Below are 230,686 nucleotides of genomic sequence, written 5' to 3'. Positions count from 1 at the left end.
ATCAGCCGCACGTCGGCCGGCATCCGGTGGTAGTGGTCGCAGGCCACGTCGCCGGTGTGGCCGGCGACCGTACGCCCCTCGGTGTGACTGAAGGTGTCCCAGATCGAGGCGGTCCGGCCGCCCTCGGTCGCGGCCCCCTCGATCTGGTACGCGGCGGTGGCCGCGCCCCAGAGGAAGTCGGGCGGGAAGCTCAGCTCCGGGCGCTGTTCCAGCAGGTCGACACCGGGTGGGGTGGCGGGGTTGCTCACGACTTGACCGCACCTTCCATGATGCCGCCGATGATCTGGCGGCCGAACAGGATGAACATCACGAACAACGGCAGGGTGGCGATCAACGTACCCGCGAAGATCTGCGAGTTGTCGGCGAAGTAGGCCGTGTTCAGGCTGCGCAGCGAGATCTGGACGGTCGGGTTCGACGGGTCGGCGAGGACCACGAACGGCCAGAAGAACTGGTTCCACTGCTCCATGAACGTGAGCAGGCCCAGCACCGCGGCGGCCGGACGCAGCGCCGGGGCGACCACGTGCCAGTAGATCCGCCAGGTGGAGCAGCCGTCCACCCGGGCCGCCTCGATCAGCTCGTTCGGCACGGCCTGTTCGGCGTACTGCCGCATCATGAAGATGCCGAAGCCGCCGATCAGGAACGGGACCGTCACCGACGGCATGGTGTTCAGCCACTCCAGCTTCGCCATGAGGATGTACAGCGGCAGCACGCCGAGCTGGATCGGCACCATCATCGAGGCGAGGATGACCAGCAGCAGCGCGTTCTTGCCCTTGAACTTCAGCTTGGCGAAGGCGAACCCGGCGAGCGAGCCGAAGAAGACCGTGGCGACGGTGATCGTCCCGGAGACCAGGAACGAGTTCATCAAACCCTTGACGACGTTGGCGTCGCCGTTGCTGAGCACCCGCTCGATGTTCTCGCCGAGCTTGCCGCCGGGCAGGAACGGCGGCGGCCAGGAGTTCGCCGCGTCGTTGGTGCGGGACGCGATGACGATCATCCAGTAGAACGGGAAGAGGGAGAGGATCACCCCGAGGACCAGGCCGACCCAGGTGAGCGGGCTGGCCTTCCAGAGCTGCGCGGCCCGGTGCCCACGGGAGGGTCGGTTGGCGGGGCGTACGGGGGGACGGAGCGTCGTGGTCGTCATCTGCGCAAACCCTCACTTGTCCGAGCTGATCCGACGGGCCAGCAGGTAGTTCACGACCGACATGAGGGCGATCAGCAGGAACAGCACGAGCGCGACCGCGCCGGCGTACCCCCAGCGGAAGCGGGTGTTCATCACGTCGAGCAGGTACATGGTGATGGTCTGGAACTGGCCCTCGGAGCCGCCCGAGATGCCCCCGGACCCGCTGGTGAACAGCAGCGGCTCGGTGAACAGCTGCAACCCGCCGATGGTCGAGATGATCAGCGTGAAGATGATCGTCGGACGCAGTTGCGGGACGGTGATCGACCAGAACTGCCGACGCCGGGACGCGCCGTCCAGGGACGCCGCCTCGTACATGTCCTTGCTGATCGACTGCATGGCGGCGAGGTAGATCAGGGCGTTGTAGCCGATCCACCGCCAGTCGACCATGGTGGAGATCGCGAACCAGGAGGCGTACCGGTTGGCCCGCCAGTCGATCGGCTCGATGCCGACCAGGTCGAGCGCCCAGTTGACCAGGCCGAACTCGCGCGCGTAGAGCATCGAGAAGATGAGCGCGACCACGGCGGTCGAAGTGATGATCGGCATGGCGATGGCCATCCGGAAGAACGTCTGCGCGGGGAGTCGCCGGTTGAGCGCGTTCGCCAGCATCAGGGCGATCAGCAGCTGCGGCACCGTGGAGAGAACGAACATCCCGAAGGTGTTGTAGACCGCGTTCCAGAACTGCGGGTCGTTCGTGAAGAGCTCGACGAAGTTGTCCAGCCCGACGAAGCTGATGGTGGTGTTCAGCGGGGAGCGGTCGGTGAGCGCGATCCAGACCGTGTAGCCGATCGGGTACGCGCTGAAGACGGCGAAGATGGCGAAGAACGGCAGGACGTAGAGGTACGGCGAGTACTTCAGGTCGAGCCGGGTGAGTGCGGCGAGGCGGCCCCGTTCGGCCGGGGCGGGGCGGGGTCGGCGTCCGTCGGGGGGCGCTTCGGCGTGCAGGTCGAGACTCATCAGCGGTCCTTCACGTCAGGCGACGCCGCCCGGTGGCGGGCGGCGTCGGGCGGCACCGCGGGTGGCGCCGGGGCGTTGCCGCCGTCGACGCCACCCATGGGCAGCTCGGCCAGGGTCACTTGCCGGCGGCCGCGCCGTTCTTCAGCGCTGCCTGCCACTGCTCACCGGCGGACTTGCCCTGCTCGACCGCGCGCAGGGTGTTCTCCACGGCGGTCCGGACCGCGTTGTTCTTCGGGCCGAGGTACACCGGCTTCAGCTCCGAGGCACCAGCGGCGAAGATCTTGCCGACCGGGGCGTTGCTGAAGTACGGGTTGGTGGAGTCGGCGACCGCCGGGTCGGCCAGACCCTGCGGGGACGACGGCAGGTTGCCGACCTTCTTGAAGGCCTCGACGTGACCCTTCGCGTCGGTCAGGAACTTGACCAGCTTGGCGGCCTCGGCGGCGTTCTTGCTGGACTTCGGCACGGCGAGGAAGGAGCCACCCCAGTTGCCGCCGTTGCCCGGGGCCTTGGCGATGTCCCACTTGCCGGCCGCCGCGTCGCCGGCCTGTCCCTTGATCACGCCGGTCATCCACGCCGGGCAGGCGATGGTGGCGAAGGTGCCGTTCTTGAACCCGGCGTTCCACTCGTTGGAGAAGGACTGGAGGTTGTTCGACAGCTTGGCGTCGATCATCTTGGTGGTGAGGTCGTACGCCGTCCGGACGTCCGGGTTCTCGCCGATGACCAGCTTGTTGCTCTTGTCGTAGTAGGTGTAGCCGGTGCCGGCGCCGGCGACCTGCATCAGCACCACGTTGTAGAAGTTGGTCGCCGAGTCGACGAACTTGTGCTTGGAGTCGGCGGCGGCGAACTTCTTGCCGGTCTCGATGAAGGCGTCCCAGGTGGGCCAGAGCTGGGCGACCTGCTCCCGGTCGGTGGGCAGGTTGGCGGCCTTGAAGAGGTCGCTGCGGTAGCACAGCGCCATCGAGCCGACGTCGGTGCCGAGGCCGAGCACCTTGCCGTCGGGGGTGGTGCCCTGCTCCCACTTCCACGGCAGGAAGTTGCCCTTGAGGTCGTTGGCGCCGTGGTCGGCCAGGTTCACGAACTTGTCGGCCTGGGCGTAGAACTGGACGATGGTGCCCTCCTCGAGGGCGACCACGTCACCGGCACCCGACCCGGCGGTGATCTGCTGGGTCAGTCGGGTGTTGTAGTCACCCAGGCCGAGCCCCTTGCCCCGCTCCTGGATCTTCACGTTCGGGTTCGCGGCTTCGTACTGCTTGTAGAGCTCGTCGTAGCCGAAGCCCTGGTCGCCGAAGACGTCGACCACGAGGGTGATCTTCTCGCCGGAGCTGCTGCCGGTGTCCGAGTCGTCGTTGCCGCAGGCCGCGACGCTGGCGAGCGCCGCGACGGACGCAAGCGCGAGGGCCGCGAACCGCCGGCGGCGGAAGGTGAGGCTCATCCTGACCCCTCTTTCGGTGGTGAGGCTTTCGTGTGGTGGGGGCGCCTCGGGAGCGCTCCCATGAGATTGCCGGCGGGTAACGGACGTGTCAATAGATCGTGGGAGCGTTCCCATATCGTTACCGGAATCGGTGATCGACTCCGGATGCGACATACCGGGCCGTCCCGAACCCCGGACAGCCCGGGACGCCGCATCGCGTGTCGATCAACCGGAGACCCCGCCGACCGGCGAGGCATGCGGGGGTGGGGCTGGGCGGGTCAGGCCGGGGTCAGCAGAACCGGCGCAGCAGGGTGTCGGCCCGACCGGCGTCGAAGGCCGACACGTCGAAGGCCCGACCCAGCCAGTCGCGCATCGCGTCGTGCTCGGGGTGCGCCGGATCGGCCAGGGCGTCGAGCATGAGCCGGTAGCCGGCCGGACCGCCGACGTCCTCCGGCGGGCAGGCGCGCTCGCCGTCCAGGCAGGCCGGGTAGCGCCCGTCCGGGTCGGCGGTCAGCACGTCCTCCACCACCAGGTCGTGCTCCCACCAGTCGCCGAAGTCGTAGGTGTAGCGGAACCGGCTGCCCTTGCCCACCGCCGTGTCCAGCCGGGTGTCCAGCTCGTCGCGCGACGCCAGCCCGTCGTCCGGGTCGGGGGCGGCGTACTGCACCCCGTCGATCTCGAAGCTGTGCAGGTGGCAGTCCCGCCAACCCATGGCGTGCTGCACCACGCGGTGCAGCCGGTCCAGGGTGTACCCGCCGGGCACCAGCACCCTCCGCCAGACCGGCGGCCGGACCCCGGCCAGGGAGATCCGCAACTGGAAGATCTGACGCGGCATGCTGTCCATCCTCCCTCGGCATAGGCTGCCAGCATGATCTGCCGAGCGTGCCGGGCGAAGCGGCACGGTGACTGCCCGGGCCGGAACTGGTGCGACTGTCAGCACCGTACCCCCGCGCCGACCCCTCCGGTCACCGGTCCGGCAAGCGAATGAGCGTCCGAATCCCGATCCACCGCGCCTGGCCTGGACCGGTCACCGGGCCGCTGGACGACGCGACGCTGACCGCCCTCTACGGTCGCGGCGACCGTCCCCGGCTCCGGGTCAACTTCGTGACCAGCATCGACGGGGCGGTCGCCCTGGACGACTTCTCCGCCGGCCTCTCCGGCGAGCCCGACAAGCGGGTGTTCGGGCTGCTCCGGATGCTCTGCGACGCGCTCGTGGTGGCCGCCGGCACCCTGCGGCACGAGGGCTACCGGGCGGTACGCCTCGACGAGACCCGGCGGGCCTGGCGGCGGGCGCACGGGCTGGCCGCGTACCCGACGCTGGTGGTGGTCTCCGGCTCACTCCGCCTCGACCCGGCGCAGGCCGCCTTCGCCGACGCCCCGGTCCGGCCGGTCGTGCTGACCACCGACGACGCCACCGCCCCCGCCGGGCTGACCGAGGTCGCCGACCTGGTCCGCTGCGGGACCGACCGGGTCGACCTGGCCGCCGGCCTGGCCGAACTGCGCCGGCGCGGTCTCGACCACCTGCTCTGCGAGGGCGGACCGCAGCTGTTCGGCGCGCTCACCGCCGCCGACCTGGTCGACGAGGTCTGCCTGACGGTCGCGCCGTTGCTCGCCGGCCCGGGCGCGGGCCGGATCACCGCCGGACCGGCCGCACCGGCCCGAGACCTGCCGCTGCGGCACGTCCTCACCACCGACGACGGGGTGCTGATGCTGCGCCACGCCCGGGACTGACCGGTCGCAACTGGCAACCTGTCGTACCGCTGGGGCAGGATGCAGCACGTGTGCCCTGAGCGAATGCGACTGACCAGCGGAGCCCGGCGATGACCGACGACAGCCCGGTGACGGCCGACGACGCGTTCGACGGCTCCGGCGAGGCGGTGGGCCGGGTCCTCGGCACCGCCGACGCCACCCCGCTCCAGTTCTGGACGGCGGTGGCCGACGGCAGCTACCTCCAGCTCGACGACGTGGTGGTGACCCGACGGGAGCTGCCCAACCGCGAGCCGGTGACGATCGCCGGGGTGGTCACCCAGGTCCGCGCCCGGCACGAGGGCGCCCAGTTCGACTCGGACGTCTTCGCCATCGCCGACGGCACCCTCCCCGCCCAGGTGCAGGAGGCCGCCGAGATCACCACCACCCGGGTCGACCCGGAGCTGTACGTTCCGCCCACCCCGGGCGCGGTGGTGCGTCGCGCCGAGGGTGACGCCCGCGCCCGGGCGCTGCACTTCGACCGGATGGAACGGCGCATCCCGATGGGGACGGGCCGCGACGGCGTGCCGGTCTACCTCAACGCCGACTTCCTCGACGGCAGCCGGGGCGCGCACGTCTCCATCTCCGGCATCTCCGGGGTGGCCACCAAGACCAGCTTCGCGACCTTCCTGCTCTACTCGGTGTTCCGCTCCGGGGTGCTCGGCGGCGACGCGGTCAACGCCAAGGCGCTGATCTTCAACGTCAAGGGTGAGGACCTCCTCTTCCTCGACCACCCGAACACCCGGCTCGACGACCCCACCCGGGCGGCGTACGCGAAGCTCGGGCTGGCCGCCGGGGCCTTCCCGGACGTGCGCGTGCACGCCCCGCCCCGGGTCGGCGACTCCTCCGGCACGCCGGACGTCAGCAGCCGGCTCACCGGGGTGGACAGCTTCTACTGGACGCTGAGCGAGTTCTGCGCCGACCGGCTCCTGCCGTACGTCTTCGCCGACGCCGACGACGAACGCCAGCAGTACACGATGGTGGTGCACGCGGTCACCGCCCACCTGGCCCGGTACGCCCAACCCGCCGACGGCGGGGTGAGCATCGACGGCACCCGGCTGGGCTCCTACGCCGACCTGGTCGACCACATCGTCGAGCAGCTCAACGACGACGAGACCCGGGGCGACTGGGCCGGCAGCGCGGTCGGCATCGGCACCGTCAACGCCTTCGCCCGACGGCTCATCGGCAGCAAGAAGGATCTGGGCCGGCTGATCCGGGGCGACCTCGCCACCCGCCGCCCGCACTCGATCAACACCGCGGAGAGCGCCCAGGTCACCGTGGTGGACCTGCACAACCTGCCGGACCGGGCACAGCGGTTCGTGGTCGGGGTGACACTGCGCGGCGAGTTCGAGCGCAAGGAGAAGGCGGGCACCGCCCGGCCGCTGCTCTTCGTCGTCCTCGACGAGCTGAACAAGTACGCCCCCCGGGAGGGTTCCTCCCCGATCAAGGAGGTGCTGCTCGACATCGCCGAGCGGGGCCGCTCGCTCGGGGTGATCCTGGTCGGCGCGCAGCAGACGGCGAGCGAGGTGGAACGGCGGATCGTCACCAACTCGGCGATCCGGGTGGTCGGCCGGCTCGACCCGGCCGAGGCGTCCCGCCCGGAGTACGGCTTCCTCCCGCCGGCCCAGCGACAGCGGGCGCTGCTGGCCAAGCCGGGCACCATGTTCGTCAACCAGCCGGACATCCCGGTGCCGCTCTGCCTGGAGTTCCCGTTCCCGGCCTGGGCCACCCGGGTCTCCGAGGCCGGCCAAGCCCCGTCGGAGACCCTCCGGTCCATCACCCAGTCCGCCGACCCGTTCGCCGTGGTCGGCTCCGGCGGCACCGACGACGACATCCCGTTCTAGAGGGGCGGTCACCCGTGAAGATCCTGCACACCTCCGACTGGCACGTCGGCAAGGTCCTCAAGGGCCAGTCCCGCGCCGAGGAGCACAAGCAGGTCCTCGCCCAGGTCATCGAGATCGCCCGGCAGGAGCGGCCCGACCTGGTCGTGGTCGCCGGTGACCTCTACGACACCGGCTCACCCACGCCCGAGGCCACCCGCCTGGTCACCCGGGCGTTGACGGCACTGCGCCGCACCGGCGCGGACGTGGTCGCCATCGGCGGCAACCACGACAACGGCCCGGCCCTGGACGCGCTGCGCCCCTGGGCCGAGGCCGCCGGGATCGTCCTGCGCGGCAGCGTCCGGGACACCAACCCCGCTGACCTGGTCGTCGACGGGACGACCCGGGACGGCGAGCGCTGGCAGCTCGCCGCGCTGCCCTTCCTCTCCCAGCGGTACGCCGTCCGCGCGGTGGAGATGTACGAACTGACCGCCGCCGAGGCCACCCAGACGTACGCCGACCACCTGGGGCGGGTGCTCGCCCGGCTCACCGAGGGCTTCGACGAACCCGACCGGGTGCACCTGGTCACCGCGCACCTGACCGTGGTCGGTGCGAGCACCGGCGGCGGCGAGCGGGACGCGCACACCGTCATGGGGTACGCCGTCCCCGCCACGGTCTTCCCGGGCACCGCCCACTACGTGGCACTCGGGCACCTGCACCGGGCCCAGCGGGTCGACGGGCCCTGCCCGGTGCGGTACAGCGGCAGTCCGATCGCGATCGACTTCGGCGAGCAGGAGAACGTCTGCTCGGTGACGCTGGTCGAGGTGACCGCCCGCACGGCCGCGCAGGTCCGTGAGGTGCCGGTCTCGGCCGCGGTGCCCCTGCACACCGTCCGGGGCACCCTGGCCCAGCTCGCCGAGGTGGAGCCGCCCGAGGGGTGGCTGCGGGTCTTCGTCCGGGAACAACCCCGGGCCGGGCTGCGCGAGGAGGTGCAGGAGCTGCTCCCCCGCGCACTGGAGATCCGGATCGACCCGGAGCTGCTACCCGCTCCCGGCGGTGGCGCCCGCGCGGCCCAGCGCGCCGGCCGCTCCCCGCAGCAGCTCTTCGCCGACTACCTGGCCGGTCGGGGGCACGACGACGACGGGGTGCGGGAGCTGTTCGACGAGCTGTTCGAGGAGGTCGACCGCTGATGCGCCCGATGCGGCTGGACATGGCGGGCTTCACCGTGTTCCGCGAGGAAACCACGGTCGACTTCACCGACGCCGACTTCTTCGCGCTGGTCGGGCCGACCGGTTCGGGCAAGTCGACGGTGCTGGACGCGATCTGTTTCGCCCTCTACGGCACGGTCCCCCGCTGGGGCGGGGCGCGGGGGCTGGCCAACGCGCTCGCCCCGTCCGCCGTCGAGGCGCGGGTCCGGCTGGTGTTCGAGTCCGCCGGGGACCGGTACGTCGCCACCCGGGTGGTCCGCCGGGACGGCCGGGGCACGGTCAAGACCGCCAACGCCGGGTTGCAGCTCATGCCACCCGGCTTCGACGTCACCAAGCTGGACACCGGGCTCAGCCCGGAGGATCTCGGCGAGGTGCTGGCCGGCACCCCGGCCGAGATGGAGACGGCGGTCCTGGAGGCGGTCGGGCTGCCGTACGAGCAGTTCACCAGCTGCGTGGTACTGCCGCAGGGGCAGTTCGCGGACTTCCTGCACGCCAAGCCGGCCACCCGACAGCAGATCCTGGTCAACCTGCTCGGCCTCGGCGTCTACGAGGAGGTGCAGAAGCGGGCCACCGAGCGGGCCGGCAAGGCCGAGGCGCGGCTGGAGCAGGTCGACCGGATGCTCGGCGGCCTGACCGACGTCGACGACGCGGCGCTGACCCAGGCCCAGGAGCAGGTGGACCGGGCACACGAGCTGGCCGGGGCGGTCGCCGACGCCGTACCGGAGCGGGACCGGGCCCGGACGGCGGCGCGGGACGCGCACGCGGCGCTGGCCGCCCTCGACGCCGACCTGGCGGTGCTGGACGCGGTGTGCGCGCCGGACGGGGTGACCGAGGTGGCCCGGGCGGTGGCGGGCGCGCGGGCCGACGTCGACCATGCGGCGAAGGCGGTGGCGCTGGCCGAGGAGCGCGAGGAGAAGCTCCGTGGCGAACTGGCCGGCGCGGGTGACGAGAGCGCCCTGCGGCTGCTGCTCAGGGCACATGCCGACCGGGACCGGCTCACCGGCGAGGTGGAGTCGGTGGCCGCGGCGGTGGCCGCGGCCGAGGCGGAGCACGAGGCGACGGTGGCCGCGCTGGCCGAGGCGCGGGCGGCGACCGAGCGGGCCGAGACCGAGCTGGAGGCGGCGTTCCGGGCGCACGAGGACGCAAAGGCCGCCGACCAGGCGGTGGCGCTGCGGGCGCAGCTGACCGACGGGGCGTGCTGCCCGGTGTGCGAGCAGGTGGTGCCCCGGGTGCCGGTGGTCCCGGCCGGCTCAGCGGTGGCCCGGGCCGTCGCCGCCGGGAAGGCCGCACGGACCGCCAGCGACGCGGCGAAGCGGCGGGTGCAGGAGTGCGACACCGCCGGCCGGGACCGGGAACGGGCGCTGCTGCGCGTCCGGGCCCAGCACGACCAGCTACGGGACCGGTTGGCCGAGGTGGACGCCCAGCTCGCCGGGGCCGCCACCGCCGAGGCGCTGCGGCACGACCTGGCCGAGCACGCCCGGCTGCGAACGGCCTTGGACGAGGCGGCGGGCGCGGTGCGCACGGGGCGGGACGCCGCCCGGCGGGCCCGGGGCGCGTTCGAGGCCGCCGAGGAGGGGCTGCGCGCCGCGTGGCGGGAGTTCGACACGGTACGGGACCGGCTGGCCCGGTTCGGTCCGCCGGCCGCCGACCGGGACGACGTCGCCACCGCCTGGACGGGTCTGGCCACATGGGCCGGTGGGGAGGCGGACCGGCGGCGCGCGGACCGGGTGGACCTGGTGGCGTCGGTGACGGCGGCGGAGGCCGCCGCCGAGGCGGTGGAGGACCGGATCGCCGGCATCTTCGCGACCGCCGGGTTACCCCCCGACGACGACCCGGTCCGCGCGGCAACCGTCGCGGTGGAACGCGCCGAGGCGGCCCACCGGCGGCTGGTGGAGCGCCGCGAGCAGGCCGCCGAGCTGCGGGAGCAGCGGGCCGGGCACGAACGGGAAACCCGGGTGGCCCGCGCGCTCGCCGGTCACCTGCGGGCCAACAACTTCGAGCGCTGGCTGCTGGCGGAGGCGCTGGACGTGCTGGTCGACGGGGCCTCCCGGATCCTGCGGGAACTCTCCGGCGGGCAGTACGACCTGGTCCACGACAAGGGTGAGTTCTTCGTGGTGGACCACCACGACGCCGGCCTGCGACGCGGGGTACGGACACTCTCCGGCGGGGAGACCTTCCAGGCGTCCCTGGCACTGGCGCTGGCGTTGTCCGAGCAGCTGGCCGGCCTCTCCACGACGGCGGCGAGCCTGGAGTCGATCGTGCTGGACGAGGGGTTCGGCACCCTCGACGCGGCCACCCTCGACACGGTGGCCGCCACCCTGGAGAGCCTGGCCGCCCGGGGCGACCGGATGGTCGGGGTGGTCACCCACGTGCCGGCGCTCGCCGAGCGGATCCCGGTGCGCTTCGAGGTCCGCAAGGACGCCCGCAGCGCCCGCGTCGAACGGAGTGGCCTGTGAGCGCCTGGAGTGCCCGGTGAGCGGGGCGGGTCGTCCGCAGTTCTTCGTGGACGCGTGGGACCCGGCGTACGGGGCGTCGTTCGAGGCGTCCCCGGGCGGCCCGGCCGCGCCGAGCAGCGCCCAGGTCGACCCGGACGTGGAGCTGCCGGCGGCGGACTGGCGGGCGCTCGGTCCCCGGACGGGGGTCCGCGCCCCCGAGGTGGTGCTCCTGGTCGACGGGGTGCGCCGGATCGACGCCAGCGTCTGGACGGCCGAGTCCGACGGCGTCTCCTATCCGGGTGTGGCAGCGTCGTACGCGGCCGGCGTGGTCCGCTGCGACCTGGGGCGGGGCGCGGCGGAGATGGCCGGTGCCCGGGTGGCCCGGGGACTCTTCACGGCCAGCCCGTCGGCGCAGGAGATGGTCGCCGGGTCGGTCCGTTACCCGGTGCACCGGGTCGGCGGCAGCGGCGAGCTGAGCAAACTACCGGCCGCCGTGCAGGGGCCGCTGACCGCGCTGGAGGTGGCGGTCTCCGACGCCGCCCGGACCGACGGCGACCTGCTGGTGGTGGACGGCCCGCTGCGCGCCCGACGGCAGTTGCCCCGCACCCTCGGGTACGTCAAGACCCAGCACAGCCAGTACCTCGACGCCCGGCTGACGGCGGTGGTGACCGGGATGGCGCCGGGGCAGCGGTGTCCGGTGTTCCGGCTCCGGGTGGGCACCGGCTGGGGTGGCTGGTCGTGGTATCTGCGGCTGCCGGTGGCGCGGGGCGCGCCGTGGGCCGGCATCGTCCGGGTGGAGTGCTCGCCCGACCTGGAGCCCACCGACGCGATCGCACTGGCCGACCTCTCCCTGGTCACCCTTCCCCGGTTCGCCTCCACCCCGTACAAGGACCCACGCGCCCCACAGAACCTGGTCCCGATCGCCGGGCTGGAACGCCGGTTGCGTGCCCTGCTCGGCGACGCCCGCCTGCTGCACCGGGCGCTCTCCGCCGCCGCACGCCGCCGCCGCTGACCGCTGACCGCTGACCGCTGACCTTCGGTGCGCGGGCGGCGGGGATACTGGGCCGCATGGGGCGCAGACGGGACGGGGGTCGGGTGGTCGAGCGGGTCGACACCGGCGAGGCCGAGCTGCTGCCGGACGCCGACCGCCCCGGATCGTGGACCCTGCTGCTCGACGGGGCACCGCAGTCGCACGTCGACCTGACCGACCCGACCCACCTGGAGTTCGAGTACGTGCGGCGGCTCGCCGCCGCGCTGGACCTGGTCGCCCCGACCGGCGTACCGCTGCGGGTGCTGCACCTCGGCGGCGGCGCGCTGACCCTGCCGCGCTACCTGGCGGCCACCCGGCCCGGCTCGGCGTCACGCGTGGTCGAGGTGGACGGCGCGCTGGTGGAGCTGGTCCGCCGGGTGGTGCCCTGGTCGGCGCAGGCCCGGATCCGGGTCCGGGTCGCCGACGCCCGCGAGGTCGTGGCCACCACGCCCGACGCCGCGTACGACGTGGTCGTCGCCGACGTCTTCGCCGGGGCTCGCACCCCGGCACACCTCACCTCGGTGGAGTACGCCACCGAGGTGGCCCGGGTGCTGCGTCCGGACGGCTGGTACCTGGCCAACCTGGCCGACGGCCCGCCGCTGCGGTACGCCCGCGCCCAGGTGGCGACGGTCCGGACGGTGCTGCCCCGGGCGTGCCTGGTCGCCGAAGCGGCAGTGCTGCGCGGCCGGCGGTACGGCAACCTGGTGCTGGTCGCCGGTCGGGCCGAGCCACCGGTCGCGGCGCTGACCCGGCGGGCCGCCGGGGACTGGTTCCCCGGGCGGGTGGTCGCCGGGTCGGAGCTGGACCGCTTCGCCGGCGGTGCGACGGTGGTCCGGGACGCCGGGGCGACCGCCTCCACACCGCCTCCGCCCGGGCTCTTCTCCGTCCGCCGGTGACCCGCCTGGGCTCTTCTCCGTCCGCCGGTGACCCGTCCGGGACCGGTGCCGGCACACGGCCGCCCGGTGGTGGCGGGAGTCGACGCGGGCCGTGGCAGAGTGTCCCGGTGACCGCCGCCCGGATCCTGCACCCGCCGCCGGAGCACCGGTTCGCCGAGACGGTACGGGCGCTGACCTTCAGCCCGTACGACCCGTGCGCCCGGATCGCCGCCGGGGCGTTCTGGTGGGCGACCCGTACGCCGGACGGGCCGGCCACCCTGTGCCTGCGCCGGCACGACGGCGACCTGCTCGCCGAGGGGTACGGGCCGGGCGCCGGCTGGGTGCTGGCGTGCGCCGACGCGATCGCCGGCCTGCGTGACGACCTGACCGGCTTCGCCGACCTGGTCGACCGGCACCCGGTGGTGTCCCGCCTGGCCACCCGGTACCGGGGGCTGCGGATGCCGGCCACCGGCCGGGTCTTCCGGCAGGCGCTGCGCACGGTCCTCGAACAGAAGGTCACCGGCAAGGAGGCGTACCGGGCCTACGCGGCGACGGTCCGGCACTTCGCCGAGCCCGCGCCGGGGCCGTTTCCGCTGCTGCTGCCGCCCGACCCGGCGGCGGTGGCCGCCGCGCCGTACTGGGTGTTCCACCCGTTCGGGGTGGAGCAGCGGCGGGCCGAGACGCTGCGCCGGGTCGCCGCCCTGGCCGACCGGCTGGAGGCGTGCGTGGACGTCGCCGAGGCGACCCGGCGGTTGACCGCGATCCCCGGCATCGGTCCGTGGAGCGTCGCCGAGGTGGTGCGCATCGCGTTCGGCGACCCGGACGCGGTCAGCGTCGGGGACTACCACGTGCCGAACACGGTGAGCTGGGCGTTGGCCGGTGAGGCGCGCGGGGACGACGCGCGGATGCTGGCGCTGCTGGAGCCGTTCCGGGGGCACCGGGGACGGGTCTGCCTGCTGCTGGCCGCCGGGGGCGTACACGCGCCCCGGTACGGCCCCCGGATGCCGCTGCGTTCCTTCGCGACCTACTGACCGCCGGTCAGCCGGCGCGGACGCAGAGCCGACGCAGGGTGGCCGCCAGCCAGCGGGCGTACCCGTGCTGGAAGATCCGGCCGGCGGGCCCGGCAGCGCGCATGATCCACCGCTCCGGGCGGCTGAACGCGCGTATCTCGAACCAGACCCGGCCCGTGTCGTCGCGTTCCACCACGAACGCCTCCTCGCCGGACGCCGGGTGGCCGGGGAGCGTGCCGTACCCGAAACCGGCCCGGCGGTCGTCGTCGGCGGCCCAGACCACCTCGCACGGGGCGTCGAGCCGCAGCGGGCCGACGCCCAGCCCGGAGGTGACGTGGACACCGGGCGCGGCGCGCGGCGCGTCGGCGGTGATCCGGACGCCGGCGGCGCGGTGCAGCCGCCAGGTGAGCACGGCCGCGCCCGCGACGGCGAAGGAGCCGTCGGGGAGCCGGACCCGGTGCCGCACGTGCCGCCAGCCCGCCGGCAGGTCCCCGGCGCGGGTGGCTCCGACGTGCGGATAGGTCAGCGGCACGATCACCTCCGGGGTTCGGCGCGGACCCGGCAAGCGTACGACCGCCTGTGCGCGACCCGGACCGGGCCACGCGAGCCGGCGGACGCGACGGCCGGCTCAGGCCGCCTCGCGCAGGTCGGCCAGGGTCAGCGGGGTGTGCCGGGTCAGCAGGTCGGCCAGTTCGGGGATCGATCCGGCCTCGCCGAGGACGTCCTTGCCGCCGCCGAACTCCGGGCGGTACCGGCGCACCAGCCGGTACCGGTACCGGCCCCGGATCAGCTCCACGCTGACCCGCCAGCGCCCACAGCAGCCGCAGACGAACTCCCGCACCCGGCGACGGTAGCTCTGACCTGCGGTTTCCCGGATCGGCCACGGGTGACGGACAGCTCCGGCACGGGACACTCGGCACCGTACGCGCCCGTGATGTGCCTCACCGTTGTCGGCCTCGTCTGGTTGACTGGTCGCCGTGGAGCTGCCGCTGAACCCGCCGGTCGAGCCGATGCTGGCCAAGAGCGTCGCCCGGATCCCCACCGGGGAACAGATGACCTACGAGCCGAAGTGGGACGGGTTCCGGTGCATCGTCTTCCGGGACGGGGACTCCGTCGAGCTGGCCAGCCGGGGCGGCAAGACCATGACCCGGTACTTCCCCGAGGTGGTCGAGCAGGCCCGTGAGCAGTTGCCGGAGCGCTGCGCGGTCGACGGCGAGTTGATCGTGATCCGGCGCGACGGCCCCGACGGGCAGCCCCGGCTCGACTTCGAGCTGCTCGCCCAGCGGATCCACCCGGCCGCGTCCCGGGTTCGGCTGCTCGCCGAGACCACCCCCGCCGACTTCGTCGCCTTCGACCTGCTGGCGATCGACGACGAGGTGCTGCTCGACCTGCCCTACCCGCAGCGCCGGGCCCGGCTGGAGGCCGCGCTGGCCGGGGTGCGTCCACCGGTGCACGTCACTCCGGTCACCACCGACGTCGACACCGCACACCGCTGGTTCGACGTCTTCGAGGGTGCCGGGCTGGACGGGTTGATCGCCAAGCCGGCCGACCTGCCGTACGAGCCGGGCAAGCGGCTGATGTTCAAGGTCAAGCACGCCCGCACCGCCGACGTGGTGGTGGCCGGCTTCCGCTGGCACAAGTCCGGCCCGGTGGTCGGCTCGCTGCTGCTCGGCCTCTACGACCAGGCGGGCACGTTGCACCACGTCGGGGTCTGCGCCTCGTTCACCATGGCCCGTCGGGCGGAGCTGCTGGAGGAGTTGGGCCCGTACCGGGACGTCGGCGACGACCATCCGTGGGCGCACGGCGACCACGAGCGCGGCCAGCGCATCCCGGGCGGGGTGAGCCGCTGGACCGGCGGCAAGAACCTGGAGTGGGAGCCGCTGCGCCCGGAGCTGGTGGTGGAGGTCGGCTACGACGCGATGGAGGGCGATCGGTTCCGGCACACCGCCCAGTTCGTCCGCTGGCGGCCCGACCGCGACCCCCGCTCCTGCGGGTACGACCAGTTGGAACGCCCGGTCCGCTTCGACGTCGACCAGGTGCTGCGCGGCGATCCGGTGCCGACGACCGGGCCGAGCTGACGCCGACACGATCCTGGAGGGCAGGCTGTGAGCCGCATCCCCGACCCGTCCCCGGCCCGCCGGGTCCGCTTCGCGCTGGCCGGGTTCGTCGCGGCGGCCCTGGTCGCCACCGGCTGCACCCTGCCGACGTTCGCGCCCCGGGCCGAGGTGGAGGGGGAGGCGTCCGTGGCCCCGCTGGGCACGACCCCCGGGTGGCGATCCTGCCCCGAGACCGCCGAGCAGGTGGCCGGCCGCGCCGCACCGGACATGCGGTACGAGTGCGCCCGGATCGCCGTACCGCAGCAGTGGAACACCACCGGTGAGTCGGCGAGCGCCACTCCGGGCGGCGGCGGGACCTTCGAGATCGCGCTGCTGCGGGCCCGCTCCACGAAGCAGCGCGACCGGATCGGGTCACTGGTGGTCAACCCGGGTGGTCCGGGTGGTTCCGGCGTCGACACCGCGGTCTACCTCTCCTTCGGGGAGCAGTTCGGCGGCCTGCCGGCCTCGGTGACCGAGCGGTTCGACATCGTCGGCTTCGATCCGCGCGGAGTGGCCCGGTCCAGCCCGGTCGAGTGCATCTCCGACACCGACCTCGACGCCAGCTTCGGTTACGACCCCGACCCGGAGTCGACCGCCGCCTTCGACGGTCTGGTCGCCCTCAACCAGCGGATCGGCCAGGCCTGCGGGGCGAAGTACGGCGACCGGCTGTCGCTGTTCGGCACCGAGCAGGCCGCCCTGGACATGGACGCGGTGCGCGCCGCCGTCGGCGACGAGAAGCTCACCTACCTGGGGTACTCCTACGGCACCCTGCTCGGCGCGGTCTACGCCCAGCGCTTCCCGGAGCGGGTCCGCGCGCTGGTGCTCGACGGCGCCATCGATCCCCGCCAGGGGGCGGTCGCCGCCTCGGAGAGCCAGGCGAAGGGCTTCGAGCGGGCCTTCGACAACTTCGTCCGCTGGTGTTCCGCCAACGCCGACCGGTGCCCGCTCGCCCCGGACGCCCGGGCCGCGGTGACCTCGGCCATCGACAAGGCCCGGGTCTCCCCGGTCCGGGGCGCGGACGGACGGGAGGCCACCGCCGGCTGGGTCTTCTACGCGGTCATCTCCTCGCTCTACACGGAGCAGGGGTGGCAGGAACTGGCCCGCGCGATCGACCAGTTGGCCGAGGGCGACCCGGCCGGCGTGTTCCGCCTCGCCGACGCGTACGCCGGACGGAACCCGGACGGCACCTACAGCAACCTGTTCGACGCCAACCTGGCCGTCAACTGCGTCGACGACGAGGAACGGCCGAGCCTCGAACGGATCCGCCAGCTCCAGGGGCAGTGGCGCAGGGCATACCCGCTGTTCGGGCCGGCGCTGGCGGTGGGCCTGCTGACCTGCGCGAAGTGGCCCGCCGAGCCCGACCCGTACCCGACCGGGAAGGCTGACGGCGCACCGCCGGTCCTGGTGGTGGGCACCACCGGCGACCCGGCCACGCCCTACGAGCAGACCCCGGCCCTGGCCGCGATGCTCGGGGTGGGACGGGTGCTCACCTGGGAGGGCGAGGGGCACACCGCCTACCCGCAGACCACCTGCGTCACCGAGGCCGTCGACGCCTACCTGATCGACCTGACCGTGCCTGCGGAGGGGCTGCGCTGCCCGGCACGCTGACCGTCGCCGGCCCCAACCCACGGACCAGCCGGCCGCATGTGCCATCCTCGGCGGTATGCCTGACCTGGTGTTCCGGACAGCGGTCCGGGCCGACCTGCCCGCAGTGGTCGCCCTGCTCGCCGACGACGTCCTCGGCCGGAGCCGGGAGGCCACGGTGGTCGACGAGGCGTACGAGCGGGCCTTCGCGGACATCGCCGCCGACCCGCGCAACCAGCTCGTCGTCGCCGAGCAGGACGGCGAGGTGGTCGGCTGCCTCCAGGTCACCTACATCCCCGGCCTGGGCCGGCACGGCGCGGAACGCGCCCTGGTCGAGTCCGTCCGGGTGCGCACGGACCGCCGGGGCGCGGGGGTCGGCCGGGCCCTGATGACCTGGGTGATCGACCGCGCCCGGGAGCGTGGCTGCGCGCTAGTGCAGCTCACCACGGACAAGCGCCGGGCCGACGCCCAGCGGTTCTATCTCGGCCTCGGGTTCGCCGCCAGCCACGAGGGGATGAAACTGCCGCTCTGACGGCTCCCGGCTCCCGGCTCCCGGCTCCCGGCTCCCGGCGGGATGATGCCTCCACCGACGCTGTGGAGCTGCCCGCACAGACGGGGCAGTCGGCCCTCTCCTCCCCCTCGTCCCGGCCACCATCAGCGCCGAGGCACCGGCTCCGAGCGGACGACTCACCGCCGGGTGAGCTCGGAGCGAACCGTCGCTGCTCCTGCTCCACCTGGGGGAACATGCCGGTAGCGCAGACGGGGCAGCTCCACAGTGTCCGAACCTCATGTCCTTCCCGGGGGCGGAAGCAGTCACGTGCACCCCGCACCCGCACTCGAACCGGCAGCGGCACCCGGACCGGACCGGCATCCTGCACCGGACCGGCATCCAGCACCGCACCAGTGCCCAAGCCCGCATCGGCACCGGCGGAGAAGGCGCGACCGGCCGGTACTCCACTAGATTGACCGCCATGGCACGGCGGGCTCGGCTGGCACCAGCGGCGTGGACGGCACGGCTGCCACCCGTGGCCTGGCTGCTCGTCGCCGCCGCGCTGCTGGTCATCGCCGCGTTCACCCGCTGGCGTACGGTCAGCGGCGACCCGGTCGTCGCCGCCACGCTGGAGCTGAAGGTGGCGGCGGTGGGCGCGGTGGCCGGCCCCTGGCTGGTCGGGGCGACCACGCTGCTGGTGGTGGCCCGGGCGGTGGCGGTCTCGACCGGACGGCCGCAGCGGCTGCTCCGGCTGGTCGGCACCGCTCTGGCGGTCGTCCTCGTGGTGGTGCTCGGGGTGATCGCGGTGTCGCTGGTACGGACCCTCGACCCTCCGTTCGCCACCGACCGGGGACCGGTGTTCACCCAGCCCGGGCCGGCGCTGCTCCCCGCCGCCGGAGCACTGCTGGCCTGTCTGGTGGGCATCTGGTCGGCACCCGCGCGTCCGGCCGTCGCGGGGCCGCCCCGGTCACGCTGGCGGCGCGTCGGAGTGCTGCTGCTGGCCGCCGGCTGGGCGACGGTCGCGGTCGCGGTCCTGCTGCCGTCCTGGCGGCGCGAGTACCCGGACCGGGTCGAGGTGGACGCCAGCCTCGACATGGTCTTCGTGGCGCTGCCCTTCGCACTGGTCGGGGCCCTGCTGGCGGTGCCGTCACTGCTGCGTACCGGCACGGCGCGCCGGCCGTGGCGGGAGGCGAGCCGGGGCTGGGCGATCGCCACGACGTTGGGTTGCGGCAGCTCGATCGGGGCGATCTGGTACTTCGTGGCGAACGACCCGTACCGGCAGGCGGCCGGCATGTCCTCGGCCCGGCCGGGCGCGGGAACCGCCCTGGCGCTGCTCGGCTGTGTGTTGATCGCGGTTTCCGGAGCGCTCCCCGACGACCGCTGAAGCCGTCACCGACGACGGTGACACCCCGCCCGGGCCGGTCGTCAGGCCCGGCAGAGGATCTCGCCGTGCAGGATGGTGAACCAGCCGTCGTCGGCGGCCGCCCACTCCCGCCATCCCGCCGACAGGCGGGCCAGGTCGTCCTCCGTGGCGAGACCGGACGCCCGCACCTGCTCGGCCATGGCCGAGTGTCGGATCCGGTCGGCCCACATGCCGCCCCACCACTGCCGGTCCTCGGGCGTGGCGAAGCACCAGGTGCTCGCCGTGGCCCTGACGTCGGCGAATCCGGCGGCGCGGGCCCAGGAGAGCAGCCGCCGGCCGGCGTCGGGCTCACCGCCGTTGGCGCGGGCGGTTCGTTGGTACAGGGCGAGCCACTCGTCCAGCTCGGGCACCCGGGGAAACCAGGCGAACGCGGCGTAGTCGCTGTCCCGGGCGGCGACGATCCCGCCGGGGCGGCACACCCGGCGCATCTCCCGCAGGGCCCGGACCGGGTCGGCCACGTGCTGGAGCACCTGGTGCGCGTGGACCACGTCGTACGCCGCGTCGGGCAGGTCCAGCGCGTGCACGTCGGCGACCACGAAGTCGACGTTGTCCCGTCCCCGGGCGTACGCCTCGGCCCGCGCGAGATCGAGGGCCTCCCCGGTGACCTCCAGCGCGGTCACCCGCGCCACCCGTCCGGCCAGGTCGACGGTGATCGTGCCGGGCCCGCAGCCGACGTCGAGCAGGGCCTGGTCGGACGCGAGGTGGGGCAGGAGGTATCCGGCGGAGTTCTCTGCGGTACGCCAGCGATGCGACCGCAGCACCGTCTCGTGGTGTCCGTGGGTGTAGACGTTGCGGGCGGCGACCATGACGGGACCTCCTCGTTCCGGGTGCCCCGAACCTAGCCGCCCTTTCCCTACATGCGGGACACCAATCCCACAGAATGAACCTCGCCCGCGCTCATTCGGCCTCCTGCCGGGCGCGGGACGGCTGCACCCGCTTGGGCTCGCCGGGCATCTTCGGGTGGTCAGGTGGGTACGGCAGGTCGCCCGAACCGGCGGCGTCGTCCCGGTCGGCCCACTCCAGCAGCGGGGTGATGTCCCACGGGCGGTCGTCGATGCCGGCGTGCGGGTCGCCCCGCTCAACCAGTCGGGCCGGCACGCTGCCGAGGTGGAAGTCGTCCGGGTCGACGTCGGGCAGCTCGTCCCAGTCGACCGGGGTGGAGACGGTGGCCCGGGCGTTGGCCCGCAGCGAGTACGCGCAGGCGATCGTCCGGTCCCGGGCCATCTGGTTGTAGTCGACGAAGACGTGCGCCCCGCGCTCCTCCTTCCACCAGGCCGTGGTGATCAGGTCGGGGCGACGGCGTTCCAGCTCCCGGGCCAGGGCGATGGTGGCCCGGCGCACCTCGGTGAACGTCCAACGCGGCTCGATGCGCAGGTAGACGTGGACACCCCGGCCGCCCGAGGTCTTCGGCCAGCCCGTCGCGCCGAGTTCGTCGAGGAGGGCCCGCAGCTCGCCGGCCGCCGTCACCGCGTCGGCGAAGTCGGTGCCGGGCTGCGGGTCCAGGTCGACGCGGAGTTCGTCGGGCCGGTCCACGTCGGCGGCGCGCACCGGCCAGGGATGGAAGACGATCGTGCCCATCTGCGCCGCCCAGGCGACGTGCGCCAGGTCGGCCGGGCAGAGTTCGTCGGCGCTGCGACCGCTGGGAAACTCGATCCGCGCCGTCCGGACCCATGGCGGCACGCCCCGGGCCGGCACCCGCTTCTGGAAGAACATCTCCCCCTCGATGCCCTCGGGGAAGCGTTGCAGCGTGGTGGGACGGTCCCGCAGCGCCCGCATGATCCCGTCGCCCACGGCGAGGTAGTACTGGAAGACGTCGGCCTTGGTGTAGCCCCGCTCGGGGTAGATCACCCGGTCCGGGCTGCTCAGTCGTACGGTGTGCCCGGCCACCTCGATCTCGACGGCCGAAGCCTTCGTGCCACCCATGCCGCGACCATATGTCACACCAGTGACAGAGGACCTATCCTTGCTGGGTGAGTCTTTCCGAGAGCGAACTGCCCCGCACCGAGGACGAGTGGCGCGTCCGGCTCAGCCCGGAGGAGTTCCGGGTGCTGCGCCAGGCCGGCACCGAGCGCCCGTGGACCGGTGAGTACGTCGACACCAAGACCACCGGCGTCTACCACTGCCGCGCCTGTGGCGTGGAACTCTTCTCCAGCGACACCAAGTTCGACTCGCACTGTGGCTGGCCGAGCTTCGACGACGCGCTGCCCGGCGCGGTCAAGGAGATCCCGGACAACACCCTCGGCATGCGGCGCGTCGAGATCCGCTGCGCGCGCTGCGACAGCCACCTGGGGCACGTCTTCCACGGTGAGGGCTTCACCCCGAAGGACACCCGGCACTGCGTCAACTCGGTGTCGATCCGGCTGGAGCCGCGCGAGGGCTGAGCCGTTCGCACGGGGCCACCCGACCGGGCGCTTCTCCTCCGTTCCGCCACCACGCCGTCGTCCGATGACGCACCCTCAGGGCATGACTGTCGGTGGGGGGTTCCGTCATGGCGACCTGTGAGGTCTGCGGCAACGACTACTGGATGGCGTTCGAGGTCCGGACGGTGAGCGGTGACTCGCACACCTTCGACTCGTTCGAGTGCGCGGTGCACAAGCTGGCACCGGTGTGCGAGCACTGCCAGCTGAAGATCGTCGGGCACGGCGTCGAGGTGTCCGGCCGGTTCTTCTGCTCGGCGCACTGTGCCCGTACCGTCGAGGGCGAACGGGCCGCCGCGATCAGCGACGCGGTCGGTGCCCGTCCGGCCTGACGGACAGGCACCGACCAGCGCGGGTAGCACGGTGGCCGTTTCCGGCGTGACCCGTCAGGGCGTCGTCGACGCCCGCGAGCCGTACCCGTACTCGGAGACCACCTCGCCGCCGGGTCCGCGCAGTTCCGCACGGTCGCCCTTGTCGTTCCAGATCGGACGGCCGCTGCCGTAGGAGAAGCCGCCCCATTCGGGGTGGTGCTGGTTGGTGTAGATCCTGATCCGCTGCCCCGGCTGGAGCACGGTTCCGGGTGGGAACTCGAAGTCCTGGCCGGCGTCGTCGGCACCGAGCGTCCAGCCGCTGATGTTCGCGGCCACGGTGCCCCGGTTGACGATCTCGACGTACTCGTCCGCCTGGGTGTACTTCACGTCGCCCCGGTTGCGCACGGTGGTGATGACCACGTCCGGTAGACCGGCACGGGCGAAGATCGCGACGATGTCCGCGCTGTTCGCGCCGTTCTCCGGGCTGACGAACGTCCGTACGACCTGGCCGCCCCGTTTGAAACCGCTGATCACCACGCCGTACTCGACCCCGTCGATCGTCACGGTCTCCGGCGAGACGAACGTCGGCAGGTCGACCACGTCGTCCGGCGTCGGACCGTCGTTCGGGGTCTCGTTGTGGTGGAAGCGGAAGCTGAAATCCGCCTCGGTGCCGTCCTCGAAGGCCACCCGCACGACGAGGCCGACGTCGAACTGCCGATCCGGCAGGGCGACGACGGGGAAGTTCTCGTGCGTGTACGTGCCGAGGGTGAACTCGGTGCCGTCGGTCCGTACCTCGACGGAGCCGCCGTGGAAGACGTATCCGCTCTGGCCGGAGCCGGCCGGGATGCCCCACCGGACCTGGCCGGTGCCGAGTCCGTTGAGATTCGGCGGGGTCACGCTCAGGGACGACCAGCTGCCGGTCGTAACGGCGGTGCTCATACAGCCTCCATCAACGCCACGAAATGGGACTTTCCTCCACGCAATGGTATTGTCGGAATGTTACGAAGATGCGAAGGCTGTCCATATAGCGACAGATGCTTGCCCGCGTCCAAGCCGGGCCTTCGGCTGCGTGGCCGAGCGGAGCACTAACCTGGCGGGATGCTGCCGCCCACCGTCGTCGTCCGGGTCGCCTCCTTCGCCGACCTCGACGCCCGCACCTTCCACGACCTGCTCAGACTGCGCATCGACGTGTTCGTGGTGGAGCAGGAGTGCGCCTATCCGGAACTCGACGGGCGGGACGTCGAGCCGGGCACCCGGCACCTCTGGCTGGCCGAAGACGGCCCGCCGGTGGCGTACCTTCGGATCCTGGCCGACCCCGGCGGGGTGGAGCGGATCGGCCGGGTCGTGGTGGCCCCGGCGGCGCGCGGCGGCGGGCACGCCGGGCGGCTGATGACCGAGGCGCTGGCTTTGGTCGGGCACCGTCCGTGCGTCCTGGAGGCGCAGTCGCACCTGGTCGGCTTCTACGCGCGGTACGGATTCACCACCAGCGGCCCGGAGTACGTGGAGGACGGCATCCCACACACCCCGATGCGCCGCGACCCCACGCCCTGACCGGGCCGTGGGGTCGCGAGGACCGACCCCGGGTCCGGCGGCGGCCGGGGGCGGCGACGGTGGGCGAACGGGTCAGGGCAGGGCGGCGACGATGTCGGCGAGGGAGCGACGACGCCCGGTGTAGAAGGGGATCTCCTCGCGGACGTGCCGGCGGGCCCGGGAGGCGCGCAGATCGCGCATCAGGTCCACGATCCGGTGCAGTTCGTCGGCCTCGAAGGCGAGCATCCACTCGTAGTCGCCGAGGGCGAACGAGGCGACCGTGTTCGCCCGCACGTCCGGGTAGCCACGGGCCATCCGGCCGTGCTCGGCGAGCAGCTCCCGCCGCTCGGCGTCGGGAAGCAGGTACCACTCGTAGGAGCGGACGAACGGGTAGACGCAGACGTACGCCCGCGCCTCCTCGCCGGCCAGGAACGCCGGGATGTGGCTCTTGTTGAACTCCGCCGGTCGGTGCAGCGCCATCTGCGACCAGACCGGGGTCATCGTCCGCCCCAGGGCGGTGCGCCGGAACCGGCCGTACGCGTCCTGGAGGTCGTCACTGGAGGAGGAGTGCCACCAGACCATCAGGTCGGCGTCGGCACGCAGTCCGGCGACGTCGTAGGTGCCCCGGACCACGACGTCCTTGCCGGCCAGCTCCTCGACGAGGGCCTCGGCCTCGGCGACGACGTTCTCCCGCAGGGCCGGCAGCGGGCCGGTGGCCCGGAACACCGACCACATCGTGTAGCGGATGCTGTCGTTCAGCTCCCGCAGCCGGGCCGCGTTGGTCTGTTCGGTCTGCTCGGTCATGTCGCCGGTCCTCCCAGTGCACTGATGATCTCTTCGGCCGCCGTCTCGCCGGACCGCACGCAGACCGGGATGCCGACCCCGTCGTACCCGGCCCCGGCCAGGGCCAGCGTCGGGTGCGCCGCCCGCAGCGCCGTCCGGGCCGCCGCCACCCGGTCGGCATGGCCCGGGGTGTACTGCGGCAGCGCCCCACCCCACCGTTGCACGTGGCTGGCCAGTGGCGTCGGCAGCGTCGCGCCGAGCACCCCGGACAGCTCCCGGTGCACGCTGGCGACCAGGTCGGCGTCGGAGAGCTGCAACTGCCCCTCCTCGCCGTAGCGGCCGACCGAGGCGCGCACCAGCGCCACCCCGTCCGGCCGGCGCAGGTGCCCCCACTTGGTGGTGAAGAAGGTGGCCGCCTTGATCAGCAGCCCCTCGGTGCCGGGCACCAGGAATCCGGAGAGGGCGGGCAGCTCCGGCTCGGGCAGGGCCAGGGTGACCAACGCGACGCTGGCGTAGTCCAGCCCACCGATCCGGGCGGCCACCTCCGGGGCCGTACCGGTGAGCAGGCGCGCCGCCGGACGGGCCGGCACGGCCAGCACCACCGCGTCGACCTCGACGGACTCGGGATCCCGGGTGGGGCCCACGGTCAGCCGCCATCGCCCGCCCAGCGGGGTGAGGTCGCGGACCGTCGCGCCGAGCCGGACCGTCGCCCCGCTGGCCGTCGCCGCCGCCTCGACCAGCCGGCTCATCCCGCCGGCCAGCGCGCCGAAGACCGGCGCCCCCGGGGCCCGGGGTGCGGCAGCCTGCGCCGCCCGGACCGCCCCGGTGAGCGTGTGTTCCACACGGGCCGCGCGGGCCAACGCCGGCATGGTCGTGACCAGCGACAGGTCGTCGGCCCGCCCGGCGTAGACGCCGCCGAGCATCGGGTCGACCAGCCGGTCCACCACCTGGTCGCCGAGGCGGGCCCGGACCAGCGCGCCGACCGCGACGTCCTCGTCCGGGCCGAGCAGCGGCTTGCCGCCGTCGACGTCGGCCGCCGCCGTCGGCTCGGCCACCGTCGCCACCCTGTCCAGATCCCCCGGTACGCCCACCAGCGTGCCGCCGGGGATCGGTCGCAGTCCCCCGTCGACGGCGAGCGCGGCCTGCCCGACGGTCGGGTGCACGATCTCGGCGTCGAGTCCGAGCCGACGGACCAGGGCCACCGCGCCGGACTCGCCGCCGGCCGGGTCACGCATCAGGAACGACTCCGCGCCGAACTCCACCGGCCCGCCGGCCAGGCTGCCGGTGCGCAGCTTGCCGCCGAGCGCGCCGGACTGCTCATACAGGGTGACCTCGGTGCCGGCGGGGGCGCGGTCGCGCAACCGGACGGCGGCGGCCAGCCCGGTGATCCCACCGCCGATGACCGCGATCCGCCACGGTCGCCGCATCGTCGCCTCCGTCAGTCGACGGGCCGCGCGGACACCTCGTGCACCAGCGCGACCACCCGGGTCAGCACGTCGGGGTCGGTCTCCGGCAGGACGCCGTGACCGAGGTTGAAGACGTGACCGGGAGCGGCCCGGCCCTCGTCGAGGATGCGCCGCACCTCGGCCTCGACCACCGGCCAGGGGGCGAAGAGCACACACGGGTCGAGGTTGCCCTGGACCGCCCGGTCCGGGCCGATCCGCTTCGTGGCAACGTCCAGCGGGGTACGCCAGTCCACGCCGACCACGTCGGCACCGGCCTCCCCCATCGCGGGCAGCAGTTCGGCGGTGCCCACCCCGAAGTGGATCCGGGGCACCCCGGCGTCGGCCAGCCCGGCCAGCACCGTCGCCGAGTGCGGCTGCACGAAGCGGCGGTAGTCGGCCTCGGACAGCGCGCCGGCCCAGGAGTCGAAGAGCTGCACCGCGGAGACCCCGGCGGCGACCTGCACCCGCAGGAACGCCAGGGTCACCTCGGCGAGCCGGGCGCAGAGCGCGTGCCACAGCTCGGGGTCGCCGTACATCAGCGCCTTGGTCTTCGCGTGGGTCCGCGACGGGCCCCCCTCGACCAGGTAGCTGGCCAGGGTGAACGGCGCGCCGGCGAACCCGATCAGCGGGGTGTCGCCCAGTTCGGCGACGAGCAGCCGGACCGCCTCGTCGACGTACGGGACGTCGTCGACGGTGATCGGTCGGATCCGGTCGACGTCGGCACGGGTGCGCACCGGCTCGGCGACCACCGGGCCGGTGCCCGGCACGATGTCCAGGTCGACGCCGGCCGCCGCGACCGGCACCACGATGTCGCTGAACAGGATCGCCGCGTCCACGCCGTGCCGGCGGACCGGCTGGAGGGTGATCTCGGTGACCAGCTCGGGGCGACGGCAGGACTCCAGCATCGCCACGTTGGCCCGGATCTCGCGGTACTCCGGCAGCGAGCGTCCGGCCTGACGCATGAACCAGACCGGCGTGTGCGGACCGGGTCGCCGACGACAGGCCCGGACGAAGGGCGAGTCGGTGGTGCGGGATGCTCCGCCCGCGCTCGGGCGGGTGTCTCCGTCTCGGGCAGCGCCGCCCGCGGTGGTGGTGGTCATCGCCGCAATCGTGCCACGTCCACCGCTGCCGCCGGTCGCCCGGGTTGCGAAGGACACGCCCCCGGGAGCCATCGGACGATCACGCTGCGCGTTCCCGGTGGCCGGGTCGGCGACGACGGCGACGGCGAGCGACCCGGTGCCGGCGCGCCGTCCGCCAGCCGGGCGCGGCGGCGGCTTAGGCTGCCCGCATGTCCCCTCCGATCGCGCTCCCGGAGACCTTCGCCCGCGCGGTCGCCGGGTTGCGGTCGGTGGCGACCCGGCCCGAGATCGTGATGGAGGAAGTGGGCGCCCCGAAGCGGCTCGCCCCGTTCGCCTTCGCCCTCTCCGCCACCGTGCTGCGCGACGACGACGAGGTCGCCACCGGACGGCTGATCCTGCTTTACGATCCGGCCGGGCACGAGGCGTGGCAGGGCACGCTACGGCTGGTCAGCTACGTCACCGCGGACCTGGAGTCCGACCTCGCCGCCGATCCGCTGCTGCCCGGGGTGGGCTGGACCTGGCTGACCGACGCGTTGGAGGCCCAGGACGCCGGTCACCGGGCGCTCGGCGGCACGGTCACCCAGACCATGTCCACCCGGTTCGGCGACCTGGCCGGTCCACCGGCCAACGGGGACGTCGAGATCCGGGCCTCGTGGACCCCGCTCGACGACAACCTGGCCCCGCACCTGCACGCCTGGTGCACGCTGCTCGCCTCGACCGCCGGCCTGCCGCCGCCGGGCGTGACCGCGCTGGCCGACCGCCGGTCCGCCACCACCGGCTGACGCCCCCACCAGGCCACGACGGTCCGACGGTCCCGGCCGTGGCGCGTCACGGCCCGGCACGTCCGGTCTCCCCTGACGCGTCGGTCCGCAGGCCCGACGCCGTGGAGCGACGACCGGCCTGCGGACCGACGGGGAAGCGGGCGGTGGGTCAGAGGTACTTCTCGGCCTCGTCGCAGACCGCGTCGAGACCCTTGACGGCCTGGTCGTAGGCGGCCTTGTTGTTGGCCGCGGCGGCGGCCAGTGCGGTGGTCAGCTTCTCCAGGCAGTTCGCGATGACCTTCTTCTGCCGGGCCTGCTCGTCGCGGTCGTTCTTGGTGCCGGTGAGGTCCTGCTGGGTGTCGGTCAGCTTGTCCTTGGCGGTCTGCAACTCGCCCTTGAGCTTCTCGACTTCCTTGACCCTGGTGTCCCGGTCGGTCGTCCGGGCGACCAGGTTCTTCTCGGTGCGCTCGAGGTCACCGCTGGTGTTGAGGTACAGCCCGGTCATCACGCCGCCGAGGACGAAGAGCAGGCCGGCCACGATCGCCAGCACGAGCACCGCCCGGCCGCGTCCGCCACCTCCGCCGGAGGTGGCGGCAGGCGGCGGATACCCGGGCGGGCCGGACATCGGCGGGCCGTAGGGCTGACCGGAGGTGGGGGTGTACTGACCCGGCACAGGGCCGCCGGAGGTCGGGCCGTACCCGGCCGGGGCCGGGGTCTCGGCCGGCGGCGCGGACTGCGGGTAGCCGCCGGGGTAGCCGGGTTGCTGCGGGTAGCCGGCGGCCGGGGGCGCGGACTGCGGGTAGCCGGCCGCCGGCGGAGCGGACTGCGGGTAGCCGGCCGCCGGCGGAGCGGACTGCGGGTAGCCGGCCGCCGGCGGAGCGGACTGCGGGTAGCCGGCCGGCGGCTGGGCCGACAGCGTCGGGTCGATGCCGAACTGCTGGGTCGGCTCGTGCACCTGCGGTTCGCGCTGGGAACCGTACAACCCGCCGCCGGGGCCGGCCGGCGGCTGCTGCGGATACCCCGGCGGGGGGTATCCGCCGGTAGGTGGCTGGGTCATGGCTACTTCCTCCGAAAGGGCTGGTCCGGCTCCGGCTGACCGGGCGGACCGGGCGGGTACAGGGCGCGTCGGTGGACGGGTCAGCAGATGTCGAAGCCGTCGCACGCGGTCTTGATCGGCACGGCCAGGCCGATGCCCTCGGCGTTGCGGGCCTTGGCGGTGGCGATGCCGACGACCTGCTTGGCACTGTTGATGACCGGACCACCGGAGTTGCCGGGGTTGATCGGAGCGTCGAACTGGATCACGTCCCCGCCGCCGTTCTCCGCCTTGCGGAAGGCGCTCACCACCCCCGTGGTGACGCTGTCGGTGAGGCCGAGCGGCGCGCCGACGACGACGATCTGCTGCCCGGACTTCACCGGGGTGGCGGCGGTGACCAGGCCGGTGAACTTGGCAGCCGTCCGCAGGTGGGCGACGTCGTTCTCCTCGTCGACCTTGACGATGGTGGCCGGGAACCGCTGGTCGGTGCGCTCCAGGAACACCTGGCGCTCGCCACTGGTCCAGAGCGACTCGACCACGTGGTAGTTGGTGAACAGGTTCGCCCCGCCCTCGGAGTTGGGCTTGCCGACGGCGAACGCGGTGCCGGTGGCGTTGCCGGCCCTGACCCGGAAGACGCTGCGCAGCACTGTCTCGGCGATGTCCTCCGGGTTGAACACCGTGCCGGCCTGCTTCTCCAGTTCCTCCGTTCGCTGTTCCACACCGTCGAGGCGGAGGCCGTCGCGGTCCTGCGCGGTGGCCAGGTCGCGACGGGTGTCGCCGAGCCGGTCGTTGAGCACGTGGATCTGGTACGCCTGGACGCCGGACACCAGGACCAGCAGCAGCGCCAGCAGGAGGGCGGCGCGGGGCAGCCAGCCGGAGCGCTGGCGGCCACCGGTCGCGGCGCCCGGGTAGGGGGTGCCCGGGAAGGCCGGTCCGGAGGCGGCCGGTGGTTGGCCGGGCGACCAGGTCGTCGGGGCGGGCGCCGGCTGCCCGGCGGCCACCGGGTGCGGCTGCGCCGACGGCTGCCCGGCCTCACCGGCGGTCGGCCAGGTGCCCCGGGGTGCGGGCACCACGGGCGGGGCCGGGGCGGCGGCGTAGCCGGCTGCCGGGACGCCCGGGTGTCCTCCGCTTACCGGCGGCTGGCCGGGGATCGGGGCGCCACCGGCCGGGGGCGCGGGCCAGCCGCCCACCGCCGTGCGCGGCGGTTCCATCCGTGGTGGCAACGGACCCGGTCGACCTCCCTGCTCACCGGATCCGGATGCCGGCCCGACCGGTCCACCGTCCTGCGGCCCGTACCCCGCCGTCATAATTGCCCCGTCCTCCTGGTGAGCGCCTGCCCGCGGCCCTGCCACCGGCGCTTCGCCGGCGGTGGGCCCGATGGACCGTACCGGCCCGGAACGACATTGTCTCCCCTCTTGTCCACCCCCCTGACACGGCGGTGCCGGGCCGGCCGCCGACACACACCGGAGGAGGCTGCGCGCACCCGATCGCGGCGCGCACTAGGGTTGTCAGGTGACCGACGAACCACCCCTGCGCCGTCGGGCCGCCGAACGCCGACCGGGAAACGAACCGCAACACCCGCCATCGGCCGCGCCGGAGCCGACGGACGCGGGGACCGAAGCGACCGCCGAGCAGCCCGTACCCCTGACCGCGCCCCGGGAGGGCACACCCGCGCCGGTGGCCACATCGGCCGCGTTGGCCGAGGTGGTGGCCCGGTTCGCGGCGGGCACCGGACCGGTGGCCATCGACGCGGAACGCGCCTCCGGATACCGCTACAGCCAGCGCGCCTACCTGGTCCAGCTGCGCCGTGGCGGGGCCGGCACCGTCCTGATCGATCCGTTACCCCTACCCGACCTGTCCGCCCTCGACGCGGTGATCGGCCCAGCCGAGTGGGTGCTCCACGCGGCCAGCCAGGATCTGCCCTGCCTGGCCGAGCTGGGGCTGCGTCCGCGCCGGCTGTTCGACACCGAACTGGCCGCGCGGCTGGCCGGATTCGAACGGGTCGGCCTGGCCGCGCTGACCGAACATCTGCTGGGTTACACCCTGGAGAAGCACCACTCGGCGGCGGACTGGTCGAGCCGGCCGCTGCCGGAGTCCTGGCTGACCTACGCGGCCCTGGACGTGGAACTCCTGGTCGATCTCCGCGACGCGCTCGCCGCCGAGTTGGAACGGCAGGGCAAGCAGGAGTGGGCAGCGGAGGAGTTCGCCGCGCTGGTGGCCGCCGGCGCGCGGCCGCCCCGGGTGCGGGCCGAGCCGTGGCGGCGGACCTCCGGCATCCATCGGTTGCGCGGTGCGCGGGCCCAGGCGCGGGTCCGGTCGATGTGGTACGCCCGGGACCAGATCGCCGCCCGCCGGGACGCCGCCCCCGGGCGGGTGCTCCCCGACTCGGCGATCGTCGCCGCCGCCGAGCTGGACCCGAAGGACGAGAAGACGCTGCTGACCCTGCCCGGGTTCGGGGGTCGGTCGGTACGCCGGCTGGCCCGCACCTGGCTGGCGGCGTTGGAGGACGCCCGGCTGCTGCCGGAGGACGCCCTCCCGGTCACCCCGGTGGTGGAGGGTCCGCCCCCACCGCACCGGTGGGCGGAACGGGATCCGGTGGCCGCCGCACGGCTGGCCCGGTGCCGCGAGGTGGTAGTCCGGATCGCCGGGGAACACCGCCTGCCGCCGGAGAACCTGATTACCCCGGACTCGATCCGCCGGTTGGCCTGGACCCCGCCGGACGAGATCACCGAGGAGACGGTGACCGAGACCCTGCGCGGCTTCGGCGCGCGGAGCTGGCAGCTCGACCTGCTGGTGTCGGAGCTGACCGCCGTCCTGCCCACGCCGTGACGGCCCACACCCACCCCGGCCCCGGGGTGGGTGTGGTGTGGGACACACGGAGGGCACGGGCACGCATGGTTACTGGTGAGTAGCATGCGAGGAACCACGCCCGTGCCGGCGACCTTCATTCGGTCCGGAGTGCCGCTTGTCGGCGCCTAGGCCGAATCATGGTCGAAAAGGAGGCTCAAGTGCCCCGTGAAGTTCGGGATGTCGTCTTCGTCGACGGCGTCCGCACCCCGTTCGGCAAGGCGGGTGGCATGTACGCCAACACCCGCGCCGACGACCTGGTCATCCGCTGCATCCGGGAACTGCTGCGGCGCAACCCGCAGCTGCCGCCGGAGCGGGTCGAGGAGGTGGCCATCGCCGCCACCACCCAGATCGGCGACCAGGGCCTGACCATCGGCCGGACCGCCGCCCTGCTGTCCGGCCTGCCGAAGACCGTGCCCGGCTACGCCATCGACCGGATGTGCGCGGGCGCGATGACCGCGGTGACCACCGTCGCCGGGGGCATCGCGATGGGCGCGTACGACGTCGCCATCGCCGGTGGCGTCGAGCACATGGGGCGGCACCCGATGGGCGAGGGCGTGGACCCGAACCCGCGCATCCTCGCCGAGAAGCTGGTCGACCCGTCCGCCCTGGTGATGGGGGCCACCGCGGAGAACCTGCACGACCGGGTCCCGCATGTCACCAGGGAGCGCGCCGACGCGTTCGCACTGGCCTCGCAGCAGAAGACCGCGAAGGCGTACGCCAACGGCAAACTCCAGCCCGACCTGGTCCCGGTCGCGACCCGGGACGAGGAGGGAGGCTGGGGGCTGGCCACGGCGGACGAGGCACCCCGGGACACCTCGCTGGAGAAGCTCGCCACCCTGAAGACCCCGTTCCGCCCGCACGGCCGGGTCACCGCCGGCAACGCCGCAGGACTGAACGACGGCGCCACCGCCAGCCTGATCGCGGCCGAGTCCACCGCCCGCGAGCTGGGACTGCCGATCGCCATGCGGCTGGTGTCGTACGGCTTCGTCGGCGTCGAGCCGGAGGTGATGGGCGTCGGCCCGATCCCCTCGACGGAGAAGGCGCTGCGCATCGCCGGCCTGGGCATCGACGACATCGGGCTGTTCGAGCTGAACGAGGCGTTCGCCGTGCAGGTGCTCGCCTTCCTCGACCACTTCGGCATCGCCGACGACGACCCCCGGGTCAACCCGTGGGGCGGCGCGATCGCCATCGGTCACCCGCTCGCCTCCTCGGGCGTACGGCTGATGACCCAGCTCGCCCGGCAGTTCGCCGAGCACCCCGAGGTCCGGTACGGCCTCACCGCCATGTGCATCGGCATCGGCATGGGCGGCACGGTCATCTGGGAGAACCCACACTGGACGGGGTCCAGCGAGCAGGCTCAGCGGGAGGGTGGAGACAAGTGAGCACGATCGCCGCGGCGAACGAGGTGGTCACGAAGGCGCTGCTGCGCCGGGTGAACGTGCCCGGCCTGGACCGGCCGGCCGCCCTGATCACCCTGGACAACGGTTTCGACCACACCAAGCCGAACACCCTCGGACCGGGCGGTCTGACCAGCCTGGACGAGGCGATCACCGAGGCGCTGGCCGCGAACCCGGCGTTCGTCGCGGTCACCGGCAAGCCGTACGTCTTCTGCGTGGGCGCGGACCTGGTCAGCCTGCCGCAGATCGCCGACCGGGAGCAGGCGCTGGAGGTCGGCCGGCTCGGCCACCGGGTCTTCGCCCGGCTGAAGGACAGCGACATCCCGACCTTCGCCTTCGTCAACGGCGCGGCGATGGGGGGCGGCCTGGAGCTGGCGCTGCACTGTCACTACCGGACGCTCTCCGGCGGCGCGGCGGCCCTGGCCCTGCCCGAGGTGTCGCTGGGCCTGGTTCCCGGTTGGGGCGGCACCCAGCTCCTGCCCAACCTGATCGGCATTCCGGCCGCCACCCAGGTGGTCATCCAGAACCCGCTGATGCAGAACAAGATGCTCAGGCCGAAGCAGGCCGCGGAGATGGGCATCGCCGACGTGCTGCTGGAGCCGGCCGACTTCCTGGAGCGGTCCCTGGAGTGGGCCGCCCGCGTGGTGCGCGGTGAGCTCACCGTGTCCCGGCCAGAGGTCGACCGGGACATGTGGGACGGCGTGCTCTTCTTCGCCCGGCAGATGCTCGACCAGCGGCTGCACGGCGCGGTCCCGGCCGCGAACCGGGCCCTGGAGCTGCTCGCCCTGGCCAAGGAGGCCGACTTCGCCGCCGGCACCGCCGCCGAGGACGAGGCCCTGGCCGACCTGGTCTTCTCCGAGGAGCTGCGCAGCGGCCTGTACGCCTTCGACCTGGTGCAGCGGCGGGCCAAGCGGCCGGTCGGCGCGCCGGACAAGGGGCTGGCCCGCGAGGTCACCAAGGTCGGCATCGTCGGTGCCGGCCTGATGGCCAGCCAGCTCGCGCTGCTGTTCGCCCGCCGCCTCCAGGTGCCGGTGGTGATGACCGACCTGGACCAGTCCCGGGTGGACAAGGGCGTCGCCTACGTGCACGCGCAGATCGAGAAGCAGGTGTCCAAGGGCCGGATGGACAAGGGCACGGCGGCCAAGCTGTACGGCCTGGTCTCCGGCTCGGTCGACAAGGGTGTCTTCGCCGACGCCGACGTCGTCATCGAGGCGGTCTTCGAGGACCTGGGCGTCAAGAAGCAGGTCTGGGCCGAACTGGAGAAGATCGTCTCGCCGGAGGCGGTGCTGGCCACCAACACCTCATCGCTCTCGGTGACCGCGATGGCCGCCGACCTGGAGCATCCCGAGCGGGTGGTGGGCTTCCACTTCTTCAACCCGGTGGCGGTGCTGCCGCTGCTGGAGATCGTCCGGGGCGAGCGGACCGACGACGCCACGCTGGCCACCGCGTTCGCCGTCGGCAAGCAGTTGCGCAAGTCCTGCGTGCTGGTCGCCGACGCCCCGGCGTTCGTGGTCAACCGGCTGCTCACCCGCTTCCTCGGCGAGATCTTCGCGGCCGTGGACGCGGGCACCCCGCTGGAGGTCGCCGACAGCGCGCTGGACCCGCTGGGCCTGCCGATGCGTCCGCTGGCCCTGCTCCAGCTGGTCGGCCCGGCGGTCGCCCACCACGTGGGCGGCACCCTGCACGCGGCCTTCCCGGACCGGTTCGCGGTCAGCGGCAACCTGAAGCGGATCGCCGAGTCGGGGCAGCCGGTCATGGTGGACGACGAGGTGAACCCCGAGGTGGCAAAGCTGCTGGTGGTCGGGGACGCGCCGTTGACCGCCGAGCAGGTCCGGCAGAACGCGCTGGACGCGCTGGCCCAGGAGATCCGGCTGATGCTCGACGAGGGCGTGGTCGCCGAGGCGCAGGACATCGACCTGTGCATGATCCTCGGCGCCGGCTGGCCGTTCCACCTGGGCGGCGTGACGCCGTACCTGGACCGGACGGGCACCTCGGAGCGGGTCACCGGGACGCGCTTCCTGCCGCGCGGGGCGGCGAGCCTGCCCGCCTGATCCGCCGTACGACCACCGGGGGTCGGCACGCCGTGACGGCGTGTCGGCCCCCGTTCGTTCGGGCCGGCACGCCCCGGCCGCCGGACGGTGGAGCGTCCCATCGGGGCAACGGTCATGTCGGTGCGGCTGGTTAGGATCACGCGTCCATTCCTGAGATTCGGAGCATCGATGTCCCAGCCGCACCACCCCTCGCAGCCGGAGTACGGCTCTGCCACCCCCCAGCCGTCCGGCGCGCCCGGCTACGGCGCTGGCCAGCCGTACGGGGCCGACCCGATGGGGGCCGGATTCGCGCCGCCGCCGAAGAAGAAGTCCGGCGTCGGCAAGGTCCTGCTGATCGTCCTCGCCGTGGTGCTGGTGCTCTGCGTCGGCGGCGGCATCGCCATCTGGGCCACCGTCAAGGACGACGTCGGCGAGGTCGTGGAGGCCACCAAGACCCGGGTGGTCGCCCCGGAGACGCTCAACGGCCGCCCCAAGGTCACCGAGCCGGGGCTGGTGGCCGCGTCGGAGCAGATGGCCGCCGCGATCAAGAAGGACGTGCCGGAGGCGACCAGCACGGTCGGCGGCTTCTACGGCGACCCGGCCAAGAACGACCTGGTCATGATCATCGGGATCTCCGGCGTGATGGCCGACCCGGAGAAAGAGATGAACGACGCGATCAGCGCCATCTCCGGGCAGCTCGGTGCCACCAACATGGCCGCCGTGGAGCCGGGGCCGCTCGGCGGCGACGCCAAGTGCGGCGACGGGTCTTCCGAAGGCGTCAAGCTCGGCATCTGCGTCTGGGCCGACCGGGGCAGCCTCGGCATGGTGGTCATGTACTTCAAGACCGGCAAGGAGGCCGAGGCGGAGTTCGGCACCATCCGCGCCGCCATCGAGCAGCGCAACTGAGTCGTCCGGTATCCGGTTGGGGCCCCTTCCGTGCGGGAGGGGCCCCTTCGCGTCCCCGGGTCAGGCCGTCGCGGCCCGCTCGGCGGCGCTGCGCAGCACGCAGAACTCGTTGCCCTCCGGGTCGGCCAGCACGACCCAGCCGGTGCCGTCCGGCCGCCGCTGGTCGTCCACCTGGGTCGCGCCGACGGCGAGCAGGCGCTCCACCTCGGCGTCCCGGTCCCGGTCGGCCGGCTGCAGGCAGACGTGCATCCGGTTCTTGACAGTCTTGCCCTCCGGCACCTGCACGAAGAGCATCATCGGGCCGCCCGGCGGCAGCAGCATCGCCTCCGGGTCCCCGGGCAAGTCGTCGGGCCGGCGAGAGCAGCCGTAGACCTCGGCCCAGAACCCGGCGAGGACGTAGGTGTCGTGGCAGTCGACGGTGACGCTGTGAATTCCTGAACTCACGGTTTCCTCCGTACGAGGATGGGACGCGCCCCGCGTGAGTCGACTGTCAGCGGTGCCGGCGGCGAGGCGCGGGAATGACAATGGTGGACATCGACCGCACCTCCCTTCCCTGCTCGGGCTGACCGGGCGATCATGCCAGGCCCTCGCTGGCCGGCGCAAACGTATTACCGCCGCCGCCGTCAGTCAGTCGGTCGTCGCGGCGACTCCGGTGCCCGGCAGGGCGGCGGTGGTGACCACGGCGGAGGCGCTGACCACCGGGGTGGCGTCCGCCGCCGGCAGGGTCACCGTGACCTCCAGGCCCCCGCCCGGCTGCGCGATCACCCGGACGCTGCCGCCATGCGCGTCGCAGACCGCCCGGACGATGGAGAGCCCGAGCCCGGAGCCGCGTGCCCCGGTCCGTTCCCGCCCGCCGCGCCGGAACGGCTCGAACAGCCCCGGCACGTCCGCCTGATCCACCTCGAAGCCGGTGTTGCCGACCACCAGCCAGGACTCCCGCCCGTCGGAACCGGTGCGCACCCAGAGCCGGCCGTGCAGGTGGTTGTAGCGCACCGCGTTCTCGATCAGGTTGCCGGCGAGCCGGCCGAGCAGGCCGGGGTCGCCGACCACCGGGGCCGGCTCCAACGCGGTCTCCACCCGGAGCTTGATCCGCTCCATCTCCCGACGGACCGCCGACAGCGCGGCGGCGGTGCCGTCGGCCAGGTCGCTCTCGGTCTTGCGGCCGAGCCGGCGTCCCGCTTGGGCCTCGCTGCGGGCCAGCACCAGCAGCGCGTCGACCAGGCCGTTGGCCCGCTCGGAGGCGTCCCGGACGACGGTGGCCATCCGGCGGAACTCGGCGGTGTCCGCCTCGTCGTCGGTGAGCGTCACGTCGATCTCGGTCCGCATCACCGCCAACGGCGTCCGCAGCTCGTGTGAGGCGTTGGCGACGAACCGTTTCTGTGCCTCGAACGCCTCGGCGATCCGGTCCAGCATCGCGTCGAAGGTCTTGGCCAGCTCGGCCACCTCGTCGTCCGCCCCGGAGTAGCCGATCCGCTGGTCGAGGGTGGCCTCGCCGAGCCGGCGGGCGGTGGAGGTGACCTGGTGCAGCGGGCGCAGCGCCCGCCCGGCCACGGCGTACGCGCCGGCCACCGCGACCACGCTGATCGCCAGCAGGGCGACCAGACCCTTGGCGAGCAGTTCCCGGGACGCGGCGTCGACCAGTTGCCGCTGCCACTGCCCGGCGTCCAGGGTGCGGCCGTCGGCGAGCACCACGGTGGTGCCGGGCAGCAGCTCGTCGGTGGGACGCAGCGCGTCGCGCACCAGCAGCCAGGCCAGCAGGACGAGGATCGCCCCCGCGCCGACCAGCAGGATGCCGTTGAGCAGGGTCAGCCGTAGCCGCAGGGTGGGCCGCAGCCGGGGACGGCGGGTGAGGTAGACGGTCATGACAGCTCTCCGGCGGTCCGGTAGCCGGCCCCGACCACCGTCTCGATCAGCGGCGGGTCACCGAGCTTCTTGCGCAGGGTCATCACGGTGACCCGGACGATGGTGGTGAACGGGTCGGTGTTGGCGTCCCAGACCCGTTCCAGCAGCTCCTCGCTGGAGACCACCGCACCCCGGGCCTTGAGCAGTTCGCGGAGGACGCCGAACTCCTTGTTGGTCAGGTCGACCGTCGACCCGCCCCGGGTGACCACCCGGCGGGCCGGGTCGAGCACCAGGTCGGCCAGCTCCAGCACCGGCGGCGCGGGCGGGGTGGCCCGCCGGCCGAGGGCCTGGACCCGGGCGACCAGCTCGTCGAAGGCGAACGGTTTCGGCAGGTAGTCGTCGGCCCCGAGCTGGAGCCCCTCCACCCGGTCGGAGACGGTGCCGCTGGCGGTGAGCATCAGCACCCGGGTGAGGGTGCCGGAGGCGGCCAGCTCGGCGCAGATCTGGTCGCCGTGCACGCCGGGCAGGTCGCGGTCGAGGATGACCACGTCGTACCGGGTGACGAAGGCCATCTCGTGCCCGGCGTCCCCGTCGTACGCGACGTCGACCGCCATCCCCCGGCGGCGCAGTCCCCGCGCGATCGCGTCGGCGAGGTTGCGCTCGTCCTCGACCACCAGTACCCGCATTCCCGGCCTCCTCGCTGCTGCCCACCACAACCTAGTGTCGGCCGCCAAACGCGAGGTCGTCGCGGGCCTCCGGCACACCCCGCCGGGGCATTGCAAAGAAACTTCGGGTACGCGATGCTGCACGAAACATGTCTACGGATCGGACCGTGATGGCCGCAGCGACGCAGGGCCGGGACGTCGTCTACCGGGTCTTCCGGTTCCCGGCGGACCTCGACACCGGCACGGTGCTCGGCGTACGACCCGACGACGGCGGACTCGTCCTGGGCGGACCGCCGGCCGAGCTGGAGTACACCGACCCGCACACCGGCGTCCGCACCCGGTACGACGTGGGCCGCTGGACCTCCCCACCGGTCCGGGTCGGGTTCGGGGTCCACCAGGTGGTCCCCTCCTGGACCGCCGACACCCCGGCGGGCTGCTGGATCCAGGTGGAGGTGTGCGGCTGGGCCGCCGACGCCCCGGTCACCGACTGGTGCGTCCTGGCCCGGTGGGCCGCCGGCGACGAGGGGATCCGCCGCACCTCCGTACCCGGGCAGCGGGACCGGCGGGCTGAGGTGGACACCGACACGCTGACCGTGACCGGCGCGCAGGCGACCGGTTGGCAGGTGCGGGTGACCCTGGCCCGCCCGGTCGGCACCACCGTCGGGCCGACCCTGCGGACGGTCGGCGCGGTCGCCTCCGGTCCCCGCTCGACGACTCCCCCACCCGTGCCCCCGGCCCCGTCCCCGGTGCGGGCGGACGGGACCGGGCCGGCGCGAACCGACGGGACGGCACGGGACGCGGCGGGCGGCCGGGTGCTGGCGGTGCCGATGTTCTCGCAGCGGCTGCACGCCGGGCACCACCCCCGGTGGGGCGGCGGCGGGGACTCCTGGTGCAGCCCGACCTGCGTCGCCATGGTGCTGGCCTACTGGGGCGTCGGCCCGACGCCCGACGAGTACGCGTGGGTGGACCCGGCCGACCCCCGCCCGGAGGTCGACCACGCCGCCCGGCACTGCTACGACCACGCCTACCGGGGCGCGGGCAACTGGCCCTTCAACACCGCCTACGCCGGCCGCTACGGGATGGACGCCTTCGTCACCCGGCTTCGGTCGCTGGCCGAGGCGGAACGGTTCGTCGCCGCCGGGGTGCCGCTGGTGGTCTCCGCCGCGTTCCGGACCGGTGACGTGCCCGGCCTCGACTACGACACCAAGGGGCACCTGATCGTGCTGGTCGGTTTCACCCCCGACGGCGACCCGGTGCTCAACGACCCGTACGCGTCGGACGACGCCGGGGTGCGCCGGACCGTCGACCGCCACCGGTTCACGGCGGCCTGGCAGCAGGGCAGCGGCGGGGTGGCGTACGTCATCCGCCCGCCGTCGGTGCCGCTGCCGCCGCCACCCGCCCAGCCGAACTGGTGACCGCCCGACCCGATCCGGCACGTCGCGGACCCCGGCCGGCCGGGGTGTCGGCCTGATGCCCGCCGGGGCGTCGGCCAGACCACCCGGTCAGTGCGGCAGGCGGGTCAGTGCGGCAGCCACCAGAGGCGGAACGAGCCGTCCAGCTGCTGGCACAGCAGCAGCTCCGGGTGGAAGCGGCAGTCGCCGTAGGTGCCGGGCAGCACGTCCAGGATCCGGGGTCGGCCGAGCACGACGTCGAACTCGGCCACCAGCAGCCCCCGGTCCCGGATCTCCCGGGAGGCGACCGGCGGCCCACCATCGACCGGCGTCTGCAACCCGTTCCAGCTGCCCAGGTTGGCCAGCTCCCGGCCGGTCGCGAGGTCCAGCAGGACGACCTCCTCCCGGACCGGACTGACCGACGTGGTCGCCACCAGCCGGTCCCCCACCGGGAATCCCGCCAGCCACCGGGGGTCGTGCCACACGGTCCGGCCGGTCGCCCGGTCCAGCGCCCGCACCCCACCGGCCTGCTCCCAGGAGCACAGCAACGCGCCGCCGCACGGCGTGACGTACGCCACCGAGGGCAGGTCGACCGTCCAGCGGCGGTCCAGCCGGTCCAACCCGTACGCGGTCAGCGTGGGCGGATCGATCCGGACGGCCAGCAGCAGGTCGCCGGTCACCTGACCGCCCACGCCGGCGTCCGGGGCGCCCAGGTCGACGGGCGCGGCGGCCAGCACCCGGCCGGAGTCGGCGTCCCGTACCTCGATCCGCCCCGACGGGAGAATCCACACCAACCGGTCGATCCCCCGCTCGGCGAAGCGGTGGTCGGTCAGGTGCGGAGTCCCCGTCACCGACCAGTGCACCGCCCCGGTCGCCGGGTCGACCACCCGGACCGACTGCCCGTCCTCCCCGACGGGAACGGTCAGCAGCACCCGGCCGCCCTCGGTCAGCATCGGCGAGCCGGGCTGACGCCAGCGTTCCCGCCCGGTCGCGGTCTCAAGGGCGACGGTGAGCGCACTTTCCCGTCCGCCGTCGTTGCTGGTCACCAGAAGGACCCCGGCGGCAGCGGCCATCGGCCAGATCCTCGGCGCGTCCGGCACCGTCCGCCGCCAGCGGGCGCGCAGCGTCGACGACGCCATCCGCCCGTCGTCGGGCAGGTCGTAGGCGGTCAGTTCCCGGCCACCCCGCACGCCGCCCGAGCGGGGACCGACCACCACCAGTTGGTCACCGGCGAGGAACGCCTCGGCCCCGGAGCGGCCGGGCACCGTCACCGAGACCCGCCGGGGTGCCGGTGCCGCCCCGGCCAGGGTGACCAGGACGAGGCCGAGCACCAGCGCGACCCGCCAGGGCCGCGTCATCCCGGGTCGGGGCCGTACCGGCGGTTCCGGGTCGTCGTCGCGCACCTCACCCAGATCGATCAGCGCCATCCGTGTCCTCCCCGCGCCCTCCCGCCACCGCCGGGGTCACGGCGCGCCGGCCGCCGGCCGCGATCGGCACCGGCGGTGGCAAAAGCGACAAGACCTCTCGCGTACGATGGCGCGTCGTGGCTGTGCCGGTGGTAGACCCCTCGTTGAAGTCCGCGTCCGTGTCCGCTGCGGCCGACCCGCCGGCGGACACCCGGCCGACGACGAACGGCCGGTTCGTCCGTGCCGACGCGCTGGCCATCGGAGCCTATGTGCTCCTCGGTGTTCTCGTGTGCCTGAACTACTGGGGGGACATCGAGAACCGGGTCTCCTCGCACCTGCCCACCGACCACAGCTGGTTCGAGTGGCTCTTCTCGCACGGCGCGTACTCCGTGCGTCACCTGGAGAACCCGCTCTTCTCCGAGCGGCAGAACGCCCCGGACGGGGTGAACCTGATGGCGAACACCTCGCTGCTCGGGGTGACCCTGCCGCTGGCGCCGCTGACGCTCCTGCTCGGCCCACAGGTGGTCTACGCCCTCTACCTCGGCGGGGCGCTGGCCGCCACCGCCGCCACGTCGTACTGGGTGCTGTCGCGTCGGCTGGTCCGCTCCCGGGCGGCGGCGTTCGTCGGCGGCGCGTTCCTCGGGTTCGCGCCGGGCATCGTGCACCACGCCAACGGGCAGCCCAACTTCGTCTCGAACTTCCTGCTGCCGCTGATCGTGGCCCGGGTGCTCCGCCTCGGCGAGCCGGGCCGGTGGCGGCGCAACGGCGTGGCACTGGGGCTGCTGGTCGCGTACCAGATCTTCGTCAACGAGGAGATGCTGCTGCTGACGGCGCTCGCCTGCCTGGTCGTCGTGGTCGGGTACGCGGTGGCGCGCTGGCGGTCCGCGCGGGCCCAGGCCGGCACCTTCCTCGCTGCCCTCGGTCTCGGCGGCGGGCTGGCGCTGCTGCTGACCGCGTACCCGATCTGGTTCCAGTTCAACGGCCCGCAGTCCTACCGCGGCCTCCAGGGTGGCGTCTTCCACAGCTGGGGCGAGGATCTGGCCGCCTTCGTCACCTTCGCCCGGGACACCCTGGCCGGGGACCCTGCGGTGGAGAAGACCATCGGGCTGACCGAGCAGAACACCTGGTTCGGCTGGCCGGTGGTGCTCGTCACGCTGGCGGCGATCGTGCTGCTCTGGCGGCGTTCCCTGGCCGCGCGGATCGCGGCGGTGCTGGTGGCGCTCTTCACCGTGGCGTCGCTCGGCCCCCGGATCCGGCTCAACGGCGTGGAGACCGAAATCTACGGTCCCTGGCACTACGTCCCGGACGACCTGCCGCTGGTCGAGATGATGATGCCCACCCGGCTCGCCCTGGTGGTGACCGGCGCGGTGGGCGTCCTGCTCGCGCTGGCCTGGGACGCGGCCGACCGGAGCGGCCGAGGCGCCCCGGCGACCGGCGCCGACGGCCAGCCGGCCGTCGCCGGCACCACGCCCGGCGCCACCGCCGACACCGGTCCCGGTGCGGCCACCGCCGGTTCCCGCCGCCGTTGGGTCCGCCCGGTCGGGTACGCCGCCGTCGCGCTGGCGGTGCTACCGCTGGTCCCCCGGCCGCTGCCGGCCCAACAGATCGACCCGCCGCCGGCGTTCATCACCTCCGGCGCCTGGCGGCCCTACGTGCCGGACGGCCGGACCCTGGTGCCGGTGCCCATCCCGAGCAACGTGCACGGCCTCTCCACGCTGCGCTGGAGCGCGCTGACCCAGCACGAGTTCCCGGTGCCGGGCGGCTACTTCATCGGCCCCGGCCCGAACGACGAGGGCATCTTCGGGGCGCCGAACCGCCCGACCAGCACCCTGATCTACTCCACGATGGACAAGGGTGCGGCACCGGAGCTGACCGACGAGGACCGCCGCCGGGCCGTCGAGGACCTGCGCTACTGGCGGGCCTCCGTGGTGGTGCTCGGCGCGCACCCCCGGGAGGCGGCGCTGCGTGAGCTGATGACCGGCCTGCTGGGCGAGCCCCGCCGGGTCGACGACGTGTGGCTCTGGGACGTCCGTCCCCTGGTCTGATCCACCCCCGGCCCACCGGCCCCCGCACGGCGGCGGGACCCGGTGGGCCGGTCAGTCGGCGCGGGTGGTGATCGGGCGGACGTCCCAGAGCCAGACGTCCTGCTCCCGCCGGGCCGGGCCGACGAGTTGCTCGACCGTCTGCCGCAGCGGCTCGACGTTCTTCTGGTCGACTGGCAACACCATGATCGCCGCCCGCCAGTAGCGCAGCTCGTCCAGGGACCGCCGACGCTCCCGGTCGGTCAGCTTCGGGGTCCGCCCGGTGGTCGCCACCTCCTGGAGGATCTCGCCCACCCCGCTGGGCCGGCCACCGAACCGGCCCGGGTCACCGGTGTTGCCGTTGCGGGGCGCGAGGAAGTAGCCGCCGGGGATCTTGAAGTCCAGGTTGGTCGAGGCGGCCCACCGCATGCCGTTGGTGTTGCCCATGCTCGGCACCGGCACCGGCACCAGGGTCTGCTCCGCCGCGACGTAGCGCCGCCACTGGTCGGAGGTGATGAAGTCCGGCACCGGCGGGCGGCTGGTCACCTTCAGCGGCATCGGGGCGATCGGCAGCAGCGCCATGACCAGGCCGGCACCGACCAGGGTGCGGGTGTGCTGGGCCAGTGGTCGCGTCGTCCAGGCCCGCTCGACGGCGATGGCGAGCAGCACGCCGATCACCACCGTCGTGATCATCCCGAACCGGGTGGGCACCACCGCGTCCAGCAGCGGCAGGCGGACCAGCCACTCCCACGGGCCGGTGAAGAGGTCCCGGTCCCACCAGGAGATCCGCTCCCCGAGCGAGAGCACGGCGTAGAAGACGCCGGTGACCGCGAGCGCCCGGACGATCAGCTCCCGGCGCAGCCAGAGCACGATGCCGACGGTGATCAGCGCCAGGCTCCAGCCGAAGAAGGCGTTCTCCTCGGAGTAGTTGGGGGCCAGGTTGGCGTTGGCCCGCTCGTTGCCGCCCAGGGTCGGTGAACCCGGCGTGACGAACGCCGCGATGTCGTTGCCGTAGTCGCGGACCGCGTCGCTGAGCCCGTGGTACGCCATCGGGCCGCCGAACTGGACGTAGAGCGGGTACGCCAGCAGCGACCCGGCGACCAGGGTGCAGACCCCGAGCGCGACCGCCATCGGCCGCCAGGCGGCCGACCAGAGGTCCCGTCGCTGGGCGACCACGGCGATCAGGAAGATGCCGCAGGCCATCGCGGTGAAGAGCAGGATCTCCTCGTTGATGAAGGCCTGCCAGGTGACCAGCAGCGCCAGGATCAGCCCGTCCCGGACGGGGCGCCGGGAGCGGGTGATGACCAGCACCCGCCAGACGATGAACGGCAGCAGCCACTGCGAGATGATGTTCGGGTGCCAGTTGGCGTGCGAGAGCATCGCCGGTGCGAACCCGCAGAACCAGCCGCCGACCACGGCGGCCAACGGGGTCCGCACGACGTGCCGGGAGAGCACGTAATACCAGGTCGAGGCGGTGCCGGCCAGGGCCAGGGTGACCAGCACCACGAAGGTCACCGCAGGGCCGAAGAGCAAGGTGATCGGCACCATCGGGATACCGAGCGCCAGGATGGCCGTGTTGGCCATCAGGTTGACCCCGTCGGGGTAGTTGAACTGCTCGGTGTAGAACGGGAACTCGCCGTGCAGCACCACCCGCACCGAGTGAGCGAGGAAGAACTGCACCTGGGCCGGGTCGCTGCTGTAGAGCGAGGCGACCCGCCCGGCCGGGTCGACCCAGATCTGACTGGTCACCCAGATCGCGGCCAGCAGGAAGAAGCCGAAGACGCCGAGGTCACGTCGGGAGGTGGGCCAGCGTCGCCGACGGGCGGCGGTGTCCCCCGCCAGCGCACCGGGTGCGTCCGTGTCGTCGGCGTCCGCCCGGGTGGCCGCCGGGTCCCCGTCGGTCGTGGTCCCGTCGGTCGTGGTCCCGTCGGCTGCGCCCGCGTCGAGCGTCCGTTCGTCGACCGACCGGGCGGTGACCTGCGCCACTGTCGGGTCGTTCTCCGGGCCGAGGGTGGCGGATTCCAGCGTGGATACCCCACGGGGCACGGCAGGCGTCACAGTCGGCGGAGTCTACCGGAGCTGAGAAAAGCCACGAAAACGGCGGCGACGCCCGGGTCGGACGCCACACAGCCGGCGTCCAGCCTACGCCCAGCGGGCCGAGGCCCCGGTCGGGGGCCATCGGACATCTCGTAGCATGTGGCTTCCGGACCGGGCAGAACGATCGGGGGCGTACACGTGGCTTCAGTCCGCTGGCGCGGCAGGACGGCCACGGCGCTGCTGGCGCTGGCCCTGGTGACGGCCGGCTGCGGACCGGTCACCCAGCGGCAGCAGGCCCGGCTCCCGGTCGGCTACGACTCTCTCGACGGCGCCCTGGCGGTCTGGCCGGCACGGGGCGGTCTGACCGCCGACGCCGACACGACGGCCGCGGTGACGGAGGCGGTCCGTGACTGGCGCTCACCGGTCGACGACCGGGTCCACCTGCCCACCTCGGGCATCCTCTGGTCCGGTGAGGTCGGCGGGACTCGGCTGGCGCTGGTCGCCGCCGACGTGCCCGGGGAAAGCGCCTCCTGGCTGCTCCAACTCACCGGCGACGGGTCGCGGTACACGGTCACCCACGCCGTCGAGTACACCGACCGGGGTTACCTGGTCTACGCCGACGTCCTGCCGGTGCAGCTCGGTGCCGAGCGCCGCTACCTCACCTCCGCCCGGGTGGAGCGCCTGCTCGGACCGGACGGGCGGGCGCTGGCCGTCACCGACGGTCTGACCGGGCCGGTCGCCGTGCCGGCGTGCGCGGCCGTCCCACTGACCGCCACGCTGCGGGCCACCGAGTCGCTGCCGCGCGGCCGGGCGGCGGACCGCCTGCTCGACCTGGGTACGGCCACCGAACCGCCCCGTTACCCGCTGGTGCGGGACGAGTCCGGCGCCGGACAGCGGGCCCTGCACGGGCTGGACACCTGCCAGCTCGCCGGTGAGGACGGCCCGTTCGCCAGCGTCCCCCGCCGGCTGCGGGACCGGGAGGCACCGGAGTCGGTCCCGCGTTCCTGGCCGATGGAGCAGGTCACCGCCCGGGTGCTGGGGGAGATCACCCTCGACGGCGGCGCGCCGGCCGAGTTGAAGCAGCTCAGCTGGGAGAGCGAGGCCGGTCCGATGACCGCCCTGGTGCACCTCTCCCCCGGTGGGGGGCCGACCGTGGTCTCCTCCGCCGACCGGACCAGCACCCTCCAGACGTACGTGCTGCCGGTGCCGGGACAGCCGCTGGTGGTGCTGAGCTGGCGGGCCAGTCGGACCACCTCCCTGTCCACCCCGCCGGGCACCCGACGGCTGGTGGACCGCCCCGGCCTGGTGGTCGTGCCGCAACCGGAGTCCACGCAGACCTTCAGCCTGGCCAACGCCGAGCGCACCTACTACCGCTCGGTCAGCGGCCGCTGACCCTCTCCGCCGCAGACGCGGCGGGGGGGGGGGGCGCGGGGGGGGGGGGGGGGGGGGGGGGGGGGGGGGGTTTTGTGGGGGGGGGGGGGGGGGGGGGCCGCCCCCCCCCCCCCCCCGGGGGGTGGGTGGGCCGCCAGGTCCGCGCTCCGGGGGGGGCCACCCCCAACTCCCCCGGGCCAACCGCCGCCCCCACCTCCCCCCGGGGGGCCCGGGCCCGCGCCCCCCCCCCCCCCCCCCGGGGGCGCCCGCCAGCCGGGGGGGGCGGCCGCCCGGCCGGAGGGTTGGTCAGTTCTGTGCGGCGGGCTTGCCGGCGGTGAGCCGGACCGGCTCGACCTGCTCGGAGTCGAGGCGCGAGATCCAGCCGGTGACGTCGCGGGCCACGTCCTGCGCGGTCAGGCCAAGGTCGGCGAGGATCTGCGCCCGGGTGCCGTGCGGGTGCCAGTCCGCCGGTACGCCGAGGTCACGCAGCGGGACCCGGACGTCGGCGTCGCGCAGCGCCTGGGCCAGCGCGTTGCCGACCCCGCCGGTGCGTACGCCGTCCTCCACGGTGACCACGAGCCGGTGCGCGGCGGCCAGCTCGACCAGCTCCGCCGGGACCGGCCGCACCCAGCGCGGGTCGACCACGGTGACCCCGTAGCCCTGCTCGGCGACCCGGGTGGCGACCTCCATGCCGAGCTGGCCGAAGGAGCCGACCGCGACCAGCAGCACGTCGGTACGGGCCGCCTCGGCCAGCACGTCCACCGGACCGACCCGGCGTACCGCCGGCAGGTCGGCGGCGACCGAACCGGTCGGGAAGCGGACGATGGTCGGGCCGTCGTCGACGGCGACCGCCTCGCGCAGCTCCTCGCGCAGCGTGGCGGCGTCCCGGGGCGCGGCGATCCGCAGGCCCGGCACCACCCCGAAGACCGACATGTCCCAGAGGCCGTAGTGGCTCGGCCCGTCCGGGCCGGTTACGCCGGCCCGGTCCAGCACGAAGGTGACCGGCAGCTTGTGCATCGCCACGTCCAGCAGGACCTGGTCGAAGGCACGGTTGAGGAAGGTCGCGTAGACCGCCACCACCGGGTGCAGCCCGCCGAGCGCCAGCCCGGCCGCCGAGGTGGCCGCGTGCTGCTCGGCGATGCCGACGTCGTAGACCCGGTCGGGGTGCTTACGGGCGAGCTTGGCGATGCCGGTGGGCTCGGCCATCGCGGCGGTGATGCCGACCACGTCCGGCCGCTCGTCGGCGATCGCGACCAGCTCGTCGGCGAAGACGTGGGTCCACTTCACCGACGGGGCGGCGACCAGCTTGCCGGTCTCGACGTCGAACGCGCCACCGGGGCCGTGCAGGCAGTCCGCCTCGTCCTCCTCGGCGGGGCGGTAGCCGTAGCCCTTGCGGGTGACCGCGTGCACGATCACCGGGCCGCCGAAGTTCTTCGCCGCCCGCAGCGCGGACTCGACCGCCTCCCGGTCGTGCCCGTCGACCGGGCCGACGTACTTGATGCCGAGGTCCTCGAACATGGCCTGCGGGGCGACCGCGTCCTTGATGCCCCGCTTGACGGCGTGCAGCACCTCGTACATCGGCCGGCCGACCAGCGGGGTGGAGCCGAGGGCGTCCTTGACCGTGTCCAGGATCTTCTCGTAGCCGGGGTTGAGCCGCAGCGACGAGAGGTGGTCGGCGAGGCCACCGATGGTCGGCGCGTACGACCGGCCGTTGTCGTTGACCACGATCACCAGCGGGTTGCCGGCGGTGGCGATGTTGTTCAGCGCCTCCCAGCACATGCCGCCGGTCAGCGCGCCGTCGCCGACCACGGCGACCACGCTGCGCTGCTCTCCCCGGAGCTTGTACGCCTTGGCCAGGCCGTCGGCGTAGGAGAGGGCGGTGGAGGCGTGCGAGTTCTCGATCAGGTCGTGCTCGCTCTCGGCCTGGCTGGGGTAGCCGGAGAGGCCGCCGCGCTGGCGCAGCCGGTCGAAGCCGGCCTGCCGGCCGGTGAGGATCTTGTGTACGTACGCCTGGTGGCCGGTGTCGAACAGGAGGCGGTCGCGGGGGGAGTCGAAGACCCGGTGCATGGCGATGGTCAGCTCCACCACGCCGAGGTTGGGGCCGACGTGCCCGCCCGTGCGGGAGACCTTGGCGATCAGGAAGTCCCGGATCTCGGCGGCGAGGATGTCCAGTTCCTCGGCGGACATCCGCTTGACGTCCTGCGGACCGTGCACCGTGGCCAGTAGCCGGCCGTGGTTGGCCGTGTCCTCTTCAACACTCATGAGGGATGAGTCTATCGGCCGCCGCACAGTCCGCAGTCTGGGCCGCAGCTCAGCCGGACCGGCCGTCGACCACCCGGAGCCGACGCGGGGCCGGCGTCGGGACGGTGCCCCGGGGCGGCCCGGCCGGGGTCCACGAGCCCAGCACCGCCGCCCGGCGGGCCCCGGTGACCGAGGGCACCGCCCCGGGCAGGCCGTGCCAGGAGAGCCAGCCCAGCAGGGCGAACGCGTACGCCTCCTTGGCCTGCGCGGGCACGCCCAGCTCGTCGGTGGTGCGCAGCCGCCAGCGCCCCGCGCCGAGCGCCGCCAGCCGGCCCAGGAGTGTGGGGTTGCGCACCCCGCCCCCGGCCGCGACGACCTCGACCACCCGGTGCCGGTCGCACTCGGCGGCCACGGTGCGGGCGGTCAGCTCGGTCAGCGTGGCGAACACGTCGTCGACGGACAGCGAGCCGTCCAACCCGGCGAGCCGGTCGTCCAGGTAACCGGCGTGGAAGAGTTCCTTCCCGGTCGACTTGGGCGGCGGCGCGGCGTAGTAGGGCTCGGCGAGCAGCGACGCCAGCAGGTCGGGGTGCACCCGACCGGCGGCGGCCCGCGCGCCGCCGGAGTCGCAGGGCGCGTCGAGGAACCGGCGGGCCGCCGCGTCGAGCAGCGCGTTGGCCGGCCCGATGTCGTACCCGACCGGGGGCGCGCCGGACGCGACCACGGTGAGGTTGGCGATGCCGCCCAGGTTCAGCGCAGCCCGGGGCCCGGTGGCCGCCGCGTCGGCGAGCAGCAGCGCGTCGAAGGCCGGCACCAGGGGCGCGCCCTGCCCGCCGGCGACCACGTCCGCGCTGCGCAGGTCGCTGAGCACCGGTACGCCCACCCGGGCGGCCACCCACGCCGGGCTGCCGAGTTGCAGGGTGCCCCGGGCCCGTCCCGCCTCCACCCAGTGGAAGACCGTCTGCCCCGGCGAGACGACCAGGTCGGCCCGGCCGCCGGCCAGCTCCACCCCGACCGCCGCCGCCTCGGCGAACACCTCGCCGAGGCGGTTGTCGAGCCGGCAGACCGCCTCCACGGTGGTCTCGTTCGGCGGCAGCGTCGCCCCGACGGCGGCGCGCAGCTCGTCGTCGTAGTCGATCCCCCGGTGGCCGAGCGGACGCAGCAGCAGCGTCTCCCCCTCCACCGCGAACTCGGCGGCGGCCACGTCCACGCCGTCGTACGAGGTGCCCGACATCAGTCCCACGATCCGCAGCACGGCTCAGCCCTCCCCGGCCGGTGGCAGCAGCAGCCCGACCAGTTCCACGTGCTGGGTCATCGGGAACAGGTCGAACCCGCGCAGGGCGGCCAGCCGCCAGCCCGCCGCCGTGAAGGTGCGCACGTCGCGGGCGAAGGCGGCCGGGTCGCAGGCCACGTACGCCACCGCCCGCGGCCCGGCGGCGACCAGGTCGCGCACCACCCGCGCGCCCGCGCCGGAGCGCGGCGGGTCGAGCACCACCACGTCGACCGGGCCGGTGATCCGGCGGCGGGCCAGCGCGGTCTCCACCCGGGCCGGCACCACCTCGACCCGGTCGAGGCCGGCCAGGTTCTCCCGGGCTGCCCGGACGCCGTCGGCCGCCGCCTCGACCAGGGTGACCCGGCCGGTCGGCGCGACCCGGCCGGCGAGCGCGGCGGCGAAGAGGCCGGCCCCGCCGTAGAGGTCCCACGCGGTCTCGCCGGGACGTGCTCCGACCAGCTCCAGCACGGCCGTGACCAGGGTGTCCGCCGCAGCCGGGTGGACCTGCCAGAAGGCCGAGGCCGGTAGCCGCCAGTCCCGGCCGGCGGCCTCCTCGCGGACCGTGTCCGGTCCGCGCACCGGCGTGCCGACCCCCTCGGCGACTGCGGTGACGGTGACGTCCCCGCCGGTGGAGGCGACCACCTCGACCGCCTCGGCCTCCGGCCAACCGGTCGCCAGCACCGGCAGCTCCTGGAGCGCGGGGTGGGCGATCAGGCAGCGGTCGATCGGGACGACCTCGTGCGAGCGGTGCTTCAGCAGCCCGGCCCGACCGGCCGCGTCGACGGCGTAGCGGACCCGGGAGCGCCAGCCGAGCGGCCCGCCGGGCAACGCCTCGACCTGCGGGTCGAGCGCGTCCAGCTCGGCGTCGGTGAGGCCGCCGAGCCGGCTGAGCTGCTCGCGCACCACCGACACCTTCCACTCCCGCTGGGCCTCCGGCGCGACGTGTTGCAGGTCGCAGCCGCCGCAGCGGCCCGGCCCCGCGTACGGACAGGGCGGCTCGACCCGCTGCGGCGCGGCCTGGAGCACGGTCACCGCGTCGGCCCGGAGGAAACCCGAATGCACCTCGGTGACCTCGGCGACCACCCGCTCGCCGGGCAACGCGTGCCGGACGAAGACCACCTGCCCGTCGAGTCGTGCCACGCAGTGCCCACCCGGGGCGACCGCCCCGACGGTCAGCTCGATCCGTTCGGCCTCCTCCGGCCCCATCCGTACGCCCTCCACCTCGACGTCCACGTCACTCACCGCCGGCCTCCCGTTCCCGGCCGCCGCCCTCGCCGGGTGCCGCCGTGGGCACCGGCGGGACGGTCGGCGGCAGCGTACTGCGCGGGGCCACCCGGGGACCCCGGGCCGGACCCCGGCTCAGCGTCGCGTCGAACCGGGTCAGGTTCTTGCCCCGGGAGGAGGCGAGCTGCCAGGGCACGCTGGTCACCATCACCCCCGGTTCGAAGAGCAGCCGGGTCTTCAGCCGCAGCGCGCTCTGGTTGTGCAGCAGGTTCTCCCACCAGCGGCCGACAACGTACTCCGGGATGAAGACGGTGACCACGTCGCGGGGCGACTCCCGGCGGGTGGAGGCGACGAAGTTCAGGATCGGCCGGGTGATCTCCCGGTACGGCGAGTCGACCACGGTCAGCGGCACCGGCACCGCCCGCCGTTCCCATTCGGCCTGGAGTTCTCGGGTGTCCTTGTCGTCCACGTTCACCGTCACCGCGGTCAGCGAGTCGGGCCGGGTGGCCTGCGCGTACGCCACCGCGCGCAGGGTCGGCTGGTGCAGCTTGCTGACCAGCACGATCGCGTGGTTGCGGGCGGGCAGCACGGGGCGGCCCTCGTCCGGGGTCAGCTCGACGGCGACCCGGTCGTAGTGCCGCCGGATGGCGACCATCAGCCCGTAGCTCACCCCCATCGCGGCGATGGCGATCCAGGCGCCGAGGAGGAACTTGGTGATCAGCACGATGACCAGCACCGTCGCGGTCATCGCCATGCCGACGCCGTTGATCGCCCGGGAGCGGACCATCCGGCGGCGGGCCTGGGCGTCCCGCTCGGTGCGCAGCAGCCGGTTCCAGTGCCGGATCATGCCCGCCTGGGAGAGGGTGAAGGAGACGAACACCCCGACGATGTAGAGCTGGATGAGCTTCGTCACCTCGGCCTGGAAACCGACGATCAGCACGATCGCGAAGACGGCCAGGAAGAGGATCCCGTTGGAGAAGGCCAGCCGGTCGCCCCGGGTGTGCAGCTGCCGGGGGAGGAACCGGTCCTGGGCGAGGATCGAGCCGAGCACCGGGAAGCCGTTGAAGGCGGTGTTCGCGGCCAGGAAGAGGATCAGGGCGGTCGCCCCGACCACCACGAAGAGCAGCACCGACCCGGAGCCGAAGATCGTCTCGCCGAGCTGGGCGGCCACCGTCTTCTGGACGTACCCCTCCGGACCGGAGACGATCTGCAACCTCGGGTCCTCGACGAACTGGAGGCCGGTCAGCCGGGCCAGCCAGACGATGCCGACCAGCATGGTCACCGAGACCGTGCCGAGCAGCAGCAGGGTGGTGGCCGCGTTGCGGCTCTTCGGCCGCTTGAACGCCGGCACCCCGTTGGAGATCGCCTCCACGCCGGTGAGCGCGGCGCAGCCGGAGGAGAAGCTGCGCAGCAGCAGGAAGGCCATCGCCCAGCCGGTCGTGTCGCTCCACTCGGCGACGATCTCCAGGCCGGCGCTGGGCGCGCGGAGGTCATGGCCGAGCACGAAGACCCGCACCAGGCCGGTGAGGATCATGCCGACGATGACGATGATGAAGCCGTAGGTCGGGATGGCGAAGGCCGTGCCCGACTCGCGCAGGCCGCGCAGGTTGATCGCGGTGAGCAGCACCACCGCGGTCACCGCGACGAGCACCTTGTGGGTGGCGACGAACGGGATCACCGAGCCCAGGTTGGCCACCCCGGACGAGACCGACACCGCCACGGTCAGCACGTAGTCGACGAGCAGCGCGCTGGCCACCCCGATGCCGAACCGGGGGCCGAGGTTCACCGTGGCCACCTCGTAGTCGCCTCCCCCGGAGGGGTAGGCGTGCACGGTCTGCCGGTAGCTGGCCACCACGGTGAGCATCACCACGACCACCGCGAAGGCGATCCACGGGGAGAAGAGGTACGCCGACGCGCCCGCGATGGAGAGGGTCAGCAGGATCTCGTCGGGGGCGTACGCGACGCTGGAGAGCGCGTCGGAGGCGAAGACCGGCAGGGCGATGCGCTTCGGCAACAGCGTGTGCTGGAGTCGGTCGGACCGGAACGGACGACCGAGGAGGAGCCGCTTCAGCAGCGAGGTGGGACTGGCCACAACCGCTAAGCGTACGGCCAGTCCGGGCAGCCCACCCCGGGGTGCCCGACGGCTCCCGGGGCCGCACCGGGGTAGCGTCTCCTCCGCGCCGGGGCGGCGAACGTGGCAGGCTCGCAGACGACCACGCCCGTCGGGGCGGCGGGGATGCGCACCGTCGGGAGGGGACGCCGTGCATGTCGTGATCATGGGGTGCGGCCGGGTGGGCTCCACCCTCGCCCAGAACCTGGAGTCGCGGGGCCACTCGGTGGCCGTCATCGACCAGGACGCCGACGCCTTCCGGCGGCTCAGCCCCGACTTCGCCGGGGTCACCGTGACCGGCGCCGGGTTCGACGGGGACGTGCTGCGTCAGGCCGGCATCGAGCGGGCGGACGCCTTCGCGGCGGTCTCCAGCGGCGACAACTCCAACATCATCTCGGCCCGGCTGGCCCGGGAGACGTTCGGTGTGGCCCGGGTCGCCGCCCGGATCTACGACCAGCGTCGGGCCCAGGTCTACGAGCGTCTCGGCATCCCCACCGTCGCCACCGTCCGGTGGACGGCGGACCGGATGCTGCGGCACCTGATCCCCGAGGGGAACGTGGAGATCTTCCGCGACCCGACCAGCACCGTGTCGATCATCGAGGTGCCGACACACAAGGACTGGATCGGCCGGCCGCTGCGCACCCTCGAGGAGGCGACCGGCGCGCGCACCGCGTACCTGACCCGCTTCGGCATCGGCACGCTCCCCACCTCCTCCACGGTGGTGCAGGAGGGTGACCAGCTTTTCATGCTGGTCACCGACGACATCGCGGCGGCGGTGACGGCGGTGGCCGTGGCCCCGCCGGAAGGAGGGCACTGAGCATGCGCATCGCCATCGCCGGGGCGGGCAACGTGGGCCGCTCGATCGCCCAGGAGCTCATCGACAACGGCCACCAGGTGATGCTCATCGAGCGCCAGCCCCGGATGCTCCGCCCGGACCGGGTGCCGGGCGCCGACTGGGTGCTGGCGGACGCGTGCGAGCTGAGCAGCCTCGAGGAGGCCGAGCTCGCCGGCTGCGACGTGGTGGTCGCGGCGACCGGCGACGACAAGGTCAACCTGGTGGTCTCCCTGCTGGCCAAGACCGAGTTCGCGGTGCCCAGGGTGGTGGCCCGGGTCAACCGCGCGGAGAACGAGTGGCTCTTCACCGAACAGTGGGGAGTCGACGTCGCGGTGAGCAAGCCTCGGGTGATGGCCGCCCTGGTCGAGGAGGCGGTCACCGTCGGCGACCTGGTCCGGCTGATGACGTTCCGGCAGGGCGAGGCGAACCTGGTCGAGATCACCCTGCCCCCGGCCGCCCCCTACGTCGGGCAGCCGCTGCGGGACGTGCCGCTGCCCCGGGACAGCGCCCTGGTGGCCATCGTGCGCGGCCGGCGGGTGCTGGTGCCCAGCCCCGACGACACCATCGAGGTCGGCGACGAACTGGTCTTCGTCTGCACCGCCGAGGTCGAGGACGCGGTCCGCGCGGTGGTCCTCGGCCCGGACAGCGTGGAACGCACCCGCAACGGCGGCTGACCCCGCCGCTCCCGCCGCGTTGATCAAGAAGTTCACGTCAGGATCCGGGCCGACCGGTGACGCCAACCTCTTGATCGACCGGGTGGGGCGGGCAGCGGTGAGGGGCGGGTGGACGGGCGGGGGGGGTGCGGCTCAGGCGTTGGGGGTGGCGGGGGTGGCGGGGGTGGCGGCGGGCTCCCTGGTCACCCGGCGCACCACCCAGACGGTGATCAGCAGCAGCAGCGCGTACGGCGGGTAGCCGAGCGCCAGCCGGGCGATGCCCAGCGCGGTGTCCATGTCGGCGAGGTAGAGCGCGGCCTGCACGCCCACCTTGGCCAACCAGACCACACCCCAGAGCGCGGTCAGCCAGGTGAACGTACGCACCAGCCGGGGATCCCGCCGCCACTCGGACTTGCCGCCGGCGGCCAGCACGGACCAGATCCACCCGACCAGCGGTTGCCGGATCACGGCCGAGCCGAGCAGCACCAGCCCGTACGCGATGCCGTAGAGGATGCCGGGCAGGTAGAAGGTCTTCTCGTCGCCGGTACGCCAGGCGATCGCCGCGCCGATCCCGACGCCGAAGAGACCGTTGACCGCGTGCCGGACCGGGCGACGCTGGACCAGGCGCAGCGCGGCGATCAGCAGTGCCACCCCGACCGACGCGATGATCGCCGGCCGCAGGTCGGTGACGATGTTGGCCGCCACGAAGACGACCACCGGCACGCTGGACTCGACCAGCCCACGCCAGCCGCCGAGCTGGTCGGCCATCTGCTCGGCGAGGGTCGGCAGGCGTTCCTCGTCGGACGAGTCGTCCCGGGGCGGGGCGGTCGGGTGCTGCCCAGTGGTCATCGGTACGTCCTCCGCTCGCGGGCCCGTCACCGTGGCGACTCGAGCTCGTAGTACGGGTTGTAGATGACCTTACGGTCGTCCCGCACGGCCACCCGCCCCCGTGCGGTGAGGTGCCGGCCCGGCTCGATGCCGGCGATGTGCCGGCGGCCGAGCCAGACCAGGGTCACCACGTCACTGCCGTCGTAGAGGTCGGCCTCCAGCGTCGGCAGGTTGGTCCGGGGCGTGTACACCACGGTACGCAACCGGCCGGACACGGAGACGACCTGCCCGCGCCGGCACTGCCGGGCGGGGACGCCGCCACACTCGGCGCTCTCCCGACGCAGCTCCTGTGCCTCGATCTCGGCCTCGTCGGCGGTGAGCCGGCGCAGCAGGCGACGCAGCGACACCCGCCCCTCGTCGGTCACCATGACCTCCGCGTCACCCTCTCCACGCCGACCGGCGGACCGGTCCCGGCCGGGCCCGGAACCGGGCCGGCGTACCCGTCAGCGTACGCCGACGGTCGGGCTTCCCGGTGCCGCCGGTCGGCGACCGCCGGTCAGGCCTCGACGGAGCCGTCGGCGCCCTGTGCCGCCGCCTGCGCCTGGTGCTGGTCCGCGACCTCCCGGGGCAGCCGCAGCGGCAGCGGCTCACGCACCGGCTTCGCCTCCTGACCCCGGTCGACCACCAGCCCGTCGAGGCACTCGGCCAGCGGACCGGCCGCCGCCGGGTCGACCGCCGCGACGCCCTGGTAGACACCCCGAACCATCCAGCGCGGGCCGTCCACCCCGATGAACCGCAGGTCGGTGATGCCGTCCGGGGTGCGAACCCGGGCCCGCAGTTCGGTGCCGTACTCCCCCGACACCTCCTGGGCGGCGGCCCCGTCGTTGAACAACGACTGCCGGATCTCCTCGCGTACCTCGTCCCAGATGCCGTCGCTGCGCGGCGCGGCGAAGACCCCGAGCTGGAGCGCGTTCTCCCCGTGCACCAGCACGACCTGCTGGACCACGCCCTGCGGGTCGGCCTGCACCCGCACCTCCACCCCGGGCACCGCCGGGATGTGCAGGCTGCCCAGGTCGAGTCGCTGGACGTCGTCGGACATCTCGGAGATGTCGTACGGGCCACGGGCCGGCGTGCTCGCGGTCGCCTCGTCGGTGTCCTGCCCGACCCGGGACTCCGCGGCCCGCTCGTCGCGGGCGTGCCGCCCGGAACCGGCCCGCTTTCGGGAGAAGATCACTGCGCCCACCCTCCGCTGTTCGCACTCACCGTGCCACCTCTTCCGTCTGGTCGCCCCGCCGCACCGTCGGCCGGCGGTGGGACGAGGCCGGCGTGCCCGCCGGTCGACCCGTGTCCACCGACCCCACGGCGCGAGTCGGGCAGCTCGGTCACCGGATGGAAATCGGCCCGCTCCACCCGCTGCACAACGAGCTGCGCGATCCGATCGCCACGGGAGATCCTCGCCGGGCTCACCTGATCGTGGTTGATCAGGTTGACCATGATCTCACCCCGGTAGCCGGCGTCGACCGTACCGGGAGCGTTGAGCACCGTCACGCCGAGCCGGGCGGCGAGTCCGGAGCGCGGGTGCACCAGACCGACGTACCCGTCGGGCAGCGCCAGGGCGACGCCGGTGGGCACCAGGGCCCGCTCGCCGGGCGCCAGGTCGACGTCGACGGCCGCCACCAGGTCGGCCCCGGCGTCGCCGGGATGGGCGTACGCCGGCAGCGGCAGCTGCGGATCGAGCTGCCGCACGGGTACGGGTACGGGGTCGTTCACGTCTCGCCTCTTCCTCCGGTCGCTCCGGTGACCCTGCCATCCTGCCGGTTCGGACGCCCGCGCCGCGCCGTACCCTCGGACTGTGAGCCTGTCGCCTTCCTCCCCGCCCAGCCCGCCCGGCGAGCACGCCGAGCGGCTCACCCTGCCGTGGTGGCTCTGGCTGGGCGGCGTCGCGGTCGCGGTGCTGCTCGCCGTCGAGATCTGGATGGGCGCCCCCGGCCTGCGGGCCTGGCTGCCGTTCGTGGTGCTCCTGCCGGCCACCGCCGCCGGGCTGTGGTGGCTGGGGCGGATCCGCGTCGCGGTCGGCGACGGCGAGCTGCGGGTGGACGACGCCCGGCTGCCGGTGCGCTTCGTGGCCGACGTGGTGCCGCTGGACGCGGACGGTCGGCGCGAGGTGCTCGGCGTCGGTGCCGACCCGCTGGCCTTCGTGGTGCAGCGGCCGTGGATCGGTGGGGCGGTGCAGGTGCTGCTCGACGACCCGGCCGACCCGACCCCGTTCTGGGTGGTCAGCACCCGGCACCCGGTGCGGCTCGCGGCGGCCCTGCTGGCGGCCCGCGACGCCGCCGCCGGCCGGCAGGAGACCGTCTCCGCCGAGGCCGGCCCGACCGGCAACTGAGGCCCGGCGGCCGGCGGTCAGGACGCGATCGGCGGCAGGCCGGGCAGCCCACGACGCTGCCAGCGCAGGTCGGCCCGGATCTGGTCGCCGACCGAGCGGGTCGCCCGCCGGTTGAGGTAGCTGGCCACCGCCGCGCCGGTGAGGAACGGCCCGAGCGTGGTCAGGTTACGGCCGAAGCGCTTGAGCAGGCTGTCCCGCAGTTCCCTCCGGGCAGCCGTGCCGAGCACCGCCGCCACCCCGACGCCGGGCGCCATCGGATTGATGCCCCGTTGGCTGGCCCAGGAGTGCAGCAACGCCACCGCGCGCGGGGTGCCACCCCCCGGCAGCGGGACGCCGTAGACCTCATGCAGTTCGCCGATCAGCTTCAGCTCGATCGCCACGACGGCGACCGTCTCCGCCGCCAGCAGCACCGGCGCGGAGAGCAGGGTCGGGGTGACCGCCCACTCCACTGCGGCGATGCCGCCACCGGCCGCCCCCACCCCGGCCGTCGCCCGGGAGGCGTTGCGGACCAGGCGTTCGGCGAGCGCCTCGCCGTCCAGCCCCTCGTGGTGGCGACGCAGGGTGGCCAGGTCCCGTACGGGCACGTACGGCGCGATCTCGCCGACCGTCTCGGTCATCCAGCGCAGGGCGGCCCGGGGCTTGAACAGGTCGGTCAGACCCCGGGCGCGGGCCTGACCGACCAACCGGGTCAGCAGCTGTCGACGCCGCCCGGCGGGAAGGTCGTCGGCGGTCAGTGCCGCGACGGTCGCCCCCAGTTCGTCGCCGGCCGACGGGCCCCCCGGTCCGCCGTCGGGCGACGGGCCCCCTGATCCGCCGTCGGGAGACGGGCCCGACCCCGTCGTGGTCGCCGGCTCCGGGGTCGGCTCCGTCCCGCGTCCGCTCATACCGTCGCCCTCCGTGTCGTGCGCTGTCCGGGACACCACCCGTACCGTCACCGAGTGAAGCAGCTCCCGTACACCGGCGCACGACGATCGCGTCCCGCGACGTCTCCGTGGAGCCGTCGCGGGACGCGGTCAGACGCACTCGCGGCAGATCAGTTCCCCGTTGCGCTCGGTCGCGAGCTGACTGCGGTGGTGGACCAGGAAGCAGCGGGCACATCGGAACTCGTCCTGCTGCATCGGTAGCACCTTGACTGTCAGCTCCTCGTCGGCCAGGTCAGCGCCGGGCAGCTCGAAGCTCTCGGCCACCTCGGCCTCGTCGACGTCCACGGCACCCGACTGTGAGTCGACCCGCCGGGCCTTGAGCTCTTCCAGGCTGTCCTCGCCGAGGTCGACCTCGTCGCGACGCGGGGCGTCGTAGTCGGTGGCCATCGGTTTCACTCTCCCATTTCGATATGGTCGCTACCCGGTTGTCACGCCGGACGACGCTGTCCCGGTTCCGCTGGCCGGCCACCACAGTGTCGGTCACCCGACCCGACGGCCAGTCGGGTCGGGGCTTGCCAGAGGAACGTCCCCCAGCGAGCGCGGTACCTACCCCCCTCTGGGCGAGGCATGTATACCGCTCTCGTGGCATGGATGTACGCCCTCGTCCCCAAAGATGTTCCCAATGTGACTCAGGCGACACGAAGATAGGGGTAGTACTACCCGCTCGCCGGTCGGCACGCCGGCGTGTCCGGCTGTTTCCACGCGTCCGCCGGACAACCGATAACCTCAGCGGCGTACCCGACGGCCCGTCCGTACGGCCGCCCCGTCGTGGGCCGTCCTCGTCCACCTCTCCCGGGGGAGCGCCCAGATGAGCTTTGCGCGAGTGCGAGCACTCGTTGTCGTCGGTCTGCTGGCGGCCTGCGCGCTGGTCTTCGCGGTCGTGGCGCTGGTCAAGGACAGCCAGAGCGACGCCGGTGCCACGAAGGGCTGCCCGGCGGGGTGGCCGGTGGCCGACGTCACCCTGCGCGAATCCAAGGACGTCAAGATCAACGTCTACAACGCCACGGAGAAGGTGGGCGTGGCCACCAGCGTGGCGGACGACTTCCGGAACCGGAAGTTCCAGGTGAAGAAGGCCGGCAACGACCCGCAGAAGCGCGCCGTCGACGAGGTGGCCGCCCTGCGGTACGGGCCGAAGGGTGTCGGCTCGGCCCACCTGCTCCGCGCGTACTTCCTCAACCAGGCCGTCTACGAGTACGACGCCAAGCGTGAGGACGACGTGGTGGACGTGGTGATCGGCAACTCGTTCCAGCAGCTCGCCACCACCACCGAGGTCAACCAGTCCCTCGGCGACCTCGGGTCGCCCCAGGCACCGGAGAACACCTGCCCGGCCTCGGTCGACAACTAGCCGACCGCCCGCCGACCCGCCGCCGTCCGGTCCGGGGCCCCGGACCGGACGGCGGGCGTCACGGCCCGCCGGAGGCGTCCAGATCGGCGAGGCGGTCGTGCAGCGCCTCGTGCAGGGCGGGTGGTGCCGCGACCAGCATGTCCGGGCCGGGGACACGTCCCCGCAGCCCGGTGACGCGCAACCCCGCCTCGGCGGCCACCAGGGCGCCGGCGGCCATGTCCCAGGCGGCCAGCCCCTTCTCGTAGTACGCGTCCACCCGTCCCTCGGCGGCCAGGCAGAGGTCGAGCGCGGCGGCACCGAGCCGGCGGATGTCCCGTACGTGCGGGATCAGTCCGGCGACCACCCGCGCCTGGTGTGCCCGCCGGGCCGGGTCATAGCCGAATCCGGTGGCGACCAGGGCCTGACCGAGATCGGTCTCCACCGAGCCGCGCAGCCGCCGTCCCTCGCGGTACGCGCCGCCGCCGAGGGTGGCGGTCCACTCGTCACCGGTGGCGATGTTGCGGACCACGCCGGCGACCACCCGGCCGTCGACCTCGGCCGCCAGCGACACCGCGTGGTACGGCAGGCCGTAGAGGTAGTTGACCGTGCCGTCGATCGGGTCGACGATCCACCGGACGCCCCCCGCGACGGCCGGTGAGCCCTCGCCGTACTCCTCGCCCAACACCGCGTCCCCGGGGCGCAGCCGGCGCAGTTCCCCGGTGACCTGCTCCTCCACCGCCCGGTCGGCGGCGGTCACCACGTCGGTGGCGGTGCTCTTGGTCGCGACCGCCGCGACCCCCTCGCCCCGCATCCGGTGGGCCGTCGCGGCCGCCGCCCGGACGACCCCGACGGCGACCTCGAGCAGTTCCTCCGGCCTCACCGCGCCCATGGTGTCCCCTTCCGCACGTCCGGGTCGTCCCGGTGTCGCCCGCGAGTATCATCCCTACAAAGTCCACAAGTTCGCCAATTTCGCGGCCCCCGGCCGCCGGTACGCCGTGCGGCGCAGGATGATCGCCGCAGACGGCGTTACAATTCACCCCTGCCCACGCGCCACGGACCGCCAGACGACCGGCCGGCCCGGGACACGGGGGTCCCTCAACCACATCGCCCGACGCGGTGCCCCATGCTGCGCTGGACGAACCCGGCCGTGCTCGCTCATCGCCTCCGGAAGGTCATTCGTGACAGAACCCCGCCACACCGGCGCCGACGTACGCTCGCTCACCGACACGCTGATCGCCCACGCGCAGAGCGCCGGCGGCCAGTTGACGTCGGCCCAGCTCGCGCGCACCGTCGAGTCCGCTGAGGTGACTCCGGCCCAGGCCAAGAAGATCCTGCGCGCGCTCTCCGACGCGGGCGTGACCGTGGTGGTCGACGGTTCGGCGAGCACCCGCCGCCGGGTCGCCGCCGCCCGGTCGGCCACACCGGCGTCCCGGGCCACCACCGCCAAGACCACCAAGAAGACGGCCGCCCCGGCGCCGAAGCAGGCCCCCGCCGCCGAGGAGACGACGCCGGCCCCGCGTAAGGCGACCCCCCGCAAGGCCGCCGGCGCGACCGCCGAGGGGGCCGCCAAGGCGACACCGGCCAAGGCCGCCAAGGCGACCCGGGCCACCAAGGCGACGGCCGCCGGGGCGGGCCCCGGCGCCCCGACCAAGGCGGCCGGCAAGGCCAAGGGTGAGGGTCCCGAGGGCGACATCGATCCCGAGGAACTCGCCGCCGAGATCGAGGACGTGGTGGTCGAGGAGCCGGTCGAGCTGACCCGGGCCGCCGAGGCCGACGCGGCCAGTTCCGCCAGCGACAACGACTTCGAGTGGGACGACGAGGAGTCCGAGGCCCTCAAGCAGGCACGGCGGGACGCCGAGCTCACCGCCTCCGCCGACTCCGTCCGGGCGTACCTCAAGCAGATCGGCAAGGTGCCGCTGCTCAACGCCGAGCAGGAGGTGGAGCTCGCCAAGCGGATCGAGGCGGGGCTCTACGCCGCCGAGCGGCTGCGCCTCGCCGAGGAGGGCGAGGAGAAGTTCACCCGCGACATGCAGCGCGACCTGGGCTGGATCTCGCGGGACGGCGAGCGGGCCAAGAACCACCTGCTGGAGGCGAACCTGCGGCTGGTGGTCTCCCTCGCCAAGCGGTACACCGGGCGGGGCATGGCCTTCCTCGACCTCATCCAGGAGGGCAACCTCGGCCTGATCCGCGCCGTCGAGAAGTTCGACTACACCAAGGGCTACAAGTTCTCCACCTACGCCACCTGGTGGATCCGCCAGGCCATCACCCGCGCCATGGCCGACCAGGCCCGCACCATCCGCATCCCGGTGCACATGGTCGAGGTGATCAACAAGCTCGGCCGCATCCAGCGTGAGCTGCTCCAGGACCTGGGCCGCGAGCCCACTCCGGAGGAGCTGGCCAAGGAGATGGACATCACACCCGAGAAGGTGCTGGAGATCCAGCAGTACGCTCGGGAGCCGATCTCTCTGGACCAGACCATCGGTGACGAAGGGGACAGCCAGCTCGGCGACTTCATCGAGGACTCGGAGGCCGTGGTCGCGGTCGACGCGGTGTCGTTCTCGCTGCTGCAGGACCAGCTCCAGCAGGTCCTGCAGACGCTCTCCGAGCGCGAGGCGGGTGTGGTCCGGCTGCGGTTCGGCCTGACCGACGGTCAGCCACGGACGCTGGACGAGATCGGCCAGGTCTACGGCGTGACCCGGGAGCGAATCCGGCAGATCGAGTCCAAGACGATGTCGAAGCTCCGTCACCCGTCCCGCTCCCAGGTTCTCCGTGACTACCTGGACTGAGCGGTTCCGTCAACAAACGGTGTCGGTTTGATCACCACGCGTACAACACACCCCGGCGACCGGGCGGTTGCACGATTGTGATCGTTGACGTGGCACCCTTGGTGCACGGCACACTGTCTCCCATGTGTGACCCCGGTCCCCCGCGGGCACACTGGGAAGGCAGGGCCCGGCAAGGGTGTTGCACGATAGGTGAGCAATGACCGACGAGAGTGTTCATCGGTGACGACCAGAGGAGGAAGGCGATGACCCCGACCCTCACGCCGCCGCCCGAGACGGTGGCTCCCCCAGCCGCCGATGAACGGTGCGACCGCTGCAATGCTGCCGGCAAGCTCCGCATCACTCTGGCTGGTGGGAGCGAGCTGGTGTTCTGTGGGCACCACGCGAACAAGTACGCGGAAGATCTCGTGAAGATCACCGTGCGGTACGCGACGGACCCGGAGTTCAGCTGGCGTGGCGCCGATCTGATGGCGAACTAACCGCAAAACCGACATAAGTCAGGACCGGGAGTCCCACGGGGCTCCCGGTCCTCTCGTATGCCCGGCCCGACCCTCAGCCGCCCCGCCGGGCCCGACCCCGGCGGCCTGCCGGGCAGGGCGAGCGGGCGGTCAGAGGGTCTGGACGGTGGCGATACGTTCCTCGAGCTGCTCGATGGTGGCCTGAGCACTCGGCGGCCCCCCACAGAGCCGACGCAGCTCCGCGTGGATCTTGCCGTGTGGCTGGCCGGTCCGATGGTGCCGGGCAGCCACCAGGGCGTTGAGCTGTCGCCGGAGGGCCACCCGCCGTTGGGCGGCGCTCATCGGCGGCGGTGCCGGCGGCGCGACGGCCACCGGTTCCGCGGTCCGGGTGGCGGCGCGGCGGCGCTGGGCGGCGAGTTGCTCGGCCTGCCGTTTGCTCAGCAGCAGCGAGACCTGGTCGGCGGTGAGCAGGCCGGGCAGGCCGAGATACTCCTCCTCCTCGGGGGTGCCCGCCTGGGCGGCGGTGCCGAACGAGGCACCGTCGAAGATCACCTGGTCCAGCTCGGCGGTGGCGGAGAGTGCGGTGAAACGCTTCTCCAGCTCGCCACTGGCCTGATCGTCCCGCTGGGCCCGCTCCAGCAGGTCGTCGTCGAAACCCTCCCGCTCCTTGGGCTTGCCGAGCACGTGGTCGCGTTCGGCCTCCATCTCGCTGGCCAGCCCGAGCAGGTGCGGCACGCTCGGCAGGAAGACCGAGGCGGTTTCCCCGGGGCGACGGGCCCGGACGAACCGCCCGATCGCCTGGGCGAAGTACAGCGGCGTGCTGGCACTGGTCGCGTAGACGCCGACCGCCAGGCGGGGAATGTCGACCCCCTCGGAGACCATCCGCACCGCGACCATCCACCGCTGGTCGGACGTGGAGAAGGTGGCGATCCGGGCCGAGGCGCCGACGTCGTCGGAGAGGACCACGGCGGCCTTCTCACCGGTCACCTGTTCGATCAGCTTGGCGTACGAGCGAGCGGTCTGCTGGTCGCTGGCGATCACCAGTCCACCGGCGTCGCCCATCCCCGCCTTACGCAGCACCGTCAGTCGGGCGTCCGCGGCACGCAGAACCTGCGGCATCCAGTCGCCGGCCGGGTCGAGGGCGGTGCGCCAGGCCTGCGCGACGAGATCCTGGGTCATCGGCTCGCCGAGCCGGGCAGCCAGTTCGTCCCCCGCGTTGGTGCGCCACCGGGTCTCCCCCGAGTACGCCAGGAAGAGCACCGGTCGGACCACACCGTCGCGGAGCGCGTCGGAGTAGCCGTAGACCGAGTCGGCGCGGGAGCGGAGCAGGCCGTCCCCACCCCGCTCGTAGGTGACGAACGGGATGGGGTTGTCGTCGGAGCGGAACGGGGTACCGGTGAGCATCAACCGACGCACGGCCGGCTCGAAGGCCGCCTTCACTCCGTCACCCCAGGAACGGGAGTCCCCGGCGTGGTGGATCTCGTCGAGGATGACCAGGGTCCGACGCGTCAGGGTGCGACGTTTGTGCACGTGCGGGGCCATGCCGACCTGCGCGTAGGTGACCACCGCGCCGTGGAAATCGGCGGAGGAGTGCAGGTCCGCGTTGCGGAAGGCGGCGTCGAGCTGGATGCCGATCCGGGCCGCCGCCAGTGCCCACTGGGTCTTCAGGTGCTCGGTCGGCGCGACCACGGTGACCGCGTCGACGGTGCCGTCGACGAGCAGCTCCGCGGCGATCCGCAGGGCGAAGGTGGTCTTACCCGCTCCGGGGGTGGCGACCGCCGTGAAGTCGGGATCCCGACGGCGCAGGTACTCCACCAGGGCCCTGCGCTGCCAGGCACGTAGTGGCGGAAACGTCTCGATCGCCGGCAACGGGGCAGGCACGCAACCGCTCCTCTCCGACCGCCGTAGGTTCTTCCGACCGCCGCAGGCGGAACCCGGCCGGGGGCCACGGGTACCGCCGCCCATGAAAACGCCTCCGCGTCGGATGCCGCGAAGGCCGGATCAGCATAACCAGGACACCCCCGTGGGTGCCCGGCGACACCACGCGCCCTCGGTCACACCCACCACGCCCCACCCGCACCCCCGGCCCTGACCGCCGAAGTGGTTACGCGGCGCTCCCTGTCCGCCGACGTGGTTGCAGGGGTCCCCTCCTCGGCAGAAAGCGGCAGGAAGGGGCCCTTGCAACCACCCAACAGCCACGCAACAACCACCCAACAGCCACGCAACAGCCACCCGGCGACGGCCCGACGACCGCCCTCCGCCGGATCGGGCGTCAGGAGGCGGGCGGCCCGTCGGGGGTGTGGGGTGGGAGGCGGAAGGTGGACACCGGGGCGGACCAGCGCCGGCGCAGGGCGACCAGGCGAAGCCCGAAGACCAGGGTCGCAGCGGCGGTCAGCGGGGCGGGGCCGGTGCGGCCGAGGCCGTCCAGTACCACCACGGCGACCGCGCCGAGCAGGGCGGCGACCGCGTAGATCTCCCGGCGCAGTACGACCGGGATCTCCCCGGTGAGCAGGTCCCGACCGAGGCCGCCGCCGATCCCGGTCAGCATGCCGACCAGGCACGCGCCGACCGGCGGCACCTGAGCGTCCAGGGCGCGGAGCGTGCCGGTGACCGTGAAGAGGGCCAGTCCGGCCGCGTCCAGCACCAGCACGGTGGTCCGCAACCGGGCGAGGTGGGGGTGCCACCGGAACACGATCGCCGAGGTGGCCACGGCGGTGGCGGCGTAACGCCAGTCGGCGAAGGCGAGTGGTGGGACCTCGTCGACGACGAGGTCCCGGAGGATGCCGCCGCCGAGCGCGGCCACGAAGCCGACGAACACGACACCGAAGAGGTCGAGCCGTTTGGCCACCGCGGCGGAGGCTCCGGACGCGGCGAAGACGGCCACGCCGACCAGGTCGGCCAGAAGCAGGGCGGTGGAGGTGGTCACCGCCGCAGGTTACGTGGGCGGCCGGAGGGGCCGCCCATGGTCAGTCACCCCAGGAGTCGTAGATCTCCTTGCACTTGGGACAGACCGGAGAACCGGGCTTGGCCGCCTTGGTCACCGGGAACTTCTCCCCGCAGAGCGCGATCACGAACGTGCCCATCACGGCACTTTCGGCGATCTTGTCTTTCCGGACGTAGTGGAACATCTCCGGACCGGTATCGGCATCCTTCAGCTCCGGACGCTCGAGAACCTCTGTGCTCACGTCACACCTCCAACTTTTCAGTCTGGCAGGTCACTTCCGCATGGTCCACCGGAGAGGTCCCGGGCCCGCATCGTACGGTGGCGGCGTGACCGACTTTCACATTCAACAAGGCGGCGAGGTGGCCGAGGCGCTGCGGGCGGGACGTCCGGTGGTCGCCCTGGAGAGCACCATCGTCTCGCACGGCCTGCCCCGGCCGGACAACCTGCGGGTGGCTCGACAGATCGAACAGGCGGTACGGGACGCCGGCGCGGTGCCGGCGACCATCGGCATGGTGGGCGGTCGGCTGGTGGTGGGGCTCGACGACACCGAGCTGACCCGGCTGGCCACCGCCGACGGCGTGGCGAAGCTCTCCGTACGCGATCTGGCGGTGGCGGCGGCGGCCGGCGTCGACGGCGCGACGACGGTCGCCGCGACCAGTGCGGTGGCCGCCGCTGCGGGGATCCGGGTCTTCGCCACCGGTGGGCTCGGTGGGGTGCACCGGGAGGCCGCGCAGTCCTTCGACGAGTCGGCCGACCTGACCACCCTGGCCCGCACCCCGATCGCGGTGGTCTGCGCCGGGGTCAAGTCGATCCTCGACGTCGGGGCAACCCTGGAACGGATGGAGACGCTCGGCGTCGGAGTGGTGGGCTACCGCACGCGCCGGTTCCCGGGCTTCTTCGTCACCGACGGCGGCTTCGACCTGGACTGGTCGGTCGAGACGCCCGAGCAGGTGGCGGCGGTGCTGGCCGCCCGTGCCGCGCACGGCCTGCACGACGGCGGACTGGTGGTGGCCAACCCGCTTCCCGTCGACGAGCAGCTCGACCGGGACCTGCACGACCGCACCCTCGCCGACGGGCTGGCCCTGCTCGACCGGGACGGCGTGACCGGCAAGGCGGTGACGCCGTATCTGCTCGCCCACTTCCACTCGGCCACCGAGGGGGCGAGTCTGGCGGTGAACGTCCGGATCATCCTGCGCAACGCGGACCTGGCCGCGCGGATCGCGGTGGCCGCCGCCGGGACCGTCGCCGGATGAGCCGTCCGGGTCGGGTGGTCGTGGTCGGTGACGTCGTGACCGACGTGGTCGCGGTGGTCGCCGGCCCGCTGGCGACCGGTTCGGACACCCCGGCCGCGATCCGGGTCGGCGGAGGCGGGCAGGGCGCGAACACGGCCGCCTGGCTGGCCGAGGTCGGCATGCCGGTCACCCTGGTCGGGGCGGTCGGCGACGACGAGGCGGGCCGGGCGCGCGTCGTCGAGCTGACCGGTGGCGGGGTGGACTGCGCGGTCACCGCGTGCGGCGACCGGCCGACCGGCAGCGTGGTGGTGCTCGCCTCGGGCGAGGAGCGGACCATGCTCACCGAGCGCGGGGCGAACGAGCGGTTGACCGAGGCGCACGTCCGGCACGCCCTGGCCGCGCTGCCGGACGCGCGGCACCTGCACCTGTCGGCGTATCCGCTGCTGGACGCCGCGACGCGCGACGCGGGACTGGCGGCGTTGGCCGCCGCACGCGCGGGCGGACTCAGCACCAGCGTCGACGCCGCCTCTGCGGCGCCGCTGCGGCGGGTCGGCGCGGCGGCCTTCCTCGACTGGGTACGCGACGTCGACCTGCTCCTGGTCAACTCCGACGAGGCGGAGGCGCTCGCCGGTGGCGCCGATCCGACGCAGCGGGCCCGGGCGCTGACCGCCACGGCACGGCACGTGGTGGTCAAGTGCGGGTCGGCGGGGGCGGTGTGGGCCGGGCCGGACGGCTTGGTGACGACCGCACCCGCGCGACGGGTGGCGGTGGTCGACGTCACCGGGGCCGGGGACGCCTTCGCGGCCGGACTGCTCGCCGGCTGGCTGGCCGGGGCGACCCCGACGGCGGCGCTGGCCCGCGCCGGTGAGCTGGGTGCCCGCGTGGTCGGTCAGATCGGCGCGCGGCCGGCGCGGTGAGGCCGGACTCTACAGTTCGGCGTCGATGACGCGGTGCGGGCGTTCCTCGGCGCCGGCGAGGCTGCGCGGCGGGGGTGCCTCCCGGCGCGACGGCCGGCGGAACATGCGGTGCTCCTCCTTCGGCGGCCGGTCGTTGGCGATCAGCACCGCCAGCCAGGGGATGAGCACCATGCCGACACCGCAGAGCGGCAGCCACAGCCAGAGCAGCGGGGCCTGCACGCCGACCAGGACGGCGCCCCCGACCAGGCAGACCGCCCGGATGGACATCATCACGACGTACCGTCGCTGACGGCTGCTGAGCTGGTCGTCCTGGCTGCGCGGGGCGTCGGTGATCAGGATCGGCTCGTACGCCTGTCGCTTCACCACGGCCTCCTCGAGGGATTCGACCCATCCTGTCACCTCGCGGCCGGTGGCGGCGACAATCGACGCGACGGATTCCGTGTTACGCCCGTGGTACGCTCCGCGGAGTGGGCAGTCGGTTCAGCTTCACCGAGCAGGCACTGGCCAACCTGCGGGTCTACGGCGTCTTCCCGGGCGAGGTCTGGGAGGCGCTGCACAGCTCCCGCCGGGTCATCCGGCACTTGGGCGACGACGTGATGATCGTCCGGGGACGACGGCTGGCGGTGCTGCTCGCCGAGGCCGACGGGCTCGACAACGACTGGGACATCCTCTCCGCCCGCGACCTCAGTGACGTGGAGGCCAAACGCTACGAGGACGCCGTGCGGAGATCGCGCCGATGAGGAGGCCGGGACGATGAACCGCGACGACGCGACCAGGCAGTTCCACGAGGGTGGCGACCGGCTCGCCGAGCTGGTCGACGAGGGCCAGCCCGCCCGGCTGCCGACGCCGGACTCCGACGTGCCGATGGTCAGCCGCTCGGTCCGCCTGCCCCTGGAGACGTACGAACGGGTCCGGGCCGCGGCCGAGGCCCGGGGGCTCGGGGTCACCACGCTGATGCGGCAGTGGATCGAGGCCGGCCTGGCCGACCTGGACGACTCGGCGACGGTCTCCCTCGCCGACGTCCGGCGGGCCCTCGCCGCCCTCGCCCAGCCCACTGCCGCCTGACCCCACCCACCACCGGCTGACCCCAACGGTCGCCACCGGCCCGGATCGCCCGGTCGTCGGCTACGGTGGCGGGCCGTCCGGCCGGGGCCGCCGCCGTGCGCGCCGTCCCCGGCCGGGCGGGTTCGCCGGAGCCGGTTCAGCCCTTCGCCGCCCGGGCCGCCGCCTTCTGCTGCTGCTTGTACTCCCGGACCTGGCGCAACGACGCCTCGTCGGTGATGTCGGCCACCGACCGGTGCGCGTCCGCGTCGCCGTACCCGCCGGCCGCCTCCCGCCAGCCCGTCGGGTGGACGTCGAAACGCTTGCCCAGCAGGGCCAGGAAGATCTGCGCCTTCTGCCGGCCGAAACCGGGCAGGTCGGTGAGGCGGCGCAGCAGCTGCGCACCGTCGGCGGCGTCGGCCCAGATCCGGGCGGCGTCCCCGTCGTACCGTTCGACGAGCACCCGGCACACCTCCTGCACCCGGGCCGCCATCGCCTTCGGGAACCGGTGCAGGGCCGGCGGTCGGGCGAAGACCTCGACCAGCGCCTCCGGGTCGTACGCCGCCAGCTCCCGGGCGTCCGGCGTGTGCCCCAGCCGCTGGGCCAGCACGTACGGCGAGGTGAACGCCTTCTCCAGCGGGATCTGCTGGTCCAGGACCATGCCGACCAGCAGGGCCAGCGGATCGTCGTTGAGCAGCCGGTTGGCCTCGGGGTCGATGGGCAGCGAGAGCGTCATACGCCTCATCCTGCCGGGCCGGGCCGGCCGTCGCGACGTACCGGACCGGGATGCGACGAGACCGACGGTTCCCGCCGGATGTCGTGGGTGGTGCCGGCCCCGTCCCGGCGGACAGGCAGGATGACGAGGTGGACGAACACGACATGCTGCTCTCCCCCGCCGGGGTCGACCGGTTGCGCACCGCACTGACCAGCGCCGGTTTCACCGCCACCGGCGTCGCCGCCCGCCTCGGCCCGCAGGCCACCGCGGCGATGAGCCGCAACGACTACCGGGCCGCCCTGCGCGCGACCGAGGACCGGGACCCACTCGGCACGCTGATCCGCCTGTTCATCTGCGAGCAGACCGAGCCGGCGGGGCCGGTCGCCGACGCCCTCGCCCCGCTGACCGTGGCCGAGGCCCTCGACGCCGGGCTGGTCGAGCCGTACGGCGACGGCCTGCGCGCCGGCATCGATCTGGAGCCGTACGGGGACGACTGGTGGGTGCTCGCCGACCTGCCGGCCAGCGCCCGGCCGGGTCCGCTGCACGCCGAGCACGTGCTCGGGGTCGGCGGGGCGACGCAGACCCTGCTCGGCGCGACGGTCCGCCGGCCGGTGGAGACCGCCCTCGACCTCGGCACGGGGTCCGGTGTCCAGGCCCTGCACCTCTCCACCCACGCCCGCCGGGTCACCGCCACCGACCTCTCGACGCGGGCGCTGCGGTTCGCGGCCACCACCGCCGCGCTCAACGGGCTGGACTGGGAACTGCTCCGGGGTGACCTGGTCGCCCCGGTCGCCGGCCGCCGGTTCGACCTCGTGGTGAGCAATCCCCCGTTCGTGGTCGGACCGGGTACGACCACCCACGTCTACCGGGACTCCGGCCGGGTCGGCGACGCGGTCGGCGCCGAGCTGGCCGCCGCCGCCCCCGGGCTGCTCACCGAGGGTGGCACCATGCAGTACCTGGCGAACTGGGTGCACGTCACCGGCGAGGACTGGGGCGAACGGGTCACCGACTGGTTCGCCGACACCGGGCTCGACGCCTGGGTGGTCCAGCGCGAGGTGGCCGACCCGATGGCGTACGTGAACCTATGGCTGACCGACGTCGGTGAGACCCCGGACCCGCACCGGATGGCGGCCTGGTTGGACTGGTTCGACGCACACCGGGTGGAGGCGGTCGGCTTCGGCATCGTGAGCCTGCGCAACAGCGGCCACGACGACCCGGTGGTCCGGGTCGAGGACCTGCGGCAGCGGGTCGAAGCGCCGATGGGTGACCACGTCGCCGCCTGGTTCGACCGGCAGGACTGGCTGCGCGCCCACGACACCGAGGGGCTGCTGGCGCACCGGTTCCGGGCAGCCGAGGGGTTGCAGCTCCGGCAGGAGGCGACCATGGGTGACGAGGGCTGGGCGGTGGACCGGCAGGTGCTGGCCGCGCCGCACGGGCTGCGGTGGAGCGAGGAGATCGACCCGCTGGTGCTGGCCCTGGTCGGGGGCGCGGACGGCCGGCTGCCGCTGCGCGACCAGCTGGCCCTGCTGGCCGCCGCGCACGACGTCGCCACCGACGAGCTGGCCGAGGCGGCCGGTCCGATCGTGGCGCACCTGGTCGAGCGGGGCTTCGTGGAGCCGGTGACCGCCTGATGCGGGCGGTGGTGCAGACCGTCGGCCGGGCCAGCGTGACGGTGGACGGCGAGGTGGTCGGGGCGGTCACCGACGGTCTGCTGGTGCTGCTCGGGGTGACCCACGCGGACACTCCGGAGACTGCCCGGACGATGGCCCGGAAGATCCACGAGCTGCGCATCCTCGACGAGGAGCGGTCCGCGGCGGAGACCGGCGCACCGGTCCTGGTGGTCAGTCAGTTCACCCTGTACGGCGACGCCCGCAAGGGACGCCGTCCGAGCTGGACCGCAGCCGCTCCGGCCGAGGTGGCCGAACCCCTGGTCACCGAGGTCGTCGAGGCGCTCCGGTCGAGGGGCGCCACGGTCGCCACCGGTCGCTTCCGCGCCCACATGCTGGTCGAGAGCGTCAACGTCGGTCCCCGCACGATCCTCCTCGACCTCTGAGACCGGCTACGCCCGCCGAGAGGCGGGAACCGGGGCGCCGGCACGGATGGCGGGGTCACGCCACGGCATGGCCCCGCCATCGTTCCCTGTTCACCAGCGCGAACGGCGGCGGTAGAACCGTCGCATGCCTTCCCCCTCGTACCCCTTCGCCTCCGGCCGGCGGCGGTTGCTCGCCGCCGTCACGGCGGCCGGCCTGGTCGCCGTCGGCGTCGCCGTGGTCCGGCCTCCCACGGCGGCGGCCGGACCGGCCCCGGCCACGCCGGCCGCGACCCGGGAATCCCACACGGTCACCCTGATCACCGGTGACCGGGTCACGGTCACCACGTTCGCCGACGGCCGAGCCACCGCCGACGTGGACCGGCCGGACGGCGCCACCGGCGGTGTCCGCGTCCAGCAGACCCGCCGCCCGCAGCGAGGTGCGCAGCTTCGTCACGCTGCCGTTCATCGCCGTGCCGCCGGGCACCAACGCGGTCGAGTCGACGGCGGTGGGCCAGGGGGTGCGGTTCCGGGTGGTGGTGGACCGGGTGGCGCTCGCCGAACCCGGCGTGGTGGCCGAGACCCTGGAGTCGTTGCGCGACGGCGTCGAGGTGCGGGTGGTCGAGTCGCTGCCCATCAAGCTGATCCTGGCCGACGCGGAACTGGGCCTGGTGCCGTTGACCGCCACCGCCACCGGCGAGCCCGGTGCGGTGCTGCTGCACCGTACCGGGCTGCTGGCCGCGATGGACGCGCTGTTCGAGATCGTGTGGCGACACGCCCACCCGCTCACCGTGTCCGCCACGGGTGACCTGGCCGATCGACCCGAGGACAGCGGCGAGAGCCCCACCGACCTGGACCGACGCGTCCTGGGTCTGTTGCTGGCCGGGCTCACCGACCAGGTCGTCGCCGCCCAGCTGGGCCTGTCGTTGCGGACCCTGCAACGGCGGCTGCGGTACCTGATGGACCTCGCCGACGTGCAGACCCGGATGCAGCTCGGCTGGTATGCCGCCCGGCACGGATGGGTGTGAGCCGCGGCGGGCCGGCGGCGGACCGTCCCGCCGCCGTACGCCACGCCGCCCCGCCGGTGGTCGGAGGAATCAGAAGAAGAGGCCGCGACGCTGGAGGGACTGACGGAGCCAGCCGTCGAGCTGGGCGGTCCAGTCGGTCTGCTGAGCGGAGGCGTGGTCCACGGTGAACCGGCCGAACGCGTCCCGCCCCTCGGTGAACAGGCCGCCCCGCTTGTCGATCTCCAGGACGACCTGGATGTGCTGCGGGTTCGTGACGAACGTCAGTTCGAGCTGCTTGATCCCGCTGGCGTACTGCGGCGCGGGGTAGAACTCGATCTCCTGGTAGAACGGCAGGTGCTGCTGCACGCCGTAGATCCGGCCCCGCTCCACGTCGGCGCGGGAGAACCGGAAGCCCAGCCGCAGCAGCGCCTGGAGGATCTGCTCCTGGGCCGGCAGCGGGTGCACCGCCACCGCGTCCAGGTCGCCCTTGTCGACCGCCCGGGCCACCTCCAGCTCGGTACGCAGCCCCATCGTCATGCCGTGCAGGTGCTGCCCGTACAGCTGGGTGAGCGGGGTCTCCCACGGCACCTCGAAGCGGAACGGCACGTCGTAGCGCTGCCCGGCCTCCAGCCGGAACGCGCCGGTGACCTGCTGGCGGTGGAACTCCTGGGTGGTCTCGTACTCGCTGTCGCCGCTCTCCACCTCGACCCGGGTGACCAGTCCGAGCGCCAGGTACTCGATGTCCGTCGCGTGGTCCCCACCGAGCACCTGGATCCGCCCCTCCAGGTGTCCGCCCGGGCGGCAGTTGGGGTTGGCCAGCACCGTCTCGACCGACGGACCGCCCACACCCATCGCCTGCATGAGTTTCTTGAAGACCACACCGACCTCCGATAACTTTGTCGTGGCGGCCCGGCTGGCCGACCGCTGGCACCGTAACCGGCCAGCGCAAACACCGCCACACGTTCGTCTGCTGTTCCTGTCGGTTCCCCGATCGCCTCACTCCCGTTTCACGCGCCTGGCGGCAAGCTGTGTGTCACCGGCGCCACTGGCCCGGTACGCGCGAAGTTGACGCGGGGAGGCGACAGAGATGGTTCTGCAGATGAGCGAGCACCCGATGACCCCGGCCACGACCGACACCGACGACCACGCGTCCGTGGAGACCCTGGTGGACCTGGACGCCACCGACGAGCGCGGCACGTCGACCGACCTGGTTCGGGCGTACCTCAACGGCATCGGGCGGACCAAACTCCTCACCGCCGCGCAGGAGGTCGACCTCTCCAAGCGGATCGAGGCCGGGCTCTTCGCCGAGGAGAAGCTGAGCACCTGCACCCCGGTCTCCGCCCGGCTCCGGGCGGACCTGGAGGTCGTCGCGGCCGAGGGCCGCGCCGCCAAGGACCACCTGCTGGAGGCGAACCTGCGGCTGGTGGTCAGCATCGCCAAGCGGTACACCGGGCGGGGCATGGCCTTCCTCGACCTCATCCAGGAGGGCAACCTCGGCCTGATCCGCGCCGTCGAGAAGTTCGACTACACCAAGGGCTACAAGTTCTCCACCTACGCCACCTGGTGGATCCGCCAGGCCATCACCCGCGCCATGGCCGACCAGGCCCGCACCATCCGCATCCCGGTGCACATGGTCGAGCAGGTCAACCGGATGGTCCGGTCGCGCCGTGAGCTGGCGGTGTCGCTGGGTCGCGAGCCCACCGTCGCCGAGGTGGCCGTCGCTCTCGGTGTGCCGGAGTTCCAGGTCATCGAGCTGATCTCGTACGACCGGGAGCCGGTCAGCCTGGACCAGGCCGTCGGCGAGGACGGCGAGAGCGCCCTCGGCGACTTCGTCGCCGCCGTCGACCCCCGTCAGGAACCCGGCGACGAGATCGCCAACGGCCAGCTCCGCCAGGAGGTGCGGATCGTGCTGGCCACCCTCTCCCAGCGGGAGGAGGCGGTGATCCGGCTCCGGTTCGGCCTCGACGACGGCCGGCAGCGCACCCTCGACGAGGTCGGCCGGGAGTTCGGCCTCTCCCGGGAGCGGATCCGGCAGATCGAGAAGGTGACCCTGCTCAAGCTGCGCGACCCGGAGCGGGCACAGCGGCTGGAGGCGTACGCGAGCTGAACCGGCAAACACGAGGGCCTCGGCGGTTCGCCGGGGCCCTCGGCCGTGCAGGGGCGGAGAATGGCCGAGCGGGCGTCGATCGAGGGAGGCTGTCGTGAACTGGACGCTGGAGGTCGTGGTGGTGCCGGTCACCGACGTCGACCGGGCCCGGGACTTCTACGCCCGGCAGCTCGGATTCGCCGTCGACCACGACACCCGGATGGGCGACGACGTACGGATCGTCCAGTTGACCCCGCCCGGTTCGGGCTGTTCGGTGGTGATCGGCACCGGCGCCGTGCCCCGGATGCCGCCCGGCTTGCTCCGGGGGCTCCAGCTCGTCGTGCCGGACCTGCGTCGCGCTCACGCCGAGCTGACCGCGCGCGGGGTTCCGGTCAGTGAGATCCAGGTCGTCGGCGAGAATCCGCGTCCGGTGCCGGACCCGCTGGACAACGTCGGTTTCTTCTTCTTCGAGGACCCGGACGGCAACAGCTGGGCGGTGCAGCAGATCTCCAGCCGGGGGTGACCTCACGCGGGCTGGGGTGTTTGCAGGGGACCCCTGCTCATCCAAGACGCGAGGAGGGGTCCCCTGCAAACGCCTGATCTTGACCGCCGTGAGGTCAGATCCGACGGGGACCGGTGTCCGGGCGGGTGGCGGCGGCGCCGATCCGGACGGTGGCGTGCAGCACCGAGATGCCGCCGGCGCGGACCAGCACCGGGTTCAGGGTGAGCGCCCGGACCCGGGGCTGCTCGTCGGCGAGCCGGCCGACCCGGAGCAGCAGGTCGACCAGGGCGTCGAGGTCGACCGGCTCGGCCCCTCGGTAGCCGCGCAGCAGGGGTGCCGCGCGCGGCTCGTCGACCAGCTCACGGGCGTCCCGGTCGGTGAGCGGCACCGCCCGCCAGGCCCGGTCACCGAGCAGCTCGGTGGCGACCCCGCCCAGCCCGAACCCGACCACCGGCCCGAACGTCGGGTCCTCCACCAGCTCCACCACACACGCCACCCCGGGCGGGACCATCGCCTGGACCAGGGCGTCCGCGCCGAAGACCGCCGCCATCTCGTCGTACGCCCGGCGCACCGCGACCGGGTCGCCCAGGTCGAGGCGGACCGCGCCGAGGTCGAGGCGGTGCCGCAGCCCGGCGGCCGCCGCCTTCAGCGCCACCGGCACGCCGAGCCGCCCGGCGGCCTCGACGGCCTCGTCGGCGGAGCGCACCGGTACCGAGTCGACCACCTCGACGCCGTACGCGGCGAGCAGGCGGTTGGCCTGGTCGGGGCCGTCGGCGCGGATCGCCGCCTCGGCCGCGACGGCGTCGACGTCGGGCAGTTCGGGCAGGGTGCCCGGTGGCCGGCGCAGCCAGTCCGCGTACGTGGTGACCCGGGTCAGTGCCCGGACCGCCTCCTCCACCCCGGAGTACGCCGGCACGTCGGCGGGGAGCCCGCCGGCCAGGAAGGTCGCCACCACCGGCTTCCCCGCGTCCAGCACACCGGAGAGCGCGGCGGCGAAGTCCGCGTCGCTGTCGGCGAGCTGCCCCGGCAGCGGCGGGGCGAAGGCCGCGACCAGCGCGTCGACCCGCTCGTCGGCGGCGGTACGGGTCAGGGCCATGGCGAACTCGCTCGCCCCTGCCTGCGGTCCGACGTCGAGGGGATAGCCGACAGCGACGTCGAGCCCGTGCGCCGCGCAGGCGGTGGCGGCGAGCACGGTCAGCGCGGAGGAGTTGCCGACCACGCCGACCCGCCGGCCGGCGGGCAGCGGCTGCTTGGCCAGCAGCACCCCGACGTCGAGGAGTTCGGCCACGGTGTCGACCCGGATCACGCCGGACTGGGCGAAGAGCGCGCTGACCGCCACCTCGTCCGGGCCGCCGGGCAGGGCGGCGGGGCGGGCCGGGGAGGCGAGCGCCACCACCGGCTTGGCCCGGCCGATCCGCCGGGTCAGCCGGGCGAACTTGCGCGGGTTCCCGAAGGTCTCCAGGTAGAGCATGATCACGTCGGTGCCCGGGTCGTCCTGCCAGTACTGGAGCAGGTCGTTGCCGGAGATGTCGGCCCGGTTGCCGGCGGAGACGAAGCTGGACAGCCCCAGGCCACGCCGGTCCGCCTCGGCGAGCAGGGCCACCCCGAACGCGCCGGACTGGCTGAAGAAGCCGACCCGACCGGCCGGCGGCAGGCCCGGGGCGAGGGTGGCGTTGAGGCGTACCGCCGGGTCGGTGTTGGCGATGCCCAGGCAGTTCGGGCCGATGACCCGCATCCCCGCGGCGTGTGCCTGGCGGACCAGGGCCCGCTGCGCCGCCGCACCCTCCGCGCCGGCCTCGGCGAACCCGGCGGAGATCACCACCAGTCCGTGCGCCCCTGCGGCTGCCGCGTCGGCCACCACGGCCGGCACCGCCTCCGGGGCGACCGCGACGACCGCCAGGTCCACCGGTGCCCCGGCGGCGACCGCCGACGGGTACGCCGGCAGCCCGGCGACCGTGGCCGCGCTCGGGTGCACCGGAACGACCACCCCGGCGAAACCGAAGTCCCGCAGGTGCCCGAGCAGCGCCGCGCCGACGCCCTGCCCGGTGGCGCTGGCACCGTAGACGGCCACCCCGCGCGGGGCGAGCAGCCGGGCGATCGACCGGGCCTCGGTGCGCTGCTCGCGGCCCCGCTGCACCTGGAGGGTCTGCTCGGTCGGGGCGATCGGGAAGCTGAGGTGCACCACCCCGTCGGCGAACTGCCGCTGGACCTGGTACCCGAAGTCGGCGAAGACCCGCAGCATCGCCCCGTTGGCCGGAAGCACCTCGGCGACGAAGGAGGTGATGCCGGCGCGCCGGGCCGCGTCGGCGAGGTGCTCCAGCAGCACCGAGCCGATACCCCGGCCCTGGTAGGCGTCCTCCACCACGAACGCCACCTCGGCGTCGGGTGAGCCGGGGCCGAGCCGCTCGTACCGGCCGACCGCGACGATCAGGGCGCCGGCCAGCACCACGAACGCCTCCCGGTCGTGGTGGTCGACGTACACGAACCGGTGCAGGTCCCGCTCCGGGATGCGCGGGTACGGGGAGAAGTAGCGCAGGTAGCGGGTGCGCTCGGAGAATCGGGAGTGCATCGCCACGATGCCCGGCGCGTCGTCCGGGTGGATCGGCCGCAGCTGGACGGTCGTACCGTCGCTGAGCAGCACGTCCACCGGCGGGTCCACCGTGGTCACGTCCGGTACCTCCCCGGCTGGTTCACCTCTCGCGGTCGCACGCCCGGTCGCGCGGGTCGCGCGGTCAGTCTCTCGGGTCGTGCGGGTCGAGCCCGAACAGCGGGAAGACCGACCGGCGGGTGGCGGCGATGGCCCGGTCCACCGCGTCGGGCTCGCCGGTGGGCTGCCACGGCTCGTGCGCCGGGTCCACGCCGTCGCCCATCCGCAGCGGCACCTCCCGGCCGGGGCGGCGGGCGGCGGCCAGTGCCCGCCAGGCCGGCGGGGTGAGGGTGGCCGGGTCGACGGGCTCGCCGGTGGCCACCGCGAGCAGGTGGGTCCAGGCCCGGGGCACCACCTCGACCAGGGCGTAACCCCCACCGCCGGTGGCCACCCAGCGTCCGTCGCACAGCTCGTCGGCGAGCGACCGCAGGGCCAGGTAGGTGGCCCGTTGCCCGTCGACGCTGAGCCGGAGGTCGGCCAGGGGGTCGAGCCGGTGCCCGTCCGCACCGCACTGGGTGACCAGCACCTGGGGGCGGAACGCGCGCAGCACCGACGGCACGACCGCGTGGAACGCCCGCTGCCAGCCGGCGTCGTCGGTGCCCGGCGGCAGCGGCAGGTTCACCGCGCTACCCGGTGCCGCCGGGCCACCCGTCTCGTCCGGGAACCCGGTGCCGGGGAAGAGCGCGAGGGGACTCTCGTGCAGGCTGACCGTCAGCACCCGGGGCTCGTCCCAGAAGATCTGCTGCACCCCGTCACCGTGGTGCACGTCCACGTCGACGTAGGCGATCCGCTCCGCACCGAGGTCGAGCAGGCGGGCGATGGCCACCGCCGGGTCGTTGTAGACGCAGAAGCCGGCGGCCCGTCCGGCCATGGCGTGGTGCAGCCCGCCGGCCACGCTGACCGCCCGCCGGGCCTCGCCGCGCCAGACCGCCTCGGCGGCGGCCACGGTCGCGCCGGCCACCAGCGCGCTGGACTCGTGCATGCCCTCGAAGACCGGATTGTCCGAGGTGCCCAGGCCGTAGCCCGAGAAGAACGGGTCGTGCGGGGCCGCCCGGACCGCGTCCAGGTAGTCCGCGCGGTGCACCCGGGTCAGCAGGGCCTCGTCCGCCGGCGCGGGCCGGACCAGGCGTACCCCGGGCCGGTCGAGCACCCCCAGTTCGCGGGCGAGCGCGACGGTCAGCTCCACCCGTACCGGATCGAGGGGATGGTCACCGAGGTCGTAGGCGAGCAGCGCCTCGTCCCAGACCACCACCGTGTCGTCGGCCATGCGGCTCATCGTCGCACGCGGGCGGAGCCCGCCCCACCGTGCGGGGCGGGCTCCGCCGCCGCCGGACCAGGCCGGTCAGCGTTCCGGGTGCGTCCGACAGGGCCGGTCAGCGTTCCGGCTACGCCCCGGTGGCCACCGGCCGGTCCGGGTCGGCCACCCAGCCGCTCCACGAGCCGACGTAGAGGGCCGCGTCGGGCCAGCCGGCGAGGTGCAGCGCGAGCACCGTCTGCGCGGCGGTCACCCCGGATCCGCAGTACGCCCCGACCGGCTGGCCGTCGGTGACCCCGGCGGCGGCGAACCGGTCCCGCAGCGTGGCGGCGGAGGCGAAGCGCCCCTCGGTGACGTACTCCGGGGCGGGCAGGTTCGCCGCGCCGGGGATGTGCCCGGCCACCGGGTCGATCGGCTCCGCCTCGCCCCGGTAGCGCGGGGCGGCCCGGACGTCGAGCAGTACCGCCGCGTCGGCGGCGGCGAGTCGGGCGGCGGCGTCGGCGTCGAGCACCGGCAGCCCGCCGGGATGAACGGTGACGTCCCCGGGCGTGGGAGCGGGGACATCGGTGTCGACCGGCAGGCCGGCGGCCGCCCAGGCCGGGAAGCCTCCGTGCAGCAGCCGGACCGGGCGGTGTCCGGCCCAGCGCAGCGTCCACCAGGCGCGCGCGGCGGCCATCCCGTCACCGCCGTCGTACACCACCACCGGGTGCCCCTGCCGGACGCCCGCGCGGCGCAGCGCCGCCTGGAGCGCGACCGGGTCGGGCAGCGGGTGCCGCCCGGCGGAGCCGGGCGGGCCGCAGAGCTCGGTGTCCAGGTCGACGAAGACCGCACCGGGCAGGTGACCGGCGGCATAGTCGTCCCGACCGGGCGGGCCGGCGAGCCGCCAGCGGACGTCGAGCAGGGTGGGCGGGTGGCCCTGACCGATCTCGACGGCCAGTTCCACCGCCTCGACCAGTAGATCATCGGTACCGGACATGGCGTCCAGTTAACCCCATCGCACCGTCCTGACCGGCGGTTCGCCAGCGGCCGTCGGCCGGTCAGCGGGGTAGCATCGGTGGTCGGGAGGACCTGCGACGTGAAACATGATCTGGTCGACACGACCGAGATGTACCTGCGCACCATCCTCGAACTTGAGGAGGAGGGGGTGCCGCCGCTACGCGCCCGCATCGCCGAGCGGCTCCGGCAGAGCGGTCCGACCGTCAGCCAGACCGTCGCCCGGATGGAACGGGACGGTTTGCTCACCGTCGAGGGCGACCGGCACCTCGCGCTGACCTCGTCGGGGCGCAGCACGGCGGTCTCGGTGATGCGCAAGCACCGTCTCGCCGAGCTGCTGCTGGTCAACGTGATCGGGATGCCCTACGAGGAGGCCCACGAGGAGGCCTGCCGGTGGGAGCACGTGATGAGCGACGCGGTGGAGAAGCGGGTGTACGACCTGCTCAACCGGCCGACCCGGTCCCCGTACGGCAACCCCATCCCGGGGCTTGAGGAGCTGGGCACACCGGAGCAGCCGCCCACCGAGGCGGCCGACGGTGAACGCAATCTGGCCTTCCCCGGTCTCGTCGGCACGGTGACCGTGCGCCGGATCTGCGAGAGCGTGCAGACCGACGCGGACGTACTGCGCCAACTGCACGCCGCCGGGGTGGACCCTGGTGCCACCGTGACCGTCGCCCAGGAACGGGACTCGGTCACCATCGACCGCTCGGGCGAGAAGATCCGTCTCCCCCGCGAGGTCGCCTCCCGGGTGTTCGTCGCCGCCGGCTGAACCGCCGGTCCTGGCATCGCCGGTGCCGCGCCGGGCGGCCGTCGCCGTCCGGCTCAGTCGGTGACGTACGGGCAGTGCCGGCAGCCGCGCCCGCAGCAGGTGCCGCGCCGGGCGAGGAACCCGGCGGTGAGCACGAAGAGCCCGGTCGACGGATCGGGATAGCCGGCCTCACCGGCGGCCAGCGCGGCGGCGTGCGCGGCGAGGACCCGCTCCCGGTCCGGGTGCTCCGGCGCAAGGCGTGACGGATGCGGCTCGGTCAATGCCCGCGCCGCCAACGGCAGCCGTTTCCCGGTCACGGCTGGCGCCGGGGGTCGGAACGCCGCACCATGCCGGTCATGCTCCTTCGGTCCAGTACTTCCGCAGGCTACCGACAGCCGCGTCCCGGCTCATCGCCGTGACCTTACCCTCGGTCAGCCCGACGCGGGTGGCGAGCAGACGAATCGACGGCATGCTCTCCGAGCTCTCGTCTCCCCACTCGCCTGCCAACGGCAAGGGTGCCTCCCACCAACGGGGAGGCACCCTTGCGGCGCGTGCTCTCAGCTAGGCAGTTCGGGTCTCAGGACCCGATCACCGGACGTGCCGACGCTCAGCTGCAGCCGCTGGTGGAGCCGCAACCCTCGCAGACGTAGCAGCTTCCGGCGGGGCGCATCTTCGTACCGCAGGTGAAGCAGAGCGGTGCGTCGGCGGCCTTGCCGATCACGGCCTCCAGCAGCTCGGTGGACGAACCGGCCGGCACCGCCGGCTTGGCGACGGCCGCGACGGCCGGCTCGGCCGCCGGTTCCGGCTTCGACTCGACCGGGGCGGAGGCGGCCATCGCGGCGAGGTCCGCGCCGCCCTCGGCCGCCTCCGCCTCGGCCCGCATCTGGGCGGTCCGCTCGGCGGCGGTGAAGATGCCCAGCTCGGCACGGGTCTCGTAGGGCAGGAAGTCCAGCGCCAGGCGACGGAAGATGTAGTCCATCACCGAGGCGGCGATCCGGACGTCCGGGTCGTCGGTCATCCCGGCCGGCTCGAACCGCATGTTGGTGAACTTGCTGACGTACGTCTCCAGCGGCACGCCGTACTGGAGGCCGATGGAGATGGCCACCGAGAAGGCGTCCATCACGCCGGCCAGCGTGGAGCCCTGCTTGGACATCTTGAGGAAGACCTCGCCCAGGCCGTCGTCCGGGTACGACGAGGCGGTGAGGTACCCCTCGGCACCGCCGACGGAGAAGCTGACCGTCTGGGACGGGCGCTTCTTCGGCAGCCGCTTGCGCACCGGGCGGTACTCGACGACCCGCTCCACGGTCTTCTCGACCGCGGCCGGGGCCGTCTCGGTGCCCTTGTTCGGCTTGGCCACCGAGAGCGGCTGGCCGACCTTGCAGTTGTCCCGGTAGATCGCCAGCGCCTTCAGGCCGAGCTTCCAGCCCTCGAAGTAGATCTTCTCGACGTCCTCGACGGTGGCCGCCTCCGGCATGTTCACCGTCTTGGAGATCGCGCCGGAGATGAACGGCTGGACGGCCGCCATCATCCGCACGTGTCCCATCGGGGCGATCGAACGCTCGCCCATCGCGCAGTCGAAGACCGGGTAGTGCTCCGGCTTGAGGCCGGGGGCGTCCACCACGTGGCCGTGGTCGGCGATGTGCTCGACGATCGCCTCGACCTGCTCCTCCGGGTAGCCGAGGCTGCGCAGCGCGCGGGGCACGGTCTGGTTGACGATCTGCATCGAACCGCCGCCGACCAGCTTCTTGAACTTGACCAGCGCCAGGTCGGGCTCGACACCGGTGGTGTCGCAGTCCATCATCAGGCCGATGGTGCCGGTGGGGGCGAGCACGCTGGCCTGCGCGTTCCGCCAGCCGTTCCGGTCGCCGACCTTGTTGCCCTGGGTCCACTGCCGGGTCGCCTCGCGGACGATCGAGGTGGCGACGGTCCCGCTCGGCTTGATCTCGTCGTTGGCCGCGGCGTGCTTGCGCATGACCCGCTTGTGCGGCTCGGCGTTACGGGCGTAGCCGTCGTACGGGCCGACGATGCCGGCCAGCTCGGCCGAGCGGCGGTACGCCGTGCCGGTCATCAGCGAGGTGATCGCGGCGGCGAGCGAGCGCCCCTGCTCCGAGTCGTACGGCATGCCGGAGGCCATCAGCAGGGCGCCGAGGTTGGCGTACCCGATGCCGAGCTGGCGGTAGGCGCGGGTGGTCTCACCGATCTTCTCGGTGGGGAAGTCGGCGAAGCAGATCGAGATGTCCATCGCGGTGATGACGAATTCGACCGACCGGACGAACTTCTCCACCTCGAAGCCGCCGTCGGCGCGGAGGAACTTCATCAGGTTGAGCGAGGCCAGGTTGCAGGAGGAGTTGTCCAGGTGCAGGTACTCCGAGCACGGGTTCGAGGCGGTGATCCGCCCGGTCTCCGGGCAGGTGTGCCAGTCGTTGATCGTGTCGTCGTACTGCAGGCCCGGGTCGGCGCACTCCCAGGCGGCCTGGGAGATGGCGCGGAAGAGCTTCTTCGCCTCGATCGTCTCGATGGTCGCCCCGTCGAGCCGGCCGCGCAGGTCGAACCCGCCGTCGTTCTCCACCGCCGTCATGAACTCGTCGGAGACCCGGACCGAGTTGTTGGCGTTCTGGTACTGCACGCTGACGATGTCCGCGCCACCCAGGTCCATGTCGAAGCCGGCGTCCCGCAGCGCGCGGACCTTGTCCTCCTCGCGCGCCTTGGTGACCACGAACTCCTGGATGTCCGGGTGGTCCACGTCGAGGATGACCATCTTGGCCGCGCGCCGGGTGGCCCCACCGGACTTGATCGTCCCGGCCGAGGCGTCCGCGCCGCGCATGAAGCTGACCGGGCCGGAGGCGTTGCCACCGGAGGAGAGCAGTTCCCGGGAGGAGCGGATCCGGGAGAGGTTCACCCCGGAGCCGGAGCCGCCCTTGAAGATCAGCCCCTCCTCCTTGTACCAGTCGAGGATCGAGTCCATCGAGTCGTCGACGGCCAGGATGAAGCAGGCGCTGACCTGCTGCGGCGACGGCGTGCCGACGTTGAACCAGACCGGCGAGTTGAAGCTGAACACCTGGTGCAGCAGCATCCAGGTCAGCTCGTGGGCGAAGACCTCGGCGTCGGCCGGGCTCGCGAAGTAGCCGTACTTCTCACCGGCCGCCCGGTAGGTGCCGACCACCCGGTCGATGAGCTGCTTGAGCGACCACTCCCGCTCCGGGGTGCCCACCGCGCCCCGGAAGTACTTGGTGGTCACGATGTTGGCCGCGTTGACGCTCCAGGACTCCGGGTACTCCACCCCGCGCTGCTCGAAGTTGATCGAGCCGTCCCGCCAGTTCGTCATCACGACGTCCCGGCGCTCCCAGGACACCTCGTCGTACGGGTGCACCCCCTCGGTGGTCCACACCCGCTCGACCTTCAGCCCGGTGACCGCAGCACCGTTCTTCGCCGCCCGCGTCCGACTGGCTGTCACGCCGTCCCCCGCCATCTCATCCGCCCCCTCGTCTGCGCGGCCACCCGACCGCGCGTCGTCACTTACCCGTGGAAAAACTCAGTTGGTGCGGTCCGCCGCCACGGCCGGGGCCCCGTCGCTCCCGGCACCGGCCCGGGCGCGCGCCGCCGCCCGCAGCGTCTCGATCTCGCGCTCGAAGTCGGCCAGCGAGTCGAACGACCGGTACACGCTGGCGAAGCGGAGGTAGGCCACCTCGTCCAGGTCCCGCAGTGGGCCCAGGATCGCCAGCCCCACCTCGTGGCTCGGGAGTTCCGCCGCGCCCTTGGCCCGCACGGTCTCCTCGACCTTCTGGGCCAGCAGGGCGATCGAGTCCTCGTCGACCGGCCGCCCCTGGCAGGCCTTGCGGACCCCGCCGATGATCTTCGTCCGGCTGAACGGCTCGGTCACCCCGCTCCGCTTCACCACGGCGAGGACCGCCTCCTCGACCGTGGTGAACCGCTTGCCACATTCCGGGCAGGCCCGGCGACGCCGGATCAACTGGCCGTCGTCGGCCTCCCGCGAGTCGACCACCCGGGAGTCGGCGTGCCGGCAGTACGGGCACCGCATCGCCGCACCTCCTTCATCGATCGCGGTCGCGCCCCGTTCCCGGACACGCGTGATCACGGCGGAACCATCGGTCGATGGCCGGCCGCCGTGGGCGCGAACGAGAAGTGCGGTCGGTAGTCGAACCCAACCTATAGGCGACTTACACCCATGTGACTACTACATCTAGGGGTCGACCGTATGCTGCCGACCGACGGCGGTCAAGTTGAGCGGCGCGTCCGGCGCGTCACGTCGAACCCCCCACGTCCAACGCCCGGACCGGACGCCCGGTTACCGGCGGACCGGCCAGGAATCGAACATGAGTTCGAGTGGACGTACCATTAAACAGAAGCCCATCCACCCCAGGGACGGATTTCCCGGCGACACGCCGGAATCAGGTCGTACAGACGTTTGAAAATGACCCATCCCACCTATACGGTCGGGAACAACCGGGCGCGGGCGCCGTCGAGGCGTCCCGGCTCTCCACCGTACGCACCACGAGCCGCCGAGGCACCCAGCGCCGACCAGGGAGGACGGACGTGTCGACCGAGGACCGGGCCAGCCGGCCGAAGCCCCCGCAGCAGATCGCCGAGGCGGGGCCGCCGGCCACCCGCCGTCGAACCGCGCGCAGCCGGACGGGACAGCCCGCCGTGCGCCCGGTCGCCCCGGTGGTCAGCGCTTTCTCCGACCCGGCCACGGTCGACCTGACCGCCCGGCAGCGGCGGATCCTGGAGTTCATCCGGGACTGGGTGGACCGCCACGGATACCCGCCCAGCGTCCGTGAGATCGGCGAGGCGGTCGGGCTGGTCTCCCCGTCCAGCGTCGCCTACCAGCTCAAGGAGCTGGAGCGGAAGGGCTTCCTCCGGCGCGACCCGAACCGTCCCCGCGCGGTGGACGTCCGCCCGCCCAGCGACATGATCGACGACGAGGCGACCCGCTCGCAGCGCCCCGCGCCGGCGTACGTGCCGATGCTCGGGCGGATCGCCGCCGGTGGACCGATCCTCGCCGAGCAGGCCGTCGAGGACATCTTCCCCCTCCCCCGCGAACTGGTGGGCGAGGGCGAGGTCTTCATGCTCCAGGTCAAGGGCGACTCGATGCTCGACGCCGCCATCTGCGACGGGGACTGGGTCGTGGTCCGGCAGCAGCCCACCGCGGACAGCGGTGAGATCGTGGCCGCGATGCTCGACGGCGAGGCGACCGTCAAGACGTACCGCCACCGCGACGGGCACGTCTGGCTGATGCCGCAGAACCCGGCGTTCGACCCGATCCCCGGTGACGACGCCACCATCATGGGGCGCGTCGTGGCGGTGCTCCGCCGCATCTGACCCCGGTCAGCCAGGGCCGTCGCTCACCGCCGGCGGCCGGGCGCGCGGTCGAGGTCAGTACCGGGTGCCCCGGTAGTCGTGGCCCGGACCGTTGGCGGGTCCGTACCCCTCCGGGTCGTATCCGCCCCGGCGCCGGTGCTCGTCCGGCTCGCCCCGCCGTCGACCGGACGGACCACCCCGGCGCGGCGGCTCGGCCCGGCCACCGCCGTACACGCCGCCGGAGGAGCCGCCACCGTACCCGCCGTCGCCGCCGTAGCCGCCCCGACCGCCCGAAGGGCCCCGGCCGCCGTCCCGGTAGCCACCGCGTCCACCGCCGGGCGGGCCGCCGTACACGTTCGCCCCGCCCTGACCGCCGTAGACCGCGCCCCCGGCGGGTGGGGCGGCGCCGCCGTAGACGTTCCCACCGCCGGGCCGACCGGCCGGACGCCCACCGGCCGGCTGGCCACCGTAGACCGCACCCCGCTGCGGCTCCCGACCGGCCGGTGGCGGAGCGCCGGGGCGACCACCACGGCGGTCGACGTCGTCGCGGCCCGGCATCTCGCCACTGACGTACGGGGTGTCGTCACCGCCGCGCTTGGCCGCCTTCGGTGGGCGGCGACGAGCCCGGACGATGCCGACGATGCCCGCTCCGACCAGCAGCGCGCCGAGCACACCGACCGCCGCGATCAGGTACGTGATGTCGTCCAGGCTCAGCCCGTCCAGGAACGAACGGCCAGCCGTCTCCTTGGTCTTCGACTTCTCGGCCACCGGCGCGGCGCCCTTGCTCGACGGCGGGTACGCCAGGATGTCGACCTTCGCGTCCTCGCCCAGCTCACCAACGTCGGAGACGGTGACGAAGAGCTTGCCGTCGGGGGTGTAGGAGATGGCCTCGCCGAACGGGTCGGCCAGCGGGGTGACCCGGGGTTCGCCCTTGGTCAGGGCGGCCACGATGTCGCCGCCGGTCACGTCGTACTCGAACGCGTCGGCGTAGGTGCGCAGCACCACCCGGCTACCGTCGGGTGAGCGGGCCGCCCCGGTGATCGCGATCCGGCCGGGCCCCTGGAGCAGGTTGGGGGTGGTGGTCTTGGGAAGGCCGATCTCGCCGACCTTCTGCATCGGCACCGGCTCGGCGTTGTTCTTCCGAAGCGCCGCCGCCGGGCTGAAGATCTCCGCCTTGCCGCTGAGCGTCTTGGTGATGATCAGGGGCTTGCCGTCGTCACCGATCAGCAGCGCCTCGGCGTCGTGCGGTTTGCGCTCCGGGTAGGCGACCCGGTGCAGTTCGGGCTGCTCCGAGCCGCTGACCGGCATGCTCCACAGCGCCACCCGCTCGCGCCGGTTGGTGCTGGTGATGTTGTCGCCGATGTCGGCGATCCAGAGCGTCCTGCCGTCCGGGGAGAGGGCCAGGTCCTCCGGGTCCAGCGGCCCCTGCCCGGAGTACCGGACGGTCTTGGTGACCTCGCACTTCGCGTTCAGGAAGAAGATCCGCTTGTGGCTGTCGACGTCGGTGCTGTCGTTGACCACGATGTAGCCGCTCTTCGTCGCGACCAGCCCGGAGAGTTCACGGAGCCGCTCGTCGGTGACCGAGCAACGCTTCTTGCCGGCCGCCGGAGCGGCGTCCGAGGCGGCCGGGGCCGGGGCGGCGACCGCCGCCCCGGCGATCCCCACGGTCACCGTGAGCAGGCCGAAGGCAACCGTGATCGAGGAAACCGCGTGCCGCATGGGCCCAGTGTCGCATGTTCCGCTCACCGTTCGGACGACCCGGCAGCCCCTTACGGACGACGTGCGGCGACGGCGTTCCCCGCCGTCTCGAACGGGGCCAGCTCGGCGGCGAGCGCCGCACCGACCCGGACGTGCAGCAACGTCCCCTCGGGCAGATGGGCCGTGCTGAGCACCTCGCCCTGCCGGTGCACCCGGGCGACCAGATCACCCCGGTCGTACGGCAGCACCGCACGGACCTCGACCGCCGGGCGGGGCAGTCGCGCCTCGACGGCGGCCCGCAACTCCTCGATCCCGCGCCCGGAGTGGGCCGAGACGAAGATGGCGTCCGGCCAGGCGCGCTTGAGGCGCAGCAGCGTCTCCTCGTCGGCGGCGTCGATCTTGTTGACCGCCAGCAGCTCGGGCAGCCGGTCGGCGCCGACCTCGGCGAGCACCTCGCGGACCGCCCGCACCTGCTCCTCCGGGTCGGGGTGGGTGCCGTCGACCACGTGCACCACGAGATCGGCCTCGGCCACCTCCTCCAGCGTCGAGCGGAACGCCTCGACGATCTGGTGCGGCAGGTGCCGGACGAAGCCGACCGTGTCGGAGAGGGTGTAGAGGCGACCGTCCGCGGCGGTGGCCCGCCGGGTGGTCGGGTCGAGGGTGGCGAAGAGCGCGTCCTCGACCAGCACCCCCGCGCCGGTCAGCCGGTTGAGCAGGCTGGACTTGCCGGCGTTGGTGTAGCCGGCGATGGCCACCGCGGGCACCGCGTTACGGGAGCGGCGGGCGCGCTTGGTCTGGCGTACCGTCCGCATGGCCTTGATCTCACGGCGCAGCCGGGCGATCCGGTGGCGGATGCGCCGCCGGTCGGTCTCCAGCTTGGTCTCACCGGGACCACGCACGCCCACGCCGCCGCCGGCACCCCCGCCGCGACCGCTACCACCGGTCTGCCGGGAGAGGGTCTCACCCCAACCGCGCAGCCGGGGCAGGAGGTATTCGAGCTGGGCCAGCTCGACCTGTGCCCGGCCCTCCCGGCTCTTGGCGTGCTGGGCGAAGATGTCGAGGATCAGCGCGGTCCGGTCGACCACCTTGACCTTGGTGCGCTGTTCCAGGTTGCGCAGCTGGGACGGGGAGAGTTCCCCGTCGCAGATCACCGTGTCGGCGCCGGTGGAGAGGACCACCGCGCCCAGGTCGTCGACCTTGCCCCGGCCGATGTAGGTGGCCGGGTCCGGACGGCTGCGCCGCTGGATCAGCCCCTCCAGCACCTGGGAGCCGGCGGTCTCGGCGAGCGCGGCCAGTTCGGTGAGGGAGTTCTCCGCGTCGGTCACCGTGCCCTCGGTCCACACCCCGACCAGCACGACCCGTTCCAGCCGGAGTTGGCGGTACTCGACCTCGGTGATGTCGGTGAGTTCGGTGGAGAGACCGGGCACCCGACGCAGCGCCTGACGCTCCTCCAGTTCCAGCTCGCCGGTGGTGGCGTCGAGTTCCTCGTCCTCGACCGGGACGAAGCCCTGCTGCTCTCGCAAACCGCTCTCCTGTCCGTTTTGATAGGTACGAAGCAATCGTGTCACGCGCGCGGCCCCGCCGCACCTGCTATTTTCCCGTTCACCGATAGATCACGCGCGTCCCGCGTCACCTCCCTCCGGGCCGCGTGTCGGTCCGATCCGGCGAACCGGTAGAAATGCGGGGGCGGCGTCGCCCGGGGCCGCCGAGCCGTGACCGGAGGGACCCTGTGGCCATCACCCGACTGCCGAGCGCCGGATTCTCGATCACCATCCGGATCGCCGTGCCCGCCGACGCGTCGTCGATCGGCCGGCTCACCACCTGTGTCGGGGAGGCCGGGGCCATCGTCACCGCGCTGGACGTGGTCGACTCCGACCCGACCCACGTGGTAGTCGACCTGACCTGCGACACCGCCGACGCCGGCCACGCCGACCAGGTGGTCCAGGCGTTGACCGAGCTGGACGGGGTGGACGTCCGCAAGGTCTCCGACCGGACCTTCCTGCTCCACCTGGGCGGCAAGATCGAGGTCAGCCCGAAGGTCGCCCTGCGCAACCGGGACGAGCTGTCCCGCGCGTACACGCCGGGGGTGGCCCGGGTCTGCCAGGCGATCGCCGAGAACCCGGCCGACGCGCGCCGGTTGACCATCAAGCGCAACACGGTGGCCGTGGTCAGCGACGGCTCGGCCGTGCTCGGCCTCGGCAACCTGGGCCCGGCCGCCTCGCTGCCGGTCATGGAGGGCAAGGCCGCCCTGTTCAAGCGGTTCGGCGGGGTGGACGCCTGGCCGGTGGTGCTGGACACCCAGGACACCGACGAGATCGTCAACATCGTCCGGGCGATCGCGCCGGCGTACGGCGGGATCAACCTGGAGGACATCGCCGCGCCACGCTGCTTCGAGATCGAAGCCCGGCTGCGGGACCTGCTGGACATCCCGGTCTTCCACGACGACCAGCACGGCACCGCGATCTGCGTGCTCGCCGCGCTGACCAACGCGCTGCGCGTGGTGGGCAAGAACCTCTCGGACGTCCGGGTGGTGGTCTCGGGCGCGGGCGCGGCCGGTACCGCGATCATGAAGCTGCTGCTGCGCCAGGGCGTGGGCGACATCGTCGCGTGCGACCGGCAGGGTGCGCTGCACCGTGGGCTGCCCGACCTCAACCCGGCCTGGCAGTGGCTGGCCGAGAACACCAACCGGGACAACTACTCCGGTGACCTGCGTGGGGCGGTCGCCGGCGCGGACGTCTTCATCGGGGTGAGCGCGCCGAACCTGCTCACCGGCGAGGACATCGCCACCATGGCCAAGGACGCGATCGTCTTCGCGTTGGCCAACCCGGACCCGGAGGTCGACCCCCGGGAGGCGCGCAAGCACGCCGCCGTGGTCGCCACCGGCCGCTCCGACCAGCCAAACCAGATCAACAACGTGCTCGCCTTCCCCGGGGTGTTCCGGGGCATGCTGGACGCGCACGCCGAGGAGTTCACCGAGGAGATGGCGATCGCCGCCGCCCGGGCCATCGCGGACGTGGTCGGCGAGGAGAAGATCAATCCGACGGTGATCGTCCCCAGCGTGTTCGACTCCCGGGTCGCGCCCGCGGTGGCCGCCGCCGTCCGGGCCGCCGCCCAGAACCCCGGCGCCACGCCGCCGCCCGCCGCCGACCCCGGCCCCGCCAACCTCCCCGAGATCGCGGCCACCTCCTCCGCCACCCCCTGACCCCCGGCCCGCCCGCCTGACCGGCGCGTTGATCAAGAAGTTCGCGTCACCGGAACGCCGTTCTCCTGACGCAGACTTCTTGATCAACGCGGTGATCGGCGGGAAGGGTGGGTGGGGTGGGGTGGGGTGGGTCAGAGGAGGGTGCCGGTGGCCACCAGCAGGGCGGGGCCGGCGAGCCAGCAGGAGTCCGGCTCGATCGTGACCGTCAGCCGGCCCCCGGGGACGTCGACCGCCACCACGCCGGTGTCCCGGCCGGCGTCGCGGAGGGCCACGGCCGCCACCGCGCAGGCCCCGGTGCCGCAGGAGAGCGTCTCGGCCGAGCCGCGCTCGTACACCCGCATCAGCACGTGCCCGTCGGTGCCGTCGACCGGCTCACCCGGACTGGTGAACTCGACGTTCACCCCGGCCGGGAACAGCGTCGGGTCGACCCCGGGCGGGCGGGTGAGGTCGAGCGTGGCCAGGTCCAGCCCGGCCGGCAGCGCGCAGACCAGGTGCGGGTTGCCGACGTCGACGGCGGTGCCGGGCAGGGTCAGCCCGCCGAGGGTGGCCACCCCGGCGTCGTACGGGTCCGGGCGGCGCATCTCGACGGCGACGGTCTCCCCGTCGAGGCGCGCGCGGACCACGCCGGCCCGGGTCGCCACCGGCAGGAGGCCGTCGGTCGGGGCGGCCAGCCCGCTGGCGACGAGGTAACGGACGAACACCCGGGCACCGTTGCCGCACATCTCGGCGAAGGAACCGTCCGCGTTCCAGTAGTCCATGAACCACTCGGCCTCGCCGGCCTGCCCGGCGCCGTCCGGATGCTTGGCGGCCCGGACCACCCGCAGCACGCCGTCGCCGCCGACGCCGCGTCGCCGGTCGCAGAGCGCGGCGACCCGCTCGGGGGTCAGCGCCAGGCTCCCGTCCGGGTCGGGCAGGATCACGAAGTCGTTGCCGGTGCCATGGCCCTTGGTGAACTCCACGCCCCCATCATTGCGCAGCGGCCCGCGACGTCCGGCGGGTGACCTCACTCCTGCGGGGCCCGCACCACCGTCAGGGCGAGGTCGACCAGGTCCGGTCTGGCGGCGTCCAGCCAGTGCACCCGGGGGTCGCGGCGGAACCAGGAGCGCTGCCGGCGGGCGAACCGGCGGGTAGCGCGGACCGTCTCGTCGTGCGCCTCGGTCTCGGTCAGCTCGCCGGCCAGGAAGCGCAGCACCTGCTGGTAGCCGAGCGCCCGACTGGCCGTACGCCCCTCGGGCAGGCCGTGGCCGACCAGCTCGCGGGTCTCGGCCACCAGGCCGTCGGCCCACATCCGGTCGACCCGCCGGGCGATCCGTTCGTCTAGGACGGCGGTGTCCCGGTCGACGCCGAGCTGTACCGACGGGTAGAACGGGGTTGGTTCGGGCAACGAGGCGGCGAACGGCGCGCCGGTCAGCTCGACGACCTCCAGTGCCCGGACGATGCGCCGGCCGTTGTTGGGCAGGATGCCGGCGGCGGCGGCCGGATCGGTGGCCCGCAGCCGCTCGTACAGCGGGGCCGGGCCGCGGGCGGCCAGTTCGGCCTCCAGTCGTCCCCGCAGCTCCGGGTCGGTGCCGGGGAACTCGAACCGTTCCAGCACCGCCCGGACGTAGAGGCCCGAGCCGCCGACCAGCAGCGGCACCCGTCCCCGGGCGAGGATGTCGTCGACCGCTGCGCGGGCGAGCTTCTGGTACTCGGCGACGCTGGCCGGCTCGGTGACCGGCCAGATGTCGAGCAGGTGGTGCGGCACGCCCCCGAGTTCGGCCGGGGTCAGCTTGGCGGTACCGATGTCCATGCCCCGGTAGAGCTGCATCGAGTCGGCGTTGACCACCTCGCCGTCGAGGGCCTGCGCGAGGGCGATGCTCAGCGCGGACTTGCCGGCGGCGGTCGGCCCGACCACCGCCACGACCCTCACGCCCGCCCCCAGGTCGCCACGAGATAGGCCACGCCGTACGGGGCGGTGTGGTGGGTCAGCTCGCCCCGCCAGTCGCCGCCGGCCGCGCGTACCGCGCCGGCCAGCACCTGCCAGGGGGCCCGGCCGGCGACCCGCAGCTGTGCCGAGATCCCCGGGTCCAGGCCGCGCAGGGCGGCGGTGTCCACGCCGGCCAGGGCCACGGCCACCCCGTCGTCGTACGGCTGCGCGCGCGGGTCGTCGTAGCCGGGTGCCTTCTGCCCCCGGCAGGCCGACCCGTCCCCCAGCACCAGCAGCGCGGTTCGCCTTCCGGCGACGGCGTCGGCCAACTCCGCCCCGAGCCGGTCGCACTCGTCGGGCGTGGCGTCGGCGGCGACGGAGTGGGCGAACCGGGGCAGCCCGGTGCCGGAGCGACCGACCAGCCACGCGCCGATGGTCAGGCTGAGTGGGAGGTGGGGGCCACCGGCACAGTTGACCTTCCACAACCGGACGTACCGGTCGACCCCGTACGGACGGAGCGAACCGTGGTCGGCGGGGTTGAACCGGGTCGTCCGGGGCCCGGAGCCGATCAGCAGGAGCTGCTCGGGACGGGCGTCGAGCAGCCGGGCGACCGCCGCGTCGCAGGCCGCGCGCAGGTCGTCGAGTTCACCGGCGGCCGCTCCGGCGACCTCGGGCAGGAGCAACGGCGGGTGCGGGCAGACGGCGGCGGCGACCAGGGACACCAGGCAACCGTAACGGCCGGAGCGCGGCCGACGCCCCGGGGCCCACGGGGATCACCGGCCGCGCCCCGGCGCCGGTGGGGCTGCCAAGGCCCGGTCGCCCCCGCTGTCCGCTGAGCCCTGTCGGTGCGGCGTACCGTACGGAGTACGTCAACAACCGAGAAGCCGACCGTCGAAAGACGACGGTCCGGGGTAGGACACCGTATGGTCACGGTCGGCGATAGGCGCTCGACGCGGACCCGGTGGGACCTGTGACAATGCCGGGGGAGAAACTTGCTGCGCCGTGGCGGCGATCACGGGACTGTCCCCGTCGACGCCGGGAGAACGAGGATGGGCACATGAGCGACTGGACTGCCTTCGGACGGGTGGACGCGGACGGCACCGTGTACGTCAAGACCACCGAGGGCGAGCGGGTGGTCGGATCCTGGCAGGCCGGAGCACCGGAGGAGGGGTTGGCCCACTTCGCCCGCCGCTTCGCCGACCTGGTGACCGAGGTCGACCTGGCCGAGGCCCGACTCAACTCGGGTGCGGCCGACGCCAGCGGATCACTGACCACGGTCCGCCGGCTCCGGGATTCGCTGGCCGAGGCGCACGTCGTCGGGGACATCGACGCGCTCGCCGCCCGGCTGGACAAGCTCGCCGCGCTCGCGGAGGAGAAGGCCGGCGAGGCGCGGGCGGCCCGCGACGCCGCGCGGGTCGAGGCCGTGGCCCGCAAGACCGCCCTGGTGGAGGAGGCCGAGAAGCTCGCCGCCGAGTCCACCGGCTGGAAGACCGCGGGCGACCGCCTCAAGGAGATCCTCGACGAGTGGAAGACCATCCGCGGGGTCGACAAGAAGACCGATGGTGAGCTGTGGAAGCGGTTCGCCACCGCCCGGGACGGGTTCACCCGGCGCCGGGGCGCGCACTTCGCCTCCCTGGACTCCCAGCGCAAGCAGGCGCAGGCCGCCAAGGAGCAGCTGGTCGCCGAGGCCGAGTCGGTCAAGGGCTCGACCGAGTGGGCGGCCACCGCCAACCGGCTCAAGGAGCTGATGGTGGAGTGGAAGGCCGCGCCCCGCGCCTCGAAGGAGGCCGAGCAGAAGCTCTGGGAGCGGTTCCGGGCGGCTCAGGACGAGTTCTTCACCCGGCGCAGCGAGGTCTTCTCGGCGCGCGACAACGAGCAGCGCGCCAACCTGGAGCGCAAGCAGGCCCTGCTGGCCGAGGCCGAGGCGCTGGACGTCGACGCCGACCCGCGCGGCACCCAGGCGAAGCTGCGCGAGATCCAGGCGCAGTGGCACGAGGCCGGACGGGTGCCCCGGGACGCGGCGGCCAGCCTGGAGCGGCGGATGCGGGCGGTGGACGACCGGGTCCGCGAGGCGATGGACTCCGCGTGGCGGCGTACCGCCCCGCAGGACAACCCGCTGCTGGCCCAGATGCGTGCGCAGGTCGCCGAGGCCGAGGAGCGGCTGACCCGCGCCCAGACCGCCGGGGACGCCAAGCGGATCCGGGAGGCCGAGCAGGCGCTCGCGTCCAAGCGGCAGTTCCTCCAGCTCGCCGAGCGGGCCGGCTGACCGACAATCGGTAGCCCCCGCGCACCCCGGGCTCCGGGTGCGCGGGGGCTTCGTCGTGCGACGGCTCCCGTCACCGCGCCGGTACGGCCGCCGTCACGGCGTTGACGGGCGCGGCGTTGACGGGCGCGATCGACGGCGACCAGAATGAGCACGGAGCCAGGGCACCCGCCACGCACGCGTGGCCATCTTCCGCACCGCAGGTCCGGGCACGGATTCCTCGGAATGGAGCTCTGGCAATGTCCCGTACCCTCCGTCGCGGCATGCTCGGCGGCGTCCTCGCCGCCGTGGTGACCGCGACCGTCGGCGTGCTCGTCGCCGCCGCCCCCACCCCCGCACCAGCCGTCACCGCGAGTGCCGGCACCGGCACCGGCTACCTGCACACGGCCGGCAACCGGATCGTCGACAGCACCGGCGCCACGGTCCGGATCACCGGCATCAACTGGTTCGGTATGGAGACCGACAACAAGACATTCCACGGTCTCTGGTCGACCAACCCGTGGCGCAACCAGATCGACACCATGGCCCGCCTCGGCTACAACACCCTGCGGGTGCCGTACTCGAACGACGCGCTGAAGCCGGGCGCGACGGCCAGTGGCATCAACGACTTCGTCAACCCCGACCTGGTCGGGCTCTCCCCGTTGCAGATCCTCGACCGGGTCATCGCGTACGCCGGCGGCAAGGGGATGCGGGTCATCCTGGACCGGCACCGGCCGACCGCCGGCGGCCAGTCCGCGCTCTGGTACACCTCGGCGGTCTCCGAGCAGACCTGGATCGACGACTGGAAGATGCTCGCCCGCCGGTACGCCGGCAACACCACCGTCATCGGCGCTGACCTGCACAACGAGCCGCACGCCGAGGGGACCAACCCGAACGCCACCGGCGCCTGCTGGGGCTGTGGCGTCCCGGCCCGGGACTGGCGGCTGGCCGCCGAGCGGGCCGGCAACGCGATCCTCGGCGTGCAGCCGGACTGGCTGATCTTCGTGGAGGGGGTGAGCTGCCCGAGCGGCGGCCTCTCCAACGTCTGGGACGGCGACCCGAGCAACGACGAGGACTGCGGCTGGTGGGGTGGCAACCTGTCGAAGGCCGGCGAGTTCCCGGTCCGGCTGAGCGTGCCGAACCGGCTGGTCTACTCGCCGCACGAGTACGCCACCTCGGTCTACGAGCAGGCCTGGTTCGACGCCCCCGACTTCCCGGCGAACCTGCCCGGGATCTGGGACAGGTACTGGGGTTACCTGTACAAGCAGAACGTCGCGCCGATCATGATGGGCGAGTTCGGCAGCACCCTCGCCGATCCCCGGGACAAGGTCTGGCTGGAGCGCCTGATGGCCTACACCGGCACCGGGGTCAACGGGATGTCCTTCACCTACTGGTCGTGGAACCCGAACTCCGGTGACACCGGTGGGATCGCCCTGGACGACTGGACCACCATCAACACCACCAAGCAGGCGATCCTCCAGCCGTACCTGATCGCCCCGGTCGGTGCCGGCCCCTCCCCCACCCCGACCGGCGGGCCGTCGTCCCCGCCGCCGGGCGGTGGGTGCACGGTCGCGTACCGGACGACCAACACCTGGCAGGGCGGCTTCCAGGGTGAGCTGACCGTCACCAACACCGGTGGCGCGGCGGTCAACCCGTGGCGGGTCACCTGGTCCTGGCCGAGCGGGGTCACCCTGGCCAGCGGCTGGAACGCCACGGTGACCCAGAGCGGCGGCACGGTGACCGCGGCGGCGCCCACCTGGACCCCCTCGCTGGGCGTCGGCGCCTCGGTGACGATCGGCTTCACGGCCAACGGCCCGGCCAGCACGCCGAGCGCGGTGACGCTCAACGACACCGCCTGCTGACCTGCCCTCCGGCGGCGGCCGTCACCGGTCCCCGGTGACGGCCGCCGTCACGTGTCCGGGGCGGGTCGACCCATGGAATCGAAGCCGATCGGTGATCGACTTGTGACACGGTGTTTACATCGGGGGACGGTTGTGTTTGTATCGGGAAAGCGCTTACCTGACCGGTCGAAGCGTAGTGCGGGAGCTGAAACAGCACGTCCAGCACGGTAAGGACAACCGTCCCCCCGGTCACCGGCCGACCCCCGACGCCGCTTTGGGCACGGCGTCCCGACGGTCCGCCGGCCGGGTGTCCACCGCTTCATGAAGGGAAGCACACCATGCTCGCAGGACGGCGTCGCCTGACGCTGCTCGCCACCACCGCCGGCGCCACCGCGGCGCTGGTCACCGCCGGGATGCTCACCTCCGTCACCGCCCAGGCCAGCCCCACCGCCGGCCCGGGGTCCGCCCCGCAGGCCGCCTCGACCGCCCTGGTCGGCTGGGCGACCCAGAACGGCGGCACCACCGGCGGCGGCAACGCCCCGACGACCACCGTCTCCAACGCCTCGGCGCTGTCCACCGCCGTCGGCTCCAGCAGCGCGGCGGTGATCCGGGTCTCCGGCACCATCTCCTGCTCCGGGATGATCCGGGTCCGGTCGAACAAGACCATCCTCGGCAACCCGGGCGCGACCATCTCCGGCTGCGGTTTCACCGTCAACGGCAACAGCAACGTGATCATCCGGAACCTGACCTTCCGGGGCTGGGGCGACGACGCGATCAACGTCGAGCAGTCCGCGAAGAACCTCTGGATCGACCACAACACCTTCACCGACGGCAACGACGGCGCGGTCGACATCAAGCGCGGCTCGGACTTCATCACCGTGTCCTGGAACCGGGTCTACAACCACGACAAGTCCATGCTGCTCGGGCACAGCGACGACAACGCCAGCCAGGACCGGGGGCACCTTCGGGTGACCTACCACCACAACTGGTTCGACGCCAGCACCCAGCGCCACCCCCGGGTGCGCTTCGGCAACCCGGTGCACGTCTACAACAACTACTACTACGACAACAGCGGCTACGGCGTGGCGTCCACCGAGGGCGCCGGCGTGCTCGTCGAGGGCAACTACTTCGAGAACGTCGACGACCCGTACCACCTCGGTGAGGGCAGCTCCGGGCCGGGCACCCTGGTCGCCCGGAACAACCACTTCGTGAACTCGGGCAACGGGCAGGCCGGCGGCAGCGTCGCCAGCATCCCGTACGCGTACACGCTGGACACCCCCAGCAGCGTCAAGTCGATCGTGACCGCCGGCGCGGGCGCCGGCCGGATCTCGGTCTGACCCGGAGGAAACCGGTCGGGGGGCGCCCCCGGGGGGGGGGCCCCCCCCCCCCCCCGGGGGGCCCCCCCCCCGGGGGGGGGGGGGGCCGCCCCCGCCCCCCCCCCCCCCGGGCGGCCCCCCCCCCCCACACGCGGCACCCCCCCCGCCGCGCCATGGCGATGGGGCCCGCGGGCGGGGGCGCGGGCGGTATCTGGGTCTTACCGGGAGGAAACCGGGGGGGGCCCGCCGGGGGGGGGGGCCCCCGACCCCGTCAGTGTGCGACGCAGCCGGTGACCGGCGCGGGCGACGCGGCCGGCGCGCCGACCGTGGGCAGGCCGAGCAGCACCCCGGGGGTACGCGGTGCGAGCCCCGCCTCGGCGGCGTCCCCGGCCCGGGTGCGCCGGTGCGACACCGGCTCACCGTCGGCGTTGAGATGGTGCGGGGCGGCGTAGGTGACCGTGGTGTGCACGATGTCGCCGGGTCGGATCGCGCCGGCCAGCGACCCCGCGTCGAAGTGCACCAGGCGGCCGTCACGGGCGCGACCGGACATCCGGCCGGTGCGCTCGTCCTTGCGGCCCTCGCCGACGGCGACCAGCACCTCGACGGTCTCGCCCACCAGCTTGCGGTTCTCCGCCCAGGTGATCTCCTCGACGCAGGCGATCAGCCGCTCGTAGCGCTCCTGCACGACCTCCTTGGGCAGCTGCCCGTCCATGGTGGCGGCCGGCGTGCCGGGGCGCTTGGAGTACTGGAAGGTGAACGCCGAGGCGAACCGGGACTCGCGGACCACGTCGAGGGTGCGCTGGAAGTCCGCCTCGGTCTCACCGGGGAAGCCGACGATGATGTCGGTGGTGATCGCCGCGTCCGGCATCGCCGCGCGCACCTTGGCGATGATGCCGAGGTAGCGCTCGGCCCGGTAGGACCGGCGCATCGCCTTCAGCACGTCGTCCGAACCGGACTGCAACGGCATGTGCAGCGAGTGGCAGACGTTCGGAGTCTCGGCCATCGCGGCGATCACGTCGTCGGTGAAGTCCCTGGGGTGCGGGCTGGTGAACCGCACCCGCTCCAGGCCCTCGACGTCGCCGCAGGCACGCAGCAGCTCGGCGAACGCCGACCGGCCGCCACCGCGCCCCCGGTTCGGCTCGCCAGCCTCGTCGAACGCCACACCGTAGGAGTTGACGTTCTGCCCGAGCAGGGTCACCTCCAGCACGCCGGAGTCGACCAGGGTGCGGACCTCGGCGAGGATGTCGCCGGGCCGGCGGTCCTTCTCCCGGCCCCGCAGCGAGGGCACGATGCAGAACGTGCAGGTGTTGTTGCAGCCGACCGAGATCGAGACCCAGCCGGCGTACGTCGACTCGCGCCGGGTGGGCAGCGTCGACGGGAAGACGTCGAGGGACTCCAGGATCTCCACCTCGGCGGCGGCGTTGTGCCGGGCCCGCTCCAGCAGCACCGGCAGGGAGCCGATGTTGTGGGTGCCGAAGACCACGTCCACCCAGGGTGCCCGGCGGACGATGTCGCTCCGGTCCTTCTGGGCCAGGCAGCCGCCGACCGCGATCTGCATCCCCGGGTTCCGGGTCTTGACCGGGCGCAGGTGACCCAGGTTGCCGTAGAGGCGGTTGTCCGCGTTCTCCCGGACGGCGCAGGTGTTGAAGACGACCACGTCGGGTTGGTCGTCGGCCTCCGGGGCACGCACGTAGCCCGCCTGTTCCAGCAGGCCGGAGATACGTTCGGAGTCGTGCACGTTCATCTGGCAGCCGTACGTACGCACCTGGTAGGTGCGCGGGCTGCCCACGGCTGCGGTAGTCATGACGGTGACAGCGTATCCGGGCCGGACGGACCGGCCCGAACCGAGGAGGAACCATGTGCCGGAGCATCAAGACCCTGCGGGAGCCGTACGTCCCGGCGGTCACTGACGCGGACGTGCACGCCGCGGCGTTGCAGTACGTCCGGAAGATCTCCGGTTTCCGCGCGCCCGCCGCACACAACGCCGCCGCGTTCGAGGCGGCGGTGACCGCCGTCGCCGCCGCCACCCGGACGCTGCTCGACCAGCTCGTGGTCCGGGGCGCCGCGCGCCCCGACCCCGCTCCCGCCGCCGACGGACCGGGCTCGTCCACCGCCGCCGCCCGACCGGCGTCCCCGGCCGCTGCCGAGTAGGTCGGACGGCCCCCGGTCAGGCCGCCGCGAGCGCGGGCACCACCGAGTCGGGGGCCCAGCGCGAGCGGTGACACCGGGACCAGCCCCGGCAGCCGGGGTGGGCCAGGGTGCACAGCCGCTGGTCGGTGAGTTCCTCGCCGTCGTCGGTCTCGCGGACCTCGAAGTGCACCGGACGGATCGTCCCGTCCGGGGTGACCAGCAGGTGCCGCCCGGCGTCGAGCGTGTCGTCGCGCAGCACGCAGGGGCGGTCCAGCAGGCGGGCGAGCGCCGCCACGCTGGTGTGCTCACCGATCCCCTCGGGCACCCCGTAGCAGTCCACGACGGTGGCGAACTCCCCCGGTGCCTGCCACACGTCGCAGATGACCGCGTGCACCGGGAGTCGACCGGGATCGGCCGCGGCGAGCGGCATCACCACCCGACCGAGCGCCTCCGCCAACGCCGGGTAGACCTCCACCGGCCGTACCCCGTCAATTCTCCAGCTCCACAGCTCGGTCATGCCGCCTCCTCGCTGTGCTCGTTCCCATGGGGCCTCCGGATCGGGCCTTACTCACGATGGTGGAGGTGATTTGGCCCGAGGCGGGGGCAAGTTACCGGTCTGTGACCATTCCGGGCAAAATTTCCACGCCCCCACCATCGGGAGATGACAGAAACCTGACATTCCATCAGGTATGGTGCCGCCGTCAGCGGAGGACGACCCGGTTTTCGGATCGGGGAAGGAGTTCGCCGATCACGGTGGCACCGGGCAGCTCGCCGGCGACCAGCAGGCCGCCGGAGGTCTGGGCGTCGGCCAGCAGCAGGCGGTCGTCCTCGCCGAACCGGCCGAAGTCCGTCCACGGGGTGACCCACTCCAGGTTGCGGCGGCTGCCGCCGCTGACGTGGCCGTCCCGCACCGCCTCCCGCGCCCCGGGCAGGTACGGCACCCGGGCGACGTCCAGCGCCACGGTCAGCCCGCTGGCCCGGGCGAGCTTGCTGGCGTGCCCGAGCAGCCCGAACCCGGTCACGTCGGTGCCGCAGCGCACCCCCGCCGCGACCGCGGCCCGCGCGGCGTCCCGATTCAGGGTGGTCATCGTCGCCACCGCCTCGGGGAAACTCTCCCCGGTGGCCTTGTGCCGGGTGTTGAGCACCCCGACGCCGAGCGGCTTGGTCAGCGACAGCGGCAGCCCGGCCCGCCCGGCGTCCAGGGTGATCAACTCCTCGGGGCGGACCAGTCCGGTCACCGCGAGCCCGTACTTGGGTCCCTCGTCGTCGACGCTGTGCCCGCCGGCGAGATGGCAGCCCGCCGAGCGGGCCACGTCCTGCCCACCGCGCAGCACCTCCCGGGCCAGCTCCAGCGGCAGCACGTCCCGGGGCCAGCAGAGCAGGTTGAGCGCGAGCAGCGGCGTACCACCCATGGCGTAGACGTCGGAGAGGGCGTTGGTGGCGGCGATCCGGCCCCAGTCGTACGCGTCGTCGACCACCGGGGTGAAGAAGTCGGCGGTGCTGACCACGCCGGTCCGCTCGTCGAGACGGACGACCGCCGCGTCGTCCCCGTGGTCCAGGCCGACCAGCAGTTCGGCGGTGCCGCCGCTCGGGCCGAGACCGGACACCATCCGTTCCAGCTCGCCGGGCGGGATCTTGCACGCACAGCCACCACCACGGGCGTACCGGGTCAATCGGACTGGTTCCATCGACTGCCTCGCCTCCACTCGACCGCACCGGACGCCGCCGGTCCGGCAGCCGACCCCGGCGCGCCTACCGCCCTGGTCGGCGGCCCGTTGCCCGGTTCGCGGCCGGCCCGCCGGACGAATGGTGCCGGATCTCCGACTTCGCGCCACGATAGCCGCCGGTGTTACCGCTCCGTGACCCGCTGAGTTGCGTTCTGCCATGCCGGCCCGCCTAGAGTTGCCCCACCGGAGGTCGCCCGACCTCCGCGCCCAGGCGACGACGAGGGACGGTGGACGACGGTGACGACGGGCGAACCGCTCATCGTGCTCGATTCGGTCAACAAGTGGTTCGGTCCGCTGCACGTGCTGAACGACGTCTCGCTCTCGGTCGGCCGGGGCGAGGTGGTCGTGGTCATCGGCCCGTCCGGCTCCGGCAAGTCGACGCTGTGCCGCGCGATCAACCGGCTCGAACCGATCACCTCCGGCACGATCACCTTCGACGGGCAGCCCCTGCCCGCCGAGGGCAAGGCACTGGCCAGGCTGCGCTCCGAGGTCGGCATGGTCTTCCAGTCGTTCAACCTCTTCGCGCACAAGACGATCCTGCAGAACGTCACGCTCGGCCCGGTCAAGGTCCGCAAGGAGAAGGCGGCGGTCGTCCGGGAGCGGGCGATGGCGCTGCTCGACCGGGTCGGCATCGCCAACCAGGCGGACAAGTTCCCGGCCCAGCTCTCCGGTGGCCAGCAGCAGCGGGCGGCGATCGCCCGCGCGCTGGCCATGCAGCCCAAGGCGATGCTCTTCGACGAGCCCACCAGCGCACTGGACCCGGAGATGGTCGGTGAGGTGCTCGAGGTGATGACCTCGCTGGCCCGCGACGGCATGACGATGGTCGTGGTCACCCACGAGATGGGCTTCGCCCGGCACGCGGCCAACCGGGTCATCTTCATGGCCGACGGCCAGCTCGTCGAGGACGCCTCCCCGAACGAGTTCTTCGCCAACCCGCGCAGCGAGCGGGCCAAGGACTTCCTCTCCAAGATCCTCACGCACTAGGCGTCCGTCCGGAGCGCGCCGTCCCCCGGCAAGCTCAGTCGAAGAAGGAGAAGATCATGCGGTTCAAGCGCGTGGCGGCGGCAGCCATGATGGCGTCGCTCGCCCTCTCGGTCGCGGCCTGCGGCAAGGAGGGCACCCCGACGCCGAGCGGCGACGGCAACGCCCCCGGTGGCAGCAACGCCGACACCTGCCAGACCTCTGGTACGACCTTCACCCCGAAGACCGACGCCGCTGTCGCCGGCAGCCCGACCTTCGACCGGATCAAGAGCGCCGGCAAGGTCGTCGTCGGGGTCAAGTTCGACCAGCCGTTCCTGGGCTACAAGGACGCGCAGGGCGCCCGCTGCGGCTTCGACATCGAGGTCGCCCAGTACATCGCGAGCACGCTCGGCGTCGACCCGGCGAAGATCGAGTACAAGGAAATCGCCTCCGCCAACCGGGAGACCGCGATCAAGGGTGGCGAGGTCGACTACTACGTCGGCACCTACTCGATCACCGACAAGCGCAAGAACGACATCTCGTTCGCCGGCCCGTACTTCGTCGCCGGCCAGGATCTGCTGGTCCGCAAGGACGAGAGCGCGATCACCGGCAAGGACACCCTCAAGGGCAAGAAGGTCTGCTCGGCGACCGGCTCCACCCCGATCCAGAGGGTCCGGGACGAGGGGCTGACCGAGCCGGAGAACATCGTCGAGTTCAAGACCTACTCCGAGTGCGTCTCGCAGCTGCTCGACAAGAAGGTCGACGCGGTCACCACCGACGACGCCATCCTCAAGGGCTACGCCGCGCAGGCCAGCGGCGAGCTGAAGGTCGTCGGCCAGCCGTTCAGCACCGAGAAGTACGGCATCGGCCTGCCCAAGGACGACAAGGCGTTCCGCGACTACGTCAACGACCAGCTGGAGGCCTCGTTCACCGGCGGCACCTGGCAGAAGATCTACGACGGCACGCTGGGCAAGTCCGGCTCGCCGGCCAGCCCGCCCACCCTCGAGCGGTACTGACCTGCGTTCGTGACGCGGTGACGGGCGGGGGTCTCCCCGCCCGTCACCCGCGCTGAGGACTGAGAGCGAGAGGCATGGGCGAGTTCTTCCGCGTCCTGACGGACAACAAGGACCTGTTCGTCGACGGCTTCACCAACACCGTCCAACTGTTCCTGAGAGCCGCCGTGGGCAGCCTCGTCCTCGGCATGCTGCTCGGCGCGATGCGGGTCTCCCCGGTCCCCGCGCTACGGGCCTTCGGCGCCACCTACGTCAACCTGGTCCGGAACACCCCGTTGACCCTGGTCTTCGCGTTCCTCGTCTTCGCGGTACCGAAGCTCGACGTCAACATCGACTACTTCGCCAGCGCGGTCATCGCGCTGACCGTCTACACCGCGGCCTTCATCTGCGAGGTGATCCGTTCCGGCGTGAACACCGTCGCCCCGGGCCAGGCCGAGGCGGCCCGGGCGCTGGGCATGACGTTCGGTCAGGTGCTGACCCTGATCGTGATGCCGCAGGCGCTGCGGGCGATGGTGCCGCCGATGATGAGCGTGCTCATCGCGATGCTGAAGAACACCACAATCGCCGCCGGATTCTCGGTGCTGGAGGCGGGCGCGATCCCGTCGTACATGTCCGAGCGCGGTGAGCCGCAGTTCGCCGTGCTGCTCTGGATCACCATCGGCTTCCTGATCCTGATCCTGCCGCTGGTGGCCCTGCAACGAATCCTCGAGCGCAAGTGGGCGGTAGCGCGATGACGTCGGTGCTCTACGACCTGCCCGGGCCGAAGGCCCGCCGGCGCAACGCGATCCTCGGTGTCGTCTCGACCGTCGGCATCGTCGCGCTCGTCGCGTTCGTGATCTTCCGGTTCAACGAGACCGGCCAGTTCGAGGCACGCAAGTGGGAACAGCTCCAGTACGCCTCGGTGCAGCGGGAACTCCTCGCCGGCCTCTGGGCCACGCTCAAGGCGGCCGGGCTCGCGACCGTGCTGGCCCTGCTCTTCGGTGCGGTCTTCGCCAGCGCCCGGCTCAGCGACAAGTGGTTCCTGCGGACCCCGGCCACCTTCGTGGTGGAGCTGTTCCGGGCCATCCCGCTGCTGATCCTGATCTTCTTCGGCTACTACGTGCCGTTGCAGTACGGCTGGCCGATCGACAAGCTCTGGGCGCTGGTCATCGGGCTGACCCTCTACAACGGCTCGGTGCTGGCGGAGATCTTCCGCGCCGGCATCAACGCGGTGCCGTACGGCCAGTCCGAGGGCGCGTACGCGATCGGGATGCGCAAGAACCAGGTACTGCGGCTGATCCTGCTGCCGCAGGCGTTCCGGTCGATGCTGCCGGCGATCGTCAGCCAGCTCGTGGTGCTGCTCAAGGACACCGCGCTCGGGTTCATCATCACGTACCCGGAGCTGCTCTTCGTCGGCAAGCAGATCGGTGGGCGACTGTCGTTCGGCCTGCCCTACGTGCCGACGTACCTTGTGGTCGCTGCGATCTACATCAGCATTTGCGGCCTGCTCTCCTTCTTCGCCTGGTGGTTGCAGCGCCGGCTGAGCCGGATGCCCCGCACGGCCGGCAAGGTGCTGCCCGCCCAGGACGCCGGAGCGGACTCGGCCCGAGCCGTCTGAGGACGTGCCCCCGGAAGGGGGGGGGGGGGCGGGCCGGCCCCCCCCCCCGGGGGGGGGCCCCCCCCCCCGGCCCCCGCCCGGGCCCCCCCCCCCGCCCGCCGGGGCGGCCGGGGCCCCCCCCCCCGGGCGGGGGGGGGGGGCGCGCCCCGCGGGGGGGGGGGGCCCCCCCCCGGGGGGGGGGGCGGCCCCCCCCCCCCCCCCCTTCCGGGTTGCCGGCCCGCTCCCGGTGACCTGACCGTCGCCTCAAGCCGGTCACGGCGGTACTCCGGCGGTGACCGCGTCGCCTCCGGCCCGGCACCACACTCACGAATCAGTCACGCATCGTGTCGACAAACTGACACTCAGATAGTGTTGTCGACGGAACTTCCACCAGGATGGTCGATGACACTTGTGTTTGTCGATGGATTCGCATCGGCACCGTTAAGCCGGCAGTCCGGAACGTGAACGGACCCGGCGAACGGACGACCAGAACGGGGTGGCACATGACACGCGTCAGGAGACTCGGGATGTCGGCGGCGGCGTTCGCCATGACCGCCGGGGCCCTGTTGGCCCCCGGCTCGCCGGCACAGGCGGCAAGCTGCACGGCCGGTGGGAACATCGGCCAAGACGGCGGGTCGGGCTGGGCGACGTGCACCGGTGTGACCAGCGCCCGGGTCCAGGTCCTGTGCGAGGAGAACAGCGGTGCCCGGTACACCGCGTACGGCCCTTGGGTCGGCGCCGGGGTGCAGTCGCGGGCCCGTTGTCACGAGTACGCCTGGGTCGTGACCGTCGGGGCACAAATCACCTGATGCCACGACCCCGGCATCGCGCGCCGAGCGAGCTCTCAGCCGTGATCCGCTGAGCGGCGACAGCCGCAGGGCGTCGCCGACGTCACCGCCACGATGGGGCACCCGTTCCTCGGGTGCCCCATCCGCGTGTCCCTGCTGTACCGGCGGGGTGATTCCAGGGCGCCGGTGCCCCGTCGGTCAGCGGGCGATCTCGGTGACCCGGGACTCGCGGACCACGGTGACCCGGATCTGCCCCGGATAGGTCAACTCCTCCTCGATCTGCTTGGCCACGTCCCGGGCCAGCACCGCCGCGCCGATGTCGTCCACGTCGTCCGGCTTGACCATCACCCGGATCTCCCGGCCGGCCTGCATCGCGAAGACCTTCTCCACGCCGAGCTTGCCGGCGGCGATCTCCTCGATCCGCTCCAGCCGCTTGACGTACGCCTCCAGGCTCTCCCGCCGGGCCCCGGGACGGCCTCCCGAGCAGGCGTCCGACGCCTGGGTCAGCACCGCCTCGATGGTCTGCGGGGCCACCTCGTTGTGGTGCGCCTCGATGGCGTGGACGACGTCCTCGCTCTCGCCGTACTTGCGGGCCACGTCCGCGCCGATCAGCGCGTGGCTGCCCTCCACCTCGTGGGTGAGCGCCTTGCCGATGTCGTGCAGGAAGGCGCACCGTTTGATGGTCGGCACGTCCAGTCGCAGTTCGGCGGCCATGATCCCGGCGATGTGCGCGGTCTCCACCAGGTGCTTGAGCACGTTCTGCCCGTACGACGTGCGGTAGCGCAGCCGGCCGAGGAGGGTGGCCAGTTCCGGGTGGATGTCGGTGATGCCCACCTCGACCAGGGCGTCCTCGGCGGCCCGCTGGCAGAGTTCGTCCACCTCCTGCCGGGCCAGGTCGTGCACCTCCTCGATCCGGTGCGGGTGGATCCGCCCGTCAAGGACCAGCTTCTCCAGGGTGAGCCGGCCGACCTCCCGGCGGACCGGGTCGAAGCAGGAGAGCAGCACCGCCTCGGGGGTGTCGTCGATGATCAGGTTGACCCCAGTGACCGACTCGAAGGCGCGGATGTTGCGTCCCTCCCGGCCGATGATCCGCCCCTTCATCTCGTCGCCGGGCAGGTGCAGGACGCTGACCACGCTCTCCGCGGTCTGCTCGCTGGCGACGCGCTGGATCGCGTCCACCACGATGTGCCGGGCCCGCTGGTCGGCCGTGTTGCGGGCGTCCGACTCGATGTCCCGGACCAGCAGCGCCGCTTCCCGCTTGGCAGACGTCTCGATCGCCTCGATCAGCTCGGCGCGGGCCGCCTCGACGCTCAGCCCGGCGACCCGCTCCAGTTCCCGGCGCCGCTGCTCCTCCGCCTCGACGAGGGCCTGCTCCCGTTCGACCAGCGCCGTCTCCCGGGCGGCCAGGGCGGCGCTGGCGGCGGTGAGCTGACGCTCCCGCTCGGCGAGCCGCTCCACCTCCTCGGTGTGCAGCCGCTCCCGTTCGTCCATCCGGGCCGCCCGCCGTTCGACCTCGGCGGCCTGCTCCCGGGTGGTGGAGGCGAGCACCGCCACCTCCCGCTCGCCGCTGCGCCGGGCCGCCGCCCGCAACTGCTCGGCGTCCGCCTCGGCCTGCTTGTGGGCGCGCTCCAGGACGGTGTCCGCCTCCAGCCGGGCCGCCGCCAGCACCCGGCGCGCCTCGTCCCGGGCGGCGGTCGCCTCGGCCTTGGCCCCCGCTGCCTCGGCCTGGGCCGCCGCTGCGGCGGACTTCGCCACGTCGGCGGTCGAGTGGGCCTCGTCGGCAGCGGTACGCAGCGCCGCCAGCGACTGTTCCTGACGGTCCTTCTCGGCGGCGAAGGCCGGGTCCTCGGGCGCGGGCGCCGCGCCGACCCGGCGCAGGGTCCGGGCACCGAGGACGACCGCGCCGACCACCACGAGGGTCAGGACCACGACCGCCCCGAGAAGGACGACATCGAAGGCGCTCATGCCGGCACCCCGTGGGGACCACCGCTGATCCTCTGCCGCCCCGTCATGGCCGCCTCCCCTGAACCGTCGGCGCCGCAGCGGTTACGTGCCGGTGGGCACGCACCCCTGCGGCTACTAGACGCCCGACCGGAGCGACTGGCCATGGGTAGGTCTCCGTCGGCGGTGACCCCCCTTGGTCATCGCCGACGGCCGGGTGCAGTTGTCGCGCCGGCGTCGGACCGGTCGGTCCGACGTCGGCGTAAGGCCAGACGAGCTGGCCGAAGTGATGCTGTTCTGTTACACGATCTATGTTGTGCGCTTAGCCTGCGCTGGTCGGGCAATGTGAGCCTGTAAGGCGAGGCTAGGTGCCGAGAGGCCTTCCGGTCAAGGACTCATGATCAAAATAGGCGGACAGAGGGCAGCCGAACGGTCACGCCACGCTCATCACTCACCGGACACGACACAACAAAGCGGGCAACCATCCCGCCCCCACCGGCCATGGCGACTACTCATCGTACGGGTCGCATCACGCACACCAGCGAGCCGTCCTCGATCCCGTCGTCGGCGCGCCCCCAGCTTCCCACCCCAGGACGATCATGACGGTGGCGGGCCGGGAAAGCGATTTTGCCGACGCGGAACGTCATGATCATCCAAGCGGAGGGTCGGCATCGGGATCGGGAGCGAGGGCGTCGGGGTCGATCTGGTCGGCGAACTCGGCGGCCTCGGCGCTCTGCGCAGCCAGGGCGTCCTTGACCGCCCGGATCGCCAGCCCCGGCGGGTAGCCCTTGCGGGCGAGCATGCCGACCAGTCGCCGGAAGACCGCGTCCGGCTCACCCCGGGCGGACCGCAGCTTGCGGTCCACCAGGGCGCGGGCCGTCTCCGCCTCGGTGGCCTCGTCCAGTTCACCGAGCGCCGCACCGGCGACCTCGCCGTCCACCCCGCGCTGACGCAGCTCGTTGGCGAGCGCCCGTCGGGACAGTCCCCGCCCGGCGTGCCGACTCGACACCCAGGCCCGGGCGAACGCGGCGTCGTCGATGATGCCGACCTCGTCGTACCGGTCGAGCACCTCGGCGGCGACCTCCGGGGAGACGCCGCGACGGGCAAGCGCCCCGGCCAGTTCCGCCCGGGTCCGTGGCCGGACCGCGAGCTGCCGGAGGCAGATCTCCCGGGCCACCTCCGCCTCGTCGCGGGGCTCGGCGCGGGGCGGCTCGTCGGACGAGCGGGACTCGTCCGACGGGTCGGCCGGCCAGGTGCCGTCGTCGAGCGGCTCGGCGGTCGCGCCCGGTCCGGAACCGTTCCGGCGTCCCCGCCGGGGTCGTGCGGACATGTCACCCGTCCGGGGAGGGATGGCGTCCCAGCCCCGCCCCGAACGGGCCCGTCGTCCCACCACGCGGCCGGTCAGAAGTCGACCGGCGGCAGCTCGGGGCCACCGGCCGCGTCGCCGGCCCCGACACCCACGCCGAGCTTCTCCAGGATCTTCTTCTCGATCTCGGCGGCCACGTCCGGGTTCTCCCGGAGGAACTCGCGGGCCTTCTCCTTGCCCTGGCCGAGCTGGTCCCCGTCGTAGGTGTACCAGGCACCGGACTTCCGGATGATCGACTGCTCGACGCCGACGTCGATCAGCGAGCCCTCCCGGGAGATGCCCTTGCCGTACATGATGTCGAACTCGGCCTGCTTGAACGGGGCGGCGACCTTGTTCTTCACGACCTTGACCCGGGTGCGGTTACCGACCACGTCGGTGCCGTCCTTCAGGCTCTCGATCCGACGGACGTCCAACCGGACCGACGCGTAGAACTTCAGCGCCCGACCACCCGTGGTGGTCTCGGGCGAGCCGAACATCACGCCGATCTTCTCGCGGAGCTGGTTGATGAAGATCGCCGTGGTGCCGGTGTTGTTGAGCACACCGGTGATCTTCCGCAGCGCCTGGCTCATCAGGCGGGCCTGGAGACCGACGTGGCTGTCGCCCATCTCGCCCTCGATCTCGGCGCGCGGCACCAGGGCGGCCACCGAGTCGATCACGAGGATGTCGAGCGCCCCGGAGCGGACCAGCATGTCGGCGATCTCGAGGGCCTGCTCGCCCGTGTCGGGCTGGGAGACCAGCAGCGCGTCGGTGTCGACGCCGAGAGCCTTGGCGTACTCCGGGTCGAGCGCGTGCTCGGCGTCGATGAAGGCGGCGATGCCGCCGGCCCGCTGGGCGTTGGCGACCGCGTGCAGGGCGACCGTGGTCTTACCGCTGGACTCGGGACCGTAGATCTCGACGACCCGGCCCCGGGGCAGCCCGCCGACGCCGAGCGCCACGTCGAGCGCGATCGAGCCGGTGGGGATTATCGCGGTCTGGACGACCGGCCGCTCCCCCAGGCGCATCACCGAGCCCTTGCCGAACTGCTTGTCGATCTGCGCGAGAGCAAGGTCGAGTGCCTTCTCCCGGTCGGGCGCTGCCGCCATGGTTACCCCTGCCTTCGCCGGCGTCTTTGCTGAGCTTCTCGTCACGCGGACACGCTAGGCGCTGGGTCCGACAAGAACCAGCCGACCGGCCGTGGCCTGTGGACGAGCACCCCGCTGTGGACAATAGCCGAACACCTGTACGAGACGGCAAGCGACACACCCACCGACGGAAGGGCAGCTCAGCGCAGTCGCGCGGGCACCCGGTCCGGGTACGCGGCGCACACCGCGCGCCACACCACGTGGGTCTGCTCACCCGAGGCGAGCGCCTCGTCGATGGTCCGCCCGCCGAGCTGGGCGAGGACCTGGTCCCGGGCGATGCTGCCCGCGTAGCCGGCCCCGAACGCCTCCTCCAACCGGCTCCAGAAGTCGGTCAGCCGCACCGTGTTCCCCCGTTCCGCACGTCACTCCTCCTCGGGCGCGGACAACACCGTCGCCGGCCGCAACGCTAGCGCCACCAACGGCACGATCGCGACCGCCGCGAGCAGGGTCAGGACGGGGTAGCCGGCCACCTGCACGACAAACCCGCTGGCCGCGCCGGCCGCCGCACCGGCCAGTCCCATGGTCAGGTCGGACAGGCCCTGGACGGTGGGGCGCTCGGCCACCGGCACCGACTCCGACAGCAGCGTGGAACCGGCCACCATGGTGGCCGACCAGCCCAGCCCGAGCAGGACCAGACCGACCGAGAGCAGCACGGTGTGGTGCCCGGCGGTGCCGGCCACCGCGCAGGCGGCCAGCAGCAGGGCGGTACCGGCGAGGATCACCGGCCGCCGGCCGACCCGGTCGGTGAGCCAGCCGACCAGCGGGGCGAGCGCGTACATCCCGGCGATGTGCAGGCTGAGCACGACCCCCACCACGCGCAGCACGTCGGCGTCGCCGTGCGACTCGCCGAGGTGCACCGGGGTCATCGCCATCACCCCGACCATGACCAGGTGGCCCATGGCGACCGCGGCGATGCCCAGCCGGGCGGCCGGCCGCTGCCGTACGACCTGCCAGGCCGACCACATGCCGGCGGCGCGGCGGGCCGCCGGCCCCGGCGGCACGACCTCGGCACCGGCGGCCGGGGCCGCCTCGGTCACCGCGAGCCGGCGGGCGGTGAGCAGCGGGTCGGGACGGAGCAGCGCGAAGATGACCACGGCGGCGCACCCGAAGGCGACGGCGCTGAACGCGAACGGCCCGGCCAGCGCGGGCAGCCCCCAGCGGCTGGTGGTGGCGTCGGCGAGGTCGGCGAAGTTCGGCGCGGCCACCGCCCCGATCGTGGTGGCCCAGACGATCAGGGAGAGTTGCCGGCCCCGGCGGGCCGGCTCGGCGAGGTCGACGGCGGTGTACCGGGCCTGGAGGTTGGCGGCGCTGCCACCGCCGAAGAGGAGCATGCCGAGGAAGAGCAGGGGCACCGAGCGGGTGGTCGCGGCGGTCACCACCAGCAGCCCGCCGAGCGCGCCGGTCAGGTAGGCCAGGACCAGGCCGGGCCGGCGGCCGTACCCGGTCATGATGCGGGTGATCGGGACGGCGAGCAACGCGCCGCCGACCACCCCGGCGCTCTGCGCCAGGCCGGCCACGGCGGCGCCCGCGATCCGCTCGGCGAGCAGCGCGCCGACGGAGATGCCGATGGTGACCCCGACCCCGCCGATGATCTGGGTGGCGAAGAGCAGCCGCAGGGTCCGCCGCTGGATCGGGGCGACGTCCGGGTGCAGGGCGGCCGGGGCGGTGAGTTCGGTGGTCATCCACGACTCCTCGGGAGGGGGCGGCCCCCATCCTGGCGTACCCGTCGCGGCGTCCCGCGCCCGCCGTCCCGCTACAGGCCGAGGCCGCGGCCGATGATCTCCTTCATGATCTCGGTGGTGCCGCCGTAGATGGTCTGCACCCGCCCGTCCAGCCAGGCCTTCGCCACCGGGTACTCGAGCATGTAGCCGTACCCGCCGTGCAGTTGCAGGCAGCGGTCGGCGACCCGGTTCTGCAGCTCGGTCGTCCACCACTTGGCCTTCGCCGCGTCGACAACGGTCAGCCGGCCGGCGTTGAACTCGGCGACGCAGTGGTTGACGAAGGTCCGGGCGATGGTGACCTCGGTGTCCAGCTCGGCGAGGAGGAACCGGTTGTGCTGGAAGGAGCCGATCGTCCGGCCGAACGCCTGCCGGTCGCGGGCGTAGGCGAGGGTGACCGCGAGCAGCCGCTCGGCGGCGGCGACGGCGGAGACGGCGATGCCGAGGCGCTCCCGGGGCAGGTTCGCCATCAGGTGGTAGAAGCCGTGGTTCTCGGTGCCGAGCAGGTTCCCCGCCGGCACCCGGCAGTCGTCGAAGAAGAGTTCGGCCGTGTCGTTGGCCTTCAGGCCCACCTTGGCCAGCCGGCGGCCCCGGGTGAACCCCGGGGTGCCGCTCTCCACCACGATCAGGCTGACCCCGTGCGCGCCCTGCTCGGGTGCGGTCTTGGCGACCACGACGACCAGGTCGGCCTGCTCGCCGTTGGTGATGAAGGTCTTCTGCCCGTTGAGCACCCAGTGGTCCCCGTCGCGTACCGCGGTGGTGCGGATGCCGGCCAGGTCGGAGCCGGCACCGGGCTCGCTCATCGCGATCGCGGTGACGACGTCGCCGGCGCAGAAGCCGGGCAGCCAGCGGCGGCGCTGCTCCTCGGTGGTCAGGTCGGTGAGGTACGGCGCGACGACGTCGTTGTGCAGGCCGAAGCCGAGCCCGGAGCAGCCGGCGGCGACGATCTCCTCGGCGAGCACCGCGTTGAACCGGAAGTCCCGCTGGCCCCCGCCGCCGTACTCGGGGTCGACGTCGGTGCCGAGCAGCCCGGCGGCGCCCGCCTTCCGCCAGACGTCCCGGTCGACGATGCCGGCCGTCTCCCAGCGGTCGTGGTGCGGCACCGCCTCCCGGGCGAGGAACTCCCGGCAGAGGTCCCGGAACTCGTCGTGGACGGGCTCGTAGAGATGCTGCTGCATGGCGGTCAGTGTGGCACCGGCCCCCCGTCCTGCCCAGGGCCGCGCCCGCCACCGGTCAGGGCCCGGGTCGGACCGGCGGCGGATCAGCCGGTCAGGGCCCGGGCGGCGACGGTGAGGTCGGCGACCAGTCCCTGGTAGGCGATCTCCTGGTTGTCGGCGCGCAGCACGGCGGACGGGTGGATGGTGGCGAGGAGCCGGGCCGGCGGCGCGTCGGCGACCCGGCCAGCGGAGTCGACCGGCACCCGGGTGAAGTCCTCGGGGCGCTGCGCCGAGGCCGGCCAGGGCAGCAGTTCACCACGCTGGCGGGTGACCCGGAACGCCGGACCGAGCAGGGCCTTCGCGGCGGTGGCCCCGAGCGCCACCACGATCTCCGGACGGAGCCGGGCGAACTCGGCGACGAGCCAGGGCCGGCAGGCGGTGATGTGCACCTGGTCGGGCGTCTGGTGGATGCGCCGCCTGCCGCGCAGCTCGAAGCGGAAGTGCTTCACGGTGTTGGTGAGGTAGAGCCGGGTGGGGTCGAGGCCGGCGTCGTCGACCGCCCGGCGGAGCACCCGCCCGGCCGGTCCGACGAACGGGAGGCCCTTCTGGTCCTCCAGGTCGCCGGGCTGCTCGCCGACGAGGACCACCCGGGCGTCCGCACCGCCCCGGCCGAAGACGGTCTGCGAGGCGTCCCGGTACAGCTCGCAGCCCTGGCAGCCGCCGGCGGCGGCCCGCAACTCGTCGATCGTGTCGGCGCGGGGCGGAATGAACCGCTGGGCACCCGGGGCGGTCTCGGTCTGCTCGGACATGGCGACTGTTGTACCCGCACGTGCCTCGGTCACGCGGCGATCCCTGGTCGGCCCGGCGCGTCGCGCCCGACCCGCGTGCCCCGGCGCCCTGGACCGATCGGGTACGGCCCGGCCGGTGGTATCGACCTGGTCGCCTGCCCCGGCGCCCTGGACCGATCGGCCCCGGCGGGGATCGGCTCGTCGTCAGGCGGTGAACCCGGTCGGCAGGGCGGGTCGGAGCGCGTGGGCGACCGCGTCGGCGAGGGCCGGGATCTCCGCGTCGTCGAGTGGGCTGACGGTCAGCCGGACGGAGGGGGGCGCGCCGATCCGGAACAGCCCACCGGGGGCGACTGCCCAGCCGGCGTCCCGCAGGGCGGTCACCGCGCTGGTCTCGTCGGGAACCGGCACCCAGACGTTGATGCCGCTGCGGCCGTGGGCGGTGAGGCCGTGCCCGGCCAGCGCGGCGATCAGGGCGACACGCCGCCGCTGGTAGCTCTCCTCCGCCCCGGCGATCAGCTCGGTGGTCGCCGGGTCGGCCCAGAGTGCCAGCACCAGCTGTTGCAGCAGGGTGGAGACCCAGCCGGGGCCGACGCTCATCCGGCCGGCCACCCGGGCCACGGTCGTCTCGTCCCCCGCGAGCAGGGCGAGTCGGAGATCCGGGCCGTAGGGCTTGCTCACCGAGCGGACGAAGGCCCAGGACGGGGTCGCCCCGGCCAGGGGGTGCAGCGGCAGCCGGGCCAGTTCGGCGGCGTGGTCGTCCTCGACGAGCAGCACGTCGGGGCGACCGGCGAGCAGGGCACGCAACGCCTCGGCCCGGCCGGCCGAGACGGCCGCGCCGGTGGGGTTCTGCGCCCGGCTGGTGACGATCAGGGCCCGCGCCCCGAGGGCCAACGCGTCCCGGACCCCGGCCTCGGTCGGGCCGTCGTCGTCGACCGGCACGGCGACCGGCCGCAGGCCCAGCGCGGCCACCAGGTCGAGCAGGTTGGCCCAGCCCGGGTCCTCCACGGCCACCGGATCGCCGGGGCGCAGGTGGGCGGCGAGCAGGCGCTCGATGCCGTCGAGGGCCCCGCCGGTGACGGTGAGCCCGTCGACCGGGACCCCGTCGGCGGTGAGCCGGCGGTGCGCGGCCTCGGCCAGTTCGGGCAGGACACCGGTCGTCGCGTAGCCGGCGGGTGGGCCGATCCGGTCGGCGAGCCGGGCCAGGTGCGGGCCGAGCGGCGGCAGCAGCCGGAGGTCGGGCTGCCCGCGGGAGAGGTCCCGGACGCCGGGGCCGGGGGTCGGGTACCGGGCGGCGCGGCGGGTGGCCACCGGCGGGCGGGGGCGGACCCGGGTGCCGTGCCGGCCGGCGGTCGCGACCAGGCCGCGCTGCCGCAACTCCTGGTAGGCCCGGGCGACGGTGGCCGGACTGACCGCGAGGGTGGCGGCCAGGACGCGGACCGGGGGCAGGGCACTGTCGGGAGGAAGCGCTCCGCTGCGGACGCCCGACTCGACGCTCGCCGAGATCTCGGCCGCCGTCTCGCCGGTGATCTGATAACGTACTGCCACAGTTCGTGGATTGTACTAGAACAAAGGCGGGATGTCACATGTACACACCGACCGCCCGGACCACCCCCCACCGCTCGCGGGAGCGGATGAGCTACGACCGCGCCGCCGCCCACGCCGTGCTCGACGAGGCGTACCACTGCACGCTCGGCTTCGTCGTCGACGGCGAGCCACGCCTGCTGCCCACCCTCCACGTCCGCGTCGGCGACACCCTCTACCTGCACGGCTCCACCGGCAGTCGGCCCCTGCTGGCCGCCCGGGGCCCGGACGGGCTTCCGGTCTGTGTCGGTGTCACCCTGCTCGACGGGCTGGTCTACGCCCGCTCCCAGTTCCACCACAGCGCCAACTACCGCTCCGTGGTCGCGCACGGGGTCGCCCGCCTGGTCACCGATGCCGGGGAGAGGTCCACGATGCTGACCGCGCTGATGGAGAAGGTCGGCACCGGCCGCAGCGCGGAGAGCCGCCCGCCGAGCCCGAAGGAGCTGGCCGAGACGGCCGTCCTGGCGTTGCCCCTGCGCGAGGTGTCGGTCCGCTCCCGCACCGGCGGGGTCCGCGACGACCCGACCGACCTGGCCCTGCCGTACTGGGCCGGGGTGGTGCCGCTGCGCCTGTCCCCGGGGCTCCCGGAGTCGGACGCCGGGGTCGCCGCGCCGGTCCCGGCGTACCTGCGCCCGCCCCGCTCGCCGTGGCTCGACCCGACACCGATGCGTGGCGCACACGTGGTGCTGGAGGCCCTCGACACGTCCCACGCCGACGAGTTGTTCGACGCCACCGACGACCCGGCGGTCTGGCAGCACCTGACCAGCCCCCGGCCCACGGACGTCACCGGGGTACGCGAGCTGGTCTCGGACGCGCTGTCGGCCCACCACCGGGGCGAGCGGGTGCCGTGGGTGCTGCGCTGCGCGGTGACCGGGGCGGTGGTCGGCACCACCTCGTACTACGAGATCGATCCCGACCGTGGGGCGGTGGCGATCGGCTACACCTTCCTCGGTCGCCCCTGGTGGCGCACCGCCGTCAACACCGAGGCGAAGCTGCTGCTGCTCACCCGGGCGTTCGAGGAACTGGGGGCGCGCCGCGTGGTCTGGCACACCGACATCCGCAACGAGCGGTCCCAGCGGGCCGTCGAACGGCTGGGCGCCACCCGGGAGGGAGTGCTCCGGATGCACCGGCAGCGCGCCGACGGTTCCTGGCGGGACACCGTCCAGTATTCGATGGTCGTCGACGAGTGGCCGGAAGCACAGCGCCGGCTGTGGGAAAGGCTTCGCCCGGGGCCGGTGGTGGCGTGATGATGTCCGGCGTGCTGGGCATCACCGACTTCTGGACGTTTGTGCTGGGTACCGTGGCGATCGTTCTGCTCCCCGGGCCCAATTCGCTCTTCGTGCTCTCGGCCGCCGCGCGACGCGGGGTGGGCGCCGGTTACCGGGCCGCCGCCGGGGTGTTCGTCGGCGACGCTGTGCTCATGGTTCTCTCCGCAGCCGGTGTGGCCTCGCTGCTCACCGCGTACCCACCGCTCTTTCTGGTAATCAAGTACGCCGGGGCGGCGTACCTCGGCTACGTGGGGCTGACCATGCTGCGCGGCGCCTGGCGACGCTGGCGCACCCGCCACGACCCGGCCGCACCGCGTCTGGTGAATGTCCCGGAGCCGGCGGCGATCCGCGCGCCGTTCCGCCGGGCCCTGGTGGTCAGCCTGGTCAACCCGAAGGCGATCCTCTTCTTCGTCTCCTTCTTCATCCAGTTCGTCGACCCGACCTACCCCTGGCCGGCGCTCTCCTTCCTGGCACTCGGCCTGGTCGTGCAGGTGACCAGCGCGCTGTACCTGACCGCGCTGATCTTCGCCGGCACCTTCCTGGCCAGCCAGTTCCGGGCCCGCCGCCGGCTGGCCGCCACCGCCACCACCGGGGTAGCGGCACTCTTCCTCGGCTTCAGCTTCAAACTCGCCACCGCCACCACCGGCTGAGGTCAGGCGCGGTCACCGCCTGCCCAGATCAGTCGCGGTCACCGCCGGCCGAGGTCAGGTGCCGTCGCCGGAGCCGCCGCCGATCCCGGCGCCACCGGCGGTGCCACCCAGTCCCTCCCCCGGGGCCACCGGGCGGTCGGGCGGGCGGCTGACGTGGGCCGACCCGGTGATCCGGGCCGACCAGTGGGCGTGCGCCGCCGCCTCGGCGTGCCGGTTGACCGCCTGTCGCAGCCAGCCGTCCACCACGCTGACCCAGTCCCGCTGACCGGCGTCGACGTGCCACGCCTTGAACCGGCTGATGCTCTGGTGGGTCACGCCGGCCAGGGAGAGCCGGCGGTCCATCCAGAGGATCACCTCCAGCGCCGTCGGGTCCGCCACGAAGATCAGCTCCAACTCCGTGACGGGGCCGGCGTAGATCGGCCCCACCCAGTAGTTGATCCGCTGGTGGACGGGGAGGGTCTGGGTCACCCCGGGCAGTCGGCCGGCCTGGAGTCCGGCCTGGCGCAGGGTGAACCCGAGGGTGTCGAGCGCGGCCAGCACATGCTGCTGGGTGGGGAGGGGATGGACGAAGACCGGCACCATCGCGCCCTGGTCCAGCAGGCCGTCCAGCGCGACCTCGGTGCGCAGCCCGGTACGGAGACTGAGCAACGGCACCCCGCCGAAGACGGTCACCGGCGTCTCCCACGGCAACGGCAACGCGAACGCCACCGACCGCCGCCGCCCGGCCGGCAGGACGAAGCCGCCGGCCACCGCCGCCTGGTGGAACTGCACCAGACGGCGGGGCTGGCCCGGATCCTCCGGCTCGACCGTGGCGACCAGCCCCAGCCGGATGTGCCCGACCGGTACGTCGGCCGACCCGGCGGTAAGCGTCACCCGCCCCGGCAGGCGCAGGCCGGGACGGGTGCTCGGGTTGGTCACGGAGGTGTGCACGGTCAGCCCGGTCCCGCCGGACGCCGGTGACACCCCCGTGAGCCGCACCGTGGCCTACCGCATCCGCCGCCCGCGGGGCACCGGGTCGGTCTCGTCGTCGAACTCGCCGATGACCTCCTCCAGGAGGTCCTCCAGCGCCACGAACCCGATCGGGCGGGTCGGACCGCCACCGTTGCGCACCAGCGCGAGCTGCGCCTGGACCCCCCGCATCGCGGCCACCGCCTCGGTGACCGAGGCCGTGGCGGGCAGGGTGAACGCGTCGGTCATCAGCTCACCGGCGGTCGCCGACCGGCCGGCGGTGGTGACCCGGACGGCCTCCCGTACGTGCACCAGCCCCACCACGTCACCGGCGGGGTCGACCACCGCGAGACGGGACCGGCCGCTGTCCCGGCAGACCGCCTCGATCCGCTCGGCGGGGTCGTCCCGGCGAACCGTGACGATCTCCCCGAAGGGTTCCATCACGTCGGCCACCTTGGTGCCCTGCAACTCCAGCATGCTGGTGAGCATCTGGTGCTGCTCGGCACCGAGCAGCCCGTGCTCGCGGGACTGCTCCAGCAGCATGCGTAGCTCCTCCGGCCCGTGCACCTGGGCGAGCTGGTCCTGCGGGTTGACCCGGACCAGCCGGAGCATGGCGTTGGCCACCGCGTTGAGTACGGAGAGCACCGGGCGGGCCACCCGGGCGAAGGCCCGGAACGGCAATGCCAGCAGCAGTGCCGACCGCTCCGGGTCGGTGATCGCCCACGACTTCGGGGCCATCTCACCGACCACCAGGTGCAGGAAGGTGACCAGGCTCAGCGCGATGACCAACGCGATGACGTGGCTCGCCGTCGTCGGCAGGCCGACCGCGTGCAGCAGCGGGCTGAGCAGGTGCTCGATCGCCGGCTCGGCGAGCGCGCCCAGGCCCAGCGTGCAGAGGGTGATGCCGAGCTGCGCGCCGGCCAGCATCAGGGACAGCTCGCGGACGCCGTCGAGCGCCGCGCGGGCCGCCCGGCCCCCGCTGGCAGCGGCATGTTCCAGCCGGTACCGCTTGCTGGCCACCAGTGCGAACTCGGCGGCCACGAAGAACGCGTTCAGCGCCAGCAGCACGACCGAGGTGACCAGCGCGAGTTGGGTGCTCATGCCGCCACCTCACTCGTACCGGTGACCCGCAGCCGGACCGAGTCGGCGACGTGCCGGTCCACCGCGAGCACCTCGACCAGGGCCCGGGGAGCGGGCTCGCCGTCCTCGGCGGGCAGCCCGATCTCCAGCAGGTCGCCCACCTCGGGGACCCGGCCCAGCTCCCGCATGACCAGCCCGGAGACGGTGTCGTACTCCGGCCCCTCGGGCAGTGCGATGCCGGTGCTGTCGGCCACCTCGTCGATCCGCCAGCGGGCCGGGACCACCCAGGACCCGTCGTCCTGCCGGGCCGGGGCCCGCTCCGGGGGGTCGTCCTCGTCCCGGATCGGACCGACAAGTTCCTCGGCGATGTCCTCCAGCGTGATCACGCCGGCGAAACCGCCGTACTCGTCGACCACGCAGGCGAGCTGCCGGTGCCCGACCCGCAGCCGGTCGAGCACCGTCGGCAGCGGCAGCGTCTCCGGCACCAGCAGCGGCGGTACGGCCACCGCGCTCACCGGCGTCGTGCCGCGTTGCGCCGGGGGTACGCCGAGCACGTCGGCGATGCCGACCACGCCGACCAGGTCGTCGACGCCCTCGGCGCCCCGCACCGGGAACCGGGAGTGACCGGTGTCGAGCAGCTCGACCACCCGCCTGACCGGTTCGTCGGCCCGGACGGTGTGCACGTCGACCCGGGGCACCATGGCCTCCCCGGCGGTCAGCCCCCGGAAGTCCAGCCCCCGGTCGAGCAGGTCGGACATGGCCGCGTCGAGGTGTCCCTCCTCGCGGGACTCGGCGATGATCTGCTCCAGGTCCTGCGGGGTCGCCCCGCTGGGCAGCTCCTCGATCGGCTCGATACCGACCCGCCGGAGCAGTCGTACCGCGGCCCGGTCGAAGAGCTTGATCAGCGGACCGGCCACCGCGAGGTAGATCAGGGTGGAGCGGCTGAGGGCCCGGGCCAGCGGCTCGGGCCGGGCGATGGCGAGGTTCTTCGGGGCCAGCTCACCGAGAACCATCTGCACGACGGTCGCGATGACCAGGGCCAGCGCCACTGACAGCGGGAGGCTGACCGCCGTGGAGATGCCGGCCACGCCGAGCAGTTCGGCCAGTCCCGCACCGAGGAACGGCTCGGCGACGTACCCGACGAGCAGGGCGGTGACGGTGATGCCGAGCTGGGCGCCGGAGAGCATGAAGGAGAGCCGGCTGGTGACCTGCAGGGCACGGGCGGCGGCGGGATCGCCGTCGTCGGCCATCTGCCGCAGCTTGCCGCGGTCGACGGCGACGTAGCCGAACTCCTGGGCCACGAAGTAGCCGGTAGCGGCGGTGAGAACGATGATCAGGATGAGTCCGACGACGATCAACACGGGAGGCTCAGGGCTCCCGACGTCGCGGGCAGGGGAAGCCGGGTCGTACCCGGCCGGCTACTGCTGCCCTCCTGGGCAGAAGAGTCGATCATGCGGGTCATTTTATCGGCCCTGGCTGTGTGCCGCCCGCATGTCACGGGAAGCGGTTTCACCGGTCGGCGAGCTCGTCGACGTCGAGCAGCTCCCGGTCGACGCGACCGGACCGGTAGACGGCCCGGCCGATCATCTGCGCGGTGACCGGCGCGGTGGCCAACTGGAAGAGCCCGACCAGCAGGATCATGCCGAGGTCGCTGGGGCTGCGCAGGCGTAGCGCCAGGCCCAGCAGGATCAGCAGCACCCCCAGCACCTGCGGTTTGGTGACCGTGTGCATCCGGTCGAGGGCGTTCGGCAGGCGCAGCACCCCGATCCCGGAGGCCAGGCTGAGCAGCGCACCGGCCAGCAGGCAGATGGAGGCGAGCAGCTCGGCCAGGTCCGGGGCGCTCACGACTCCTCCCCGGCGGCGAAGCGGACCAGGGCCACCGAGCCGAGGAACGCCAGCAGCGCCAGCACCACCAGCACCGGCAGGGTGGTGGTCTGCCGGTGCACCGCCGCCTCGGCGCCCACCGCAGCGATCATCGTGGCCAGCAGCAGTTCCGTGGCGACCAGCCGGTCGAGCAGGGACGGACCGCGCACGACCCGGACCAGCGCGAGCAGCGCGGTGACGGAGAGCAGGACGGTGAGGGCGACGATCACGGCCAGGTTCACGTGGCGGTTCCCTTCTCGACCGAGGCGTCCAGCAGGCGAACTTCGGCGGGAGAGCCGACGGCGCGGACGATGCGGCACTCGACGTCCTCGATCCGCCGGCGGGTACGGGCCAGGTCCTCCGGTCCACGGACGTCGAAGACGTGGACGTAGAGCAGGCCGGTGTGCCGGTCGACGTCGACGATCAGACTTCCCGGCACCAGGGAGAGCACCTCGGCGGTGAGGGCCAGGTTCAGGTCGGTGCGCACCCGCAGCCGGACCGCGATGATCGCGCTGCGCGGCCGGTACCCCGGACGGACGGCGATCCAGGCGACGTGGATGCTGGCGCTGACCAGTTGGACGGCGAACCGCGCGCCGAAGCGCAGCAGCGGGCCGGGGCGGAGCCGGCTGTCCAGGGTGACCGGCGGCAGCGGGAAGAACACCAGCACCGCCGCCGCGACGGCCGCCCCACCGACCAGGTTGCCGAGGGTGAACCGCCCCCACAACAGGTTCCAGATGAACACCATCCAACCGGCGGCGATCAGCCGTTCCCGCCAGCGGGCGGCGCGGGCGCGGCCCGGTGCCGTCCCGGTGATCAACCGTCGCCGGGGGCCGGACGCGGGGGTCGACGGGTCCGGGTTCACGGGGTGCCTCCGGGGAAGACGGCCCGGACGTACGGGGTGCGTTGGTACAGGTCGTCCGCCGCGTCCGCGGTCACCGCGAAGATCAGCCCGGCGGCGAGGGTGAACGCCACACCGAGCGTCACCAGCGCCACCGTCGAGCCGACCATCAGGCGGGGCAGGGGTGGGACGTCGCCGGTGAGGCGGGGTGACCGCCAGAACGCGATGTTCCACACCCGGGAGGCGGCGTAGAGCGTGCAGAGGCTGGTCACCGCCCCGGCGGCCACCAGCGTCCAGGGCAGCGCACCGCCGACCTCCGCTCCCGCCTGGAAGAGGCCGAGCTTGCCGAGGAAACCCGGGAACGGCGGGATGCCGGCGAGGTTCATGGCCGGGACGAAGAACAGCACGGCGATCAGCGGGGTGACCCGGGCCAGGCCGCCGAGGCGGCGCAGGTCGGTGCTGCCGGTGCGCACCTCGATCAGACCGGCGACGAGGAAGAGCGTGGTCTGGACCGTGATGTGGTGCACCACGTAGAAGATCGCGCCGGTGAGCCCGGCCACGGTGCTCAACGCGACCCCGAAGATCATGTAACCGATGTGGCTGACCAGGGTGAAGGAGAGCAGCCGTTTCAGGTCGGACTGGGCCACCGCGCCCAGGATGCCGACCAGCATGGTCAGCCCGGCCACCACCATCAGCAGCCCGTCGACCCGCCCGCCCGGGAAGAGCAGTGTCTCGGTGCGGATGATCGCGTACACGCCGACCTTGGTGAGCAGTCCGGCGAAGACCGCGGTGACCGGGGCGGGCGCGGTCGGGTAGCTGTCCGGCAGCCATGCCGCCAGCGGGAAGACGGCGGCCTTGATGCCGAAGGCGAGCAGCAGCATCAGGTGCAACGCCAGCCTCAGGTCCGCCGGTAGGGTGTCGAGCCGGCCGGCGAGCTGGGCCAGGTTGAGCGTGCCGGTCGCCGCGTACACCAGTCCCACCGCGCTCAGGAGGACCATCGACGCGAGGATGCTGACCACCACGTACGTCGAGCCGGTGCGGATCCGGACGTCGCTGCCACCCAGGGTGATCAGCACGTAGCTCGCGGTCAGCAGCATCTCGAACCCGACGAACAGGTTGAACAGGTCGCCGGCGAGGAAGGCGTTGGTGACACCGGCGGTCAACACGAGGTAGGTGGGGTGGAAGATGCTCACCGGGGTGCCCTCGTCGAGGTCGGACTGCCCCTGGCCGATGGAGTACAGCAGCACGCAGAGCGTCACCGCCGCCGAGACGGTCAGCATCAGGGCGGCGAGCTGGTCGGCGACCAGCACGATGCCAGCCGGTGGCGCCCAGCCGCCGATCCGGACCACCAGCGCTCCGTCGGCGTACGTCCGGACGAGCAGCACCGCCGACACGGCGAGGGTGGCGGTCAGGACGAGCACGCTGACCGCGCGCTGGGCCCGCGGCCACGGCAGCACCAGGGTCAGGGCGGCGCCCAGCAGTGGCATCACCACCGGCAGGGGCACCAGGGCGGTCATCGGCGGTCCCCCGGACCGGCGGTCCCGACGCCGTCGGCGTCGGGCGGGCCGTCCCCGGCCGCGTGACGGGGGTCGGGCGGATCCCCCCCGACCGGGTGGGACGGGTCGGGCGCGTTCGGCGAATGGTCCACCTGCTCGGGGTCGTCCCCCGGCCCCTCCCCGCCCAGGTCCCCCGGGGGCGGGGCGTCCCGGTCGGCGAGCCCGACGATCTGCCGGTCCTCCGGGTCGTCCCGGACCTCGTCATGGGCGGTGAGCAGCCAACTCCGGTACGCCACGGCCAGCAGGAACGCGGACAGCCCCAGCGTGATCACGATGGCGGTGAGGATCATCGCCTGGGGCAGCGGGTCGCTCATCTGGTCCGCCGGGGTGGTGCCGGCCAGTGGGGCCTCCTCCGCCGGGCCGCTGAGCAGGATGAGCACGTTGATCCCGTTGCTGAAGAGGATCACGCCGAGCAGGATCCGGGTGAGGTTGCGCTCCAGCAGCAGGGTGACACCGGTCGCGACGAGCACGGCGACGATGACCGCCAGCACCAGGGTGGGGCCGTTCCCCGAGGCGGTCACCGCTGCCCACCCTGCCGGTCGGCCGCCAGACCCCGGGCCGCCTCGCCGCCGATCTGGATCTGGCGGTCCACCTCCGCGCCGAGGGTGCGCAGCACGTCCAACGCCAGGCCGATGACGATGAGGTACACACCGATGTCGAAGACGAGGGAGGTGACCAGGTAGAAGTCGCCGATCCCGGGCACCCTCAGGTCGATCCGGCTGCTCTCCAGCAGGTTCCCCGTGGTCAGCAGCGCGGCCAGTCCGCTGCCCACGGCGGTCCCCAGCCCGACGCCGAGCACCGTGCCGGCTCCCACCGGGGCGGCGTCCTCCAGTTCGTACCGACCGCCGGCCAGGTAGCGCAGGGTCAGTGCCAGCGCCGCCACCAGTCCGCCGACGAAGCCGCCCCCGGGCGCGTTGTGTCCGGAGAAGAGCAGGAAGAGGGAGAAGAGCACGACACTGTGGAAGATCAGGCGGGTGACCACCTCGAAGACCAGCGAGCGGCGACGCTCGTGCAGCGTCGGTCCGCCCCGGAGCCAGACCCGCTGACCCGGCGGGTTGCGGGCGGCGAACGCGCCCCGGCGGCGCGGGCGTGGGCCGGTACGGGAGCGTTCGAAGATCAGACTGGCCACCCCGGTCGCCGCCACCACGAGTACCGAGATCTCGCCGACGGTGTCCCAGACACGGATGTCGACCAGGATCACGTTGACCACGTTGTTGCCGTACGCCTCCTCGGCGGCGAGTCGGGGGAAGTCCGCCGAGACCGGCGGCAGGCGACGGCTGCCGGACGCCGCGACGGCCAGGCCGGCGAGCACCACCCCGACGGCGACCCCGACCCCCCGGCGGACCCACCGGCTGCGTCGTGAGGGGCGGACCGAGAAGCGGGGCGGCAGCCGGCGCAGCGCCAGCACGAAGAGGGTGATCGTGGCGGTCTCGACGAGGATCTGGGTGAGCGCCAGGTCGGGTGCGCCGTGCACCACGAAGATCATCGCGGTGCCGTACCCGGTCACCCCGACCAGCAGCATGGCGGTAAGCCGGGTCCGGGCGACCACGGCGAGCACCGCCGCCACCGTGATGATCAGGCCGACAAGTGGTTGCACCGGGCTGTCCCAGATCCGGGTGGGCACCGGCCAGGGCCGGACCAGCAGCATCGCCCCGCCCGGGAGCACCACCAGCACGACGAGGATGGTGCCGAGGTACTGCGGCAGCGAGCCACGCTGGATCCGGCTGGTCAGCTCGATCGCGACGCGGTCGAAGAGGTGGGTGGCCCCCTCGTAGAACTCCGGTCCGGAAATCGGGGCCCGCACCCGGGCCAGCACCGGGGCGAGCGGGCCGCGCAGCAGGAAGAGCAGCCCACCCACCGCCAGCACCAGCAGGGACAACCACAGGGCGGGCTGGGGTCCGGACCAGAGCGCCAGCGGGTGGTCGTTGCCGGCAAACGCCGCGGCGTACGGCGCGAACAGGGCGCCGACCGGCCCGGCGAGCGGCCCGAGGAGAAGCCCGGCCAGGGCCAGCAGCGCCGGGGGGAGCACGAGCGCGCCGGCCGGCCGCCTGACCGGCACCGGGTCGACGCCGGGCTTCGCACCGAAGGCACCCCACAGGAACCGGGCGCTGTAGGCGACGGTGAGGGCCGAGCCGACCACCACGACGCCGAGGGCGAGCGGATCGTGGAGGAACGCGTACAGCACGGCCTCCTTGGCGACGAACCCGACCAGCGGCGGGGCCCCGGCCATCGACGCGGCGGCGAGGAGCGCGACGACCCAGAGCAGCGGCAGCCGACGCCGTAGTCCGGTCAGTTCGCGCAGGTCCCGGGTGCCGGCGACGTGGTCCACGGCCCCGACCACGAGGAACAGCGCCGCCTTGAACAGGGCGTGCGCCAGCAGCAGCGCCAACGCGGCCAGCGCCGCCTCCCGGGTGCCCGCTCCGGTCACCGCCACGAGCAGGCCGAGCTGGCTCAGCGTCCCGTACGCCAGCAGCAGTTTCAGGTCGGTCTGGCGCAGCGCCGCCCAGCCGCCGACGACCAGGGTCGCGAGCCCGGCCACGGCGGTGACCGGGCGCCAGGGTGGGGTGTGCGCCAGCACCGGGCCCAGCAGGCCGACGAGGTAGACGCCGGCCTTCACCATGGCCGCCGCGTGCAGGTAGGCACTGATCGGCGTGGGCGCGGCCATCGCCGACGGCAGCCAGGCGGTGAACGGCAGGAGGGCCGACTTCGTCAGCGCCCCCACCAGTACGAGCAGGACGGCGACGGTCAGGTACCCGCCGCCGGGTGGCGCGGCGGCGATCTCCGACCAGCGGTACGTGCCGGCCCGCTGCCCGATCATGACGAACCCGACGAGCATCGCCAGCCCGCCCAGCGTGGTCACGATCAGCGCCTGGGCGGCGGCCCGGCGGCTCGCCCGCCGCTCCGGGTGGTGCCCGATCAGCAGGTACGAGAAGACCGTGGTGAGTTCCCAGCAGACGTAGAGCAGGAGCAGGTTGTCGGCGAGGACGAGACCGAGCATCGCCCCGGCGAAGGCGACGAGGACACCGGCGAACCGGCCCAGGTCCGGCTCGTCCGGGGAGAGGTAGCCGGCGCAGTAGACCAGCACCAGTGCACCGATCCCGCCGACCAGCAGGGTCATCAGCCAGGACAGGGTGGTCATCCGCAGCGCCAGGTCCAGCTGGAGCTGGTGGATCCAGGGGTGGCTCTCGGCCAGCGCGCCCCCGTCACGCACCGCCGGGGTCCGCGCGAGCGCCCAGGCGAACGCGGTTGCGGGCGCCAGGGCGAGCGGGTAGCAGGCCCGGGGCCCCCACCACCGCACCAGCAGCGGCGCGAGCAGGGCCGCCACGAGGTGGAGGATCAGCAGTACGAGCACGCGTCCTCCCGGTAGGTGGCAGCACCCGGTCAGGCACTCTCCGGCTACCAGGGATCACACGTCAGATGGCGGGACCTATAGGGGCTTTTGCGAAAAAAGCCCGGTTTACCACCCGGTCGGTGGTTACGGACCGGGCCGGTCGACGGGGCGACCGCCGGCCGGGACAGGCGACTCGCGCAGCACCCGATCACGGCGGGACTCCACCAGCAGGTCCGGACGGCCGAGCTGGAGGGCCACCTTGTTGACCAGACGCTGCGCGGCGGCGAGGGAGCGCACGGAGAGCAACCGCCCCTGGCTCTCCCGGCGCAGGACGAAGTAGTGCACGGCGGCCCGCACCTGGGCGCGGTCGGCGGCGCTGGCCTGCGCGGTCTGCGCCACCAGTTCCCGCAGGCACCGGGCGAGGCGTTCGGCCAACTCCAACTCGGGGCCGTGCAGGCCGGCCCGAACGGTGGCGAGATGACTGTCGACCTTGCGGATGAGCACGTCGGTGCCGGGCTCCGAGCCTCGCTCCACGGCCATCCGGCTCCCCTCCCCCGACCGGCGATGCGGGAGAAGTTACTGTATGTTTCCAGGCACTAGCAAGCAGTTAAGTGAGACTTAACACGCAAGAAGCCCATCTTGTCCCGTAAGAAGCTCAGCCGGACACCGTTCCGTCTCGGGCGACGCGTGGGCGGGTCGTTGTCGCACTCGCGCGGCAGGATGGGAGACGTGACGGAGATGCTGGCGGGGTTCGGCGCGCCGACCCGGGAGTGGTTCACCGCCGCCTTCGCCGCGCCCACGCCCGCCCAGGCGGGCGCCTGGCGGTCGGTCGCGGCCGGGCGGCACGCCCTGGTCGTCGCCCCCACCGGCTCCGGCAAGACGCTCGCCGCGTTCCTGTGGTCCCTGGACCGACTGGCCCGGGAGCCGGTCCCGGACGACCGGCGGCGACGCTGCCGGGTGCTCTACGTCAGCCCGCTCAAGGCCCTGGCGGTGGACGTCGAGCGGAACCTGCGCACCCCACTGGCCGGGATCCGGCAGGCGGCCACCCGGCTCGGGATCACACCTCCCGACGTCACCGTCGGCATGCGCACCGGAGACACCCCCGCCGACGAGCGTCGGGCCTTCGCACGCACCCCGCCGGACATCCTCATCACCACCCCGGAGTCGCTGTTCCTGCTGCTCACCTCGGCGGCGCGGGACTCCCTGCGCGGGGTCGAGACGGTGATCGTCGACGAGGTGCACGCGGTGGCCGGCACGAAGCGCGGCGCGCACCTGGCGCTCTCCCTGGAACGCCTCGACGAACTCCTCCCCCGGCCGGCGCAGCGGATCGGCCTGTCCGCCACGGTCCGCCCGATCGACGCCTGCGCCCGGTTCCTGGGTGGCTCCCGGCCGGTCGACGTGGTGCAGCCACCGGCCGCCAAGACCATCGAGCTCAGCGTCCAGGTGCCGGTGGCGGACATGGCCCGGCTCGACGAGGTCGAGCCGACCGGGGACGACCTCGGCGGCCCCGGTCCCCGGCGGGCCTCGATCTGGCCGGCCGTGGAGGAGCGGGTCCTCGCCCTGGTCCGGGCGCACCGCTCGACGATCGTGTTCACCAACTCGCGGCGCAGCGCCGAGCGGCTCTGCGCCCGCCTCAACGAACTGGCCGCCGAGTCCCCGCCCGCCGACGGTCCGCCGGACGGCGCGTCTCCCGGGGCGACGTCCGACCCGACCGCCGGGCGCGCCTCCCCACCGCCCGCCCGGCGGTTACCGGCTGAGATCATCGCCCAGTACGGCACCGCCGACGGGGCCGCGCCGGTGATCGCCCGTGCTCACCACGGCAGCGTCTCCCGGGAGGAGCGCAAGCACATCGAGGAGGCGCTCAAGTCCGGGCAGTTGCCCTGCGTGGTCGCCACCTCCAGCCTGGAACTCGGCATCGACATGGGCGCGGTCGACCTGGTGGTGCAGATCGAGGCGCCACCGAGCGTGGCCGCCGGCCTGCAACGGGTCGGCCGGGCGGGGCACCAGGTGGGCGCGGTCTCCCGGGGCGTGGTCTTCCCCAAGCACCGGGGTGACCTGCTCTCCTGCGCCGTGGTGGCGGACCGGATGGCCGCCGGTGCGATCGAGGAGCTGCACCATCCGCGCAACCCCCTCGACGTCCTCGCCCAGCAGGTCGTCGCGATGGTCGCGCTGGAGCCGTGGCGGATCGGTGACCTGGCCGCCGTGGTCCGCCGGGCCGCGCCCTTCGCCGAGCTGCCCGACTCGGCCCTGCACGCGGTGCTGGACATGCTCTCCGGACGGTATCCGTCCACCGCCTTCGCCGAGCTGCGCCCCCGCCTGGTCTGGGACCGCGCCGCCGACGTGCTCACCGGCCGGCCGGGCGCGCAGCGGCTCGCGGTGACCAGCGGCGGCACCATCCCCGACCGGGGGCTCTTCGGGGTCTTCCTGGCCGGGGCGGAACGCGCCGCGCGGGTCGGCGAGCTGGACGAGGAGATGGTCTACGAGTCCCGGGTGGGTGACGTCTTCCTGCTCGGCTCCTCGTCCTGGCGGATCGAGGAGATCACCCCCGACCGGGTGCTGGTCTCCCCCGCCCCCGGGCAGGCCGCCCGGATGCCGTTCTGGAAGGGCGACCAGGCGGGTCGCCCGGTCGAGCTGGGCCGGGCCATCGGCGGCCGGGTACGGGCACTGCTGCGGCAGGACGACGAGACGGCGGTGACGGCGCTGCGCGCCGGCGGGCTCGACGACTGGGCGGCCGGCAACCTCATGGCGTACCTCCGCGAGCAGCAGGCCGCCACCCGTTCCCTCCCCGACGACCGGACGGTGGTGGTCGAGCGCTTCCGTGACGAGCTGGGCGACTGGCGGCTGGCCGTGCACAGCGTGCTCGGCGCCCGGGTCAACGGGCCGTGGGCGCTGGCGATCGGCCGCCGGCTGGCCGAGCGGTACGGCGTGGACGCCCAGGTCATGCCCTCCGACGACGGCATCGTGGTCCGCCTGCCGGACACCGCCGACTCGCCCCCTGGCGCCGACGTGGTGGCCTTCGACCCGGACGAGATCACCCAACTCGTCGAGGAGTCGGTCGGCACGTCGGCGCTGTTCGCCGCCCGGTTCCGGGAGTGCGCGGCCCGGTCCCTGCTGCTGCCCCGCCGGGACCCGCGCCGCCGCCAGCCGCTCTGGCAGCAGCGGCAGCGGGCCGCCCAGCTGCTCGACGTCGCCCGCGAGTACGCCGACTTCCCGGTCACCCTGGAAGCGGCCCGGGAGTGCCTCCAGGACGTCTTCGACCTGCCCGCGCTGACCACGCTGATGCGGGAGCTGGCCACCCGGCGGGTCCGCCTGGTCGAGGTGGAGACGGCCCAGCCGTCGCCGTTCGCCCGCTCGCTGCTGTTCGGGTACGTCGGCGCCTTCCTCTACGAGGGGGACGCCCCGCTGGCCGAGCGGCGGGCCGCCGCCCTGGCCCTGGACTCCGGCCTCCTCGGCGAGCTGCTCGGCCGCGTCGACCTGCGGGAGCTGCTCGACCCGACGGTGCTCGCCGAGACCGACCGGCAGCTGCGCTGGCTGACCGAGCAGCGCCGGCCCCGCGACGCCGAGGACGTGGTCGAGCTGCTCCGGGTGCTCGGCGACCTGACCGACGCGGAGCTGACCGAGCGGGGCGTGCCGGCGGACTGGCTGACCGGGCTCGCCACCGCCCGGCGGGTGCTGCGACTGCGGATCGCCGGCCAGGAGCGCTGGGTCGGTGTCGAGGACGCCGCCCGGCTGCGCGACGCGCTCGGCGTGGCGCTGCCGGTCGGCGTACCGGAGGCGTACCTCACCCCGGTCGCCGACCCGCTCGGCGACCTGGTCGCCCGGTACGCCCGCACCCACGGCCCGTTCGCGGCGGCGACCTGCGCGGCCCGCCTCGGGCTCGGCGTCGCCGTGGTGGAGCAGACGTTGCGCCGCCTCGCCGCGACCGGGCGGGTGGTCTCCGGCGAGTTCCTGCCGGAGAGCGCGGGCAGCCAGTGGTGCGACGCGGAGGTGCTGCGGCTGCTGCGCCGCCGTTCGCTGGCCGCGCTGCGCCGGGAGATCGAACCGGTCCCGCCCCGGACACTCGCCACCTTCCTGCCCCGCTGGCAGCAGGTCGGCGCGACCGCCCGGGGGGTGGAGGCCCTCGCCGCCGCGCTCGAACAGCTCCAGGGCTTGGCGGTGCCGGCGTCCGCGCTGGAACGGCTGGTGCTGCCGAGCCGGGTGGCCGACTACTCCCCCGCCTTCCTCGACGAGCTCTGCGCCAGCGGCGAGCTGGTCTGGGCCGGGTCGGGGGCGATCTCCGGTGGGGACGGCTGGGTCACCCTGGCGTACGCGGACACCGCGCCGCTGCTGCTCCCCCCGCCGGACGAGGCCCTGACCCCGACCCCGGCCCACCAGGCGGTGCTGGACGCGCTGGCCGACGGTCAGGCGCTCTTCTTCCGTCCGCTCTCCGACCGGGTGGGCTCAGGCGACGACGCGGCGCTCACCGCCGTGCTGTGGGACCTGGTATGGGCCGGTCACCTCACCAACGACACGCTCGCCCCGCTGCGCGCGCTCCTCGGCGGGGGCGGGGCGCACCGGGCCCGACCCACCGCCCCCCGCACCCGGTACCGCCGTCCCGGCCGGGTGGCGCTGCCCGCGCGCGGCGGCCCGCCGACGGTGGCCGGACGCTGGTCCCGGCTGCCCGAACGGGACGCCGACCCGACCCGGCGGGCCGCCGCCCTGGCCGACCTGCTGCTGGAGCGGCACGGGGTGCTCACCCGGGGCGCGGTCGTCGCCGAGCAGGTGACCGGCGGCTTCGCCGCGGTCTACCCGGTGCTGTCCGCGTTGGAGGAACGCGGGGCGGCCCGACGCGGGTACTTCGTGGAGGGACTGGGGGCGGCGCAGTTCGCGGTGCCCGGCGCGGTGGACCGGCTGCGCGCCCTCGCCGACACCGCCGACGGCGCTCGGGCGCGCGGCGGGGCACCGCTGGTGCTGGCGGCGACCGACCCGGCCAACCCCTACGGTGCGGCACTGCCCTGGCCGGACCGGGTGGTCGACTCCGGCGACGGCACCGCCGCGGCCACCGGTCACCGGGCCGGTCGCAAGGCCGGTGCCCTGGTCGTGCTGGTCGACGGGGAGCTGGTGCTCTACGTCGAGCGCGGCGGGCGGACGATCCTGTCTTTCAGCGCCGACGGCGAGGCCCTCACCGGCGCGGCCAAGGCGCTGGCCGACGCGGTGCGCTCCGGCGCGCTCGGCGCGATCTCGGTGGAGCGGGCGGACGGCGGGGCGGTGCACGCCTCACCGCTGCGCGACGCGCTCACCGCCGCCGGCTTCCGGGCCACCCCGCGCGGTCTGCGCCTGCGCGGCTGACACGGGCCGACGCCCCGCGCCTCGTCGCCGACGTTCGCGCGGCCGGCGCCTGCGCGGCTGACCCACCGGCTCCCCGGCACGGCGCTCCGGCGACAGCGGCCCGGTCGGCCAGCGGCTCAGCCCAGGCCGGCGAGGACGGTGTCGTAGCGCTTCCGCTGGTCTGCCTTGGTGGTGGTGCCCAGGTAGTTGAGCACCACGGTCCCCTTGCGGTACGCGTCGGTGCCCCACATGTCGGCCCGGTTCGTCGCGTTCGCCTCGTCGGGGAAGACGTACACCGAGACGGCGTCGGTGACGAGCAGTTCGGCGCAGCCCAGCCCCGCGCCGTCCGGCCCGCAGTCGACCGAGCGGTCGCGGACACCGGAGACCGGCAGCTTCGCGGCCCGGAAGGCGTCCACCACCTGCCGGGCACTGGGCGCGCCGGCCGAGCGGGTCGGCATGACGAACGGCGGGGTGCTGGATCTGCCCCGCTCGCTGGGCACGACCGGCGGCGGCGGGGTCATCCGTCCGGCCCGGGGCGGACCGCTGGGGGTCGCCCCGGCGCTCGGCGTCGCCGACGGCGCCGGCGGGGTGCCCTCCGCCGGGGTGGCCCACACGGGTGCGCTCGGCGAGGCGGCGCTGTCGGGTCGGTCGTCGGTGTCGTCCCCGCAGCCGGCGAGGGCGGTGGCGAGCACGAGCAGCGCGGCGACGGTCAGGGTACGGGGTGCGGAGGTCACCCCTCGTAGTCTGCCGAACGGTCCCCGGCTGTGCGAGGGCCGGTCGACCGACACCCGTCCACCAACCGTCTCCGGCGGGGGATCTATGGTGGAGCCATGGGGTTCGGGTGGGTGTCGTTGACCACGGACTACGGGCTCTCCGACGGGTTCGTCGCGGCCTGCCACGGCGTGCTCGCCCGCCTGGCGCCACAGGTGCGCGTGATCGACGTGACCCACCTGGTGCCGCCGACCGACGTCCGGCACGGGGCGGCCGTGCTCGCCCAGACCGTGCCGTACCTCCCACCGGCCGTGCACGTCGCGGTGGTCGACCCCGGGGTCGGCACCAGTCGGCGCGGCATCGCCGTCGAGGCTCCCGGCGGCCTGCTGGTCGGGCCGGACAACGGACTTCTGGTGCCGGCCGCCGAGGCGCTGGGCGGCGTCCGCGCGGCGGTCGAGCTGACCAACCCGGAGTGGCTGGCCCCGGAGGTGTCCCGCACCTTCCACGGCCGGGACGTCTTCGCCCCGGTCGCCGCCCGGCTGGCCGACGGGGCGTCCCTGGCCTTGGCGGGCCCCCCGATCGACCCGGCCGACCTGGTCCGGCTGCCGGAGCCGACGCTGGAGGTGACCCCGACGGGCTTCACCGCCGAGGTGCTCACCGTCGACCACTTCGGCAACGTCCAGCTCGCGGCGCCTCCGTCGGTGCTGGCCGGCCGACCGGCGACGCTGCGGGTGGCCGGACGCGAGGCGGTGCACGGACGGACCTTCGGCGACGCGCCCCCGGGCCAGCTGGTGATCTACGTCGACTCGGCCGGCCGGGTCGCGGTGGCGGTGAACGGGGGTCGGGCGGCGGACCGCCTGGGGGTGCGGCCGGGCGATCCGGTGCCGGTCCGGCATCCGGACTGAGCCGGTCCCCGCCTGTGCCCGTACCTCCCACTGTGGAATGCTCGGAGGGTGGGCGAGCAGTGGGTTCCAGCGACCTGTCCCTGCTGCGGGTTCCGGACCGGTGGCGGCACCTGTCCGGTCTGCTTCTGGACAGACGACGGTCAGGGCGACGCGGACGCCGAGGTGGTCCGGGGCGGCCCCAACGGCGACCTGAGCCTCTCCCACGCCCGGCTCAACTTCGCCATCTACGGTGCCAGCCATCCGCGCTACCAGGAGATGGTCCGCCCACCCCGCCCGGACGAGCACCCCTGATCGCCGGCCGGTCACCCCGGGCCCGCTGACCGAGCCCGGCCGGCGGCCTCGGTCCCCGTGCCGGGGCGGTCACGGCGAGGCAGGATGGACGGGTGCCCGAGGGTGACACCGTGTGGAACACCGCCCGCGTGCTGGACCGCGCGCTGGCGGGCCACCGGCTGACCGGGTCCGACTTCCGGGTGCCGCAGCTCGCCACCACCGACCTCACCGGGGCGACGGTGCTCGGCTGCGTCAGCCGGGGCAAGCACCTGCTGCTCCGGTTGACGTCTCCGGGTTCCTCCGCCGGCGACCGGGACGCGGCCTGGACGCTGCACTCGCACCTGCGGATGGACGGGGCCTGGCGGGCGTACGCGCCGGGCGAACGGTGGACCGGCCGGCCGGCGCACCTGATCCGCGTGGTGCTGCGCACGGCCGACGCGGTGGCCGTCGGCTACCACCTGCACGAGGTCGCCCTGGTGCCCACCGCCGATGAGGACGCCCTCGTCGGTCACCTCGGCCCGGACCTGCTCGGCCCGGACTGGGACGCGGCCGAGGCGGTCCGGCGACTCGCACGCCAGCCCGACCGGCCGATCGGAGAGGCTCTGCTCGACCAACGCAACCTGGCGGGTCTGGGAACCGTCTACACGGCCGAGGTGCTCTATCTGACCGGGATCAATCCGCTGACCACCGTGCGCCGGGTCGAAGACACGAGCAGACCGGTTCGCCTCGCCCGACGACTCCTGTGGGCCAACCGGGGCCGATCCGCTCGGGCGACGACCGGTGACACGCGCAGGGGTCACAACCTCTGGGTCTACGGACGGCAGGGGCAGCCGTGCCGTCGATGCGGGACGGTGATCATGCAGGGCCAGCATGGCTGGGGGCCGATGGCACGACTGGCCCACTGGTGCCCCGCCTGCCAGCCGGAACGCCCTCCGGCGGCACCGCCAGATTGACACGATTGGGTAATTCCCTCCCCGGGGCACCTGTCGCATGCTGCGATTACGCGTTCACCCACCGTCAGCGCGGCGCCACGGGTACGACCCTCGGCCACACCGGGGTGGCGGTCGTCGTACCCCCGTCCCCGGGGGACACCATGGCCATCTTCCGCAGACTCCGCCCCACCCGGACGGCGCCCGGGACGGTCCCGACGGCCCGGAACGCCACCGTCCCACCCGTGCCCGGCCCGCCGGCCGACCGGGCCGGCGTCGAGGCGGTGTCGGACACCGCCACCGGCCCGCCGGCCGCCCTGGACCCGGAGGCCGTTCCGCGCTGCTTCGGCCCGGCGCCGAACGTCGCCACCAGCCCCCGTCCCCGGTTCGACGGCACCGGCCGGGTGATTCCCGGCACCGGGCTGCGCAAGTTCGTCGACGCGCTGCCCGGGACGGGCCCCGGGCAGGCCAACGCGCTGGGCGGCTACCTGCCGGTGGCGGTGCCCGACACGATCAGCTACCCGGGCTGCGACTACTACGAGATCGGTCTCCAGGAGTACGTCCAACGCCTGCACCGGGACCTGCCGCCCACCCGGCTGCGCGGGTACTGCCAGCTCAACCTCGGCACCGACCGGCACGGGCACAACACCGTCGCCCCGCCCGCGCGGGCGTACCACCTGGGGCCGATGGTCGTGGCGCGCCGCGACCGGCCGGTCCGGATCAAGTTCATCAACCAACTGCCCACCGGGCGGGCCGGTGAGCTGTTCCTGCCGGTCGACACGACCCTGCCCGGGGCCGGGACCGGCCCGTTGGACGGGCCGGCACCATACCCGCAGAACCGGGCGGTGCTCTGCCTCCAGGGAGCCCGGACCGCCTGGATCAGCGCCGGCAACCCCACCCAGTGGATCACCCCGGCCGGGGAGATAACCCCGTACCCGACCGGTCCCGGGCTGACCCCCGTGCCGGACATGCCACCCCCCGGCGCGGGAGCCACCACGCTGTACTACCCGAACGACCAGAGCGGCCGGCTGATGTGGTTCCGCGACAACACCCTCGGCCTGTCCCGGCTCACCACCCACTCCGGCCAGATCGCCCCGTACCTGCTCGTCGACCCGGCCGAGGAGCGGCTGGTCACCGATGGTGTCCTCCCCGCCGACCAGGTTCCGCTGGTGATCGCCGACCGGACCTTCGTCCCGGACGACGCGCAGCTCGCCGCCGAGGACCCGACCTGGGACCGGGACCGCTGGGGTGCCTGCGGCAGCCTCTGGTACCCGCACGTCTACCAGCCCCGGCAGAACCCGTTCCGGCCCGACGGGCGGAACCCGACCGGCCGGTGGGACTACGGCCCGTGGTGCCGGCATCCGGAGGGCGCCGCCGTGCGGCACGGTCCGACGCCGAACCCGTACCACGACCCGGTGGCCGCGCCCGACCAGCCGCCGCTGACACCGGGCGTGCCGCACCCGTCGGCGGTGCCCCAGGTCTACGGGGACACCCCGCTGGTCAACGGCGTCGCCTACCCGTACCTGACGGTCGAGCCCCGGGCCTACCGGTTCCGGATCCTCAACGCCTGCCCGGACCGGAGCCTGAACCTCCAGCTCTACCGGGCCCGCTCGGATGAGCCGATGTGGCACGTCGACGGCAGCCTGGCCGACGCCGGGGCGGGCGAGGTGCCCATGGTCGAGGCGGTCCGCGGCCCCGGTCACCCGGCGCACTGGCCGACCGACGGGCGGGACGGGGGCGTCCCGGACCCCCGGGCGGCCGGCCCGGAGATCGTCCGGATCGGCAACGAGTGCGGCCTGCTGCCCGCCCCGGTGGTGCTCGCCAACCGTCCGGTCGGCTACCGGTACGACCGACTCGATCCGGGCGTGCTCAACGTCGACGGGCACACCCTGCTGCTCACCCCCGGCGAGCGGGCCGACGTGGTGGTCGACTTCGCCGCCGTGCCCCCGGGCAGCACGTTGATCCTCTACAACGACTGCCCGGCCCCGCTCCCCGGCGGCGACCCCCGGTACGACCACCACGCCGGCTCACCCGGAGCGGTGCCCGGATACGGCCCGGACACCCGTACCCTGCTCCAGGTCCGGGTGACCGGCACCCCGGCCGGACGGTACGACCTGGACCGGCTGCGGGACCGGCTGCCCGCCGCGTACGCCGCCAGCCAGCCGCCGCCGGTCGTGCCGCAGCCGGCGTACGACCGGGCCTTCGGCACCCGGACCGAGCGGGAGACGACCGTCCCGGTGCACGCCACCTCGGTCAGCTTCACCCCGGTCGGCGCCACCGACCCGGTCACCCTGCCGGTGGCCGACCGGGCCGTCCGGCGGGTCTTCGAGCCGGACCACGGCCGGCTCACCGGCCGGCTCGCCGCCCCGCTCCCCCGCCCCGGTGGCGGCGTCGGGAATCCCCCCGCCCGCTCCGGCCCACCCGACGGCGACCCGGTGACCCGGGATCCGGCCGACCCGCCCACCGAGATCCTGTACGCCACCGACCCGGCCGTGCCGGTCGGGTCAACCGCCGACGGCACCCAACTCTGGCGGATCCGGGGCGAAAGCCAACTGACCCAGCCGTTGCACCTCGGCGGCGGCGACGTGCAACTGGTCAACCGGGTCGCCCGGGACGGCACGGTCCGGCCCCCGGCGCCCGACGAACGGGGCTGGAAGGAGACCGTCCGGGTCGACCCGCACGAGGACGTGGTGGTGGCGGTACGACCCGTCCCGCCCGGTCTGCCGTTCACCGTCGGCGACTGTCACCGCCCTCTCGACCCGACCGGCGACGACGCCCGCCCGGCCGACCTGGGCTGGGAGTACCGCTGGCACAGCCAGCTCGCCGCCCACCGGGACCAGGGCATGGACCGTCCGCTGGTGGTGCGGGTCTCCCCCCGGGCGCCCACCGGGCTGACCGCCACCCCGGTCCCGGGCTCGGCCATCGCGCTGCCCGCGATCGCGCTGGCCTGGACCGGCAACGGCGACCGCCCACCGGCCACCCGGCACCGGCTGGAACGGGCCACCGACGCCACCTTCGCCGGGCCGGTCACCGTACTGGCCGTGGCCGCCACCGCGACCCGGTACGTCGATGCCACCGTCACCCCGGGCGTGACCTACCACTACCGGATCCGGACGGAGAACGCGGTGGCCTGTTCCGCCTGGTCGAACGGGGTCCTCGCGGCGGTCCGGCTCGCCGCGCCGGATGGACTGAGCGCGCTGGTCGCCGCCGCCGCGCCGCTGCGGATCGCGGTGCGCTGGACCAACCGGTCCTTCGCCACCGGCGTCGACGTGCAGCGGGCCACCAACCCGACCTTCACCAGCGGCCCCGGCACCACGGCGGTCGGGGTCACCGACAAGTACCTGGATCCGACGGTCGCCCCGGAGACCACCTACTACTACCGGGTCCGCACCACCTACCTGGGCACCGCCTCACCCTGGTCCACCGTCCGCGTGGTGACCACCCCGCCGGTGCCGAGGACGCCGACCACGGTGATCGCCACGGCCTGCGTGACCGTCCCGGAGAGCGCCACGGTGATCCTCCGTTGGACCTCCGGCACCGCCACCGGGGCGGGCTGCGGGTTCGTCGTCGAGCGCGCCGCCGACCCAACCTTCTCCCGGGAGCTGACCACCTTCACCGTCTCCGGACGCGGCTTCACCAACACCGGCCTGGGACGCGGGGTCACCTACTGGTACCGGGTGCGGGCGTTCAACGTCGTCGGCAGCTCGGCGTTCACCGGCCCGGTGCCGGTGACCACCCCGGGCCGATCCGGCAGCGTGGGGGCGGGCTAGTGGCTCGGGGCGCGCTGCGGTTCGCCGACCGCGCGCAGTTCCGCCAGCGCGGAGGCCACCCCGTGCAGCAGGTCGGTCGCCTCGGTCAGCCGGGACGCGGCCGGATCGCCGGCACCGGGGCGGGCGTCCTCGGCGACGTAGCCGGCCGCCGCGACGACGAGCCGCTCGTACGCGGCCACCCCGTCGGTCAGCTGCCCGACCAGGACCCGGTGGGTCTCGGCCAGCGACTCGCGGGCCGGTGACGGGGCGAGCCGCACCGTCCGTTCCACGCTCGCCACCCGCTCGGCCAGGTCCCGCAGGGAACGGTCCGCCGCCGCCGCTTCGAGCACCGCCGGGTCGGCCAGCCCGGTGAGCCGGCCGGCCATCCCGGCGAGGGTCAACGCGGCCCGGTCCAGCCGGGCCCACGGCTCGGCTGCGGCCGTCCCCCGCAGCGCCATCCGGGACCGGGCCCGACGCACCTCGGCGAGCACGTTCGGACCGGCCGGGAGGCGTTCCACGGCGGCGACCAGCCGGGCCCGGGAGCGGGCGGCGGCCTCGGCCGGGTCGAGCGGGGCCGGAGCCGGCCGCGCCGCGTGGGCCCGCAGGTCGATCCAACGCCAGGCGGCCAGCATCAGGGCGCTGCCCGCCGCGCCGGCCCAGGCCGCGTCGGGCAGACCGATCCCGGCGTACGGGGTGAGAACCGCCGCCGCGCCGCCGAGCCCGCCGGCCATGACGCTCCACCGTCGGGCGGACCGGCGCAACCGGTGCAGCCGACGGAAGTACCGTGCTCGCTCGTCTGCCACGCCTGCCTCCTCGACCCGGCCGCTCAGCTGGCGGCGGTGGTGTCCCCGGTGCCCCGGTCGCGGCCCATGCTGGCCCGGATCTCGTCCAGCCGGGCCGCCGCGGCGGGGTCGGCGGCCGGTGCCGCCTGCTCGACGCCGGGCCGCTGCTGCCGGCCGGCCAACTGCTCGCCGGACATGCTGGCCCGGATCTGCTCCAGCCGGGACGACCCGGCCGTGTCGAGCGCGGACTTCTGGATCTCCAGCATCCGGCCCTCGACCGAATTCCCGGCCAGTTCGGCGCGGCCCATCGCGTTGGCGTACCGCCGCTCGATCCGGTCGCGCACCTCGTCCAGGCTGGGCGTGTTGGCGGGCGCGGTGAGGGCGGACATCGACTCCAGCGAGCGGGCCACGCTCTCCTGCATCTTGGCCTGTTCGAGCTGGCTGAGCAGCTTGGTGCGCTCGGCCAGCTTCTGCTGGAGGATCATCGAGTTGTTCTCCACCGCGCGCCGGGCCTGGGCCGCCGCGCCGATGGCCTGGTCGTGCAGGGTCTTCAGGTCCTCGGCGGCCTGCTCCGCCGAGACGAGCTGGGTGGCGAGGGTCTGCGCGGACTGCTCGTACTTCGTCGCCTCGGTCTCGTCGCCCTTGCCCCGCGCCTGGTCGGCCAGGACGAGGGCCTGACGGGCCATCCCCTGGAGGCGCTCGACCTCGGACATCTGCCGGGAGAGCTTCATCTCCAGCTGACGCTGGTTACCGATCACCGCCGCGGCCTGCTGCACCAGCGCCTGGTGCTGGCGCTGCGCCTCCTCGATGGCCTGTTGGATCTGCACCTTCGGATCGGCGTGCTCGTCGATCCGGGCGCCGAAGAGCGCCATGAGGTACTTCCAACCCTTGACGAACGGGTTCGCCATCTCCGCGGTATCCCCTCAGTCGCGTCGCTGCGCCCGGTGACGTGTGCCGGACGGACCGCCCGGCACGCCGGCGGCGTATCCATCGTCGCAGCCGGGCGCCAGTGGCGACGGCCTTGGCGCGGACCGGACGACCTGCTGATCAACCCTACGCGGCCGACGCCAGGTCGACCACGCGGCGATCGGGCCGGTCAGGCGGCGCAGACCACGTCCCGTTCGGCCGGGCGGACCCGGGTGGTACGCAGGGTGGCCTTCAGCGGCGAGTCCTGCCGGACGGCCACCGAGACCGGGCCGTCGGCGGTGACCTGTCGGACGCCCTGCGGAGCGACCTTGCGGACCGTCGGGCGACCCACCGGCTCGGCCGACTCGTCGGCCACCGGCACCAGCACGCCCGGCATCTGTTCGGCCAGCGCCACCGTGTCGCTGACCTCGCGGAGGACCTCGGAGAGGCGGGCACCGAGCGCGTCGCAGATCGCGGCCAGCAGCTCGCTGGAGGGCTCCTTCTGGCCGCGTTCGATCTCGGAGAGGTAGCCCAGGCTGACGTTCGCGGCCGAGGAGACCTCGCGCAGGGTGCGGTGCTGACCCTGCCGGCGTGCCCGCAGTGCGTCACCGATCACCCGGCGTAGCAGGACCATCGCACCTCCTTGACAGGACCTCTGCCCGGCGACCGGATCACGCCGGGCGCCGTCAGCCGTCCCGACACCGAAACCGTACCGTCGGAGCCTTCCCGCAACCGTACCCGCTGCGGGCCCCTGCGACATACCACCCCGCCCGGACTCCTGTCCCGCGACGGTCAGCACGGGGCGCTGGCAGCGGCCTCCCCGGCGGCCACGATGCGCTCGGTGAGCAGCCGCAACGCCTCGTCGACGGCGGTCGACCGGATCCGGTCGCGGCCACCGTCGAGGTCGAGCTCACGGACCGCCGTCCCGTTCGGCCCCGCGACCGCGACGAAGACCAGCCCCACCGGCTTGCCGTCCTGCGGCTCCGGGCCGGCCACCCCGGTGGTCGCCAGCCCCCAGTCGGCGGCGCAGCGCTGCCGCCCGCCCTCGGCGAGCGCGACCGCCACGTCCGGATCGACCGGTCCGCGGTCGGCGAGCAGACCCTCGGGTACGCCCGCGAGGTGGGCCTTCAGCTCCGTCGCGTACACCACCAGCCCGCCCCGGAAGATCCCGCTCACCCCGGCGATCTCGACGATCGAGGCGGCCAGCGACCCACCGGTCAGCGACTCCACCGTGGCGAGGGTCTCCCCCCGTTCGGAGAGCCGGTGCACGACCCCGGCCGCCGGGTTCGTCACCGGCCGGCCGTTCGCGCCGTGTCGCGTCGTGTCATCGTTGTGCACCACCATGCCCGCACTCCTTCCCCCGGCGTGCCCGGCTGAACCGGCGAGGGCGACGGTTCACCGCGCGGTACGCAGCCGCAACGCGCGGGCGACGTAGTCGAAACCGGTGAGCACCGTCACGGCCACCGCGGCGGCCATGATCCACGGGGCGGCTCCGGCCGCGTCGCCCGGCATCGGCCACAGGTACCACACGATGGCGAGGATCTGCAGCGCGGTCTTGGCCTTGCCGCCCCGGCTGGCGGCGATGACCCCGTGCCGGATCACCCAGAACCGGATCAGGGTCACCCCCAGCTCCCGGGTGAGGATCACCACGGTCACCCACCAGGGGAGCACCGCGTACCAGGAGAGCAGCAGCAGGGCGGCCCCGGTGAGCGCCTTGTCGGCGATCGGGTCGGCGACCTTGCCGACCGACGTGACCAGGGCGAACCGGCGGGCGATCCAGCCGTCCACGAAGTCGGTCAGCGAGGCGAGGGCGAAGACCAGGCAGGCCGCCACGCGCCAGTCGGCGTGGGTCATCTCCGAGACGACCACCAGCGCCATGAAGACCGGCACCAGCAGCAGCCGCAGCGCGGTCAGCGCGTTGGCGGCGTTCAGCACCGGCACCGGGGCCACCACGGCCGGCGGGGTCGAGTCGGCCGTCCCGGTCACGTGGACGCCCCGAACCGGCGTTCCCGGCACCACAACACCACGTGGCTCCCCCGCTCCGTCAGGGCCCGCCGTCACCGTGCCGCGCCGGGCGCCGCCGAGATCATCTCATCCGGCACCGCGATCAGGTCCACCCCTTCGGTGCCGGTGACCGTCGCCCGGACCAGATCGCCCGGACGCAGCGCGGCCAGGTCGACCCCGCCGTCGGACGGGGCGACCAACATGGTGGAACCGTCCACCTCGGGGGCCTGGTGGGCGGCCCGCCCCTCGACCGCGCCACCGTCGACCGAGTCGACCAGCACCTCGACGGTCGAGCCGAGCCGGTCCTCGGCGCGCTGGGAGCAGAGTTCGTCGGCTAGCGCGCTGATCTTGTCGTACCGGCGCTTGACGGTGGCGGCGGAGACCTTGCCGGGCAGGTCGGCGGCCTCGGTGCCGTCCTCGTCGCTGTAGTCGAACACGCCGATCGCGTCGAGCCGGGCGGCGGTGAGGAAACGCACCAGCTCGTCCACGTCGCCCCGGGTCTCGCCGGGGAACCCGACGATGAAGTTGCTCCGGGCACCCGCCTCCGGGGCCAACTCGCGGGCGCTGGCGAGCAGCTCGAGGAAGCGGTCGGTGGAGCCGAACCGGCGCATCCGGCGCAGCACCGGCTCGCTGGAGTGCTGGAAGGACAGGTCGAAGTACGGAGCCACGCCGGGAGTGGTGGCGATCGCCTCGACCAGGCCGGGGCGGGTCTCGGCGGGCTGGAGGTAGCTCGCCCGGACCCGGACGATGCCGTCGATCGCGGCGAGTTGGGGCAACAGCTTCTCCAGGGCCCGGGGGTCGCCCAGATCCTTGCCGTAGGACGTGGAGTTCTCGCTGACCAGCACCAGCTCACGGACGCCGGTCTTGGCCAGCCACTCCGCCTCGGCGAGCAGCTCGTCCGGGGTACGCGAGACGAAGGCGCCCCGGAAGGCGGGGATCGCGCAGAACGCGCAGCGGCGGTCACAGCCGCTGGCCAGCTTCAGCGAGGCCACCGGGCCGGTGTCGAGCCGGCGGCGGAGCACCTGCCGCAGGTGCGCCGGGGTGTGCGCGTCGGTCTCCGGGGCCTCGGTGCGGACCGGCGTGCCGTGCCCGGGCAGCGACACCGCGCTGTCCCGCCGGGCCACCGGCGTGAGCGGCAGCAGCTCGCGCCGGTCGCGCGGGGTGTGCGCGTCGACGGCCTCACCGTTGACCACCGAGGTCAGTCGGGCGGAGATGTCCGGGTAGTCGTCGAAGCTCAGCACCGCCTGCGCCTCGGGCAGGCTGCTGGCCAGCTCCCGCCCGTACCGCTCGGCCATACAGCCGGCCGCGACCACCTTGGCGCCGGTGTCGGCGGCGGCCAGCAGGGTCTGGATCGAGTCCTGCTTGGCCTTCTCCACGAAGCCACAGGTGTTGACCACCACCACGTCGGCCCCTTCGCCGTCGGTGGTCACCTGCCAGCCGTCGGCGTGCAGGCGGGCGGCCAACTCCTCCGAGTCGACCTCGTTGCGGGCACAGCCCAGGGTCAGCAGGGCGACCCGGCGACCGTCAGCGGAAGGGGAGGTGGCAGACACCACCCGAGGGTACCGGGCGGGACGGGGTCACCCGTCGACACCCGGTGCCGCGACGGGCCCGGCACGCCGCCGCCCCGCCCGCCCGGACGCGCTTCCGGCTGCCGGTCACGCCACCACCGTGGCGGCGAGCCGGACGAGCCGGTCGAGGAGGAACACCTCGGTACCGCTCAGGCCGACCGAGCAGAAGACGGTGACGTCGTCCCGGCCGACCCGTCCGGCCGCCGCGCCGGCCAGCACCGCGCCCAGTTCGACCAGCCGCCCGGCATGCGGCGGTCGGGCGGCGAGCATCGGCGGCTCGTACGCGCCGGCCTGGGCGGTCGAGTCCGTGACCAGCACGTCGGCGACGTCCAGCAGGTCGGTGCCGAACTCGGCGCGCCCGTGCTGCTTGAACCCGACGGCGTTCACGTGGGTGCCCGGGGCGAGGTCCCGGGCGTCGAGCACCGGGGTCGGGCTGGTGGTGGCGAGCACCACGACGTCGCGGTCGCGCACCGCCTCGGCGGCGGTGGACACCGGGCGGGCCGGCACACCCAGTTCGGCCCGGACCCGGGCGGCGAACCGCGCCCGGTCGGCCGGGGTGCGGCAGTACACGGTCACCTCCCCCAGTGGGCGGACCGCAGCGGCGGCCCAGACCTGGGTCCACGCCTGCCCGCCCGCTCCGATCACGCCGAGGGTGGACGCGTCCGGCCGGGCCAGCGCGTCCACCGCGACCCCGCCCAGTCCCCCGGTCCGCCGGGAACCCAGTTCCGCCCCGACGGCGACCGCCCGGACCGCGCCGGTCCGTCCGTCGTGGAGGACGACGAGCTGCTCCGCCTCGGGGTGGCCGAAGGTGTCGTAGGAGCGGAAGCCGTACCACTCGCCGGTGAGGTGGCCGGCGGTGAGCACCATCCGGCCCCCGCCCAGCGGGGCGGACGCGCGGGGTGGCGCCACCAGTCGTCCCTCGTACGCGGCCAGCAGGGCGGCCCGCATGGCGTCGACCGTGCCGGGCGCGTCGAGGACGGCGGCCACCTCCCGGTCGGTGAAGAGCAGCGTCATACGTCAATCCTCGACCATGAAGGCAGCTTCAGGTCAACCCGTGACATCGATCATCCGTCCCCGGGCCGGCCCCGCCGGACGGTGCTACGGTCAAGGCCGACACCCCGACCCTGGTGTCCCGGACGAGTGGTGGGCGTACCCGGTAACGCGAAGACGCCCCCGGACAGTGGTGGTCCTCAACTCGTCCGGGCCGGTCCCGGGCGCCGGTGACAGGGGTGACGTCATGGCTTGGCTCGCACTGGTGGTGTCCGGACTTCTGGAGACGGCGTGGGCGATCGCCCTCGACCGCAGCGCCGGCTTCAGCCGCCCTCTCCCCACCGTGGTCTTCGCGGTCACGCTGGTGCTGAGCATGGCCGGGCTCGCGTACGCGCTGCGGGAGATCCCGGTCGGCACCGGGTACGCGGTCTGGGTGGGCATCGGCGCGGTGGGCACCGCGACCGTCGGCATCCTGGCCCTCGGCGAGTCGTCCAGCCTTCCCCGGCTGTTGTCCCTGTTGCTGGTGGTGGCGGGCGTGGTGGGACTCAAGGTCTTCCACTAGGCCGTTGCGGGGCTCCCGGCGGTGCGTCCGGTCGGGGAGCCGACGGCCACGCGTAGCGGACGGGTCAGGTGGGTAGAGACGGGTCGACAACGGAAGGTTTCGTACCCGGAGGACGACATGGCGAACATGCACACCAACGCCCGCCCGCGCAGCAACGCCGCCCGGATCTGCACGATCCTGGCCTTCGTCTTCGCCGTGCTCGCCGTCTTCCTCTCCCCACTGCTGTTCGGGGTGGCGGGCCTGGTGCTCGGCATCGTCGGCGCGGTGCTCGGCGACAAGCCGCTCGGCTGGTACGCCGCCATCGCGAGCGTGGTCGGCGCGGTCGTCGGCGCCCTGCTCGTCGCCGCCCTGCTCAACTGAGCACCCCGCGCCACCCGGACGTACCCACGGGCCCGCCGGTCTCCGGCGGGCCCTCGCGTGATGCGGCGGAGCGGAGCGGGACGGTCAGCTGCCGGCGGTCTGGAGGGCGGCGAGGGCCTCCTCCAGTTCGTCCGGCTTGACCAGCACGTCGCGGGCCTTGGAACCCTCGGACGGGCCGACGATGCCCCGGGTCTCCATCAGGTCCATCAGCCGGCCCGCCTTGGCGAACCCGACCCGCAGCTTGCGCTGGAGCATCGAGGTGGACCCGAACTGCGAGGTGACCACCAGTTCGATCGCCTGCACCAGCAGGTCGAGGTCGTCGCCGATCTCCTCGTCGACCTTCTTCTTGCTGTCCTGCGCCGGGGCGAGCACGTCCGGGCGGAACTCCGGCTCGCGCTGGTCCTTGCAGAACTTGACGACGTCGGCGATCTCCTGTTCGGTGACCCAGGCGCCCTGGATCCGGATCGGCTTCGACGCGCCCATCGGCAGGAAGAGACCGTCGCCCCGACCGAGCAGTTTCTCCGCTCCCGGCTGGTCGAGGATGACCCGCGAGTCCGCCAGCGACGAGGTGGCGAACGCCAACCGGGACGGCACGTTCGCCTTGATCAGACCGGTCACCACGTCGACCGAGGGGCGCTGGGTGGCCAGCACCAGGTGAATGCCGGCGGCCCGGGCGAGCTGGGTGATCCGGACGACCGAGTCCTCCACGTCACGTGGCGCCACCATCATCAGGTCGGCCAGCTCATCGACGATCACCAGCAGGTACGGGTACGGCTTCATCTCCCGCTCGCTGCCCGGCGGCGCCTTGATCTCGCCGTTGCGCACCTTGCGGTTGAAGTCGTCGATGTGCCGAACCCCGTTGGCGGCGAGGTCGTCGTAGCGCATGTCCATCTCGCGGACCACCCACTCCAGCGAGTCGGCGGCCTTCTTCGCGTTGGTCACGATCGGCGTGACCAGGTGCGGGATGCCCTCGTAGGTGGTCATCTCGACCCGCTTCGGGTCGATCAGCAGCAGGCGGACCTCGTCGGGGGTGGCCCGGGTGAGGATCGACACGAGCAGGGTGTTGAGACAGCTCGACTTGCCGGCACCGGTTGCCCCGGCCACGAGGATGTGCGGCATCTTCGCCAGGTTGGCCACCACGTAGCCGCCCTCGATGTCCTTGCCGAGGGCGACCAGCATCGGGTGGTGGTCGCTGGTGGCCGCCCGGGAGCGCAGCACGTCGCCGAGGGCCACGTTCTCCGGGTCGGTGTTCGGGATCTCCACGCCGACCGCGCTCTTGCCCGGGATCGGGCTGAGGATCCGCACGTCCGGGGACTTCACCGCGTAGGCGATGTTCCGGGAGAGCTGGGTGATCCGTTCGACCTTGACGCCGGGGCCCAGCTCGACCTCGTACCGGGTGACCGTCGGCCCCCGGGTGAAGCCGGTGACCTCGGCGTCCACCCCGAACTGGTCGAACACCCCGGTCAGGGCCGCGATCACCTCGTCGTTGGCCTTGCTCCGGGTCTTCGGAGCGGCCCCGGTGTTGAGCAGGTTGGCCGGGGGCAGGGTGTAGTCGCCCGCCATCCCGGTGAGCGCGAGCTGTTCGGCCCGGGTGGGCGGCGTCGAGTGCTCCGGGGGCTCGGACCTGCGCCGGGCGGCGGGCACCCGGGCCGGCGGCTTGCGCGGCAGCACCAGGGTCTCCTGGAGGTCCACGTCGTCGGCGTAGGCGTCGTCGATCTCGACCGGGTCGACCGGCTCCGGCGGCGGGGCGGCCTTGCGGGCCGGACGGCGGCGGGCGGGCTTCTCGACCACCTCCACCACCTCGACCTCCTCCCCGGCCGGGGCCGGCGGCACGCCGAGCACCCCACCGGTGAGCAGGCCGAGCCGCTCGGGGACCTTGTTGATCGGGGTCGCGGTGACCACCAGCAGGCCGAAGACCAGCAGCAGGATGAGCAGCGGTACGGCCACCCAGGCGGTGACCGCCCGTTCCAGCAGCCCGCCCACGCCCATGCCGACCAGGCCACCGGCGTAGTCACGCTCGGCCTGGCGGGCCGGGTTCTGCCCGATGTGCAGCATCGCGGCGGTGGCGACGATCATGGATCCCCAGCCGACCAGACCGCGCCCCCGGTGCGCCGGGTCGGCGGGTTCCCGCATCATCCGCCAGGCGCCGATGGACAGCAGCACGGGCACGACGACGGAGATCGCGCCGAGGAAGAGTCGGACGCTGTCCGCCAGCCGGGCCCCGACCGGTCCCGCCCCGGAGAACCAGATCGCCACCGCGCTGAGGATCGCGAGTCCGAACAGGAGCAGGCCGGCGCCGTCGCGCCGGTGCTCCGGGCCCACCTCGCGGGCGGTGGCGGCCTGCCGTCCGGCGGCCCGGACCGTCCACCCGACACCGTGCGCCAGCCCCATCCAGGCGCTGGTGATCGCACGTCCCAGGTAGGCGGCCGGCGCGGGACGGGCCGCCGGACGGCGGCTCCGGGCGGGCGCGCGGGTCTTCTTGGCCGGCTGGCGGGCACGGCTGTTCGTGGTACCGCGCGGCGACGCGCCGCGTCGCCGGCTCGCCTGAGAGGTACGGCCCGCCATAGAGTCACGGTAACGGCGCGACCCGAGGATTCGCCGCTTTTACCGTCGTGTCCGTGCGTCGCAGCGCACTTTCGGCACTCAGTCGTGATATTCGCCTCAGGAACTTCAGGGAGGGTGCCGGGATGGTGCCGCCGGAGCTCGAGGACGGCCCGCTGGGCGGACACCCGCACACCCTGCGACCGCTGACCGGGGAGCTGGTGGCGGCGGTGCTGGCCACCCGGGGGTACGCCTGCCGCCCGGACGCCGACGGCAACCTCGTCGGCCGGTGGGGGACGAGCCTGGTCTGGTTCCGCCGGCTCGGCACGGCCGGTGAGGTGCTCCAGGTGCGGACGGCCACCGCGCCGCTGTTCGGAATCGAGCACGTGCCGGCGCTGCGCGCCTTCTGCAACGACTGGAACCACGGACGGTACTGGCCGAAGGCGTTCGTCGAGGTCGACGACGACGGGCGGGCCCGGGTCTGCGGCGAGGTCATCACCGACCTGGAACGGGGGGTCACCCCGCACCAGCTCGACCAGCTCCTCGACCGGGGCATCTCCGCCGGCTGCCGACTGGCCGCCGCCGTGGCCGAACTGGGCGACGGGGCCCGGGCGTGAGCGGCGACGCCTGGCGCGAGGCGCTCGACGCGGCCCGGGACCTGCCCGACGGGGAGGCGAAGATCGCCGAGTTGGAACGGCTCGCCGCCCACGCCGACGCCGCCGGGGACGTCCGCCTCGGCGTCGACGCCCGGCTCTCGCTCGTCGAGACGCACCGGTACCGGGGGGAGCGGTGGCGGTTGGTCGAGCCGCTGCGCCGGTGTCTCGTCGCCCTGGACCGGCATCCCACCCTCTTCGACGCCGAGGACGTCGCGGCGCTGCTGCGCGGCCAGCACGCCGCCGTGGAGGCGCTGCCCGGCAGCCCCCGGGTGGGGCTGGACCAAGCCCGCGTCCTGCTGGACGACCTCGACCGCCGGCTGGCCGGGGCGGAGCCCGGCACGGTGGCCGAGCTGCGCTGCCGGCTCGCCGACCACCTGGGGGACGAACCGGCCGCCCGGGCGTGGTTCGCCCGGTGGCGGGTCGTCGGCCCTGATCACCGCTGCGCCGCCTGCGTGGCGGTACGCCAGGCTGAGCTGCTCACCGGCTGGGGTGAGTGGGCCGAGGCGGTACGGGTGCTGGAACCGGTGGCCGCCGATCCCGGCGACTGCACCGACCAGCCGGAGGCCGCCCTGGCCGCCCTGCTGGTGCCGTACCTGCGGTTGGGGCGGTACGACGACGCGGCGCGGGCGCACGTGCGGGCGTACCGCCGGCACCGGCGGGAGTGGACGGCCTTCGGCCACCTCCCCGCGCACCTGCTGTTCTGTGCGCTCGGCGGACACCCGGCGCGCGGACTGGAGATCCTCGTCGAGCAGCTGCCCCGGCTGGCCCGACCGACGGACGAGCGCTCCGCGATGGAGTTCGCCGCCGCCGGGGCCCTGCTCTGTCGGTTGGCCGGTGAGTCCGGTCTGACCAGGGTGTCCGACCCGACCGGGCAGCCGGACGGGGCGGAGCCGGACGCCGCCGGGACGCACCGGTCCACCCGGCCGGCGGGACACCCCGGACCGGCGCGGCGGGGACACGAGTCGTGGCCGGTCGACGCGCTCGGGCTGGGTCACGCGACCCGGCTGGCCGAGGTGTTCGGGCTGATCCGTTCGGGCGGGACCGGCGGCGGGCGGGACGTCATGGCGCTCGGCGCGGAACTGCTCGCCACCGCCACCGACCTCGCAGGACGTTTCGACGCCCGCAACGGCACCGGCCACCAGTCCGGCCGGGTCGCGGCCCGGCTGGCCGAACGGCCCCGCACCGGCGTCCCGGCCCCGCTCCCCGCCGGGCCGGCACCCGACGACGCCGAGGCCGGGCCGGTCGACGCGGAGCCGGACGGGCCCGGGTCACCCGGAGAGCTGGTGCCGCTGACCGTGGCCATGGTCGTCGCCGCGCTGGAGCGCCGGGGCGACCGCTGCGCCGTCGACCCGGCGGACACCGTGGTGGGGCGCTGGGGCGAGGCGATGATCCGGTTCGAGCGGGTCGGGTCGGGGGGTGGGATCCTGCACGCCCGGGTGGTCGTCACCCGTCGGCTGTCGGCCGGACGGCGCGCCGAGGCGTACGAGTTCGTCAACGCCTGGAACCGGGACCGGCTGCAGCCCAAGGCGTACGTGCACGAGGTGGAGAACGAACTGGTCCTGGCGGGGGACCTCACCACCGACCTGGCGCACGGGGTCGCTCCGGTGCAGGTGGAGGTGCTGGTCGACGCGGCGGTCACCACCGGCGTCGCGTACGCCGAGGCGGTGGCCGCCCTGCCCTGACCGGGGTGCCGTACCCGGAGCTGGACACGCTGGTCGCCCAGGGCTGAGCAGGGTGCACGGGCGGTCCGGCGGTCCGCCGGACCGCCCGTGCCGGTCAGACCTCGACCACGGTCGGGACGATCATCGGTCGCCGCCGGTACGCGTCGTTGACCCACCGGCCGACCGTCCGCCGGACGATCTGCTGGAGCTGGTGCGGGTCGGTGATCCCGTCGGTGGCGGCCCGGTTGAGCACCTCGGTGACCAGCGGCACGACGGCGTTGAACGCCGCCGGGTCCTCCGAGAAGCCCTTGGCGGAGACGGTCGGCCCGCCGACCACTTTGCCGGTGACCGAGTCGACCACCACGGTGCAGGCGATGAAGCCGCCGTCACCGAGGATCCGCCGCTCGGTCAGCAGCGACTCGCCGACGTCCCCGACGGCCAGCCCGTCGACGTAGACGTAGCGGCTGGTCACGTGCCCGACCAGACTGGCCCGGCCGTCGACCAGGTCGACCACGTCGCCGTCCTCGCAGAGCACCACCCGGTCCGGGTCGACGCCGGACTCGATGCCCAGTCGGGCGTGCGCCCGCAGGTGCCGCCACTCGCCGTGCACCGGCATCAGGTTGCTGGGCCGGACCACGTTGAGCAGGTAGAGCAGCTCACCGGCGGGAGCGTGGCCGGAGACGTGCACCTTGGCGACGTCCTTGTGCACCACGACCGCACCGGCCCGGGCCAGGCGGTTGATCACCCGGTACACCGAGGTCTCGTTGCCGGGGACCAGCGAGCTGGCCAGGACCACGGTGTCCCCCGGGGCGATGGTGATGTGCCGGTGGTCGCCGCTGGCCATCCGCCCGAGCGCGCTCATCGGTTCGCCCTGCGAGCCGGTGGACATCAGCACGATCCGCTCCGGCGGCAGGGTGGTCGCCTCGTCCAGGCCGACCACCAGACCCGCCGGGATGTTGAGCAGGCCCAGGTCGCGGGCGATGCCCATGTTGCGGACCATCGAGCGGCCGATCAGGGCGACCTTGCGGTCGTGCTCGGCAGCCGAGTCGAGCACCTGCTGCACCCGGTGCACGTGCGAGGCGAACGAGGCCACGATGATCCGGCCCTTCGCCTTGGCGAAGATCGAGTCGAGGACCGGGCCGATCTCCCGCTCCGGCGTGACGAAACCGGGGATCTCCGCGTTGGTGGAGTCGGAGAGGAGCAGGTCCACCCCCTCCGCGCCGAGCCGGGCGAAACCGGCCAGGTCGGTGATCCGTCCGTCCAACGGGAGCTGGTCCATCTTGAAGTCCCCGGTGTGCAGGACCAGTCCCGCCGGAGTGCGGATGGCCACCGCGAGCGCGTCCGGGATGGAGTGGTTCACCGCGAAGAACTCGCACTCGAAGGGGCCGAGCCGTTCCCGGCCGCCCTCCCGCACGGTCAGGGTGTACGGCTCGATCCGCCGCTCGGCGAGCTTCGCCTCGACCAGGCTGAGGGTGAACTGCGAGCCGACCAGCGGGATGTCCTGCTTGTGCGCGAGCAGGTACGGCACCGCGCCGATGTGGTCCTCATGCCCGTGGGTGAGCACGATCGCCTGGACGTCGTCGAGCCGGTCCAGGATGGGGGCGAAATCGGGGAGGATCAGGTCGACGCCGGGTTGCTCCACGTCGGGGAAGAGCACACCGCAGTCGACGACGAGCAGCTTGCCGTCGTACTCGAAGACGGTCATGTTCCGTCCGATGGCACCGAGCCCGCCGAGCGGAGTGATCCGCAGACCACCCTCCGGAAGCGGCGGGGGAAGGTCCGCCTCGATGTGCGCCTCGGTCACGCGGCCACCTCATTCTGCGGGGCCGGCACCCGGCGCCCGCCGTGTCGTGTTGTCATCAGGGTAGGTCCAGGCCCGCTGCCGTGCAGTCGGCGCGGAGCTGGGCGATCTCGTCGGCGGTCGCGTCCACCAGCGGCGACCGGACCGGGCCGGCCGGCAGCCCCAGCACCCCCAGGCCCGCCTTCACCAGGATCGTGCCCTGGGTACGGAAGATGCCGGTGAACAGCGGCAGCAGCCGCCGGTGCAGGGCCAGCGCGGCGGCGGTGTCGCCCGCGTCGTACCGCTCGATCATCTGCTTGGCCAGCGCACCCGTGAAGTGGGTGGAGGTGCCGACCAGGCCGACCCCGCCGATGGCCAGGGCCGGCAGGGTGAGCGAGTCCTCGCCGCTGTAGACCGCCAGGTCACAGCGGCTGGTCACCCAGCTCGTGGCGGTCAGGTCGCCCTTGGCATCCTTGACGGCCACGATCCGGCCGTGCTCGGCGAGCCGCACCAGGGTGTCGGTGGCGATGGCCACCCCGGCCCGATGCGGGATGTCGTAGAGCATCACCGGCAGGCCGGTGGCGTCCGCGACCGCGGTGAAGTGGCGCAGCAGTCCGGCCTGCGGCGGCTTGCTGTAATACGGGGTCACCACGAGCAGCCCGTTTGCCCCGGCCTTCTCCGCCGCGGCGGCCAGCTCGATGGTGTGCCGGGTGTCGTTCGTACCGACCCCGGCAACCACCTGGGCCCGGTCCCCGACCGCCTCGACCACGGCCCGGATCAGGCGTTCCTTCTCCGCGTCCGTGGTGGTCGGCGACTCGCCGGTGGTGCCGTTGACCACCAGCGCGTCGTTGCCCTCGGCGTCGACCAGGTGGGTCGCCAGCCGGGCGGCACCGTCGAGGTCGAGCGAGCCGTCGGCGGTGAACGGGGTCACCATGGCGGTGAGCAGTCGCCCGAAGGGGCGCGACGGCGCCCGCTCGGAGGCGGCAGGGTGGTCGTGGTTCATGCTGACAACCTAGCAACCGACCCGGACGCCCCCGGCGGGGAAGGGCTCAGCGGCGCCCGGACGGACGCCGCCGGCCCGGCACCGCCCGGCGCACCGGCTCAGGAACGCTCGGCGTACGGGCTCGTCGCGACCTCGGTGCCGTCGGGCAGGGTCGAGATGACGAAGTCGTCGAAGACGCTCGGCGCGACCCGCTGGAGCTGCCGCAGGCACTCCACGGCCAGCTCGCGGATCTCCACGTCGGCGTGCTCGGTGGCCCGCATCGCGACGAAGTGCCGCCACGCCCGGTAGTTGCCGGTCACCACGATCCGGGTCTCGGTGGCGTTCGGCAGCACCGCGCGGGCCGCCTGCCGCGCCTGCTTACGGCGCAGGGTCGGGTTGGGCTCGTCGACGAAACGCCGTTCGAGGCCCTCCAGCAACTCGGTGTACGCCCGCACGCTCGCCTCGGCCGCCTCCACGAAGCGCTTGTGCAGCTCCGGGTCCTCGGCGATCACCCGGGGCTCGACCATCGCCGCGTCCCGCTCCGGCACGTACCGCTGGGAGAGCTGGGAGTACGAGAAGTGGCGGTGCCGGATCAGCTCGTGGGTGAACGAGCGGGAGACGCCGGTGAAGTAGAAGCTGACCGAGCCGTGCTCCAGCACCGACAGGTGGCCGACCTCGAGGATGTGCGCCAGGTAGCCGGCGTTGGTGGCGGTGGCCGGGTTCGGCTTGCTCCAGCTCTGGTAGCAGGCCCGACCGGCGAACTCGGCGAGCGCCTGGCCGCCGTCGGCATCGGTCGACCACGGCACGTCGTCGGGCGCCTCGAAGTGGGTCCACGCGACGAGCTTGACTCCAGGTTGCACCATCTCCGGCATTCCTCGGACTGTAGCGGCCCCATCCGGACCCGCTGACGCCGACCCACCGGCCGTCACCTGCGGATTCACCGCCGCCACCGCCCGCTGCGCCCCGCGCGTGTCCCACGTCTCGCCGGGTCACCCCGGCGGCAGAGGTTGCCGTCGCACCCGCTGTCGAGCTGCCCGCGCAGACGGGGCACCACGGGGGCGCCCGCGTTCGGAGTTGCTCAGACGTAGAGCGAGGTGAAGGGGGCCCAGGGCAGGTTCCGGGCCACCGAGAAGACCAGCCAGGCCACCAGGAAGCCACCGATCATCTTCGGGCTGATCCGCAGCTCCGGCAGTCGCCAGCCGAACGCCTGCTTCGTCCCCCAGGCGAGGAAGAGGTAGGCCAGGAAGGGCAGCGCGAAGACGAACAGGAAGTGGTGCCGGGCGGCGGCCGGCAGGTCGGCGTGGAGCACGTACCAGAGGGCCCGGGTGCCGCCGCAGCCCGGACAGTCCAGTCCGGTGGTGAGCTTCAGCAGGCAGGTGGGCAGCGCGTCGGGCGCGGACCGGGTCGGGTCGCTGATCATGGCGTACGCCACGCCGAGGCCGACGCAGCCGAGGGCGGCCAGCGGCACCGCCCAACGGGGCGCGCGCTCGTAGAGGCGGACCACGAAGCGGGTGAACCGGTCCGGTTCGGCGACCTGGACCGCGCCCGCCGGCCAGTTCGGATGCGGGTGCCCGTGTGGTCCGGGCGGGTGCGGGTGCGGGTGCCCGTGTGGTCCGGGCGGCGGGGCAGCCGGTGGGATCGGCGGGGCCGGCTGGGCGGCCGGTCCGTCAACGCTGGTCACGTGCTCACGGTACACCGGCCGTGCCGGCCAGCGCGGCGGCGAGCGGCCCGGCCAGGTCCCCGGCGGCTGGCGGGGCGACCGCGTCGAGCCCCAGCCAGCCGGCCAGCCGGTACAGCTCGGCGGCCAGGGCGAGCGCGGTCTCACCGGGATCGACGCCGGGTTCCGCCCAGGCCGCCGGCACCAGCAGCACCCTCGCCTTCCGGTCGGCCTTCAGGTCGACCCGGGCGGTGAACCGGTCCCCCTGCAGGAACGGCAGCACGTAGTAGCCGTACACCCGCTTCGGTGCGGGCACGTAGATCTCGATGCGGTAGCTGAAGCCGAACAGCCGCTCGGCGCGAGCCCGCTCCCAGACCACCGGGTCGAAGGGACTGACCAGGGTGTTCGCCCGGATCCACCGGGGCAGTCGGGCCTGGGAGTGCAGGTACGCCGGCTGCCGCCAGCCCGGCACGGTGACCCGGGTCAGCTCCCCCGCCTCGACCAGTTCGGCGACCGCCTGCCGGGTGCCGGCCGCCGGCAGGCGGAAGTAGTCGCGCAGCTCCGGCTCGGCGGCCACGCCCAGGCAACGGGCCGCGACCGCGACCAGGGTGCGGTACGCGTCCGCGTCGTCGGGGGTGGGCGCGTCGAGCACCTCGGCGGGGAGCACCCGCTCCGGCAGGTCGTACCGGCGGGCGAAGGCGGTCGTCCGGTCGGCGGCGGTGACCTCGCCGGCCCAGAAGAGGTATTCCAGGGCCTGCTTCACCACCGACCAGTTCCACCCCCAGTTGCCGGTCTCCCGGGGCGCGTCGTGCTCGATCTCGGCGGCGGTGACCGGCCCCCGGGCGGCGACCTCGGCACGGACCCAGGCGACCAGTTCGGGCTGCTCCCGGACGATCCGCCGCATGCCGCCCCAGGCCTTCTCCCGGGCGAGGGCCATCCGCCAGCGCAGCGCCGGGTGCAGGGTCACCGGCACCAGCGACGCCTCGTGGCCCCAGTACTCGAAGAGATCCCGGGGCGGGCGGTAGGCGGCCCGGTCGAGCAGCTCGGTCGGGTACGGCCCGAGCCGGCTGTAGAGGGGCAGGTAGTGCGCCCGTTGCAGCACGTTGACCGAGTCCATCTGGATCAGCCCGACCCGGTCGAGCACCCGGCGCAGGTGCCGTCGGGTGGGCACGCCGGCGGGCGGCGGGTCGGCGAAGCCCTGGGCGGCCAGAGCCACCCGCCGGGCCTGGGCGAGCGAGAGCGATTCCGGAGCGGCCATCGCCGGGCACCCTAACCGAGCGGTACGACACGACACCGGCGGCACGACACGGGGTAAAGCGCTGGACCCCGGGGGCCGTGGCGGCATAGAACGGTCAGATGCTCACCATCCGCCGGGAGGAACCCGACGACGCCGAGGTGGTCGCCCGGGTGCACGTACGGGGCTGGCAGGCCGGCTACGCCGGGATCATGCCGGCGGAGGTGCTCGACCGGCTCAACGTCGCCGCCTGGGCCCAGCGGCGGCGGGACATGGCCACCGCCGACCCGGAGAACCCGTTCACCACCCTCCTCGCCGAGTCCGGCGGGCGGGTGACCGGATTCGCCACCTTCGGTCCGTACCGCGTCAACCAGAGCCGGGCGGAGCTGGACCTGACCTGCGGCGAGGTGGTCGGGCTCTACGTCGAGCCGACGTGCTGGGGCGACGGGACGGCGGTCTCGCTGCTGGCGGCGGCGCGGGCCGGACTCGCCGACCGGGGGTGGACGACGTACCGGGTATGGGTGCTCGCCGACAACGCACGGGCCCGCCGGTTCTACGCGCGGGCCGGGCTGTCACCGGACGGCGAGGAGTCGACTTATCCGGTTCCGCTGTCCGGTGGACGCGCCCCGATCGCCCTCGCCGAGCTGCGGTACGCCGGCCGTGTCGACGGCGACTGAGCCCACCGCCGGGTTCGCCGCAGGCCGACGGATCGGCAGGGCCACCAGGAGCGCGAGGCTGACCCAGACGTAGAAGTTGCTGAACACGAAGCCGTCCACGCCGCCGAAGCCGCGCTCCCACTGCCAGACCAGCCGGCTGATCAGCACGAGATACGCGACGGCGGCGAAGGCGAGCAGGCCGCGTCGACGGCGACCGCCCGCCGGGGCGGCCATCGCGTTGTCGACCAGCAGGATCAGCGCCGGGATCAGCCAGACCAGGTGGTGCACCCACGTCACCGGGCTGACCAGGCACATCACCACGCCGGTCAGGGCGAACCCGGTGGCCTCGTCGCCGACCGACACCGCCGCGCGGCAACGGCGCGCCCAGACCAGCAGGGTGACCGCGACCAGCAGCAACCAGAGCGGGGTGCTCGGGTGCCCCGGGTCGAGCCGGGCCACCACGCCCTGCAACGACTGGTTGGAGATGAACGCCAACTCGCCGACCCGGTCGGTGTTCCAGAACGCCTGGGTCCAGTACTCGCGGGAGGCGTCCGGAAAGAGCGCGGCGGCCAGCAGGGTGGCCCCGCCGGCCACGGCCGTGGCGGTGGCCGCGGCCCGCCAGCGCCCGGTGACCAGCAGGTAGACCAGGTAGATGCCGGGGGTCAGCTTGATCGCGGTGGCCAGGCCGATGCCCACCCCGAGCCAGCGGCTGCCGCGCGGGGCGAGCCAGAGCAGGTCCACCGCGACCAGGAAGAGCAGCAGCATGTTGACCTGACCGAAGTTGACCGTCTCCCGCATCGGCTCGAAGGCGGCCGCCAGGCAGAGCGCCACGGCCAGGGTGAACCAGCGGGTCCAGCCGGCCCGCACCGCGACCGGGTCGAGCAGCCACCAGATCACCACGGTGCTGGCCAGCACGCTCATCGTCACGCTGACCAGGATCGCCCCGTGCCAGGACAGGTACGCCATCGGCAGCATGACCAGGGCGGCGAACGGCGGGTAGGTGAAGCCGTACATGGTGCGGGGCCTGAGGTAGTCGTAGACCTCCCCGCCGTCGTGCACCCAGTGGGTCAGCGCCCCGTAGTAGACCTGCAGGTCGAAGAAGCCGTGCCGAACGGCGGCCACGGAGAGGAACCACGTCACCGCCGCGGCGAGCACGACGACGATGCCGACCTGCCCGACCGTCCGTCTGGCCCCCTGGGGCACCGTCGCCTCCCTCGCCCTGCGTAGGCTGCGTCCCATGGCTCTGGGGTACGTCCGCCCGGCGCGTCCCGAGGACGCCGGCGAGATCGCACGCATCCAGCTCGCGACCTGGCGGGTCGCCTATCGGAGGATCCTGCCACGGCACGTGTTGGACAACCTCGACGAGGCGTACCTCGCCCGACGGTGGACCGCCGCGGTGCAGGAGCCGCCGTCGGCCGCCCACCGGGTGCTGGTCGCCGTCGAGCAGGCCGAATCATCGTATCTGGTGGGCTTCACCGCGTCCGGTCCGGCCGACGCGGAGGCCCTCGCGCCGGAGGAGCCGGCGGAGTCGCTCGGTCCGGACGTCGCGGCCGTGACCGACCTGCTGGTCGAGCCGCGCTGGGGACGGCGCGGGCACGGCAGCCGACTGCTGGCGGCGACGGTCGACCTCTGGCGCACCGACGGCTTCACCCGGGCGGTCGCCTGGGCGTTCGACGGCGACGAGGCGACCCGGAAGTTCCTCACCGGCACCGGCTGGGAGCCGGACGGCGCGGCCCGTGCCCTGGACGTCGACGACATGCTCGTCGGTCAGCTCCGCCTCCACGTCGCGGTGCCGACGGAACCGGTCGCCCAGGGTTGACCGGTCACCGCGCCGGGTACGCCGGCCGACGATGTGCCCGTCGCGCGCGGTTCCCGGACGTCCCGGCGCCGTCGACCGCACGGGACCACGGCTGAAACGGAGACGACCATGTTCAGGGACACGAAGGCGTTCAGCGGGTTCTCGGTGGACGACACCGACCGCGCCCGCGAGTTCTACGAGCACACCCTCGGCCTGCGGGTGTCGCAGACCGGGGGCACGGGCGGACTGCTGACGCTGCATCTCGCCGGCGACCGGGACGTCCTGGTCTACCCCAAGGCGGACCACACCCCGGCCGCCTTCACGGTGCTCAACTTCCCGGTCGACGACGTCGACCGGGCGGTCGAGGAGCTGACCGCGAAGGGCGTGCGGTTCGCCCATTACCCGGGGATGCCACAGGACGACAAGGGGATCATGCGCGGCAACGGGCCGACCATCGCCTGGTTCACCGACCCGGCCGGCAACATCATGTCCGTCATCGAGCAGTAGTGGTCCGGTGGTGGGGGGCGGCCCCCCCGGGGGGGGGGCCCCCCCCCCCCCCCCCCCGGCGCCCCGCCCCCCGGGGGGCGGGGGGGGGCGGGGGGGGGGGGGGGGGGGGGCGCCCCCCCCCCCCCCCCCCCCCCCCCACCACCGGACCTCAGCCCTTGTCCGTACCCTCGTTGGCGTCCCGGACGAAGTAGCGCTGGAAGATCACGAAGACGATCGCCACCGGGATGGTGGCCAGCAGCGCCGCGCCCAGCTTGAGCGGGTACTGGGTGCCCGCGCCGAGCGAGCCGCTGACCAGGTCGGCCAGGCCCCGGGGCAGGGTGAACAGGTCCGGGTCCTGCACGGCCACCAGACTGTGCGGGAATTCGTTCCAGGAGCCCTGGAAGGAGAGGATGGTCAGCGTGATCAGGGCCGGTTTCGCCATCGGCAGCACCACCGACCAGAAGGTCCGGAACGGGCCGGCTCCGTCGATGCGGGCCGCCTCCTCCACGCTGACCGGGATCGACTCGAAGAACTGCTTCATGATGAAGACCCCGGCCGCGTCGGCGAGCAGCGGCACCACCAGCGCGGCGTAGCTGTCGTACATGCCGAGCTGGTTGAGCACCAGGAACTTCGGGATCAGCAGCACCACGCCGGGCACCGCCATGACCGCGACGACCGCCGCGAACAGCCCGGCGCGGCCCCGGAACCGCAACCGGGCCAGGGCGTACCCGGCGAGCGAGTCGAAGAACACCCGACCGGCGGTGACCAGCACGGTGACCAGCAGCGAGTTGCCCATCCAGAGCGGGAAGGCGGTCCCTTCGAAGATCCGCGCGAACCCGTCCAGGGCGACCGGGTCGGGCACCGGGGAGAGCGGGTTGGCCGCCGCGTCCGGCTCGGTCTTGAACGAGTTGGCGATCTGGATCACGAACGGGTAGAGGAACACCAGCCCGAAGAAGACCAGGGTGGCGTACCCGAGGAAGGTCGTCGCCAGGGCCCGCGCGCCGTCAGGGCGGCGGCCCGGGCCGGCGGGGGCCGGGGGTGCGCCGGCCGGTCCGGTCACCACGGCCATGTCAGGACCTCCCCGGTACGCGCCGACGCCACGACCGCTGCCCGGTGCGGTCCCGGTCCCGCATCAGCCAACGCTGCCCCAGGGTCAGCACGATGATGATCAGGAACAGGACGAACGAGATGGCCGCGCCCGAGCCGTACTCGAAGTCCCGGAAAGCGGTCCGGTACGACAGGTACGCCGGGGTGAGCGTGGTCTTGGCCGGATCGCCCTGGCTCATCACGTACACCTGGTCGAAGACCTGCCAGGTGCCGATCAGGCCGAGGGTCACCACCAGGAACGTGGTCGGCCTGAGCAGCGGCAGGGTGACGTACCGGAACCGCTGCCAGCGGCTCGCCCCGTCCAGGGTGCTCGCCTCGTCCAGGGTCACCGGAACGTTCTGCAACGCGGCGAGGTACATCAACATGAACGTCCCGGAGGTGGTCCAGACCACCAGCGTGATGATCGAGACCATCGCCACGCTGGGGCCGGAGAGCCAGTCCCACCAGGTCAGGCCGAACGGGCCGCCGCCGGTGAGGGCGGCCGGCGGCTGGTCGACACCGACCGTGCCGAGCAGGATGTGCAGCACCCCCCGGGCGTCGGCGAACCACTGCGGCCCGTCGACGCCGAACACGCCGAGCAGCGCGTTGACCGCACCCGAGTTGGCGAACAGGAAGAGGAACACCACGCTGATCGCCACCGAGCTGGTGACCGAGGGAAAGTAGAACGCCGAGCGGAAGAACGCCTTCCCCCGGAGCATCCGGTTGTTCACGACCAGGGCGAGGCCGAGCGCCAGCGCGGTCTGCGCCGGCACCACGATCGCCACGTAGTAGAGGTTGTTCCGGATGCTGGTCATGAAGTCCCGGCGGGCGAGCCCCTCCTCGGTGAACAGCCGGGTGTAGTTGTCGGTGCCCACGAAGGGCACCCCCGAGGTGAACGGGCTGCCCTGACCGTTCCAGCCGGTCAGGCTCACCCAGAACGCCATCAGGATCGGCAGCAGCAGGAACAGTCCGAGGATCGCCACCACGGGGGCCACGAAGAGCCAGCCCGCCAGGTTCTCGTTGCCGCGTACGCCGCCGCGCCGCCGCCCGCCGGACGGCGCGGCCGACGGGGTGGCCGGCGCGGCCGGCGCGTCGATCGCCATCTTCCCTCCCTCCCAGACGGTGATTGCGGTGGCACCACGTCAGCTGCCGCCGAGCGCCGACCTGGCGTTCTGGTCGAAGCGGGCGAGGATCGCCTTCGGGTCGCCCGTGGCGAGGGTGTTCAGACCGGTGTCCAGGTCCTTCAGGACGCTGTCCATCTTGGGGGCGTTCACCGGTCCCTGGGCGTACTCGGCGGCCTCGATGAACGGCTTGTCGTCCGGGAACTGCTGGGTGTACTGGTCGCGGACCGACTGCCGGGACGGCATCACGCCGAACGCCTTGGCGAAGGTCATCTGCTGCTCGCCGCTGGTCATCGCCTCGACGAACGTGATCGCCTGCTCCTTGTGCGCGCTCTTGGCGGCGATGCCCCAACAGGTGGTGAAGGAGAGGGTGCCCTGCCCCTTCGGTCCGGCCGGCAGCGGGACGACCTTGTACTTGACGTTCGGGAAGTCGTTCTGCAGGGCCCCCTTGATCCAGTTGCCCTCGATGGTCATCACCGCCTTGCCCTTGCCGAACGCCTCGCCACCCCAGCCGGCGTCGAGCTGCTTCGGGTAGCGGGCCAGCCCCTCGGCGAGCAGCGTCCTGACGTAGGTGAGGGCCTGCACGTTCTCCGGGGTGTCCCCGGTGGCCTGCTTGCCGTCCGCGCTGGTCAGCCAGCCACCGGCCTGGACCATGAAGGCGCCGATCCGGTCCCGGGTGTCGGCGACCACCAGCGGCACCTGCCCGGCCGCCTTGATCTTGCGGGCGGTGGCGGTGAGCTGGTCCCAGGTGGTCGGGATGTCGGCGTCGGTGAGGCCGGCCTTCGTCCAGAGGTCGGTGTTGATCTGGAGGGCGAGGGTGGAGAAGTCCTTCGGCGCGCAGTAGAGCTTGCCGTCGTAGGTGAACGTCTGCCGCAGGCTCTCGTGGAAGTCGTCCGACTTGCTGATCTTGTCGCCGTACGGTTCGAGCGCGCCGACGCTGGCGTAGTCGGCGAAGCGGCTGGCGTCGACGTAGAAGACGTCCGGCGGGTTGCCACCGGCGAGCGCCTGTCCGAGCTGCTGGGTGAGGTCCTGGGCCGGGGTGACCGTGGCGGTGTTGCCGGACTCGCCGGCCCACCTCGCCGCAGCCTCCTGTACCGCCCTGGTCTCGGCCTCGCCGGAGGATCCGATCAGGATCTCCAGCTTGGCCGGTCCGCTGGACTGGGCGGCCTCGTCGCCGGAGTCGTCGAAGCCGCTGCCGCAGGCAGCCGAGCCGAACAGAGCGGCGGCGGCGAGGCCGGCCACCGCCGCGCGGCGGATCGTTCGAGGGGCCATCTCACTCTCCTGGTGGTGGTGGGGATGTTCACGCGGTCTGCCGGAGCGCCAGGCGGGGCTTCAGCAGCACCTGGGGATTGGGCTGTCGGGGGGTGTCGTCGAGCAGGCCGGTCAGCAGTTCCACGCAGCGCACGGCGGCCTCGTGCAGGGGCTGACAGACGCTGCTCAACCCGACCGCGGCGGCGACGGGGGTGTCGTCGAAGCCGATCACCGGGACGGCGGGGTCGGCGGCGCGGACGGCCTGGAGGGCACCGAGGGCCAACGAGTCGCTGGCGCAGACCAGGGCGGTCGGCGGCCGGGCCGCGTCGAGCAGGTCCCGGACGGCGCGCTCGCCCTCGCCGATGCCGTCCTCGGTCTGCCGGTCCAGGTCGGTCGGGTCGACCCCGGCCGCGCGCAGGGTGTGCGTCCAGCCGAGCCGTCGGTCGTCGCCGACACCGGAGCCGACGGGCCAGCCGACGAAGCCGATGCGCTGGTGACCGAGCGCCAGCAGCCGCCGGGTGGCCTGGGCGGTGCCGTCGGCGCCGTCCACGTCGACCCACGGGTGGACGGTCGGGTCGTCCCAGGGCCGTCCGAAGGTCACGAAGGGTACGCCCCGGGCGGTGAGCCAGGCAGTACGCGGGTCGCCCCGTTTGGTGCCGGTGAGCACGAACGCGTCGAGGTCGTACGCGCCGAGCAGGTCGTCGTACTCCCCGATCTCCTGCTCGTCGTCGATGGCGGTGTAGAGCATCACCCGGTAGCCGGCGGTGCCCGCGGTCTCGGAGAGGCCGTGCAGGAAGCGGTCGAGCACGGAGCCGTTGATGCCGTCCCGGGTGGGTTCGATGCGGACGGCGATCAGCCGGGACCGGCCGGTGCGCATCTGCCGAGCGGCCTGGTTGGTGCGGTAGCCGAGGGCGTCGATCGCCTCCCGCACCCGCTGCCGGGTCTCCTCGCGGACGACGTGCGGGGAGTTGAGCACGTTGGACACGGTCTGGCGGCTGACCCCGGCCTGCCGGGCCACCGTCGCGATGGTCACCTTTTGTGCCACAAAATCCCTCCCGCCACCTTGAACGTTCCAATCCGGATAAGGCAGGATTAGATCGTTCAAGTTTCTGGAATGTTTCGCACTCTGCACTCCCTGGAACAATCTGTCAAGAGATCAACGTTCCGCCGACGACCTGGAGTTCCCTCGTGACCGAACGGCACCTCCTGCAACCCCTGCTGCACGAGCTGGTCGGAGTCGTCCTCGCGCCCACCAGCGCGCTCGGCGACCCAGCCGGGCAGATCCGGCCGGTCGGCGTGCAGGGCGTTTTCCACGCCGACGCCCGGGTGCTCTCCCGGGCCGAGTTGCGCGTCGACGACCGGGAGCCGGAGGGGCTGACCGCCGGCCCGGACGGCCCGCACGCGGCCCGCTTCGTCAGCGTCGCCCGCTGGCTCGGCGACCCGCACCCCGATCCCACCGTCCGCATCGACCGGTCCCGCCGGGTCACCCCCGACGGTCTGGTCGAGGAGCTGCACGTGGTCTCCACCGCGTCGGTACCGGTCCGGGCCACGGTCAGTGTCGACCTGGGCTGCGACCTGGCCCCGATCGAGGTGGTCAAGTCCGGTGACAGTCGACCGGCGCTGCCGGCCCACCCCGGACCGGACGGCGGCTTCGGCTGGACCGCGGGGGGCATCACCGTCGCGGTCCACGGCGAGGGCGCGACCGCGTCCGTCGACGGCGCGCACGCCTCCGCACCCCGGCTCGCCTGGCCGGTCGACCTGCCCGCCGGTGGCGGCAGCACCGTACTGCGCTGGCGGCTGACCGTCGCCGACCCCCGCGCCGTCGTGGTGGCCCCGGTGAACGGCCCCGACTGGACCGACCCCGAGGTACGCGCCGACGACCGTCGCCTGGTCCGCCTCCTCGACCGCTCCCTGGCCGACCTGCGCGCGCTGCGTCTGGCCGAGCCGGCCCACCCGGAGGACGTCTTCCTCGGCGCGGGCGTGCCCTGGTTCCTCACCCTGTTCGGCCGGGACAGCCTCTGGGCGGCCCGGATGATGCTTCCGCTCGGCACCGGGCTGGCCGCCAGCACACTGCGGGTGCTCGCCCGCCGCCAGGGCACCCGGGTCGACCCGAGCACCGGCGAGGCGCCCGGCAAGATCCTGCACGAGCTGCGCCGGCACGAGTTCGCTCTCGCCAACGCGGGGCTGCGGCTACCCCCGGCCTACTACGGCACCGTCGACGCCACCCTGCTCTGGGTCAACCTGCTGCACGACGCCTGGCGCTGGGGACTGTCGGCCGACCAGGTCGAGCCTCTGCTGCCGCACCTGGAGGCGGCGCTGCGCTGGCTCGGTGAGCACGCCGACGCCGACGGCGACGGGCTCGTCGAATACGTCGACACCACCGGCCACGGCCTGGCCAACCAGGGCTGGAAGGACTCCGGTGACGCGGTGCGCTTCGCCGACGGCACGATTGCGCGGGCCCCGATCGTGCTGGCCGAGGTGCAGGGGTACGCGTACGAGGCGGCGGTCAACGGGGCGGCCCTGCTCGACGCCTTCGACCGCCCCGGCGGGGACTCCTGGCGCGAGTACGCCCACCGGCTCGCCGAGCGGTTCCGTGCCACGTTCTGGGTGGACGGCCGGCACGGTCCGCAGCCCGCCCTCGCCCTCGACCGGGACAAGCGCCCGGTCGACTCGTTGACCAGCAACATCGGTCACCTGCTCGGCACCGGCCTGCTGGACGACGCCGAGTCCGCCCAGGTCGCCCGGCTGCTCACCACCGAGGCGATGACCGGTGGATTCGGGCTGCGCACCATGTCCCGGGCCGACGGCGGGTTCAGCCCGCTGTCGTACCACTGTGGTTCGATCTGGACCCACGACACCGCCATCGTGCTCGGTGGGCTGGCCCGGTCGGGGTTCGACGACGCGGCGCGCACCCTCGTCGAGGGGCTGCTGCGGGCCGCCGAGGCGTTCGACTACCGGCTGCCGGAGCTGTACGGCGGCGACGACCGGGACGCGGTGGGCCGGCCGGTGCCGTACCCGGCGGCGTGCCGGCCGCAGGCGTGGTCGGCGGCGAGCGCGGTGCTGCTGCTCCAGGCCGCCGTCGGTCTCTACCCGGACGTCCCCCGGGGGCTGGTGGCACTCCGCCCGCTCGCCGGAGCCGAGCTGGGCGCCGTCGCGGCGAGCGGACTCCGGATCGCCGGCACCCCGGTCGACGTGGCCGTCACCGCCTACGGCGAGGTCAGTCTGACCAACGCCCCCGCCGGCCTCGCTCCGGGACACCTGCCCACCGTTCCCGCCCCGCGCACGGCCAGAGAGTCCCTCCCCTTCCGGTGACCGTGCGGCCGGCGGCGACGTGGCTCACCACGTGACCGTGGCGTCGGCGGCGACGTGGATCAGCACGGTCGCCGCCGACGCCGGAACACCGGGTGGGATCAGAGCAGGGGGTCGAGGCCGACGGTGAGGCCGGGGCGGTTCCGGACCTCGCGGACGGCGAGCAGCACGCCGGGCATGAAGGAGGACCGGTCGTAGGAGTCGTGCCGGATGGTCAGCGTCTCCCCGGTGGTGCCGAAGAGCACCTCCTGGTGCGCGACCAGGCCGGTGGCCCGGACCGCGTGGACGCGCACCCCGTCGATGTCGGCGCCGCGCGCGCCCGGCACCTCGCTCGCGGTGGCGTCCGGCGACGGACCGAGGCCGGCCTCGGCGCGGGCCTGCGCGACCAGCCGCGCGGTGTGCGTGGCGGTGCCGCTCGGTGCGTCCAGCTTGCGCGGATGGTGCTGCTCGATGATCTCCACCGACTCGAAGTGCCGGGCGGCGCGGGCGGCGAACTGCATCATCAGCACCGCGCCGATGCCGAAGTTGGGAGCGATCAGCACGCCCACCCCGGGCTTGCGGTCCAGCCAGCCGCGCACCTGGTCCAGCCGTTGCCCGGTGAAGCCGGTGGTGCCCACCACCGCGCTGATCCCCTGGTCGATGAGCCAGTGCAGATTGTCCATCACCACGTCGGGCGTGGTGAAGTCGACGACCACCTGAGCGTCGGCAGCTGCGGAGAGCCCGTCACCCTGGTCGATCGTCGCCACCAGGTCGAGGTCGCCGGCCGCGTCGACCGCCTTGCACACCTCGATGCCCATCCGGCCCCGGGCACCCAGTACGCCGACCCGGACCGGCTCGTCGCGTCGCTTCTCCTGCACGTCAGTCACGCGCCACAACCTATCCCAAGCCGGGCATGGTCCCGTCTGCGGAAGCGCAGACCGTCCACCCTGCGGACGGCACCCTGCGACGACCTACGCCCCGGAGAAGTCGCCCCGGTCGAACGGGCCCACCACGGCCAGCGACATGGGCCGGCTCAGCAGCTCGGCGGCGAGGGTGTTGACCTCGTCCACGGTGACCGCGTCCACCCGGGACAACAGCTCGTCGACGGGCGCCAGGTCGCCGTAGAGCAGCTCCCCCTTGGCCAGTCGGCTCATCCGCGAACCGGTGTCCTCCAGCCCGAGCACGAAGGAGCCCTTGGACATGCCCTTGCCCCGGGCCACCTCGGCCTCGGTCAGCCCGTCCGTGGCCACCCGGCGCAACTCGGCGCGGGTCAGCTCCAGCACCTCGTCCAGCTTGCCGGGCGCGCAGCCGGCGTAGATCGCGAACAGGCCGGCGTCGGCGTACTGGCTGGCGTAGGAGTAGACCGAGTACGCCAGCCCGCGCTGCTCCCGGATCTCCTGGAACAGCCGGCTGGACATGCCACCGCCGAGCACGTTGTTCAGCACGCCCAGGGCGAAGCGACGCTCGTCCAGCCGGTCGATGCCGGGACAGCCGAGGATCACGTGCGCCTGCTCGGTCTCCTTCGGCTCGACCAGGGTGGTGGCCGGCTTCGTCCGCACCGCCGGGGTGTTCGGACGGCGGGTCGCCGGAGCCGCCGGGGCGGTGTCCAGTGGGGTGCCCGCCAACGCCTGCCGGACCAGCTTGACCACGGTCGCGTGGTCGAGGTTGCCGGCGGCGGCGATCACGATCTGCGGGGCGACGTACCGCTTCCGGTAGAAGCCCTGGATCTGCCGGCGGGTCATCGGGGTGACCGTCTCCTCGGTGCCGGAGATGAGCCGGCCCAGCGGATGGTCGCCGTAGACCGCCTGGGCGAAGAGATCGTGCACCTCGTCGCCGGGCTCGTCGTCGTGCATGGCGATCTCTTCGAGGATCACGCCGCGCTCGGTCTCGACGTCCGCCGGCTCCAGCAGCGAGTCGGCGACCAGGTCGCACATCACGTCGATGGCCAGCGGCAGGTCCTCGTCGAGCACCCGGGCGTAGTAGCAGGTGTACTCCTTGGTGGTGAAGGCGTTCGTCTCACCACCCACCGCCTCGATCTCGGCGGAGATGTCCAGCGCGGTCCGCTTGTGGGTGCCCTTGAAGAGCAGGTGCTCCAGGAAGTGCGCGGCACCGGACTGCGGGCCGGTCTCGTCCCGCGAGCCCACCGCCACCCAGATGCCGAACGAGACGCTGCGCATCGCCGGGATCGCCTCGGTGAGCACCCGCAGCCCACTGGGGAGCACGGTACGCCGCACCGTCCCGCCCAACGGGTCGTCACTCAGTGTCCGGGTCACCGCCCGGCCCGACGCGGACCGACCGGACGGGGCGGCTCCGGCGGCACGGGCGCGGTGATCCGCTCCCCACCGGCCCGGGACGAACGGTGCGTGGTCGGCCCGACTCACAGGTACCTGACTCCTAGGGACGAGGAAGGGGTGGTGATCCGCCCTCCGACGGGACCAGCCCGGCTCGGCGAGCCGGGCTGGTCCCGTCGGATCGGACGTTCGTGCCGTCAGCGTGACGGCACGGAACGGGTCAGCTGTGCCGGGTCCGGCGACGCGGGCGGGAGTCGCCGCCCTCGCCACCCTCACCGCGACGCGGACGGTCGCCGCCCTCGCCGCCACCCTCGCCACGGTCACCGCGCGGGGCCCGGTCGCCACGCTCCCGGGCCGGCGGACGCTCGCCGCCCTCGGCAGCGGCCGGTGCCTCGGCGCCCTCCGGGCGGACCTTGTCCAGGTAGATCTTGCCGCGGGCGTCGATGTCCGCGATCTCCACCTCGACCTTGTCGCCGACGTTGAGGAAGTCCTCGACCTTCTCAACCCGCTTGCCGTCGCCCACCTTGGAGATGTGCAGCAGGCCGTCACGCCCCGGCAGGAGAGAGATGAAGGCACCGAACGCGGCGGTCTTGACCACCGTGCCGAGGAACCGCTCCCCCGCCTTCGGCAGGGTCGGGTTGGCGATGCCGTTGATCCGGTCGACCGCCGCCTGGGCGGAGGGGCCGTTGGTGGCGCCGACGTAGATGGTGCCGTCGTCCTCGATGGAGATCTCGGCGCCGGTCTCGTCCTGAATGGCGTTGATGGTCTGGCCCTTCGGGCCGATCACCATGCCGATCTTGTCGACCGGGATCTTGACGGTGGTGACCCGCGGCGCGTACTCCGACATCGTGGCCGGGGCCTCGATCGCCGCCTGCATCACGTCGAGGATGGTCTGCCGGGCCTCGTGCGCCTGCTGGAGCGCGGCGGCCAGCACGTCCGACGGGATGCCGTCGAGCTTGGTGTCGAGCTGGAGCGCGGTCACGAAGTCCCGCGTGCCGGCGACCTTGAAGTCCATGTCACCGAAGGCGTCCTCGGCACCGAGGATGTCGGTCAGCGTCACGTACTCGGTCTTGCCGTCCACCTCGTCGGAGATGAGCCCCATGGCGATGCCGGCGACCGGGGCCTTCAGCGGCACACCGGCCGAGAGCAGGCCCAGGGTGGAGGCGCAGACCGACCCCATCGAGGTCGAGCCGTTCGAGCCGAGGGCCTCGGAGACCTGCCGGATGGCGTACGGGAACTCCTCGCGCGACGGCAGCACCGGGATCAGCGCCCGCTCGGCCAGCGCGCCGTGGCCGATCTCGCGCCGCTTCGGCGAGCCGACCCGGCCGGTCTCCCCGGTGGAGTACGGCGGGAAGTTGTAGTTGTGCATGTAGCGCTTGCGGGTCTCGGGAGCGAGGGTGTCCAGCATCTGCTCCATGCGCAGCATGTTCAGCGTGGTGACGCCGAGGATCTGCGTCTCGCCCCGCTCGAAGAGCGCCGAGCCGTGCACCCGGGGCAGCACCCCGACCTCGGCGGTCAGCGGACGGATGTCGCGCGGACCCCGGCCGTCCATGCGGACCTGCTCGCGGAGCACCCGGTTGCGGACCTCGGACTTGCTCAGCGACCGGAACGCGGCGCTGAGCTCCTTCTCCCGGCCCTCGAAGCGCGGGCCGAGTTCCTCGACGACCTTGGCCTTGACGCGGTCCAGGGCCTCCTCGCGGTCCGCCTTGCCGGCGATCTTGAGGGCCTCGGCGACCTCGGCACGGACCAGGTCGGCCACCGCGCCGAAGACGTCCTCCTGGTAGTCCAGGAAGACCGGGAACTCGGCGACCGGCTTGGCGGCCACCTCGGCCAGCTCGGCCTGCGCCCGGCACAGCTCACGGATGGCCGGCTTGGACGCCTCCAGGCCGCTGGCGACGACCTCCTCGGTCGGGGCGGGCGCGCCGCCGGCGACCAGCGCCACGGTGTGCTCGGTGGCCTCGGCCTCGACCATCATGATCGCGACATCGCCGTCGGCCAGCGCCCGGCCGGCGACCACCATGTCGAAGGTGGCCCGGGCCAGCTCGTCGCGGGTCGGGAAGGCGACCCACTGACCGTCGACGTGCGCCATCCGGGTCGCCCCGATCGGGCCGGAGAACGGCAGGCCGGAGAGCTTGGTCGACATCGAGGCGGCGTTGATCGCCACCACGTCGTACGGGTGCTGCGGGTCGAGCGCGAGGATGGTCTCGACGACCTGGACCTCGTTGCGCAGGCCCTTGACGAACGACGGGCGCAGCGGCCGGTCGATCAGCCGGCAGGTGAGGATCGCGTCCTCGCTGGGGCGGCCCTCGCGGCGGAAGAACGAGCCGGGGATCCGGCCCGCCGCGTACATCCGCTCCTCGACGTCGACGGTCAGCGGGAAGAAGTCGAACTGCTCCTTCGGCTGCTTGCCGGCCGTGGTGGCGGAGAGGACGACCGTCTCGCCGAGCTGGGCGACGACGGAGCCGGCGGCCTGCCGGGCCAGCCGGCCGGTGGAGAAGGTGACCTCGCGGGTGCCGAGGGCACCGTTGTCGATCACGGCGGTACGGGATTCGGTGCCGAGTCGGTTCTCGGTCATGGGTAGGTTCTACTCCTCACGTCGGGGGCCCACGACGCGCGGAAGCTGCTCAGACGGCCGGTCTTCGATCGAAGCGCCCGGGGGCCGGCGGATTGTCGCCGGGGATCCCGGGGGCCACTACCGGAGACCGGTACGCTGACCGGCTCCCGTCTCGGGTGGTCGCGCGGCCCTGGGTTGTGGTGTTGGTGGACGCCGAGCGGGGGAGCGACCCGTGGGCCACTCCCCCGTCACGTCACCGGCGCAGGCCGAGCCGCTCGATGAGCGACCGGTAGCGGTTGATGTCCTTCTTCTGGACGTAGTTGAGCAGCCGACGGCGACGGCCGACCAGCAGCAGCAGCCCACGACGGCTGTGGTGGTCGTGCTTGTGCACCTTCAGGTGCTCGGTGAGCTCGGCGATCCGCTTGGTGAGCACCGCGACCTGCACCTCCGGGGAACCGGTGTCCCCCTCGGCGGTCGCGTACTCCGCGCGGATCTTGGCCTTGGCTTCCTGGTCGAGCGCCATTTTCTCCCTGTTTCGATGGGTTGTTCGTCAGGCTCCGCCCGTCCCGTCGGGGACCGGAAACGGAGGCGAACCTCGCACCCGCGGCGTCGAGCAGGCGCGCGAGGCCCCACGTCGTTGAACGACGTCTCCGCCAGACTACCAGCATCCCGGGAAACCGCCCGCCGAAGGGCCGTGGGGACGCGTCCGGGCGGTCAGCCCAGCGCGGCACGGGTACGGGCGACGTCCTCGTTCATCTGCGCGACGAGCGGCTCGATGGAGTCGTACCGGCGCTGCTCGCGCAGGTGCGCCACGAAGTCCAGGGCCAGCCGCTCCCCGTAGAGGTCCCCGGTGAAGTCCAGCGCGTACGCCTCGACCCGGCGCTCACGGCCGGAGAAGGTCGGGTTGGTGCCGATGGAGACCGCCGCCGCGAGTGGCTCCGCCCCGCCCCGCCGGACCAGCCGGGCGGCGTAGATGCCGTCGGCGGGCACCGCCGCGTACCGGCGGCAGAGCAGGTTGGCGGTGGGAAAGCCCAGTTCCCGACCGCGCTGGTCGCCCCGGACCACCACCCCCTCCAGCCGGTGCGGACGGCCGAGCGCCGTCGCGGCGGCCGTGACGTCCCCGGCGTCCACGCAGGCCCGGATGTACGTCGAGGAGAAGACCGTGCCGTCCGAGGCGACCAGGGGTGCCCCCTCGACGCCGAAGCCGAAGGTCCGGCCGAGCCGCTCCAGCAGCGCCACGTCACCGGCGGCCCGGTGGCCGAAGCGGAAGTTCTCGCCGACCACCACCAGCGCGGCGTGCAGGTTCTCGACCAGGATGTCGTGCACGAACTCCTCGGCGGGCAGCCGGGAGAACTCGGACGTGAAGGGCACCACGCAGAGCACGTCCACCCCGAGCGCCTCGACCAGCTCGGCCTTGCGCGCCGGCTCGGTGAGCACCGCCGGGTGGGACCCGGGACGGACCACCTCGGCCGGGTGCGGGTCGAAGGTCACCACCACCGAGCGGACGTCCAGCTCCCGGGCCCGGGCCACCGCGTGGCCGATGGTGGCCTGGTGACCACGGTGCACCCCGTCGAAGACGCCGATGGTCACCACCGAACGGCCCCAGCCACCGGGTACCGCGTCGTACCCCCGCCAGCGCTGCATCTCTCTCCTCCCTGGCCGCACCGCCGCCCTCCGGTGCGGTGGTCGCCGAACGATCCCGTGCGGTGCCCGTCGGATGATTCCCCGGCGTCAGGCCGGGGCCAGCACGATCTCCGCGCGGGCCCGGCCCTCCCGCTCGGTGACGATAGCGACCAGTTCCCCGGCGGGGCCGAAGACCGCGTAGGGGCCGGTGATGCCGGCCGGGGCCAGCGGGCCGCCGTGGGAGAGCACCCGGGCCTCGTCACCGCTGGCGTCCCGGCGCGGGAAGAACCGCTCGGCCGCCGCCGCGAGGGGCAGGGAGACCACGTCGGGGGACCGCTGCTCCAGCTCCGGCAGGGTCGCCGCCTCGGCCAGGGTGAACCCGCCGACCGCGGTCCGGCGCAGCGCGGTGAGGTGGCCGCCGACGCCCAGCGCGAGACCGGCGTCCCGGGCGATGGCCCGGATGTACGTACCGGAGGAGCAGGTCACGTCGACGTCCACGTCGACCAGGTCCGGCGCGTTGCGGCGGACGGCGAGCACGGCCAGCCGGGAGACGGTCACCCGGCGGGCGGCCAGCGCCAGCGTCTCGCCGTCGCGGACCCGCTTGTAGGCCCGCTGACCGTCGACCTTGATGGCACTGACCGCGCTCGGCACCTGGTCGATCTCGCCGGTGAGGGCGGCCAGGGCGGACCGGGTCGCCTCGTCGGTCACCCCGGCGGCCGACGTGGTGGCGGTGACCTCCCCCTCGGCGTCGTCGGTGACGGTGGACTGCCCGAGCCGGATGGTGGCGGTGTAGCTCTTCTCCGCGCCGATCACGTACGTGAGCAGCCGGGTGGCCCGGTTGACCCCGATGACCAGCACACCGGTGGCCATCGGGTCGAGCGTGCCGCCGTGCCCCACCCGCCGGGTGCGGGCCAGTCGCCGGATCCGTGCCACCACGTCGTGCGACGTCATGCCGCCGGGCTTGTCGACCACGATCAGACCGTCTGTGCTCACGTCGGCCAAGCCTGCCAGACCGCCCCGGGCCGGTCCGCGCCGGACCGCCCGTCCGGGCCTGGGGCGGTCGTCCGGGCACCGGGCGGCCCGCGCCACCCGGACGTTCGGCCGAATCGGTCGGCCGAGCCGGAAAAGAGACAGCGAGGAGCACGGTGCGGTGCCATCATCAGGCTCCCGGTCCCGCAGGCAAGAGGAAGCGGACCGACCGGTTACGGAGGAGAGCCGATGTCCACCAGGCACGACACGAACACCAGCGGCCCGCACCGGGCCGTACGGCCACCCGGTCAGCCGCCGCTGCTGCCCGACTGGATGCGCGACCCGCCGCCGCCCCGGGTCACCCTCGGCGACCGGGTCGCCGCCGGGCTGCTGCGCGTGCCGGGAGCGCCCGGCGTGAGGCGGGCCTGGTGGGCGTGGCGGGGCCGGCAACGACTGCAGGATCGCTTCCCGAACTCGTACAAGATCGTGGCGTTCTTCGTCTCCTGGGCGCTCGCCCTGGTCCTGCTGCTCACCGCGTACGCCCTCTTCGCGATCGCGACGATCTGACGACACACACCCGACAGCCGGTCCGCCCGGCCGCCACGGCGGGCCGGCGACGGAGTCCCGCCGGCCGGGTCCGGGTCCGGCCCCTCGACGGCGCGGCGGTCAGTGGACGTCGGCGACCGCCCAGCGTCCCGAGCGCATCCGCAGTGCCAGGGCGACCAGTCGGATCACGACGAAGAGGGTGAGCCCCGCCCAGATCCCGCCGAGGCCCAGGTCGAACGCGTAGGTGAGCCAGATCGCCGGCAGGAACCCGCCGAGGCCGGCGGCCACGGCGAGGTTGCGCAGGTAGCGGACGTCGCCCGCGCCGATCAGCACCCCGTCGAGGGCGAACACCACGCCACCGAGCGGCTGGATCACCACGAACCACGGCCAGATCGCCGCCGCCTGCTCGCGTACCTGGGGATCGGAGCTGAACAGGGCGGGGACCAGGTTGGCACCGACGGCGACGAGCACGGCGAACGCCAGCCCGCAGATCCCACCGAGCAGGCCGATCCGGCGGGCCAGCGCGCGGGCACCGGCCTCGTCCCCGGCGCCGAGCGCCGCCCCGACCAGGGCCTGGGCGGCGATGGCGAGGGCGTCGAGCAGCAGCACGGTGAAGAACCAGAGCTGCACGACGATCTGGTGCGCGCCGACCGCGGCGGCCCCGAACCGCGCGGCGACGGCCGTCGCGGAGAGGAAACTGGCCTGGAAGGCGACGCCCCGGATGAGCAGGTCCCGGCTGACCGCCAACTGCTGGCGGATGACCTGTGGCCGGGGACGCAGCGACACCCGCTCGGCGACCAACGCCGCGACGAACAGGACACCGCAGAGGGTCTGCGCGACGACGTTGGCGACCGCCGAGCCGACCAGACCCATCCCGACCGGATAGACCAGCAGCGGGCAGAGCAGCGCGGAGAGCAGATTGGGGCCGAGCACGTACCACAGCGGACGCCGGGTGTCCTGGATGCCGCGCAGCCAGCCGTTGCCGGCAGCGGCCAGGAGCAGACCCGGCGCACCGAGGGCCGCGATCCGCAGCCACTGCGCGGCCGCGTCGGCCACCTCGCCGGTCGACCCGGCCAGGGCACGCGCCAGCGGTCCGGCCAGGACCTGCATGCCGAGCGCGACGACCAGCCCACCGATGAGGGCGAGCCAGGACGACTGGACGCCCTCGGCCACCGCGGCGGCCCGGTCCCCCGCGCCGAAGCGGCGGGCCGACCGACCGGTGGTGCCGTAGGCCAGGACGCTGCCGAGCCAGGCGACCAGGGTGAGCACCGTCCCGCCGACCGCGACGGCGGCCAACGGCACCCGGCCGAGGTGGCCGACCACGGCCGTGTCGACCAGGACGTAGAGGGGTTCGGCGGCGAGGACGACCAGCGCCGGCAGGGCCAGCCCGGCGATCCGCCGCGCCGACACCACCGGAGCCGAGGGCACGGCGGGGGCGGTCACGTGCCCGATCCTGGCACGTCCCGCGTAATGATTACAACCCTGCCCGCCCCTTACCACTCCGCCGAGGGCGGAGCGGGTGGATCACTGACGGGTGTCCATCGAGGTCTGGAGGGCGCGACGGGCCTGCTCACGAGCCTCGTCGGCGGTCTCGGGCTGGGGCTTGGTCGGCATGGCGGTTCCCTTCCAGGGCAGGCACGCGTCGACGACGCGGCACACGTGGGTGTTCCTGCTGCACGCCCCGCCAGCGGCCGGGGGTGACCGGCTCGGCTGGCCCGGGCAGCGTGGACCCGGGTCGGTTCGACCCTGGAGGGAGGCGGTGTCCGGTGGGAACCACCGCCAGCGGGCGACGCCAGCAGAACGCGCCGACCCTCACCCAAGTTATCGTTAAGTTCCACATGTTGCCCGCGCTTCCCAGAACGTGGGCACGGTCAGCGGGCGAAGAAGTGCCAGCCGATCCACCACCAGAAGCCGAACAGACCGATCCGCCCGACCGGCACCGAGCCGACCTCGTACTGCATGACGTACGCGCAGACGTCGCCGAAGGACGGCACCCGCGAGCCCTCCCGGCGGGCCGCCCACTCGACCACGGCGAACAGCACCAGCGAGACCAGGAAGCCGCCGATGGCCAGGGTCCGCATCATCGCCGCACCAACCCCCAGAACGCCGCCAGCCAGGCGAACCAGGCCGCCGACCGGACCAGTGAGTCCTCCAGCAGGGGATCGGCCAGGCGGGAGAAGGTGGGGAAGTCGTCCCCGGCCGCCATGACGAAGGTGGCCCCCTCGAACACCCCGAAGACCACCACCGGCAGCACCCACCAGATCGCGCCGGAGCGCAACCGCTCCGGCGCGGGGCGACGCGGCACCCGGTGGCTCAGCCCGAGCCAGACCAGCACCCCGCCGGTGCCGATGGTGTAGAGGTTCGCCGACGTCGAGAAGGAGGGCAACTGGCCGCCCACCAGGGACAGGATGGCCAGTACGGGCACGACGACCACCGGACGGTCCCAGACCCGGGGTGCCTCGGCGGCGATCTCGTGGGGCTGCTCCATGCCGCGATTGTCTCCCTCCGTCACGGAGCGCGGAAAGGCCGACACTCCTCGCGGTCAGTTCCGCTCCACCGCCTGGATCAACGCCGGGTCCAGTTCGGCCCGGATCCGGGCCACCACGTCCTGCGCCGTACCCCGCCCGGTGAACCCGGCCGCGAATCGGTGCCCCCCGCCGCCCAGCGCCACCGCGACCCGGCTGACGTCCACCGCGCCCTTGCTACGCAGGGAGACCGCCCAACCGTCCTCGGCGATCTGCTTGAGCACGCCGCTGACGTCCGCCTCGGCGGTGCACCGTACCGAGTCGATCAACGGCTCCAGGACGTACGGCCGCTGGTCGTGCCGGGCCAGGTCGGCCAGGGTGGCGTAGGTCCAGACGAAGCCGTGGCCACCGGCCGCCGCCGGCTCCAGCCGGGTCCGGCCGAGCACGTCGCCGTAGAGGCGGACCGCGCCGAAGGGCCGGGTGTCGAAGATCCGCCGGGAGATCTCCCCCGGCCGGATGCCGGTGGCGAGCAGCCGGGCCGCCATCCGGTGCACGTCCGCAGTGGTGGCGTCGAAGCGGAACGAACCGGTGTCGGTGGCCAGTGCGACGTACAGGCACTCGGCGATCTCCGCGTCGAGCGGCACGTCGAGGCGGGTCAGCAGTTCCTCGGCGACCACCGAGGTCGCCGCGGCCTGCGGATCGACCAGGTGGATGTCGCCGAAACCGGTGTTCGAGGCGTGGTGGTCGAGGACCACCGCCGGGGCCGCGACGGCCAGCCGGTCGACCAGGTCACCCAGGCGTGACTCGCTGGCCGCGTCGAAGCAGAGGACCAGGTCCGGGTCGGGGTACGCCTCGGCGGCCGGCACCAGCAGGTCGAGACCGGGCAGGTCCCGGAACGGCTCGGGCACCTCCGGTGGACCGGGGAAGGTCGCCTGCACCCCGCCAAGCCCGAGCCGGCGCAGCCCCAGCGCGAAGCCGAGCATGCTGCCCAGCGCGTCCCCGTCCGGATTGACGTGACAGATCAGCAACACCCGGGAGTCCGGAGTGAGCCGCCGCAGCGCGTCGACGGCGGCGGCCCAGTCGGCGGCGGCCGGCCCGGACGGCGGCACCGACGGTTCCCCGACGAGCACGCCACCGGTCGAGGAGCCCGGAGCGTCGGTCACCGCCGTTCCCGGGCGGCCGACGGCACGTCGTCGGCCTCGTCGGACTCGGTGTCGTCCTCATCGGACTCGTCGTCGACCCGGTACGGCTGGGCCTCCCCGGCGTACTCCGCCCCGGCGGCTCTCCGCTGCACCTCGGCGTCGGCGCTGCGGGCCTGGGCGAGCAGGTCGTCGATGTGCTTGACGTGGTCCTGGACGTTGTCCAGGACGAAGGTCAGGGTCGGCGAGTGCCGCAGCCCGAGCGCCTTGCCGACCGTGCTGCGCAGCATGCCCTTGGCGCTCTCCAGCGCGGCGGCGGTGCCGGCCTGCTCGGCGGCGTCCCCGAGCACGGTGTAGAAGACCGTGGCGTCCCGCAGGTCGGCGGTGATCCGGGCATCGGTGATAGTGATCATGCCGAGGCGGGGATCCTTGATCTGGCTCCGCACCACCGACGCGACCAGTTCACGCACCCGTTCGGCGTGCCGGCGTACCTTGGCCGGATCCGTCATCTCCGCCACCTCCACGGCATCGACGTCCCGGTCCGGACCGGGGCGCGGACGCCACCGGTTGACCGGACCGGCCAACAATTCGAACATTACCCGCGCGACCATACGCGTCACGCCGGAGCACCGGCGGCCCCGGCCGCCGGTGTCCACCGTCAGTCGTCCGCGCCGTGGAGGCGTCGGCGGACCGACAGCAGTTCCACCTCCGGGCGGCCCGCCACCAGGCGCTCGCACGAGTCGAGCACCTCGCGGACGTGTCCCGCCTCCGCGGCCACCACGGCCACGGCTATCTCGGCCCGACCGTGCAGGTCGAGCGCTCCCACCTCGGCGGCCGACACCTCGAAGCGACGCAACGCCGCCACGATCGGCCGTACATATGATCTCTTGGTCTTGAGCGACCGGGAATCACCCGGCAGCAGCAGGTCGAAGACCGCGGTTCCGGTGAACATCGCCTCGGACGATACCCGCCCACCCGCCCCCATGATCAAGGGGTTTACGCCGGTCCGGCGTAAACCCCTTGATCGGGTGTCCCGAGCGTCAGCTACGGGCCTTCTCGCGCATCTCGAAGGTCTCGATGATGTCGCCGACCTGGACGTTGTTGTAACCACCCAGGGTCAGACCACACTCGAAGCCCTCGCGCACCTCGGTAGCGTCGTCCTTGAACCGCTTGAGCGAGCTGATCGTGAGGTTGTCCGCCACGACCGCGCCGTCGCGCAGCAGCCGCGCCTTGGCGTTCCGCCGCATGATGCCCGACCTGACGATGCAACCGGAGATGTTGCCGACCTTGGACGAACGGAACACGTCGCGGATCTCCGCGGTGCCCAGCTCGACCTCCTCGTACTCCGGCTTGAGCAGGCCCTTGAGCGCCGCCTCGATCTCCTCGATGGCCTGGTAGATGACGGTGTAGTACCGGATCTCCACGCCCTCGCGGTCGGCGATCTCACGGACCTTGTTGGCGGCCCGCACGTTGAAGCCGATGATCGTGACCGCCTCGGACGAGGCGCTCGCGAGCATGACGTCGCTCTCGGTGATCGCGCCCACGCCCCGGTGGATGATCCGAAGCTGGACCTCCTCCGGGATGTCGAGGTTGAACAGCGCGTCCTCGAGGGCCTCCACGGAACCGGAGACGTCGCCCTTGAGCACCAGGTTGAGCGAGGTCTTCTCGCCCTCCTTGAGCTGCTCCATGAGCGTCTCGAGGGTGGCCCGGCCACGGGAGTTGGCGAAGGACGCCGCCCGCCGCCGTGCCTGCCGCTGCTCGGCGATCTGCCGAACGGTGCGGTCGTCCTCGGCGGCCAGGAAGGTGTCACCCGCACCCGGCACCGCGGTCAGACCGAGCACCAGGACCGGACGGGCCGGACCGGCCTCGGCGACCTGGTTGCCGTTCTCGTCGAGCATCGCCCGGACCCGGCCGTGCGCCCCACCGGCGACGATCGAGTCGCCCGCCCGCAGGGTGCCCTTCTGCACCAGCACGGTCGCCACCGCACCACGGCCCTTGTCGAGGTGTGCCTCGATCGCCACACCCTGTGCCGGCCCGTCGATCGGCGCGGTCAGCGTCAGCGACGCGTCGGCGGTCAGCAGGACGGCCTCGAGCAGTTCCTCGATGCCGATACCCGGCTTGGCCGCCACGTTGACGAACATCGTGTCGCCGCCGTACTCCTCGGCGACCAGGCCGTACTCGGTCAGCTGCTGGCGGACCTTGTCCGGGTTCGCCTCCGGCTTGTCGACCTTGTTGACCGCGACCACGATCGGCACGTCCGCCGCCTTGGCGTGGTTGAGCGCCTCGATCGTCTGCGGCATCACGCCGTCGTCGGCCGCGACCACCAGCACCACGATGTCGGTGACCTGGGCACCACGGGCACGCATGGCGGTGAACGCCTCGTGACCCGGGGTGTCGATGAAGGTCACCGCCCGGTCCTCGCCCTCGTGCGGGACGTGGACCTGGTAGGCACCGATGTGCTGGGTGATGCCACCCGCCTCGCCGGCCACCACGTTCGCCTTGCGGATCGCGTCGAGCAGCTTGGTCTTACCGTGGTCGACGTGACCCATGACGGTCACCACCGGCGCACGGGTGACCAGGCGGTCCTCCGCGACCTCCGCGTCGAGGTCGATGTTGAACTGCGCGAGCAGCTCGCGGTCCTCGTCCTCCGGGCTGACGATCTGCACGTTGAAGCCGAGGTGCTCACCCAGCAGCAGCAGGGTGTCGTCGGAGCAGGACTGGGTCGCGGTGACCATCTCGCCCAGGTTGAACATCTCCTGGACCAGCGAACCCGGGTTGGCGTTGATCCGGTCGGCGAAGTCCGACAGCGAGGCCCCACGGGAGAGCCGGACGACCTGACCCTGACCCCGGGGCGCGCCCGAGCTCATGGTCGGAGCCGACAGGTTGTCGAACTCCTGTCTGCGCTGCTTCTTGGACTTGCGACCACGGGTCGGCCGGCCACCCGGACGCCCGAAGGCACCCGCGGCGCCGCCGCCACGGCCACGACCGCCGCCACCGGGGCGACCGCCGCCACCGGCCGGCGCACCGGGACGGAACCCGCCACCGGCACCGGCACCACCGCCGCCACCACCGGGACCACCGCGGAAGCCACCGCCACCGCCGCCGCCACCGGGACCACCGCGGAAGCCACCGCCACCGCCGCCGCCACCGGGACCACCGCGGAAGCCACCGCCACCGCCGCCACCACCGGGACGGCCCGCGCCGCCGCCGGGACGACCCGCACCCGGGCCACCGCCCGGACGACCGGGACGCTGGCTCGGCATGGAGGCCGGGCTGGGCCGGGGCGGCATGGAGGCCGGACTCGGCCGCGGCGGCATCGAGGCCGGGCTGGGCCGGGGCCCACCGGCGCTGTTCGCCGGCGGCCGGGCCTGGCCGCCACCCTGGATACCGAACGGGTTGTTGCCCGCGCCACGGGCCGGCGGACGACCGCCGGGGCCGGGACGCCCCGGAGCCGGCGTGCCGGTACGACCGGCGGCCGGTGAACCCGGGCGGGGCGGCATCGCGCCCGGACCCGGCCGAGGACCGGGACGGGTGGTGCCGTCCGTCGGGGGCTCCCGGCGGACGTTGTCACGCTGCTGCTGCCGGGCGGCCTGCGCGGCCTTGACCGCGGCCTCCTGGTCAGCCTTCAGCTGGGCCGCACGCGCCTCGGCGGCGGCGACCTCGATGTCGTGGGCACTCGCCGGCTTGGCGACCGGGGTCGCCGAGGGCGGCGGGCCGGGGATCGGTCCCTTCGGCTTCGGACCGGGCACCGCCGGCCGCCGGGGCGGCATCGGCTTGGCCGAGATCCGGGGTTCGCCGGGGACCGGCGGCGGGGTCGGGGTGGGCCTCGGGGCCGGACTCGGGGTGGCCGCCGCCGGAGCGGACGGCGCCGAGCTCTCGGCCGACGCGACGAATGCGCCCCGCAGTCGTCGGGCGACGGGCGCCTCGACGGTGCTGGACGCGGACTTCACGAACTCGCCCATTTCCTTCAGCTTGGCGAGAACTGTCTTACTCTCGACCCCGAGCTCCTTAGCCAGCTCGTGTACGCGGGCCTTACCTGCCACTGCACTCCTCACTCCGAGGTCGTGCGGGCAGCACCCGCAGCGACCTCACTCCTGCACTTGAAGCCTGGTCATTTCAGGGACTTCATCGTGTGCTCATGTCGGTCGTCCTACCTTGCTAGCGACTCCCGTCCGGTCGGGCTGACCGGACGTGAAGCTTGGCGCATCGACGTACTTCGCCAGTTCGCCATGATCGGGAACCCCGGCGACCCGCAACGCACGCCCGAAGGCGCGGCGTCGCACCGCCTGCGCGAAGCAGACCGGATCTGGGTGCAGGTTCGCCCCTCGACCCGGCAGCCTGCGGGCCGGATCGGGTCGGAGGCTGTGACCAGCCTCGTCGCCAACCGCGACGATCCGCAGGAGTTCGCTGGCCGGCGCCCGTTTCCGGCAACCCACACAGGTGCGCTCCGGCTGCGCGCGTCGTACCACTGAGAAAGTCTACCCCTAGCTGCTCGAGATCGCTCCGCCCGGCTCCGGGACGTGATCAGCACCGCGCCGCCCGGCCGGGGCCGACTGCTCGGCGTCGGACCGAATGTCGATCCGCCAACCGGTCAGGCGGGCAGCAAGCCGGGCATTCTGCCCCTCCCGCCCGATCGCCAGCGAGAGCTGGAAGTCGGGCACGGTGACCCGGGCCGTCCGGGTGGCCAGGTCGACCACCTCGACCCGGAGCGCCTTGGCCGGCGACAACGCGTTGCCCACGAAAGTCGCCGGGTCATCCGACCAGTCGATGATGTCGATCTTTTCGCCGTGCAGTTCGCTCATGACCGCGCGGACCCGCTGCCCCATCGGGCCGATGCAGGCGCCCTTGGCGTTGACCCCGGGCACGGTGGAGCGGACCGCGATCTTCGTACGGTGACCTGCCTCACGCGCGATGGCGCTGATCTCGACGGTGCCGTCGGCGATCTCCGGCACCTCCAGGGCGAAGAGCTTCTTCACCAGCGCCGGGTGGGACCGGGAGAGGGTGATCTGCGGTCCCCGCATGCCCTTGGCCACGTGCACCACCACGCAGCGGATCCGCTCACCGTGGTTGTACCGCTCGCCGGGCACCTGCTCGGACTGGGGCAGGACGCCCTCCAGCTTGCCCAGGTCGACGCTGACGATGCCCTTCTCGGAGCGGGCCTCGTGCGCCTGGACCACGCCGGTGACCAGGTCACCGTCGCGCCCCACGTACTCGCCGAAGTGCACCTCGTCGGTGGCCTCCCGCAGCCGCTGGAGAATGACCTGCTTGGCGGTCATCGCGGCGATCCGACCGAAGTCGTGCGGGGTGTCGTCGAACTCCCGGACCACGGTGCCGTCGGGGTCCAACTCCTGGGCGTACACCAGGGCCTGACCGGTCTTGCGGTCGATCTCCACCCGGGCGTGCGACTGGGCACCCTCGGTGTGCCGGTACGCGGTCAGCAGCGCGGTCTCGATCGCCGCGAGGATCGTGTCGAACGGGATCTCCCGCTCGCGCTCCAGTGCGCGCAGCGCCGCGAGGTCGATGTTCACCTCTCCTCGTCCTCCACATCATCTTCGTCGTCGATGTCGTCGATGTCGTCGCCGGCTTCGCCGGCCTCGTCGGTGGCGTCGAACTCGTCCGCCTCGTCGATCTCGTCGAGGCGGTTGAACTCGACCTGCACCCGGCCGGGGCCGAGTTCGGCGTAGGTCCACTCCACGTGCTCGCCGTCCACGTCGAGCACCACACGCTCGCTGTCCGCCTCGAGCACCCGGCCGGTGACCTGGCCGTCCCCGGGCTGCCCGGCGCGCTGTTCCGGCACGGCCGCCCGGGCGGTCACCCGCACCAGCCGGCCGACGTTGCGGCGCCAGTGGCGGGGCAGGGTGAGCGGGCGGTCCACGCCCGGCGAACTCACCTCGAGCTGGTACTCCCCCGCGACGATGTCGCCGCTCGCCTCCTCCGCCGCGTCCAGCGCCGAGGAGACCGCCCGGGAGACGTCGGCCACCGCGTCCAGGCTGACGCCCCGGTCACCGTCGACGATCACCCGGACGACGTGCCGGCGTCCGGCCCGCGAGACGGAGAGGTCCTCCAGGTCGTACCCGGCGGCGACCACCACCGGCTCGATCACGGCCCGCAGCCGGGACCGGCGGGCGGCGAGATCCCCGCGCGGCGCACCGGTGGGACGGGGTCTCCCCGTCGGCCTGGTGGCACGGCCACGCTGCGTCATCTCGCGCACCCCTCTCAGCTCGACGGCACCCGGTCGGGCAGCCACGGCGGCACGCCACCGGCGCGTTTCGCCGCCGGTGGCTGCGCAGAGCGTAACGCGCCGTCGGCCGGACCGGCCGGGCGGCGCACCGACGCCGTTGCCCGCGAACGGTAGCGGATGGTGTTGACTTGTCCGGTGGGGATTCGCAGAGCGACACAGCGCGACGGAACGGTCGGATATTCCCGGCGAAAGGTACTGCGTACCGGCGCCCTCCTGGCCCTCGGCGGAGCCACCGCCCCGATGGCCGGCTGCGGACTCCTCGACCGGGACGACCCTCCGCCACCGCCCGACCCGCTGACCCCCCTGGTCGACGGCGCGCTCGCCCTGGAGGGCCGGTACCGGGCCGCGATCGGTGCCGACCCGGCGCTCGCCGACCGGCTCACCCCGATCGCCGACGCGCACCGGGCCCACGCCACCGAGCTGGCCGCGGCGATCGGGGTGGCACTCCCCTCGCCCAGCCCGTCCGCGCCGGCCGGCGCTCCCACCGGGAACGCCGCCACCGTCCTCGCCGAGCTGCGCACGGCCGAGGAGCGCGGACGCGCGGAGGCCGCGACGTTCTGCGCGCAGGCCCCGGCCGACCGGGCCGCCCTGGTTGGGTCGATCGCCGCGGCGCGCGCCACGCACGTGGAGGTGCTGCGGTGACCGCCGCCGAGGCGCTCGGCGCCGCGCTGACCGCCGAGTACGCGGCGATCTTCGCGTACGGGCCGATCGGGGTACGACTCACCGACGCCGCCCGGCGGGCCGCCCGCGAGGCGGAGGCCGCGCACCGACGCCGCCGTGACGACCTGGTGCTGCGGCTGAGCACCGGTAGCGGCACCGTCCCGGCCGACCGGGCCGGCTACGCGCTGCCCTACCCGGTCACCGACACCGCGAGCGCGCTGCGGCTGGCGGTCGAGGTGGAGGAACGCACCGCCGCGTACTGGCGGGCGGCGCTGGCGGCCACCACCGGCGCGGAACGCGCCCTGGCCCTGGCCGCGCTGACCGACTGCGCGCTGCGGGCGACCCGCTGGCGACGCACCGCCGGCGTGACGCCGTCCACCGTCCCGTTCCCCGGCCGCACCTCCTGACCCGGCCGTCCCGGCGGTCCCGAACGGTCGCACCTCCTGACCCGGCCGTTCCGGCGGTCCCGAACGACCCGGCGGGCCCGGCCGTCCCGGCTGCCCCGGCGGGCCCGGCCGTCCCTGCTGACACGGACGGCGCCGGCCGGCAGACTGGGAGGCGTGTCCGTACTGGGAACCCTCGCCCGTCGTCTCGGGCACCGGCGCTGGTTCGCCGCGGCCGGTCGCCTGCTGGTCCCCGCCGACCGGCTGGTCGGGCGACTCACCCGGGGCCGGGTGGTCGCCCTCGGGCTGATCCCGTCCCTGGTGATCACCACCACCGGCCGCCGCTCCGGCAAACCGCGCAGCAACCCGCTGGTGTACGTACTGGACGGGGACGCGTACGTGGTGGTCGGGTCGAACTGGGGACAGCCGAGTCAGCCGGCCTGGGCGCTGAACCTGCGCGCCGAACCGACCGCCGAGGTGACCCTCCGGGGACGCCGGATCCCGGTGCGGGCCGAGCTGACCACCGGGGCGGAACGGGAGCGGCTCTGGCGGCTCCTGGTGACCGAGTGGCCGGCCTACCGCACGTACGCGCAGCGGGCCGGCGACCGGGAGATCCCCGTCTTCCGGCTCGTCCCCACGGGCGCGGCGGGAACCGGCGGCGTCGCCCCCGCCGACTAGGGTGGGCCGGGACCGCGACGCACGCAGCGAGGTGATGGGCGGGTGGACCCGTACGACGACCCCCGATGGCGGGTGGCGGAACGGGTGGCCGCCGCGCTGACCCGCCGGTTCCCCGCCGACGTGCTCGCCGTGGCGGTGCACGGCCCGCTCGCGCACACCGACGACGACGGTGGCGGGACGGGTGAGGTGGGCCTGCTGGTGGCGACCTACCGGCCCGACTCCGGTCCCCGGTCGACCAGCCGCCGGGTGGACGGAGTGCTGGTGGAGCTGACCGTCACCGGGTCGGAGGAGTACGTGCGCGAGGCGCGGACCCTCTCGCCCCGATGGCCGCTGACCGCCGACCGGTACGTCACCACCCGGGCGCTGCACGACCCGACCGGCTGGCTGCCGAAGCTGCGCGACGAGCACCTGGGCCGGCTGGCCCGGGCCCGGCCGGCCGAGTTCAGCGCCGCCGCCCGACAGGCCTGGTACCGGGGTTCGGCGGCACACGGCCGGGCCGCCCGGCTGGCCGAGTGGTACGAGACCGACCAGGCGCTGCTCATGCTCGCCGAGGCACGGCTCGCCGCGGCCACCGTGTCCGGGCTGCTGAGCCGGACGTACTTCCGGGACGCAGGGGACGCGGTGCGGCGTACCGGCCTCGCCGGGGCGGACATGACCGAGGTCGGGGCGGTGCTGCGGCGACAGGCCGGCGAGCTGGCCGCCCGGGGACGTCCGGTGGACGGCACCGTCGACGACCTGCTCGACGGCTGACCACCCACCCGCAGGTCAGCCGATCCCGCCCTGGACGCCGATCAGCGCCCCGATCAGGTACGTCGCGACGGCCGCCGCCGCACCGAGGAGGAGCTGCCGCAGTCCGCTGGTCCACCAGGGCCGGTCGGTGAACCGGGCGACGACGGCCCCGGCGACGAAGAGCCCTGCCCCGCCCACCGCGAGGGCCAGCCAGAGGCTGGTGAACCCGAGCAGGTAGGTCAGGAGCGGGACCAACGCCCCGACCGAGAAGAAGACGAACGACGAGAACGCCGCCGTCCACGGGCTCGGCTGGTCGTCCGGGTCGACACCCAACTCCTCCCGGACGTGCACCCGCAACGCCTCCTCCGGGTTGCGGCGGATCGCCTCGGCGACCTCCCGGGCCAGGTCGTACGGGAGCCCTCGGGCGGCCCACGCGTCGGCCAGCTCCCGCGCCTCCGCCTCGGGGTGCCGCTCCAGCTCCCGGCGCTCCTTGGCGACCTCGGCGGCGACCTGCTCGTTGGCGGAGCGGACGCTGGTGTACTCGCCGAGCCCCATGGAGATCGCTCCGGCGACCAGCCCGGCGGTGCCGGTGAGCACGACGGTCCGGGGCGAGACGCCGCCACCGCCCACGCCCGCGATCAGGGCGATGTTGGTGACCAGGCCGTCCATCGCGCCGAAGACCGCCGGACGCAGCCAGCCGCCGGAGACGTCCGCGTGGTGCCCCTCCCGCAGTGCCGCCGGTGTGTCGGTCACGGCAGGGTCAGGATCTCGTGCCCGGTCTCGGTGACCACGATGGTGTGCTCGAACTGGGCCGTCCACCTGCGGTCCTTGGTGACCACGGTCCAGCCGTCGTCCCACATGTCGTACTGGTGGGTGCCGAGGGTGATCATCGGCTCGATGGTGAAGGTCATCCCGGGCTCCATCACGTCGGTGGGGCGCGGGCTGTCGTAGTGCGGCACGTACAGGCCGCTGTGGAAGGCCTCGCCGATGCCGTGGCCGGTGAAGTCGCGGACGACGCCGTAGCCGAAGCGCTTGGCGTACGACTCGATGACCCGGCCGATGACGTTGATCTGCCGTCCGGGCGCGACCGCGCGGATGCCGCGCATCATCGCCTCGTGGGTCCGCTCCACCAGCAGCCGGGCCTCCTCGCCGACCTCGCCGACGCCGAAGGTGGCGTTGGTGTCCCCGTGCACCCCGCCGATGTACGCGGTGACGTCGACGTTGACGATGTCGCCGTCGTGCAGCTCCGTGGAGTCCGGGATCCCGTGGCAGATCACCTCGTTGAGGCTGGTGCAGCAGGACTTGGGGAAGCCCCGGTAGCTCAGGGTGGACGGGTAGGCGCCCTGGTCGACGAGGAACTCGTGGACCACCCGGTCGATCTCGTCGGTGGTCACGCCGGGCTTGCCCTGCTCACCGGCGAGCTGCACCGCCCGCGCGGCGATCCGCCCGGCGACACGCATCCGCTCGACGGTCTCCGGGGTCTGCACGTGCGAGCCGCGCCACTCCTGGGGGCGCTTCTTGCCCACGTACTCCGGGCGGCGGATGTGCGACGGCACCGCTCGCCACGGAGAGAGCGTGCCTGGGGTCAACGGCGCACGGACGGTCATCCGTCAAGCCTATCGCCGCCTTCTGGGAGCCGACACGCAGCGGCCTGCGGACCCGGCACGCAGCGGGCCGTGCCCCGGGCGGCTGTTGCCCGCACCCGGGCGCTGTGCCATCGTGTCAGGCGTGGATCAAGGAGGAAGCACTCCCGTCTTCGCTGCCAGCGCGCAGGTCGACGGTGATCACCTCCGGGTCGTCGTGACCGGTGAGGTCGACATGGCGACCGCCGAGACCATGCTCCAGACCGCGCTGCGGGAGCCGGCCCGACGGCTGACCCTGGACCTGCGGGCGGTCACCTTCTTCGACTCCGCCGCCGTCCACGCCGTCGTCCAGCTCGCCAGACGATTCCCCGACACCCTGGCCGTGCTGCCGTCCCGCCAGGTGCGCCGGGTGCTCGAGATCGCCGGCCTCGCCGGCCAGCACTGGTTCGACCGGAGCTGACCGCCCGCGTACCGCGCCGGCCGTCGGGGTCAGTTCGCCAACCGCCGACGCAGGGTCACCTCCGTACCGGTCTCCGTACGGCTCACCGAAAGGTCGCCGAGCGCGCGGATCAGGGAGAGCCCCCGGCCCCGGAAGGCCGACCCGGACGACTGCCGCCACTGGCCGCTGTCCCGGACGGTGAGGGTGACCGTCCGGTCCTCGATGGTCACCTCCACGTCGATCACCGGCTCGGCCGGCGCCACCGGATGCTCCATCGCGTTCGCCGCCGCCTCGGAGACCGCCACGGTCAGGTCGAACAGGTCCGTCTCGCCGACGTCGTGGGCGACGAGGAAGTTCTCCACCCGCTTGCGCAACACGCTCAACCGGGCCGGGTCGGCGGGCAGCCGCATCGCGAAACGGTCCTGTTCGGTCGCCTCCAGCGCGAGCACCGCCACGTCGTCGCGGCGGGGACTCTCGACGACGCGCTCGACGACGGAGTCCACCAGGTCGGCGACGTGTCCGCCGAAGCCCGCCACGTCCGACCTGAGCTGCGCGAACCCGACGTCGATGCCGAGATGCCGGTCCTCGATCAGGCCGTCGGTGTAGAGCAGCAGCCGGCCGCCCGCCTCCAGCGTCCCCGTCTCGGTCCGGTACGACGTGTCGGGGATGGCGCCGACCGGTGGGCCCAGGGCGCGGTCGTGCAGGAACGCCACGTCACCTCCTCGGATCAGGAGCGGGGACGGATGGCCTGCGCTGGCGTACCGCAACCGCCCGGTTCGGGGATTGAAACAGAGGCAGACGACAGTGGCGAACGAGCGCCGCTCGACGGAGCCGACCAACCGGTTGAGCCGGGTCAGCGACTCGCCCGGGTCGAAGCCCTCCAGCGCGTACGCGCGCAGCGCGTTGCGGAGCTGCCCCATGACCGCGGCGGCGTGCACACCCTTGCCCACCACGTCCCCGATGACCAGCACCAGTTCGTCGTCGACCTCGATCGCGTCGTACCAGTCGCCGCCGACCTCGACGTCACCGCTGCCGGGCAGGTAACGGCTGGCCAGCACCGCGCCGGGCAGCTGCGGCAGGGTGCGGGGCAGCAGGCTGTGCTGAAGGGTAGTGGCGATCCGGTGCTCCGCCTCGTAGAGCTGGGCGTTCTCCAGCCGTACGCCGACCAGCCGGGCAAGTTCGGTCAACGCGGCCTGCTCGGCTTCGGCGAGAACCCCGTTCCGGCGCCAGATCCGCAGCTCGCCGAGGGGTTCGCCGGTGGTGCCGGCCAACGGCAGGACGACCGACGGGTCGCCGGACGAGTCACCGCCGCCGTCCGCCTCGTACCGGGCGTCGGCGGTGGTGACCACGGCCCGCGCCGCGTCGACCAGGGAGAGCGCGTGCCGGGCGGCGACGGCGACCACGTCGGCGGTGGAGCGGGCGGTGTTGACCGCCACCGCCGCGTCGGCGAGGGCGCGCAGTCGCCGGATGATCTGCCCCCGCAGCTGCCCGAGTTCGACGTTCGCCCGGACCCGGGCGATCAGCTCCTGCCCCGAGAAGGGCTTGGTCAGATAGTCGTCGGCGCCGACGGAGAGCCCGGCGACCGCCTCGGCCGAGCCGGCCCGGGCGGAGAGCAGCACGATCGGCACGTACCGGGTTCGCGGATTCGCCCGCAGCGCGGTGACCAGGCCGAACCCGTCCAGCCCCGGCATCATCACGTCGGTCAGCACCAGGTCGAACCGGGAGGTCTCGATCGCCTCCAGGGCGGCGACACCGTCGGCGACCGCGACGACCTCCCAGGAGAAGGCGAGCAGCCGGGTGACGTGTTCCCGCAGGTCGGCGTTGTCGTCGACGACCAGGATCCGGCCCGCCCGTGGTCCGCCCCGGCCGGTCCCGCCCGCCGGAGCCGGCTCGGCGGACCAGAAGGCCGCCTCGGAGACGTACGACCGGGCCAGCGGGGACTCGGGAAGCCGGGCGGGCCCGTCGACGACCCGGTCGGCCGGCAGGTGCGTGGAACCGAACGGCAGGGTGACGGTGAAGGTGCTCCCCCCGCCCACCCGACTGGTCACGCCGACGTCGCCGCCGTGCATCCCGACCAGCTCCCGAACCAGGGCCAGACCGATCCCGGTCCCCTCGTGGGAGCGCGAACGCATCCCGGACACCCGGCGGAACCGCTCGAAGACGTGCGGCAGCTCGTCGCCGGGGATGCCGACGCCGGTGTCGGTCACCTCCAGCGACGCACCGCCCGGCACCGCCCGGACGCGAACCCGGATCTCCCCGTCGAAGGTGAACTTCACCGCGTTGGAGACCAGGTTGAAGACGATCTTCTCCCACATGTCCCGGTCCAGGAAGACCGGCGCGGGCAGCGGCGGGCAGTCCACGGTCAGCCGCAGCCCGGCCCGCTCGGTGGCGGAGCGGAACGTGCTGGTCAGCCGGGCCGTGTAGTCGGCCAGGTCGGTGGGACGGTAGTCGGCGACGAGCCGGCCGGACTCCAGCCGGGAGAAGTCCAGGACGGTGTTGACCAGCTTGAGCAGGCGCAGCGCGTTGCGGTGCATCACGGTGAGCCGCTCGGTGTGGTCGGCCGGCAGGTCCGGGTCGGCGAGCATGTCCTCCAGCGGCCCGAGCACCAGGGTCAGCGGGGTGCGGAACTCGTGGCTGACGTTGGCGAAGAAGGTGGTCTTCGCCCGGTGCAGCGCGGCCAGTTCGGCGGCGCGGGCCCGCTCCTGCTCGTACGCCCGCTGCCGGGCCACCGCGCGGGAGACCTGCGCCGCGACGAGGTCGAGGAAGGTGCGGTACTCGGTGGTCAGCGGGAACCGCTCGGCGGTGCCGAGGACGAGCACCCCGACGGTCTGGTTGGCGACGAGCACGGGAAGCGCCAGCGCTCGCGGGGCCGTCCCGGCCGGTGCCGGGTCGACCAGGTCGGCGAGGTCGACCGACCGGGCGGCGGCACCGGCGAGCACCCGCCGGACCGCCTCCGGCAGCGCCTCGGCCGACGTCACCCGGGCGGGGTCGACGCCGCTGCACCCGGCCAGGGTGACCCGGGCGGTCGCGTCGGTCAGGTAGAGCAGGCCCAGCGGGACGTCCGCGTGGTGTGCGTCGAGCACGGCGGCCGTGGACCGGCCCAGGTCGGCGCCGTCCTCGATGTCGGTGAGGCGGGCGCCGAGGTCGGCCAGGGCACGCAGGCGGCGTTCCCCGAGCACCCGGCCGGTGGTCTCGTTGACGATGCAGTACACCCCGCTGATCGAGCCGTCGTCGCCGCGGACCGGATCGTAGGAGACGTCGAAGTAGACCTCTTCGAGATAGCCGTGCCGGCGCAGCAGGAAGGGACGGTCCTCGGCCCGGTAGGACTCGCCGGTGCGGCGGACGCCGTCCAGGAGCGGTCCGAGGTCCGCCCAGGTCTCGGTCCAGTGCTCCCGCGCCGGCTGGCCGAGGACGTACGGGTGTTTGGTGCCGATGGTCGGCAGGTAGGCGTCGTTGTAGAAGGCCCGGTGGTCGTCGCCCCAGAACATCACGATCTGGGCCTTGGAGGTGAGCATCATGGCGACCGCGTTGGCCAGCGCCGGAGGCCACTGCTCCGGGAGGCCGATCGGGTTGTCGGTCCAGTCGAGGTCACGAATCCGGGCGCCCATCTCACCGCCGGCCGCGAAGGCAGCCGTCAACTGCGGCGGTACTCCCTTACCCGTGGTGCCCGTGGATGGGCCACGCTCGTCCACGCCCCCCTGGGCCGAGCCCATGCTGCCTCCCGCTCCGGCCGCGTCCGGCGCGCCCCTGAACCATCGCCCGCCCGTGCTCCGGCTTGTACCCAAGCGGAACAGCAACGTAACGCATGCCGTCCGCGCGACGCTGGTTACCCGGACCTCGTCGTGACGTCACCGGCCGATCACCGGATCGTCGGCCGGCCCGGACGGGTTCGGTGGGAGGCTTCGGGACGCCGGCAGCCGGCGGGCGATGGACGGAACGGGTGACGGAAGATCAGAAGACCGGCAGGCCGTCGATGCTCGCGGCGTTCTTCGTCGACCGGTAGACCACCAGGTCCTCGGTCGTCCGCCGGGAGTGGTTGGTGAGCAGCATGTCCCGGTCGCCCTGGTACTCCATGAACGGCACCGAGAAGCCGCAGGAGTCGGAGACCCGGTCGACCTCCACGGTGACGACGGCCCGGACGGCGTGCAGGTCGGGCGGGTCGGGGAAATCGGCGAGCCGGGTGGCGAAGTCGGGCGTGTCCACCGCGACGGTGTCGCCCCGCCCATGCAGCCGGACGACCTTGGGCGGGCCGGCGAAGGCGCAGAACATCAGCGTGATCCGGCCGTTGTCCCGCAGGTGGGCGATCGTCTCCGCGCCGCTGCCGTGGTAGTCGAGGTAGGCCACCCGGTGCGGGCCGAGGACCACGAACGTGCCCCGCATGCCCTTCGGCGACACGTTGACGTGCCCGTCGACCGAGGTGGGGGCGGTCGCCACGAAGAAGACCGGCTGCGCCTCGATGAACGTGCGCAGCCGTCCGTCGATCTCGGGATACACCTTGCCCATGTCGTCCATCGTCGCACCGGTGCGGCACCCCCGGTGCCCCGGGCCCGCCGGGCGGGACGTCCGCGCGACGTCGCCCCTAATTGCCTTGCCGGCCCATTGACACCGGGCGCATCCTTGACCTCGTGACCAGGCCCGATCCCGGGCCAACGCCGGGCACTCGGAACCCCGGCACCGCGGCGGCGCGGGGCGTCGGTCACCTCTCTCTCACCGGTACGGCGATCCGCCGTGCCCGACAACCGCCCCGCGCCGCCGCACCCCGGCCGGCCCGTCGCCGGGTGTGGGCGACGTCACCGGTCGCCGCGCAGCCGGGCGGTGATCTCGTCGGCCGGCGCGGGTGGGCCGAAGAACCTCCCCTGCCCGGTGTCGCAGCGCAGCGCACGGAGCCGTTCGGCCTGTGCCGCCGTCTCCACCGCCTCGGCGGTCACCCAGAGCTCCACCGCGTGCGCCAGTCGCACCAGCGCGTCGACGATCCGCTCGTCCCGGTGCCCGGCGGGCGAGTCCGGTCCGTCGGCCCGGATCCCCTCCACGAACGGCCCGGCCAGCTTCAGCGAGTGGATCGGCAGTTTCCGCAGGTACGCCAGATTCGAGTACCCGGTGCCGAAGTCGTCGACGGCGAGTCGTACGCCGAGGTCGGCAAGGCGGTGCAGGGACCGTAGCGGCTCGCCCGCCGTCCCCATCACCGCGCTCTCGGTCAGCTCCAGCTGGAGCAGCTCGGCGGGAAGTCCGCTGGTGGTGAGCGCCTCCGCGACGGTGCCCACGATCTCCGGGTCGTCCGCCTGCCGGGCGGCGAGGTTGACGCTCACCACCAGCCGGGCCTCGGGGAACTCGGTCAGCCAGGCCCGGGCGTCCCGGCAGGACCGGTCGAGCACCCAGCGGCCGAGCTGCACGATCAGCCCGGTCTCCTCGGCGAGGCCGATGAACGCGTCCGGTCCGAGCAGGCCCAGTTCCGGGTGCTGCCAGCGGACGAGCGCCTCGACGGCGACCATGGTCGAGTCGAGCAACGAGACGATCGGCTGGTAGTGGACCACGAACTCGCCCCGCTCCAGCGCCGCCGGTAGGCCGGCGACCAGCGCGGAGCGGGCGATGTCCCGCGCGCCACGCTCGGGGTCGTAGACCGCCCACCGGCCCCGCCCCTCCGCCTTGGCCCAGTAGAGCGTGGTGTCGGCGGCCTTCATCAGCTCCGACACGCTGGTCTCACCGACCGCGCAGCCGACGATGCCGACGCTCGCCGACACGGCGAGCTGCTGTCCGGCGACGTGCACCGGGGCGGCCACGGCCGTCAGGGCGCTCTCCGCGACTCCGGTCGCGCGGTCGGCGTCACCGCCGTCGACCAGGATGACGAACTCGTCCCCGCCCATCCGGGCGACCAGGTGCCCGTGCTCGGCGACGCAGTTCGCCAGCCGCTGGGCGATCACCACCAGCAGCCGGTCGCCGAGGTCGTGGCCGAGGCTGTCGTTGATCGCCTTGAAGCCGTCCAGGTCGAGGAAGCAGACCCCCACCCGGTGCTCCGGCGTGGCCTGGGCGAAGATGCCACCGAGGGTCTCGAAGAACAGTGTCCGGTTGGGCAAGCCGGTCAACGGGTCGTGCAGCGCCTGGAAGCGGAGCCGCTGCTGGAGCTCGTACCGGTCGGTGATGTCCTCGATCATCGCCACGGTGAACCTCGGCCGGCCGTCGTCGTGCCGGATCAGGGAGACGGCCAGGTCGGTCCAGACGACGGTGCCGTCCTTGCGGTGGTAACGCTTCTCCACCCGGACCGAGTCGTGCCGGCCCGTGACGAGATCCTGGTACAGCTCCCACATTCCGGCCGCGTCGTCCACATGGAACAACGCGGCCACGTTGGTCTCGCGCAGCTCTGCGGGGGTGTAGCCGAGCATGTCCGCGAAGGACTGGTTGACGTCGATGATCTGACCGTCGGTGCCGGCGATGCCGATCCCGGTCGCCGCTCCGGTGAAGACCGCCCGGAAGCGGGCCTCGCTGTCGCGTAACGCCTGCTCCACGTCGTCCCGGGCCTGCCAGGCGGACCGGGCGATCCGCTCCTGCTGGGTGAAGGTCCGGTCCCGCAGCGCCCGGGCGAACCCGGCGGCGAGCGCGCCCTGCAGGGCGGCGACCCGGTCGACGGCCTCCGGAACGTCCCGGTGCCCGGGGAGGACCTCGGCGAGGAACCGGGCACCGAGGGCGCGCACCGACCAGTCGAGCACCCGGGGTTCGGTCAGGTGCGCCTCGACCAACGCCCGCCCGACCTCCCCGGCCGGTTGTGGCGTGAAGACGGCGGCCCGGACCGTCTCGGCCAGCCGTGTCGTGTGGACCAGCAGCAGTCGCTCGGTCTCGGCCGCACTCAACGGCACGAACCCCAGCCGGCGCACCGACCGGGCCCAGTCGGCGGCGTACCGCCGGGCTCCGGCGTGGTGCAGCCCCTTCTCGTCCGGTCCCCCGGCAGAGCCGCCCACCGTCGCCTAGCCGGCGGTACGGTCGTTCCGGGCGACCGCGCCGAACGCGCCGAACCGCTCCGGGTGCTCGTCCACGTCGGAGGGCGAGTCCGGCCGCCACAGCGGCATGTGCACCACGCCCGGGTCGAGAATCGTCCAATCGCCGAAGAACGCGGCGACCGCCGCCCGCGACCGCAGGGTGATCTCGGTGTCGGTACGCGCGGAGAGCCGCTGCGCGTCCAGCATCTCCGGCGGCTGGTCCTCGAAGGTGGAGTGCGAGACGACCAGGAAGCTGCCGGGCGCGGCGGCGGCCCGCAGGGTGGCCAGGATCTCGGCCGGGCGGTCCGCGTCCGGGACGAAGTGCACCACCCCGGCCAGGAGGATGCCCACCGGACGGTCGAGGTCGACCAGGCCGGAGGCACCGGCCTCGGCGAGGATCCGCTCCGGTTCGCGCAGGTCGGCGTGGAGCACCTCGGCCCGCTCGTTGCCGGCGAGCAGGTACCGGCTGTGGGCCACCGCCACCGGGTCGATGTCCACGTAGAGCACCCGGGCCGCCGGGTTCGCGGCCTGGGCGACCTCGTGCACGTTGCCCACGGTCGGGATGCCGGAGCCGATGTCCAGGAACTGGTCGATGCCGGCGTCGAGCAGCACCCGCACCGCCCGGCGCAGGAACGCCCGTCCGGCCCGCATGGTGGCGGGCAGGTTCGGGGTCATGGCGGCGATCTGCTCGGCGAGCTGCCGGTCGACCTCGAAGTTGTGGGCACCGCCGAGGAAGTAGTCGTACACCCGGGCCGCGCTCGGGCGGCTTAGGTCGATCCCGGCGGGCGTCCCGTCCGGCTGCTGCATCGTCCACCCCAGTCCGTGGCCGTGGGTCGTCGGCGACCCCACGGTCCAGATGCTCGGGTGGTCACCGACAGACCCGCAGGTCGTGTGGTGTGCCCACTCTAGGCCGCTGACTCCAGAATCAGCGAGATCCCCTGACCGACCCCGACGCACATGGTGGCCAGGGCACGCCGGGCGCCCCGGTGCCGCAGCTCCAGCGCGGCGGTCAGCGCGAGCCGGGCCCCGCTGGCGCCCAGCGGGTGACCGAGCGCGATCGCCCCGCCGTTGGGGTTGACGTGTTCGGCGTCGACGGGCAGGCCCAGCTCCCGCAGGACCGCGACGGACTGCGCGGCGAACGCCTCGTTCAGCTCGATCACGTCCACGTCGGCCAGTTGGAGGCCGAGCCGGTCGAGCAGCCGCCGGGTGGCCGGCACCGGTCCGATGCCCATGGTCCGGGGCGGCACCCCGGCCGCCGCGGCCCCGCCGACCCGGGCCAGCGGGGTCAGCCCGTACCGGGCGACGGCTGCCTCACCGGCGACCAGCAACGCCACCGCGCCGTCGTTGACGCCGGACGAGTTGCCGGCGGTGACCGTGCCACCCTCGCGGAACGGGGTGGGCAACGCGGCCAGCTTCTCCAGGGAGGTCTCCCGGGGGTGCTCGTCGGTGTCCACCAGCCGGGTGCCCCGACGCCCCTCCGGAACGGTCACCGGCACGATCTCCTCGGCGAACCGCCCGTTCGCCTGGGCCTTCGCGGCGCGCTGCTGCGAGCGGAACGCGAAGGCGTCCTGCGCGGCCCGGTCGACGCCGAACTCGGCGGCCACGTTCTCCGCCGTCTCCGGCATCGAGTCGATGCCCCACTGCTTCTTCATCAGCGGGTTGACCAGCCGCCAGCCGATCGTGGTGTCGTACACCTCGGCGGCTCGGGAGTACGGGGTGGCCGCCTTCGGCATGACGAACGGCGCCCGGCTCATGCTCTCCACCCCACCGGCGACCACCAGCTCGGCCTCGCCGGCCACCACCGCACGGGCGGCGGTGGCGAGCGCGTCGAGACCGGAGCCGCAGAGCCGGTTCACGGTGCTGCCGGGGACGGTCTCCGGCAGGCCGCCGAGGAGCGCCGCCATCCGGGCCACGTTCCGGTTGTCCTCCCCGGCCTGGTTGGCGCAACCGAGGACGACATCGTCCACCCGTTCCCAGTCCACCGTCCGGTGGCGGGTGACCAGCTCGCGGATCACGTGCGCGGCGAGGTCGTCGGGACGGACCCCGGCGAGGGCGCCGGCGTACCGGCCGATCGGGGTGCGGACTCCGGCCACCAGGTATGCCACGCTCATCGGTGCTGTCCTTCGGGGGTGGGAAGGGGCGGGGGCGGTGCCGGACGGGTCACGGCGACACCCGGCCAGGATATCGGCCGCCGGGAGCGGTGGGCAGGGCCGACCACCGGGGGCGGGTTAGATTGGCCGGCATGGGCCGCACCGAGACCACCGCCGGGGGCGCAGCCGCGCCGTCCGGCCGCCGGGCACTCCGTCCCGCCGGGCTCGTCCGGGCGTGACCGAACTCACCCGACGGGCCGCCGCGGTGGGCGCGGCCGGCTGTGTGCTCGGCGGCGCGGTCGCGGTCGTCGTCGCCGTGGTCGCCGGTCCCGGTCCGGGTCTCACCGGGTACGTCAGCGAGGCGGGCGTCACCGACAGCGGGTACGCCCCGACGTACCGGGCCGGGGTGTTCGCCCTGGCCGCCGGCCTGCTGCTGCTCGCCGTGGCGCTGCCGGCGGCGGCCCGACCGGCCGCTGCGCTGCTGGTGGCCGGGAGCTTCTGCACCCTGCTGTCCGGAGCGGTGACGTGCAGCGACGGCTGTCCGCTGCCCCCGTTCGAGCGGGCCACCACGGCCGATCTGGTGCACGGCGGGGCGAGCATCGCCGCGGTGGCCGCCGTGGTCTTCGCGATGGTGGCGGTCGTCCTGTGCTCCGCCGCCGGCCTGCGGGTACGCCGGGTGGCCGCCGTCGGCGCGCTGGTCGCCCTGCCGCTGGCCGCTGCGGTGGGGCTGGCGATGCTGGTCGTGGGGCGGAGCACACTGGTCGGCGTGCTGGAACGGCTGCTGCTGGCGGAGACCGTCGGCTGGGGCCTGCTCACCGCCACCCTGCTCAGCCTCCCCAACCGCCCCAGCCACCCGGTCCGGCAGTAGCAGCCGCCCGGTCGGGCGGTAGCCGTCGGGCGGTAGCAGGGGTCCCTTGTTACCGCTTTTTGACGAGGAAGGGTCCCCTGCACCCACCTCAGGCGCGGGTGCACAACGGGCATGTAAGGAGCCTCACCCGGGAAGCTCCTTTCGGCGCGATGGTGGCCGACGTATCGTCGCCAGGCGATGACCAACGTCTGGCACCTCACCGTCCGCCTGTACGTCGACCTCCGACGGCAGGCCAGCGGTGTCTGTCCGGCGCGGCTGCTCCCCTGACGCCGTCGCCGTTCCCCAGACCCTTGGACGTCCCGTGCCTTCCTTCCTGCGTAAGTTCCCCTTCTCGCTCCAGATCCTGCTCGGCCTCGTCGTCGGTGTCCTGCTCGGCTTCGTGGCCCGAGCCAACGACCTGAGCTGGTTGACCAGCACCCTCGACACCGTCGGCGGACTCTTCGTCCAGTTGCTCAAGCTGGCCGTACCGCCCCTGGTCTTCACTGCCATCGTGGTCAGCGTGGTGAGCCTGCGCGGCGTCGCCAACGCGGCCCGGCTGGCGCTGCGGACCCTGCTCTGGTTCGGCGTCACCGCCCTGATCGCGGTGGGTGTCGGCATCGGCCTCGGCCTGCTCACCAACCCCGGCCGGGGCGTCACCCTGGACACCGCCGGGGCGACCGCCCCGGAGCGGACCGGTTCCTGGACCGACTTCCTCACCGGGATCGTCCCGACCAACCCGGTCGGCGCGTTCGTCGAGGGCAACGTCCTCCAGATCGTCTTCCTCGCCCTGGTCGTCGGGGCGGCGGCGATGCTGGCCGGTCCGGCCGCCGAGCCGTTCGTGGCGGTCAACCGGGCACTGCTGGAGATCGTGCAGAAGGCCCTCTGGTGGGTGATCCGACTCGCCCCGCTCGGCACCCTCGGCCTGATCGGCAACGCGGTCGCCTCGTACGGCTGGGACCTGCTCGCCCCACTCGCCCGCTTCACCACCGCCGTCTACGTCGGCTCGGCGATCGTCCTGCTCGTGGTGTACCCGCTGGTGCTGGTCATCGCCGGCCGACTCAACCCGCTGCGCTTCTACGCCGGAGCCTGGCCGGCCGTGCAGCTCGCCTTCGTCTCCCGGTCCTCGGTCGGGACGATGCCGGTGACCCAGCGCTCCGTCGAACGCCTCGGCGTGCCCCGCGAGTACGCGTCCTTCGCGGTGCCCTTCGGCGCGACCACCAAGATGGACGGCTGCGCGGCGATCTACCCGGCGTTGGCCGCGATCTTCGTGGCCCAGGTCTTCGGCGTGGACCTCACCGTCACCGACTACCTGCTGATCGCCTTCGTCTCGGTGGTCGGCTCGGCGGCGACGGCCGGCCTGACCGGCGCGATCGTGATGCTCACCCTGACCCTGAGCACGCTCGGCCTGCCGCTGGCCGGGGTGGGTCTGCTGCTCGCCATCGACCCGATCCTGGACATGATCCGCACCGCCACCAACGTGGCCGGGCAGGCACTGGTGCCGACGGTCGTCGCCGCCCGCGAGGGCATCCTCGACCGGGACGCGTACGACTCCGCCGGTCGCCGGGACGCCGGTCACCGGGAAGCCACCGATCCCGCCCACCCGGACCGCCCCACCCAGCCGACCGCCGATCGCCCCGCCGACGACCGCCCGGCCGACGACCTCGCGCCCACCCCGGCCTGATCTGGTTGCAGGGGGCCCTTCCTACCGCTTTTTGCGTAGCAAGGGCCCCCTGCAACCACACATCCCCTGCGACCACACTTCCCCTGCGACCGAACATCCCTGACAGGGCACCCGGACATCCCCCGAGAGGAACCGAGATGAGCGCCCTCTTCACCCCTCTGCCGCTGCGTGGGGTCACGCTGCCCAACCGGGTCGGCCTGGCCCCGATGTGCCAGTACCGGGCCGAGGCCGACGGCCGGCCGAACGACTGGCATCGGGTGCACCTCGGGGCCCGTGCCGTGGGTGGCGCGGGTCTGGTGCTGACCGAGGCCACCGCCGTGGTGCCGGAGGGCCGGATCAGCCCGCAGGACACCGGCCTCTGGTCCGGCGCGCAGGTCGACGCGTGGCGGCCGATCACCGACTTCCTCACCCGGCAGGGCTCGGTGCCGGCCGTCCAGCTCGCGCACGCCGGGTTCAAGGCGTCCACGTACCGGCCCTGGGCGTCGCGAAGCGGCGGGGTCCCGGACGCCGACGGCGGCTGGACGCCGGTCGGCCCCGGCGCGGAGCCCTTCGTGCCCGGCTACCGGACCCCCACCGCCCTGGACACCGCCGGCATCGAGGCGGTGGTCGAGGCGTTCGGCGCGGCGGCGGCACGGGCCGTGGACGCCGGCTTCGCCGCCGTGGAGGTCCATGCCGCACACGGGTACCTGCTGCACGAGTTCCTCTCCCCGCTGACCAACCACCGCACCGACGGCTACGGCGGTGACCGGGCCGGCCGGATGCGGCTCACCGTCGAGGTGGTCCGCGCGGTACGCGCGGCGGTCGGCGGGGACGTCCCCGTCCTGGCCCGGATCTCCGCCACCGACTGGGTCGACGGGGGCTGGACCGTCGACGACAGCGTGGCGCTAACCGGGGAACTGGCCGCCGCCGGGGTGGATCTGGTCGACTGCTCCTCCGGTGGAGCCTCGCCGGGCGCACGCATTCCGGTCGGGCCGGGCTACCAGGTGCCGCTGGCCGCCCGGGTCCGCCGCGACACGGGAGTGCCGACCGGCGCGGTCGGCCTGATCGTCGAACCGGAGCAGGCGGAGCGGATCATTGCCGAAGGCGAGGCCGACCTGGTGCTGCTCGGCCGGGAACTGCTGCGTGACCCGTACTGGCCGCGCCGGGCGGCGGCGAAGCTCGGCGCCGACCCGGGGTGGCCCGCCCCCTACGCCCGCGCCTTCTGACCGCCGGGCCGACACCGGCCCGACCGGTGGGCCGTCACCCGGCCGCGACCGGTAGGCCATCGGTCCGGTCCGCCACCGGTTCCGAGCGGTGGGCCGTCGGCCGGTCCCCAGGGCCACGACCGGTGCCGGACCCCGCCACGGGCGGGGCCGGCACCGGGTCAGCCGGCCAGGTGGGACCAGCGGTCGGCCAGGTCGGACCAGGGGCCCTGGGCGACCACCCGCCCGCCGACCAGCACCACCACGTGGTCGGCCTGGAGCAGGGCCGCCCGCTTGGACGTCGACCCGACCACCGTCACCCCGGAGGCCCGCAGCGCGGACCAGAGCGCCAGCTCGGTGGTGACGTCCAGGGCGGACGATACGTCGTCGGCGATCAGCAGTTCGGTACGTGGCGCCAGCGCGCGGGCCAGCGCGAGGCGCTGCAACTGCCCGCCGGAGAGCCGGGTGCCCTTGTGTCCGATCAGCAGTCCGAGCCCGGCGCCGGCCGCCGCCAGGTCGTGTTCGAGCTGCGCGGTGGAGACCGCGCTGCTGGCGTCCACCTGGTGTCCGAGGGTGATGTTGTCGACCACCGTGCCGGAGAGCACCCGGGGCAGCTGGCTGACGTAGCCGACCTGGTTGGGGCGCAGGAACAGCTCCGGTTCGGTGACCGGGTCCCCGTTCCAGGCCAGGCCGCCCGTGTGGTGCACGATGCCGGCCAGCGCCCGCAGCAGCGACGACTTGCCCGCGCCGACCGGCCCGACGACCAGCACGAGCTGGCCGCGCTCCACGGTCAGGTCGACGTCGCGGACCGCGACCAAGCCGTCCTCGTGCACCGCCGAGAAGCCGGTGAGCGTCAGCTCGCGCAGCGGGTGCCGGGGGGCCGGCTCCGGCGCGGGCGCGGTGCCGGCGGACAGGTCGAGCCCGGGCACCGCCGCCGAGTACGCCGTCATACCGGTCATCGCCACCGTCCGCTTCGTCCACACCCGGGCCGACGGGTACTGGGCGATCAGCGACGCGGTGGTCCAGGCGAACCAGCGGGCGGCGCCCAGGGTGGAGACGGCGACCAGGGTCGCGCCCGACGACAGCCCACCGGCGAGGAAGAGCGCCCACGCGCCGACCGGCAGCAGCCCGCTCACCACCGAGGGAGTCGACCGGGACCACACCTGCACCTTGATCTCCCGCCGCTGCCGGTCGCTGCGGACGGTGTCGAGGGTGGAGAGGTGGTCGAGCACCGGGCCGGTGGCTCCGGCGAGCTTCACCGTCCGGGCCGCCGACAGCGACGAGACCAGGGCGGTGGCGAAGGCCGCCCGAGCCGCCACGGTGGCCCGGGCGGAACGCTCCAGACGGGGCCCGAACAGCGTGGCCGCGAGCGCCGAGACCACCATCGTGCCGAGGAAGAACAGTGCCGGTACGACGCTGCCGGAGACCGCCGTCATCGCCACCACGAGCACCAGGCTGGTGGCGTTGTCCATCACGTTGTCGGCGAGCTGCACCACCCGTTCGGTGTCGCCGCCCTGGGCCACCACCTCGGCGGGGGTGTGCCCGCTGACCCGGCGCGAGCCGGTCTGCCCGTACAGCAGCCGGGCGCTGATCCGCAGGCTCTGCCGGACCCACCACTGCGGGAACCACAGGTTGGTCAGGTACGGCACCGGCAGGGTGACCAGGAGCGCGGCGACGATACCGATGGCCGGCAGCCAGATCGTGCCGACGTCGTCCACCACGCCCGCCCAGAGCCAGGGCAGCACCGCGCCGTCCAGCCCGAGGATCGAGGAGAAGGTGAACAGGGCCAGCGCGAACATGCCGTACCGGCCGTCGTTGACGACCAGGCGGAGGATCTCCCGTATCGTCCGGGCCGGTGGGGTCACCGGCGGGGACGGCGCGGCGGCCTCCGGCACGGCCGCTCCGACCGGCGTCGGGCGTTCCGCCACGGCCACCGCCGAGCGGGACGCGGCCTCCTCCCGGGCGGGGGACGCGCTCCCGTCGGCCGTCGGGTCGCTCCGGCCGTCCCGACCGCCTCCGGCCGGGACCAGCACCCGTTCACCGCCGCCGGTCGCGGTCGGCGGATCGTCGTACGCGCTGGTGTGGCTGGCGGCCAGCAGCCGGGCGAAGCGTTCCGACTCGTGCAGCGGCCCGGCCTCCACCACCGCGCCGTCGGCCAGCACCACCACCTCGTCGCACCGGCGGACGGAGGAGAGCCGGTGCGCGATGACGATGCCGATCCGGTCGGCGAGCAGGCGTTCGGTGGCCCGCTGCACCCGCGTCTCGGTGACCGGGTCCAGCCGGGCGGTCGCCTCGTCGAGGATCACCACGTGCGGATCGCGGACCAGGATCCGGGCGAACGCGACGAGCTGCTCCTGGCCGGCGGAGAGGACGTACCCGCCCTCGCCCAGCCGGGTGTGCACGCCCGCCGGCAGCTCCGCGACCCAACCGTCCAGGCCCAGCTCGTGCAGGGCCCGGCCGGCGGCGTCGAGCAGGTCCGGGTCGAAGAGCGCGACGTTCTCGGCGAGCGTGCCGGCGAGGATCTCGGTGCGCTGGGGCACCACGGCGACGAACCGGCGCAACTGCTCGACGTCCAGGTCGAGCAGGTCCTCACCGGCGAGCCGGACGGTCCCCCGGGGCAGGTCCACGGCGCGGGACAGCACCTTGGCCAACGTCGACTTGCCCGACCCGGTGCGCCCGATGACCGCGTACGACCGCCCCGGGACGAAGGTCAGGTGCACGTCGCGCAGGGCCGGCCCGCGGGCGCCCTCACTGGTCGGGTAGCGGAACGTCAGGCCCCGGATCTCCAGCCGGCCCGGGACCGGCGACGCGCCTCCGGTCGGCTCCTGCCGGGCGTCGGCGAGCAGCTGCACGCGGGCCCACGCGCCGAGGGCGGCCTGGAGCTGCGGCACCATCCGGGTGACCTGCTCGACGGTGCCGCCGAACGCGAGCACGAGCAGCCAGATGGCGGTCAGCCGGGCACCGTCGACGCGACCGGTGACCAGGGCCCAACCGCCGGCGAGGACCACGGCGCCGATGCCGAACCGGGTGACCACGGTGGCCGCGGTGCTGACCTGGGCGGTCAGTTTCCACACCCGTTCGCCCTTGCGCAGCACCTGGGACGCCCGCTGGGCGAAGAGCCGCAGCACGTACGGCCGGGCCAGGGTGGTCCGGACGTCGTCCTGGCCGTGGATGGCCTCCTCCAGCACCGCCGCCAGGTCGGACCAGGCCTCCTCCTCGGCCATCCGGGCCGGGGCGATCCGCGAGGTCGGGCCGCGCAGCAGGAGCACCAGCAGGATGGTCAGCACCAGCATGCCGATCCCGGCCGGCCACCAGACCAGCAGGGCGACCAGGGTGGAGAGCACGCCGGTGGCCAGCGCCTGGGTCAGCCGGACGCCGACGTGGCGCACCTCCGCGCCGACCTGGTAGACGTCCCCGTCGATCCGGTCGAGCAGCTCGCCGACCGGGGTGCCCTCCAGGGTCGGCAGGTCCTGGCCGAACGCGACCCGGCACAGCCGCCGCCGCACGTCCGCCGTCCAGTCGGCGGTGAGCCCCGCCATCACCAGACCGATCACCAGGTCGGCGAGCACGGCCGCGACCAGCGCTGCGGCCAGGAGCACGAAGAACACCCCGGAGCGGTGCACCAGCACCGGCCCGGCCAGGGCGGCGGCGGCGGCCTGTCCGGCGGCGCCGAGCACGATCAGGACGGCCACGAACGTCACCCGGCGGGGCGAGGTGACCCACAGGTCGCGGAGCAGACGCATGGAAGGAAATCCTCCGGTCCCGGGTGGCGGAACGTCCAGCCTCTCCGGCGGCGCGCGCCAGCTCAACGCATTTACGCCGCCAGCAGACGCCGGGGTGGGCTCAGAACAGCACGGTGGCGAGGGTGCCGACGGGCCGGAAGCCGCACCGCTGGTACACCCGACGCGCGGGCAGGTTGAAGTCGTTGACGTACAGGCTCACCGTCGGCGCGACGTGCAGCAGGGCGTGGCGCACCACGGCCGCCATCGCCGCCGTGGCGATCCCGCGCCCCCGCCACTGCGGGTCGACCCAGACCCCCTGGACCTGGGCGGTGCGCGGGGTCACCACGGCCAGCTCGGCCTTGAATACCACCTTGCCGTCGACGAACCGGGCGTACGCCCGACCGGCCCGGACCAGTTCGGTCACCCGCCGCCGGTAGCTGCGACCACCGTCGTCGATCAGGGGCGACACCCCGACCTCCTCGGTGTACATCGCGACCGCCGCCGGGAAGAGCACGTCGATTTCACCGGCGCGGACCTGTCGTACCTCCCGGTCGACCGGCACGCCGGGCAGCGCGTCCGTGGCGAGCAGGGGCTGGTTGGGGCGGACGTCCCGGGCCGGCCCCCAGCAGGCGGAGAGCCGGTCCCACAGGCCGAGGACGGCGTCCGCCCGGCCGACGATCGACGAACAGATCCGTTCCTCGCCGCAGAGCAGGTCGGCGAAGGCGGCGACGGCGGACTGGTCGGCCAGCACCGGGGTCAGGTTGCCGCCCAGCCAGCAGATCGACTCGACGTGCCGGCGTGGACCGTACCCGAGGATCCGCCCCTCCGCCCGCCACCAGGCCAGCCCGCGCGCGGCGACCCGTTCGGCCACCTGCGCCCCCGCGTAGGGGTCGCGGTCGAGCAGCCGCTCGACCGCGCGGCGCTCCGACTCGCCCAACTGCCGTACCGGCACCGTCAGCACGGATACCAGCCTGCCAGATGCGAGCGCTGTCGCGCCGGTCGAGTGACGAGCCCGCCGGGACCCCCGGCGACCCGGTGGCGGTGGGCCACCGGGCCGTGACGCGGTTCGGCGTGGTTCAGTGGACGGTGACCGTCGCGCCGCCGACCAGGTCGCGCAGGTCGTCCGGCAGTTCCGCGCCCATCTCGTCGGCGATCCGCAGGGCCTCCTCGATCAGCGTCTCCACGATCTGCGCCTCGGGCACCGTCTTGACGACCTTGCCCTTGACGAAGATCTGGCCCTTGCCGTTGCCGGAGGCGACGCCGAGGTCGGCCTCGCGCGCCTCCCCCGGGCCGTTGACGACGCAGCCCATCACGGCCACCCGCAGCGGCACCGGCAGCCCCTCCAGGCCGGCGGTGACCTCCTCGGCGAGCTTGTAGACGTCGACCTGGGCCCGCCCGCAGGACGGGCAGGAGACGATTTCCAGACCACGCTCGCGCAGGCCGAGCGACTCCAGGATCTGGTTGCCGACCTTGATCTCCTCGACCGGCGGGGCGGAGAGCGAGACCCGGATGGTGTCGCCGATCCCCTCGGCGAGCAGCGCGCCGAAGGCGACCGCCGACTTGATGGTGCCCTGGAACGCCGGGCCGGCCTCGGTCACGCCCAGGTGCAGCGGGTAGTCGCACCGCTCGGCGAGTTGCCGGTACGCCCGGATCATCACCACCGGGTCGTTGTGCTTGACCGAGATCTTGATGTCCCGGAAGCCGTGCTCCTCGAAGAGCGAGCACTCCCAGAGCGCCGACTCGACCAGCGCCTCGGCGGTGGCCTTGCCGTACTTGGCGAGGAGTCGCTTGTCCAATGAGCCGGCGTTCACGCCGATCCGGATCGGCACGCCCGCGTCGCCGGCCGCCCTGGCGATCTCCTTGACCTTGTCGTCGAACTGGCGGATGTTGCCCGGGTTGACCCGGACCGCCGCGCAGCCGGCGTCGATCGCCGCGAAGACGTACTTCGGCTGGAAGTGGATGTCCGCGATCACCGGAATCTGCGACTTCTTCGCGATGGCCGGCAGCGCCTCCACGTCGTCCTGGCTGGGCACGGCCACCCGGACGATCTGGCAGCCGGACGCGGTCAGCTCGGCGATCTGCTGCAACGTGGCGTTGACGTCGGCGGTGAGGGTGGTGGTCATCGACTGGACGGACACCGGCGCGCCACCGCCGACGGGCACCGGGCCGACCATGATCTGGCGGCTGGCGCGGCGGGGCGCCAGGGCCGGGGGCGGCACGACGGGCATACCGAGACTGACAGCGGTCACTTCAGGCACTCACCTTGAGAAGAGCGTGATCGGGTTGACGACGTCCGCCGTGATGGTCAGCAGCGTGAACACGCCACCGACCAGGATCACCGCGTACGTGACGGGCATGAGCTTGAGGTAGTCGACGCGGCCGGGGTCGGCCTTGCCGAACCGGGCGTAGGCCCAGGACCGGGCGCGTTCGAACCAGGCGATGGCGATGTGTCCGCCGTCCAGCGGCAGCAGCGGCAGCAGGTTGAACACGCCGATGAAGAAGTTCAGCGAGATGAAGAGCAGGACGAACACCTCCCAGGCGTCGTTGGCGACCGCCTCGCCGCCGAGCCGGCTCGCGCCGACCACGCTGATCGGGGTGTCGATGTCCCGCTCGCCGCCGGTGATCGCGTCCCAGAGAGCGGGCACCTTCTGCGGAATGCGCTTCATCGCCTCGTACGTGCCGACGGCCATGTTGCCGGTGTACTCGGCGGTCGCCCCGAACGCGTCGACCGGGCCGTAGGTGACCATGTTCGGGGTGCTGGGACGCAGGCCGACGCCGAGCGCGGCGACCGGCCCGACCTGCCCCTCCGCGTCGTCCAGCGGCGGACGCTGGGTGGTGGCGAGGGTGGCGCGGGTGGTGGCCGGCTGGCCGTCACGGACATAGCCGATCTCGGCGGTGCTGCCCGGGGCGGTGGCCCGCAGCGCGACGAGCAGCTGCCCGTAGTTGTCGATCGGGGCACCGTTGAGCGACGTGATCCGGTCGCCGCTGCGCAGCTGGGCCTGGGCGGCCGGACTGGCCGGGTCGGCGGGAGTGCACTCGCGGACGACGTTCTCCGGCACCACGCACTCGCCGAGCGCGATGACCGCCGGCTCCTTGCGGGCCTGTTCCTCGGTGGTCGGGAAGTCCGGGTTGGGCAGCCCCATGAAGACGGCGGCGAACCAGAGCGCGATGACGGCGAGCGCGAAGTGGGTGATCGACCCGGCGGCCATCACGATGGTCCGCTTCCAGACCGGGAAGCGCCACATGGCGCGCGGCTGGTCGGCCTCCTCGACGTCGTCGTCCTGCGGGGTCATTCCGACGATCTTGCAGAAGCCGCCGAGCGGGATGCCCTTGATGCCGTACTCGGTCTCCCCCCGCCGGAACGACCAGAGGGTGGGACCGAACCCGACGAAGTAACGGGTGACCTTCATCCCGAACGCCTTGGCGGTGAGCAGGTGCCCCGCCTCGTGCAGGCTGACCGAGATGAGGATGACCAGGGCGAAGAGCACCACCCCGAGCGGGTACGCCATCAAGCTCCTTCCACCGACGCCGCGATGATCTGCTGCGCGTGCGCGCGCGCCCAGGACTCCGCGCCGAGCACGTCCTCGACGGTACCTGGTTCGTCGAAGTCGGGAGCCTCCTCCAGCACCCGCTCCAGGGTGTCGACGATGCCCAGGAAGGGCAGTCGACCGGCGACGAAGGCGGCCACGCACTCCTCGTTCGCCGCGTTGTAGACGGCCGGGCGGCAGCGACCCGTCTCGCCGGCCGCCTTGGCCAGCCGGACCGCCGGGAACGCCTCGTCGTCCAGCGGAGTGAACTCCCAGGTGTGGGCGGTCGTCCAGTCGACCGCCGACGCGGCGTCCGGCACCCGGTCCGGCCAACCGATGCCGAGCGCGATCGGCAGCCGCATGTCCGGCGGGCTGGCCTGGGCGATCGTCGAGCCGTCGACGAACTCGACCATCGAGTGGATCACCGACTGCGGGTGCACCATCACGGTGATGTCGGCGTACGGCACGTCGAACAACTCGTGCGCCTCGATCACCTCCAACGCCTTGTTGACCATGGTGGCCGAGTTGATGGTGACCACCGGCCCCATGTTCCAGGTCGGGTGGGCGAGTGCCTGCTCCGGCGTGACCTGCGTCAGCTCGTCGCGCCGCCGGCCCCGGAACGGGCCGCCGCTGGCGGTGACCACCAGCCGCCGCACCTCGCCCCGCGACCCGGAGCGCAGGCACTGGGCCAGCGCCGAGTGCTCCGAGTCCACCGGCACGATCTGCCCCGGCCGCGTCACAGCGGCCTTCACCAGGGGGCCGCCGGCGACGAGGGACTCCTTGTTGGCGAGCGCGAGCGTACGCCCGGCGCGCAGCGCGGCCAGGGTCGGCGCGAGCCCGAGCGAGCCGACCACGCCGTTGAGCACCACGTCGCACGGCCACTGCGCCAGCTCCGTCATCGCGTCCGGCCCGGCGACGATCTTCGGGATCCGGAAGTCGCCGGTGGCGTACCCGCGCCGGCTCGCCTCGGCGTAGAAGGCCAGTTGGAGGTCCTGGGCGGCGGACGCCTTCGCCACCCCGACCGCCTCGACGCCCAGTTCGAGGGCCTGGGCCGCGAGCAGCGCGACGTTGCCGCCGCCCGCGCCGAGCGCCACCACCCGGAAGCGGTCCGGGTTGCGTCGCACGATGTCGATGGCCTGGGTGCCGATGGAACCGGTGGAACCGAGCAGGACGAGGTTCCGGGGAGAAGTCACCCGGCCATTCTTCCCCAGCCGCGCGAACCGCCCGCCGGGAGCCTCAGCCCTCGCCGCCGGAGTCCTCCGGCGGTGCCTCCTCACCCAGCAGATCGGCTGGGTCGACGGCGAACTCGAACGGCTGTCGCATCACGAAGCGGGTACCGGCGGCAGCAGCCGCCACCGGCCGGTACTCCCCCTCGGTCAACTCGAAGAGTGCGATGGTGGGCACCCGGTTCCGCAGGTCGACCCGGAGGAAGAACGGCACCCGCGCGGCGACGTACTCGCGCGGCCGGTCGATGACGTCCTTACGTCGGTTGCCGGGCGAGACGATCTCGCCGAGCAGCACGGCGTGCCGGATGTCCATCGTCGTGCGGCCGCCGGCAGGAACGTCAAGGACGACGATGTCCGGGATGAAGAGATCATCCCCCGACACCACGTTCGTCTCGATGTAGAGCCAGAGCTTCGCGCTTCTCGCCGCCTGCTTGAGCAGTAGGCAAAATCCAGCTCGGCATCCTGGTGGTCGTATCCGGCGTGGGGTGTCGCAATCACGCTTTCGCTCAGGACCTCAACCTTGGGGCCGTTGGTCTCCGGCAACAGGTCGAGGGCGAGCTGAGCGGTCCACGGCTCGTCGTGCCAGCGAAGCACGTCGAACGACGACTCGGTGGGCTGCGACGCTGGCTCGGGCGCGAACGCTGCCTGGGCCATCCGGGCTCACCCCCTCAGCGGACCATCCTGCCCGGACCAGCCCTTCTCCGCAGGATTCGCCAATTTTTCTACATCGCCTTCGCGAGAACACGCGCCTCCGCCATGAGATCCTCTCCATCCTCAATGCCGGAAGGCACGCCGAGGCCCCCTCGCTCCAGAATTACAAGCGATGTCAGCAAGATCCCCCGAATTAGACCGCGTCGAACTGGATGCCGGCTTGATGAATAGCATTCAACCAGCGCGCCTACGAAGCGAAGGAATACTTGTGGTTCCACGTCGCAGGTGTCGTCATCAGAGGGGGACAGACCGCTTGGCACGCCGAGCACCGCAGCAGCACCTTCGGCAAGCGAGACGAATAGGTGTCCGGTCCTCAGGGCAGGATCCCAGACATCTTCCCCCGAGACCGTGAAGTAGTAGCTCACTCGGCGATCTCCAATCGCAGATCAAGCTCTGGCCTACCTGCCCGCAGCCGCGCGAAGTGGCCCTCGAGAGCACTCCTGAATCTCGGATCTATGGCCGGATTCGTGAACCGGAAGCCGATAGGAGCACTCTCATACCCACTGAGGTGCTGACGCGCTCGAACATATGCGTTCAGTTTCCTGTCAATGTGCTTAGCCAACCACGCGTCATCGCCGAAGATGGCACTCTTCTCTTCCCATAGCACACCGCCCTCGATATGGTCAATATCAGTGATTCGGTCCCCTGAGTCTGGGTCGTAGACATCATGGTCACGCTTCCCCTCAAGGCACCCGCTTGAATTATGAACCAAGACCGGAGCTTCGTCAGCCAGCACATAGTACGTGTGGGTGTTGGCGACGGTGAGGTTGTGGACAGCGGCACGCGGGGTGGTCCACCGCTGGACAGTCACAATCTGGACGTCGGTGCCGGCGCTGGTCCGCAGCCACTGGCCGGACCGCAGATCGGTCGCGTCGACCCACTCACCGAGTTCCGGCACCCAGAACGGGTGGCCGTCGGTCGCGGTGATCTCGGCTGTGTCCGAGCCACGCTCGCCATCGGTGTCGATCGTGACCTTCACCAGGTGCTTGACGCCGTCACCCTTGATCGTCGCACTGACCGTCTCGACCTCGGTCCGGCCCGTCTCGGGATCGGTGGCCTGGACCTTGTCGCCGGGCTTCACTGCCTCGATCGGCTTCGTGGAGCCGTCGGCCATGAGCACCCTGGTGCCGGGGACGAAACTGTTGGTGAGGCACGACTCGCCGTCGCCTGCCCTACCGGCACCACCGCCACCGCTGGAACCACCGTTGCTACGCGCGGAGCTGCCGGTGGCACCGCCAGGCTTGGAGTCGCCCTTTCCGCCGCCAGAGCCCTTGCCGCCGCCGCCGGACTTGCCGGCACTGGACGAGCTGGCGGAGGAGCCCTTCGGGTTGGACTTGGACTGGGCCTGCTTCTGGACCGGGTTACCGGTCTTCTTGGTGTTGTTGACCGCCTTGTTGCTGGTCGTGTTGACCTTCTCGGCGGCCTTCTTCTTGGCTGCCTGGGCGGCCTTCTTCGCCCGTTCGATGGCCAGCTTCTTGGCGTTGAGCGCTGCGGCCTCCGCGGCCTTGGCGGCGGCCAGCACCGCCTCGGCGGCCTTCTTCGCCGCCTGCCACGCCTGGATCGCCGAGATCGTCCGGTTGACGGCCTTCAGGACCGCCGGGATCTTGGCGACCTTGGTCCACGGGATCGCCCCGAGGATCAGGCTGCCGCACGCCCACATGTCACCGCCGAAGCAGTTCATGGCGTCGTTGATGCCGATGAACTCCTTGAGCACGTACCAGGCGGACTCCAGGACCACCGACATCAGCGAGCGCCCCATGTTGGCCTGCGCCTGGGCCACCATGGCCGCCGACAGACCCGCGCCGGCCAGGGCCGCCGCCGTCTCCGAGGCGGTCAGCGTCACCGACAGACCGGACGGGTCCGAGTGCGTCACCGGGTTGTTGTGCGCGTAGGCGTACCCGTTGGACTGCAACGGGTCGGCCAGGTCCAGGATCGGGTCGGCGGAGAGGAACCGGCCCACCACCGGGTCGTACAGGCGCGCGCCGAGCGGGGTGTAGCCGGAGGCGTCGTCGCGGACCGCGCCGAGGAAGCCGGCGTTGGTCTGCATGTTGGCACCCAGCTCGGCAGCACCCCGCTGGTTACCGAACGGATCCTGCTTACGGATCCGGACCGGCATCGCGCCGTAGCTGCCGACCTCGGCGTACGGGCTGCCCTGGTGGTCACCGGCGAGCGCGACCAGGGTGGACGTGCTGGAGCTGCCGGAGGCGTAGCGCAGCATCGCACCGCCGGGCGCGGCGTAGGTGCGCTGGACGTTCACCAGCACGCCGCCCTGCTGGACGGTGAGCTGGGACTCGCCCAGGTGCAGGGTGGCCTGCCGGCCCTGGATGGTCAGCAGGCGGCTGCCGCCCGGCCCGTAGATGTGCCGGGTCTCGTTCTGCGCCTCCCACAGCTGCGCGGGGGCGGTGGCGGAGCAGGCCGCCAGGACGATCGGGGTGGAGTTGGCCGTGTTGCCGTCCTTGACCGCGACGCAGAGACCGGAGGCGTCGTGCTTGAGCTGGCCGGTGGAGAGACGCTCCACCTGCTGGACGTCGTCGCCGTCGCACTCCTGCACCCCGAAGGCCGAGCCGGCGGTGTTGGCGGCCGGCTGGATGCACCAGTTGTCGTGCACGGCCAGGGTGCCCAGGTTGGCGTTCGTCTGGTTCGGGGCCGACGCGAAGGTCCACTTCTGGGCGGGGGTGCCGTTGCACGGGTAGAGCTGGATCGGCTGACCCGCCACCGCGAGGCTCTGGTTGAGGTCGATGCACTTGTTGGCCAGACCGATGTACGAGGTCCTGCCCTTGCCGCCCTCACCGACGATCCGCTCGATCTGGCCGTCGTACGTCCAGGACAGCGTCTGCTGGTCGCCGTTCTGGAGCGACGTGACGGACTTCGTCTCGCCGGTCAGCTCGTACAGCCGCTCCGCTTCGGCGGTGATCGCGGCGCCCGCCGGGGTGACGTAGTTCTTGGTCACCTTGGTCAACGTGCGCGGCTGGCTGCCGTCGGCCTTGCCGTAGGTGTAGGTGGTGGTGGCGTCCTTGGCGGTGTCGCCGCCGAGGTCCTTCTCCACCAGCTCGGAGCGGTTGCCCAGCAGGTCGTACTCGTACTCCTGCCAGTAGCCGGAGCCGTCGGTGCCGGCGCCCGCGTTCACGGTGCCGTCCCCGCTGATCGGTCCGGCGGCACAGGACCCCTGGTCCGTGGCGGTCCACGCCTTCGTCAGCTGGCCGAGCGGGTCGTGGGTGAAGCACTGGCGCTCCTCGATGCCGAGGGAGCGCTCGCGGATCGCGGTGACGTTGCCGGCGGCGTCGTACCAGTAGGAGCGGTGCGAGACGAGGTTGCCGCCGACGACGGTCTTGTCGCCGGTCTGTTCCCGGTGCACCTGCTGGTCGGTGAGGGCACCGCTGGCCTCGTCGTAGCTGGCCGTGGTCCAGACCCGGTACGGCTGCGCGCCGAGGGTCGAGCGCAGCACCTGCCCGTACGGCGAGTAGGTGGTCTCCGAGCCGTACCAGTCCTTGCCGGACACCGAGAGCGGCAGGCCGTCCTTGGTGTAGCGGACCAGGATCTTCTCCGACGGCAGGTTGCCGACGGCGGGCAGCGTGGACGACTCGGTCAGCCCGGTGTCGGTGTACGTGTGGTCGTACGTGTAGGAGGTCTGCAACCCCCAGGTGGTCGCGATCGACTGCGGCAGCGTGAGGGTGGTCGACGTCGGCTGGTAGTCGTTGGTGTAGCCGCCGATCGACTGGGTGTACGCCAGGCCGTCGGTGTACCGGGTGGCGGTGGCCGGCAGGCCCTTGCCGCCGCTGACCGTGTCGTAGCTGAACTGGGCCAGGAGCGCGCCGGTGCTGTTACCGAGCCGCTGCTGGGTCGGGCGGGACAGCTCGTCGTAGCCGTTCCAGACCGTGACGTTGCGGGCGTTGGTGCTGGTGAGCTGCCGGTCCCGGTGGTCGTACGTGGTCTGGGTGGTGCCGGAGTCCGGGTCGGTGGCGGTCGTCATCCGGCCGCGCTGGTCGTAGGTCCACGTCCACGGGCGGGTGGGGTCGGCCGAGTGGGTGGCCTTCGCCAACTGGCCGCGCGCGTCGTACTGGTACCGCATCGAGGTGAACGCGGTGCGGGCGGCGTCGGTGAAGGTGTCCACCCGGCTGGTCCGGCCCAGGGCGTCGCTGAACAGCCGGTACGAGGCGGCGCCCGCCGGGTTGACGACGGTGGAGTGGTCGGTGCCGTACGTGTAGCTGGTGGCCCGCGACGGCGTGTCGACACCGCGCAGGATCGGCAGCTCCTGGGTCACCCGGCCCAGGCCGTCGTAGGTGTAGCGGGTGGCGTTGGGTACGGCGGTGTCGGCGAGCGGGTGGAACAACTGCCCGACCGGCGAGCCCACGGCGAAGTAGGCGTTGTTGGTCCGCCACACCTCGCCGGAGCTGTTGTAGAACGTGTCGGTGATCAGCCGGCCGCCACCGGTGGCCTCCTCCTGGGACTGCCGTTCACGGCCCAGGCCGTCGTAGAGGGTGACCGAGGTCTGGATCCGGTTCTCGTGTCCCCGGGCGAAGGTGGTGATGTACGGCGGCTTGCCGGCGGGGGTGGCGTACTCGGCCCGGAAGTCCGGGACGGCCGAGGACGACGGGGTACGGCCGGCACCCCAGGCCTCGACCAGGCGGCCCAGCGGGTCGTACTTCGCCTCGCTGACCCGGTTGTTCAGGTCGGTGGTCTTCAGCGAGACCGCCCGTCCCGGCTCCAGCTCGCGGACCTGCTGGTGCCCGAGCGAGTTCGCCTCGGTGACGGTGAAGGTCTGGCCGTTCGACGCGGCCCCGTAGGTGATCGTGGAGATCTTGCCGTCCGGGTCGGTCTTCGACACCACCCGGCCGATCGCGTCGAAGCCGGTGCTGCCGTCGGCCTGGAAGCCGGAACCGTCGGCCTTCAGCGACCAGGTCGCGGTGGCCAGTCCACGCGTGGTGGCGGCCAACGCGGTGCCGTAGGCCGTGCCGTCGTAGGCGACGCGGCCGGCGGAACTCAGCGTCGTCAGGGCGTCGAAGTCGGCGTTGGCGCAGGTCGTCGGGCTGGTCCGCACCTGCCGGGTCAGGCCGACGATGTTCTTGTCGAGGCGGTGGTGGTACTCGGCGAAGGTGCACGACTCGTCGCCGGTCTTCCCGGTGTCACCGAGGGACTCGATGTGCGTGGGCAGGCCGTGGTCGGTCTCGAAGGTGGTCCGCGTCTCGACGGCGCGCAGCGTGCGGTCGTCGTCGCCGGTGCCGGAGGACCGGGTGTACGCCACCTGGCGGGGTTCGGTGACCCGCCACGCCCGCAGCGGGCTCAGGCCGTCCTCCCGGTCGCGCCGGGCCAGTTCGAGGACCGCCGGGTACGTGACACTGCGGGTGAGCCAGTCCGCGTCGGCGTCGTCGGCGCTGGTGTACGTCAACTCCTCGGCGACTCGACCGGCGAAGGCCTCCCGGTCCTTGGCGATCTCGACGCCGGTGACGTCCTCCACCGACACCGTGTCGCCCATGCCCCGGAAGTAGCGGGTCACCGACTTGGTGCGCTTGCTGCCGATGTCCGGGTCGTCCGTGCCGGTGAGCACGGTGGTCTGTGCGAAGCCGGCGAACTGGGAGTACGTCCGGGTCGACTTCTTGGTGAACTCCTGCTCGGCGAGACGCCAACCCGGATTCTGGTACGCGTACCGGGTGACGGTGCTGAACGCGCCGTCCACGTTGGGCAGTTCCTCGATGGAGTCGACGACGTACTTGTGGAACCAGTCGATCTCCTCGACCGCCGCGTCGGGATGCCAGAAGGCCGGGTAGCACAGCCGGTCGTTGGCCTTCAGCGCGGCGGTGTCGGTCTTGGCGGGCAGGCCGGTGCCGGTCTTGCAGTCACCGGTGGGCGCCTTGTAGGTGACGACCGTCTCGCCGCCGTACTCGTTGATCACGCGGGCGATGCGCAGCCGGGAGAACCCGGGCCGGTTGTCCCGCTTGACGCGGTTCGGCATGTCCTCGCCGTTGGACTCGAAGCGCACCGGGTTGAGGGTGACCTTCGCGTCGGTCGTGCCGTTGCGCCCGTATCCGGTCCGGGTGATCGACTCCAGCCAGAGCGCCGTGTTCGGGCCGGTCTTGAGCACCGGGAACGACTGCTTGAGCTGGTACTCGTCCACCACCTGGCGGGCGTTGGTGTCGGTCCGCCGCAGCGCCGAGGTGCTGATCTTGTCGAGCCGCTTGCGGGTGAAGAAGGACGGCGAGGCGTTCCAGCACTTCACGTTGTCGGCGCACCGCAGGTCGGCCGGGGTGTCGTACCAGATGCGGAACTTGCTGGGATCGGTGCTGGTGAAGTTCGCCTCGGAGCAGGTGACACTGCCCTCGTCGAAGCAGCGCTCGGCGACGACGAAGTTGACCCGGGCCGCGGCGGTGCCCGAGAAGATGTTGTCCTTGCGCAGCCCGTAGTCGATCCGGTCGAGGTAGCCGCCCCGGTGGTAGGCGACCGGGTCCTTGAAGTTGAAGTTCCGGGCGTAGTAGTTCGTCTCGCGGGCCCACCAGAGGGTCATCGCGTTGCCGTGGATGTCCTCGACGTAGTCCAGGGACCAGCGCCAGGCCTGGGTGCAGTGCGAGCCGGGCCAGTCACCCGCCTGGTAGCAGGGCTCGCCCGCGTGGTTGCCGTACACCGGCACGGTGAGGACGGAGTTGGTGACCGGGTCGTCGGCGGCGGTGCCGTTGTCGGACCAGCCGGGCAGCCGGTGCCGGCCGAAGTGGTAGCGGGTGCCGTCGCGGGTGGTGACGATCCAGTACTCGCCGTCCGCGTCACCGTTGGCGAGGCTGGTGTCCTTCAGCAGCTCCACCTTGGAGCCGTCGCCGTTGGCGGTGAACCAGGCCTCCTTGGTCTCGTCCCAGACCAGCTCGGTGGTCATCCCGGCGAGCGACAGGGTGGCGTTCTTGGACCCGAAGCAGAGGTCGGCGGTGCGGTGGGTGGCGTTGTTCGAACCCGCCTTCTTCGAGTCCTGCCGGCAGTTCGCATAGCTGCGGGTGATCGCGCCCGCGCTGTAGTCCCAGCCGTCGCCGATCCAGGAGGCCTGGTTGTTGGTCGCGGAGGTGCGGCCGTCCATCGACTGCGAGGAGTACGACAGGGCCACCTTAGGCATCAGGCCGCCGGCGGTCTCCGGCACCTGGACCTGGTACGAGTAGGTGAACGCGCCGGAGGAGGCGCCGGCCGCCCAGGAGCCCGAGGAGAGCAGCGGGGTGGCGGTGAAGTCACCGGACGCTGACGCTCCCGTGTCCAGGACACCGACGACGTTCGCGCCGGTCGACGCGGTCGCGTTGCGGGCGGCCACCGGTTCGAGGAGCTGACCGACGGGCACGGTGCCGGTGACGACCCGACGGGTGGGCTCGTCCTCGGCCGCCTCGTTGCGGGTGGGCGCCTTGGCGGCGGGCACCAGCTCCACCTCGCTGGTCACCCGGGCGGCCTGCGCGCCGGTCGCCGCCGGCGCGGCGCCGCCGGTGGTGGCGCAGTCGCCGGTGTCCGGGGAGTCGTAGACGCAGTCGGGGAGCAGCATGACGCCGAAGCGGTCGGCGGCCTGCGGGCCGTACATGTCGGCGAAGGACGTGTAGTCGACGGCGAGAGCGACCTCGGCGTCCGGGTCGGCGGTGGCCGGCGGCGTGATCTTCATGATCAGTCCCGGCACCCGGGCGGCCTGGGACGCCTCGGGAGCGGCGAGGTCGACGGTCCAGGTCCCGGCCAGGGCGGTGGGGTCCCCACCGACCGGCACGCCGAGGGCGACCGGCAGGTCGTCGACCGGCTTCGTGGCGCCCGGCGCGGTGCCGGTCAGGTCCACGACACCGCTGTCCTGCTGCCACGGCTGGACGGCCTGGGGCTCGTACGGATCCACCGGGACCTCGTCGGCGGTGGTCAGGTCCGTCTCGCTGTTGTCGTCCCGCTCGACCCGCTCGCTCTCCGGAATGTCCGGCAGGTCGAGCGTGACCTGCTCGCGGCTCATGCCGGGGCCGGGAACCGCCCATGCCTCGGCGGGCACCATCGTCGCGACCAGGGTCGTCGACAGGAACGCCATCACCGCCATACGGGCACGACGCCCCCGACCACGACCTGGCTCCACCGGGGTCCGCCGGCCGTGCCACAGCCCGGACCGCACACCGACACCACGCATACGCGTCGACCCCCACCAGGCGCGAAGACGAAAGAAAAGGCGCGGAAAGACCGCGAAGGGCATGCGCCAGGTGCGGCACGTGCGTGAGCACTCTGCGTCAGGAGACGCTTTCTCTCAAGACCGCAAAAACGACCCCGACCGATTCCCGGTGACCTGCGTCACGGAACGATTACGGAGAGAAACTTTCGGACCGCAAAACTCGGCGCGGGTCGGGCATATCGCTACAGGCCGTCCGAGATCGCACCGCCAAATCACCCCAGTAACCACTTACCGACGCAACCATCGCGAGCAGCAAATCAGAAGGTCACGAATCGATAACATCCGCAGGGTAGGCGGGGCGAGCCGATCCCGTGCGATCGTGTGCCCGCGTTTCTGCCCCCCGGTCAGCCGGACGGGGCCGTCCGTCTGCCTCCCCTGTCCACCTGGCCCCCACGGGAGTGGATTCGTCGTGACCGTGCCCCGCCTGCTCGGCCCGCTCGTACGTACGCGCGTCCGGCTGATCGTCACCCTGGGTCTGTTGGCCGCCCTGGTCGCCGTCCCGCTGTTCTGGCGGTTCGCGCCGGAGGCCGCCCAGCCGGCGGCCGATGCCGCGCCGGCACCCGTTCCCCGGGACGAGGCGACCGCGCTGGCCGAGGCCCGCCGCACCGCCAAGGAGGTGCTCGTGGAGACCGCCACGACGGCCACCTCGCTCACCTGGGCGCTACCGAACGGACAGATGCGCACCACGTCGCACGCCACGCCGCAGCGGGCGAAGGACGACCGGGGACAGTGGGCACCGGTCGACACCACCCTGGTCCGCGACGCCGAGAACCCCGACGGCCTGAACGTCCGTCCGGTGAACGGACCGAGCACCGTCCGCTTCTCCGGCGGCACCGCCGAGGCGGGACAGGGCGGCTCCGGTGGGAGCGCCACCGGTGGACGCACCGGTCCGGCGCACAGCGTCCTGGCCGAGATGGACGTCGACGGTCACACCATCGGGTACACCTGGCCCGGCCCGTTGCCGGAGCCGGTCCTCGACGGTCCGCGTGCCCTGTACCCCGAGGTTCTCCCCGGCGTCGACCTGCTCGTCGTGGCGCGCGACGACGGGGCGGTCGGGCAACTCCTGGTGGTGAAGAACCGGGAGGCCGACACCGTACGGGCGGTCAGTGCGGTCTCCTACGGCCTGCGGTCCACCTCGGCGGTCTTCCGCCACGACACGACCACCGGCGGCGTCCGGATCCTCGACCGGGCCGGCGGCCGGGAGCTCGGCTCGATCCCCACCCCGTTCGCCTGGGACTCCGCCGGCCGGGAGAACCCCGAGTCCACTCCCCGCACCGCCGTCGCCACCCCCGCGGACGTGCTGGGCCTCTCCGGCCTCAGCGGCGTCGAGCCGGGCGCACGACACGGCCGGATGCCCACCCGACTCGACGGCAACGGCACCGGCGACGCCCGACTGCACCTGGACGCCGCCGCCACCGGGCTGCTCACCGACGAGAAGGCGGTCTTCCCGGTCTTCCTCGACCCGACGCTGATCAGCGGCGTGAACCCGTGGGCGACCGTCTACTCCCAGCACCCGAACACCAACACCTACAACGGCACCAACTTCAACTCGGGCACCACCGACGCCCGGGTCGGCTACGAGGAGGACACGCCCCTGCGGGCCCGCTCCTTCTGGCGGATGGGCTTCAGCAGCAGCATCAAGGGAGCGACGGTCAGCGCGGCCACCTTCAAGATCCTGAACAACCACTCCTGGAGCTGCACCGCCCGGGAGATGCAGCTCTGGCTCACCAACTCGATCTCCACCGGCACCACCTGGAACGCGCAGCCGACCTGGCGCGAGGAGCAGCAGCGACGCTCGTTCGCGTACGGCTACGGCAGCAGCTGCGCCGACGACTACGTGAGCTTCAACGTGCTGGAGGCGGCCAAGGATGGGGCCAGCCTGGGCTGGCCGAACATCCACTTCGGCATGAAGGCCACCAGCGAGTCCGACACCCTGACCTGGCGTAAGTTCCGGGCCACCTCGGCGGAGCTGAGCGTCACCTACAACCGGCCGCCGAGGGAGCCGGTGAACGGCGTCTCGATCCCCGGCGACGCGTGTCGGCCGGGCCCCGGCGGCGGCGTCACCGTCGCCAAGAAGGACATCGTGCTGTCAGCGACCGCCACCGACCCGGACGGCGGCACCCTGCAGCTGGGCTTCCGCTTCTGGAAGGACGGCACCGCCGTGCCCGCCGACACCCTGGTCACCGCGACCAGCGCCGGCAAGGCGTCGCTGACCATCCTCGGCACCAACCTGCAGGACCAGGCGGTCTACTCGTGGGATGTCCGCGCCAGGGATGCGCTGGGCGCGCACTCGTCGTACTTCCCACCGGGCAACGAGCCCTGCCGCCTGACCATCGACGGCTCGAAGCCGTCCACGCCGACCGTCACCAGCGACGTGTTCCTGCCCGCCACCTCGGACGGGGCCACCTGGTCGACGGTGAAGTTCGGCCAGACCGGCGCGGTCACCTTCACCGCCACCGACGTGTCGTACTTCACCTACGCCTTCGAGGGCACCGGCACCCCCGTCACGGTGCCGGCGGTCAACGGCACGGCCACCGTGCCCGCCCTGGCTCCCCGGCACGCCGGCCCGAACACCCTGCACGTGTACGCCTTCGACGCGGCGCACAACCAGAGCTCGCGCGCCGACTACAAGTTCTTCGTACCGCCGCGGGACACCGCCGACGCTCCGGGTGACACCGGTGGTGACGGCATCGCCGATCTGCTCCTGATCGACGCCGCCGGCAACCTGCGCAACTACGCCGGCGACACCGGTGGCGAGCTGTACTCGTGGCAGGTCGGCTCGTACACCCGGGACGGCCAGCTCAACCCGCCGGGCCACTGGTACGACCCGACCACCGGCCAGGCGGCACTGATCACGAAGCACTCCGACGCCTACCCCGGCGACGGGTCGACGGACCTGTTCGCCCGGACCCCGGACGGCGGCTTCTGGCTCTACCCCGGTGACGGGTACGGCTCCTTCGACGTGGATCGCCGGCTGCGGATCCTCCTGCCCCCAGGACTGCCGGCCCCGTCCACCTGGACCCAGATCAAGGCGGTCGGCGACATCACCGGGGACAAGCGCCCGGACCTGGTCCTGCGCTCCGGAACCCAGTTCTGGGCGCTGAGCGGCTACACCGGAGCGAGCTTCCAGACGGCGACGCTGATGGAGGGCACCGCCTGGGCCCGCCGGGAGATCGTCAACCTGGCGGACATCGACCTGGACGGCACGCCGGACCTGCTCTGGCGCAACCTGGACAACGGCAACATGTACGTCCGGCACGGCAAGCCGGGCACGGTGGCGGGCAGCGTGAACCTGGACTCGTTGAAGTCCGCCGCCGCCTCCCGCAGCGGGGACGTCTCCTACGGCAACAGCTGGACGGAGGCCAACGTCAGCGCCGTCATCGGCATCCCGGACGTCAACGGCGACCAGGTGCCCGACCTCTGGACCCGCTCCGGCACGACCGGGCAGATGTCGGTCTACCACCCGTCCACCACCAACACGAACGGCCCGGTCAAGGTGGTCCTCGGGGACAACTGGAGCAGCGTGAGGTCCTTCGGCTGACACCCGCGCACTTCCTCAACGGCTAACCCTGCCCGATCGCTTGACCCGCCCTGCGCAGATCTTGGACCGTTACCGTCGCATCCGGACGGTAACGGTCCAAGGTCCGGCCGGCGGGCGACGGGGTGAAGGTCGGTGGAGGTGGGGCGGGGGTCCACGTGGCGGGGTACAGCCGACGGTGGTCAGGGCATCGCCGCGACCGGACGCGGTTCGGCCGGTACGGCGTCTGCGGGCTGCGGGCTGCGCGTCGAGTACGCCGACAACCGGGTCGGACTGACGCTGCTGTCGTACGACGCCGTCGCCGACCGGATCGGCGTCGGCCCGCAGGACGTCGGCGGGGACAGCCCCTTCACCCGCTTCGCCGGCTGGATCCGCCTGCGGTGGCCGACCGGCCGGTCGACGCGCGACCCGCCGGTCGGGATCAGCCCACGGTCAACGTGCCGTCGGCCGGCGCAGGGCGAAGGCGTCGACCTCGGTGCCGCCGTACCAGTCGGTGCGCCGGCCGAGGTAGCTCATGCCGAGCCGGCGGGCAACCGCCTTCGACGCCTCGTTACCCGGGTCGGTCACGGCATGGATCTCCTCGGTCGAGGTGTGCGCCCACTCCCGGTCGATCAGCGCCCGGGCCGCCTCGGTGGCGTAGCCGTTGCCCCAGTGGTCGGGGTGCAGGTGCCAGCCCACCTCGATGTCGTCGCTCAGCACCGGGTCGTCCGGGCCGGGCAGTTGCTTGATCATGGTCGTGCCGACCACCTGCCCGGTCCCGCGCAGTTCGACCGCCCAGATGTCGTACCAGCCGTCGCGGGAGCCACGGAGTTCCCAGCGCCGCAGCATCTCGACCGCCTGCTCCGGATCGGTGAGCGGCGCCATGTTGCCGAAGAAGCGCACCATCTCGGGCCGGGAGTACATGTCGTAGAGGCTCGCCAGGTCGGCCGGCTCCCGCGTCCAGGGACGGACCAGCAGACGTTCGGTCTCGGTGATCACAGCCATGTCGCGGGATCGTAATGCGTGCACTGGTCGGCTGCGGGGAATTAGCCGGCGATGGGCAGCGGATGGCAGCGCGCGAAACGGATCGGCCGGGCCGCCTTCCGGCCGGTACGCGGCCGGGACCTGTCGCTGCACGCCGCCGCGATCACGTTCTACGGGGCGATCGCGGTGGTGCCGGTCGCGCTGCTGGCGATCTGGTTGACCGGGCTGGCCTTCGGGGCGGACCGGGTGCGCCGGCTCACGTCGTACGCGGTGGAGACCCTGCCCACCGAGATCGGTGCGGACCGGGCGGTGGCCGCGCTGGTCGACGGCGGCCTGGAGTTGACTCCGCTCTTCGCGCTCGCCTCCCTGCTGCCGGCGTCGCTGTACGGCGAGGGTTTCCGCCGGGCGTTCGTCTCGGTCGCCAACCCGCCCGACCCGGCCGAGTCCCTGGTCGGCTGGCGCGGCCGGCTCCTGCTGCTGCCGCTGTTCGCCCTGGCCCCCGCGCTGCTGCTGTCGATCCTGGTGGCGCTACCGCTGACCACCCGGCTGGTCCGGCAGGGCGGGTGGATCGGTGCGCTCGGCGTGGTGCTGTCGTTCCTGTCGGTGTGGCTGGTGCTCACCCCGGTGCTGCTCTGGTTGTTCCGGGTGGTCGGGCCGGCGACCCCGGACTGGCTCTCCGCGCTGGGGGTGGGCTCGTTCACCGCCGCGAACCTCTCCGGGTTCCTGCACGGCTTCGTGCTCTTCTGTTCCCTCCCCCTCGACCTCGGAGTCCCGTTCGGCGGCTTCGACGCCATCGGCGCGGGCGTGGCCGTCCTGCTCTGGCTCTACCTCTTCCACGTGATCGTGCTGGCCGGCTACTCCGCCACCCTCGCCCTCTCCCGCTGGCGTGCCCGCCGCGGGAACCACCCCCGTTGATCAAGAAGTTCGCGTCACCCGGGGCCGGGAATCCTGACGCGAACCTCTTGATCAACGCCCTGGAACCGGTCAGGGACGGAACGGACCGGTGACCTCGTAGGTGATGCCGTCGGTGCCGGCGATGCCACCGCCGGGGCCGCGCTGGGAGGAGAAGTAGAGGCGGCGGCCGTCCGGAGAGAAGGCGGGGCCGGTGATCTCCGACTCGGACTGGCCGGGGAGGCGCAGGAAGGGGGCGACGACCCCGCTGGGCGTGATGATGTTGATCTCCATGTTGCCGCCGTCCTCGGCCACGTAGAGGTCACCGCTCCGGCTGCCGGTGATGTTGTCGACGTTGGTCAGCGTGGCGGTGCCGGGCGGCACCAGCGAGTCGTCGTACGACAGGTCGAGGCGCTGGTTGACCGCGTCGTACGCCCAGACCCGACCGTCGCCCTTGGTGGTGAAGTAGCAGACGCCCCGGTCGTACCAGCAGCCCTCGCCCCCGGCGAAGTGCTTCGCCGCGCCGACCTGCTTGCGGGTGGCGGTCGGAATGCCGTCCCGGTCCGGGATGTCGGCCCAGGTGACCGGGCCGGCGACCTGGTCGGCCGGCGCGCAGAGCACCTGGACCCGGCCGTTACGCAGATCGCCCCAGGTGTCCGGCACGAACCGGTAGAAGCAGCCGTCCGACTCGTCCTCGGTCAGGTAGACCACCTTCCGGTCCGGGTCGCAGGCGGCGGCCTCGTGCTTGAACCGGCCCATCCGGCTGCGCTCCTCGGCCTCGCGGCTGCCGTCCGGCCACGTCTCGTAGACCAGGCCGAGTGGCACCTCCTCGCAGGAGAGCCAGGTGCCCCACGGGGTGGCCCCGCCGGCACAGTTGATGTTGGTGCCGGAGAGGATCCGGTACGCCGAGACGATCGACCCGTCGGCCCGGAAACGCACCGCCGATGCCCCGCCGAGCAGCGGGATCTCCGAGTTCGACACGTAGATCCAGCCGTCGGCGGTCGGGAAACAGGCTCCGCCGTCCGGTGCCGGGTGCCACACGTAGCCGGTGCCGGCCACGACCCGGCCGGAGCGGCCGATGATCCGGCTGGTGAAGCCGGCCGGCAGTTCGACCCCGTTGGCGTCGACGGGGAGCAGGTCGCCGTACGGGCTGGGACCGGGCTGGGCGACGGCGGCGAAGGCCTGCTGCCAGAGGGCTCCGGCGAAGGTGGCGGTGCCCGCGCCGAGGACGGCGGCGCGCAGGACGGTACGACGCTCCACGGTTACCTCCAGAGATAAACGTCAATGCCCCGACGACACTACGGCCGTCGGGGCATTGATCGCAGTCCCTATCGGGTGAACGCGGCGTGACGATCACCGGCCGGGGCGGGTTCCTCGTCTCCGGACTCCGACTCGCGGATGCCGTAGCGGCGGTAGACCCGCCCGAGCGGGCCGGGGGCCCACCAGTTCCACCGCCCGAGCAGCCGCATGCTCGCCGGCACCAGCAACGCCCGGACCAGCGTGGCGTCCACCACAATGGCGACGATCATGCCGACGCCGATCAGCTTGATGTAGGCCATCCCGCCGGTGGCGAAGCCGGCCACCACGACGATCAGCAGCAGCGCGGCGGCGGTGATGATCCGCCCGGTGTACTGGAGACCGGCCGCGACCGAGGCGGTGTTGTCACCGCTGCGGTCCCACTCCTCGCGGACCCGGGAGAGGAGGAAGACCTCGTAGTCGGTGGCGAGTCCGAAGAGGACCGCCAGCATGAAGATCGGATTGCTCGGTTCGACGAATCCGGTCGGGGTGAAGCCGAGCAGGTCGGCGAAGTGCCCGTCCTGGAAGATCCAGACCACCACGCCGAAGGACGCGCCGATCGAGACCAGGTTCATCAGCACCGCCTTGATCGGCAGCACCACCGAACCGAAGGCGAGGAAGAGCACGATCAGCGTGGCCGCCGCCATCAGCAGCGCCATCCAGGGCAGCCCGGCGGAGAGGCTGTCCAGCAGGTCCCGGTCGGCGGCGGGACGGCCGCCGACGAGGACCTCCGCGCCGCCCGGCGCGGGCAGTTCCCGGATCGCCCGGACCGCGTCTTGGGCGACGTCGCCGGTCGGCTCGCCGGTGTAGGTGACGCTGAGCAGGGTCGAGGTGCCCCGGTTGGCGGCCACGGTCACCCCGGTGATCCCCTCGACCCCGGCCACCCGGTCGGCGAAGGGCTGGACCTGCTCGACCGGGGCGCCGGAGACCAGCACGTCGATCGGGGCGACCGTGCCGCCCGGGAAGTCCTCGCTGATCCGGTCGGCGACCACCCGGGGCTCCGAACCGGCCGGCAGCACCCGCTCGTCGAAACCGCCGAACTCCATCCGCAGCGACGGCACCGCGAGCACCGCCAGCACCACCAGGACCCCGAGCAGGTAGGGCACCGGGCGGCGCATCACGCTGCGCGCGATCCGGGCCCAGGCGCCACCGGTCACCGCCGGCTCCGCGCGCCGCCGCCACCTCGGCAGCGGTACGCGCAGCGCGTTGATCCGTGGGCCGAGCACCACGAGCAGGGCCGGCAGCACGGTCAGCGAGGCGAGCATGGCGATCAGGACGGCGGCCACCCCGCCGAGGGCCATGGAGCGCAGGAAGGCCATCGGGAAGATCAGCAGACTGGACATGGCCAGGGCGATGATCACTCCGGAGACCAGCACGGTCCGGCCGGCGGTGGCCATGGTCCGGGCGATGGCCGATCGGACGTCGCGGCCGGCGTCCAGTTCCTCCCGGAACCGGCTGACCACGAAGAGCGCGTAGTCGATCGCCATGCCGAGGCCGATCAGCGTGATGACGTTGATCGCGAAGATCGACACCTCGGTGACCATGTTCAGCAGGCGCACCGCGATGAACGCGCCGAGGATGGCCAGCCCGCCGATGAGCAGCGGGGTCATGGCGGCGACCAGGCCCCGGAAGATCAGGATGAGCAGCACCAGCAGCACCGGCATGGAGAGGATCTCGGCCTTGGTGATGTCCTCGGTGGTCTGCTCGTTCGCCACGTGCAGGAACGGCACCGTGCCGCCGGTCTCGGTGCGCACCCCGGGGGTGTCGAAGGCCGGAACGAGGTCGTCGTACGCGGCGGTCTTGTCGTCCTCGTCGGTGGCGCGCAGCTGCACCAGGGCGTACGTGGCCCGCCGGTCGTCGCTGACCAGGGTGGGCGTCTGGGTCTCGTACCAGCTGGTGACCTGGCGCACCTCGGGGTGCTCGCGCAGCCGGGTGAGGGTCGCCGTGACCGGGTCCCGGAAGGCCGGCTGGTCGACGGTGGTCGCGTCGTCGGAGAAGAGGACGATCACGTCGGCGCCCTGCGGCCCCAGCTCCTCGTTGATCCGGGCGAGGGCCCGACTCGACTCGCTGCCCGGATCGTCGAAGCCACCCCCGGTCAGCTGACCGAAGACCGCCGCACCCCAGGTCGCACCGACCACGACCAGAGCCAGCCCGGCGGCGAGCACCGCCCAGCGAAGCCGCACCACCATCCGCCCCCACCAGGCGAACATCGCGTCCCCCTTCACCGACCCGTCAGGTCGTACGATGTAACTGTCGCTCATTCGAGTGAACACCGTTAACTGGTAATCACCGTTAACTTACGCAACGGTGTTCTCGGCCGTCAAGGAGCCCTGCCCGGAATGACCCCATCGAGTCGACGTGAACGCCTCCGTACGGCAACCGTGTCCGAGATCAAGGACGGCGCGCGGCGGTTGTTGGTGACGGGTGGACTCGACGCCGTCTCGCTCCGGGCCATCGCGCGCGACATGGGCATGACCGCCCCCGCGATCTACCGCTACTTTCCCAGCCTGGAGGCGCTCATCGCCGGTCTGGCCGCGGACTTGTACGACGAGCTGCGGCAGACCGTCGAGGCGGCCCGGGACGCCGCCGGGGATGATCCCCTCGACCAGCTGCTCGCCATGAGCCGGGCGTTCCGCCGCTGGGGGGTCGACAACCGCGCCGAGTTCACCCTGATCTTCGGCAACCCGGTGCCGGGGTTGGAGGAGTTCACCGACGCCTGCGGCGACGAGGACCACCCCGGCGCCCGGCTCGGCACGGTGTTCGTCCGTCCGCTGGCCACCCTCGCCGAGCGCGCCGGCCTGCGGACCCCACCCCGGGAGTTCCTGGAGGAACACCTCGGCGACCGGCTCGCCCCGCTGCGGCGCAGCCACGGCGACCTGTCGCTGGAGGTCGCGTACGCCTTCCTCAGCGGCTGGACGCGGATCTACGGCCTGATCGCCATGGAGGTTTTCGACCACCTGCGTTGGGCGGTCACCGAACCGGAGGCGCTCTTCGAGACCGAACTGGCCGCCTTCGTCGCGCAGCTCAGCCCCGCCTCGGATCGAACCGGTACGCCCGGGGCCACGGTCCGCGTCGCCCCGCGCCGGGCCGGATCGCACTAGGCTGCGCGGACATGACACCCGAGCTGCCGTCCCGAGCCGACGTCGTGATCGTCGGAGCCGGGCACAACGGTCTGGTCTCCGCCGTCCTGCTGGCCCGCGCCGGCCTGAGCGTGGTGGTGCTGGAGGCCGCCGACGTGATCGGTGGGGCGGCCCGGACGGAGAACCCGTTCCCGAAGGTCCCCGGCCTGCGCCACTCCACCGGCTCGTACCTGCTCGGGCTGATGCCGCCCGAGCTGCTCGCCGCCCTCGACGTCCGCATCCCGGTGCTGCGCCGCGACCCGCACTACTTCCTGCCCACGCCGGGCGGGCCCGGCTCGCCGTACCTGCTGATGGGCAGCGACCGGGCGGCCACCCGGGCGCAGCTCGCGGAGTTCTTCTCCCCCGCCGACGTGGCCGCCGACGACGCCATGCAGGCCGAGCTGGGCGCGCTCCGCGAGGATCTCGCGCCGGCCTGGCTCGCCGAGCCGCTGCCGGTGGAGGAGACCGCCGAGCGGTACGTCCGCCCGGCCCTGCGCGAGACCTTCGTCGACCTGGTGCGCGGTTCCGTCGCCGACTACCTGGCCCGGTTCGAGTTCCGCTCCGAACTGCTGGTCAGCATGTACGCGGTCACCGACGGGCTCTCCGGGCTCAACGCCGGTCCGGA

General features: G+C 73.2%; 200 protein-coding genes and 1 riboswitch (2 of these 201 running past the window's edge). Of the genes, 77 read left to right on the top strand and 123 right to left on the bottom strand.

Features of this window, described 5'->3' with window-relative positions; translation table 11 throughout:
- From ACIBJE_RS01555 to ACIBJE_RS01535, 5 genes are all read right to left on the bottom strand, one after another.
- Positions 1-248: the 5' end (the start) of a GH1 family beta-glucosidase gene (locus ACIBJE_RS01555; RefSeq protein ID WP_396741616.1), read on the bottom strand. Its footprint begins 1,186 nt before the window's first position; 248 of the gene's 1,434 nt are visible here — the first part of the coding sequence; the start codon lies at positions 246-248; its stop codon lies off the left edge, out of view.
- A complete protein-coding gene (locus ACIBJE_RS01550) occupies positions 245-1,141 on the bottom strand; it encodes a carbohydrate ABC transporter permease (RefSeq protein WP_396741614.1) in 897 nt (298 codons plus the stop codon). The genes ACIBJE_RS01555 and ACIBJE_RS01550 overlap by 4 nt, the downstream gene beginning before the upstream one ends.
- Before the next feature lie 12 nt (positions 1,142-1,153).
- Positions 1,154-2,134: a carbohydrate ABC transporter permease gene (locus ACIBJE_RS01545; protein WP_396741612.1), complete on the bottom strand. Its 981-nt coding sequence runs from the start codon at positions 2,132-2,134 to the stop codon at positions 1,154-1,156.
- 115 nt (positions 2,135-2,249) lie between these two features.
- Positions 2,250-3,566, bottom strand: a complete 1,317-nt coding sequence (locus tag ACIBJE_RS01540; RefSeq protein WP_396741610.1) for an ABC transporter substrate-binding protein — start codon at positions 3,564-3,566, stop codon at positions 2,250-2,252.
- 268 nt (positions 3,567-3,834) lie between these two features.
- Positions 3,835-4,380 (bottom strand): plasmid pRiA4b ORF-3 family protein, encoded by a 546-nt coding sequence (locus ACIBJE_RS01535; RefSeq protein WP_396741608.1) that lies wholly within the window; start codon positions 4,378-4,380, stop codon positions 3,835-3,837.
- Between the two features lie 149 nt (positions 4,381-4,529).
- Between ACIBJE_RS01535 and ACIBJE_RS01530 the strand changes: the two genes are divergently transcribed.
- The 7 genes from ACIBJE_RS01530 (at position 4,530) to ACIBJE_RS01500 (ending at position 13,690) form a co-directional block, all read left to right on the top strand.
- Positions 4,530-5,276 carry a pyrimidine reductase family protein gene (locus ACIBJE_RS01530; RefSeq protein WP_396741606.1) on the top strand — a complete coding sequence of 249 codons (747 nt, stop codon included), beginning with the start codon at positions 4,530-4,532 and terminating at the stop codon, positions 5,274-5,276.
- Positions 5,277-5,365: 89 nt separating this feature from the next.
- On the top strand, positions 5,366-7,135 hold the full coding sequence (locus tag ACIBJE_RS01525) for an ATP-binding protein (protein ID WP_396741604.1): 1,770 nt from the start codon (positions 5,366-5,368) through the stop codon (positions 7,133-7,135).
- A gap of 14 nt (positions 7,136-7,149) precedes the next feature.
- Positions 7,150-8,301: an exonuclease SbcCD subunit D gene (locus ACIBJE_RS01520; RefSeq protein ID WP_396741602.1), complete on the top strand. Its 1,152-nt coding sequence runs from the start codon at positions 7,150-7,152 to the stop codon at positions 8,299-8,301.
- Complete coding sequence (locus tag ACIBJE_RS01515) at positions 8,301-10,775, top strand: AAA family ATPase (RefSeq protein ID WP_396741600.1); 2,475 nt, start codon at positions 8,301-8,303, stop codon at positions 10,773-10,775. The genes ACIBJE_RS01520 and ACIBJE_RS01515 overlap by 1 nt, the downstream gene beginning before the upstream one ends.
- Before the next feature lie 16 nt (positions 10,776-10,791).
- Positions 10,792-11,766 carry a hypothetical protein gene (locus ACIBJE_RS01510; protein WP_396741598.1) on the top strand — a complete coding sequence of 325 codons (975 nt, stop codon included), beginning with the start codon at positions 10,792-10,794 and terminating at the stop codon, positions 11,764-11,766.
- 56 nt (positions 11,767-11,822) lie between these two features.
- Entirely contained in the window at positions 11,823-12,680 is an 858-nt protein-coding gene (locus ACIBJE_RS01505; protein ID WP_396741596.1) for a spermidine synthase, read from the top strand.
- A 107-nt stretch (positions 12,681-12,787) separates the two neighbouring features.
- A complete protein-coding gene (locus tag ACIBJE_RS01500) occupies positions 12,788-13,690 on the top strand; it encodes a DNA-3-methyladenine glycosylase family protein (RefSeq protein ID WP_396741594.1) in 903 nt (300 codons plus the stop codon).
- 7 nt (positions 13,691-13,697) lie between these two features.
- Here the strand turns inward: ACIBJE_RS01500 and ACIBJE_RS01495 are convergent, their stop codons facing one another.
- Positions 13,698-14,201 (bottom strand): DUF1990 family protein, encoded by a 504-nt coding sequence (locus ACIBJE_RS01495; protein WP_396741592.1) that lies wholly within the window; start codon positions 14,199-14,201, stop codon positions 13,698-13,700.
- A gap of 96 nt (positions 14,202-14,297) precedes the next feature.
- On the bottom strand, positions 14,298-14,510 hold the full coding sequence (locus ACIBJE_RS01490; RefSeq protein WP_396741590.1) for a hypothetical protein: 213 nt from the start codon (positions 14,508-14,510) through the stop codon (positions 14,298-14,300).
- A 136-nt stretch (positions 14,511-14,646) separates the two neighbouring features.
- On the opposite strand from ACIBJE_RS01490, the gene ACIBJE_RS01485 reads away from it, so the two are divergent.
- The 4 genes from ACIBJE_RS01485 to ACIBJE_RS01470 all read left to right on the top strand — a co-directional run bounded on the left by ACIBJE_RS01485 (position 14,647) and on the right by ACIBJE_RS01470 (position 19,223).
- On the top strand, positions 14,647-15,747 hold the full coding sequence (locus tag ACIBJE_RS01485; protein WP_396741588.1) for an ATP-dependent DNA ligase: 1,101 nt from the start codon (positions 14,647-14,649) through the stop codon (positions 15,745-15,747).
- 27 nt (positions 15,748-15,774) lie between these two features.
- Positions 15,775-17,373 (top strand): alpha/beta hydrolase, encoded by a 1,599-nt coding sequence (locus tag ACIBJE_RS01480; RefSeq protein WP_396741587.1) that lies wholly within the window; start codon positions 15,775-15,777, stop codon positions 17,371-17,373.
- A 55-nt stretch (positions 17,374-17,428) separates the two neighbouring features.
- Entirely contained in the window at positions 17,429-17,881 is a 453-nt protein-coding gene (locus tag ACIBJE_RS01475) for a GNAT family N-acetyltransferase (protein WP_396741585.1), read from the top strand.
- Positions 17,882-18,320: 439 nt separating this feature from the next.
- Positions 18,321-19,223, top strand: a complete 903-nt coding sequence (locus tag ACIBJE_RS01470) for a hypothetical protein (protein WP_396741583.1) — start codon at positions 18,321-18,323, stop codon at positions 19,221-19,223.
- A gap of 41 nt (positions 19,224-19,264) precedes the next feature.
- Here ACIBJE_RS01470 and ACIBJE_RS01465 read toward each other — a convergent pair whose 3' ends face one another.
- A complete protein-coding gene (locus ACIBJE_RS01465; protein ID WP_396741581.1) occupies positions 19,265-20,068 on the bottom strand; it encodes a class I SAM-dependent methyltransferase in 804 nt (267 codons plus the stop codon).
- 91 nt (positions 20,069-20,159) lie between these two features.
- Positions 20,160-21,185, bottom strand: a complete 1,026-nt coding sequence (ligD, locus tag ACIBJE_RS01460; RefSeq protein ID WP_396741579.1) for a non-homologous end-joining DNA ligase — start codon at positions 21,183-21,185, stop codon at positions 20,160-20,162.
- 47 nt (positions 21,186-21,232) lie between these two features.
- Here ligD and msrB point away from each other — a divergent pair, with 47 nt between their 5' ends.
- Positions 21,233-21,643: a peptide-methionine (R)-S-oxide reductase MsrB gene (gene msrB / locus ACIBJE_RS01455; RefSeq protein WP_396741577.1), complete on the top strand. Its 411-nt coding sequence runs from the start codon at positions 21,233-21,235 to the stop codon at positions 21,641-21,643.
- A gap of 107 nt (positions 21,644-21,750) precedes the next feature.
- A complete protein-coding gene (locus ACIBJE_RS01450) occupies positions 21,751-22,011 on the top strand; it encodes a Prokaryotic metallothionein (protein WP_396741575.1) in 261 nt (86 codons plus the stop codon).
- Between the two features lie 54 nt (positions 22,012-22,065).
- Here the strand turns inward: ACIBJE_RS01450 and ACIBJE_RS01445 are convergent, their stop codons facing one another.
- Entirely contained in the window at positions 22,066-22,929 is an 864-nt protein-coding gene (locus ACIBJE_RS01445) for a choice-of-anchor K domain-containing protein (protein ID WP_396741573.1), read from the bottom strand.
- A 159-nt stretch (positions 22,930-23,088) separates the two neighbouring features.
- Here ACIBJE_RS01445 and ACIBJE_RS01440 point away from each other — a divergent pair, with 159 nt between their 5' ends.
- Positions 23,089-23,541, top strand: a complete 453-nt coding sequence (locus ACIBJE_RS01440) for a GNAT family N-acetyltransferase (RefSeq protein ID WP_396741571.1) — start codon at positions 23,089-23,091, stop codon at positions 23,539-23,541.
- A gap of 72 nt (positions 23,542-23,613) precedes the next feature.
- Here the strand turns inward: ACIBJE_RS01440 and hemQ are convergent, their stop codons facing one another.
- Genes hemQ through hemE form a run of 3 tightly spaced genes read right to left on the bottom strand, consistent with a single transcriptional unit; the run spans position 23,614 to position 26,848 of the window.
- On the bottom strand, positions 23,614-24,324 hold the full coding sequence (hemQ, locus tag ACIBJE_RS01435; RefSeq protein ID WP_396741569.1) for a hydrogen peroxide-dependent heme synthase: 711 nt from the start codon (positions 24,322-24,324) through the stop codon (positions 23,614-23,616).
- Positions 24,321-25,730 (bottom strand): protoporphyrinogen oxidase, encoded by a 1,410-nt coding sequence (gene hemG, locus ACIBJE_RS01430; protein ID WP_396741567.1) that lies wholly within the window; start codon positions 25,728-25,730, stop codon positions 24,321-24,323. The genes hemQ and hemG overlap by 4 nt, the downstream gene beginning before the upstream one ends.
- Positions 25,731-25,741: 11 nt before the next feature.
- On the bottom strand, positions 25,742-26,848 hold the full coding sequence (hemE, locus tag ACIBJE_RS01425; protein WP_396741565.1) for a uroporphyrinogen decarboxylase: 1,107 nt from the start codon (positions 26,846-26,848) through the stop codon (positions 25,742-25,744).
- Positions 26,849-27,036: 188 nt separating this feature from the next.
- Here hemE and ACIBJE_RS01420 point away from each other — a divergent pair, with 188 nt between their 5' ends.
- Positions 27,037-27,609 (top strand): DUF3000 domain-containing protein, encoded by a 573-nt coding sequence (locus ACIBJE_RS01420; protein ID WP_396741563.1) that lies wholly within the window; start codon positions 27,037-27,039, stop codon positions 27,607-27,609.
- A gap of 148 nt (positions 27,610-27,757) precedes the next feature.
- Here ACIBJE_RS01420 and ACIBJE_RS01415 read toward each other — a convergent pair whose 3' ends face one another.
- Positions 27,758-28,645: a hypothetical protein gene (locus ACIBJE_RS01415; RefSeq protein WP_396741561.1), complete on the bottom strand. Its 888-nt coding sequence runs from the start codon at positions 28,643-28,645 to the stop codon at positions 27,758-27,760.
- Positions 28,646-28,725: 80 nt separating this feature from the next.
- Positions 28,726-29,928 (bottom strand): trypsin-like peptidase domain-containing protein, encoded by a 1,203-nt coding sequence (locus tag ACIBJE_RS01410; protein WP_396741559.1) that lies wholly within the window; start codon positions 29,926-29,928, stop codon positions 28,726-28,728.
- 205 nt (positions 29,929-30,133) lie between these two features.
- Between ACIBJE_RS01410 and ACIBJE_RS01405 the strand changes: the two genes are divergently transcribed.
- The 4 genes from ACIBJE_RS01405 (at position 30,134) to ACIBJE_RS01390 (ending at position 35,804) form a co-directional block, all read left to right on the top strand.
- Positions 30,134-31,450 carry a ribonuclease D gene (locus tag ACIBJE_RS01405; protein ID WP_396741557.1) on the top strand — a complete coding sequence of 439 codons (1,317 nt, stop codon included), beginning with the start codon at positions 30,134-30,136 and terminating at the stop codon, positions 31,448-31,450.
- A gap of 179 nt (positions 31,451-31,629) precedes the next feature.
- Positions 31,630-32,853 (top strand): thiolase family protein, encoded by a 1,224-nt coding sequence (locus tag ACIBJE_RS01400; protein WP_396741555.1) that lies wholly within the window; start codon positions 31,630-31,632, stop codon positions 32,851-32,853.
- Positions 32,850-34,919: a 3-hydroxyacyl-CoA dehydrogenase NAD-binding domain-containing protein gene (locus ACIBJE_RS01395; RefSeq protein WP_396741554.1), complete on the top strand. Its 2,070-nt coding sequence runs from the start codon at positions 32,850-32,852 to the stop codon at positions 34,917-34,919. The genes ACIBJE_RS01400 and ACIBJE_RS01395 overlap by 4 nt, the downstream gene beginning before the upstream one ends.
- Before the next feature lie 168 nt (positions 34,920-35,087).
- Entirely contained in the window at positions 35,088-35,804 is a 717-nt protein-coding gene (locus tag ACIBJE_RS01390; protein ID WP_396741552.1) for a hypothetical protein, read from the top strand.
- Between the two features lie 60 nt (positions 35,805-35,864).
- Here the strand turns inward: ACIBJE_RS01390 and ACIBJE_RS01385 are convergent, their stop codons facing one another.
- The 3 genes from ACIBJE_RS01385 to ACIBJE_RS01375 form a co-directional block, all read right to left on the bottom strand.
- Positions 35,865-36,248 carry a VOC family protein gene (locus tag ACIBJE_RS01385; protein ID WP_396741550.1) on the bottom strand — a complete coding sequence of 128 codons (384 nt, stop codon included), beginning with the start codon at positions 36,246-36,248 and terminating at the stop codon, positions 35,865-35,867.
- Between the two features lie 183 nt (positions 36,249-36,431).
- On the bottom strand, positions 36,432-37,667 hold the full coding sequence (locus ACIBJE_RS01380) for a sensor histidine kinase (RefSeq protein ID WP_396741549.1): 1,236 nt from the start codon (positions 37,665-37,667) through the stop codon (positions 36,432-36,434).
- Positions 37,664-38,332, bottom strand: a complete 669-nt coding sequence (locus ACIBJE_RS01375) for a response regulator transcription factor (RefSeq protein ID WP_396741547.1) — start codon at positions 38,330-38,332, stop codon at positions 37,664-37,666. Before ACIBJE_RS01375 ends, ACIBJE_RS01380 begins: the two co-directional genes overlap by 4 nt.
- A gap of 128 nt (positions 38,333-38,460) precedes the next feature.
- Here ACIBJE_RS01375 and ACIBJE_RS01370 point away from each other — a divergent pair, with 128 nt between their 5' ends.
- On the top strand, positions 38,461-39,726 hold the full coding sequence (locus ACIBJE_RS01370) for a C39 family peptidase (protein ID WP_396741545.1): 1,266 nt from the start codon (positions 38,461-38,463) through the stop codon (positions 39,724-39,726).
- A gap of 104 nt (positions 39,727-39,830) precedes the next feature.
- Here ACIBJE_RS01370 and ACIBJE_RS01365 read toward each other — a convergent pair whose 3' ends face one another.
- Complete coding sequence (locus ACIBJE_RS01365; protein WP_396741543.1) at positions 39,831-41,129, bottom strand: PQQ-binding-like beta-propeller repeat protein; 1,299 nt, start codon at positions 41,127-41,129, stop codon at positions 39,831-39,833.
- 158 nt (positions 41,130-41,287) lie between these two features.
- Between ACIBJE_RS01365 and ACIBJE_RS01360 the strand changes: the two genes are divergently transcribed.
- On the top strand, positions 41,288-43,153 hold the full coding sequence (locus tag ACIBJE_RS01360) for a hypothetical protein (RefSeq protein WP_396742216.1): 1,866 nt from the start codon (positions 41,288-41,290) through the stop codon (positions 43,151-43,153).
- A 51-nt stretch (positions 43,154-43,204) separates the two neighbouring features.
- Here ACIBJE_RS01360 and ACIBJE_RS01355 read toward each other — a convergent pair whose 3' ends face one another.
- Positions 43,205-44,971 carry a hypothetical protein gene (locus ACIBJE_RS01355; protein WP_396742214.1) on the bottom strand — a complete coding sequence of 589 codons (1,767 nt, stop codon included), beginning with the start codon at positions 44,969-44,971 and terminating at the stop codon, positions 43,205-43,207.
- Positions 44,972-45,364: 393 nt separating this feature from the next.
- Here ACIBJE_RS01355 and ACIBJE_RS01350 point away from each other — a divergent pair, with 393 nt between their 5' ends.
- Positions 45,365-46,558: a hypothetical protein gene (locus ACIBJE_RS01350; protein ID WP_396741541.1), complete on the top strand. Its 1,194-nt coding sequence runs from the start codon at positions 45,365-45,367 to the stop codon at positions 46,556-46,558.
- Positions 46,559-46,843: 285 nt separating this feature from the next.
- Here ACIBJE_RS01350 and dxs read toward each other — a convergent pair whose 3' ends face one another.
- The 4 genes from dxs to ACIBJE_RS01330 are packed head-to-tail and all read right to left on the bottom strand — an operon-like array spanning position 46,844 to position 53,364.
- Positions 46,844-48,799, bottom strand: coding sequence for a 1-deoxy-D-xylulose-5-phosphate synthase (gene dxs / locus ACIBJE_RS01345; protein WP_396741539.1), 1,956 nt, complete (start codon positions 48,797-48,799; stop codon positions 46,844-46,846).
- 49 nt (positions 48,800-48,848) lie between these two features.
- The gene (locus ACIBJE_RS01340; RefSeq protein ID WP_396741538.1) at positions 48,849-50,030 is read right to left on the bottom strand and encodes an anhydro-N-acetylmuramic acid kinase; all 1,182 of its coding nucleotides are present in this window, start codon (positions 50,028-50,030) and stop codon (positions 48,849-48,851) included.
- Between the two features lie 3 nt (positions 50,031-50,033).
- The gene (locus ACIBJE_RS01335) at positions 50,034-51,254 is read right to left on the bottom strand and encodes a class I SAM-dependent RNA methyltransferase (protein ID WP_396742212.1); all 1,221 of its coding nucleotides are present in this window, start codon (positions 51,252-51,254) and stop codon (positions 50,034-50,036) included.
- A gap of 28 nt (positions 51,255-51,282) precedes the next feature.
- Positions 51,283-53,364, bottom strand: coding sequence for an APC family permease (locus tag ACIBJE_RS01330; RefSeq protein WP_396741537.1), 2,082 nt, complete (start codon positions 53,362-53,364; stop codon positions 51,283-51,285).
- A gap of 169 nt (positions 53,365-53,533) precedes the next feature.
- Here ACIBJE_RS01330 and ACIBJE_RS01325 point away from each other — a divergent pair, with 169 nt between their 5' ends.
- Positions 53,534-54,199 carry a potassium channel family protein gene (locus tag ACIBJE_RS01325; RefSeq protein WP_396741536.1) on the top strand — a complete coding sequence of 222 codons (666 nt, stop codon included), beginning with the start codon at positions 53,534-53,536 and terminating at the stop codon, positions 54,197-54,199.
- Between the two features lie 2 nt (positions 54,200-54,201).
- Positions 54,202-54,891, top strand: coding sequence for a potassium channel family protein (locus tag ACIBJE_RS01320; RefSeq protein ID WP_396741535.1), 690 nt, complete (start codon positions 54,202-54,204; stop codon positions 54,889-54,891).
- Between the two features lie 132 nt (positions 54,892-55,023).
- Here the strand turns inward: ACIBJE_RS01320 and ACIBJE_RS01315 are convergent, their stop codons facing one another.
- From ACIBJE_RS01315 to dut, 4 genes are all read right to left on the bottom strand, one after another.
- Complete coding sequence (locus ACIBJE_RS01315) at positions 55,024-55,719, bottom strand: DUF3159 domain-containing protein (RefSeq protein ID WP_396741534.1); 696 nt, start codon at positions 55,717-55,719, stop codon at positions 55,024-55,026.
- Between the two features lie 26 nt (positions 55,720-55,745).
- Positions 55,746-56,126, bottom strand: a complete 381-nt coding sequence (locus ACIBJE_RS01310; RefSeq protein ID WP_396741532.1) for an OB-fold nucleic acid binding domain-containing protein — start codon at positions 56,124-56,126, stop codon at positions 55,746-55,748.
- A 128-nt stretch (positions 56,127-56,254) separates the two neighbouring features.
- Positions 56,255-56,932, bottom strand: a complete 678-nt coding sequence (locus ACIBJE_RS01305) for a DUF3710 domain-containing protein (RefSeq protein WP_396741531.1) — start codon at positions 56,930-56,932, stop codon at positions 56,255-56,257.
- Positions 56,929-57,468 (bottom strand): dUTP diphosphatase, encoded by a 540-nt coding sequence (gene dut, locus ACIBJE_RS01300; protein WP_396741529.1) that lies wholly within the window; start codon positions 57,466-57,468, stop codon positions 56,929-56,931. Before dut ends, ACIBJE_RS01305 begins: the two co-directional genes overlap by 4 nt.
- 82 nt (positions 57,469-57,550) lie before the next feature.
- Between dut and ACIBJE_RS01295 the strand changes: the two genes are divergently transcribed.
- On the top strand, positions 57,551-58,084 hold the full coding sequence (locus tag ACIBJE_RS01295; protein ID WP_396741527.1) for a DUF3093 domain-containing protein: 534 nt from the start codon (positions 57,551-57,553) through the stop codon (positions 58,082-58,084).
- Between the two features lie 17 nt (positions 58,085-58,101).
- On the opposite strand, the gene ACIBJE_RS01290 is transcribed toward ACIBJE_RS01295, so the two are convergent.
- Both ACIBJE_RS01290 and ACIBJE_RS01285 read right to left on the bottom strand, forming a co-directional pair.
- Positions 58,102-58,968, bottom strand: a complete 867-nt coding sequence (locus ACIBJE_RS01290) for a hypothetical protein (protein ID WP_396741525.1) — start codon at positions 58,966-58,968, stop codon at positions 58,102-58,104.
- A gap of 129 nt (positions 58,969-59,097) precedes the next feature.
- Positions 59,098-59,394 (bottom strand): DUF4193 domain-containing protein, encoded by a 297-nt coding sequence (locus tag ACIBJE_RS01285; protein ID WP_088980060.1) that lies wholly within the window; start codon positions 59,392-59,394, stop codon positions 59,098-59,100.
- 436 nt (positions 59,395-59,830) lie between these two features.
- Here ACIBJE_RS01285 and ACIBJE_RS01280 point away from each other — a divergent pair, with 436 nt between their 5' ends.
- On the top strand, positions 59,831-60,352 hold the full coding sequence (locus ACIBJE_RS01280) for a LytR C-terminal domain-containing protein (RefSeq protein WP_396742210.1): 522 nt from the start codon (positions 59,831-59,833) through the stop codon (positions 60,350-60,352).
- 58 nt (positions 60,353-60,410) lie between these two features.
- On the opposite strand, the gene ACIBJE_RS01275 is transcribed toward ACIBJE_RS01280, so the two are convergent.
- Positions 60,411-61,220, bottom strand: a complete 810-nt coding sequence (locus ACIBJE_RS01275; protein ID WP_396741523.1) for an inositol monophosphatase family protein — start codon at positions 61,218-61,220, stop codon at positions 60,411-60,413.
- A 289-nt stretch (positions 61,221-61,509) separates the two neighbouring features.
- Here ACIBJE_RS01275 and ACIBJE_RS01270 point away from each other — a divergent pair, with 289 nt between their 5' ends.
- Both ACIBJE_RS01270 and ACIBJE_RS01265 read left to right on the top strand, forming a co-directional pair.
- Complete coding sequence (locus tag ACIBJE_RS01270) at positions 61,510-63,117, top strand: RNA polymerase sigma factor (RefSeq protein ID WP_396741521.1); 1,608 nt, start codon at positions 61,510-61,512, stop codon at positions 63,115-63,117.
- Positions 63,118-63,359: 242 nt separating this feature from the next.
- Positions 63,360-63,593, top strand: coding sequence for a hypothetical protein (locus ACIBJE_RS01265; RefSeq protein ID WP_036374862.1), 234 nt, complete (start codon positions 63,360-63,362; stop codon positions 63,591-63,593).
- 129 nt (positions 63,594-63,722) lie between these two features.
- Here ACIBJE_RS01265 and ACIBJE_RS01260 read toward each other — a convergent pair whose 3' ends face one another.
- From ACIBJE_RS01260 to ACIBJE_RS01250, 3 genes are all read right to left on the bottom strand, one after another.
- Positions 63,723-65,453: a DEAD/DEAH box helicase gene (locus tag ACIBJE_RS01260; RefSeq protein WP_396741519.1), complete on the bottom strand. Its 1,731-nt coding sequence runs from the start codon at positions 65,451-65,453 to the stop codon at positions 63,723-63,725.
- Between the two features lie 391 nt (positions 65,454-65,844).
- Positions 65,845-66,498, bottom strand: a complete 654-nt coding sequence (locus ACIBJE_RS01255; RefSeq protein ID WP_396741517.1) for a trimeric intracellular cation channel family protein — start codon at positions 66,496-66,498, stop codon at positions 65,845-65,847.
- Positions 66,499-66,538: 40 nt separating this feature from the next.
- Positions 66,539-66,757: a DUF3039 domain-containing protein gene (locus tag ACIBJE_RS01250; protein WP_396741515.1), complete on the bottom strand. Its 219-nt coding sequence runs from the start codon at positions 66,755-66,757 to the stop codon at positions 66,539-66,541.
- A gap of 85 nt (positions 66,758-66,842) precedes the next feature.
- Here ACIBJE_RS01250 and ACIBJE_RS01245 point away from each other — a divergent pair, with 85 nt between their 5' ends.
- Together ACIBJE_RS01245 and ACIBJE_RS01240 are read left to right on the top strand one after the other, a co-directional pair.
- Positions 66,843-67,769 (top strand): pseudouridine-5'-phosphate glycosidase, encoded by a 927-nt coding sequence (locus ACIBJE_RS01245; protein WP_396741513.1) that lies wholly within the window; start codon positions 66,843-66,845, stop codon positions 67,767-67,769.
- Entirely contained in the window at positions 67,766-68,665 is a 900-nt protein-coding gene (locus tag ACIBJE_RS01240; RefSeq protein ID WP_396741511.1) for a carbohydrate kinase family protein, read from the top strand. Before ACIBJE_RS01245 ends, ACIBJE_RS01240 begins: the two co-directional genes overlap by 4 nt.
- 9 nt (positions 68,666-68,674) lie before the next feature.
- On the opposite strand, the gene ACIBJE_RS01235 is transcribed toward ACIBJE_RS01240, so the two are convergent.
- Positions 68,675-69,028: a DUF3099 domain-containing protein gene (locus ACIBJE_RS01235; RefSeq protein ID WP_396741510.1), complete on the bottom strand. Its 354-nt coding sequence runs from the start codon at positions 69,026-69,028 to the stop codon at positions 68,675-68,677.
- A 104-nt stretch (positions 69,029-69,132) separates the two neighbouring features.
- On the opposite strand from ACIBJE_RS01235, the gene ACIBJE_RS01230 reads away from it, so the two are divergent.
- On the top strand, positions 69,133-69,405 hold the full coding sequence (locus tag ACIBJE_RS01230; RefSeq protein WP_396741508.1) for a hypothetical protein: 273 nt from the start codon (positions 69,133-69,135) through the stop codon (positions 69,403-69,405).
- Between the two features lie 13 nt (positions 69,406-69,418).
- Positions 69,419-69,730: a hypothetical protein gene (locus tag ACIBJE_RS01225; RefSeq protein ID WP_396741506.1), complete on the top strand. Its 312-nt coding sequence runs from the start codon at positions 69,419-69,421 to the stop codon at positions 69,728-69,730.
- A 136-nt stretch (positions 69,731-69,866) separates the two neighbouring features.
- Here the strand turns inward: ACIBJE_RS01225 and ACIBJE_RS01220 are convergent, their stop codons facing one another.
- Positions 69,867-70,451: an HhH-GPD-type base excision DNA repair protein gene (locus ACIBJE_RS01220; RefSeq protein ID WP_396741504.1), complete on the bottom strand. Its 585-nt coding sequence runs from the start codon at positions 70,449-70,451 to the stop codon at positions 69,867-69,869.
- A gap of 119 nt (positions 70,452-70,570) precedes the next feature.
- Between ACIBJE_RS01220 and ACIBJE_RS01215 the strand changes: the two genes are divergently transcribed.
- Both ACIBJE_RS01215 and dtd read left to right on the top strand, forming a co-directional pair.
- The gene (locus ACIBJE_RS01215; protein WP_396741502.1) at positions 70,571-72,052 is read left to right on the top strand and encodes a methyltransferase; all 1,482 of its coding nucleotides are present in this window, start codon (positions 70,571-70,573) and stop codon (positions 72,050-72,052) included.
- Positions 72,052-72,474, top strand: a complete 423-nt coding sequence (gene dtd / locus ACIBJE_RS01210) for a D-aminoacyl-tRNA deacylase (protein ID WP_396741500.1) — start codon at positions 72,052-72,054, stop codon at positions 72,472-72,474. Before ACIBJE_RS01215 ends, dtd begins: the two co-directional genes overlap by 1 nt.
- Before the next feature lie 90 nt (positions 72,475-72,564).
- On the opposite strand, the gene ACIBJE_RS01205 is transcribed toward dtd, so the two are convergent.
- On the bottom strand, positions 72,565-72,765 hold the full coding sequence (locus tag ACIBJE_RS01205) for a hypothetical protein (RefSeq protein ID WP_396741499.1): 201 nt from the start codon (positions 72,763-72,765) through the stop codon (positions 72,565-72,567).
- 89 nt (positions 72,766-72,854) lie between these two features.
- Between ACIBJE_RS01205 and ACIBJE_RS01200 the strand changes: the two genes are divergently transcribed.
- Entirely contained in the window at positions 72,855-73,478 is a 624-nt protein-coding gene (locus tag ACIBJE_RS01200) for a helix-turn-helix transcriptional regulator (protein ID WP_396741497.1), read from the top strand.
- A 69-nt stretch (positions 73,479-73,547) separates the two neighbouring features.
- Here ACIBJE_RS01200 and ACIBJE_RS01195 read toward each other — a convergent pair whose 3' ends face one another.
- The gene (locus ACIBJE_RS01195) at positions 73,548-74,336 is read right to left on the bottom strand and encodes a sporulation protein (protein WP_396741495.1); all 789 of its coding nucleotides are present in this window, start codon (positions 74,334-74,336) and stop codon (positions 73,548-73,550) included.
- Between the two features lie 220 nt (positions 74,337-74,556).
- On the opposite strand from ACIBJE_RS01195, the gene sigB reads away from it, so the two are divergent.
- Positions 74,557-75,564 carry an RNA polymerase sigma factor SigB gene (gene sigB / locus ACIBJE_RS01190; protein WP_396741493.1) on the top strand — a complete coding sequence of 336 codons (1,008 nt, stop codon included), beginning with the start codon at positions 74,557-74,559 and terminating at the stop codon, positions 75,562-75,564.
- 94 nt (positions 75,565-75,658) lie between these two features.
- Positions 75,659-76,066, top strand: a complete 408-nt coding sequence (locus ACIBJE_RS01185) for a VOC family protein (RefSeq protein ID WP_396741491.1) — start codon at positions 75,659-75,661, stop codon at positions 76,064-76,066.
- 94 nt (positions 76,067-76,160) lie between these two features.
- Here the strand turns inward: ACIBJE_RS01185 and ACIBJE_RS01180 are convergent, their stop codons facing one another.
- The 3 genes from ACIBJE_RS01180 to ACIBJE_RS01170 form a co-directional block, all read right to left on the bottom strand.
- The gene (locus ACIBJE_RS01180; RefSeq protein ID WP_396741489.1) at positions 76,161-78,713 is read right to left on the bottom strand and encodes a GNAT family N-acetyltransferase; all 2,553 of its coding nucleotides are present in this window, start codon (positions 78,711-78,713) and stop codon (positions 76,161-76,163) included.
- Positions 78,714-78,777: 64 nt separating this feature from the next.
- A complete protein-coding gene (locus ACIBJE_RS01175; RefSeq protein ID WP_396741487.1) occupies positions 78,778-79,959 on the bottom strand; it encodes an acetoin utilization protein AcuC in 1,182 nt (393 codons plus the stop codon).
- A 118-nt stretch (positions 79,960-80,077) separates the two neighbouring features.
- Entirely contained in the window at positions 80,078-80,923 is an 846-nt protein-coding gene (locus ACIBJE_RS01170) for a sulfurtransferase (protein ID WP_396741485.1), read from the bottom strand.
- A 99-nt stretch (positions 80,924-81,022) separates the two neighbouring features.
- On the opposite strand from ACIBJE_RS01170, the gene ACIBJE_RS01165 reads away from it, so the two are divergent.
- Positions 81,023-81,709: a metal-dependent transcriptional regulator gene (locus ACIBJE_RS01165; RefSeq protein WP_396741483.1), complete on the top strand. Its 687-nt coding sequence runs from the start codon at positions 81,023-81,025 to the stop codon at positions 81,707-81,709.
- A gap of 53 nt (positions 81,710-81,762) precedes the next feature.
- On the opposite strand, the gene ACIBJE_RS01160 is transcribed toward ACIBJE_RS01165, so the two are convergent.
- The 3 genes from ACIBJE_RS01160 to nrdR form a co-directional block, all read right to left on the bottom strand.
- On the bottom strand, positions 81,763-82,005 hold the full coding sequence (locus tag ACIBJE_RS01160; RefSeq protein ID WP_396741481.1) for a DUF5522 domain-containing protein: 243 nt from the start codon (positions 82,003-82,005) through the stop codon (positions 81,763-81,765).
- Between the two features lie 290 nt (positions 82,006-82,295).
- Positions 82,296-85,157, bottom strand: coding sequence for a vitamin B12-dependent ribonucleotide reductase (locus ACIBJE_RS01155; RefSeq protein ID WP_396741479.1), 2,862 nt, complete (start codon positions 85,155-85,157; stop codon positions 82,296-82,298).
- 63 nt (positions 85,158-85,220) lie between these two features.
- Positions 85,221-85,727, bottom strand: a complete 507-nt coding sequence (gene nrdR / locus ACIBJE_RS01150) for a transcriptional regulator NrdR (protein WP_396742208.1) — start codon at positions 85,725-85,727, stop codon at positions 85,221-85,223.
- A gap of 515 nt (positions 85,728-86,242) precedes the next feature.
- Here nrdR and lexA point away from each other — a divergent pair.
- The gene (lexA, locus tag ACIBJE_RS01145) at positions 86,243-87,028 is read left to right on the top strand and encodes a transcriptional repressor LexA (protein WP_396741477.1); all 786 of its coding nucleotides are present in this window, start codon (positions 86,243-86,245) and stop codon (positions 87,026-87,028) included.
- Positions 87,029-87,082: 54 nt separating this feature from the next.
- Here the strand turns inward: lexA and ACIBJE_RS01140 are convergent, their stop codons facing one another.
- Both ACIBJE_RS01140 and hflX read right to left on the bottom strand, forming a co-directional pair.
- Positions 87,083-88,726 carry a hypothetical protein gene (locus ACIBJE_RS01140; RefSeq protein WP_396741475.1) on the bottom strand — a complete coding sequence of 548 codons (1,644 nt, stop codon included), beginning with the start codon at positions 88,724-88,726 and terminating at the stop codon, positions 87,083-87,085.
- A gap of 50 nt (positions 88,727-88,776) precedes the next feature.
- On the bottom strand, positions 88,777-90,228 hold the full coding sequence (hflX, locus tag ACIBJE_RS01135) for a GTPase HflX (RefSeq protein ID WP_396741473.1): 1,452 nt from the start codon (positions 90,226-90,228) through the stop codon (positions 88,777-88,779).
- A gap of 155 nt (positions 90,229-90,383) precedes the next feature.
- Here hflX and ACIBJE_RS01130 point away from each other — a divergent pair, with 155 nt between their 5' ends.
- Positions 90,384-91,907 carry an NAD-dependent malic enzyme gene (locus tag ACIBJE_RS01130; RefSeq protein WP_396741471.1) on the top strand — a complete coding sequence of 508 codons (1,524 nt, stop codon included), beginning with the start codon at positions 90,384-90,386 and terminating at the stop codon, positions 91,905-91,907.
- Positions 91,908-92,038: 131 nt separating this feature from the next.
- On the opposite strand, the gene dapF is transcribed toward ACIBJE_RS01130, so the two are convergent.
- The 3 genes from dapF to ACIBJE_RS01115 are packed head-to-tail and all read right to left on the bottom strand — an operon-like array spanning position 92,039 to position 94,535.
- The gene (gene dapF / locus ACIBJE_RS01125; RefSeq protein WP_396741469.1) at positions 92,039-92,866 is read right to left on the bottom strand and encodes a diaminopimelate epimerase; all 828 of its coding nucleotides are present in this window, start codon (positions 92,864-92,866) and stop codon (positions 92,039-92,041) included.
- 44 nt (positions 92,867-92,910) lie between these two features.
- A complete protein-coding gene (gene miaA, locus ACIBJE_RS01120) occupies positions 92,911-93,888 on the bottom strand; it encodes a tRNA (adenosine(37)-N6)-dimethylallyltransferase MiaA (RefSeq protein ID WP_396742206.1) in 978 nt (325 codons plus the stop codon).
- On the bottom strand, positions 93,813-94,535 hold the full coding sequence (locus tag ACIBJE_RS01115) for a class III extradiol dioxygenase subunit B-like domain-containing protein (RefSeq protein ID WP_396741467.1): 723 nt from the start codon (positions 94,533-94,535) through the stop codon (positions 93,813-93,815). Before ACIBJE_RS01115 ends, miaA begins: the two co-directional genes overlap by 76 nt.
- A gap of 335 nt (positions 94,536-94,870) precedes the next feature.
- Here ACIBJE_RS01115 and ACIBJE_RS01110 point away from each other — a divergent pair, with 335 nt between their 5' ends.
- The 3 genes from ACIBJE_RS01110 to ACIBJE_RS01100 all read left to right on the top strand — a co-directional run bounded on the left by ACIBJE_RS01110 (position 94,871) and on the right by ACIBJE_RS01100 (position 99,233).
- Positions 94,871-96,079 carry a DUF349 domain-containing protein gene (locus tag ACIBJE_RS01110; RefSeq protein ID WP_396741465.1) on the top strand — a complete coding sequence of 403 codons (1,209 nt, stop codon included), beginning with the start codon at positions 94,871-94,873 and terminating at the stop codon, positions 96,077-96,079.
- Positions 96,080-96,315: 236 nt separating this feature from the next.
- Complete coding sequence (locus ACIBJE_RS01105) at positions 96,316-97,917, top strand: cellulase family glycosylhydrolase (protein ID WP_396741463.1); 1,602 nt, start codon at positions 96,316-96,318, stop codon at positions 97,915-97,917.
- Positions 97,918-98,234: 317 nt separating this feature from the next.
- Entirely contained in the window at positions 98,235-99,233 is a 999-nt protein-coding gene (locus ACIBJE_RS01100) for a polysaccharide lyase family 1 protein (RefSeq protein ID WP_396741461.1), read from the top strand.
- A gap of 250 nt (positions 99,234-99,483) precedes the next feature.
- Here ACIBJE_RS01100 and miaB read toward each other — a convergent pair whose 3' ends face one another.
- Complete coding sequence (gene miaB, locus ACIBJE_RS01095) at positions 99,484-101,016, bottom strand: tRNA (N6-isopentenyl adenosine(37)-C2)-methylthiotransferase MiaB (protein WP_396741459.1); 1,533 nt, start codon at positions 101,014-101,016, stop codon at positions 99,484-99,486.
- Between the two features lie 53 nt (positions 101,017-101,069).
- Here miaB and ACIBJE_RS01090 point away from each other — a divergent pair, with 53 nt between their 5' ends.
- Positions 101,070-101,363 (top strand): DUF2277 family protein, encoded by a 294-nt coding sequence (locus tag ACIBJE_RS01090; protein ID WP_396741457.1) that lies wholly within the window; start codon positions 101,070-101,072, stop codon positions 101,361-101,363.
- 16 nt (positions 101,364-101,379) lie between these two features.
- Here ACIBJE_RS01090 and ACIBJE_RS01085 read toward each other — a convergent pair whose 3' ends face one another.
- Both ACIBJE_RS01085 and selD read right to left on the bottom strand, forming a co-directional pair.
- Positions 101,380-101,859, bottom strand: a complete 480-nt coding sequence (locus ACIBJE_RS01085; protein WP_396741455.1) for a hypothetical protein — start codon at positions 101,857-101,859, stop codon at positions 101,380-101,382.
- 184 nt (positions 101,860-102,043) lie between these two features.
- Complete coding sequence (gene selD / locus ACIBJE_RS01080; protein WP_396741453.1) at positions 102,044-103,030, bottom strand: selenide, water dikinase SelD; 987 nt, start codon at positions 103,028-103,030, stop codon at positions 102,044-102,046.
- 276 nt (positions 103,031-103,306) lie between these two features.
- On the opposite strand from selD, the gene ACIBJE_RS01075 reads away from it, so the two are divergent.
- The 5 genes from ACIBJE_RS01075 (at position 103,307) to ACIBJE_RS01055 (ending at position 107,427) form a co-directional block, all read left to right on the top strand.
- Positions 103,307-104,053: an amino acid ABC transporter ATP-binding protein gene (locus tag ACIBJE_RS01075; RefSeq protein WP_396741451.1), complete on the top strand. Its 747-nt coding sequence runs from the start codon at positions 103,307-103,309 to the stop codon at positions 104,051-104,053.
- Positions 104,054-104,109: 56 nt separating this feature from the next.
- Complete coding sequence (locus ACIBJE_RS01070) at positions 104,110-105,045, top strand: glutamate ABC transporter substrate-binding protein (RefSeq protein ID WP_396741449.1); 936 nt, start codon at positions 104,110-104,112, stop codon at positions 105,043-105,045.
- 74 nt (positions 105,046-105,119) lie between these two features.
- Positions 105,120-105,776, top strand: coding sequence for an amino acid ABC transporter permease (locus ACIBJE_RS01065; RefSeq protein ID WP_396741447.1), 657 nt, complete (start codon positions 105,120-105,122; stop codon positions 105,774-105,776).
- Entirely contained in the window at positions 105,773-106,639 is an 867-nt protein-coding gene (locus tag ACIBJE_RS01060) for an amino acid ABC transporter permease (protein WP_396741445.1), read from the top strand. The genes ACIBJE_RS01065 and ACIBJE_RS01060 overlap by 4 nt, the downstream gene beginning before the upstream one ends.
- Positions 106,640-107,121: 482 nt before the next feature.
- A complete protein-coding gene (locus ACIBJE_RS01055) occupies positions 107,122-107,427 on the top strand; it encodes a hypothetical protein (protein ID WP_396741443.1) in 306 nt (101 codons plus the stop codon).
- Between the two features lie 177 nt (positions 107,428-107,604).
- Here ACIBJE_RS01055 and rny read toward each other — a convergent pair whose 3' ends face one another.
- The 8 genes from rny to ACIBJE_RS01015 all read right to left on the bottom strand — a co-directional run bounded on the left by rny (position 107,605) and on the right by ACIBJE_RS01015 (position 117,042).
- Complete coding sequence (gene rny / locus ACIBJE_RS01050; protein ID WP_396741441.1) at positions 107,605-109,371, bottom strand: ribonuclease Y; 1,767 nt, start codon at positions 109,369-109,371, stop codon at positions 107,605-107,607.
- A 625-nt stretch (positions 109,372-109,996) separates the two neighbouring features.
- Positions 109,997-110,740, bottom strand: a complete 744-nt coding sequence (locus ACIBJE_RS01045) for a regulatory protein RecX (protein WP_396741439.1) — start codon at positions 110,738-110,740, stop codon at positions 109,997-109,999.
- A gap of 8 nt (positions 110,741-110,748) precedes the next feature.
- Positions 110,749-111,795 carry a recombinase RecA gene (gene recA, locus ACIBJE_RS01040; protein WP_396741437.1) on the bottom strand — a complete coding sequence of 349 codons (1,047 nt, stop codon included), beginning with the start codon at positions 111,793-111,795 and terminating at the stop codon, positions 110,749-110,751.
- Between the two features lie 179 nt (positions 111,796-111,974).
- The gene (locus ACIBJE_RS01035) at positions 111,975-112,175 is read right to left on the bottom strand and encodes a DUF3046 domain-containing protein (protein ID WP_285787354.1); all 201 of its coding nucleotides are present in this window, start codon (positions 112,173-112,175) and stop codon (positions 111,975-111,977) included.
- Between the two features lie 21 nt (positions 112,176-112,196).
- The gene (locus ACIBJE_RS01030) at positions 112,197-113,516 is read right to left on the bottom strand and encodes an MFS transporter (protein ID WP_396741435.1); all 1,320 of its coding nucleotides are present in this window, start codon (positions 113,514-113,516) and stop codon (positions 112,197-112,199) included.
- Between the two features lie 71 nt (positions 113,517-113,587).
- Positions 113,588-114,730, bottom strand: a complete 1,143-nt coding sequence (locus tag ACIBJE_RS01025; RefSeq protein WP_396741433.1) for an acyl-CoA dehydrogenase family protein — start codon at positions 114,728-114,730, stop codon at positions 113,588-113,590.
- 83 nt (positions 114,731-114,813) lie between these two features.
- A complete protein-coding gene (locus tag ACIBJE_RS01020) occupies positions 114,814-115,518 on the bottom strand; it encodes a UdgX family uracil-DNA binding protein (RefSeq protein WP_396741431.1) in 705 nt (234 codons plus the stop codon).
- Positions 115,519-115,701: 183 nt separating this feature from the next.
- Positions 115,702-117,042: an aminotransferase class I/II-fold pyridoxal phosphate-dependent enzyme gene (locus ACIBJE_RS01015; protein ID WP_396741429.1), complete on the bottom strand. Its 1,341-nt coding sequence runs from the start codon at positions 117,040-117,042 to the stop codon at positions 115,702-115,704.
- A 38-nt stretch (positions 117,043-117,080) separates the two neighbouring features.
- On the opposite strand from ACIBJE_RS01015, the gene ACIBJE_RS01010 reads away from it, so the two are divergent.
- Positions 117,081-118,325 carry a bifunctional pyridoxamine 5'-phosphate oxidase family protein/GNAT family N-acetyltransferase gene (locus tag ACIBJE_RS01010; RefSeq protein ID WP_396741427.1) on the top strand — a complete coding sequence of 415 codons (1,245 nt, stop codon included), beginning with the start codon at positions 117,081-117,083 and terminating at the stop codon, positions 118,323-118,325.
- Complete coding sequence (leuE, locus tag ACIBJE_RS01005) at positions 118,325-118,996, top strand: leucine efflux protein LeuE (RefSeq protein WP_396741425.1); 672 nt, start codon at positions 118,325-118,327, stop codon at positions 118,994-118,996. The genes ACIBJE_RS01010 and leuE overlap by 1 nt, the downstream gene beginning before the upstream one ends.
- A gap of 54 nt (positions 118,997-119,050) precedes the next feature.
- Here leuE and ACIBJE_RS01000 read toward each other — a convergent pair whose 3' ends face one another.
- The 10 genes from ACIBJE_RS01000 to ACIBJE_RS00955 form a co-directional block, all read right to left on the bottom strand.
- On the bottom strand, positions 119,051-119,974 hold the full coding sequence (locus ACIBJE_RS01000) for a sporulation protein (protein ID WP_396741423.1): 924 nt from the start codon (positions 119,972-119,974) through the stop codon (positions 119,051-119,053).
- 6 nt (positions 119,975-119,980) lie between these two features.
- A complete protein-coding gene (locus ACIBJE_RS00995) occupies positions 119,981-121,045 on the bottom strand; it encodes a hemolysin family protein (protein ID WP_396741421.1) in 1,065 nt (354 codons plus the stop codon).
- The gene (locus ACIBJE_RS00990; protein ID WP_396741419.1) at positions 121,042-122,385 is read right to left on the bottom strand and encodes a hemolysin family protein; all 1,344 of its coding nucleotides are present in this window, start codon (positions 122,383-122,385) and stop codon (positions 121,042-121,044) included. Before ACIBJE_RS00990 ends, ACIBJE_RS00995 begins: the two co-directional genes overlap by 4 nt.
- Before the next feature lie 148 nt (positions 122,386-122,533).
- Positions 122,534-122,869: a monovalent cation/H(+) antiporter subunit G gene (gene mnhG / locus ACIBJE_RS00985; RefSeq protein WP_396741417.1), complete on the bottom strand. Its 336-nt coding sequence runs from the start codon at positions 122,867-122,869 to the stop codon at positions 122,534-122,536.
- Positions 122,866-123,129 carry a monovalent cation/H+ antiporter complex subunit F gene (locus ACIBJE_RS00980; RefSeq protein ID WP_396741415.1) on the bottom strand — a complete coding sequence of 88 codons (264 nt, stop codon included), beginning with the start codon at positions 123,127-123,129 and terminating at the stop codon, positions 122,866-122,868. Before ACIBJE_RS00980 ends, mnhG begins: the two co-directional genes overlap by 4 nt.
- Positions 123,126-123,749, bottom strand: coding sequence for a Na+/H+ antiporter subunit E (locus ACIBJE_RS00975; RefSeq protein WP_396741414.1), 624 nt, complete (start codon positions 123,747-123,749; stop codon positions 123,126-123,128). The genes ACIBJE_RS00980 and ACIBJE_RS00975 overlap by 4 nt, the downstream gene beginning before the upstream one ends.
- Entirely contained in the window at positions 123,746-125,242 is a 1,497-nt protein-coding gene (locus ACIBJE_RS00970; RefSeq protein ID WP_396741412.1) for a Na+/H+ antiporter subunit D, read from the bottom strand. Before ACIBJE_RS00970 ends, ACIBJE_RS00975 begins: the two co-directional genes overlap by 4 nt.
- Positions 125,239-125,802 carry a Na(+)/H(+) antiporter subunit C gene (locus ACIBJE_RS00965; protein WP_396741410.1) on the bottom strand — a complete coding sequence of 188 codons (564 nt, stop codon included), beginning with the start codon at positions 125,800-125,802 and terminating at the stop codon, positions 125,239-125,241. The genes ACIBJE_RS00970 and ACIBJE_RS00965 overlap by 4 nt, the downstream gene beginning before the upstream one ends.
- A complete protein-coding gene (locus tag ACIBJE_RS00960) occupies positions 125,799-128,633 on the bottom strand; it encodes a Na+/H+ antiporter subunit A (protein ID WP_396741408.1) in 2,835 nt (944 codons plus the stop codon). The genes ACIBJE_RS00965 and ACIBJE_RS00960 overlap by 4 nt, the downstream gene beginning before the upstream one ends.
- Before the next feature lie 123 nt (positions 128,634-128,756).
- A complete protein-coding gene (locus ACIBJE_RS00955) occupies positions 128,757-129,152 on the bottom strand; it encodes a hypothetical protein (RefSeq protein ID WP_396741406.1) in 396 nt (131 codons plus the stop codon).
- A 198-nt stretch (positions 129,153-129,350) separates the two neighbouring features.
- Here ACIBJE_RS00955 and ACIBJE_RS00950 point away from each other — a divergent pair, with 198 nt between their 5' ends.
- The gene (locus ACIBJE_RS00950; RefSeq protein ID WP_396742204.1) at positions 129,351-133,940 is read left to right on the top strand and encodes an ATP-dependent helicase; all 4,590 of its coding nucleotides are present in this window, start codon (positions 129,351-129,353) and stop codon (positions 133,938-133,940) included.
- A 116-nt stretch (positions 133,941-134,056) separates the two neighbouring features.
- Here ACIBJE_RS00950 and ACIBJE_RS00945 read toward each other — a convergent pair whose 3' ends face one another.
- Positions 134,057-134,653, bottom strand: coding sequence for a hypothetical protein (locus tag ACIBJE_RS00945; RefSeq protein ID WP_396741404.1), 597 nt, complete (start codon positions 134,651-134,653; stop codon positions 134,057-134,059).
- A gap of 96 nt (positions 134,654-134,749) precedes the next feature.
- On the opposite strand from ACIBJE_RS00945, the gene ACIBJE_RS00940 reads away from it, so the two are divergent.
- The 4 genes from ACIBJE_RS00940 to ACIBJE_RS00925 all read left to right on the top strand — a co-directional run bounded on the left by ACIBJE_RS00940 (position 134,750) and on the right by ACIBJE_RS00925 (position 140,504).
- Positions 134,750-135,535, top strand: a complete 786-nt coding sequence (locus tag ACIBJE_RS00940) for an S-adenosyl-l-methionine hydroxide adenosyltransferase family protein (protein ID WP_396741402.1) — start codon at positions 134,750-134,752, stop codon at positions 135,533-135,535.
- 48 nt (positions 135,536-135,583) lie between these two features.
- The gene (locus ACIBJE_RS00935; protein WP_088980115.1) at positions 135,584-135,826 is read left to right on the top strand and encodes a CPCC family cysteine-rich protein; all 243 of its coding nucleotides are present in this window, start codon (positions 135,584-135,586) and stop codon (positions 135,824-135,826) included.
- Positions 135,827-135,918: 92 nt separating this feature from the next.
- Entirely contained in the window at positions 135,919-136,758 is an 840-nt protein-coding gene (locus ACIBJE_RS00930; RefSeq protein ID WP_396741400.1) for a DNA-formamidopyrimidine glycosylase family protein, read from the top strand.
- A gap of 140 nt (positions 136,759-136,898) precedes the next feature.
- Positions 136,899-140,504, top strand: coding sequence for a multicopper oxidase domain-containing protein (locus tag ACIBJE_RS00925; protein ID WP_396741398.1), 3,606 nt, complete (start codon positions 136,899-136,901; stop codon positions 140,502-140,504).
- Here ACIBJE_RS00925 and ACIBJE_RS00920 read toward each other — a convergent pair.
- The 7 genes from ACIBJE_RS00920 to ACIBJE_RS00890 form a co-directional block, all read right to left on the bottom strand.
- On the bottom strand, positions 140,501-141,286 hold the full coding sequence (locus ACIBJE_RS00920; RefSeq protein ID WP_396741396.1) for a hypothetical protein: 786 nt from the start codon (positions 141,284-141,286) through the stop codon (positions 140,501-140,503). The genes ACIBJE_RS00925 and ACIBJE_RS00920 overlap by 4 nt on opposite strands.
- Positions 141,287-141,309: 23 nt before the next feature.
- The gene (locus ACIBJE_RS00915; RefSeq protein ID WP_396741394.1) at positions 141,310-142,173 is read right to left on the bottom strand and encodes a PspA/IM30 family protein; all 864 of its coding nucleotides are present in this window, start codon (positions 142,171-142,173) and stop codon (positions 141,310-141,312) included.
- A gap of 188 nt (positions 142,174-142,361) precedes the next feature.
- Positions 142,362-142,805 carry a helix-turn-helix domain-containing protein gene (locus ACIBJE_RS00910; protein ID WP_396741392.1) on the bottom strand — a complete coding sequence of 148 codons (444 nt, stop codon included), beginning with the start codon at positions 142,803-142,805 and terminating at the stop codon, positions 142,362-142,364.
- 158 nt (positions 142,806-142,963) lie between these two features.
- Entirely contained in the window at positions 142,964-143,515 is a 552-nt protein-coding gene (locus ACIBJE_RS00905; protein WP_396741390.1) for a CinA family protein, read from the bottom strand.
- Between the two features lie 51 nt (positions 143,516-143,566).
- The gene (gene pgsA / locus ACIBJE_RS00900) at positions 143,567-144,157 is read right to left on the bottom strand and encodes a CDP-diacylglycerol--glycerol-3-phosphate 3-phosphatidyltransferase (RefSeq protein ID WP_396741388.1); all 591 of its coding nucleotides are present in this window, start codon (positions 144,155-144,157) and stop codon (positions 143,567-143,569) included.
- 71 nt (positions 144,158-144,228) lie between these two features.
- Positions 144,229-145,728 carry a 30S ribosomal protein S12 methylthiotransferase RimO gene (rimO, locus tag ACIBJE_RS00895; RefSeq protein ID WP_396741386.1) on the bottom strand — a complete coding sequence of 500 codons (1,500 nt, stop codon included), beginning with the start codon at positions 145,726-145,728 and terminating at the stop codon, positions 144,229-144,231.
- 102 nt (positions 145,729-145,830) lie between these two features.
- Entirely contained in the window at positions 145,831-146,757 is a 927-nt protein-coding gene (locus tag ACIBJE_RS00890; RefSeq protein WP_396741384.1) for an ornithine cyclodeaminase family protein, read from the bottom strand.
- 95 nt (positions 146,758-146,852) lie between these two features.
- A riboswitch (guanidine-III (ykkC-III) riboswitch) is annotated at positions 146,853-146,920 on the top strand.
- Positions 146,921-146,980: 60 nt separating this feature from the next.
- Here ACIBJE_RS00890 and ACIBJE_RS00885 point away from each other — a divergent pair.
- Positions 146,981-147,295, top strand: coding sequence for a DMT family transporter (locus ACIBJE_RS00885; protein ID WP_396741382.1), 315 nt, complete (start codon positions 146,981-146,983; stop codon positions 147,293-147,295).
- 117 nt (positions 147,296-147,412) lie between these two features.
- Positions 147,413-147,655, top strand: coding sequence for a hypothetical protein (locus ACIBJE_RS00880; protein ID WP_396741380.1), 243 nt, complete (start codon positions 147,413-147,415; stop codon positions 147,653-147,655).
- A gap of 84 nt (positions 147,656-147,739) precedes the next feature.
- On the opposite strand, the gene ACIBJE_RS00875 is transcribed toward ACIBJE_RS00880, so the two are convergent.
- On the bottom strand, positions 147,740-150,220 hold the full coding sequence (locus ACIBJE_RS00875) for a DNA translocase FtsK (RefSeq protein WP_396741378.1): 2,481 nt from the start codon (positions 150,218-150,220) through the stop codon (positions 147,740-147,742).
- A 122-nt stretch (positions 150,221-150,342) separates the two neighbouring features.
- Between ACIBJE_RS00875 and ACIBJE_RS00870 the strand changes: the two genes are divergently transcribed.
- Together ACIBJE_RS00870 and ACIBJE_RS00865 are read left to right on the top strand one after the other, a co-directional pair.
- Positions 150,343-150,813, top strand: coding sequence for a YbjN domain-containing protein (locus tag ACIBJE_RS00870; protein ID WP_396741376.1), 471 nt, complete (start codon positions 150,343-150,345; stop codon positions 150,811-150,813).
- Positions 150,810-152,534, top strand: coding sequence for a YbjN domain-containing protein (locus tag ACIBJE_RS00865; protein WP_396741374.1), 1,725 nt, complete (start codon positions 150,810-150,812; stop codon positions 152,532-152,534). The genes ACIBJE_RS00870 and ACIBJE_RS00865 overlap by 4 nt, the downstream gene beginning before the upstream one ends.
- 94 nt (positions 152,535-152,628) lie before the next feature.
- Here the strand turns inward: ACIBJE_RS00865 and ACIBJE_RS00860 are convergent, their stop codons facing one another.
- The 5 genes from ACIBJE_RS00860 to ACIBJE_RS00840 all read right to left on the bottom strand — a co-directional run bounded on the left by ACIBJE_RS00860 (position 152,629) and on the right by ACIBJE_RS00840 (position 158,190).
- Positions 152,629-154,317 (bottom strand): ribonuclease J, encoded by a 1,689-nt coding sequence (locus tag ACIBJE_RS00860; RefSeq protein ID WP_396741372.1) that lies wholly within the window; start codon positions 154,315-154,317, stop codon positions 152,629-152,631.
- 55 nt (positions 154,318-154,372) lie between these two features.
- Positions 154,373-155,296, bottom strand: a complete 924-nt coding sequence (gene dapA, locus ACIBJE_RS00855; RefSeq protein ID WP_396741370.1) for a 4-hydroxy-tetrahydrodipicolinate synthase — start codon at positions 155,294-155,296, stop codon at positions 154,373-154,375.
- 98 nt (positions 155,297-155,394) lie between these two features.
- Complete coding sequence (gene thyX / locus ACIBJE_RS00850) at positions 155,395-156,138, bottom strand: FAD-dependent thymidylate synthase (RefSeq protein WP_396741368.1); 744 nt, start codon at positions 156,136-156,138, stop codon at positions 155,395-155,397.
- Between the two features lie 215 nt (positions 156,139-156,353).
- A complete protein-coding gene (locus ACIBJE_RS00845) occupies positions 156,354-156,956 on the bottom strand; it encodes a DUF2752 domain-containing protein (RefSeq protein ID WP_396741366.1) in 603 nt (200 codons plus the stop codon).
- 4 nt (positions 156,957-156,960) lie between these two features.
- Positions 156,961-158,190 carry a winged helix-turn-helix domain-containing protein gene (locus tag ACIBJE_RS00840; protein ID WP_396741364.1) on the bottom strand — a complete coding sequence of 410 codons (1,230 nt, stop codon included), beginning with the start codon at positions 158,188-158,190 and terminating at the stop codon, positions 156,961-156,963.
- 98 nt (positions 158,191-158,288) lie between these two features.
- Between ACIBJE_RS00840 and ACIBJE_RS00835 the strand changes: the two genes are divergently transcribed.
- On the top strand, positions 158,289-158,843 hold the full coding sequence (locus tag ACIBJE_RS00835; RefSeq protein WP_396741362.1) for a GNAT family N-acetyltransferase: 555 nt from the start codon (positions 158,289-158,291) through the stop codon (positions 158,841-158,843).
- Here ACIBJE_RS00835 and ACIBJE_RS00830 read toward each other — a convergent pair.
- Complete coding sequence (locus tag ACIBJE_RS00830) at positions 158,739-160,025, bottom strand: glycosyltransferase 87 family protein (protein ID WP_396741360.1); 1,287 nt, start codon at positions 160,023-160,025, stop codon at positions 158,739-158,741. The genes ACIBJE_RS00835 and ACIBJE_RS00830 overlap by 105 nt on opposite strands.
- Positions 160,026-160,059: 34 nt before the next feature.
- On the opposite strand from ACIBJE_RS00830, the gene ACIBJE_RS00825 reads away from it, so the two are divergent.
- Together ACIBJE_RS00825 and ACIBJE_RS00820 are read left to right on the top strand one after the other, a co-directional pair.
- The gene (locus tag ACIBJE_RS00825; RefSeq protein WP_396741358.1) at positions 160,060-160,641 is read left to right on the top strand and encodes a GNAT family N-acetyltransferase; all 582 of its coding nucleotides are present in this window, start codon (positions 160,060-160,062) and stop codon (positions 160,639-160,641) included.
- Between the two features lie 108 nt (positions 160,642-160,749).
- Positions 160,750-161,127 (top strand): VOC family protein, encoded by a 378-nt coding sequence (locus tag ACIBJE_RS00820; protein WP_396741356.1) that lies wholly within the window; start codon positions 160,750-160,752, stop codon positions 161,125-161,127.
- 148 nt (positions 161,128-161,275) lie between these two features.
- On the opposite strand, the gene ACIBJE_RS00815 is transcribed toward ACIBJE_RS00820, so the two are convergent.
- Genes ACIBJE_RS00815 through ACIBJE_RS00800 form a run of 4 tightly spaced genes read right to left on the bottom strand, consistent with a single transcriptional unit; the run spans position 161,276 to position 165,609 of the window.
- Positions 161,276-162,175: a carbohydrate ABC transporter permease gene (locus tag ACIBJE_RS00815; RefSeq protein WP_396741354.1), complete on the bottom strand. Its 900-nt coding sequence runs from the start codon at positions 162,173-162,175 to the stop codon at positions 161,276-161,278.
- Between the two features lies 1 nt (position 162,176).
- A complete protein-coding gene (locus tag ACIBJE_RS00810; RefSeq protein WP_396741352.1) occupies positions 162,177-163,295 on the bottom strand; it encodes a carbohydrate ABC transporter permease in 1,119 nt (372 codons plus the stop codon).
- Between the two features lie 39 nt (positions 163,296-163,334).
- Positions 163,335-164,585, bottom strand: coding sequence for an extracellular solute-binding protein (locus ACIBJE_RS00805; RefSeq protein ID WP_396741350.1), 1,251 nt, complete (start codon positions 164,583-164,585; stop codon positions 163,335-163,337).
- 28 nt (positions 164,586-164,613) lie between these two features.
- Positions 164,614-165,609 (bottom strand): LacI family DNA-binding transcriptional regulator, encoded by a 996-nt coding sequence (locus ACIBJE_RS00800; protein ID WP_396741348.1) that lies wholly within the window; start codon positions 165,607-165,609, stop codon positions 164,614-164,616.
- Between the two features lie 143 nt (positions 165,610-165,752).
- Here ACIBJE_RS00800 and ACIBJE_RS00795 point away from each other — a divergent pair, with 143 nt between their 5' ends.
- Entirely contained in the window at positions 165,753-167,876 is a 2,124-nt protein-coding gene (locus ACIBJE_RS00795; RefSeq protein ID WP_396741346.1) for a glycogen debranching N-terminal domain-containing protein, read from the top strand.
- Between the two features lie 98 nt (positions 167,877-167,974).
- On the opposite strand, the gene dapB is transcribed toward ACIBJE_RS00795, so the two are convergent.
- The 6 genes from dapB to truB all read right to left on the bottom strand — a co-directional run bounded on the left by dapB (position 167,975) and on the right by truB (position 175,313).
- The gene (dapB, locus tag ACIBJE_RS00790; RefSeq protein ID WP_396741344.1) at positions 167,975-168,739 is read right to left on the bottom strand and encodes a 4-hydroxy-tetrahydrodipicolinate reductase; all 765 of its coding nucleotides are present in this window, start codon (positions 168,737-168,739) and stop codon (positions 167,975-167,977) included.
- Positions 168,740-168,823: 84 nt separating this feature from the next.
- Positions 168,824-170,233 carry a M16 family metallopeptidase gene (locus ACIBJE_RS00785; RefSeq protein ID WP_396741342.1) on the bottom strand — a complete coding sequence of 470 codons (1,410 nt, stop codon included), beginning with the start codon at positions 170,231-170,233 and terminating at the stop codon, positions 168,824-168,826.
- Between the two features lie 130 nt (positions 170,234-170,363).
- Complete coding sequence (locus tag ACIBJE_RS00780) at positions 170,364-172,718, bottom strand: polyribonucleotide nucleotidyltransferase (RefSeq protein ID WP_396741340.1); 2,355 nt, start codon at positions 172,716-172,718, stop codon at positions 170,364-170,366.
- A gap of 232 nt (positions 172,719-172,950) precedes the next feature.
- Complete coding sequence (gene rpsO / locus ACIBJE_RS00775) at positions 172,951-173,220, bottom strand: 30S ribosomal protein S15 (RefSeq protein ID WP_043962418.1); 270 nt, start codon at positions 173,218-173,220, stop codon at positions 172,951-172,953.
- 191 nt (positions 173,221-173,411) lie between these two features.
- Positions 173,412-174,341, bottom strand: coding sequence for a bifunctional riboflavin kinase/FAD synthetase (locus ACIBJE_RS00770; protein ID WP_396741338.1), 930 nt, complete (start codon positions 174,339-174,341; stop codon positions 173,412-173,414).
- 87 nt (positions 174,342-174,428) lie between these two features.
- On the bottom strand, positions 174,429-175,313 hold the full coding sequence (truB, locus tag ACIBJE_RS00765) for a tRNA pseudouridine(55) synthase TruB (protein WP_396741336.1): 885 nt from the start codon (positions 175,311-175,313) through the stop codon (positions 174,429-174,431).
- Positions 175,314-175,538: 225 nt separating this feature from the next.
- On the opposite strand from truB, the gene ACIBJE_RS00760 reads away from it, so the two are divergent.
- Entirely contained in the window at positions 175,539-175,856 is a 318-nt protein-coding gene (locus ACIBJE_RS00760) for a hypothetical protein (RefSeq protein WP_396741334.1), read from the top strand.
- A gap of 99 nt (positions 175,857-175,955) precedes the next feature.
- Here ACIBJE_RS00760 and ACIBJE_RS00755 read toward each other — a convergent pair whose 3' ends face one another.
- The 10 genes from ACIBJE_RS00755 to rimP all read right to left on the bottom strand — a co-directional run bounded on the left by ACIBJE_RS00755 (position 175,956) and on the right by rimP (position 185,641).
- On the bottom strand, positions 175,956-177,278 hold the full coding sequence (locus tag ACIBJE_RS00755; RefSeq protein ID WP_396741332.1) for an MATE family efflux transporter: 1,323 nt from the start codon (positions 177,276-177,278) through the stop codon (positions 175,956-175,958).
- A gap of 428 nt (positions 177,279-177,706) precedes the next feature.
- Positions 177,707-177,916 carry a DUF6186 family protein gene (locus ACIBJE_RS00750; protein ID WP_172900360.1) on the bottom strand — a complete coding sequence of 70 codons (210 nt, stop codon included), beginning with the start codon at positions 177,914-177,916 and terminating at the stop codon, positions 177,707-177,709.
- On the bottom strand, positions 177,916-178,323 hold the full coding sequence (locus tag ACIBJE_RS00745; protein WP_396741330.1) for a hypothetical protein: 408 nt from the start codon (positions 178,321-178,323) through the stop codon (positions 177,916-177,918). Before ACIBJE_RS00745 ends, ACIBJE_RS00750 begins: the two co-directional genes overlap by 1 nt.
- Before the next feature lie 54 nt (positions 178,324-178,377).
- Positions 178,378-179,409, bottom strand: a complete 1,032-nt coding sequence (locus tag ACIBJE_RS00740; RefSeq protein ID WP_396742202.1) for a bifunctional oligoribonuclease/PAP phosphatase NrnA — start codon at positions 179,407-179,409, stop codon at positions 178,378-178,380.
- Positions 179,410-179,459: 50 nt separating this feature from the next.
- A complete protein-coding gene (gene rbfA / locus ACIBJE_RS00735) occupies positions 179,460-179,948 on the bottom strand; it encodes a 30S ribosome-binding factor RbfA (protein ID WP_396742200.1) in 489 nt (162 codons plus the stop codon).
- 149 nt (positions 179,949-180,097) lie between these two features.
- Complete coding sequence (locus tag ACIBJE_RS00730) at positions 180,098-180,391, bottom strand: DUF503 domain-containing protein (RefSeq protein WP_396741328.1); 294 nt, start codon at positions 180,389-180,391, stop codon at positions 180,098-180,100.
- A gap of 88 nt (positions 180,392-180,479) precedes the next feature.
- Complete coding sequence (infB, locus tag ACIBJE_RS00725) at positions 180,480-183,482, bottom strand: translation initiation factor IF-2 (RefSeq protein ID WP_396741326.1); 3,003 nt, start codon at positions 183,480-183,482, stop codon at positions 180,480-180,482.
- A gap of 93 nt (positions 183,483-183,575) precedes the next feature.
- A complete protein-coding gene (locus ACIBJE_RS00720; RefSeq protein ID WP_396741324.1) occupies positions 183,576-183,908 on the bottom strand; it encodes a YlxR family protein in 333 nt (110 codons plus the stop codon).
- A 15-nt stretch (positions 183,909-183,923) separates the two neighbouring features.
- Complete coding sequence (gene nusA / locus ACIBJE_RS00715) at positions 183,924-184,967, bottom strand: transcription termination factor NusA (RefSeq protein WP_396741322.1); 1,044 nt, start codon at positions 184,965-184,967, stop codon at positions 183,924-183,926.
- Positions 184,964-185,641, bottom strand: a complete 678-nt coding sequence (gene rimP, locus ACIBJE_RS00710; RefSeq protein WP_396741320.1) for a ribosome maturation factor RimP — start codon at positions 185,639-185,641, stop codon at positions 184,964-184,966. The genes nusA and rimP overlap by 4 nt, the downstream gene beginning before the upstream one ends.
- A 279-nt stretch (positions 185,642-185,920) precedes the next feature.
- On the opposite strand from rimP, the gene ACIBJE_RS00705 reads away from it, so the two are divergent.
- The 4 genes from ACIBJE_RS00705 (at position 185,921) to ACIBJE_RS00690 (ending at position 188,151) form a co-directional block, all read left to right on the top strand.
- Positions 185,921-186,322 (top strand): hypothetical protein, encoded by a 402-nt coding sequence (locus ACIBJE_RS00705; protein ID WP_396741318.1) that lies wholly within the window; start codon positions 185,921-185,923, stop codon positions 186,320-186,322.
- Positions 186,319-186,747 (top strand): DUF4439 domain-containing protein, encoded by a 429-nt coding sequence (locus ACIBJE_RS00700; RefSeq protein ID WP_396741316.1) that lies wholly within the window; start codon positions 186,319-186,321, stop codon positions 186,745-186,747. Before ACIBJE_RS00705 ends, ACIBJE_RS00700 begins: the two co-directional genes overlap by 4 nt.
- Before the next feature lie 153 nt (positions 186,748-186,900).
- Positions 186,901-187,401, top strand: a complete 501-nt coding sequence (locus ACIBJE_RS00695) for a nitroreductase/quinone reductase family protein (RefSeq protein ID WP_396741314.1) — start codon at positions 186,901-186,903, stop codon at positions 187,399-187,401.
- A 42-nt stretch (positions 187,402-187,443) separates the two neighbouring features.
- Positions 187,444-188,151 (top strand): nucleotidyltransferase domain-containing protein, encoded by a 708-nt coding sequence (locus ACIBJE_RS00690; RefSeq protein ID WP_396741312.1) that lies wholly within the window; start codon positions 187,444-187,446, stop codon positions 188,149-188,151.
- A gap of 15 nt (positions 188,152-188,166) precedes the next feature.
- Here ACIBJE_RS00690 and ACIBJE_RS00685 read toward each other — a convergent pair whose 3' ends face one another.
- Together ACIBJE_RS00685 and map are read right to left on the bottom strand one after the other, a co-directional pair.
- On the bottom strand, positions 188,167-188,883 hold the full coding sequence (locus ACIBJE_RS00685; RefSeq protein WP_396741310.1) for a VIT1/CCC1 transporter family protein: 717 nt from the start codon (positions 188,881-188,883) through the stop codon (positions 188,167-188,169).
- Complete coding sequence (gene map / locus ACIBJE_RS00680; RefSeq protein WP_396741308.1) at positions 188,880-189,737, bottom strand: type I methionyl aminopeptidase; 858 nt, start codon at positions 189,735-189,737, stop codon at positions 188,880-188,882. Before map ends, ACIBJE_RS00685 begins: the two co-directional genes overlap by 4 nt.
- A gap of 121 nt (positions 189,738-189,858) precedes the next feature.
- Between map and ACIBJE_RS00675 the strand changes: the two genes are divergently transcribed.
- Positions 189,859-190,173 (top strand): STAS domain-containing protein, encoded by a 315-nt coding sequence (locus ACIBJE_RS00675; protein WP_396741306.1) that lies wholly within the window; start codon positions 189,859-189,861, stop codon positions 190,171-190,173.
- A gap of 29 nt (positions 190,174-190,202) precedes the next feature.
- Here ACIBJE_RS00675 and ACIBJE_RS00670 read toward each other — a convergent pair whose 3' ends face one another.
- The 5 genes from ACIBJE_RS00670 to pcaF all read right to left on the bottom strand — a co-directional run bounded on the left by ACIBJE_RS00670 (position 190,203) and on the right by pcaF (position 199,231).
- Complete coding sequence (locus ACIBJE_RS00670; RefSeq protein WP_396741304.1) at positions 190,203-193,865, bottom strand: SpoIIE family protein phosphatase; 3,663 nt, start codon at positions 193,863-193,865, stop codon at positions 190,203-190,205.
- 238 nt (positions 193,866-194,103) lie between these two features.
- Positions 194,104-194,655, bottom strand: a complete 552-nt coding sequence (locus tag ACIBJE_RS00665) for a pyridoxamine 5'-phosphate oxidase family protein (protein WP_396741302.1) — start codon at positions 194,653-194,655, stop codon at positions 194,104-194,106.
- A 287-nt stretch (positions 194,656-194,942) separates the two neighbouring features.
- On the bottom strand, positions 194,943-197,102 hold the full coding sequence (locus ACIBJE_RS00660; RefSeq protein ID WP_396741300.1) for a putative bifunctional diguanylate cyclase/phosphodiesterase: 2,160 nt from the start codon (positions 197,100-197,102) through the stop codon (positions 194,943-194,945).
- Positions 197,103-197,108: 6 nt separating this feature from the next.
- On the bottom strand, positions 197,109-197,927 hold the full coding sequence (locus tag ACIBJE_RS00655) for an SAM-dependent methyltransferase (protein ID WP_396741298.1): 819 nt from the start codon (positions 197,925-197,927) through the stop codon (positions 197,109-197,111).
- A 98-nt stretch (positions 197,928-198,025) separates the two neighbouring features.
- Positions 198,026-199,231, bottom strand: coding sequence for a 3-oxoadipyl-CoA thiolase (gene pcaF / locus ACIBJE_RS00650; RefSeq protein WP_396741296.1), 1,206 nt, complete (start codon positions 199,229-199,231; stop codon positions 198,026-198,028).
- A gap of 214 nt (positions 199,232-199,445) precedes the next feature.
- On the opposite strand from pcaF, the gene ACIBJE_RS00645 reads away from it, so the two are divergent.
- The 3 genes from ACIBJE_RS00645 to ACIBJE_RS00635 all read left to right on the top strand — a co-directional run bounded on the left by ACIBJE_RS00645 (position 199,446) and on the right by ACIBJE_RS00635 (position 202,943).
- Positions 199,446-200,078, top strand: a complete 633-nt coding sequence (locus ACIBJE_RS00645; protein WP_396741294.1) for a DUF998 domain-containing protein — start codon at positions 199,446-199,448, stop codon at positions 200,076-200,078.
- 313 nt (positions 200,079-200,391) lie between these two features.
- On the top strand, positions 200,392-201,738 hold the full coding sequence (locus ACIBJE_RS00640; protein ID WP_396742198.1) for a dicarboxylate/amino acid:cation symporter: 1,347 nt from the start codon (positions 200,392-200,394) through the stop codon (positions 201,736-201,738).
- Positions 201,739-201,875: 137 nt separating this feature from the next.
- Positions 201,876-202,943, top strand: coding sequence for an NADH:flavin oxidoreductase/NADH oxidase (locus ACIBJE_RS00635; RefSeq protein ID WP_396741292.1), 1,068 nt, complete (start codon positions 201,876-201,878; stop codon positions 202,941-202,943).
- A 158-nt stretch (positions 202,944-203,101) separates the two neighbouring features.
- Here ACIBJE_RS00635 and ACIBJE_RS00630 read toward each other — a convergent pair whose 3' ends face one another.
- The 8 genes from ACIBJE_RS00630 to ACIBJE_RS00595 form a co-directional block, all read right to left on the bottom strand.
- Entirely contained in the window at positions 203,102-206,662 is a 3,561-nt protein-coding gene (locus tag ACIBJE_RS00630; protein WP_396741290.1) for an ATP-binding cassette domain-containing protein, read from the bottom strand.
- A 100-nt stretch (positions 206,663-206,762) separates the two neighbouring features.
- The gene (locus tag ACIBJE_RS00625) at positions 206,763-207,602 is read right to left on the bottom strand and encodes a GNAT family N-acetyltransferase (protein ID WP_396741288.1); all 840 of its coding nucleotides are present in this window, start codon (positions 207,600-207,602) and stop codon (positions 206,763-206,765) included.
- 115 nt (positions 207,603-207,717) lie between these two features.
- Positions 207,718-208,890 (bottom strand): flavodoxin-dependent (E)-4-hydroxy-3-methylbut-2-enyl-diphosphate synthase, encoded by a 1,173-nt coding sequence (gene ispG, locus ACIBJE_RS00620; protein ID WP_396741286.1) that lies wholly within the window; start codon positions 208,888-208,890, stop codon positions 207,718-207,720.
- Between the two features lie 9 nt (positions 208,891-208,899).
- Complete coding sequence (locus tag ACIBJE_RS00615; protein WP_396741284.1) at positions 208,900-210,150, bottom strand: M50 family metallopeptidase; 1,251 nt, start codon at positions 210,148-210,150, stop codon at positions 208,900-208,902.
- Entirely contained in the window at positions 210,150-211,361 is a 1,212-nt protein-coding gene (gene dxr, locus ACIBJE_RS00610; protein ID WP_396741282.1) for a 1-deoxy-D-xylulose-5-phosphate reductoisomerase, read from the bottom strand. Before dxr ends, ACIBJE_RS00615 begins: the two co-directional genes overlap by 1 nt.
- A gap of 43 nt (positions 211,362-211,404) precedes the next feature.
- Positions 211,405-211,779, bottom strand: a complete 375-nt coding sequence (locus ACIBJE_RS00605; RefSeq protein WP_396741280.1) for a Uma2 family endonuclease — start codon at positions 211,777-211,779, stop codon at positions 211,405-211,407.
- A 337-nt stretch (positions 211,780-212,116) separates the two neighbouring features.
- Positions 212,117-212,470 (bottom strand): DUF6086 family protein, encoded by a 354-nt coding sequence (locus tag ACIBJE_RS00600; protein WP_396741278.1) that lies wholly within the window; start codon positions 212,468-212,470, stop codon positions 212,117-212,119.
- Complete coding sequence (locus tag ACIBJE_RS00595) at positions 212,467-220,215, bottom strand: RHS repeat-associated core domain-containing protein (RefSeq protein WP_396741276.1); 7,749 nt, start codon at positions 220,213-220,215, stop codon at positions 212,467-212,469. Before ACIBJE_RS00595 ends, ACIBJE_RS00600 begins: the two co-directional genes overlap by 4 nt.
- 448 nt (positions 220,216-220,663) lie before the next feature.
- Between ACIBJE_RS00595 and ACIBJE_RS00590 the strand changes: the two genes are divergently transcribed.
- Complete coding sequence (locus ACIBJE_RS00590; protein WP_396741274.1) at positions 220,664-223,795, top strand: DNRLRE domain-containing protein; 3,132 nt, start codon at positions 220,664-220,666, stop codon at positions 223,793-223,795.
- Between the two features lie 429 nt (positions 223,796-224,224).
- On the opposite strand, the gene ACIBJE_RS00585 is transcribed toward ACIBJE_RS00590, so the two are convergent.
- Positions 224,225-224,776, bottom strand: coding sequence for a GNAT family N-acetyltransferase (locus ACIBJE_RS00585; protein ID WP_396741272.1), 552 nt, complete (start codon positions 224,774-224,776; stop codon positions 224,225-224,227).
- 51 nt (positions 224,777-224,827) lie between these two features.
- Here ACIBJE_RS00585 and ACIBJE_RS00580 point away from each other — a divergent pair, with 51 nt between their 5' ends.
- The gene (locus ACIBJE_RS00580) at positions 224,828-225,670 is read left to right on the top strand and encodes a YhjD/YihY/BrkB family envelope integrity protein (protein WP_396741270.1); all 843 of its coding nucleotides are present in this window, start codon (positions 224,828-224,830) and stop codon (positions 225,668-225,670) included.
- Between the two features lie 69 nt (positions 225,671-225,739).
- Here ACIBJE_RS00580 and ACIBJE_RS00575 read toward each other — a convergent pair whose 3' ends face one another.
- Together ACIBJE_RS00575 and ACIBJE_RS00570 are read right to left on the bottom strand one after the other, a co-directional pair.
- The gene (locus ACIBJE_RS00575) at positions 225,740-226,906 is read right to left on the bottom strand and encodes an alkaline phosphatase PhoX (RefSeq protein ID WP_396741268.1); all 1,167 of its coding nucleotides are present in this window, start codon (positions 226,904-226,906) and stop codon (positions 225,740-225,742) included.
- Between the two features lie 68 nt (positions 226,907-226,974).
- A complete protein-coding gene (locus ACIBJE_RS00570) occupies positions 226,975-229,203 on the bottom strand; it encodes an MMPL family transporter (protein ID WP_396741266.1) in 2,229 nt (742 codons plus the stop codon).
- A 120-nt stretch (positions 229,204-229,323) separates the two neighbouring features.
- Here ACIBJE_RS00570 and ACIBJE_RS00565 point away from each other — a divergent pair, with 120 nt between their 5' ends.
- Complete coding sequence (locus tag ACIBJE_RS00565; RefSeq protein WP_396741264.1) at positions 229,324-230,043, top strand: TetR/AcrR family transcriptional regulator; 720 nt, start codon at positions 229,324-229,326, stop codon at positions 230,041-230,043.
- An 11-nt stretch (positions 230,044-230,054) separates the two neighbouring features.
- Positions 230,055-230,686 carry the 5' end (the start) of a phytoene desaturase family protein gene (locus tag ACIBJE_RS00560; RefSeq protein ID WP_396741262.1) on the top strand. Its footprint extends 967 nt past the window's final position, so 632 of the gene's 1,599 nt are visible here — the first part of the coding sequence; the start codon lies at positions 230,055-230,057; the stop codon falls past the right edge of the window.

This window comes from Micromonospora sp. NPDC050187, assembly GCF_044459745.1.
Lineage (GTDB): Bacteria > Actinomycetota > Actinomycetes > Mycobacteriales > Micromonosporaceae > Micromonospora.
This window is presented reverse-complemented; position numbering and strand designations above follow the sequence as displayed.

What these genes read in the sequence shown, in the direction of transcription:
- ACIBJE_RS01550 (WP_396741614.1), bottom strand. Translation starts at nt 1,141, where the DNA reads ATGACGACCACGACGCTCCGTCCCCCCGTACGCCCCGCCAACCGACCC.
- ACIBJE_RS01545 (WP_396741612.1), bottom strand. Translation starts at nt 2,134, where the DNA reads ATGAGTCTCGACCTGCACGCCGAAGCGCCCCCCGACGGACGCCGACCC.
- ACIBJE_RS01540 (WP_396741610.1), bottom strand. Translation starts at nt 3,566, where the DNA reads ATGAGCCTCACCTTCCGCCGCCGGCGGTTCGCGGCCCTCGCGCTTGCG.
- ACIBJE_RS01535 (WP_396741608.1), bottom strand. Translation starts at nt 4,380, where the DNA reads ATGCCGCGTCAGATCTTCCAGTTGCGGATCTCCCTGGCCGGGGTCCGG.
- ACIBJE_RS01530 (WP_396741606.1), top strand. Translation starts at nt 4,530, where the DNA reads ATGAGCGTCCGAATCCCGATCCACCGCGCCTGGCCTGGACCGGTCACC.
- ACIBJE_RS01525 (WP_396741604.1), top strand. Translation starts at nt 5,366, where the DNA reads ATGACCGACGACAGCCCGGTGACGGCCGACGACGCGTTCGACGGCTCC.
- ACIBJE_RS01515 (WP_396741600.1), top strand. Translation starts at nt 8,301, where the DNA reads ATGCGCCCGATGCGGCTGGACATGGCGGGCTTCACCGTGTTCCGCGAG.
- ACIBJE_RS01505 (WP_396741596.1), top strand. Translation starts at nt 11,823, where the DNA reads ATGGGGCGCAGACGGGACGGGGGTCGGGTGGTCGAGCGGGTCGACACC.
- ACIBJE_RS01475 (WP_396741585.1), top strand. Translation starts at nt 17,429, where the DNA reads ATGCCTGACCTGGTGTTCCGGACAGCGGTCCGGGCCGACCTGCCCGCA.
- ACIBJE_RS01470 (WP_396741583.1), top strand. Translation starts at nt 18,321, where the DNA reads ATGGCACGGCGGGCTCGGCTGGCACCAGCGGCGTGGACGGCACGGCTG.
- ACIBJE_RS01465 (WP_396741581.1), bottom strand. Translation starts at nt 20,068, where the DNA reads ATGGTCGCCGCCCGCAACGTCTACACCCACGGACACCACGAGACGGTG.
- ligD (WP_396741579.1), bottom strand. Translation starts at nt 21,185, where the DNA reads ATGGGTGGCACGAAGGCTTCGGCCGTCGAGATCGAGGTGGCCGGGCAC.
- ACIBJE_RS01450 (WP_396741575.1), top strand. Translation starts at nt 21,751, where the DNA reads ATGGCGACCTGTGAGGTCTGCGGCAACGACTACTGGATGGCGTTCGAG.
- ACIBJE_RS01445 (WP_396741573.1), bottom strand. Translation starts at nt 22,929, where the DNA reads ATGAGCACCGCCGTTACGACCGGCAGCTGGTCGTCCCTGAGCGTGACC.
- ACIBJE_RS01440 (WP_396741571.1), top strand. Translation starts at nt 23,089, where the DNA reads ATGCTGCCGCCCACCGTCGTCGTCCGGGTCGCCTCCTTCGCCGACCTC.
- hemQ (WP_396741569.1), bottom strand. Translation starts at nt 24,324, where the DNA reads ATGACCGAGCAGACCGAACAGACCAACGCGGCCCGGCTGCGGGAGCTG.
- hemG (WP_396741567.1), bottom strand. Translation starts at nt 25,730, where the DNA reads ATGCGGCGACCGTGGCGGATCGCGGTCATCGGCGGTGGGATCACCGGG.
- hemE (WP_396741565.1), bottom strand. Translation starts at nt 26,848, where the DNA reads ATGACCACCACCACCGCGGGCGGCGCTGCCCGAGACGGAGACACCCGC.
- ACIBJE_RS01420 (WP_396741563.1), top strand. Translation starts at nt 27,037, where the DNA reads ATGTCCCCTCCGATCGCGCTCCCGGAGACCTTCGCCCGCGCGGTCGCC.
- ACIBJE_RS01415 (WP_396741561.1), bottom strand. Translation starts at nt 28,645, where the DNA reads ATGACCCAGCCACCTACCGGCGGATACCCCCCGCCGGGGTATCCGCAG.
- ACIBJE_RS01410 (WP_396741559.1), bottom strand. Translation starts at nt 29,928, where the DNA reads ATGACGGCGGGGTACGGGCCGCAGGACGGTGGACCGGTCGGGCCGGCA.
- ACIBJE_RS01390 (WP_396741552.1), top strand. Translation starts at nt 35,088, where the DNA reads ATGTCCCAGCCGCACCACCCCTCGCAGCCGGAGTACGGCTCTGCCACC.
- ACIBJE_RS01380 (WP_396741549.1), bottom strand. Translation starts at nt 37,667, where the DNA reads ATGACCGTCTACCTCACCCGCCGTCCCCGGCTGCGGCCCACCCTGCGG.
- ACIBJE_RS01375 (WP_396741547.1), bottom strand. Translation starts at nt 38,332, where the DNA reads ATGCGGGTACTGGTGGTCGAGGACGAGCGCAACCTCGCCGACGCGATC.
- ACIBJE_RS01370 (WP_396741545.1), top strand. Translation starts at nt 38,461, where the DNA reads ATGTCTACGGATCGGACCGTGATGGCCGCAGCGACGCAGGGCCGGGAC.
- ACIBJE_RS01365 (WP_396741543.1), bottom strand. Translation starts at nt 41,129, where the DNA reads ATGGCGCTGATCGATCTGGGTGAGGTGCGCGACGACGACCCGGAACCG.
- dxs (WP_396741539.1), bottom strand. Translation starts at nt 48,799, where the DNA reads ATGAGTGTTGAAGAGGACACGGCCAACCACGGCCGGCTACTGGCCACG.
- ACIBJE_RS01335 (WP_396742212.1), bottom strand. Translation starts at nt 51,254, where the DNA reads ATGGGGCCGGAGGAGGCCGAACGGATCGAGCTGACCGTCGGGGCGGTC.
- ACIBJE_RS01320 (WP_396741535.1), top strand. Translation starts at nt 54,202, where the DNA reads ATGCGCATCGCCATCGCCGGGGCGGGCAACGTGGGCCGCTCGATCGCC.
- ACIBJE_RS01315 (WP_396741534.1), bottom strand. Translation starts at nt 55,719, where the DNA reads ATGACCACTGGGCAGCACCCGACCGCCCCGCCCCGGGACGACTCGTCC.
- ACIBJE_RS01310 (WP_396741532.1), bottom strand. Translation starts at nt 56,126, where the DNA reads ATGGTGACCGACGAGGGGCGGGTGTCGCTGCGTCGCCTGCTGCGCCGG.
- ACIBJE_RS01290 (WP_396741525.1), bottom strand. Translation starts at nt 58,968, where the DNA reads ATGAGCGGACGCGGGACGGAGCCGACCCCGGAGCCGGCGACCACGACG.
- ACIBJE_RS01285 (WP_088980060.1), bottom strand. Translation starts at nt 59,394, where the DNA reads ATGGCCACCGACTACGACGCCCCGCGTCGCGACGAGGTCGACCTCGGC.
- ACIBJE_RS01275 (WP_396741523.1), bottom strand. Translation starts at nt 61,220, where the DNA reads ATGGGCGCGGTGAGGCCGGAGGAACTGCTCGAGGTCGCCGTCGGGGTC.
- ACIBJE_RS01265 (WP_036374862.1), top strand. Translation starts at nt 63,360, where the DNA reads ATGACCCCGACCCTCACGCCGCCGCCCGAGACGGTGGCTCCCCCAGCC.
- ACIBJE_RS01240 (WP_396741511.1), top strand. Translation starts at nt 67,766, where the DNA reads ATGAGCCGTCCGGGTCGGGTGGTCGTGGTCGGTGACGTCGTGACCGAC.
- ACIBJE_RS01225 (WP_396741506.1), top strand. Translation starts at nt 69,419, where the DNA reads ATGAACCGCGACGACGCGACCAGGCAGTTCCACGAGGGTGGCGACCGG.
- ACIBJE_RS01220 (WP_396741504.1), bottom strand. Translation starts at nt 70,451, where the DNA reads ATGAGGCGTATGACGCTCTCGCTGCCCATCGACCCCGAGGCCAACCGG.
- dtd (WP_396741500.1), top strand. Translation starts at nt 72,052, where the DNA reads ATGCGGGCGGTGGTGCAGACCGTCGGCCGGGCCAGCGTGACGGTGGAC.
- sigB (WP_396741493.1), top strand. Translation starts at nt 74,557, where the DNA reads ATGAGCGAGCACCCGATGACCCCGGCCACGACCGACACCGACGACCAC.
- ACIBJE_RS01175 (WP_396741487.1), bottom strand. Translation starts at nt 79,959, where the DNA reads ATGGCCGACGACACGGTGGTGGTCTGGGACGAGGCGCTGCTCGCCTAC.
- ACIBJE_RS01170 (WP_396741485.1), bottom strand. Translation starts at nt 80,923, where the DNA reads ATGTCCGGTACCGATGATCTACTGGTCGAGGCGGTGGAACTGGCCGTC.
- ACIBJE_RS01155 (WP_396741479.1), bottom strand. Translation starts at nt 85,157, where the DNA reads ATGGCGGGGGACGGCGTGACAGCCAGTCGGACGCGGGCGGCGAAGAAC.
- nrdR (WP_396742208.1), bottom strand. Translation starts at nt 85,727, where the DNA reads ATGCGGTGCCCGTACTGCCGGCACGCCGACTCCCGGGTGGTCGACTCG.
- ACIBJE_RS01140 (WP_396741475.1), bottom strand. Translation starts at nt 88,726, where the DNA reads ATGCGGCACGCGGTTTCCTCGATCACGGTTGCCTTCGGCCTGCTCACG.
- ACIBJE_RS01130 (WP_396741471.1), top strand. Translation starts at nt 90,384, where the DNA reads ATGCGGGGGCGGCGTCGCCCGGGGCCGCCGAGCCGTGACCGGAGGGAC.
- ACIBJE_RS01110 (WP_396741465.1), top strand. Translation starts at nt 94,871, where the DNA reads ATGAGCGACTGGACTGCCTTCGGACGGGTGGACGCGGACGGCACCGTG.
- ACIBJE_RS01105 (WP_396741463.1), top strand. Translation starts at nt 96,316, where the DNA reads ATGTCCCGTACCCTCCGTCGCGGCATGCTCGGCGGCGTCCTCGCCGCC.
- ACIBJE_RS01100 (WP_396741461.1), top strand. Translation starts at nt 98,235, where the DNA reads ATGCTCGCAGGACGGCGTCGCCTGACGCTGCTCGCCACCACCGCCGGC.
- miaB (WP_396741459.1), bottom strand. Translation starts at nt 101,016, where the DNA reads ATGACTACCGCAGCCGTGGGCAGCCCGCGCACCTACCAGGTGCGTACG.
- ACIBJE_RS01090 (WP_396741457.1), top strand. Translation starts at nt 101,070, where the DNA reads ATGTGCCGGAGCATCAAGACCCTGCGGGAGCCGTACGTCCCGGCGGTC.
- ACIBJE_RS01085 (WP_396741455.1), bottom strand. Translation starts at nt 101,859, where the DNA reads ATGACCGAGCTGTGGAGCTGGAGAATTGACGGGGTACGGCCGGTGGAG.
- selD (WP_396741453.1), bottom strand. Translation starts at nt 103,030, where the DNA reads ATGGAACCAGTCCGATTGACCCGGTACGCCCGTGGTGGTGGCTGTGCG.
- ACIBJE_RS01070 (WP_396741449.1), top strand. Translation starts at nt 104,110, where the DNA reads ATGCGGTTCAAGCGCGTGGCGGCGGCAGCCATGATGGCGTCGCTCGCC.
- ACIBJE_RS01065 (WP_396741447.1), top strand. Translation starts at nt 105,120, where the DNA reads ATGGGCGAGTTCTTCCGCGTCCTGACGGACAACAAGGACCTGTTCGTC.
- ACIBJE_RS01060 (WP_396741445.1), top strand. Translation starts at nt 105,773, where the DNA reads ATGACGTCGGTGCTCTACGACCTGCCCGGGCCGAAGGCCCGCCGGCGC.
- ACIBJE_RS01055 (WP_396741443.1), top strand. Translation starts at nt 107,122, where the DNA reads ATGACACGCGTCAGGAGACTCGGGATGTCGGCGGCGGCGTTCGCCATG.
- rny (WP_396741441.1), bottom strand. Translation starts at nt 109,371, where the DNA reads ATGAGCGCCTTCGATGTCGTCCTTCTCGGGGCGGTCGTGGTCCTGACC.
- recA (WP_396741437.1), bottom strand. Translation starts at nt 111,795, where the DNA reads ATGGCGGCAGCGCCCGACCGGGAGAAGGCACTCGACCTTGCTCTCGCG.
- ACIBJE_RS01030 (WP_396741435.1), bottom strand. Translation starts at nt 113,516, where the DNA reads ATGACCACCGAACTCACCGCCCCGGCCGCCCTGCACCCGGACGTCGCC.
- ACIBJE_RS01025 (WP_396741433.1), bottom strand. Translation starts at nt 114,730, where the DNA reads ATGCAGCAGCATCTCTACGAGCCCGTCCACGACGAGTTCCGGGACCTC.
- ACIBJE_RS01020 (WP_396741431.1), bottom strand. Translation starts at nt 115,518, where the DNA reads ATGTCCGAGCAGACCGAGACCGCCCCGGGTGCCCAGCGGTTCATTCCG.
- ACIBJE_RS01010 (WP_396741427.1), top strand. Translation starts at nt 117,081, where the DNA reads ATGTACACACCGACCGCCCGGACCACCCCCCACCGCTCGCGGGAGCGG.
- leuE (WP_396741425.1), top strand. Translation starts at nt 118,325, where the DNA reads ATGATGTCCGGCGTGCTGGGCATCACCGACTTCTGGACGTTTGTGCTG.
- ACIBJE_RS00995 (WP_396741421.1), bottom strand. Translation starts at nt 121,045, where the DNA reads ATGAGCACCCAACTCGCGCTGGTCACCTCGGTCGTGCTGCTGGCGCTG.
- ACIBJE_RS00970 (WP_396741412.1), bottom strand. Translation starts at nt 125,242, where the DNA reads ATGACCGCCCTGGTGCCCCTGCCGGTGGTGATGCCACTGCTGGGCGCC.
- ACIBJE_RS00955 (WP_396741406.1), bottom strand. Translation starts at nt 129,152, where the DNA reads ATGGCCGTGGAGCGAGGCTCGGAGCCCGGCACCGACGTGCTCATCCGC.
- ACIBJE_RS00950 (WP_396742204.1), top strand. Translation starts at nt 129,351, where the DNA reads ATGCTGGCGGGGTTCGGCGCGCCGACCCGGGAGTGGTTCACCGCCGCC.
- ACIBJE_RS00940 (WP_396741402.1), top strand. Translation starts at nt 134,750, where the DNA reads ATGGGGTTCGGGTGGGTGTCGTTGACCACGGACTACGGGCTCTCCGAC.
- ACIBJE_RS00925 (WP_396741398.1), top strand. Translation starts at nt 136,899, where the DNA reads ATGGCCATCTTCCGCAGACTCCGCCCCACCCGGACGGCGCCCGGGACG.
- ACIBJE_RS00915 (WP_396741394.1), bottom strand. Translation starts at nt 142,173, where the DNA reads ATGGCGAACCCGTTCGTCAAGGGTTGGAAGTACCTCATGGCGCTCTTC.
- ACIBJE_RS00910 (WP_396741392.1), bottom strand. Translation starts at nt 142,805, where the DNA reads ATGGTCCTGCTACGCCGGGTGATCGGTGACGCACTGCGGGCACGCCGG.
- ACIBJE_RS00905 (WP_396741390.1), bottom strand. Translation starts at nt 143,515, where the DNA reads ATGGTGGTGCACAACGATGACACGACGCGACACGGCGCGAACGGCCGG.
- ACIBJE_RS00890 (WP_396741384.1), bottom strand. Translation starts at nt 146,757, where the DNA reads ATGACGCTGCTCTTCACCGACCGGGAGGTGGCCGCCGTCCTCGACGCG.
- ACIBJE_RS00885 (WP_396741382.1), top strand. Translation starts at nt 146,981, where the DNA reads ATGGCTTGGCTCGCACTGGTGGTGTCCGGACTTCTGGAGACGGCGTGG.
- ACIBJE_RS00880 (WP_396741380.1), top strand. Translation starts at nt 147,413, where the DNA reads ATGGCGAACATGCACACCAACGCCCGCCCGCGCAGCAACGCCGCCCGG.
- ACIBJE_RS00875 (WP_396741378.1), bottom strand. Translation starts at nt 150,220, where the DNA reads ATGGCGGGCCGTACCTCTCAGGCGAGCCGGCGACGCGGCGCGTCGCCG.
- ACIBJE_RS00870 (WP_396741376.1), top strand. Translation starts at nt 150,343, where the DNA reads ATGGTGCCGCCGGAGCTCGAGGACGGCCCGCTGGGCGGACACCCGCAC.
- dapA (WP_396741370.1), bottom strand. Translation starts at nt 155,296, where the DNA reads ATGAACCACGACCACCCTGCCGCCTCCGAGCGGGCGCCGTCGCGCCCC.
- thyX (WP_396741368.1), bottom strand. Translation starts at nt 156,138, where the DNA reads ATGGTGCAACCTGGAGTCAAGCTCGTCGCGTGGACCCACTTCGAGGCG.
- ACIBJE_RS00840 (WP_396741364.1), bottom strand. Translation starts at nt 158,190, where the DNA reads ATGGCCGCTCCGGAATCGCTCTCGCTCGCCCAGGCCCGGCGGGTGGCT.
- ACIBJE_RS00835 (WP_396741362.1), top strand. Translation starts at nt 158,289, where the DNA reads ATGCTCACCATCCGCCGGGAGGAACCCGACGACGCCGAGGTGGTCGCC.
- ACIBJE_RS00825 (WP_396741358.1), top strand. Translation starts at nt 160,060, where the DNA reads ATGGCTCTGGGGTACGTCCGCCCGGCGCGTCCCGAGGACGCCGGCGAG.
- ACIBJE_RS00820 (WP_396741356.1), top strand. Translation starts at nt 160,750, where the DNA reads ATGTTCAGGGACACGAAGGCGTTCAGCGGGTTCTCGGTGGACGACACC.
- ACIBJE_RS00815 (WP_396741354.1), bottom strand. Translation starts at nt 162,175, where the DNA reads ATGGCCGTGGTGACCGGACCGGCCGGCGCACCCCCGGCCCCCGCCGGC.
- ACIBJE_RS00810 (WP_396741352.1), bottom strand. Translation starts at nt 163,295, where the DNA reads ATGGCGATCGACGCGCCGGCCGCGCCGGCCACCCCGTCGGCCGCGCCG.
- ACIBJE_RS00805 (WP_396741350.1), bottom strand. Translation starts at nt 164,585, where the DNA reads ATGGCCCCTCGAACGATCCGCCGCGCGGCGGTGGCCGGCCTCGCCGCC.
- ACIBJE_RS00780 (WP_396741340.1), bottom strand. Translation starts at nt 172,718, where the DNA reads ATGACCGAGAACCGACTCGGCACCGAATCCCGTACCGCCGTGATCGAC.
- rpsO (WP_043962418.1), bottom strand. Translation starts at nt 173,220, where the DNA reads ATGGCGCTCGACCAGGAAGCCAAGGCCAAGATCCGCGCGGAGTACGCG.
- ACIBJE_RS00770 (WP_396741338.1), bottom strand. Translation starts at nt 174,341, where the DNA reads ATGCAGCGCTGGCGGGGGTACGACGCGGTACCCGGTGGCTGGGGCCGT.
- ACIBJE_RS00760 (WP_396741334.1), top strand. Translation starts at nt 175,539, where the DNA reads ATGTCCACCAGGCACGACACGAACACCAGCGGCCCGCACCGGGCCGTA.
- ACIBJE_RS00750 (WP_172900360.1), bottom strand. Translation starts at nt 177,916, where the DNA reads ATGCGGACCCTGGCCATCGGCGGCTTCCTGGTCTCGCTGGTGCTGTTC.
- ACIBJE_RS00745 (WP_396741330.1), bottom strand. Translation starts at nt 178,323, where the DNA reads ATGGAGCAGCCCCACGAGATCGCCGCCGAGGCACCCCGGGTCTGGGAC.
- rbfA (WP_396742200.1), bottom strand. Translation starts at nt 179,948, where the DNA reads ATGACGGATCCGGCCAAGGTACGCCGGCACGCCGAACGGGTGCGTGAA.
- ACIBJE_RS00730 (WP_396741328.1), bottom strand. Translation starts at nt 180,391, where the DNA reads ATGTTCACCGGAACCGCGGTCTTCGACCTGCTGCTGCCGGGTGATTCC.
- rimP (WP_396741320.1), bottom strand. Translation starts at nt 185,641, where the DNA reads ATGACGCAGCGTGGCCGTGCCACCAGGCCGACGGGGAGACCCCGTCCC.
- ACIBJE_RS00705 (WP_396741318.1), top strand. Translation starts at nt 185,921, where the DNA reads ATGGCCGGCTGCGGACTCCTCGACCGGGACGACCCTCCGCCACCGCCC.
- map (WP_396741308.1), bottom strand. Translation starts at nt 189,737, where the DNA reads ATGACCGTCCGTGCGCCGTTGACCCCAGGCACGCTCTCTCCGTGGCGA.
- ACIBJE_RS00670 (WP_396741304.1), bottom strand. Translation starts at nt 193,865, where the DNA reads ATGGGCTCGGCCCAGGGGGGCGTGGACGAGCGTGGCCCATCCACGGGC.
- ACIBJE_RS00665 (WP_396741302.1), bottom strand. Translation starts at nt 194,655, where the DNA reads ATGGGCAAGGTGTATCCCGAGATCGACGGACGGCTGCGCACGTTCATC.
- ACIBJE_RS00655 (WP_396741298.1), bottom strand. Translation starts at nt 197,927, where the DNA reads ATGCAGCAGCCGGACGGGACGCCCGCCGGGATCGACCTAAGCCGCCCG.
- pcaF (WP_396741296.1), bottom strand. Translation starts at nt 199,231, where the DNA reads ATGAGCGTGGCATACCTGGTGGCCGGAGTCCGCACCCCGATCGGCCGG.
- ACIBJE_RS00635 (WP_396741292.1), top strand. Translation starts at nt 201,876, where the DNA reads ATGAGCGCCCTCTTCACCCCTCTGCCGCTGCGTGGGGTCACGCTGCCC.
- ACIBJE_RS00630 (WP_396741290.1), bottom strand. Translation starts at nt 206,662, where the DNA reads ATGCGTCTGCTCCGCGACCTGTGGGTCACCTCGCCCCGCCGGGTGACG.
- ACIBJE_RS00615 (WP_396741284.1), bottom strand. Translation starts at nt 210,150, where the DNA reads ATGGCGTACCCGCTCGGGGTGGTGCTCTTCGCCCTGGTCATCCTCATC.
- ACIBJE_RS00595 (WP_396741276.1), bottom strand. Translation starts at nt 220,215, where the DNA reads ATGCGTGGTGTCGGTGTGCGGTCCGGGCTGTGGCACGGCCGGCGGACC.
- ACIBJE_RS00585 (WP_396741272.1), bottom strand. Translation starts at nt 224,776, where the DNA reads ATGGCTGTGATCACCGAGACCGAACGTCTGCTGGTCCGTCCCTGGACG.
- ACIBJE_RS00580 (WP_396741270.1), top strand. Translation starts at nt 224,828, where the DNA reads ATGGGCAGCGGATGGCAGCGCGCGAAACGGATCGGCCGGGCCGCCTTC.
- ACIBJE_RS00570 (WP_396741266.1), bottom strand. Translation starts at nt 229,203, where the DNA reads ATGAGCGACAGTTACATCGTACGACCTGACGGGTCGGTGAAGGGGGAC.